The 187144-nt window shown below is 71.9% G+C and carries 152 protein-coding genes and 5 pseudogenes; 68 read left to right on the forward strand and 89 right to left on the reverse strand.

All coding sequences use genetic code 11. The features are described 5' to 3' along the window. Positions 1-90 precede the first annotated feature (90 nt). From ABZX40_RS20815 to ABZX40_RS20825, 3 genes are all read right to left on the reverse strand, one after another. Positions 91-1107, reverse strand: a complete 1017-nt coding sequence (locus ABZX40_RS20815) for a CU044_5270 family protein (protein WP_355740389.1) — start codon at positions 1105-1107, stop codon at positions 91-93. Continuing rightward, positions 1104-1745 (reverse strand): RNA polymerase sigma factor, encoded by a 642-nt coding sequence (locus ABZX40_RS20820; protein ID WP_355740387.1) that lies wholly within the window; start codon positions 1743-1745, stop codon positions 1104-1106. The genes ABZX40_RS20815 and ABZX40_RS20820 overlap by 4 nt, the downstream gene beginning before the upstream one ends. Before the next feature lie 217 nt (positions 1746-1962). Next, a complete protein-coding gene (locus tag ABZX40_RS20825) occupies positions 1963-3684 on the reverse strand; it encodes an MOSC domain-containing protein (protein ID WP_355740385.1) in 1722 nt (573 codons plus the stop codon). A gap of 144 nt (positions 3685-3828) precedes the next feature. On the opposite strand from ABZX40_RS20825, the gene ABZX40_RS20830 reads away from it, so the two are divergent. Then, the gene (locus ABZX40_RS20830) at positions 3829-4479 is read left to right on the forward strand and encodes a TetR/AcrR family transcriptional regulator C-terminal domain-containing protein (protein WP_355740383.1); all 651 of its coding nucleotides are present in this window, start codon (positions 3829-3831) and stop codon (positions 4477-4479) included. Between the two features lie 282 nt (positions 4480-4761). Here the strand turns inward: ABZX40_RS20830 and ABZX40_RS20835 are convergent, their stop codons facing one another. Then, on the reverse strand, positions 4762-6249 hold the full coding sequence (locus ABZX40_RS20835) for an FAD-dependent oxidoreductase (RefSeq protein ID WP_355740381.1): 1488 nt from the start codon (positions 6247-6249) through the stop codon (positions 4762-4764). A 624-nt stretch (positions 6250-6873) separates the two neighbouring features. Here ABZX40_RS20835 and ABZX40_RS20840 point away from each other — a divergent pair. The 4 genes from ABZX40_RS20840 (at position 6874) to ABZX40_RS20855 (ending at position 12104) form a co-directional block, all read left to right on the forward strand. Continuing rightward, a complete protein-coding gene (locus ABZX40_RS20840; RefSeq protein ID WP_355740379.1) occupies positions 6874-8298 on the forward strand; it encodes an APC family permease in 1425 nt (474 codons plus the stop codon). A 798-nt stretch (positions 8299-9096) separates the two neighbouring features. Further along, positions 9097-9813 (forward strand): GntR family transcriptional regulator, encoded by a 717-nt coding sequence (locus ABZX40_RS20845; RefSeq protein WP_355740377.1) that lies wholly within the window; start codon positions 9097-9099, stop codon positions 9811-9813. 46 nt (positions 9814-9859) lie between these two features. Continuing rightward, entirely contained in the window at positions 9860-11026 is a 1167-nt protein-coding gene (locus ABZX40_RS20850) for an FAD-binding oxidoreductase (protein ID WP_355740375.1), read from the forward strand. A gap of 226 nt (positions 11027-11252) precedes the next feature. Then, positions 11253-12104 carry a MerR family transcriptional regulator gene (locus tag ABZX40_RS20855; protein ID WP_355740373.1) on the forward strand — a complete coding sequence of 284 codons (852 nt, stop codon included), beginning with the start codon at positions 11253-11255 and terminating at the stop codon, positions 12102-12104. A gap of 106 nt (positions 12105-12210) precedes the next feature. Here ABZX40_RS20855 and ABZX40_RS20860 read toward each other — a convergent pair whose 3' ends face one another. After that, positions 12211-12711: a carboxymuconolactone decarboxylase family protein gene (locus ABZX40_RS20860; RefSeq protein WP_355740371.1), complete on the reverse strand. Its 501-nt coding sequence runs from the start codon at positions 12709-12711 to the stop codon at positions 12211-12213. Positions 12712-12934: 223 nt separating this feature from the next. On the opposite strand from ABZX40_RS20860, the gene ABZX40_RS20865 reads away from it, so the two are divergent. After that, on the forward strand, positions 12935-13858 hold the full coding sequence (locus ABZX40_RS20865; RefSeq protein WP_355740369.1) for an RNA polymerase sigma-70 factor: 924 nt from the start codon (positions 12935-12937) through the stop codon (positions 13856-13858). 373 nt (positions 13859-14231) lie between these two features. Here the strand turns inward: ABZX40_RS20865 and ABZX40_RS20870 are convergent, their stop codons facing one another. From ABZX40_RS20870 to ABZX40_RS20880, 3 genes are all read right to left on the reverse strand, one after another. Then, positions 14232-15473: an RICIN domain-containing protein gene (locus ABZX40_RS20870; RefSeq protein WP_355740367.1), complete on the reverse strand. Its 1242-nt coding sequence runs from the start codon at positions 15471-15473 to the stop codon at positions 14232-14234. Between the two features lie 211 nt (positions 15474-15684). Next, complete coding sequence (locus ABZX40_RS20875; RefSeq protein ID WP_355740365.1) at positions 15685-17328, reverse strand: pyruvate, phosphate dikinase; 1644 nt, start codon at positions 17326-17328, stop codon at positions 15685-15687. After that, entirely contained in the window at positions 17325-17951 is a 627-nt protein-coding gene (locus tag ABZX40_RS20880) for a transcriptional regulator (protein ID WP_355740363.1), read from the reverse strand. The genes ABZX40_RS20875 and ABZX40_RS20880 overlap by 4 nt, the downstream gene beginning before the upstream one ends. A gap of 412 nt (positions 17952-18363) precedes the next feature. On the opposite strand from ABZX40_RS20880, the gene ABZX40_RS20885 reads away from it, so the two are divergent. Beyond that, complete coding sequence (locus ABZX40_RS20885) at positions 18364-19476, forward strand: TetR/AcrR family transcriptional regulator (protein ID WP_355740361.1); 1113 nt, start codon at positions 18364-18366, stop codon at positions 19474-19476. 278 nt (positions 19477-19754) lie between these two features. On the opposite strand, the gene ABZX40_RS20890 is transcribed toward ABZX40_RS20885, so the two are convergent. Then, a complete protein-coding gene (locus ABZX40_RS20890; RefSeq protein WP_355740359.1) occupies positions 19755-19937 on the reverse strand; it encodes a hypothetical protein in 183 nt (60 codons plus the stop codon). Between the two features lie 502 nt (positions 19938-20439). Here ABZX40_RS20890 and ABZX40_RS20895 point away from each other — a divergent pair. The 5 genes and pseudogenes from ABZX40_RS20895 to ABZX40_RS20915 all read left to right on the forward strand — a co-directional run. Then, positions 20440-22404 (forward strand): hypothetical protein, encoded by a 1965-nt coding sequence (locus tag ABZX40_RS20895; RefSeq protein WP_355740357.1) that lies wholly within the window; start codon positions 20440-20442, stop codon positions 22402-22404. 375 nt (positions 22405-22779) lie between these two features. After that, positions 22780-23538 carry a hypothetical protein gene (locus ABZX40_RS20900; RefSeq protein ID WP_355740355.1) on the forward strand — a complete coding sequence of 253 codons (759 nt, stop codon included), beginning with the start codon at positions 22780-22782 and terminating at the stop codon, positions 23536-23538. Positions 23539-23589: 51 nt separating this feature from the next. Further along, a complete protein-coding gene (locus ABZX40_RS20905; RefSeq protein ID WP_355740353.1) occupies positions 23590-24045 on the forward strand; it encodes a hypothetical protein in 456 nt (151 codons plus the stop codon). 72 nt (positions 24046-24117) lie between these two features. Then, complete coding sequence (locus ABZX40_RS20910) at positions 24118-25026, forward strand: transposase family protein (protein WP_355740351.1); 909 nt, start codon at positions 24118-24120, stop codon at positions 25024-25026. Positions 25027-25266: 240 nt separating this feature from the next. Beyond that, a pseudogene (locus ABZX40_RS20915) lies at positions 25267-25311 on the forward strand (hypothetical protein); the annotation flags it as partial. A 438-nt stretch (positions 25312-25749) separates the two neighbouring features. On the opposite strand, the gene ABZX40_RS20920 reads toward ABZX40_RS20915, so the two are convergent. Next, a complete protein-coding gene (locus ABZX40_RS20920; RefSeq protein WP_355740349.1) occupies positions 25750-26442 on the reverse strand; it encodes a restriction endonuclease in 693 nt (230 codons plus the stop codon). Positions 26443-26747: 305 nt separating this feature from the next. Next, positions 26748-28334, reverse strand: a complete 1587-nt coding sequence (locus ABZX40_RS20925) for a glycosyltransferase family 39 protein (protein ID WP_355740347.1) — start codon at positions 28332-28334, stop codon at positions 26748-26750. Positions 28335-28462: 128 nt separating this feature from the next. Between ABZX40_RS20925 and ABZX40_RS20930 the strand changes: the two genes are divergently transcribed. Together ABZX40_RS20930 and ABZX40_RS20935 are read left to right on the forward strand one after the other, a co-directional pair. Further along, positions 28463-29143 (forward strand): response regulator transcription factor, encoded by a 681-nt coding sequence (locus tag ABZX40_RS20930; protein WP_355740345.1) that lies wholly within the window; start codon positions 28463-28465, stop codon positions 29141-29143. 105 nt (positions 29144-29248) lie between these two features. After that, positions 29249-30829, forward strand: coding sequence for a HAMP domain-containing sensor histidine kinase (locus tag ABZX40_RS20935; protein WP_355740343.1), 1581 nt, complete (start codon positions 29249-29251; stop codon positions 30827-30829). A 69-nt stretch (positions 30830-30898) separates the two neighbouring features. Here the strand turns inward: ABZX40_RS20935 and ABZX40_RS20940 are convergent, their stop codons facing one another. The 4 genes from ABZX40_RS20940 to ABZX40_RS20955 all read right to left on the reverse strand — a co-directional run bounded on the left by ABZX40_RS20940 (position 30899) and on the right by ABZX40_RS20955 (position 48217). Continuing rightward, positions 30899-31864: a 4-hydroxy-3-methylbut-2-enyl diphosphate reductase gene (locus ABZX40_RS20940; protein ID WP_355740396.1), complete on the reverse strand. Its 966-nt coding sequence runs from the start codon at positions 31862-31864 to the stop codon at positions 30899-30901. Positions 31865-32158: 294 nt separating this feature from the next. Further along, positions 32159-44704 (reverse strand): hypothetical protein, encoded by a 12546-nt coding sequence (locus ABZX40_RS20945; RefSeq protein WP_355740341.1) that lies wholly within the window; start codon positions 44702-44704, stop codon positions 32159-32161. Positions 44705-44810: 106 nt separating this feature from the next. Continuing rightward, positions 44811-47540, reverse strand: a complete 2730-nt coding sequence (locus ABZX40_RS20950) for a hypothetical protein (protein WP_355740339.1) — start codon at positions 47538-47540, stop codon at positions 44811-44813. Beyond that, the gene (locus tag ABZX40_RS20955) at positions 47537-48217 is read right to left on the reverse strand and encodes an ABC transporter ATP-binding protein (protein WP_355740337.1); all 681 of its coding nucleotides are present in this window, start codon (positions 48215-48217) and stop codon (positions 47537-47539) included. Before ABZX40_RS20955 ends, ABZX40_RS20950 begins: the two co-directional genes overlap by 4 nt. Positions 48218-48869: 652 nt before the next feature. Between ABZX40_RS20955 and ABZX40_RS20960 the strand changes: the two genes are divergently transcribed. After that, entirely contained in the window at positions 48870-49442 is a 573-nt protein-coding gene (locus ABZX40_RS20960) for an MFS transporter (protein WP_355740335.1), read from the forward strand. A 389-nt stretch (positions 49443-49831) separates the two neighbouring features. Here the strand turns inward: ABZX40_RS20960 and ABZX40_RS20965 are convergent, their stop codons facing one another. Continuing rightward, complete coding sequence (locus ABZX40_RS20965) at positions 49832-50416, reverse strand: helix-turn-helix domain-containing protein (RefSeq protein WP_355740333.1); 585 nt, start codon at positions 50414-50416, stop codon at positions 49832-49834. A 219-nt stretch (positions 50417-50635) separates the two neighbouring features. Between ABZX40_RS20965 and ABZX40_RS20970 the strand changes: the two genes are divergently transcribed. From ABZX40_RS20970 to thrS, 4 genes are all read left to right on the forward strand, one after another. Further along, positions 50636-52084, forward strand: a complete 1449-nt coding sequence (locus tag ABZX40_RS20970) for a cytosine permease (RefSeq protein WP_355740331.1) — start codon at positions 50636-50638, stop codon at positions 52082-52084. Then, a complete protein-coding gene (locus tag ABZX40_RS20975) occupies positions 52081-52953 on the forward strand; it encodes a nitrilase family protein (protein WP_355740329.1) in 873 nt (290 codons plus the stop codon). Before ABZX40_RS20970 ends, ABZX40_RS20975 begins: the two co-directional genes overlap by 4 nt. Then, entirely contained in the window at positions 52950-53909 is a 960-nt protein-coding gene (locus ABZX40_RS20980; protein WP_355740327.1) for a carbon-nitrogen hydrolase family protein, read from the forward strand. The genes ABZX40_RS20975 and ABZX40_RS20980 overlap by 4 nt, the downstream gene beginning before the upstream one ends. Positions 53910-54100: 191 nt before the next feature. After that, entirely contained in the window at positions 54101-55336 is a 1236-nt protein-coding gene (thrS, locus tag ABZX40_RS20985) for a threonine--tRNA ligase (protein WP_355740325.1), read from the forward strand. 194 nt (positions 55337-55530) lie between these two features. On the opposite strand, the gene ABZX40_RS20990 is transcribed toward thrS, so the two are convergent. From ABZX40_RS20990 to ABZX40_RS21005, 4 genes are all read right to left on the reverse strand, one after another. Further along, positions 55531-55767, reverse strand: coding sequence for a helix-turn-helix transcriptional regulator (locus ABZX40_RS20990; RefSeq protein ID WP_355740323.1), 237 nt, complete (start codon positions 55765-55767; stop codon positions 55531-55533). Further along, a complete protein-coding gene (locus ABZX40_RS20995; protein WP_355740321.1) occupies positions 55767-56351 on the reverse strand; it encodes a DUF2975 domain-containing protein in 585 nt (194 codons plus the stop codon). The genes ABZX40_RS20990 and ABZX40_RS20995 overlap by 1 nt, the downstream gene beginning before the upstream one ends. A 157-nt stretch (positions 56352-56508) precedes the next feature. Next, positions 56509-57225, reverse strand: a complete 717-nt coding sequence (locus ABZX40_RS21000; RefSeq protein ID WP_355740319.1) for a siderophore-interacting protein — start codon at positions 57223-57225, stop codon at positions 56509-56511. A 165-nt stretch (positions 57226-57390) separates the two neighbouring features. Further along, positions 57391-58392, reverse strand: a complete 1002-nt coding sequence (locus ABZX40_RS21005) for a recombinase family protein (protein WP_355740317.1) — start codon at positions 58390-58392, stop codon at positions 57391-57393. Between the two features lie 457 nt (positions 58393-58849). Between ABZX40_RS21005 and ABZX40_RS21010 the strand changes: the two genes are divergently transcribed. Continuing rightward, positions 58850-61099, forward strand: a complete 2250-nt coding sequence (locus tag ABZX40_RS21010; protein ID WP_355740315.1) for a hemopexin repeat-containing protein — start codon at positions 58850-58852, stop codon at positions 61097-61099. Between the two features lie 145 nt (positions 61100-61244). On the opposite strand, the gene ABZX40_RS21015 is transcribed toward ABZX40_RS21010, so the two are convergent. The 17 genes from ABZX40_RS21015 to ABZX40_RS21095 all read right to left on the reverse strand — a co-directional run bounded on the left by ABZX40_RS21015 (position 61245) and on the right by ABZX40_RS21095 (position 83475). Further along, on the reverse strand, positions 61245-64217 hold the full coding sequence (locus ABZX40_RS21015) for a Tn3 family transposase (RefSeq protein ID WP_355740313.1): 2973 nt from the start codon (positions 64215-64217) through the stop codon (positions 61245-61247). A 124-nt stretch (positions 64218-64341) separates the two neighbouring features. Beyond that, positions 64342-64488 carry a siderophore-interacting protein gene (locus ABZX40_RS21020; RefSeq protein ID WP_355740311.1) on the reverse strand — a complete coding sequence of 49 codons (147 nt, stop codon included), beginning with the start codon at positions 64486-64488 and terminating at the stop codon, positions 64342-64344. Between the two features lie 363 nt (positions 64489-64851). Next, positions 64852-65493 (reverse strand): Rid family hydrolase, encoded by a 642-nt coding sequence (locus ABZX40_RS21025; RefSeq protein WP_355740309.1) that lies wholly within the window; start codon positions 65491-65493, stop codon positions 64852-64854. Then, complete coding sequence (locus tag ABZX40_RS21030; protein WP_355740307.1) at positions 65490-67100, reverse strand: flavin monoamine oxidase family protein; 1611 nt, start codon at positions 67098-67100, stop codon at positions 65490-65492. Before ABZX40_RS21030 ends, ABZX40_RS21025 begins: the two co-directional genes overlap by 4 nt. A gap of 328 nt (positions 67101-67428) precedes the next feature. Then, complete coding sequence (locus ABZX40_RS21035) at positions 67429-69753, reverse strand: esterase-like activity of phytase family protein (RefSeq protein WP_355740305.1); 2325 nt, start codon at positions 69751-69753, stop codon at positions 67429-67431. A 292-nt stretch (positions 69754-70045) separates the two neighbouring features. Continuing rightward, positions 70046-70663: a hypothetical protein gene (locus ABZX40_RS21040; protein ID WP_355740303.1), complete on the reverse strand. Its 618-nt coding sequence runs from the start codon at positions 70661-70663 to the stop codon at positions 70046-70048. A gap of 139 nt (positions 70664-70802) precedes the next feature. Continuing rightward, positions 70803-72074 (reverse strand): hypothetical protein, encoded by a 1272-nt coding sequence (locus ABZX40_RS21045; protein ID WP_355740301.1) that lies wholly within the window; start codon positions 72072-72074, stop codon positions 70803-70805. Between the two features lie 158 nt (positions 72075-72232). Then, positions 72233-74122, reverse strand: a complete 1890-nt coding sequence (iolD, locus tag ABZX40_RS21050) for a 3D-(3,5/4)-trihydroxycyclohexane-1,2-dione acylhydrolase (decyclizing) (RefSeq protein ID WP_355740299.1) — start codon at positions 74120-74122, stop codon at positions 72233-72235. Then, on the reverse strand, positions 74119-75000 hold the full coding sequence (iolB, locus tag ABZX40_RS21055; protein ID WP_355740297.1) for a 5-deoxy-glucuronate isomerase: 882 nt from the start codon (positions 74998-75000) through the stop codon (positions 74119-74121). The genes iolD and iolB overlap by 4 nt, the downstream gene beginning before the upstream one ends. Then, the gene (locus ABZX40_RS21060; protein ID WP_355740295.1) at positions 74997-75908 is read right to left on the reverse strand and encodes a deoxyribose-phosphate aldolase; all 912 of its coding nucleotides are present in this window, start codon (positions 75906-75908) and stop codon (positions 74997-74999) included. The genes iolB and ABZX40_RS21060 overlap by 4 nt, the downstream gene beginning before the upstream one ends. Beyond that, a complete protein-coding gene (gene iolC, locus ABZX40_RS21065) occupies positions 75905-76864 on the reverse strand; it encodes a 5-dehydro-2-deoxygluconokinase (RefSeq protein ID WP_355740293.1) in 960 nt (319 codons plus the stop codon). The genes ABZX40_RS21060 and iolC overlap by 4 nt, the downstream gene beginning before the upstream one ends. Continuing rightward, positions 76861-77898: a 6-phosphogluconolactonase gene (locus tag ABZX40_RS21070; RefSeq protein WP_355740291.1), complete on the reverse strand. Its 1038-nt coding sequence runs from the start codon at positions 77896-77898 to the stop codon at positions 76861-76863. The genes iolC and ABZX40_RS21070 overlap by 4 nt, the downstream gene beginning before the upstream one ends. Positions 77899-77902: 4 nt before the next feature. Further along, entirely contained in the window at positions 77903-78739 is an 837-nt protein-coding gene (locus ABZX40_RS21075; protein ID WP_355740289.1) for a carbohydrate ABC transporter permease, read from the reverse strand. Between the two features lie 3 nt (positions 78740-78742). Further along, entirely contained in the window at positions 78743-79735 is a 993-nt protein-coding gene (locus tag ABZX40_RS21080) for a sugar ABC transporter permease (RefSeq protein ID WP_355740287.1), read from the reverse strand. Further along, complete coding sequence (locus tag ABZX40_RS21085; RefSeq protein WP_355740285.1) at positions 79732-81129, reverse strand: extracellular solute-binding protein; 1398 nt, start codon at positions 81127-81129, stop codon at positions 79732-79734. Before ABZX40_RS21085 ends, ABZX40_RS21080 begins: the two co-directional genes overlap by 4 nt. 130 nt (positions 81130-81259) lie before the next feature. Next, entirely contained in the window at positions 81260-82309 is a 1050-nt protein-coding gene (locus ABZX40_RS21090; RefSeq protein WP_355740283.1) for a sugar phosphate isomerase/epimerase, read from the reverse strand. After that, complete coding sequence (locus ABZX40_RS21095; protein ID WP_355740281.1) at positions 82306-83475, reverse strand: Gfo/Idh/MocA family oxidoreductase; 1170 nt, start codon at positions 83473-83475, stop codon at positions 82306-82308. Before ABZX40_RS21095 ends, ABZX40_RS21090 begins: the two co-directional genes overlap by 4 nt. A 385-nt stretch (positions 83476-83860) precedes the next feature. Here ABZX40_RS21095 and ABZX40_RS21100 point away from each other — a divergent pair, with 385 nt between their 5' ends. Next, on the forward strand, positions 83861-84604 hold the full coding sequence (locus ABZX40_RS21100; RefSeq protein ID WP_355740279.1) for a GntR family transcriptional regulator: 744 nt from the start codon (positions 83861-83863) through the stop codon (positions 84602-84604). A gap of 101 nt (positions 84605-84705) precedes the next feature. Next, positions 84706-85605, forward strand: a complete 900-nt coding sequence (locus ABZX40_RS21105) for an ROK family protein (RefSeq protein ID WP_355740277.1) — start codon at positions 84706-84708, stop codon at positions 85603-85605. 165 nt (positions 85606-85770) lie between these two features. On the opposite strand, the gene ABZX40_RS21110 is transcribed toward ABZX40_RS21105, so the two are convergent. Beyond that, on the reverse strand, positions 85771-86319 hold the full coding sequence (locus tag ABZX40_RS21110; RefSeq protein ID WP_355740275.1) for a GNAT family N-acetyltransferase: 549 nt from the start codon (positions 86317-86319) through the stop codon (positions 85771-85773). A 232-nt stretch (positions 86320-86551) separates the two neighbouring features. On the opposite strand from ABZX40_RS21110, the gene ABZX40_RS21115 reads away from it, so the two are divergent. Both ABZX40_RS21115 and ABZX40_RS21120 read left to right on the forward strand, forming a co-directional pair. After that, positions 86552-87403 (forward strand): NmrA/HSCARG family protein, encoded by an 852-nt coding sequence (locus tag ABZX40_RS21115; protein WP_355740273.1) that lies wholly within the window; start codon positions 86552-86554, stop codon positions 87401-87403. A gap of 142 nt (positions 87404-87545) precedes the next feature. Beyond that, a complete protein-coding gene (locus ABZX40_RS21120; RefSeq protein ID WP_355740271.1) occupies positions 87546-88046 on the forward strand; it encodes a DUF6086 family protein in 501 nt (166 codons plus the stop codon). 433 nt (positions 88047-88479) lie between these two features. Here ABZX40_RS21120 and ABZX40_RS21125 read toward each other — a convergent pair whose 3' ends face one another. After that, on the reverse strand, positions 88480-88953 hold the full coding sequence (locus tag ABZX40_RS21125; RefSeq protein ID WP_355740269.1) for an NUDIX domain-containing protein: 474 nt from the start codon (positions 88951-88953) through the stop codon (positions 88480-88482). Between the two features lie 127 nt (positions 88954-89080). Between ABZX40_RS21125 and ABZX40_RS21130 the strand changes: the two genes are divergently transcribed. Then, entirely contained in the window at positions 89081-90037 is a 957-nt protein-coding gene (locus ABZX40_RS21130) for a helix-turn-helix domain-containing protein (protein WP_355740267.1), read from the forward strand. 258 nt (positions 90038-90295) lie between these two features. Beyond that, positions 90296-91294 (forward strand): type I glyceraldehyde-3-phosphate dehydrogenase, encoded by a 999-nt coding sequence (gene gap, locus ABZX40_RS21135; protein WP_355740265.1) that lies wholly within the window; start codon positions 90296-90298, stop codon positions 91292-91294. Between the two features lie 134 nt (positions 91295-91428). On the opposite strand, the gene ABZX40_RS21140 is transcribed toward gap, so the two are convergent. Beyond that, positions 91429-92796 (reverse strand): MFS transporter, encoded by a 1368-nt coding sequence (locus tag ABZX40_RS21140; protein WP_355740263.1) that lies wholly within the window; start codon positions 92794-92796, stop codon positions 91429-91431. Between the two features lie 203 nt (positions 92797-92999). Here ABZX40_RS21140 and ABZX40_RS21145 point away from each other — a divergent pair, with 203 nt between their 5' ends. Next, positions 93000-93731: a TetR/AcrR family transcriptional regulator gene (locus ABZX40_RS21145; RefSeq protein ID WP_355740261.1), complete on the forward strand. Its 732-nt coding sequence runs from the start codon at positions 93000-93002 to the stop codon at positions 93729-93731. 32 nt (positions 93732-93763) lie between these two features. Here ABZX40_RS21145 and ABZX40_RS21150 read toward each other — a convergent pair whose 3' ends face one another. Together ABZX40_RS21150 and ABZX40_RS21155 are read right to left on the reverse strand one after the other, a co-directional pair. Beyond that, a complete protein-coding gene (locus tag ABZX40_RS21150) occupies positions 93764-94885 on the reverse strand; it encodes a DNA gyrase subunit B (RefSeq protein WP_355740259.1) in 1122 nt (373 codons plus the stop codon). Between the two features lie 442 nt (positions 94886-95327). Next, positions 95328-95570 carry a DUF6411 family protein gene (locus ABZX40_RS21155; RefSeq protein ID WP_355740257.1) on the reverse strand — a complete coding sequence of 81 codons (243 nt, stop codon included), beginning with the start codon at positions 95568-95570 and terminating at the stop codon, positions 95328-95330. A gap of 246 nt (positions 95571-95816) precedes the next feature. On the opposite strand from ABZX40_RS21155, the gene ABZX40_RS21160 reads away from it, so the two are divergent. After that, on the forward strand, positions 95817-96164 hold the full coding sequence (locus ABZX40_RS21160; protein ID WP_355740255.1) for a hypothetical protein: 348 nt from the start codon (positions 95817-95819) through the stop codon (positions 96162-96164). A 31-nt stretch (positions 96165-96195) separates the two neighbouring features. On the opposite strand, the gene ABZX40_RS21165 is transcribed toward ABZX40_RS21160, so the two are convergent. The 6 genes from ABZX40_RS21165 to ABZX40_RS21190 form a co-directional block, all read right to left on the reverse strand. Then, positions 96196-97566, reverse strand: a complete 1371-nt coding sequence (locus ABZX40_RS21165; protein ID WP_355740253.1) for a hypothetical protein — start codon at positions 97564-97566, stop codon at positions 96196-96198. After that, a complete protein-coding gene (locus tag ABZX40_RS21170) occupies positions 97566-98192 on the reverse strand; it encodes a hypothetical protein (protein ID WP_355740251.1) in 627 nt (208 codons plus the stop codon). The genes ABZX40_RS21165 and ABZX40_RS21170 overlap by 1 nt, the downstream gene beginning before the upstream one ends. Next, the gene (locus tag ABZX40_RS21175; protein ID WP_355740249.1) at positions 98180-100153 is read right to left on the reverse strand and encodes a dynamin family protein; all 1974 of its coding nucleotides are present in this window, start codon (positions 100151-100153) and stop codon (positions 98180-98182) included. The genes ABZX40_RS21170 and ABZX40_RS21175 overlap by 13 nt, the downstream gene beginning before the upstream one ends. Then, a complete protein-coding gene (locus ABZX40_RS21180; RefSeq protein ID WP_355740247.1) occupies positions 100146-100811 on the reverse strand; it encodes a hypothetical protein in 666 nt (221 codons plus the stop codon). The genes ABZX40_RS21175 and ABZX40_RS21180 overlap by 8 nt, the downstream gene beginning before the upstream one ends. Further along, entirely contained in the window at positions 100808-102178 is a 1371-nt protein-coding gene (locus tag ABZX40_RS21185; protein WP_355740245.1) for a GTPase, read from the reverse strand. Before ABZX40_RS21185 ends, ABZX40_RS21180 begins: the two co-directional genes overlap by 4 nt. A 176-nt stretch (positions 102179-102354) precedes the next feature. After that, on the reverse strand, positions 102355-104439 hold the full coding sequence (locus tag ABZX40_RS21190) for an Hsp70 family protein (protein WP_355740243.1): 2085 nt from the start codon (positions 104437-104439) through the stop codon (positions 102355-102357). 127 nt (positions 104440-104566) lie between these two features. Here ABZX40_RS21190 and ABZX40_RS21195 point away from each other — a divergent pair, with 127 nt between their 5' ends. Both ABZX40_RS21195 and ABZX40_RS21200 read left to right on the forward strand, forming a co-directional pair. Continuing rightward, entirely contained in the window at positions 104567-105268 is a 702-nt protein-coding gene (locus ABZX40_RS21195; RefSeq protein ID WP_355740241.1) for an NUDIX domain-containing protein, read from the forward strand. Between the two features lie 147 nt (positions 105269-105415). After that, a complete protein-coding gene (locus ABZX40_RS21200; protein WP_355740395.1) occupies positions 105416-107074 on the forward strand; it encodes a glycosyltransferase family A protein in 1659 nt (552 codons plus the stop codon). Positions 107075-107187: 113 nt separating this feature from the next. Here the strand turns inward: ABZX40_RS21200 and ABZX40_RS21205 are convergent, their stop codons facing one another. From ABZX40_RS21205 to ABZX40_RS21220, 4 genes are all read right to left on the reverse strand, one after another. After that, complete coding sequence (locus ABZX40_RS21205; RefSeq protein ID WP_355740239.1) at positions 107188-108057, reverse strand: alpha/beta hydrolase; 870 nt, start codon at positions 108055-108057, stop codon at positions 107188-107190. Positions 108058-108290: 233 nt separating this feature from the next. Next, a complete protein-coding gene (locus tag ABZX40_RS21210; protein ID WP_355740237.1) occupies positions 108291-108917 on the reverse strand; it encodes a TetR/AcrR family transcriptional regulator in 627 nt (208 codons plus the stop codon). Between the two features lie 207 nt (positions 108918-109124). Continuing rightward, positions 109125-110501 carry a HAMP domain-containing sensor histidine kinase gene (locus ABZX40_RS21215; RefSeq protein ID WP_355740235.1) on the reverse strand — a complete coding sequence of 459 codons (1377 nt, stop codon included), beginning with the start codon at positions 110499-110501 and terminating at the stop codon, positions 109125-109127. A 14-nt stretch (positions 110502-110515) separates the two neighbouring features. Next, entirely contained in the window at positions 110516-111172 is a 657-nt protein-coding gene (locus tag ABZX40_RS21220; protein ID WP_355740233.1) for a response regulator transcription factor, read from the reverse strand. Between the two features lie 186 nt (positions 111173-111358). Between ABZX40_RS21220 and ABZX40_RS21225 the strand changes: the two genes are divergently transcribed. The 4 genes and pseudogenes from ABZX40_RS21225 to ABZX40_RS21240 all read left to right on the forward strand — a co-directional run bounded on the left by ABZX40_RS21225 (position 111359) and on the right by ABZX40_RS21240 (position 115313). After that, a complete protein-coding gene (locus tag ABZX40_RS21225) occupies positions 111359-111934 on the forward strand; it encodes a hypothetical protein (protein WP_355740231.1) in 576 nt (191 codons plus the stop codon). 174 nt (positions 111935-112108) lie between these two features. Further along, positions 112109-113206 carry a peptidoglycan-binding protein gene (locus ABZX40_RS21230; RefSeq protein ID WP_355740229.1) on the forward strand — a complete coding sequence of 366 codons (1098 nt, stop codon included), beginning with the start codon at positions 112109-112111 and terminating at the stop codon, positions 113204-113206. Then, positions 113203-113853: pseudogene (locus tag ABZX40_RS21235) on the forward strand (ABC transporter ATP-binding protein); the annotation flags it as partial. The gene ABZX40_RS21230 and the pseudogene ABZX40_RS21235, both read left to right, overlap by 4 nt. A 251-nt stretch (positions 113854-114104) precedes the next feature. Further along, on the forward strand, positions 114105-115313 hold the full coding sequence (locus ABZX40_RS21240; RefSeq protein WP_355740227.1) for an ABC transporter permease: 1209 nt from the start codon (positions 114105-114107) through the stop codon (positions 115311-115313). A 137-nt stretch (positions 115314-115450) separates the two neighbouring features. On the opposite strand, the pseudogene ABZX40_RS21245 reads toward ABZX40_RS21240, so the two are convergent. Both ABZX40_RS21245 and ABZX40_RS21250 read right to left on the reverse strand, forming a co-directional pair. Continuing rightward, positions 115451-115966 (reverse strand): annotated as a pseudogene (locus ABZX40_RS21245) (AAC(3) family N-acetyltransferase); the annotation flags it as partial. Beyond that, positions 115956-116522: a TetR/AcrR family transcriptional regulator gene (locus ABZX40_RS21250; protein ID WP_355740225.1), complete on the reverse strand. Its 567-nt coding sequence runs from the start codon at positions 116520-116522 to the stop codon at positions 115956-115958. The pseudogene ABZX40_RS21245 and the gene ABZX40_RS21250, both read right to left, overlap by 11 nt. A 105-nt stretch (positions 116523-116627) precedes the next feature. Here ABZX40_RS21250 and ABZX40_RS21255 point away from each other — a divergent pair, with 105 nt between their 5' ends. After that, positions 116628-117578: an NmrA family NAD(P)-binding protein gene (locus ABZX40_RS21255; RefSeq protein ID WP_355740223.1), complete on the forward strand. Its 951-nt coding sequence runs from the start codon at positions 116628-116630 to the stop codon at positions 117576-117578. Positions 117579-118375: 797 nt separating this feature from the next. On the opposite strand, the gene ABZX40_RS21260 is transcribed toward ABZX40_RS21255, so the two are convergent. Further along, entirely contained in the window at positions 118376-119587 is a 1212-nt protein-coding gene (locus tag ABZX40_RS21260) for a cytochrome P450 (RefSeq protein WP_355740221.1), read from the reverse strand. A 688-nt stretch (positions 119588-120275) separates the two neighbouring features. After that, positions 120276-120761: a MarR family transcriptional regulator gene (locus ABZX40_RS21265; RefSeq protein WP_355740219.1), complete on the reverse strand. Its 486-nt coding sequence runs from the start codon at positions 120759-120761 to the stop codon at positions 120276-120278. Between the two features lie 173 nt (positions 120762-120934). On the opposite strand from ABZX40_RS21265, the gene ABZX40_RS21270 reads away from it, so the two are divergent. From ABZX40_RS21270 to ABZX40_RS21280, 3 genes are all read left to right on the forward strand, one after another. Further along, positions 120935-121588 carry a hydrolase gene (locus ABZX40_RS21270; RefSeq protein WP_355740217.1) on the forward strand — a complete coding sequence of 218 codons (654 nt, stop codon included), beginning with the start codon at positions 120935-120937 and terminating at the stop codon, positions 121586-121588. Between the two features lie 330 nt (positions 121589-121918). After that, the gene (locus ABZX40_RS21275) at positions 121919-122467 is read left to right on the forward strand and encodes a dinucleotide-binding protein (protein WP_355740215.1); all 549 of its coding nucleotides are present in this window, start codon (positions 121919-121921) and stop codon (positions 122465-122467) included. 114 nt (positions 122468-122581) lie between these two features. After that, complete coding sequence (locus tag ABZX40_RS21280) at positions 122582-122725, forward strand: hypothetical protein (protein ID WP_355740213.1); 144 nt, start codon at positions 122582-122584, stop codon at positions 122723-122725. On the opposite strand, the gene ABZX40_RS21285 is transcribed toward ABZX40_RS21280, so the two are convergent. Beyond that, complete coding sequence (locus tag ABZX40_RS21285; RefSeq protein ID WP_355740211.1) at positions 122695-123012, reverse strand: GNAT family N-acetyltransferase; 318 nt, start codon at positions 123010-123012, stop codon at positions 122695-122697. The genes ABZX40_RS21280 and ABZX40_RS21285 overlap by 31 nt on opposite strands. Before the next feature lie 362 nt (positions 123013-123374). On the opposite strand from ABZX40_RS21285, the gene ABZX40_RS21290 reads away from it, so the two are divergent. Beyond that, positions 123375-126374, forward strand: coding sequence for an AAA family ATPase (locus ABZX40_RS21290; protein ID WP_355740209.1), 3000 nt, complete (start codon positions 123375-123377; stop codon positions 126372-126374). A gap of 202 nt (positions 126375-126576) precedes the next feature. Here the strand turns inward: ABZX40_RS21290 and ABZX40_RS21295 are convergent, their stop codons facing one another. Next, on the reverse strand, positions 126577-126951 hold the full coding sequence (locus tag ABZX40_RS21295) for a MerR family transcriptional regulator (RefSeq protein WP_355740207.1): 375 nt from the start codon (positions 126949-126951) through the stop codon (positions 126577-126579). A 60-nt stretch (positions 126952-127011) separates the two neighbouring features. Between ABZX40_RS21295 and ABZX40_RS21300 the strand changes: the two genes are divergently transcribed. After that, positions 127012-127809, forward strand: a complete 798-nt coding sequence (locus tag ABZX40_RS21300) for an SDR family oxidoreductase (RefSeq protein WP_355740205.1) — start codon at positions 127012-127014, stop codon at positions 127807-127809. 238 nt (positions 127810-128047) lie between these two features. Then, positions 128048-131017 (forward strand): BTAD domain-containing putative transcriptional regulator, encoded by a 2970-nt coding sequence (locus ABZX40_RS21305; protein WP_355740203.1) that lies wholly within the window; start codon positions 128048-128050, stop codon positions 131015-131017. Positions 131018-131234: 217 nt separating this feature from the next. Here the strand turns inward: ABZX40_RS21305 and ABZX40_RS21310 are convergent, their stop codons facing one another. From ABZX40_RS21310 to ABZX40_RS21330, 5 genes are all read right to left on the reverse strand, one after another. After that, complete coding sequence (locus ABZX40_RS21310; RefSeq protein WP_355740202.1) at positions 131235-132845, reverse strand: Na+/H+ antiporter; 1611 nt, start codon at positions 132843-132845, stop codon at positions 131235-131237. Further along, complete coding sequence (locus ABZX40_RS21315; protein ID WP_355740201.1) at positions 132827-133393, reverse strand: flavin reductase family protein; 567 nt, start codon at positions 133391-133393, stop codon at positions 132827-132829. Before ABZX40_RS21315 ends, ABZX40_RS21310 begins: the two co-directional genes overlap by 19 nt. 180 nt (positions 133394-133573) lie before the next feature. Further along, positions 133574-134764, reverse strand: coding sequence for an alpha/beta hydrolase (locus ABZX40_RS21320; protein WP_355740200.1), 1191 nt, complete (start codon positions 134762-134764; stop codon positions 133574-133576). Between the two features lie 113 nt (positions 134765-134877). Next, complete coding sequence (locus ABZX40_RS21325) at positions 134878-135441, reverse strand: dihydrofolate reductase family protein (RefSeq protein ID WP_355740198.1); 564 nt, start codon at positions 135439-135441, stop codon at positions 134878-134880. A 163-nt stretch (positions 135442-135604) separates the two neighbouring features. Continuing rightward, positions 135605-136189 (reverse strand): TetR/AcrR family transcriptional regulator, encoded by a 585-nt coding sequence (locus ABZX40_RS21330; RefSeq protein ID WP_355740196.1) that lies wholly within the window; start codon positions 136187-136189, stop codon positions 135605-135607. Positions 136190-136290: 101 nt separating this feature from the next. On the opposite strand from ABZX40_RS21330, the gene ABZX40_RS21335 reads away from it, so the two are divergent. Next, the gene (locus ABZX40_RS21335; RefSeq protein ID WP_355740194.1) at positions 136291-137364 is read left to right on the forward strand and encodes an alpha/beta hydrolase; all 1074 of its coding nucleotides are present in this window, start codon (positions 136291-136293) and stop codon (positions 137362-137364) included. Then, entirely contained in the window at positions 137361-138314 is a 954-nt protein-coding gene (locus ABZX40_RS21340) for a cyclase family protein (protein ID WP_355740192.1), read from the forward strand. Before ABZX40_RS21335 ends, ABZX40_RS21340 begins: the two co-directional genes overlap by 4 nt. Before the next feature lie 40 nt (positions 138315-138354). Here ABZX40_RS21340 and ABZX40_RS21345 read toward each other — a convergent pair whose 3' ends face one another. Continuing rightward, positions 138355-139953 carry an aldehyde dehydrogenase family protein gene (locus ABZX40_RS21345; RefSeq protein WP_355740190.1) on the reverse strand — a complete coding sequence of 533 codons (1599 nt, stop codon included), beginning with the start codon at positions 139951-139953 and terminating at the stop codon, positions 138355-138357. A 240-nt stretch (positions 139954-140193) separates the two neighbouring features. On the opposite strand from ABZX40_RS21345, the gene ABZX40_RS21350 reads away from it, so the two are divergent. From ABZX40_RS21350 to ABZX40_RS21370, 5 genes are all read left to right on the forward strand, one after another. After that, entirely contained in the window at positions 140194-140814 is a 621-nt protein-coding gene (locus ABZX40_RS21350; protein WP_355740188.1) for a TetR family transcriptional regulator, read from the forward strand. A gap of 22 nt (positions 140815-140836) precedes the next feature. After that, positions 140837-142252, forward strand: a complete 1416-nt coding sequence (locus ABZX40_RS21355) for a LysR family transcriptional regulator (protein WP_355740186.1) — start codon at positions 140837-140839, stop codon at positions 142250-142252. Between the two features lie 229 nt (positions 142253-142481). Continuing rightward, entirely contained in the window at positions 142482-143495 is a 1014-nt protein-coding gene (locus ABZX40_RS21360; RefSeq protein WP_355740184.1) for an amidohydrolase family protein, read from the forward strand. Further along, positions 143492-144412: a fumarylacetoacetate hydrolase family protein gene (locus ABZX40_RS21365; RefSeq protein ID WP_355740182.1), complete on the forward strand. Its 921-nt coding sequence runs from the start codon at positions 143492-143494 to the stop codon at positions 144410-144412. Before ABZX40_RS21360 ends, ABZX40_RS21365 begins: the two co-directional genes overlap by 4 nt. A gap of 64 nt (positions 144413-144476) precedes the next feature. Then, complete coding sequence (locus tag ABZX40_RS21370) at positions 144477-145463, forward strand: MBL fold metallo-hydrolase (protein WP_355740180.1); 987 nt, start codon at positions 144477-144479, stop codon at positions 145461-145463. Here the strand turns inward: ABZX40_RS21370 and ABZX40_RS21375 are convergent. Both ABZX40_RS21375 and ABZX40_RS21380 read right to left on the reverse strand, forming a co-directional pair. Beyond that, entirely contained in the window at positions 145442-145621 is a 180-nt protein-coding gene (locus ABZX40_RS21375; protein WP_355740178.1) for a hypothetical protein, read from the reverse strand. The two genes, ABZX40_RS21370 and ABZX40_RS21375, sit on opposite strands and share 22 nt — an antisense overlap. A 5-nt stretch (positions 145622-145626) precedes the next feature. Beyond that, complete coding sequence (locus ABZX40_RS21380; RefSeq protein WP_355740176.1) at positions 145627-146247, reverse strand: TetR/AcrR family transcriptional regulator; 621 nt, start codon at positions 146245-146247, stop codon at positions 145627-145629. A 79-nt stretch (positions 146248-146326) separates the two neighbouring features. Between ABZX40_RS21380 and ABZX40_RS21385 the strand changes: the two genes are divergently transcribed. Next, complete coding sequence (locus ABZX40_RS21385; protein WP_355740174.1) at positions 146327-147256, forward strand: oxidoreductase; 930 nt, start codon at positions 146327-146329, stop codon at positions 147254-147256. A gap of 20 nt (positions 147257-147276) precedes the next feature. Here the strand turns inward: ABZX40_RS21385 and ABZX40_RS21390 are convergent, their stop codons facing one another. Together ABZX40_RS21390 and ABZX40_RS21395 are read right to left on the reverse strand one after the other, a co-directional pair. Further along, a complete protein-coding gene (locus tag ABZX40_RS21390) occupies positions 147277-148113 on the reverse strand; it encodes an arylamine N-acetyltransferase (RefSeq protein WP_355740172.1) in 837 nt (278 codons plus the stop codon). Between the two features lie 7 nt (positions 148114-148120). Continuing rightward, a complete protein-coding gene (locus tag ABZX40_RS21395) occupies positions 148121-148747 on the reverse strand; it encodes an isochorismatase family protein (RefSeq protein ID WP_355740170.1) in 627 nt (208 codons plus the stop codon). Between the two features lie 238 nt (positions 148748-148985). Here ABZX40_RS21395 and ABZX40_RS21400 point away from each other — a divergent pair, with 238 nt between their 5' ends. After that, complete coding sequence (locus tag ABZX40_RS21400) at positions 148986-149450, forward strand: MarR family transcriptional regulator (protein ID WP_355740393.1); 465 nt, start codon at positions 148986-148988, stop codon at positions 149448-149450. A 212-nt stretch (positions 149451-149662) separates the two neighbouring features. Here the strand turns inward: ABZX40_RS21400 and ABZX40_RS21405 are convergent, their stop codons facing one another. After that, positions 149663-150700, reverse strand: coding sequence for an Lrp/AsnC family transcriptional regulator (locus ABZX40_RS21405; protein ID WP_355740168.1), 1038 nt, complete (start codon positions 150698-150700; stop codon positions 149663-149665). Between the two features lie 202 nt (positions 150701-150902). On the opposite strand from ABZX40_RS21405, the gene ABZX40_RS21410 reads away from it, so the two are divergent. Then, positions 150903-151478 (forward strand): RidA family protein, encoded by a 576-nt coding sequence (locus ABZX40_RS21410; RefSeq protein ID WP_355740166.1) that lies wholly within the window; start codon positions 150903-150905, stop codon positions 151476-151478. A 117-nt stretch (positions 151479-151595) separates the two neighbouring features. Continuing rightward, entirely contained in the window at positions 151596-152327 is a 732-nt protein-coding gene (locus ABZX40_RS21415; RefSeq protein WP_355740164.1) for a hypothetical protein, read from the forward strand. A gap of 22 nt (positions 152328-152349) precedes the next feature. Here the strand turns inward: ABZX40_RS21415 and ABZX40_RS21420 are convergent, their stop codons facing one another. From ABZX40_RS21420 to ABZX40_RS21430, 3 genes are all read right to left on the reverse strand, one after another. Beyond that, positions 152350-153267 (reverse strand): hypothetical protein, encoded by a 918-nt coding sequence (locus ABZX40_RS21420; RefSeq protein WP_355740162.1) that lies wholly within the window; start codon positions 153265-153267, stop codon positions 152350-152352. A 297-nt stretch (positions 153268-153564) separates the two neighbouring features. Continuing rightward, positions 153565-155580, reverse strand: a complete 2016-nt coding sequence (locus ABZX40_RS21425) for a SpoIIE family protein phosphatase (RefSeq protein WP_355740160.1) — start codon at positions 155578-155580, stop codon at positions 153565-153567. 160 nt (positions 155581-155740) lie between these two features. Further along, complete coding sequence (locus ABZX40_RS21430) at positions 155741-157321, reverse strand: NAD(P)/FAD-dependent oxidoreductase (protein WP_355740158.1); 1581 nt, start codon at positions 157319-157321, stop codon at positions 155741-155743. Positions 157322-158422: 1101 nt separating this feature from the next. Between ABZX40_RS21430 and ABZX40_RS21435 the strand changes: the two genes are divergently transcribed. Both ABZX40_RS21435 and ABZX40_RS21440 read left to right on the forward strand, forming a co-directional pair. Beyond that, positions 158423-159232, forward strand: a complete 810-nt coding sequence (locus ABZX40_RS21435) for a universal stress protein (protein ID WP_355740156.1) — start codon at positions 158423-158425, stop codon at positions 159230-159232. Between the two features lie 125 nt (positions 159233-159357). Continuing rightward, positions 159358-160383, forward strand: a complete 1026-nt coding sequence (locus ABZX40_RS21440) for a 6-phosphofructokinase (protein WP_355740154.1) — start codon at positions 159358-159360, stop codon at positions 160381-160383. 213 nt (positions 160384-160596) lie between these two features. On the opposite strand, the gene ABZX40_RS21445 is transcribed toward ABZX40_RS21440, so the two are convergent. After that, positions 160597-161484 (reverse strand): universal stress protein, encoded by an 888-nt coding sequence (locus tag ABZX40_RS21445; protein ID WP_355740152.1) that lies wholly within the window; start codon positions 161482-161484, stop codon positions 160597-160599. Positions 161485-161809: 325 nt separating this feature from the next. Here ABZX40_RS21445 and ABZX40_RS21450 point away from each other — a divergent pair, with 325 nt between their 5' ends. The 4 genes and pseudogenes from ABZX40_RS21450 to ABZX40_RS21465 all read left to right on the forward strand — a co-directional run bounded on the left by ABZX40_RS21450 (position 161810) and on the right by ABZX40_RS21465 (position 163910). After that, entirely contained in the window at positions 161810-162484 is a 675-nt protein-coding gene (locus ABZX40_RS21450; RefSeq protein ID WP_355740150.1) for an HdeD family acid-resistance protein, read from the forward strand. 80 nt (positions 162485-162564) lie between these two features. Then, on the forward strand, positions 162565-162999 hold the full coding sequence (locus ABZX40_RS21455; RefSeq protein ID WP_355740148.1) for a hypothetical protein: 435 nt from the start codon (positions 162565-162567) through the stop codon (positions 162997-162999). A 14-nt stretch (positions 163000-163013) separates the two neighbouring features. Continuing rightward, a complete protein-coding gene (locus ABZX40_RS21460) occupies positions 163014-163367 on the forward strand; it encodes a hypothetical protein (RefSeq protein WP_355740146.1) in 354 nt (117 codons plus the stop codon). Between the two features lie 4 nt (positions 163368-163371). Then, a pseudogene (locus ABZX40_RS21465) lies at positions 163372-163910 on the forward strand (IS5 family transposase). A gap of 62 nt (positions 163911-163972) precedes the next feature. Here ABZX40_RS21465 and ABZX40_RS21470 read toward each other — a convergent pair. Next, a complete protein-coding gene (locus tag ABZX40_RS21470) occupies positions 163973-165058 on the reverse strand; it encodes an alcohol dehydrogenase catalytic domain-containing protein (RefSeq protein ID WP_355740144.1) in 1086 nt (361 codons plus the stop codon). 307 nt (positions 165059-165365) lie between these two features. Between ABZX40_RS21470 and ABZX40_RS21475 the strand changes: the two genes are divergently transcribed. The 5 genes from ABZX40_RS21475 to ABZX40_RS21495 all read left to right on the forward strand — a co-directional run bounded on the left by ABZX40_RS21475 (position 165366) and on the right by ABZX40_RS21495 (position 169081). Continuing rightward, a complete protein-coding gene (locus ABZX40_RS21475) occupies positions 165366-165647 on the forward strand; it encodes a DUF1876 domain-containing protein (RefSeq protein ID WP_355740142.1) in 282 nt (93 codons plus the stop codon). Between the two features lie 150 nt (positions 165648-165797). Continuing rightward, a complete protein-coding gene (locus ABZX40_RS21480; RefSeq protein WP_355740140.1) occupies positions 165798-166247 on the forward strand; it encodes a VOC family protein in 450 nt (149 codons plus the stop codon). A 169-nt stretch (positions 166248-166416) separates the two neighbouring features. Further along, positions 166417-167280, forward strand: a complete 864-nt coding sequence (locus tag ABZX40_RS21485; protein WP_355740138.1) for a hypothetical protein — start codon at positions 166417-166419, stop codon at positions 167278-167280. A gap of 110 nt (positions 167281-167390) precedes the next feature. Next, a complete protein-coding gene (locus ABZX40_RS21490; RefSeq protein ID WP_355740136.1) occupies positions 167391-168320 on the forward strand; it encodes an SDR family NAD(P)-dependent oxidoreductase in 930 nt (309 codons plus the stop codon). An 80-nt stretch (positions 168321-168400) separates the two neighbouring features. Further along, positions 168401-169081, forward strand: a complete 681-nt coding sequence (locus ABZX40_RS21495) for an epimerase (RefSeq protein WP_355740134.1) — start codon at positions 168401-168403, stop codon at positions 169079-169081. Positions 169082-169182: 101 nt separating this feature from the next. On the opposite strand, the gene ABZX40_RS21500 is transcribed toward ABZX40_RS21495, so the two are convergent. Beyond that, on the reverse strand, positions 169183-169755 hold the full coding sequence (locus ABZX40_RS21500) for a L,D-transpeptidase family protein (protein WP_355740132.1): 573 nt from the start codon (positions 169753-169755) through the stop codon (positions 169183-169185). A gap of 260 nt (positions 169756-170015) precedes the next feature. Here ABZX40_RS21500 and ABZX40_RS21505 point away from each other — a divergent pair, with 260 nt between their 5' ends. Continuing rightward, on the forward strand, positions 170016-170915 hold the full coding sequence (locus ABZX40_RS21505; RefSeq protein ID WP_355740130.1) for an XRE family transcriptional regulator: 900 nt from the start codon (positions 170016-170018) through the stop codon (positions 170913-170915). 10 nt (positions 170916-170925) lie between these two features. Here ABZX40_RS21505 and ABZX40_RS21510 read toward each other — a convergent pair whose 3' ends face one another. The 5 genes and pseudogenes from ABZX40_RS21510 to ABZX40_RS21530 form a co-directional block, all read right to left on the reverse strand. Then, the gene (locus tag ABZX40_RS21510) at positions 170926-171417 is read right to left on the reverse strand and encodes a hypothetical protein (RefSeq protein ID WP_355740128.1); all 492 of its coding nucleotides are present in this window, start codon (positions 171415-171417) and stop codon (positions 170926-170928) included. Between the two features lie 331 nt (positions 171418-171748). After that, positions 171749-173161: pseudogene (locus tag ABZX40_RS21515) on the reverse strand (RHS repeat-associated core domain-containing protein); the annotation flags it as partial. A 42-nt stretch (positions 173162-173203) separates the two neighbouring features. Then, positions 173204-173848 (reverse strand): hypothetical protein, encoded by a 645-nt coding sequence (locus tag ABZX40_RS21520; RefSeq protein ID WP_355740126.1) that lies wholly within the window; start codon positions 173846-173848, stop codon positions 173204-173206. Further along, complete coding sequence (locus ABZX40_RS21525) at positions 173838-174251, reverse strand: hypothetical protein (RefSeq protein WP_355740125.1); 414 nt, start codon at positions 174249-174251, stop codon at positions 173838-173840. Before ABZX40_RS21525 ends, ABZX40_RS21520 begins: the two co-directional genes overlap by 11 nt. A gap of 150 nt (positions 174252-174401) precedes the next feature. Beyond that, entirely contained in the window at positions 174402-175145 is a 744-nt protein-coding gene (locus ABZX40_RS21530; protein WP_355740123.1) for a trypsin-like serine protease, read from the reverse strand. A gap of 416 nt (positions 175146-175561) precedes the next feature. On the opposite strand from ABZX40_RS21530, the gene ABZX40_RS21535 reads away from it, so the two are divergent. Continuing rightward, positions 175562-176086 carry a hypothetical protein gene (locus tag ABZX40_RS21535; protein WP_355740391.1) on the forward strand — a complete coding sequence of 175 codons (525 nt, stop codon included), beginning with the start codon at positions 175562-175564 and terminating at the stop codon, positions 176084-176086. A 47-nt stretch (positions 176087-176133) separates the two neighbouring features. On the opposite strand, the gene ABZX40_RS21540 is transcribed toward ABZX40_RS21535, so the two are convergent. Continuing rightward, positions 176134-177072 (reverse strand): acetamidase/formamidase family protein, encoded by a 939-nt coding sequence (locus tag ABZX40_RS21540; protein ID WP_355740121.1) that lies wholly within the window; start codon positions 177070-177072, stop codon positions 176134-176136. A 236-nt stretch (positions 177073-177308) separates the two neighbouring features. Between ABZX40_RS21540 and ABZX40_RS21545 the strand changes: the two genes are divergently transcribed. After that, complete coding sequence (locus ABZX40_RS21545; RefSeq protein WP_355740119.1) at positions 177309-177743, forward strand: nuclear transport factor 2 family protein; 435 nt, start codon at positions 177309-177311, stop codon at positions 177741-177743. 101 nt (positions 177744-177844) lie between these two features. Continuing rightward, positions 177845-178819, forward strand: coding sequence for an alpha/beta hydrolase (locus ABZX40_RS21550; protein ID WP_355740117.1), 975 nt, complete (start codon positions 177845-177847; stop codon positions 178817-178819). A gap of 144 nt (positions 178820-178963) precedes the next feature. On the opposite strand, the gene ABZX40_RS21555 is transcribed toward ABZX40_RS21550, so the two are convergent. From ABZX40_RS21555 to ABZX40_RS21590, 8 genes are all read right to left on the reverse strand, one after another. Next, positions 178964-179743: a VOC family protein gene (locus ABZX40_RS21555; protein WP_355740115.1), complete on the reverse strand. Its 780-nt coding sequence runs from the start codon at positions 179741-179743 to the stop codon at positions 178964-178966. A gap of 189 nt (positions 179744-179932) precedes the next feature. Continuing rightward, on the reverse strand, positions 179933-181249 hold the full coding sequence (locus tag ABZX40_RS21560; protein ID WP_355740113.1) for an MFS transporter: 1317 nt from the start codon (positions 181247-181249) through the stop codon (positions 179933-179935). After that, on the reverse strand, positions 181246-182070 hold the full coding sequence (locus ABZX40_RS21565) for an ABC transporter ATP-binding protein (protein WP_355740111.1): 825 nt from the start codon (positions 182068-182070) through the stop codon (positions 181246-181248). The genes ABZX40_RS21560 and ABZX40_RS21565 overlap by 4 nt, the downstream gene beginning before the upstream one ends. Further along, on the reverse strand, positions 182067-183119 hold the full coding sequence (locus ABZX40_RS21570) for an iron chelate uptake ABC transporter family permease subunit (protein WP_355740109.1): 1053 nt from the start codon (positions 183117-183119) through the stop codon (positions 182067-182069). Before ABZX40_RS21570 ends, ABZX40_RS21565 begins: the two co-directional genes overlap by 4 nt. Next, positions 183116-184159 carry an iron ABC transporter permease gene (locus tag ABZX40_RS21575; RefSeq protein ID WP_355740107.1) on the reverse strand — a complete coding sequence of 348 codons (1044 nt, stop codon included), beginning with the start codon at positions 184157-184159 and terminating at the stop codon, positions 183116-183118. Before ABZX40_RS21575 ends, ABZX40_RS21570 begins: the two co-directional genes overlap by 4 nt. Further along, positions 184156-185202 carry an iron-siderophore ABC transporter substrate-binding protein gene (locus ABZX40_RS21580; protein ID WP_355740105.1) on the reverse strand — a complete coding sequence of 349 codons (1047 nt, stop codon included), beginning with the start codon at positions 185200-185202 and terminating at the stop codon, positions 184156-184158. Before ABZX40_RS21580 ends, ABZX40_RS21575 begins: the two co-directional genes overlap by 4 nt. Before the next feature lie 219 nt (positions 185203-185421). Continuing rightward, positions 185422-186192 carry an AraC family transcriptional regulator gene (locus tag ABZX40_RS21585; RefSeq protein ID WP_355740103.1) on the reverse strand — a complete coding sequence of 257 codons (771 nt, stop codon included), beginning with the start codon at positions 186190-186192 and terminating at the stop codon, positions 185422-185424. Positions 186193-186273: 81 nt separating this feature from the next. Continuing rightward, on the reverse strand, positions 186274-186894 hold the full coding sequence (locus ABZX40_RS21590; RefSeq protein ID WP_355740101.1) for a TetR/AcrR family transcriptional regulator C-terminal domain-containing protein: 621 nt from the start codon (positions 186892-186894) through the stop codon (positions 186274-186276). A 92-nt stretch (positions 186895-186986) separates the two neighbouring features. Between ABZX40_RS21590 and ABZX40_RS21595 the strand changes: the two genes are divergently transcribed. Beyond that, the coding region (locus ABZX40_RS21595; protein ID WP_356162622.1) for an FAD-dependent monooxygenase at positions 186987-187144 on the forward strand (158 nt) is incomplete at its 3' end.

Here is a 187144-nt window from a genome sequence, read left to right on the forward strand (position 1 = left end):
CGCTACGACAAACGAGCCCACCACTACCAAGCCCTGGTCACCCTCGCCTGCCTGCGACTATGGCTCCCCACCTGACATTGCGGACACGCCCTAGGGAATGTGTCCCGCTTCGTCGGCGATGCCGCTGTCGACGAGGGCGACGGAGCTGACGACCGTGCCGGTCCTCCCCCACGCGGTGTCCTTCACGAGGACCGTGCGCTCACCCAGCAGCCGGGCCGTGCTCTCGTCGAAGATCCACTCGGTGCGTTCGCCGTCATGTGTCCGGGCGACGGCGACTCCGTGCCGACCCGCCGCGTCCACGGCGTCGGGGACGACATCGACTCCGGGGATGAGGGCAGCAGCCCGGTAGAGAGCTGCCGTTGTTCCGGGGGGCGTCACGCCGTTGCGCAGGAGGTCGCCGATCGTGACGAAGGCTTCCTGGTCCGGTCCGGTCGTGGAGTCGGAGCCGGCTCCGTGGTTCTTCTCGGCATCGTCGCGGATCCGCCTCAGCAGGGCGTCGGGATCGGTCGGCAGAGCGGCCAGGAAGGAGTAGGTCGGTGAGTTCAGGTTGCCTCCGCCCGCCGTGCCCGGGATCAGGGAGTCGGTGCCGTCCTTGCGCTGGAGCGTGGGCTCGTTGCCGTCGACCGAGGTCCACTGTTCCATGCCCTCGTCCTGACGCGAGAGTCGCATCGTGCCGGACGCGGTCTCGGACAGCACCGAGGTGTGGCCGACCGTCCTGACGTAGGTGTACTGCCCGGCGCGCACCGTCGTCTGGGGCGTGGCTGCGGCGGCGAGGGCCGCCCTCTCCAGCAGTCGGACCGAGGCCGCCGAAGCCGGCGGCAGGTCGGACGGAGCGTCAGGGGATCCCAAGCCGGCACCGAGAACGACGACGGTCGCTCCGGCGGCCACCGCCGTTCCCAGCACCAGCCCCCAGCGCCTGCTCGGGCGCAGTGACACGAGGGACGATCCGGATCGCGCCTGCTGCCGGTCGACCTCGCTCAGGAAGTGCGCACGACGAGCTGCCATTCGTCCGGGGAGCGGCTCCGGGTAGGGAGCCGGAGGCAGTACCCGGCTCGCCCGCTCGCGCTCGGACTGTTCCCGCTGCTGCATGCTCTGCTCCGGGCTCATCGGGTGCTCCTCCTGTGGGACGTGCGGGCTGTGGCCGCCCCGCTCCGCGACGGGTGTCCGCTGCCGGTCCGCGGTTCCGCGCCACGCCCATCCGCTGTGAGTTCCTCCTCCACCAGCCTGCGCAGTTTCTCTCTCGCGCGTGAAAGCCGGGAGCGTACGGTGCCGACAGGAATCCCCAGCGCCTCGGCGGTCGCGGCGTACCCCAGATCGGACCAGACGACCAGGGTGAAGACCTCCCGCTCGGTCCGCTTCAGACGCTGCAACGCGCGGGCTGCGACAGCCAGCCGCTGGGCGTCGGCCATCTGCCCGACCACCTCGTCCGAAAAGTCGGGCAGCGCCTCCGGCAGCGGCAGACGGGACATCGCCTCCCGGTGCCGGCGGGCCGCCCGGCCGGTGTTGCGCATCACGTTCGTCGCGATCCCCAGCAGCCACGCCCGGACGCTTCTCACTTCCTCGCGCAGCTTGTCCCGCAGCCGCCACGCCTCCAGAAACGTCAGCGATGTGACGTCCTCGGCGAGAGACCAGTCGCCTGTCGTCCTGATCGCATGGGCATAGACGACACGCGCGTGCTCGTCGAAGATCTCGGCGAACGCCGCCCGATCACCGGACCGGGCCCGTTCACGCAGTATGAAGTCCACACCAACAAGTGTCCGCGCAGCTGCACCGGTTCCACTTCTTCGCCGTCGACATCTGAATCGTCGACGGCCAAGGCCACTATGGCCGCCCGCAGCGCGGCCGACGAAAGGCGAAACGGGGGCGAGCGGGCACTGCCGTGAGTCGAGAACGCGCGTCGGTCGGCTGACCGAGGGCAGCAGGAGACCACCGTGGTGCGGACGCGCCCCGGTGAGTGTTCGGTCAGGCGTCGATGGTCAGTTGTCGGGTGAGGGGTTTGCCGATGCAGAGGAGGGCGTCCCGGGAGCCGTTGGTGGTGGGTGTGGTGGCGGATGCGTCGCCGTCCAGGAGGGCGTGGCGGCAGGTGTGGCAGGCGCCTGCGCGGCAGTCGGAGGGGACGTCGACGCCTAGTTCCTCGGCCAGTTCCAGGAGGGTCAGATCGTCCTGGGCGTGCCAGTCGGTGGTGATGCCGGAGCGGGCGAAGGTGACGCGCGCGGTGTCGATCCCGGCCGTTCCGACCGTGACCGGGGTGAACACTTCGGTGAAGGTGCGGTCGGGGTTCGCGCCCTCCTCGATCAGTGCGTCACGGAGCCCGGTGCACATCTCGTCGGGTCCGCAGAGGTAGAAATCGGCCTCGTACCAGGGGATGCGCAGGGGTTGGGCGGGGTCGCCGAGGTAGTTGTCCTTGAGGATTTCCAGGACGAGCGGGAGAGTGATCCGGCCGCGGATCTGGAAGTCGGTGCCGGGCCGGTCGTATTCCTCGGGTGCGCTGAAGACATGGGTGGCGGTGGCATTGCCGAGTTCCGCGATCAGGCGGTCGATTTCGTCGCGAAAGGGCTGCCTGGAACGGTTCTTGGCGCCGTAGAGGAGATACAGCGGTGGGGCCTGCGTGCCGCGTCGGACATGGGCCTGGAGCATGGCGAGGATCGGGGTGATACCGATTCCGGCGGCGATCAGGACGACGGGGCGGAATCCGCCGGTGTCGAGGGTGAAGGAACCCGCGGGGGCTCGCAGCGCGAGAGAGGTCCCGGTGGTGGCCCGGGTGTGCATCAGGCCGGATGCCAGGCCGGAATCCTTGACGGTGACGCGGTAGGTGCCTGGTTTCTCGGTGTGTTCGGAAAGGCTCCACTGGCGGACGTGCGACGCGCCGGACTCGGACCATTGCGCCGGCAGGCGTACGGAGACGAATTGTCCGGGGCGGAATTCCGGCAGGGTTTCCTCGTCGTCGGGGCGCAGTGCGAACGAGCAGACCTCGGGGCTCTCCCGCACCACCTCGCTCACCGTGAACGGCCGCCAGCCCTGCCAGGCGCGAGGGCGGATCCGGCGGGCGGCGCCGGTCGCCTTCGCACCCAGGACCAGCCGGACGGTGCCGGACAGACAGGGCTGGTCGAGTGCGCGCCGCAGGGGTTCGAGGGGTGGTTCGACGCCGCCGGAGCAGTAGTGGGCGAGGTCGGCGACGGTGGGGTTGCGCTCGTCGCGGCGCAGCAGGCGCAGGGCGTCGCCGGGGCGGACCTCGCCCGGGTCGATCACGCCCAGGTACATTCCCGTATGCCCGGATACGGCGAACCGGGAGAGGAAGGTCTTGGGCAGGCCGAGTCGCCAGGCGAGTTTCCAGCACGGCACCCGGGGCCCCGCGACGACCAGCCGTACTTCGTCGCCCAGGGCGAATTCATCGCCGAGGCGGATTTCGGTCTCGTCGAAGTCGGTGAGGGTGAGGTTCTCGCCGAAGAATCCGTCCGGCCAGGAATCCGGGGCGGTGCCGAGTTCTTCACCCCAGTAGCGGTAGTGGTCGCGGGAGAAGGCGTAGACCGCGTCGACATGTACCGCTTTCTCGTTTCCGAGCGGCCCGTCCGGGGTGATCAGCCAGGGGCGGGGGGCCGGGGACTTGATGTGCGCGCTGGGCACGTCCTGTCCCCCCATGTCATGGACGGTCACCTTGCCGATGGAGAAGTTCAGAAGTTTCATGAGCGTTCCCGGCATTCCTGGAATTGATCACGGATCAAGGGGGATAGGTGCAGTAGAGTTGATCCCGGATCAATTCGTCAAGAGGGCGGTAGGGATTGCCCCCAGGGCAACGGAACCGACTTCTCCGGGAAACCAGGGGGACATGTGTCGCCACGCAGGGCCGGCACCGCGCTCAGCCGCGAGAAGGTCGTCATGGCCGCGATCGACGTACTCGACGAGACGGGTTACGACGGACTGACCATGCGACTGGTCGCCAAGCATCTCGGCGTTCAGCTCAACACGGTGTACTGGCACGCCTCCAGCAAGCCGGAGCTACTGGAGCTGATGGCGGACGAACTGCTCGCCCCGGCCGTCACCGGGCCGCTGCCGGAGCCGTGGGAGGAGCGGCTGCGCGTGCTGCTCGGGCGCTATCGGGACGCGCTGCTGGGCCACCGGGACGGGGCACGGGTCGTGGCCGGCACCTATCCGGTGCTGCCCAACACCCTGCGCCTCGCCGAGACCCTGCTCGCCACACTGATCGACGCGGGGCTCTCCGAGCGGACCGCGTCCTGGGCCACCTGGCACGCCTCCCACCTGGTGATCGGGTCCGCGCAGGAGGAACAGGCGGCCCCCGCGGCGATCGGCGACCGGCTGCGCCAAGGGGTGGACGCCGAGCGGTATCCCCTGCTGGACCGGATCGTGGGGGTCCACACCGACAGCGCCTACGGCGAGCGGTTCGCGTTCGACGTGGAGCTGTTCCTGACGGGGCTGCGGGGTATGAGGGAGCGGGATGGGAGGGAAGGGGAGGAGAGGTAAGGCGACGACAGGGAGGGGGAAGGGGAAGGGGAAGGGAGAGGGTGAGGCCCCGGGGGCAAGGCAGGTGGGGTAAGGCCCAGGAAGGTGGGGCCGGGCGGCGGGGCCGGGGTTGAGGCCCCTGGAGGTGACAGCGGGGGGGTGGGGCCGGAGTCGCGGCCAGGGAGAGGTGACGCCGGGAGGTAAGGCCCGGCGAGGCGAGGCCGGAGAGGTAGGGCCGGGCGGCCGGGCCGGGATGGGGGCCAGGGAGAGGCGATGCCAGGGGTGACGCGGCCCCACCCTGGATCATCCCCGGCCGGCCCACTCCCCCAGCGCGACCGGCAGGTCCTTCGCTATGTCGGTGTTCTCCCGCGCCACCCAGGCCACCCGGGCGTCCGGCCTGATCAGGGCCGCGCGGACGCCGTCCCACTGGGGGCCCGTGGCCGTGAGGCCGGACACGACCGAGGCCCGTCCGGACCAAGGCGCGGAGTGCGTCGCCAGCGCGCCGGTCACCGTCGGGTCCAGGGCGAGCAGCGCGAAGGTGTCGACGCCCGTGCCGGTGAGCGGGCCGCCGTCCGCGTTGCCGTCGTGCTCGATGTGGGTGACCCGGTCGAGCAGCAGGGGGTCGGCCATGTACCGGTCCTCGTCCGGCTTGGGGTCGGCGAAGCCGGTCACCCGGCGGGCCCAGAGGGTGTTCAGCTCGGGCAGGGCCAGCGCCTCCGACCACACCTGACGCAGGGCGAACTCCGACGGGGTGCGGGCCGCGAACAGGGCGAGCTGGGCGTTGGTGTTGTCGATGACGGCCTGTGCGGCGGGGCGGCGTTCGACGCCGTAGGTGTCGAGCAGCCCTTCGGGGGCCCAGCCCTTGATGGTGGCGGCGAGTTTCCAGGCGAGGTTGGTGGCGTCCTGGATACCGGTGTTCATGCCCTGGCCGCCGGCCGGGAAGAACTGGTGGGCCGCGTCCCCGGCGAGCAGGACGCGCTCCTTGCGGAAGTCGTCGGCGAGGCGGGTCGCGTCGCCGTAGCGGGAGATCCAGACCGGGGAGTGCATGCCGAAGTCGTCCCCCAGGAGGCCGATGGCCCACTGGCGGACCTGCTCGAACGACGGCGGCTCCTCGGGCGGGAGATGAATCGTCCCGGTGTCCACACCGGCGACCCGGTACAGTCCGTCGCCGATCGACTGGACCAGGATCGAACCGGACCTGCCGAGCCCGCCGCGCGGCCCGTCCGGCTCCCTGGTGAGCCGTACGTCGGCGAGCCAGCCGGTCTGGGTGCCGGGCAGCCCGGGGAACCCGATCCCGGCCTGCGCGCGGACCACGCTCCGGGTGCCATCGGCGCCGACCACCCAGGCCGCCCGGTACTCCTCACGATGGCCCTGCGGTGACTGGACCCGGACGGTCACTCCGTCCGCGTCCTGCGCCAGGCCGATCACCCTGCGGCCACGCTTGACCGACACACCGAGATCGAGGCAGTGCTTCTCCAGCAGGGTCTCCGTCGTGGACTGCGGGATGCAGAGCGAGAACGGGTGCCGGGTGCCGAGCACCGAGAGGTCGAGGCGGGTGGAGGACGCCCCGAAGTGCCCGGTGGGGATGACGCTGCCCGCGTCGATGAACGGCTGCGCGATGCCCCGGGTGGCGAAGGTTTCCAGCGTGCTGGCCGACATGCCCACGGCACGTGAGCGCGCGTCCCGGACCTCCGTCCCCTCCAGGACGAGCACCGCGACACCGGCTCGCCGCAGTTCGGCCGCGGTCCACAACCCGACCGGGCCCCCGCCGACCACGATGACATCTGCCATGACCTTCGCCTCACAACCTTGGGAGAACCATTTATTGATCCAGGATCAAGAGAATGTGACATGAAGGTACGGAGGCACGGGCGGACCCGTCAAGAGTGGTTCACGGCCACCCGGGAGAAGAGGGGTTCATGGCCACCCGGGAGAAGAGGGGTTCATGGCCACCCGGGAGCGGATCGCCGGCGTCGACGCCGGAGACGCCTCGACTTTTCATCGCGTACGCACTCTTGACGCATTGATCCTCGTTCAAGTGTACTGACGCCGAATCCAGCGTCTTGATCCAAGATCAAGGGATCTGTTGATCAAATTGATCAGAGAGTCAAGGGGCGGGCGGGTCATGGACCCCATGCCCCACTGGGTCAATGCGGTCAATGCCGTCAACGCCCTCACTGCGGTCAACGCGGCCAGGAGATTGCTTACGGCGATCCATGCGAGCAGCTCCGGCCCGACAAGCGCCCCCCGTTGCCCCGCGCCGGGGGCGTGAGGCCCCCGTTCCGCTCATTCCAATCCGCTTCATCCCGCTCCATCCAGTTCCACTCCATCCCGCTCCATCCCGCTCCATCGCGTTCCGCTTCATCCCGCCCCATCCCGTTCGTTCCGTTCACTGCATGTGCCGGAGGAGTCCCCATGGAAAACCAGCCCGCCGCCGGGAAGTCGCTCAGACGGGGCGCCATCGGCGTACCCGGAATGCTGTTCATGGTGATGGCGGCCACCGCGCCGCTCACCGCGCTGTCCTCGAACTTCACCCTCACCTTCGCGCTCGGCGCGGGGACCGGGACCGTGGGTGTGATCATCGTGGTCGCGGCGCTGCTCGCGGTGTACACGGCCGGGTATCTGGCGATGGCGCGGACCGTGGTCGACAGCGGCGCGTACTACGCGTACATCGGGTATGGGCTCGGCCGGGTGGTGGGCGCGGCCTCGGCGATGGTGGCGGCGGTGCTCTACAACGCGGGCACGGTGGGGATGGCCGCGCTCACGGGCTACTTCACCCAGGGGTTTCTGGCCTCGGCGTTCGGGGTGGATGTGGCCTGGTGGGTGTGTGCGGCCGTGGTCGTCGCGGCGACCGGGGTGCTCGGTCATCTCGGTATCTCGATCGCGTCGAAGGTCACGACCGTGGTGTGCCTCGTGCAGTTCGCGATCGTGCTGGCACTGATGGTGGCGGTGCTGGCCGATCCGGGGAGTTCGTATCGGGCCGATGTGCTGGCTCCGGAGGCGGTGTTCGGCAGTCAGTTCGGGCTGTCGATCGTGTTCGTGCTGCTGTCGTTCGCGGGCTACGAGGCCAGCGCGAGCTACTCCGAGGAGGCGGGGAACGCGCGCCGGCAGGTCGCCTGGGCCACGTATCTGGCGCTCGGGCTGCTGAGTCTGCTCTTTGTCGCGGCCTCCTGGACCGTGGTGGCGGCCGTCGGGGATGTCGCCGGTGCGGCGCAGGCCGATCCGGGCGGGCTGGTGACCGGGGTGGCCACGGCTCACCTGGGGGCGTGGCTGGAGCCGGTGCTCGGGGGGATCATCGCCGTCAGCTTCTTCGGCGCGACGGTCTCCTTCCATACGGTGGCCGCGCGGTATCTCTTCTCGGTGGGGCGGGCCGGGCTGCTGCCGCGGCGGCTGGCGGCGGTGCATCCGCGCCGGGGGACTCCGCACATCGCGCACACCGCGCAGGTGGTCGTGATGGTCGGACTTCTGGTGCCGTTCGCGGTGGGCGGGCTGGACCCGCTGCTCAGTCTCGTACCGGCAATCGCCGGGGTGACCTCGCTCGGGCTGCTCACCCTGATGGTGCTGTGCAGTGCGAGCGTCCTGGTGGCGGCGTTCAAGGGCACCCTGACCGGATCCGTCTGGGCCACGCGCATCGCTCCGGCGCTGTCCCTGCCCGCACTGTTGACCTGCGTGGTGCTGATCATCACGCACTATCCACAGGTGACGGGGAGTGAGTCAACGTTGATCAACTGTATGCCGGGGCTTCTGGTGCTGGGTGCGGTGGTCGGCGCGGTGAGGGAGTGGCGACGGGGGCGTCCGGGGGCGGTGCCGCTGGTGGTGCCGACGGCGGCGGAGGGGTGACAGGGGTCCGTACGGCGGGAGGGGTCGGGGACGGTTGTCTCGGGCCCTCCTGTTGTGGAAGGGGGATTGGTACGGGCGCTCTGCGGGTGGTGTGTTGCGGGTCGTCGGAGGGGGCGTGGCTGCTCGTGCCGGACCGGGCCGGGAAGACGCCCTCGCCCTGCTCGCCGGGACCTACCGCTCCCTATGGGGGTTGAGGTGCCGGATGCCGAGTGTGCGGAGTTCCAACCGCTGGATGGGGCCGGGCTGGCGGGCTGCACTCATGGCCCTCGACTGATGCCTGGACGCCGGTTGGGCCGTGACCACCCCCGCGCAGACCAGGGAGGCTGCCGCTCTTCGGTGCTGGTGGCCCCGGTACCGGCCCCATTACCTGGACTCTATGCGGTGGCTCTGACATCCGGGCCGGAGCTTGAAGAACAAGCTCAGTGGGTGGTCCTCGTCCTGGCGCGTCTCGGGCGATTCCCACGGCCAGCGGCATTCCGCCGTGCTGTTGCCCACGCTCGCCGAACCCGCCGAATTACCGCCGGCCAGAGCTGCCGGGCTGCTGGGCTGCTGGGCCGCACGACGGTGCGGCGCAAGTCCTGCGGCGCTGACCGGCTCGGCGATCGGGGGCGTGCTGATCGCCGTACTCGATGTCGAGATCGCGCCGTTGGCGGATGCGGCGACCTTCATGGGCCGCCAGCGCGGACCTCAGGGAGGCTGGTCTTGGGGCTGGCCTGCCTCTCGGCAAGGCAGTCGCTGAGTAGATATCCTCGGCGAATCAATATTGACCGGTCAATCCACCAATTGTACGGTCTCACCGTGACCGTGCCCCTCTACATACAGATCAGGCGCGAGATCGAAGCGAAGATCCGGACCGGGGAACTGCCCCCCGGCGCGCGATTGCCGAGCGAGATGGAGCTGCGTGCCGAGCACGGTGTCAGCCGTGCGACCGCTCAACGGGTCTTCAATGACCTGGCCGAAGCGGGACTGGCGATCCGCCGGAGGCGCCACGGATCGTTCGTCGCGGATGTGACGCGGCAGATCAATCTGCTCAACTTCGTCACCCCCGCAGCGGCTGCAAAGGGCACACCGGGCAGACACGAGGTCGTATCCGCACGGATCGTCCGGGCCGCCGACGCCGTCCTCGCCCTGCCCGGCGCCTCCGCCGACACGGCCGTGGTGGAACTGGTCCGCCGCAAGCTGAATGTGCGTGAGGAGCCTCAGTCGGTCGAGCGGCACGTTGTCCTGTTCGCCGCCGCCCCCGACCTGCTGAACGAGAATCTCGAAGACCTCGCCACCCTCCCCTATCTTCAGCGCAAGGCAGTGCCGGTCGACACGATCCGGCTCTACCTCGACCCGGTGGTCCTCGACGAACACGACGCCGCGCTGCTGGACAGCCGGGCCGGAACGCCCGCGCTGATGCGCCGCAGGGAGTTGCGTGCCGACGGCGACGGAGGCGCCGTCGAAGTGGTCACGACCCTCGTCCGGCCGGGAACCGCCGAGTTCTTCGTGGAACTGCCCGTGCCCGTCATGTGAGCGGCGGAGAGCCGCGTACCGCAGCCGGAAAGGAGATCCGCACACCATGAAGGTCGTCGTCGTCGGCGCCGGAGTGCTGGGCGTGAGTGTCGCGAGGCAGCTTGCCATCGCCGGGGAGGAGGTTCTCCTGCTCGACCAGCGGGGAGCGGGAACCGGGACCACCGCGACCACCTTCGCCTGGACCAACTCCAGTCGGAAGCCCGACCCGGACTACCACCGGCTCAACCTCGCGGGGATGGCGGAGCACAGCAGGCTCGCCGGGCAACTGCGCGGCCCACCGTCGTACTTCCCCAGCGGGGCGCTCCAGTGGGCGGACGCCGCGAACGAGCAGCGGCTCGCCGACAACGTGGAACGACTGCGGTCGCTCGGCTACCCGGCGCGCTGGGTCACCCCCGGCACCGCGGCTCGGATCGCGGGTGAGCTCCGGATCCCGGCGGCCATCACCTCCATCGCGCACTTCCCGAGCGAGGGATACGTTCTGCCGGACCTCCTGGTGAACAACCTGCTGGCCGATGCCGAGCGGCACGGTGCCAGGTGCCGGATCGGCGAGGTCGTGGCCATCGACGACAGAGCTGACGGAGTGTCCGTCACCCTGGCCGGGGGTGAGGTCCGCACCGGCGATCGAATCGTCCTCGCGGCAGGGCGCTGGACGGAACGGCTCGCCGCGACGGCCGGAATCGACGTTCCCATGGTGACCGACACCAGCCGCGGCGCGCAGACCGTCGGCCTGCTCGGGTACGCCCGGTCCCCGGCGCTCGACCTGCGCTGCGTGATCCACAGCCCCGGACTCAACCTCCGTCCCGAGTCCGGCGGGCGTACCGTCCTGCAAGCCCTCGATCTCCATGCGGACGTCGACCCAGCGGACCCTCCGTCCGTGGACGGGGACATCGCGCACGCCCTCGCCCGACGGTTCTCCGCCCTGCTGCCGCACCCCGGCCGGGCGCCGGAGATCGACCTGCGCGTCGGGTTCCGGTCCTTGCCGGTGGACGGCCACACCGTCGCCGGCTACGCCTGCGCTCAGTCCCGCGTCTACTGCCTCGTCTCGCACAGCGGGATCACCCTGGCGCCGATTCTGGGACGGCTGGTCGCGGCCGAGATCTCCACCGACCAGGAGCAGGATCTCCTGAGGGCCTTCCGGCCCGCACGATTCACCGGCGTACGACGCGCGGACATCGAGGTGGATCAGCGGGCCACCGGTCTGGGCGAGCAGTAGCCCGGTGCCCTCCGCCGTTCGCTCTGCAACGCTCGGCGGCTCACGGGTGAGGGGCAAGGGTGACTCCGGCATGCCCGGATCGGCGACGGCGGCGAGGGCCCGGTGCTGAGCGAGGGCCAAGGACCAAGGACCGGATTGCGGTGGTGGCGGGACGCGGGTGGGTTGCAGCTGCCGTAGCGGCATGTGATGTCGTCGGGGCACCACTGCGAGAAAGGCCCGCTTCGCGATGTACGCCTCTGTCATGCCTCCCCGCCAGGTCAAGATCGGTGATGCCGCCGCCTTCGCCGGTACCACCCCGCGCGCCATCCGCCACTACCACCAGATCGGGCTGCTGCCGGAGCCTGAGCGCGGCGCGGACGGCCGCCGCCGCTACGGCTACGACGACATGATCCGGCTGCTCTGGATCCGCAAGATGGCGAACGCCGGAATCAGCCTGCACGACATGCGGTCCGCCTTCGACGGAGCCCGGGACATCGAGGAGAGCCTGGGCCGGTTGGAGGACACCCTGGCCGCTCAGGAGGCCGACATCAGGCGTCAGCGCGCGGCAGTCCAGCGGCTGCGGGCCGTGGGCAGCCCCCTGGGGCTGCTCTCCTCCCTGGTGACGGACCGGCTCAGCCAGCTGCCCACGGGCGCCCTGCGCCCTTCCGACCTGGACGCCATGCTGATCACGGAACGGATCTTCGGACCGTTGGGAGCCGCCGTCCAGGCCAGCGTCTTCATCGCACTGGCCACCCACCCCGACCTGCGGGCCGAAGCGGATCGCCTCGACGCGGCCGACGCCGCCCTCGACGACAGCGTCGATCCCCATGACCCACGAGTCGAAGAACTCGCCGCGCGGCACTGCGCGCACCACAAGGCCCTGTTGCAAGCCACCGAGGCGGACGGGCTGGACGCGGCCGAGGAGAGGCTCTTCGAGATCTACGACGCCGACCTGACGGGCGATGAGGACGCCCGGCTGAGCGCCTTCGAAGCGAGCACGAAGATGCCCTACGACTTCTCCCCCGCCCGGCAGCGTTGCATGGAACTCACGGCGGAACTCATTGCCCTGGACGACCACGACACCCCGGACGACTGCTGATCGATGCCTGCCACAGGCAGAGCGGCGGGAGCGGGCGGCCGGTGCGTCCACCGAGCGGCCGAGACGGTTCCGCCGCTGCTGCCAGCCGGGTTCCGCGTCGTCCCGTTCATCGCTGAGGACCGACCCCTTCGCGGGTCTCTCGGGCGAACATGCCCGGCTCGTACGAACCCCCCGGGTTGTGCACGATCACGTTCATCCGGGTGGCCGCGTTGATCAGGGAGACCAGGCAGACCAGCGCACCGACCTGGTCGTCGTCGTAGTGCCTGCGCACCTCGGCCCAGGTCTCGTCGGACACGCCGTGGTCGCCGAGGCGGGTGCCTTCCTCGGCCAGGGCCAGCGCGGCCCGCTCGGCGGCGGTGAACACGGTGCTGTGCCGCCAGGCGGCGACCAGGTTGAGCCGGAGCGGGGTTTCACCGGCGGCTGCGGCCTCCTTGGTGTGGACGTCGACGCAGAAGCCGCAGCCGTTGAGCTGGCCGACCCGCAGCTCCACCAGTTCCCGCAGGGTCTTCGTGAGCGTCGATGCCTCCAGCGCCATCGAGGTGTTGTAGAACCGCCTGGCGACCTTCGCGGCGGTCGGGCTGTCGAACAGGTTGAAACGGGGTTCCATGATGGCGTCGTCCTCACTCGTGGTGTTGCCGGTTACTGACCTGGACGGACACAAGATGCCGGCGGCCCGGTCCCTGTGACGCCATGGCGATGTGGCACCCGTCACCCTCCGCGGGCGTCACAGAGTGGTGGGGGCCGGCGTCTGGTGTACGGCGCAGTCATGAGTGAACGAATCGATGGATGGACGGACGGACGGACGGGAGCCCGCGATGAACGACCCAATCATGAGTGACCGGGCAGAGGACGCGTCCGAGGGGCGCCGCGCCGCTCGTGGGGACCATCTGGACACCGTCACCCGGCCGTTCGTCACCCACCGCAATCTGCTGTTCACCGTCGCCTACGAGATGCTCGGCTCGGCCGCCGACGCCGAGGACGTGCTCCAGGAGACCTGGTTGCGATGGGCGGGCGTCGATCTGGACACCGTACGGGACCAGCGCGCCTACCTGGTCCGGATCACCACCCGGCAGGCACTGAGCCAGCTGCGCACGCTCGGGCGGCGCAAGGAGTCCTACGTCGGCCCCTGGCTGCCCGAGCCGCTGCTGACCACGCCCGATGTCGCCGAGGACGTCGAGCTGGCCGACAGCGTCTCCATGGCGATGCTGCTGGTGCTGGAGACACTCACCCCGACGGAACGGGCGGTGTTCGTGCTGCGCGAGGTGTTCGACCTCGGATACGACGAGATCGCCGAGGCCGTCGGCAAGAGTCAGGACGCGGTCCGTCAGATCGCCCACCGGGCACGGGGTCACGTCGCCGCGCGCCGGCCACGCGGGGCCGCGTCCGCCGCCGAGAACCGGCGCACCGTCGAGGCGTTCCGGCAGGCGGTCGAGACGGGCGACCTGCGACGCCTCCTGGACATCCTGGCCCCGGACGTCGTCCTGCTCACCGATGGGGGCGGAGTGGTGCGGGCCGCGCCGGTACCCGTCGTGGGAGCCGATCAGGTGGCCGGTGTGCTGGGCAGGATCGGCGCCGCGATGTCGTGGCGGTCCGCACGGGTCAACGGCGACCCGGCGCTGATCGTCCGGCTGGGCGGCGAGATCGACACCGTCCTGGCGATGCGCATCGACGACGGCCTCGTCACCGGGCTCTACGCCATGCGCAATCCTGAGAAGCTGTCGCGTCTGGAGCGGGAGACCACGCTGCGCCGCTGACGGCCGGAGGACGCCCGCCGCGCGACGCCGGGGGCCGCGGCCTCCGGGCCCCACCGCTGGTGGAGCCCTACCGCACGGACACCGTTCCTGGCTCGGGGAGGGAGCGCCGCCTGGCGGATGAGCGTCCGTCCGCGGTGCCCTCGTCCGTCCCTCCACGTTGGGGTCCCGGGGCTGGCGGGTGCCCGATGCCGGGGAGGGTTGCGGCGGACGGCGGACGGCGGGGATCCCGCGCTGCCGTCCGCCGCCCCGCCGGTCGGATGTCCCGCCGATCACAAGCCCCTCCGTCACGCGGACCCAAGGCCGACGGCCGCAGCCCCCGCCGACCGACGGGGACTGCGGCGCTGGCGCTCTGTCGCTCGCGGACGGGGCGGGCCTACACCGTGGGATGCAGGAAGAAGGTCTCGTTGGCCACCGGGTCGGGTCCGTTCGGGCCCTGCTCGTAGGGCCACTGGATGACCCAGGCGCCGTCCTGGGTCTCGTTGTTGTTGATGTTGGCGTACAGTCCGGTGGCCTCGTTGCGCAGGGCCGTCAGGTTCGGGAAGGTCGGGTTGGGCTCCTCCAGGGTGAAGTTCTGGGTGTCGTGGTGCGGGGCGCCCTGACCGGGGTCGCCCCCGTCCGGGTGGCAGTCCCAGATGTTGAGGTAGTCGCCCGCACCGGACCTCGGTCCCGAGTCGACGTCGAGGCACTTGCCGCTCGCCTTGCTCACGATCCGGTACATCGGCCTGCCGCTCTCGCCGGTGATGCCCAGCGGCCGGAGCTGCCACTGCTGGTTCACGGCAGCGGTGTTCTGGTACTGGATCACATGGGTGCCGTTGGCGCGCTCGTCCTGGTACACATCCAGGACCCGGTCACTGTTGTCCGCGTGGATCGTCAGGTCGACCGGTCCCGCCGCCGCCTGGAGCGAACCGAAGCGGATGGGCCAGTGGTCACTGCCGTGGTTGGGCAGCACCGTGGCCTGCCAGCGGTTGGTGTGGACATCGGAGACCATGTAGTCGAGTTCGTTGCCCGACAGCTGGGTCGCCTGGCCGCCGTGGTAGATCCGGGCGCCCGGGGGCACACCCATCATGGCCAGGTCCTGAGGGCTGCGGTTGAAGTCGCCCAGCGCGACCCAGTCCAGGAAGTTCCCGTACATGGCGGCTTGCTCGATGCGCCGCAGCAGCGAACCGGCGTCGTTGCCGCCACCGGATGCCGCGTGCACGGAGGCGAACATGACGTTGTCGGCCTCGTTGACCACCGCCAGCGCGGGACGGTAGACCCCCTGGATGACCTGGACGCTGTCCGGCTGATAGGTGGTGATCATGCCGAGGTGGCGGCTGGTCGTCCGCAGGATGAACAGATGCCGCAGCGGACCGTTGCCCTCCACCCACAGATAGTGCTCCACACCGTTGACCAGGCCCTGGAAGGTCGCCCCGGCGGGATGACCCTGCGGCACTTCCTGAAGAGCCACGGTGTCGTGGTCACGGGCGAGGGTGTACGCGCCGCCCCACTGGTTCGGACCGGCCTGCATGTTCCAGGTCGCCACGACATGGCTGTCCGCGTTCGCCGCCTGCGCCGCCGTGCCGCCGCCGAGCAGCGCCAGACAGGCGAGGAGCAGCGTGGCCAGTACGGCCGTCAAACGGCGCGGCCGAACCCGTTTGTCCCCCATGTTCATTCCCCCTGTTGCCTGTTGCGATCGTTCTGGATGGGATGTCGACCCGTACACGGCCGGGAGCGGAGGACGGTTCAGAAGGGTCGCCACGAAATGGGTGAGGGCTGTCGTCGGTCGGGGAACCGGACCTTGGCGTGGCTCGCCCGCCCCGGTCTCCGGCCCCTTCGGGGTCTTCGTGTCAGATGTCGCCGCCGGACGCCAGCGCCGCCTGGGCCGCCGCCAGGCGTTGGGCTTCGCTGCGTTGGACGCCCTCCGGCGAGCGGTCGCCCGCGATCTCGTCGGCCCAGGCGAGCAGTCGGCGGAGGTGGCCGCCGGCCGGGTCGGTGCTGATGCGGGGGCGGCCGAGGACGACTTCGCCGCTGGTCCCGTCGATGGTGACGAAGGTGCCCTCGTCGAGGCGGAGACCGCCGACTGTCACGGAGCCGCTGCCGCCCTCGCCCTCGCCGTGCCCGTCACCCTCGCTGTCGAAGGCGAGGCCGGGCGCGCCCACGACCGCGGGCTTGCCCAGCGCGCGGGCGACGACCGCGGCGTGGCTGGCCGGTCCGCCTCGCGCGGTGACGATTCCCGCGGCGGCGGCGAGGCCCCGCATGTCGTGCGGGGAGGTCTCCGGGCGTACCAGGATGACCGGGGCGTCCCTGGCCAGGCGTACGGCCTGCTCCGGGGTGGTCGCCACCCGGCCGGCCGCGACGCCTGGGCAGGCACCGATGCCCCGTGCCAGGAGGTGGGTGTCCTCGGACGACGCGATGCGTGGCGTACGGACGTGCCTGAGGTGTTCGGTCGAGATCCTGCGCAGCGCCTCATGGCGGCCGATGAGCCGTTCGTCGACGAGTTCAGTGGCGAGGCGGACCGCGGCGGCGCCGGTGAACCGGCCGGGTCTGACCTGGAGGAGCCACAGCGCGCCGGACTGGTAGGTGAACTCGGTGTAGCAGGCGTCCCGGTAGTGGGCCTCGATCCGGCCCAGGGCGTCGCGGAGTTCCGTCCACACCGCCGGTTCCCGCTCGGCGAGTGCGCGCAGGGGCCGGGTCGTCGTCCGGCCGGACACGACGTCCTCGCCCTGGTGCCCGAAGAGAACCTCGCCGTACGGGGTCTTCTCGCCGGTGGTGGGGTCGCGGCTGAACGCGACCCCGGTGCCGCTGCGGGCGTCGCGGTTTCCGAACACCATCGACTGCACGATCGCGGCCGTGCCGAGATCGTGGGGGATGTCGTGCAGGGCGCGGTAGGCGCGGGCGCGTGGCGCGTTCCAGGACGAGAACACGGCCTCGATGGCCCGTTCCAGCTGCTGGTGGGCGTCGTCCGGGACGGGTGTGTCGCCGGTGGTCGCGTCGGTGAGGCTCGACAGGAAGCGCTGTCGCGCGTTCTCGGCGAACGCCGGGTCGCCGGTTTCGGCGGCCAGGGCGGCGCGGGCCCGGGTGGTGAGGCCGAGGTTGAGGATCGTACTCATCATGCCGGGCATGGACACGCTGGCGCCGGAGCGGACGGACACCGCGAGTGGCCGGGGCGGTCCGCCGAAGGTGCGGCCGGTGGCGCGTTCGAGGTCGGTGACGGCGGTCGCCAGCTCGTCGTGGAGTCCGTCGGGCAGCCGACCGTCCCGCAGGAAGGCGCGGCAGGCGTCCGTGGTGACGACGAACCCGGGCGGGACCCGCAGTCCGAGGCGGTGCAGGAGGGCGAGGCCGAGTGCCTTGCTGCCGAGGGTTTCCGGTGCCGCGTCTGTCTTTTCCGGCCCCGCTCTCTGGTCCGTTTCCGGCCCCTCGCCCGGCTCCGGTCCCTCCCGCGGCTCCGCTCCCTCGCCCGGGTCGGTGAAGAGCGGGCGGATCCATCTCATCGCTGCCTTCCCAGGGTGGCGAGCAGGTCCTCGTGCAGTTCCGCCCACACGGTGTGGTACGAGGCCGTGCTGTCGGTGACGTACACCAGCTCGCCGGTGGCGGCGCGGGCGAGGGCGTCGGCAAGGCGGATCCGGTAGCGGCCGAAGCGGGGCAGCGCGGCGCGGAGTTCGGCGCAGACGGGGGCGACGCGCCGGTCGAGGTCGGTGAACCGGTCGAGGACGCGGGCGTCGTAGGCGGGGTCGAGGTGGTCGTTCGCGCTCATGACGCCGTCGACGGCTCGGAGTTGCCAGGCACTGCAGAGATCGAGCAGCTCCGGGTTGAGGATGAGGAAGCGATCGAACGCCGCTTCGACGGCGCCGCGTGTGCCGGCTGAGTCCAGCTCGTATGTGATCCGCTCGGCGTCCGCGGCGCGGCCGGTGTGGGTGAGCGCCCAGCAGGGCGTGTCGCCGGGGAACCGGGTGACGAGACCGGTGGCCCCCAGGTCGATGAGTTCGGACTCGACGTCGGGTTCGTCGAGGCCGGTGACGGCGGAGAGGCGGCCGAGGCTGGCCGCGCCGGCACAGCGCAGGGCGTGCAACACCCAGAGGCTGCTGTTGGTGGTGGGCGTTTCCGACCAGGTCATGTCGTGTCCCCCGGGTGTGCGGTTCGCTTGGTGGGAAGGCTGTCGGTGGTGCGGAGGCGTGTGGGCGGGCGTATGGGTATAGGCATACGCATGCGTATGTGCTGTGCGAGTCGTTCGTGTACGGGCGCTTCGGCGGCCCGAGTACCGCCGCGATGGCGGACCATGCCTGCCGTGGTGTGTTCCACGGGCATGACGAGATCGACCCGCCCGGTCAGTTCGTCGTCCACGCGGGCCGCGAGGCTCACCCCGTCGGCCGTCGTCGTCGGGCCGAATCTCCTGACCAGGCCGTCGGCCTCGAACCCCTTGTCACCCATGATCATCCACCCATCCCGTCTCCGATGTTCGATGCATTCAGATGATGCTGACATCTGGATGATGGTTGTATCATGCCATCGAGCGGAGAGGGGAAACGATGGCGCGGTTGACCCGGGCGCAGCAGCAGGAGCGGACGCGGGCCGCGGTGCTGGTCGCGGCCCGCGAGGAGTTCGCCGAGTACGGCTATGCGGAGGCCAAGGTCGACCGCATCGCCGAGCGGGCCGAACTGACCAGGGGCGCGGTCTACTCCAACTTCACCGGCAAGCGCGCGCTCTACCTCGCGGTGCTCGCCGAGGACGCCGAGCGGCGCGTGGCCGCCGCCGAAGCCCCGGTGGCCTCACCCGGCTCCGCAGGGCGTGCCCTGAGCGCGTTCGCCCGGGTCTGGCTCGAACGACTCCCCCTCGCCGGTGACACCCCCGGCAGCGGACAGTTGCAACTGCGCTCGCTGTCCGGCGTGCTCGACACCGCGCCGGGCAGGGCCGCGCTGGCCGGACTCGTACGGTTCGAGGCGCTGTTGCTCGCTCTGGCCCTGGAGTCGTGCCCCGGGTCCGGTGCCCGGATGGCGCGCCCTGCCTCGCTGGCCCTGACCCTGCTCCACGGTGCGGCCGGCCTCGCGGAGAACGCCCCCGGGATCGGCGACCCGTTCGACCTGGCCGACGCCGCCGAGCACCTGGCCGGCATCGCCCTCGCGGACGACACGGAGCCGCCTCACGCGCCCTTCGTCGCTCCGGCGCGGCCTGCGAAGGATCAGTGGGTGCCGCCAGGGGGCTTGGGTGACGAGATCACCGGCCGTCCGGTCGGCCTCGGCGGCGACGGCATCGTCGTCGCGCTGGGCGTGGCCCGGCTGTCCGCGGCCGAGGAGGCGGTCCGCGCGGCCCGGCCCGGCGACGAGGTGACGATCGCCGTCCTGACGGGCGACCCGGCCGAGACCGGCAGGCTGGCGCGACTCCGTCTCCTCGACCTCATCGGCTGTCTGCGCCGGGTCTTCCCGGTGGGGGAACTGCCTCGGCTGCGTGTTGTGTTCAGCGACGACGGTGCGGTCGCCGACGCTCTCGGCTGTGACTCGGTCGGCGACGATACCGAGTGCGGGGTTCGGGTGACGGACGGGGTGGTCGTGGCTCGCGCGTGGGGGCGGGGGGCCGGGTATGCGGTGGCCTGCCATGGCGTTGTGCACCGGCGGGATGGGCGGAAGCGGGCTGAGGGCATCTGAGGTGTTGTGGGTTGAGAGAGGCGCGAGGCCGCGGCCCCCTTCTGCCGCGGGACTTGAGCGGCGAGGGGCGGGACTTGAGGCGTCGAGGGTGGGCATGTCCTTGTCGGGCACCGTCCGGATGGGCGCCGTGATCAACTGCGGTGCGTGCGCGTCGGCACGGCTTCGTGTGGCTGGTGGCTGGTGGGGCGTCGGTGTGCCGCATCACCCCCTGCTGCTGGAGGTGTTGGTTACCCATCGGGGCGTGACTCGGCGGACGCCCCGGCACTGCGCACCTGCGGCTACTGGGCGCCCACACCGAGAATGACGCCGATCACGGCCACCAGGACTCCAAGGACACACGCCCCGGCCATCACCGAGGCGTTGAGCGCCGGGTGCCGGTGTACCGCGTAGCCGACGGCGACGACGAGCAGACCGGTGACAAGGACGAGGAGCAGACCGAGCATCAGGTGGAGCGAGGACATGGGCGTCCCTTTCGGATTCGCGTGCGCGGCGGCGCCGTACGCATGGGTGTCAGGAGAGGGGGAAGTGGCGAACGTGCGGAGGGAAAGCGGTCGGTTCCGGTGGGCGCGGACACCATGCCGTGGTCGGGGGCAAGGCCCGCAACCGCGTGCGAGGGAGTTGCGCTGATCCGAGTACAGCCCCCGGGGGTTGTCCGTGGGGGTTTCCCGGACGGCGGGCCCGGCTCCGGGACTCGTGGCGGGCTGGGCACCGGAATCCTGGATTGTCCTGGACACCCTCCGGAACGGCCGGACACCATGGACGCCAGTCTCAGATCGGCGTTGGGGAAAGGGCACCGTGGCAGCGACATGGCGGCGGTTTCGTGCGGACCTCGTCCAGCTCATGAGAAGCGGAGGCGTCACCCCCAGTCAGCTTCTCGGTGCAGCCCGGCAACCACCGCACCCCGCCGGTGGCCCAGGGGGGCCGAAGTTCGAATGGATCAGGAAGTCCACCCTCTACCTCTACGTGGCACAGAACGACGATCCGGTCGGCAACAACTGGGAGACCGTTGCGAACCTCCTTCTCTGCATCGGTCATCTGGCCCGCGACAACGCACGTCCCGTCGACATCGACTTCGGCGCCTGGGAGCAGTCCTGGGTCCGGCTCCGCGATGCGCGACCGCCCCGGACATGGGAGCAACCGCAGACGGCACGGATGACGCCGAGTCTGGCGGCGGACAGCTGGATCGGAGGATGGGACGGAGCCGGTGACACCGTGCTCATGCATGCGTCGGCGCGGGAGTTCTCCGTCTGGCCCTCGGGGCATGAATGGCTGGACTCGCTGGCGCAGTCCGTCGCCCAGCTCAGCGAGGCATCCCAGCACGCGGTTGCCAGGGAGGCCGCGGAGCGGCTTGTCGCCGGGGCGACCGAGAAGTTCGGCAGGACCGACCCCAAGTCGCTCGCGGCCCGGCACTCGCTCGCCTTCTGGACCGGCCAGAGCGGCCGGATCCGGCGCGCGCTTGAGCTGACCTCCCAGCTGCGGGTCGACTGCCGGGAACACCTGGGCGCCCACCACATCCTGACCCGGCTGGCCGTGCTGCGCGAGGCGTGGTGGACCGGCCACCTGGGGCAGTGGCGCCCGGCCAACCGGCTGTACGCCGAAGCGGTCCGTGCGGAGGCCGCCCGGCCGGACCGCGACCAGTCGGTCTGGCTGCTCGCGCGCTGGGGCATGGCACGCACCGGAGGCCGATCGGGCAACCTGACGCACGCGCACACCGAACTGGAGGAACTGCTCCCGAGCGTGATCGAAGCCTTCGGGCAGGACCACCCGATGACGCTCGACGCCAGTGCCGCCCACGCGCGGGCCGTCGGGCAGGCGGGGTATCCCGACACCGCACACGCTCTGCTCAAGGAACTTCTCGACCGGACCGACACCGCGCTGCGGCCCGATCACCCCACGGCCTTCCGGATCCGCATCGCCTTCGCCAGCTCGGCTCTCCATTGCGGCGCCGTCGACCAGGCCCTCTCCCTGGCCTCCACTGTTCGTACGCAGTGTGCGACGGTCCTCGGGCCGGACCACCGCATCAGTATCAACGCTGCCGAGACCGAGGCGCTCTGCCACTTCGAGAGAGCGGACAACGACGCGGCACTGGCATCCTTCCACGACACCCTGGAGCGCCGAGTGCGCTGCCTGGGGCCCCGGCATCCCCACACGTTGCAGACGGAGTCCAACTACCTGGTGGTCCAGAGCGCGGTTGAGGGGCCGACGGAATCCACCGTCGACCGCTTCTCCCACCTCTACGCAGAGTCGGCCGGCCTGCTGGGGTCGGGGCATCCGGACACTCTTCGGATCCGGGTGAATCTGATCATCGCTCTCCTGTCCGTTCGAGGCCCCGCCGAAGCACATGATCACTGCCTTGACACCGTGGACCTTCTCCACCAGGTGCTGGGGGCCGGGCACCCGGACTCAGCGGCTGCCGGGGCGCTCCTGGAGAGCATCGAGCTGAAACTCGAAGACACCCGTGAACTCCGCGAGCCTCCGCCCTACTACCGGTTCTCCGGCGGCGGCAACGATGAGGGCATGAGTGACCGCGACCTGAAGTGCAATGTCGTTCCGGTGAGTTGGCCTTCGGCGGCGCAGGCCGATGTCAGCGACCCGGCTGGGCGGGAGGGCAGGGACGACGGCCCCGCCAGTTCGGGCATGGACGGATTCGCGATCCTGCGAACGGTCGCCTCGATGCCGGTCAGCACGTGGAGTTACCGGGGCGAGGAACACGTCCGGCACCTCGGCCCGATGGCACAGGACTGGCACGCGGAACTCGGAATCGGCCCCGACGATCGGTCCATTCACCTGGTCGACGCCAACGGCGTCTCTCTCGTCGCCGTCCAGGCCCTCTTCCGCCTCGTGGAAGGCCTCACGGCCGAAGTACGGGAGTTGAGGGAACGCCTCGACAGCACCGGCTCCTCGAATCCCCCTCGTCCCATGCACTGATGGTGGCTGGCGGGGCCGCGGGGCGTGCCCATCCGCAGGGCCGCCCACGGACGTCTCCGCCGCCTCGAAGAGATGCCTGTGCGCCGTCACGGGGTGCGGGCCCGGGGTGAGGATACGGATGGCGGCCGGACACGCCCCGGTGCGGGCCCGATGCAGGGCGGGGATCAGCCCGGTGCGCACCAGTGAGCCTCCGCCAACTTGAAGTCGCCGGTCAATGGGCTGGTGTGACCGATGCCCGGGGTACTCGCCCTGGTCGTAGGCGGGAGTCTGTGGGGAAGATCGTCCGCCAAGGGGTGGTTCGCGGCTCCATGCCGGTTCCGTCGATGGCGCTCGGCTGTTTCATTCGGATCTTGCGAGGCTTGTCATACTGCCCGGATGGATACGCAAGGCGTGGAGGCGGCACGGCGTTGGCTGGCTGATCAGGGCATCTACCAGGTACGCGATGGGTGGGTGAGCGACGAAAAGCCGGACGTGCTGCTCACCGCCAACCAAGTGGCTCATTCTCGGGCCGGCGATGTGTTCGCCGAGGACCTGAATGCAGCCGACCAGGTGCGGTTGGCCTTCGGGCTGCTGGATCTCCTCGACGATTACTGGGTCACGTGCGAGATCCGGTTCGCGGACGAGAGCGCGGAGGGCCCCCTGCCGGCCGACGTGCTGTGGGACGGCTACCGCCAGCGGCTGGAGGCGGACCGGGACGTCGAGGCCGTTACCTACTCGCTGTGGGTGGACTGGTTCGAGGACCACACCACTTCCGCGAGAGCCTTCGCCGAGGTCCTCGGAAAGGACATCGACCGGGTAGTGGCCGAGCGATCGGAGGCCCTGCTCCGCCGGGCACATCGGGTTCTGGAGTGTTCGGGACCGGTGCGCTGGACGGTGAAGGAGCCGGCATACCGCACCGCCGCGCGGCTTCCCGCTCTGCACCCGGCCGTCTTCCGCAGCCTCCTGGCGAGCTTCCACGACGTCTACGGCGACCTGGAACCTGCCGCCGCACTGGCCCTCCTCGACCAGCTTAATCTTCCCACGGACACTCAGTACCTTGCCGCCCTGCGCCACGTACTTGCCGCAGGGCACAACAACCACTACCGCAGTCCCGGTGCCTGGGACGATGCGGTTCACTCCTGCTCAGGTAGCTGAACTATCCGATTCCTGCTCCCTACCGATCGGCTACCTTCTACGATCCGGTGCATGCTGGATCCCGAGCTGCTGGAACGGATCACCGCGCCGCGTGCGCAACTGGACGAACTCGAAAAGCAGCTGGTCAAACAGCTGGCGGAAGTGCGGGCCGAGCGGGACGAACTCGCCGTCGCCGAACGCGTCCTTGAACGGATGACCGGACAGCTCGCCGAGGAACGCGCCCAGGCTGCGCCGATGCCAGGGCAGGTGGGCGGCCGGGCGGTGATGCTGATCCCGCACCGCGAACCGGGCATGGAGGAGGACTCGCTTCCATGGGACTACCAGCGCATCATTGCCGCCGTGCGGCAGGCCGCCGGACCGGTCATGGCCCGCGAGGTCGGCGAGGTAGTGGGAGTGGATGTCAGCGTGAGGGCCAAGCTGGAACCGCTGCGCAGCAAGCTGGTCCGACTCGTCGATCGCGGCTGGCTGCGGAAACTGCCCGACGGCCGGTTCACCACCCGCCTGTGACTGCGGACGCCGACACCCGGAGCGGTGGGGCGCGGGCGTAACCGGGGTGTCCCCGGAGGCCGTTGGAAATGGGTGACGAAAACCAAAAAGCACGCCGAGGACACCTGCCCGCTTGTCTACCAGTGCCGCCTGCCGCTGTCCACGCGGACCGTCAACCACCTCGCCGATCTGCTGCGACGTCACCTGAAAGTGATCCGGTCCCGGTGGCGGATCCTGCCGCCCGGGAAGATCGCGGTGATCGTCCTGGCCGTGCTGCGTCATGACCAGCGCCTGGCCGACATGGCCGGCGGCAACGACGTGTCGGAGTCCACCGTCCGTCGCTGGCGCGACGAGCTGATCGGACTGCTCGCCGCCCAGGCCCCGCGCCTGGACCGCGCCCTGAAGAAGGTCGCCAAGAAGGGCGGGGAGGTGGTCCTGATCGACGGCACTCTCATCGCCACCCAGCGCCGCACCGGAAAAGCCGACCGGCGGAACTACTCCGGAAAACATCACCATCACGGCCTGCACTTCCTCGCCCTGACCGACGAGCGGGGCCGGCTGATCTGGATATCCGCCGCCAGGCCTGGCCGCACCCACGACAACACCGCCGCCCGCCAGGACCACGTCCTGGCCCACCTGCGCGCCGCCGGCCTCGGGGCCCTGGCGGACCTCGGCTTCCGCGGCCTGGACAACGACATCCACGACCCCGTGATCGTCACCGGCTTCCACGCCAGCCGCACCCACAAGCTCACCCCCGGCGAGAAGACCGCCAACCGCGTCCTCGCCGTCGGACGCGCCCCGGTCGAACACGGCTTCGCCCACCTCAAGAACTGGCGGATCCTCACCAAGCTCCGCACCGCCCCCACCCGCGCCACCCAACTCCTGCGCGCCCTGCTCGTTCTGACGAACCTCGAAGTCAACCGCTCACAGACGATCTACTCCGCAGACAGCCGCCCACGACCAGCACGAGTACCCCGAGAACCGGTCACACCAGCCCTTTGAACTGCGACTTCAAGTTGGAGGAAACTCACTCCCCGAACGGGATGCGCGCCACACCGGCCCGGTGCACATCCCGTTCGGGGAGTGGGGCGGGGACACCAGGTGTGCTACGCCGTCGTTATGCGTTGACCTTCGCGGAGCGGGCGGTGCGGCGACAATGCCGGGCTTTCACTGGATCAAAGCACGGGGTGCGAGATTACCGGCAGCGTTGCCGGGCGGGTCCTCTCGGTGCTGGACGCGTTCGTGGGCGCGCCGGGCACGCTGCGTCTGACGGAGATCGTCGGCCGGACCACCGGGCTGCCGGTGCCGACCGCGCCGCGGATGGTGCGGGAGCTGGTCGCGTGGGGCGGGGCTGGAGCGGGCGGCCGATGGCTCCTACCGTCTGGGCACCCGGCTCCGCGCCCTCGGCGCCGCGGCTCCCTGCCCGCGCGGTCTGCTCGGCCGCTCGCTCCCCGCCCTCCGCGTGCTCGGCCCCCGCATCGTCGGCCACGCGGACATTGCGGTTTCCTCGGACGGTGCGGCCCTGTGCCTGGTCAGCGGCGAACGTCTGCCCACGACCGCATCGACGCCCCCCCCTGCGCGACGCGGCCCGCGTCATCGGCCAGGGGCGCGCCGACCCACCGCGATAGGCGCCCTGGCCAGCGGCGACGAGTGGCCGCCCCGCTCCCCCGCCCCCAGGGGCCCACTCCCCGAACCCTCAGGAGGCATGGCCGACGACCCCCCTCCTCAACGCGGGCGCCCCCGACCCGTGCCGCCGCCGCTTCCGTTCAGCGGGATCAGGGTCTCCAGATGAGCGCCTCTGACCCAGGAGCCGAGCAGGTCGCGGTGCAGGGCCACGATGTCCTGGCGCAGCGCCAGACCCAGTGCGCCTCTGGTGAAGGTGCGGCTGGTGGTGACGAACAGCGCGACATCCGCGCCGTGCTCGGGGCGGGCGGTGCCGACGAACTTCTGCATGTCGTGGGAGGGCACGCTCCGGTGCGGCGCGTTCTTCTTGCACTGGACGACGAGCTTGCGGCCGTCGGCGAGATAGCCGACGACATCAGCGCCCAGGTCTCCGGCCTTGCCGGTGACGGCGACCTTGGTGCAGCCGTCCCGGCGGCACAGTTCGGCGACGTACATCTCGAACTCCTGCCACGACAGCGCGTCGACCTCGGCCATCGACAACTCCCGTGCCCTGGCCTCCTCCCGTGCCCGCCACACCCGGTCCTGGCCGACCGCGCGCCGGTGTGCCCGGAACAGTACCCACCCGGTCCCGCCCACCACCACCGTGGCGAGCACCGCCACCAGGACGGGCCACACCAGCGCCCAGTTCCCGGCCGTCCACACCACACCGGCCACCAGCGCCAGCGCGCCCCAGCCCTGCAACTGTCGGCGCGTCCGCTTGCTCAACCGCCGACGCCGTCGACGACGTGCCGCCATCACTCCCCCGCTCCCCGGACCGGCTTCCCGCTGGAGGCGTCGGCGCGCGCTGCCCGGATCCCGCGTGTGGAGGGGATCTCGGCCAGGGCATCACCACGCCGGGACGGCAACCCGCCACCCCGGTCTCTCTGTGTAGCCGGGCGTCGGCGATGGTGGAGGCCAGTTGCCGACAATTGACACAAAGTCATCGGGCCTGGCCGAAAAGCCCTGCGATCTGCTACCGGTCAGCGATACGTCGCCGACCGAGCGCCTACCCGGAGCGGCCACGGCAACGGCAACCGCTCTGGCTATGGCTATGGCTATGGCTATGGAATGGCTATGGCGAGGGGAGGACGATACGGCCCGTCACCCCACCCCCTCCCACCCCTCCCACCCCGAACCACCGCACCCCCACCGGCCGTCCGAGACGAGTCGCCGTCATCCCGGACATAGAGACTGACACGCCCCCCATTGACATGAGTTGTCCCGGACTCGCGAAAGTGCCGCCGCAGAACGTCCGCCTTCGCCTCCTCCCGCGGATCGGCCGGCACATGCACCCCCGCCGGATCACGGACCACGACGATGCGGTCGAACTCCAGCATCCGGGCCGCGATGTCCCCGGCGGGAACCTCCACACCTGCGAGCGTGTTCGACGAAGCGGGGTCCCGTGCCAGGGCCAGATCCGTGAGGCGGCGTGTGTCCTCGGGGTTGGCCGCGGTCCAGGCCCGGTGCTTGCCGGAGAGATAGAGGAGCCCATCACCAGGACGGCCCTCCTTCCGTATGGCGGCGCCGATCGCGGTGGCGTCGTTGCTCCGGCTCTCGGGCGTCCTCAGTGACAGGCTCGGCGGGACGAGCGCGGCCAGTGCGGCGACCGCCACGATCCACACGAGTGGGGACGACCGCCGCTGTCGCTCGAAGCGAGCCAGCCACGCGCCCACCTGCAGCGCGCATCCGACACTGCTGTAGAGCACGTACCGGTCGACGAACAGCGGCTTGACCGGCGAGGCGATCAGCAGCAGAAGTCCCGGAAGCACAAGGAGCGGGACAGCCAGCGCGGTGAGGCGTACGGGGCCCCTCGCCCCCAGGCGCGGTCGGGCGCACGCCACGCCCACGATCGTCATGGCGAGCACGCCGGGGAGCCGCACCGGGCCCCCGATCCAGGCCACCTGCTCCGACTGACCCGCACTGACGACCGCCAGCGGCAACAGCCCGGCCGCGACACCCCCTGCGGCCACACTCCACGCCCTCAGCACCGGCCGTGGAACACGGGAGACGACCAGGGTGACACCGTGGGCCACCAGGGCGAGGACCGCGAACTGGTGGAGCAGACAGGCCAGCAGCATCGTGGAGCCATAGACCGCCCACCGCCACCGGGCGCACCGCGGGATGCTGACGACGAGTGCGTAGGTGGCCCAGGTGACCAGGGCGCAGACCAGGGCGTAGGAGCGGCCCTCCTGCGCGTACTTCTGCACCTGGGGAAGGAGGGGAAACACCAGTCCGGCCAGCAGCCCGGCACGGGGCCCCGCCAGGCGCAGCCCCAGAAGCCCGACCCCGCTCGCCGCCATGGACATCGCCAGCACCGACGGCAGCCGCAAGGTCAGCAGTCCCGCGCCGAAGAGAGCGAAGATCTCGTGTGTCATGGCGTAGTGGAGGGCGTGGACCAGATCGACCGGCTGGGCGGTGAGCCATATCTGGGAGAGGTCGCGCCGGGCGAGTTGGTAGGTGACGGCCTCGTCGCCCCACAAGGTGTTCTTCCTGCGGATGCCCCAGAGTCCCAGGGCGATCGTGAGCGCCGGCGGGGCGATGACGACCACGGCTCGGGCCGTGATCGGGGAGGGTCGGCGGGCGGGATCGGGTGGGGAGGCGGCTGCCACCGCCACGGTGGCGGTGGGTACACGGGCATCGACGGACATCGGTGACAGGGCCTTTCAGCTGCGGCGACAACGCTCCGCCAGCGTGCCGGGACCTCGTTGACCGGACGCTGATCCAACCTGACCGGCCGATCAGGAAGGTGGGCCCGCGCTGTGCGAAGCTGCTCCGCATGCGCATCCTGGTGGTCGAAGACGAGGTGGATCTTGCCCATACCCTGCACACCGGCCTGACCGCCGAGGGCTACAGCGTCGACCTCGCCCATGACGGACGGCAGGGGCTGTGGATGGCCCGGACCGGCGAATACGCCCTGGTCGTACTGGACTTGATGCTGCCGGGACTCAATGGCTACAAGGTCTGCGCCCAGCTCCGCCGGGAGGGCAACGCGACCCCCATCCTGGTCCTCACCGCCAAGGACGGGGACTGGGATCAGGCGGAGGCCCTGGACACCGGGGCCGATGACTACCTCGCCAAGCCCTTCTCGTACATGGTGCTCGTCGCACGGCTGCGGGCGCTGGTCAGACGGGCCGCCACGGTCGCCCCGCCCGTCCTGGCCGTGGGTGACCTCTCGCTGGATGTCGCCGGGCGGGTCTGCCGCCGGGCGGGGACCCGGGTGGACCTCACCCCCAGGGAGTTCGCCGTCCTGGAACTGCTGGCCCGGCGTGCGGGTCAGGCGGTCTCGAAGTCGGATCTGCTCTATCACGCGTGGCCCGACGAAGCCTGCGATCCCCATCTGGTGGAGGCGCGGGTCAGCGCCCTCCGCAAGAAGGTGGACGGCGCGTTCCAGCGGCAGTCCCTACAGACCGTACGGGGTACCGGATACCGGCTGGTGGACGACCGTGAACGCGACTGAGCCGCGACGCCGTTGGTGGGCGTTCGTGATAACGCCCCTGAGCCGCGACGCCGCCGGTGGACGATCGTGAACGCCGCTGGGACACGACGCCGCTGGTGGCCGACCGTGAACGCCCCTGCGCCGCGGCGCCGCTGGTGGCCGCGTTCGGTGCGCGCCCGCGCGGCCCTGACCGCCGCCGCGACCGCAGCCGTCGTCCTGACCGGCATCGGCTGGTGGGTGCACCACCACATCTACCGGGAGGGCACGCGGATCACCGAGGGACAGGCCGAGCAGCAGCTCTGGTCCCTTGTGGATCAGCTGAACGAGGGTGTGATTCCCGAGCGCAGAAGCTCCGTGCTGCCGTACGAGGTCGTCGCGACCGGGCGGCAGACCGCGGTCGCCTTCGGCGGCGGCATGGACGACTTCGATCCCGGCACCCGCCATGTGCTGCCCGCGCCCACGGAGTCCAGGGAGACCGGCGAGACCACGGAGTCCGGGGAGTCCAGGGAGACCGGCGAGACCATGGAGTCCAGGGAGTCCAGGGAGTCCAGGGAGACCGGCGAGTCCATGGACTCCGGGGGCCTTGTGATTCGGCCCGTCCGTGTACCGGTGCGCCCGGACCAGCCCCGGGACCGGTTCGACATGGCGGGCGAGACCTTCATGGTGATGTCCTCCGACATCGGTGCCGGTGAGCTGAGCGGCGACGAGGCCGCGGCCCTGGGGGTCGCTCCCGATGCCACGCTGCGGGTCCATGTGGTGATGCTCCCGCACGCGGCCGAGGCCCTCACCAGCGCCACGGACCGGCTGCTGCTGAGGGCCGGGCTCGTCAGCCTGGTGCTGATCGCCGCCATCGCCTACTTCGCCGTCCGGATCGCGCTGCGGCCGGTCGAGGCCATCCGCGTGCTGACCGCCTCGGTCACCCCGAGCGACCCCCGCGAACGTGTCACCGTCCCCGCCACGGGACATGAGATCACCGCCCTGGCCACCACCCTCAACACCACCCTCCAGCGCCTCGACCACGCCGCCGCCCGGCAACGCCGCTTCGTCGCCGACGCCGCCCACGAACTCCGCAGCCCCCTCACCACACTCCTGGCCAGCCTGGAGGTCGCCCTCGCCTACCCGGAACGCACCGACTGGCCCGCCGCGGCCACCACCGCGGCCCGCCAGACCCGCCGCCTCCAGGCCCTCGCCGAGGATCTGCTGCTCCTCGCCCGCCTCGACACCCGCGCTCCCGCAACCGGCGCCGAGTCCGTCGACCTGACGGCTCTCGCGGTGCGGCGGGCCGAGCAACACCCCCTCGGCGAGCGACCGTTGACCCTCACCTGCGACAGCACCGGCCCGGCAGCACTCGTCCACGGCGACCCCGACGCGTACGAACGGCTGCTGCGCAATCTCATCGACAACGCCGTCCGCCACGCCGCGCATCGGGTCCAGATCACCATCCGGGACGAGGACGCCTGGGTCGTGCTCACCGTGCACGACGACGGACCGGGCGTGCCCGCCGAGGACGCCGAGCGGGTCTTCGAGCGCTTTGTGCGGCTGGACGACGCCCGCTCCCGCGACCGGGGCGGCACCGGCCTGGGCCTCGCCATCGCCCGCGACCTGGCCCACCGCCATGGAGGCACCCTCGCCCTCACCCCCCCCCGGACCCTCGGGGCATGCTTCCGGCTGCGCCTGCCCCGGGACCCCGCCCCGCCCGGCACCTGACCGAGCCCGGCTGCCGATCGCCGAGAAGGGGGGTGCCGTGGATGCAGCCCTGGTGTCGCCGTCGACCGGTCAGGCGCTCTCCGGGTCCAGCAGCTCACGGGGGAGGGTGAAGCGCTGGGTCTCCGTCCGTTCGGCGGGCTGGGTTTCGATCCGGTCGTAGCCGTGCCGGGCCAGGTGGGCGAGGAGATCCTGGACCAGGATCTCGGGGGCCGACGCGCCGCTGGTGACGCCGATGGTGTCGACGCCGGTCAGCCAGGTCTCGTCCAGGTCGTCGGCGCCGTCGATGAGATGGGCGCCCCTGGCGCCGTGGCGCAGTCCGACCGTGACCAGTTCCGAGGAGTTGTGGGAGGTGCGGGAGCCGACGACGAGCAGGAGATCGCAGTGCGGGGCCATGTTCCGAACGGCGGTCTGGCGGTTCTGGGCGGCGTAGCAGATGTCGTCGCTGGGCGGGCTGACCAGGTGGGGGAAGCGCTGTTCGAGCCGGGCCACGGTCGCGGCGGTCTCGTCCACCGACAGGGTCGTCTGGGACAGCCAGGCCACCTTGTGGGGGTCGCGGACGTCCAGCGCGGTGACGTCCTCGGTGCCGGTGACCAGATGGATGCGGTCGGGGGCCTCGCCGGTCGTGCCGACGATCTCGTCGTGGCCCTCCTGGCCGATGAGGAGGATGTCGTAGCCCTCGGCGGCGAAGCGGCGGGCCTCGTGGTGGACCTTGGTGACCAGGGGGCAGGTCGCGTCGATGGTGGCGAGCCCGTGGCGGGCCGCCTGTTCGTGGACGACCGGGGCGACACCGTGGGCGGACAGCACCAGGACCGAGCCGGGCGGGACGTCCGCGACCTCCTCCACGAAGACCGCGCCCCGCTCCTCCAGGGCCCGGACGACATGGTGGTTGTGGACGATGTGGCGGCGGACGTAGACCGGGGAGCCGTGGCGTTCCAGGGCCACCTCCACGGTGCGCACGGCACGGTCCACTCCGGCGCAGAAGCCTCGGGGGGAGGCCAGCAGGACACGGCGGACGCCGTCACGTCCGCGGTTCAGGAGTTCCGCCGCGGGCGGGGCGGGGAGTCCGCGCGGGGGTGTTTCTGAGGGAGTGCCATGGGGCGAGTCCGGGCATATGCCTTGGGGTGCTGCCATGGGGATGTTCACGTTCATGTCGCTTCGTGCCCGTCTGTCGTGCCGGTGGCGGCGCATCGGGGGGATCTCCGCACGGAAGCACGGGACTGGCCGGAAACGAACCCAGGCGAACGCGACCTCTGCCCGAGCGGGCAGGGAGAGTGCGCGTTCGGTCAGCCCGGCGCGCGCCGGGCGATCACCCCTCGGGCGGGCCCGCCCCTACCCCTCTCCGTCCTCCGGTGCCGGTTCCTCGATCAGCGGGGCGGTCTCCGCTCGGATGCGTTCGACGTACTCCACGCCGCGCCTCATGACCTCGACCGAGACCTCGTCGGGGATCCCCATGAGCTGCACCACCCGGAAGAACTCCGCCCCGGTGACATGCCCGGTGAGCAGGCCCGTGTTGAGGGCGCGGAGGAAACGGAGGGTCTGTTTCATCGCGTCCTTGGTCGACACATTGAGGATCACCGGGGCGTAGCGCTCGGAGTACTGGATCCGCTCGTCCAGGGACCCGCCGGGGGACAGCGCCTCGATGGCCAGGAACGCGGCGACCTGCTGTGGTGAGTCGGCCTCCGACAGGCGCTGCCACGCGGCGATGACCTCCTCGGCGGTGACCTGGATCCCCCGCTCCGACAGGATCCGCCCGGCCTGCGCCATGCCTGTCTGGCGGGCGGTGCGGTCGAACTCGGCACCGTCGGGCAGCGGCTGTCCGGGGAAGGCGTCCCTGTGCATCGTCTCCAGCCTGGTCCGGACGGTCCGGTAGATGACGTCGATCATCGGGAGGAACGCGCTCACCCCGTTGTCCATATGGGTGATGAACGGCTGGAGGGCCGATTCCCAGGCGAAGTCCGCGCCGGTCGCCCTGCTGATCGCGTCGGCGACCGAGGTGATGCCGTCGTTGCTGAGGAGGTCTTCGAGGTTCTCCCGGGCGACCAGTGTCCCGCCAGGTTTCCGCTTGTCGGGCCGGGCGTCGCTGTCGATGGCGCCGATACGGTTCCCGGCCCCCTCCGCCGGGTCGAAGAGGATGTTGGAGAGGCTGACCCCGGAGCGGCCCATGCGGTCGTCGTTGCCCAGCCAGGTGTCCAGCACCAGCAGCCGGCCGAGCTGCCGTACCGATAGCTCGTCCTCGACCAGGGACCGGAGGGTGTCATGGTCGAGATCCTCCAGGGGCACCCCGCTCAGCGGCTCCATCACCAGGTAGGTCTGGTGGAAGCCGCCGGTGATCTCGTCCTTGAGGTCGTCTCCGAGTCCCTCCATCGCGGTGATGCGGCGGCGCAGTTCGGCGCCCTCCGGGGTGCCGAAGGTGTGGACGCTGCTGCGCGGGGTGCGGATGTCACCGACCAGCCGGATGATGTTGTCCGCGTGGAGCGCGCGCTCGCCCTCCTCCTCGGGGAACACCTTCACGTACACCGCGCTGCCCGTGGCGTCGTCCGTCAGTCTGAAGGCGCGCTGCTGGTACTCGTTGGTGACCGTCATCGCGTCGGGCCAGCTCAGCGGTGAGGTCAGATACAGCGGAAGGTCGGCGGGGCCGGGGCCGTGGTCGGGTGAGAGCACCTGGAACACCTCTTCACCCCGGCTCGGACCGGGCGTGGGTGAGTGCTCGCTCTCCTCGCGGTCGCGGCGCCAGTCCACCCGCTCGGCCTCCGCGTTCCAGACACCGGTACGGTTCTCGACCCGGTCGTGGACCCTCATGACGGCCCCCTTGTCCACCTGGCCGACGAAGGCCACCCAGGGTTGCTTGGTGACGCTCAGTCCGAAGGGCAGCTCACCCCTGCGGTACAGCTCGTCCAGGGTCAGGTTGAGGTCGATGACCTCGGGGTCGGTGTTGCGGGACACGTCGATCTCGTAGCGGTAGCGGCTGATGTCGAGCAGCAGGTCCTCGTTGCTCGTGGCGATGAGGAACTGGGAGCTGCGGTGGGTCAGGGCGTGGTAGAGGAGCGGGACGGAGACACCCTCCTGGGTCCGCAGTCCGTCCGTGAACACGGTTTCGGGCCGGGCGTCCGAGTAGTGCCAGACGGGTTTGTCCGGCACGGTCACCGTGAACTCGGTCCTCTCGTCCGCCGGATGGAGCAGGGAGTAGTCCACCGCCGGGCGGTCCCCCTGGGGTGACCGCACCGGGTACTCGTCCCCGGTGGACGGGGCGCGGCGCGCGTCGCCGCCGCCGGGCGCGAGGTACGGCGAGAGGATGTCGGCCAGCTGCCGCAGATGGTCCGGGACCAGGACGAACGAGGGGTTCGCAGCGCCGAGGGGCGCGCGGCCCATCACACTTGGCTGGTCGCTCGGGATGCTGCCGCGCCCGCCGGGGGTCAGCAGGTAGCGCGGGGAGACCGTGTCGTCGCGGACGCCGAGGCCGTGGACGATCTCATGGACATGGGCGGCAGCGGCAACGTCCGTGTACCAGACGTCCTGGACCATGTCGGGGTGCTCCGGGTCCGGTTCGCCGTCGCGGACCTCGACCGTGGTGTGCGCCGACTGCGGGGTGGTGACGAAGTCGACCTCGACCCGCAGGACCGGGCCGCGCGGCGACCGCGTACCGTCGGCCGACGGGGCGCGGCGGACATCGCCCTGGAGCACCGGCAGCCGGTGCTCATGACGGTTGATCACCTCGTCCAGGGCATCGTGGACGGAGTCCCGGAGATGGTCGAGGGCCTGTTCCGGGACGCCGGGAGCGTGCAGGTAGACCCGCTGGACGAGGGTCAGCTCACCGTCCGGTAGGCCCTCGCGCTCGTGCCAGGTCCAGGTGTAGGCGACCTTCGTCAGCTCGCCGCGGCCCGCGGGGTCGGGCCAGCGCCCGTCCCTCGGGGACGGGACGCCGGTCCGGTCCTGCCGGTACGGAATCCAGCGGTCCGTGTCCACGTCACCGGCACCGCGCAGCACGCCCGGCCGTCCCGGACGCGGTGCGGGCCGCTCCGTGAGGGGGCGGTGGGCGTCCGGTCCCGGGGGGTTGTCGTCGTGGTCGCGGATCCGGGACGGCGTGCCCGGGTCGGCGACGACCGGTGTCGGCGTGCCGGGCAGCGTCGTCGTCCCGAGGTCCTCCCGCTCGGTCGGGCGGACGGCGCCGGGGGTGTTCTGAGAGGACGGTGTGTCATGCGGCGGCCGTGCGTACGGCGTCAGGACGTCGGCGATCTGCCGGAGGTGATCGGGAGTCAGGACCGGTCCGTCCGGGGGGACGTCCTCGGGGAGGGGACCCATCAGGCTGGGTTCGCCGTCGGTGACGGGTGCCGGATCGCTCCGGTCGTCGCGGACGCCGAGGCCGTGGACGATCTCATGGGCGTACGCGACCGGATGCACCGACGTGTGCCAGACGTTCTGCACCATGTGCCGCTCCCGCGCGGGTTTCCCGGGGCGCAGCACGACCTCGTCGTGCGCCGACTCGGTGCCGGTCACGAACTCGGCCCGGACCCGCAGTACGGGTCCCTCGGCGCGGCTTCCGGACGCCGTGTCCGGGTGGAACGCGGGGAGCCGGTACCGGCGGGCGTCGACCACCGTCTCCAGCGCCAGGCGCACCCCGTCGCGGACGCGTTCCGCTTCCTGGGGGGTGACTTCCGACTCGTCCAGGCGGATGCGCCGGGTCAGCACGAGGACACCGGGGTCGGCGGGGTCCGTGCGCTCCCACGACCACCGGTAGCCGACCTCGATCCGCTCGCCGGGTGCCAGGGCCCGGCGGGCGCCGGGTGTGCGGTCCGGGGCGCCGCGCCCTTCGGCGTCCGTGCCGCGCAGCGGCGACCACCGGTCGGTGCGGACCTCGCCCTCGGTGCGCAGGGGTGCGGGGCCGGACCTGCCCTGATCCCTCTCCGGCGTGCCGCGCACACCCAGTGCCTCGCGTACATGTGCGGCCCAGTCGTCCCCGTCGGCCCGGTCGGTTCCGCGCAGCGCCGCGCGGTAGTCGATCGACGGCCTGACCTCGAAGGCACGTTCGGTGGGCCGGGGGTGCCGCTCGGCGATCACCTGGGACATGGCTGTGCCCAGTCGGGGGCCGCCGTGGTGCAGGGCGAGGGCGGTGGCACCGAGCAGGTGGTCCGTCGCGGCCGTCCCGGCGTCGTCGTCCTGGGTGGCCGGGAGCTTCAGGAGCGGCCGGGCCCGGTCGACGATGTCGGCGGGGAGGAGTTCCACGGCGTGGGACAGGACGTCGGCGCCCTCCGCGCGCAGCCGGTTCCCGGCGTCGAGGAGAGCGGCGGCGAGGGTGCGGGCCCGGTCGTCCCCGGCGCCGGACCGCGCCGGAAGGGACTTCAGGTCCGCCAGCGCCGTCTCGTAGGCGCGGATGGTTCCGGCCAGGGAATGGGCCCGGTTCACGGCGTCCCGTTCGCCGGAGAGCGGAGCGGGCACGGGGGGACCGGCCTCGGTGGAGGGTCCCGGCATCTTGCCGCGGCCGAGGATGCCGACCAGGTCCTCGGAGCGGCGGAGTTCCGCGTTGGCCGCCACTGTTTTTTTCTCCGGCGGAGCGGCGTCGGTGTTGACGCCGCTCCAGACGTAGTCGTTCCCCACGCGGCGCGGGGCCTTGGCGTACACCAGGGTGTCGACTCTGCCGTCGGCGGCCAGGGTGTACATGACGGCGACGCCCTTGCGTCCTCCGTCGAGGTGGGCGTGGAGCTGGCTGTTGATCTTCCGGGCCGGGGTTTTCTCCCGGATGCCGTCGCCCGATTGCGCGAGCCGGTCGATGACCTCGCGCTGGGCGGCGGTGAACTGCTCCTCGGGTGTGCCCTGGGTGTAGACGATGCGGCCGGACAGTTCCCAGGTCGCCCACCGGTCGGCGCGGAAGCGCGTCAGCCGGTCCGTCCGGCGCTGCTCCTCCGCGGCGCGTTCATCGCTCAGGCGCTCGGCCCCGGTGCGCCAGGTGTGGTGCGCGGCGGTGCGCAGGGCGCCCCGCTGGGTGGGATGGCCGACGGAGAAGTCGATGCTTCCCAGATACTGCTCAAAGGCCCGTTCGAAGGAGGCGTCCCGTCCTCCCGGTGCCTCGGTGTCCGGCAGGGTGGCGAGGTGGCCGGCGAAGAGGTAGCGGTGCAGGCGTTCGGGGTGCCGGGCGAGTTCCTCCGCCACGGCCGGCATCGCGTGGAGCAGGGGCAGCAGTTCGGCGTGCCGGGTGAGGGCGTCGGCGAGGCGGGCTCGGTGCTCGCCCGCCAGCAGGTCCGTGATCTCCTCGGGCCACCGCTCGGCCGGGGCGGGCGCGGGGGCCGCCTGCTCGGTCCCGGCCGCCTGGGTGGCGTCGTCCGGCCCCTGCGCCGGTGCGGCGGCATCGAGGGCCGGGCCGGTCGTCCGCTGGGGCGCGGTGGGGCGGGAGGGACCGGCCGGGTACACCGCGTCCCGGGCGTCCAGTACGTCCAGCAGGGCGGACGGCGGAGCGGTGAGGAGGTCGCCGAGGCCGGAGGTCCTGATGACGCGGCGCACGCCCTTCCCGAACAAGGGGTCGGTGGCGGCCCTGGTCTGCCAGTCCGGGCGGCTCAGGAACGCCCGCGCGAACTCGCGGTCCCCCGCCAGCAGGGCGGCGACATCGCGCCTGGTCAGTGCCCGGCGCAGGGTCGCCATGCCGTCGGTGTCCAGGGGGAGGTCCGCTCGGACGAGGGTCTCGCCGAGTGCCTCGTGGCGGATCAGCGTCCGCCGCAGCGGGCCGGTCGGGTGGGTGCCCAGCGCGGGGTGCCGTTCGACGACCGGCCACAGGGCGGAGCGTTCGGACGCGTCGTCGATCAGGGTCCGGTTGTCCCGTACGGCCTCCAGCAGCGGTGGGGTGTCACGGAAGCGTGCGATCAGTTCGGGGCGGGCCAGCAGCAGCGGGGCGAAGCCGCGCAGCCCCGCCACCGCGTCACGCATCTCGGCGTTCTCGGCGAGGATGTCCACGGTCTCCGGCCGCTCCTCGACCAGCCGGAGCACATCCGGGGTCAGCAGACCGGCACGCCGGTGGTCGTCCGCCTCGGTCAGCGCGGTCACGAACCGGGGCAGGCTCAGCACGGTCGCCAGCACCTCGGGCCGCAGCAGCCGGCCGTGCAGTGCGGGGTCGCGTTCCAGGAGGTCCAGCAGCGGGCGCTGGTCCATCAGCTGCCCGAAGGTGTCCTGTGCCCCGGCGCTCTCGGGCCGTTCGGCGAGTGCCCTGGCCACGGTGGGCAGACCGTCCAGGGTCTCGGCGAGCTGGGGACGCAGGGCCACCGCCAGCAGCCGTCCGGGACTCGCGAGGACGGCGCGCACCACGGCCTCGGAGCGCAGCAGGTGGACACGGTCGTCACGGTCGCGGCGGACGAACAGGTCCGCCGTCTGGGGGGCGGCGACGAAGACGGCCATCAGTCCATCGACATCGGTCACCGCCCGCGCGGCCGGTTCGCTGTGCTGGAGCAGGGTCAGCACGGACCGGGTGGCCTGCCCGGGCGGCAACGTCATCAGCGCGCTGTTCTGACTGTGGTAGGCCGTCAGAAAGGCCGGGTTGTCCCGTACGGCCCGCACGAAGGTCTCGTCGTAGGCCCTCCGGTACGGCTCGTCGTGGTCCCGGAACGCCGAGAACGCCGCGTCGTTGACGGTGAGCAGCCGCGGCAGGCCCTCGGTCTCGGCCACCCGGCGCAGCAGTTGAGGGGTGCTCCGGAACGTGTCGAGCAGGGAGGGCCTGGTGCGCAGCAGGGTCAGCATGGCGGGCTGGGTGAGGACGGCCTGTGCCAGATAGGAGTGGCCCCGGACCGCCGCCGCCAGCGGTCCGCGTTCCTGGTCGAGGATCGCGGCGGTGCGGGTGATGGCGAGCCATTCGTCGAGTTCGCCGATGCCCTCGATGGCGAGGATGCGTCCCTGGAGGCCGAGTTCCTCGTTGTCACCGGTCCGCGCGCCGATCATGTCGTTCACCCGGGTGATGACCGGTGCCAGGTCCGGTCGCAGTTCCAGGCCGTCCTCGGTGATCGTCCGTCGGCCGCCCGCCGCCCTGACGGCCTGGAGCAGCCGGGCGGGCCGGGAGTCGCCGTCGTCGCCCGCCGCCGTCGGCCCGGCGAGCGTGTCGAACCGCTGGGGGTCCTTCTTCCACGCCGCGGTGAATCCGACGCGGGAGATGGCCTCGCGCAGGGTCTCGGGCCGGGCGAGCAGGGCCCGTGCGGCCGGGCTGTCGGCGCGCTCGACGAGGGTCCGCAGGAGTTCCCCGTCCTGGAGCAGCCTGATCCAGTGCGCCATCGGCAGGATGTCGACGTAGGGTTCCAGCCGGGTCAGTACCTGGCCCGCGCCGCGTACGTTCCGGCCGATGCGCGTCCACTCGCCCGGGGCGACGTCGTAGGTGAAGGGCAGGTGCCGGTAGACGATCCCCAGCAGTGTGGGGTGCTGGCGCAGCAGGTCCGTCGCATCGGGGCGGATGCGGTCGAGTTGCACCAGGGCCGGCTGCCGCAGCAGCGCCATCGGCAGCCAGGGGTCGCCGTACGGGTAGGTGAACCCCGGTGAGTCGAAGGGCCGCAGGTCGTTGAGGGCCACATTGGTCGCGACAGGGTCCTGGTACAGCGATTCGGCCAGGGCGGGGTCGCGCACCATCTGGAATCCCAGCAGGGGCCAGAAGTGCTGCTGCGCCATCCAGGAGGTGAACGGGTGCCGCGCGGCCAGGCGCCGGGAGGCCAGGATGACCCGGTCGTCGCCGTACACGGCCAGCCTGCGCGCCGGGGTGAGAGCGGCCCGCCGCAGTTCGTGGGGGAGGCGCACGGATTCCGGATGGCGAGCGAGGGCCCGCAGGTACAGGACGTCGTCGACGAGCGCCGTACGCACCGCCTGGTCGCGCAGGGCCACCGCGATGGCCGGATTCACCCCGTTCAGGAAGGTGAGCAGTTGCTGCGGGGACGCCTGCGCGGCCACGTCCTGCTGCATGGGCCGGCCGATGACGGCACCTCGGGACGGGTCGGTCGTGGCGGTGATCGCCGCCAGCAGCCGGTCGTCGTCGGTGATGCCGTCGTAGCGCCGCGGATCGTGGGAGAGCGCCGCCGCCACCGCGTTGTTGCGCACGGCGGCCATGATGAGGTCGTACCGCTGGAGCAGGCGCAGCGCGAAGCCGGGGACGGTCTCCAGCACATCCCTGAGTTCCGGGGTTCCGGCGACCTCCAGCAGTTCGAGGTTGCCCTCGTGGGTGAGGGCCAGCTCCATCAGTTCCGGCCGGTCCAGGAGCAGCCCCAGCTGGCCGGGGAAGCGGCGCAGGGCGTCCCTGAGGCCGGCGTCGCCCAGGATGCGGCCGTAGAACTCGCGGCTGTGCCGGCCGTCGCCGTTCAGCTGGGACTGGAGGGCGGTCCGGATCCTGCCGTCCCGGCCCAGCTCCCACAGGGTGGCGACGGGGTCGGGCTGGGCCAGCAGGGCCGCGGTCAGGTTCTCGTCGCGGGCGAGGACCGGGACAAGGCTGGCGCCGATCGTGGTGGCCTCACGGACGAGGTCCAGCCTGCCGTCCAGATACACGAGCAGATGGGAGTGGCCGAAGACAGCCGTCCGCACGCCCATGTCGTTCTCCAGTTCCACGGCCACGCCGGGACGGCCGAGGACCTCCGCGACCCTCCTGGTGTCCCCCGCTCCATGCCACTCCGGGGGCGCGGACACAAGGGCGTCCAGCACCGCGGGGACCCCGTCCAGCACCTCCACGAGGTGCGGCGCCGCGACGAGGTAGTCGCGCAGTACGTTGTGGGTGGCCAGGGTGTAGAAGACCTCGGGGTGCGCCAGCAGTTGCTCCCACACCTGGTCCTGGACCGGTTTGGCGAGGCCGCGTACCCAGGCGGCGGTCTCCACGACCGCTCCGGTGTTCACGCCGTCCGGCAGGGTGGCGCGCTCCAGCACGGCGGTGGCGGTCTCGGCGAGCCGGGTCGCGTCGGCCCGGCGGCCCCGCCCCGCCAACGTCTGGGCCTGCCTCTGCACCTCCTGCCGGGTCTGCTCGGAGACGGTGTGGACGGGTGGGCCGGACGCCGGTTCCGGCGCCGGGGAGGCCGCCGAGTCGTGGGATTCCTGCCGGGGGGCGGGGTTCTGGACGGCTCCCCGGTTCTTCGCTTTCCGGGCGCCGCCCTTCAGTCCGAGGCCGTCGGGGGCGGCGACCCGGGTGGCCATCCACCGGCCGACCTCGGTCAGGGTCCGGCCCGCGGCCGGGGTCCAGTTCTCCTCCAGATCCTTCAGACGACGGGCCACCGCCGCGTCGTTCAGGTCGCCGCCGGTCCACCGCAGGTCGTGCAGGCGCAGGTTGACCTCGGCGCGGAGCTCCGCGGGGGTGAAGGTCCAGGGGTGGTCGCGGCCGGGGGGTTGGGTGGGGGCCCCGGGGGCCTGGGCGGTGGCGGGGAGCGGGTGGGAGGAGGAAGGGGAGGGGGAGGGGGTGAGGGTGGGGTCGGTGATGGTGGCGGGGAGGGGTTGGGTGGCGACGGGGAGCGGTTCCGTGGCCGTGGCGAGGGGTTCGGTGGCGTCAGGGAGCGGTTCGGTGGCCGTGGCGAGAGGTTCGGTGGCCACGGGGATGCGGACGGGTCCCTTCTGCGTTCCGGGGCGGGGGGTGAAGTGGAGGCCGTCACGGTCGACGCGCAGGGCGTAGAGGGTGGCGTCCGGCCGCACCGCGCCGGTCGGGTCCGGCAGACGGCCGATCCAGCCGGTACGGCCGTGGATGACGGTCCCGGTGCCGGTGTGGACGAAGTGGCCGCCGACGGTGCTCCACTCCCCCGGCGGTACGCGCTCGCCGTCCGGCCGCAGGAGGGTGCCGTCCGGCGCCGCCTCGTAGCGGTGGGAGGCCGTCCCGTCGAGGGCGGTGAGCCGGTACGCGGGTGCCGGGCCGGAGGCGGTGGTGGGGGTGACGCGTTCCGGGGGGCGGGGCGGGGGGACGGCATCGGCCCCGGCCGTGTCCCGCGCCCCCGGGTCGGCGTCCTCGGTGACCGGGCGCGGGGTGGGCGGCGCCCAGGCGACTCCGCCGTCCCGGGGGTCCCGGGGGCCGGGCGCGTCGTTCCCGGGGGCCTCGGCCGGGTCATGGACCAGCGGATGCCGCATCGCCGTCCCCTCGGTGCCGACCAACGGCATCGTGGGGTCGGTGATCGCGCCGTCCGGGTCGATCAGCACGGCACGCGTCCCGAGGGGCTCGCCGAGCGGCAGCAGCGTGCGCACCCGCCCGTCGGACCGGTCGGACTGCATCTCCACCCAGCGCAGTCCCTCGTCCGCCCGGTGCAGCGCGTACGCGTGTTCCGTGCCGCTCGGACTCCGGGTGAGCACCAGCGCGGTGGACCCCGGGCCGAGGTGATCGAGGCCGTCCACCAGCGTGTCCCAGGAGGTGACCGTCCCCCAGCCGGGACCCGGCGCCGGTCGCGCGTTGGTGGGCCGGGTCCCGCTGACTGCGTCGTCGCCGGGCATGGGGGTGGGTGTGGCGCGGACGAAGGGGGTGCCCTCCGCGGCCGGGTACAGGCGCTGGTTCAGATGCGCCAGCAGCAGCGGGCCCTCGACCGGGCTCGACGGCGGCACCCTGCCGCTGTGGGGATCCCGGAGCGCGTCGGACGCGTCCCGGCGCGCGTCATCGACGGCCAGGTCCACGGCGCTCGACAGGCGCCGCTCGCCGAAGTCGGCGCCGGGTGAGGACGGGGCGGTGTCGAGGTCGGTGAGGAGCGTACTGGCGGTACTGGTGGTCGTCGTCGCCGAGTGGTCGGTGTCGGAGCTGGTGACGCTGGATGTCTCCAGGTCCGGAACGGGAGCCGGGGACACCGTCGCGGGGTCCGCGAAGGGGTCGCGCGCCCGGTCGGTGCTGTCGCCCAGCGGGTTGTCCGTGGACCGCGACCCACCGGCCCGGTCACCGGGGTCCTGCCTGGCCGCCGCGCCGGACTCCCCCGGGGCGGGGACCGTCGGATGCGGCGACGCCGACACCACAGGCGGCGCCGACACCACAGGCGGCGCTGGCACCACAGGCGGCGCCGACACCACGGGCAGCGCTGGCACCACAGGCGGCACCGGAACAACCACCGGCGGCACCGGTACGCCCGTCCGCTCCGGCCGGGTGGGCGCGTCCTGCCCCCTCTCCCCCACCGTCTCCACGGTCGCCACCGTCGGCGGCGGCACATCACCCACCCGCTCCCCCGGGGTGAGCGTCGGCATGGCGAACCGCGCGACCTCACTCGCGTCGTCGCCGGTCAGCCAGTCGTCGACCCGCCCACCGGTCCCACCGGTCCCCCCGATCCCACCGGGACTGCCGACCCCACCGACCCCGCCGGGAACGCCGCCACCCGTGACGAGCGTCCTCATGTCGATGTTCCCGGCGTTGCCCCCACCCGTGTTCACCGGGGCCGGACCCGGGGCGGGGGTGCCGGTGCGGTCCGGGGCGGCAACGGTCCCGTCGTCCGTGCTCATCATGGACAACAGGGGAGCCTTCTCAAGGGCCAGGTCGAGATCACCCACCTTGAACGTGCCCGCGAGCCGCTGCGCGACCATGTTGAACCCGTCCGCGGCCCGCTCACTCGTCATCGACGTGAAGAACCCGCCGCCGCTGACGCTGAACTGCTTGAACGCGATGGCGTTGTAGACCATCTCGGCGACAACGCCCAGAACGCCGTCCCCCACGCCCTCCACGACGAACGCGGTGAACTTGCTCCCGAACGTCCCCGGCCCGAACAGGTCCCGCACCGTCCCGGACATCGACCGCACCACATCGTCGCCGAGCAGCGACCCGAGTCCGCCCCGCTCCAGCACCGTCCGCAGGGAATCGCCGAGATCGTCGCGGAACATGCCGGTCAGAAACGTCCCCGCCCACTGCTGGCCGAGGTTGCGGGCCCGTTCCACGCCGCCGAGGTCGTCGGCGAAACGGCGGGCGAAGACATCGCCCATGCCGTCCAAGAACGCGGGACCGATCACGGTCGGGTCCTCGTTGCGCGCCACCCGGTTCGCCGTGTCGGACACCCGGTCGGCGAAGTCCCGCGCGAACACCCCGTCGGCGGACACCGTGCCACCGCGGCCACTGGCGGTGGTCGTCGGCAGACCGTCGCCGTCGAACGGACCGGCGTTCTGATCCGGGCGCGGGCGCGGCGCCGGTGTCGGAGTGGGTGTTCCGCCGTCTCCCGCGTCGTCCGCCGCGTCCTTGACCTCGTTCCGCCCCGGCCGCCCGGCCAGGGACCGGTTGAGGCCGTCGAAGAGTTTGTCGCCGGCTCCCCGGTTCAGCCGCTTCGTCAGGTTCTGCGCCAGCCACCCCGCCCCGAACTGGATGGGAACCGCCACGAACCCGGACACCACCCCGAAGCCGACCGCCTGCGTCAGATAGGTGTTCCCCTTGGTCGTGCGCAGCCCCTGCCGTGCCAGCATCCACTGGGTCAGCCGGTCCAGCGCCACCGCCAGGCCCACCTGGAGCACCTGCTGAGTCAGGATCGCCGCCACGACCTTGAACATCAGGCTGTTCAGGATGTTCCGGTAGAACGCCCGCAGATACGCCTGCCGGATCATCGCGCCGAACGGATTCCAGATCGCCATGACGAACGTGGCCGCGAACTCCACCAGGAACATGCCCAGTTGGAGCAGGATCATCAGGTTGGTGTACTCGACCTGGTAGGCGGACTCGTCCGCGAAGAGGGCCAGTTCCTTCGCGGCGTCCCGCAGTCCCTCAAGAGCGGCGTTGCCCTCCGGGGAGGCCAGCGTCATCATCGCCTCGTAGTACGCCTCGCTGAACGCCCCGTTCGACTCCCCCGCGACCGACTGGGAGACCTTCACCAGCAGCGCCTGCACCGCCGTGATCTGCTCCACCAGTTCCCGGTGGGGCTCCACCAGATGGGCACGCATCAGCGCCGGATCCGCATCCGGCATCTGCTGTCCTGTCAAGACCAGGAACAGACCATTGAGTTCGTCCGACGCCATGATGACAGGTTAGTTTCAGCAAGAAACAATCCCGTCCGATTCCCGCTCTCCCGACCCCAACAGCCATCAGTCCTACCCGATCAGGAAGCGGGGTCCCCGGCCCGCCTCACCACTCGTCCCTGGTGTGGAGCCGCAGGACCGAGCGGGTGCCCGCGAGGGCTGCGGCGAGATAGATCGCCGCGAGCAGCGTGGCGAGCTGCCCCCAGGGGACGCTCAGCACGAAGCCGGAGATCCGCGTGGCGATGACCAGGGTCGGTATCAGGGCGATGACCAGGCCGAGCAGCGTACCGGCGATGATGAGGACCCCGTGCTGGCAGAGCAGGATGTGCCGCGCCCACGCGGGGGGCAGACCGAGTGCCGTGAGGCCCGCCAGATAGCCGCGGAGAGCGCGGGTCTGCCCTCGGATCGCGGTCAGGACCGTGGCCAGGACCAGCAGGACCAGTGCGACGGCGGTGGCCAGAAGCGCGGCCGGGGGAATCTCGGGTGCGGGCGGTACATGGATTCTCGCCGCGCGGGCGTCGAGACCGGCGTCGATGAGCGCTTGCTGAACGGCTCTGGCCGCTGTGTCCGTGAGTCCGGTGATCATGACGGGGCCGTGTTCGGGGGCCGGAAGACGGTGCTCGCGGACGGTGGAGCGGAGCAGGAGGCCGTCGCTTCCGGCCCGCCAGCCGGTGAGTGCGGCGTCCACCGCCACGGCGGGCAGCTCCGCGGTCCGGCCGAGAACCTCGTCGTTCTCGCGCAGGAGCAGTTCGGTGCGGGCGTCGGTGCCGGTGGGTGCTCCGGGGGAGTCTGCCCAGACGAGGATGCCACCGTCGGTGAGGGTGGCGGTCTGGGTGCCGTCGAGGGGGTGTCCGAGCAGCCGCTCCGCATGTGCCGGGGAGTCCACGGCGAGGAGGACGCCGTGGCTGCCGGGGCGGGTGGCCGTGCGCGTGATCGTCTCGTCCTCGGACATGGTGAGGACGGAGACGACCTCGGTACGGGGGTGGCCGTCGAGGACGCCGGAGGTCTCGGCGGCCCGGAGTACGGCCGGGGAGGGCGCGAAGCGCTCGCTGCTGCTGTCCGCGAGCAGGACCTGGCCCGGGACGACATCGGGATGGTTCTGGGTGTTCGCGGTGCGCAGCAGCGTGTCCAGCAGGGCCAGGAACCCCATGGACGCGCCGAAGAGGACGGTGAGTACGGCGATCGCGGCGCAGGCTCGGCGCGCGTCGGCGGCCAGTTGCCGCCGGGCGAGGCGGAGTCGGGGTCCCCGTTCCGGGAGGAGCGCGAGCACCAGGGCGAACGCTTCGGGGATGACCAGCAGCACCGCCACCGTCACCACGCCCGCCAGCGTCATCGCCATGGCCGGGGAATCGACGCGGGCCGCGTAGAGGCCGGTGGCGCACCAGGCGGCGACGGCCAGGAGCCGTCTGCCGCTCCGAAGGCGGCGGGTCGCCGCCCTGGTGACCGGCACCGTATCGGCGTCGCGGTCGGTGAGGTGAGGGCGGCGGATGGTGCGCTGAGGGCGGCGGTCGGTGAGGTGAGGGCGGCGGATGGTGCGCTGGGGACGCCGGTCGGTGAGGTGAGGGCGCCGGAGGGCGCGGGGAGGACGGCGGATGGCGTGGGAAGGACGGCCGATGTCGCGGTGAGGACGGCGGATGGCGAAGGGACGGCGGGTGCGGGCCAGTGCGAGGCCCGCGCCGAGGGAGGTGAGGGCGATCAGGACGAACAGGCGCAGCACCGGGTCGCCGAGTCCTTCGACGGGGCCGGACGGGAGCTGTCGCAGGTGGGCGATGACGAGACGGGCGCCCACCCCCGTTCCCAGACCTGCGAGCGCGCCCGCCGTCGCCGCGACGAGCGACCACATCAGGGCGGCCAGGGTGAGCCCGGCGGCAGCCGTCCGGCGGGACAGGCCCAGGGAGGCCAGTGTGTCCACGGTGCGCCGGAAGTGCCGGTCGTTGAGTCCGAAGACCAGCAGCACGGCGCCCATCGGCACCAGTACCGCCGGAACGGTGTATCCGGCCGGGGTCTTCTCGATCCACAGCCCCTCGGCGCCGCGGTCCCCGCGCAGGGACAAGGTGTCGGCGACCGGTGAGGCGTCCTCCACCCTTGTGCCCTCCCCCCGTGTTCCCTCCTCCCGCTGCTCCCAGGTGCGAACGGCCGTGGTGAAGGCGTCGACGGCGTGTTCCGGCGGTGCGTGCGACCACAGGAGGAAGGGCTGGGCTCTGAGCACCGGATGGTCCTCGGCGAGGGTTTCGTCCAGCGTCGCCCAGGTGCCGGACGCGGCGAGCAGATTCGTGGTGTCGGCATGGCGGTCGTCGGCCGTTCCGACCACCGTGAGGCGCACATCCCCGAGCACGGTCAGTGCCTCGCCCGGCGAGGTGCGCACGTCGCCGGTCTCGGTGACGACCACTTCACCCGGCCGGTTCGGCCACCGCCCGGACTGCAACGCGTAGCGCTTCGGGTAGGGGCTGGAGGTCCAGTCGGCCTCCAGCATCGCCACCTCACGCTCGGGCGTGACGTCGAGTTGGACGTCGGAAACGACGAGCATGACCGTGGCGTCCGTGATACCGGCACCCCGCACCCGGCCGAGCAGTTCGTCCGCGAAGGTGTCGTCCCCGGGCGGGAGCACGATGCTGCCGTAGCCCACCGAGGCGTCGAAGCGGCCCATCTCCCGGTCGGCGACCTGCGCACCCGAGAGCGACAGCGTCTTGAGCACGACGAACATCGCCATGACGAAGAGCCCGGCGACGAACACCGTGGAGGTGGAACGGAGCAGCGCCCGCCCGCGTGCCAGCCGCCGGGCGAGGCGGAACACCAGGCGCACCTGCCCGAGTACGGACCCCGCCGCGGCTCTCACGACCGCCTCTCCAGCCGTCCGTCGATGACCTCGTAGACGGTGTCGGCGTACTCGCGGCATCGTGGATCGTGCGAGCAGATCACGCTGAGGACACCCTCGTCGCACAGCTCCCGGAACAGTGCGAACAGCTCCCGGGTGGCCTCCGAGTCCAGTGCCCCGGTCGGCTCGTCCGCCAGCAGCACCGTGCGTCGGCCGGTGAGTGCCCGCGCGACGCCCACCCGCTGCCGCTGCCCGCCGGACAACTGCCGGGGCAGTCGGTCCTCCAATCCGGCCAGCCCGACCCGCGCCAGTTGCTCCAGCGCCGCGGAACGGGCCTCGGCGGCGGACAGTCCGCATGCTTCCAGCGGCAGGGCGACGTTCTCCGCCGCGGTGAACTCCTGGATCAGGTTGTGATCCTGGAACACGACTCCCACCGTGCGCAGCCGTAGCTCCGCCCGGCGCTTCTCGTCCGCGGCCCCCACCTCGACACCGCCGACCCTGATCTCGCCGGAATCGGCGAGATCCAGGCCGGCCAGCAGATTCAGCAGGGTCGACTTGCCAGAACCGCTGGCGCCGTAGACACATACGAACTCACCGGACCGGGCCACGAAGTTCACGTCACGCGCCGCCCACACCGTCTCCACCTCGGAGCGGTATGCCTTGCAGACCCCTGTGGCCCGGATCAGTTCGACTTCCACGGCCTCACCCGTACCGACTCGTTGAACCCGGGGCACTCCGAGGGGATCCGCCCGGCGGTCGCCCATCATGTTCATAGCTGTGATCATGAGTCAACGAGTCCAGCGACGGAGCGTTTCGGACAACTGGGCTGATTGCAGAGCTCGGTGCCCGACGACCGGCCCAGGCATGTACGTCCGTGCAGAAGGGATCAGTACAAGAGGCAGACCACCGCCCGCCTCCTGTGCAGGGCCGTGTCCGGCGGGAGAGTGTGAAGCGCATCGGGAAGCGCTCATACTGAACTCCGGCTTCCCGGTGGACCGGCGCGCCTGTACTCCCCTACGGGATCGGATGGGGCGCCCGGCAACAGGGACTGCCTCGACAGGACCTCGGTGAGAGGTGCTGGACGGGGCACGGACGGCCGTCGCTTCGTGGGGGAGGCGGCGGTCTTCCTGTGTTCCCGCACGCCGATGTGCCTGCCTGGTGGGGTGCCTGCGTGCCGGCTGGCTGGTTGGCTGACGGGGGCGCGACCGGCGGGCCGCCGGACCACACCTCAGTGGGACGCTCTCGGCCGCCGTCGGTGTCGCGCTCTTCACCGGCTACGCCGTCCACGCCCTCAAGACCCGTCACGAGCCCCTGATCGACCTGCGGCTCTTCCGCAGCGGCGGATTCACCGTGAGCGTGTCCGTGCTGTTCTTCGTGGGCGTGATGATGGTGGGTCTGCTGCTCGCCCTGGTCGGGCAGCCGCTGACCGGACGGCTGTCCGACCGCACCGGTGCCCGGCCGCTCGCCACGGTCGGGGGGCTGCTGGTCATCCCCGGATTCCTGCCGTTCGCGCTCGGAGTCCAGGGCGTTCTCGCCGTGATCGGGCTGGTCGTGGTCGGGTTCGGGCTCGGTGCGGTCGCCTCGGCCACGATGGGCTCGGTCTTCCGGACCGTCTCCCGCGGCGCGACCTCGCGCGCGACCTCGGCGCTGTTCATCGTCCACCAGATCGGTGGCGCGCTGGGCATCGCGCTGCTCACGCTGGTCCTCCAGAGGGCCGAGGCGTCGGCGCCGCTGGAGTCCGCGTTCCGTACGACGTTCTGGTGGCTGGTGGCGGCGGGCGCGGTCATCGCCGTCGCCGCCAGGATCCTGCCGGTGGGGCCCGCGCAGCCCGTCCCGGACGACGACCAGGACCGACCGTCCGGGCCTGCCGCCCCGGCACCGGCGACGGCCGACGCCGCCGCGTCGGTCTCGAAACAGGCGTGACGACGGCGTGGGCCCCGCCCACGCCGCCCGGCCCGGCCTGCGCCCGGCACCATGGGATCGACGGCGCGCGCTTGGCGGCGCCGGCCCGAGGTGGCGTACGGCACCGCGGTGGACGCCTTGTCCTGCGCCCCCGCCGCAAGTGCCCGGCGAAGCAGCCGTACCGCCCCGCCGCCGACCCCTCCCAGGCATCGACAATCGACAAGCGTGGCGGTGACGGTGGCGGAGACAGACTCGTCGTCGGGCATTATGGCGAGCTGGGCGGAGTGGAGCGGCAAGGTCAGTGGGGCCGAACGCTCAGTGTCCGGCGCGAGGCGCATGGCCCGCCGGGCGGCCCCTCGCACCCCAGCACCCCCTCAGCCCGAGCCAGCTCCCTCAGCGCGAGCGCCCCCTCAGTGCGACCCACTCCACGGCGCCGGAACGAACGTCCAGGTGACCTCGGCCGAGCCGCTCCCCGTGTTGCTCCAGGTGTGCGGCTCCCGTCCGGAGAAGGTCAGGGTGTCACCGGCGGTGAGTGTCTCGTCGTGGTCGGTGAACCTGACCGTGACCTCGCCGCTGATCACATGGAGGACCTCCACATCACAGTTGATGGTGTAGAGGTCGGCGCCGCCGTGGGCGCCGGGGTCGAGCCGGGAGCGCAGGATCTGGATCTTCGACTGGGCGCGGGGGGTGACCATGAGGTCCTCCACTCCATGGCCGCCCATGTTGAGGCGGGGCGCCGCGGGGAGGCGGATCACCTCGGTGTCGGCGCCCTCGAAGAGGGAGCCCACCGGCAGGGAGAGCACCTGACACAGGGTGACCAGGGTGGTGACGCTCGGTGAGGTCTCGTCGCGTTCGACCCGGCTGAGGAATCCCCTGGTCAGACCCGTGGCCGCGGCGACCTGCTCGATGGTGAGCCCCTGGGCCTTGCGGCTGGCCCGCAGCCGGGCCCCGACGCGGACCGGGTCGGTGGACGGCGTCGGGTGCAGCGCTTTCATCGACTTCCTCGACTTCCTCGCGTCACTCGTTCGGCGTGCGGACAGCCCTTGACAGGGGGGTCACTCTGCGCAAACACTACCCGGAATGAAAGTTGTCTAATACGCATTCTTTGTTGTGTATAGGTAACTTCCCTTCTCATGGGAGCCCCTCTCGGCCATGAAGCACGACCGTCCGCCGGTGCCCGAGCCCCGGCCCCACGAACGACAAGGGGGAAGGCCATGACCTCCTCGGACATCGCGACCCAGCGTGACTCGGCGATCGAGCAGCACTCCATCGACTATGTGCCCGCCGCCGAGCGGCACGGCAAGGTCTGGCACCAGGGACCGTTCTGGTTCACCGGCAACTTCGTGCTGCCCACGATGGTCGCCGGATTCGTCGGCGCCTCCATGGGACTGAGTGTCTGGTACAGCGTGCTCGCCATCGTGCTGGGCGTCGCCGCCGGTACGTTCTTCATGGCCTTCCACGCCAACCAGGGCCCGCGCATGGGTCTGCCCCAGATGATCCAGTCCCGCGCCCAGTTCGGCAGCCGCGGCTCCACCGTGCCGTTCGCGGCCACCGTCTTCGTGTATGTGGGCTTCCTGGTCTTCGACACCGTGCTCGCCGAGCAGGGCCTCGGGCTGCTGCTGCCGGACGGCAAGCTGTTCTGGTACCCGGTGCTGATCGCGCTGTCCATCGTCATCGCGGTCGTCGGGCACGATCTGCTGCACTTCGTCCAGCGCTGGCTGACCTATCTGCTGGTCGTCGTCTTCGCCGTCCTCACGGTCGTCGCCATCGTCCACTTCGGGTCCAACCCGGTCCCCGCCGATGTGCCCGCCGCCTCCGCCGGGTGGGACACCACGGCCTTCCTGGTGCAGTTCTCGCTCGCCGCCGGTTACAACATCAGCTACGCGGTCTATGTCTCCGACTACACCCGCTACCTCCCGGCGAACGTCTCCGCCAAGGGCCTGATCGGCGCGGTCTACTCGGGTGCCGGGTTCTCCGCCGTCTGGCTGATGTCGCTGGGCGCGCTCCTGGCCAGCTATCTGCCCGACCCGGACCCCATCCTGGCCCTGCGCCACGTCGGTGACCTGCTGTTCCCCGGCTTCGGCCTGATCGTCGTGATGACCTCGGTGCTCGCCCTGATCTCCATCATGGGAGTCAATGCCTACGGCGCCATGCTCACCGGCGCCAGCGCCCTGGACGGCTTCCGCAAGGTGCGGCCCACCGTGCGGCTGCGTATCACCGGCCTCGTCGTGGTCGGCCTGGTGTCCCTGGTGGTCGCCCTGCTGATCCCGGACGACTACATCGGCAGCTTCAACAACTTCGTGCTGATGATGCTGTACTTCCTGGTGCCGTGGACGGCGGTCAACCTGGTCGACTTCTACTATGTGCGCCGCGGCAAGTACGCCATCGCCGAGATCCTCAAGCCGGACGGCATCTACGGACGCTGGGCCTGGCGCGGCATCACCGCCTATGTCGCCGGGTTCATCGCGATGATCCCGTTCTTCTCCACCAGCTTCTACACCGGCCCGGTGGCCGACGCCCTCGGCGGTGCCGACTTCTCCTTCGCCGTCGGTCTCATCGTCTCCGGCGTGCTGTACCTGGTGCTCTCCCGCAACCTGGACCATGCGGCCGAGGCCGCCGCCCGCGAGGCCAGCGAAGCCGAACTGGAGGGAGCCGGCCGATGAGCCAGCCATCCGCCCCGCCCGCACCCCGGGGCACCGAGGTCACCGTCGCGGTCTGCCAGCTCGCCCCCCGCGTCGGTGACCCCGACGGCAACCGGCGCCGTATCCGCGCCGCCGTCGAGACGGCCGCCGGCCGGGGCGCGAACATCGTGGTCCTGCCGGAGCTGGCCAACACCGGCTATGTCTTCACCGGACCCGACGAGCTGCGCGCCGCCGCCGAGCCGTCCGACGGCCCCACCCTCACCGAGTGGAAGGCGCTGGCCGCCCGCCACCACCTGGTCATCACCGGTGGCTTCGCCGAGCGCGGCGAGGACGGACGGGTCCACAACTCCGCCGCCCTCGTCGACCCCACCGGTCTGCGCGCCACGTACCGCAAGGCGCACCTGTGGAACCTGGAGAAGACCTACGGCTTCACCCCCGGCGAGGCCCGCCCCCCGGTCGTGGACACCACCTACGGCCGGATCGGGTTCATGGTCTGCTACGACCTCGAATTCCCCGAGTGGGTGCGCCTCGCCGCCCTCGACGGGGCGCAGCTGCTGTGCGGCCCCGTGAACTGGCCGCTCTACCCGCGCCCCGAGGGTGAGCGGCCCGGGGAGATCGTGCGCGTCCAGGCCGATGCCTCGGTCAACCGCATGTTCATCGCCGTCGCCGACCGCACCGGCACCGAGCGCGGCCAGGACTGGCTCGGCGGCAGTGTGATCCTCGACGCCGACGGCTATCCGGCGACCCCGCTCCACCTCGGCGAGGAGACCGTCCTGACGGCCACCGTCGACCTCGCCCAGGCCCGCGACAAGGCCATCAGCGAACGCAACGACGTCCACGCCGACCGCCGCCCCGCCCTCTACACGCGCTCCCCGGAGGAACGGCCATGACCACCACCACCGTCGCCATCGTCCAGCAGCCGCCCGCCCTGCTCGACCTGGACGAGTCCCTGCGCCGCGCCACCGCGCACATCACCGAGGCCGCCGAGGCGGGCGCCGGGCTGGTCGTCTTCCCCGAGACCTGGCTGACCTGCTATCCCGCCTGGGTGTTCGGCCTGGCCGGCTGGCGCGACCCGGCGGCACGGCACTGGCACGCCCGCCTCCTGGAGCAGAGCCCCGTCCTCGACCCCGGTGGTGACGACGCCCTGGCCCCCGTCCGGGCCGCCGCCCGCGAGCACGCGGTCACCGTCGTCCTGGGCCTCAACGAGCGCGCGGCGCCCACCTCCGGGACCCTCTACAACACGCTCCTCACCATCGGCCCGGACGGCTCCACCCTCAACACCCACCGCAAGCTCACTCCCACCCACACCGAGCGCATCGTCTGGGCGGCCGGGGACGGAGCGGGGCTGCGGGCCGTCGACACCCCCGCCGGGCGGATCGGCTCCCTCATCTGCTGGGAGCACTTCCACCCCCTGGCCCGCCACGCCCTCCACGCCCAGCACGAGGAGATCCATGTCGCCGCGTGGCCCGACATCCCCGAGTCCCATATGATCGCCGCCCGCTCCTACGCGCTGGAGGGCCGCTGTTTCGTGGTGTCGGCGGGCCTGATCCTGTCCACCGACGATGTCCCGGCCGACCTCCTGCCCGCCTACCGGACCGGCGTCGGCCCCGACGCGCCCGAACACGGCCTGCTCTTCAACGGCGGCTCCAGCATCGCGGCACCCGACGGCACCTGGACCGTGGAACCCGTCCTGGACGAGGCTCGCATCATCACCGCCACCCTCGACACGGCCCGCCGCTACGAGGAGACCCTCGACCTCGATGTCGCCGGTCACTACGGGCGCCCCGATGTCTTCACCCTCACCGTCGACCGCACCCGCCGCGACACCGGCGTCCACCTCACCTGACCCACCGGAAAATCACCCCGCGCCCACCGCCGCGCCCTGCTACGGTCTGCGGCATGAAGCGCGCCAGCATCACGACGACGCCGGAGAGTGTCCCGGCGCGCTGACAGACGATCTGGTCCGAAGCCCCGGGGCGAGTGCCCCGGGGCTTCGCCTTGCGGTCACCCGCCCCACATGACCGCGAGGAGACCCCGATGACCGCCGCGCACGACCACCGCAGGCTCGGCCGCGAGCTGGACCTGTTCGACACCGACCCCCTCATCGGCGCGGGCCTGCCGTACTGGCTGCCCGACGGCGCCACCCTCCGGCACACCCTGGAGGAGTACATCCGTACCGCCGAGCGGCACGCCGGGTACCGCCATGTGTACTCACCGGTCCTCGGCAAGCGGGAACTGTACGAGATCTCCGGGCACTGGGCGCACTACAGCGACGACATGTTCCCCCCGATGGACCTCGGCGGCGAGCAGGTCGTCCTGCGGCCCAGCCTGTGCCCGCACCACGCGGTGATCTACCGCTCCCGCCCCCACAGCTACCGTGAACTCCCCCTGCGGATGGCCGAGTTGGGCGGCATGTATCGCTCCGAGCTCTCCGGTGTGCTGGGCGGCCTGACCCGGGTGCGGGCGATCCATCTCAACGACGCGCACATCTTCTGCACCCTGGACCAGGTCGCCGAGGAGGCGCGGGCGGCCCTGGAGATGATCCGGCGGGCGTACGAGGCGCTCGGCATCACCCCGGCCCGCCACCGGCTGTCCCTCCCCGGCCCCGGCGGCAAGTACGTCGCCGCCCCCGAGAAGTGGCGGCGGTCCACCGCGCTGCTCACCGAGGTCCTCGACCGTTCGGGCCTGCCCTATGAGGCGGTCGAGGGGGAGGCGGCGTTCTACGGACCCAAGATCGATGTCCAGGTCACCGACAGCGCGGGCCGGGAGTCCACCCTGTCCACCGTCCAGGTCGACTTCCACCAGCCCGAGCGGTTCGGCCTCCACTACATCGGCGCCGACGGCGCCAAGCACCGCCCGGTCATGGTCCACCGCAGCATCATCGGCAGCGTGGAACGAGCCGTCGCCCATCTCGTCGAACAGCACGGCGGCGCCTTCCCCGCCTGGCTCGCCCCCACCCAACTGGTCGTTCTCCCGGTGTCGGAATCCGAACTGCCTGCCGCCGCGGCCCTCGCCCGCCGTTGCGCCGGACTCGGGTTGCGGGCCGAGATCGCGGGACCGGACCGCGGCAGCCTCGGCGCCCGGATCCGGGAGGCCCGACTGGTCCCCTACCAGGCCGTCATCGGCGCCCGCGAGGCCGCCGACGGCCTCGTCGCCCTGCGCCTGCGCGACGGACGCCGACTCGATCCGCGGCCGGCCGATGACGTGCTCACCCGCATCGGCGCGCTCATCGCCGCGCACAGCACCGATCTGTGGACCGGCACCACCCCCTGACAGCCCCCGGCCGCCGGGGTCACATCGGCCACCAGCGGCACCGCCCGCCGCCCGGTCCCCTCGGCGAGGGCGACGACCGTGCCGGGATCGGTCGGCGCGGACGAGGCGCAGGCCGCCCCGGGCAGCGTCCCGCACAGATCGACGGCGATGACATCGGCGCCGTCGCCCGGCCGCGGCCTCCCCTGCCGGAACACCTAGGACCCTGGCTCCCCGGGGTCAAAGGTGATCAGATCCCCGGGCTGGCACCGCAGGACCTCGCACAGCCTCGACAGGGTCGAGAAGCGGATCGCCTTGGCCCGCCCGTTCTTGAGCACGGACAGATTGACGACGGTGATACCCACCCGCGCGGAGAGTTCGGTGAGGGTCATACCGCGCTCGGCGAGGACATGGTCGAGGTGGATGCGGATCGCATGGGGTTCGTCTTCCGGCATCAGATGGTCCCTTCGAGGTCCTCTCGCATACGCACGCCCTCACCCATGATCCTCCCCATGATCACCGCGGTGAGGCCGGCGAGGACGAGTACCAGGGGTCCGGAGACCGCCGGGCCGGAGCCCACGATCGGCGCCATGCTCCCGACGAGCCAGGACTGCGACCAGCCGACGACGAGACCGGCGAGCGGGGTGCCCAGGGCGATGAACCAGCCCAGCACGGAGAGCCGTCGCGCCACCGCCTCGGTGAACGGCCCGCGCACCTGGACGGCCTTGAGCATCCGGGAGAAGAGCAGCAGCGCGACCGCGCCGAACAGCAGCCAGGGCAGTTGGCTTCCGAGATCGGCGGCGCGCTGCCCGGCGGAGGGCTGGTCCTGGCAGAGCCGGGCCGCGCTGCTGGACGCCTCCACGCCGTCGCCCAGCGGCAGCCGGTCCGCCAGCGTGGCGTTGTGCCAGAAGTCGGTCTGTACGCAGACCGCCCCGTCGTCCGTCATCCGCGTGACCCCCGTACCGAGGAAGGCGAGCCCGCAGAGCACCGCCAGCGCAAAGGTTACCGAGACCAGGGTCCTGGTGAGTCGCGTGTCCATCACTGCTCCGACCTATCGATTTTCGATATGACCAAGATAGCCGAGCATATCGATAATCGACAAGTCCCGGTGGGGTGCGGGGCTGCGGCCGACGGGTCCCGGTCCGGCGCCGGGAAGCGAACGGCAGGTCCCGGTCCGGTGCCGGACTGCCCTTGGTCTACAGCCCCAGCCCGCTCAGGCGGTTCTCGTACTCGATCGCCACGTCCTCCAGGTCGTCGGTCGGGGCCTCCCACAGGGCGGCGAGTTCCGACTTCACCCGTTCCGGGAGGGCCTCGTAGCGTTCGGTCCAGCTGTCGGCCCCGGGGACCCAGTAGCCGACGACCTTGAAGCGGTCCGAGGGCAGGGCGAGGGTCCGGCGCAGATGCTTGCGGACATTGCGCAGCGCGGTCGTCTCACCGGCCACCCATACATAGGTGCCGGTGAAGTCCGTCCCCGGCGGCACCGCCGCCGTGACCAGGTCGCCCAGCAGACAGGGGCCGTGGCCGTTGCCGCCGTAGGTCCAGGTGACCCTGGTGGCGGGGTGGGCGGGCAGCGGCTGGACGGCCCGCTCGTCGGGCACCTCGATGACGGCCCTGGTGGTGACGGAGGGCGGGGTGTTCTCCAGGATGCGGGCGAGGGCGGGCAGTCCGGTCTGGTCGCAGATCAGTATCTGCCGGGTGAGGTCCGCCGGGGGGCTGTACAGACCGGTCGGGGAGTTCAGGCCGAGGGGGTCGCCGGGGCGGGCCGACGCGGCCCAGGTGGCGGCGACTCCGCCCTCGTGGACGACGAAGTCGATGTCGATCTCGGCGGACCCGGGGCGGACCGCGCGCACGGTGTAGGTGCGCATCGGGGCGGCGGGCCGGCCCTCAGGGGTTTCCCAGCCGCTGCCGCTCACGACCGGCAGGGAGAGGTCATGACGGTCGGGGCCGTGCGGGAAGGCCCGCTGGTCCTAGCTCGTACACCAGGGAGCAGGTAACCCGCTGGTAGCTTCGCGGGGTCGTGTCCGGGGCGTCGCCGAGGCAAGTGCAGAAGGGCCCGGGATGATCTTGACGGTCTTTGGTCACCGCTCGGTCTGCGACTGTGGCCGGGGGCCGGGCAGTTCGCTGCTCTGGAGGTTGGTGAAGTCGGTGTGCGCGGCCTCGACGGCTTCGGGGTACGCCTCCCGTTTGCCGTACTCGGCGAGCGCCCGGTAGATGCTGGCCACCGACGGGTTCTTCCCAGCGCGCTTACCGGTGGCGATCCGGAGGTGGGGCTGGATCTGCTCAACGGACTCGCCGTTCGCGCGGCGCCGGAGGACGGTGTGGAGCATGTCGTCGGTGATGACCGGGGGCCGGCCGCCGTGCTTGCCCTTGCGGGCGGCGGTGTCGAGCCCTTCGATTGTGGACTCGCGGATGTTTTCCCGCTCGGTCTCCGCCATGGCGGCGAAGAACGCGAACAGCAGCTTCCCGGGGCCGGTGGGGTCGTAGATCCCGGGGAGCGGTCCGGCGAGCATTTCGAGGATGAGGCCGTGGGCGGTGAGGTGGTCCGCCAGGGCGGTGAGTTCGGCGGCGTCGCGGCCGAGTCTTTTCATCTCGTAGACGGTGAGGATGACCCGGCAGTGCGGGGCGTGGGCCTTGACCTCCCGGGCCGTGCGCAGGGCTTCCTCGAACCGGGGGCGGACGCGGATGCGGGTGCTGATCTTCTCGCTGAAGATCTTGCCCCTCGGGATGCCGTGCCTGGCGAGGGCGTCGAGCTGGGAGTCGAGTTCCTGGCCGAGGGTCGAGCAGCGGGCGTAGCCGATGCGGATGTCCGCGCCCGGGAGGTCCGGGTCGAGGGGTACCGGCGGCGGGGTGCCCGGCCGCCAGGGCCGTCCTGGTCCGCGGTCGGCGGGGGTGGGGACCCGCAGGGCCTTCTTCAGCCGGGGCACGAGGGTGAAGCGGCGGGTGTGGTAGGCGCAGGCGACCGCGCCGCCGCGCGAGCGGCAGGGGGAGCCGGGCTGGGCGTCGCACTTCGGGCAGGTGTGCCGTTCGACGTCGTCGGCGTCCGGCCGGTCGTCCGGGGTGGGCTGCTGAGGGTCCGTCATGGGCCCGGATTTTCGCACAATGCAAGTCTCAGAAGGGGGTCTGCCTCGCTTTTGAGTGAGAACGGGTTCTGAGAGTGAATCCGGGTCCGGCGGCGGTCCGGTGACCCGGTACCGATCTTGCTCGCGTAAAGGAACGTTTATGCGAGCTGTTCAGGTGCTCGCCCCGGTTCGGACTCCTGTGGTCCCGGCTGCGGCGGTCGTAGCCGCACGGACGGTTCGTGGCCGGAAAGCTGACCGGTTCTTCTCCTGGGTAAATGGGGGGTTCCGCCTCCTAATGGGGAGGTGTGCGCCGGGTGGCGGGAGATGCCATGGGGGGGATGGACCCGAAGCACCGCGCTGGTGTGGTGTGCCCTGGCCGCCGGGGCCCGGCGCGGTCCGGGGCCCGGCGAGGACTTCCGCCGCGGGTGCGCACTGGTCCGGCCCCGCTGTTCCCGCTTCTCCGAGACAGGAGTGCTGTATGCCCGTACCGCTCATTGCCACGCTGGACATCGACGAGAACACGCCCGCCAACACCTACAACCAGTTCATCGGACTCATCCTGCGGTATGTCGCCCAGCTGGACAGGACGATCGACACGTCCCGGACCCCCGGGCAGAGGACCCCGACCCAGTTGCTGCGGATGCGACACGCCCACCGGGAAGATGAGGCCGCCAGCGTCTTCCGCGTGCGGGTGAGCGTGAGGGGCGAGGCCATGGTCGACTTCTTCATCCAGGACACCAACCTGTACGGGTGGGGCTTCACCCTCCCCGACCAGATGACCCTGTACCACCTGGGGAGCCTGGACAGGCTCCCCGCCGGCGTCCGGGCACTGCGGCAGCAGAACTACACCCTCGAATCCATCGATATGGGGGTGAGCTACGAGGGCGACAACGGCATTCCGCGGGGCGATCTCGGCTGGGCGAACCTGGCCACTGCGGTCACCCAGCTCGCCGAACGGCCGGACGTCACAGATTTCCAGCGGCCCGCGATGGGCTTCCTGATCGAGATGATCTGCGAGGCGGCGAGATTCCGTCGCATCGCGGAGATCCTGCGCGGATTGTGGAATACGGGCACCGGCATCACCACCAAGGAACAGCGGCGTGAGATCAGCAACCTGGAGCCGGACTGGGACTCCATCAGCTCCCTGTTCATCCGGTACATCGAGACACCGGCGCAACCGCCTCCGACGACGACGCTCACCAGACGCTTCCCCGACTACATCACGATCGCGCTGGCGCTGACCATCCTGCACCTGCGCCCCGGCGGCGCGCCGGGACCCTCCCGCCAGGGATCCGGCGCGGTACGCCCCGCCCGCACGGCCGCGGACACCAGTCCGGTCCTGCCGTCGCGCTTCTACCCGGTGCTCGACGCGGCCGGGAACCAGCCGGGGAAGCCGGACAAGGCGTGGTTCTTCCGTCCGGGCACCTGCAACACCTACAACCTCAGCAACAACGCCGTCGACGATGGCGGGCACGCGCCCTTCGCCGACATCTGGCCCGGCCTGGAGAACACCGACTTCGGTCTGCGTGTGGACGCTGTCGTTCCCTGCCCCGGCACCTCCAGCACGGTGTGGCTGTTCAGCGGGCACCAGTACGCCACCTACGACACCAGCGGCCACAGTCACACGGTGGGGGAGATACGTGACGGATGGCCCGCCCTGGCCGGCACCGCGTTCGCCGATTCCATCGACGCCGCCGTCCGCGACCCCCGCAACGACCGCTATCTCCTCCTCTTCCGCGATTCCGAGGCCATCTCCTACGACCTGGACAGCAACACGGGCCTCTGGGGCCCCGGGCCCCTCACCGATCTGATGCCGGGCCTGGCGGGCACCTCCTTCGCCTACGGCGTCAGCGGCGCGGTGACCGCCCACGGCGGCACCGGGCGGCTCTGGCTCTTCAGGGGCGACGACTGCGTCCTCTACAACATGATGACCAACTCCGTCGAGAAGGGTCCCCAGCGCATCCACGAGGGCTTCACCAGGATGCGGGGCCAGGCATTCGTCGGCGGCGTCGCCGCCGTCATGCCCTGTGAGTACGGCAACGCCTCCCAGGACCTGTGGTTCTTCCACGACGACCTCTACCTCCGCTACAGCCTGAAAGCCTCCACCGGCCCTCGCGTCGCCGTGGGAGGGACCCCGATCGCCTCGGCATGGAAGGGCCTGGCCCGCTGGGGCTTTGCCGCCCGTATCGACGCCGCCCTCGTCGCCCCCTGGCAGTTCGGCGCACCTCTCATGGGGTGGTTCTTCCAGGACAACTGCTACGTCCTCTACAACATCGACAAGGACGAGGTCGCCATCGGCCCCCGCCTCATCGGGGACGGATGGACCGGGCTGGCGGGAACCGGCTTCGAGAACGGCATCGACGCCATCCTGCAACACCCCAACGACCACAACACCGTGTGGATCTTCGCGGGCGACCAGTACGTGAGATACCAGCTTGCCGAGGACAAACGCATCAGCGGGCCCAGGCCCATCTCCGGGAACTGGAACGGCCTGAACAACACCGTCTTCAGCCAGCGCATCGACGCCGCCTGCCTGGCCCCCGGCACCGACGACGAGGCATGGCTGTTCCACGGCGACAGCTACGTCCGCTACAGCATCCCACAGGACAGGATCGTCAGCGGACCCGCAAGCATCAACGACTACTGGCACCTCTCTGACCCGGGATACAACCCCTTCCCGGACGACACCGTCCACCCCCTGCCGAGCCCGCGCCCCCCGGGCATCTGAGCGCCCGGCACCTGCCCGGACAGCGGTCCCCGGCGGCGGCCGTCTTCAGGACGCCGGTCCAGCCGCCGCCGGACGGACAGAGCCCGCCCCGGGCCCGCCACGGGGGTGACGGCGCCCGCCCGGCTCGCCGCGTCCCGCGGCGGGATCAGAGGGGCCCCGCAGCAGACGCTGCTGCGGCGCCCGGCTGTCGCGGCACCCCCGCCGCGAGCAGGTCGAGCCGTTTGTCCATGTCAAGACGGAAAGTGCCGTACGGATTGACGTTCGACCAGAACAGTGCGGTCAGGCCGCGCCGGTCCTCGGCACTCAGTTTCCTCGCCCACACCGGTTCGGCCAGGACCTGCTGGAGCAGCAGGGTGTTGACGTGGACGAGCGCGGACTGGAGCAGGTGCAGCGCGAGCATGGAGGTCTCGGCGTGCTCGCGGTCCGGGCCGGTGAGGGCGCCGTCCTTGCCGTAGTGGAGGACGGTGTTCGCGCTGTTCCAGTTCTCCACGACCTGGAGGCCGCCGTGGATCTCCCGGCGCAGGCCGGGGACGGAGAGGTAGTCGCAGGCGAAGACGGTACGTACCGCGCGGCCGAGTTCTTCGAGGGCGGCGTACGTGGGGTGCTTGGGACCGCCGCGGGTGAAGCGCCGCAGGACCTGCTCGGCCTCCGCCGTGCCGAGGCGGAGGGCGGTGGCGTACTTGACCATCTGGTCGTACTGCTGGGCGATCAGGTCCCAGCGGATCGGGCGGGTCAGCGAGCCGCCGAGCGCGGGCCAGCCGGGCGGGGAGTCGTCGGGCCGGTACAGGCGGATGCTGCCGATGTTCTTCAGCCTCGGCAGCAGGCGGAAGCCGAGGAGTTCGGTGAACGCGAACCCGACGACGGACGCGCCGTGGGTGTCGACGTAGTTCGACTCGATCTCGGCGTCCGTGCAGTGCCGCAGGAGGCCCTCGATCATCGCCGCGACCTCGGACGAGGAACAGCTCTTGAGCTGGGAGTAGATGCATACGTTCTTCCGCTCGACGTGCCAGTACACCATCACACCGTTGCCGCCGTAGCGGGCGTGGTACTCGGTCATGAAATTCGAGGACCAGGACCCGAACTTCTTCGAGTCCGACGCGCACGCCGTCCCCTGGCCCCACCACGCCGTGTCGCGGGCGGCGAAGGTGGCGTTCACCAGCCTGGTGACGGCGGCGCGGAGGTTGTCGACGGTGATGAAGTGCCGGCGCACATGCCGCAGGGCGGCTTCACTCTCGCCGTGCTCGCCGGTCGCCACGATCGCGCGGATGCCCATGTTCGTGCCGAGCCCGAAGAGGGCGAGGAGAAGGCGGCGCTGGAGGACATCGCGGTCGATGCGCTCGTAGGCGGCGACCGAGGTGAACTCGTCGGTGAAACCGGTCAGGAAGTCGGCGTTCTTCAGCACGTCCAGGAGGTCGAGCACCCCCCACCGGTCCACCACCTCGTCCTTGAGAGCCGCCAGTCCGCTGGGCTCCGCCAGGGGCACCGGCTTCGGCACCGTGATCCACGGCTCCCCCTTGCGGGTGGTGACCTTCACCCCGCCCGCGCTGCCGTCCGCGAGCGCGGCCGACAGCCGCTCCAGCCCGTCGGTCATCCGCCGCTTCAGGCCCGCGACGAACTCCTTGGGGTCCATCGGCCGGCGGATCGCCGCATAGTGCACCGTGCGGGCGGCCTCGAAGTCGCCGGGCAGGTCGTCCTCCGGGTTGCGCCACCGCAGCGCGCCCTCGACATAGATCTCACGGCGCCGCACAGCATCCCGCAGTGCGACCAGGACGCACAGCTCGTACGGGATGCGCTCGACCCTGCCCTTGTCGTCCACGACCGCCTCGCGCCAGTCCTTGCGCACCACCCCGTCCATCGGCACCGCGTCGGACCCGTCGTAGAAGCGCGTCTTGCCGTCGACCCCGGCGTACTTCTCCAGCAGCGCGAGCGCGTCCATCACCGGCCGGTAGGCCGTGTTGTTGCACCGGAAGCCCAGCGTCTTCAGCAACGGCGGCAGCATCTGCCGGTAGTACGAGCTGTACGAGGAGCGCAGGGTGGTGCGGACCCTGGCCTTGAACACCTTCTCGTTCGCCTTGGCCTCCGCGACCAGGTCGCGCAGCGTCTTCTCCCCCACCACGGGGAACAGCACCGCGCGCACGGTCCCCTCCGGCCGGCCCACCGCCGCGTCGGCGAGACGGAAGAGAATGCCCTCCTTGCCCCGCACCCTCTTCAGCTCCGCCGTCAGCTCCCGTTCCACCCGCCGCTCGGCACGGGCATTGATCTTGTGGACCAAAGCGACCAGCAGCTCCACCAGGGCGTCGGTGATCTCCGCCTGGCGGGACGAACACAACGCCGCGAGCAGGGTGATCCGCACGCCCTCCGCCGTGTCCCGGAAGTCCGAGGGGTACATCTTGATCGCCCGCGCCCGCCACGCGGCCACCATCTTCTCCGAGCAGTCCGCGAACAGCCCTCCGGGCAGGCCGAGCCCGCAGACCTCGTTCAGCTTCGTGATCTCCGTCAGCAGCGAATCCAGCCCGACCGCGCCCGGGTCCCGCTTCAGCGCGGCCAGCAGCGCGGTACCGTCGTCACTGCCCTCCGCGACCAGAGCCAGCAGCCTGTCCACGCACACCTCACCCAGACGCTCGATGGTCCGGGCGCAGAACTCCCGCTCCCACCGGTTGCGCGCCGCCACCAGAGCCTTCCCGACACGCGTGCGGCCCGGCGGTTCGATCCGCTCGACACGGCACTGCACCAGCAGGGCCTCCCGCTGCCGGTCCTCGACCAGCTCGACCGGGCACACCTCCGCCGCCAGCCACTCCGTCAGCCGTTCCTCGTCCGCCACGGTCGACGGCCGGAACCCCAGCGCCTCACGGATCTGCTTCCGGTGCCGCTTCGCGCCCGCCAGGTCGTACTTCGCCAGGTCGACGGCGGGCACCCTGGCCAGCCCGGCGACGTAGTCGACAGCGGCCTGCGGGAACTCCTCAACGAACTCCGGAAACCGGCCCTCGATCTCGAAGAACTTGAGCATCAGGCAGAACCCCAGCCGGGTCGGGCCGGACTTGTTCGCCACCAAGTCCCAGTCGCCGTCCACCAGCGTCCAGCACGCCACCACGTCTTCCGGAGACCATTCCTGCCGCACACCCGCCCCTTGTCGTTGACCCCGCGGGCATTCACCCGATCAGCTCAACGAGACGCCCCGGCGCCAGGAAACGGCCCTCCGAAGCTACCAGCGGGTTACTTGCTCCCTGGTGTCCGAGCTAGGACTAGCGGGCCGGGAAGAACAGCCGGACGTACTCGTCCCCGACCCCCGTCGAGACGAATTCCGGCAGGTCGCCGCCGGTCAGGGTGACCCGGATCATGGTGTCGGTGAGTCGCTGCACTCGGGACACGGCGGCTCGGTAGATCTTCACGGTTCAGTGCTCCAGGGTGGCTTGTCGGTCGTTCGGGTGCGTGCCGGCACCGGGACGCGGTCCGCTCTCCGGGCGTCGATCAGGACGTGGGGGGTCGGGGTTTCGACGGATGCCGTGACGGGGGCCGCGAGGGCGAGCGGGGACAGGGACACAGACAGGGGCACGGACAGGGACAGCGGCACGGACCATGAAGTTAGGTTAGCCTAACCAACATCCACCACCCGGGTGAGCCCTTGCCGGACCCGGGCAGCACCACAGCAAGCTGCCGGGGGCGCCCTCGACGGTGATCGGGGGCACCCCCGGCAGGGGTGGGTCATCGCGGCGCGGAGGGTCGGGCTGCGGTCACCCGCTCACCCGTCACCGTCAGCGCTTCTTGTAGGTGGCGGTCACCTCGACCTCCACGATCCAGCCCTTCACGGCCAGGGACACGACCTCCATCGTGGCGCGTGCGGGACGGGCCTTGTTGGCGACCAGCGGTGCCTTGGGGGCCGAGGTGCCCATCGGGACGGGGACGACCTTGTGCGAGGTGAGGTCGATGTTGGCGAAGTACTGGCGGTAGGCGCGATTCCAGCCCGCGTAGTCGGCGCTCTCGGCGCCGGGCGGTTTCATCAGATAGCACTTCATGGTGATGACATCGGACAGGCTCAGGCCCGCCGCTTCGAGGTTGGTCTTGATGTTGCGCAGGACGACGAGGGACTGGGCCTCGGTGACCGAGACCCCTGTGGCTCCCTGGGTGAGGGCCGGGTCGGTGAACAGTTCGGGGGAACCGGCCGGGGCCGACGGGTTGAGGGCGGACGGGCCGAGGCCGCTGCTCGTGTAGACGGCCACCTCACTGCCGGTCGCCACACCGTTGGCGATGGCCGGGTTGGACTGGCCCTGGGGCAGCATGACCCGGACCTCCTTGCTGCCGGGCCACCAGCTCTTCCCCCCGGCGAGCGCGGTGCCGCCGGTGAGGAGCGAGGCGGTCAGGGTCGTACCGATCACCACCTGTGTACGACGCTTCATGCGGCCATCACCCTCTCGTGTATCTCGGTCACGACCTTGCGGGCCGAGGTGAACGCTCCGTGCTGCCAGGCGATGACATGGCTGAGCCAGTCCCCGGCGAAGTAGACATGACCGGCGGGCTGGTTGAGCAGCCGGTACTCGGCGCCGGTCTGCGAGGGCCAGCCCACCCAGCCCGCCTCGATGTCGGGTGTGCGGTGCCAGGCGATGCTGAAGGAGTGGTCGAGTTCGGTGCGGTACTTGCTGCCGTGGATCCGCACACCCCGGCTCACCGCCCGCGCCAGGCGCTCGGCGTGCGGCAGGTCGCTGTACGCGAGGGCGTTGGCGCCGAAGTTGTAGTAGCCGACGAGGGTGCCGCGGCGGCCCTGGTAGCCGTAGGAGGGGTACCAGATGGTGGAGAGGTCGGTGTCGGTCGGGGTGATGCCGCCGTAGATCTGCTGGTCCGTCTCCCACCATCGGCTGCGGTATTCGAGGCCGATCTTGCCGACGGGGGTGGGGGTGGCGTACTTCAGCGCGGCGGTGACGGCGGTGCCCAGGTTGTGCTTGAGGCGGGCCATGATCATCGGCGGTACGGCGGCGACGACGAAGTCGGCGCGCTCGGTGCGGGTCCGGCCGCCGGGCTCCTTGTAGGTGACCTCGGCGCCGTTCGGCAGGTCCTTGACCTCCAGCGCCTTGGCGCCGTAGGTGATGCGGTGCCGGCCGACCGCCTTGGCCAGGGCGTGGGGAATCGCGTCCATGCCGCCGACCGGCTGGAACATCTGCATGGCCTGGTCGTAGCCGAGTTCGAAGGAGAAGCGCTGGCCCACGCCGCTGGCGAGGACGTCGGACAGGGTGGGTACCGGGCCGAGGACCGTACCGGCCTCCATGGCCGCGCCCGGCTCGACGGAGTAGCCGCGCCGGCCGGTGCCGGTGTAGGCGTAGCCGTCGGCCTTGCCCTTGATGGCGCCGAAGCTCTGGAGGAAGGCGATCAGCCGTTCCTTGTCCTGGGCGGTGAGCCTGGCGTCCAGGGCGCCCTGGTCGGTGGCCTTGGCGAGCAGTTCGGAGACATAGCCGTAGACATCGGCCTTGGCCGTGCGCCAGCGGGTGGGTGTGCCCGCGAGGGCGGCGCTGTTCTCGTGGTAGATGTACGCGTTGGCGTTCTGGTTGGCGAAGACCTCCAGCTCGACGCCGAGTTCGCGGCAGTAGTCCAGGGTGACATGGGACTGCGGCAGCCGGGCCGGTCCCGCGTTGAGGTACTGGCCCTTGGTGAACGACGCCGTCTGGGTGCGTCCGTCGAGGTCGGTGAGTCTCGTACCGCCGCGGACCGTCCAGTTGCGGCCCCCGGGGCGGTCCTTCGCCTCCAGGATCCGGCAGTCGTACCCTGCCTTGCCCAGCTCGTACGCCGTCGCCAGGCCGGCTATACCGCCGCCCAGCACGATCACTTTCTTCCCGGCCCGCCCGGAGAGGGCGAAGTCGCCGGGCTGGGGCGCCCGGTAGGCGTCCGCCCGGACTTCGGGCACCGGGGCGAGCCCGAGGGCCCCCATCGCCGAGTACAGGACTCCGGCGCCGCCCGCGGCGCCCACGGATCTCAGGAAGGTGCGGCGGGATCCCGCGGATTGTTCTGCGACCATCAATTCCTCCTCATCCGCGCCCGGGGCGCAACCCGACCGGGCACGGTCGTTCAGTAAGCCCGGTCACGTGGGGGGTGAGAGCTTGAGGAGACCGGAGGTGCGCCATGAGTCTTCGTCAGGACTGTTACAACGCCATGCCACTGACGTAAGGGGACGTCGCACGGAGGGGCCGTTCGTCCCTGGGGCGGAGTGACTCGCGTGGGGCGGGTGAGGTGGCGGACCTGAGGGACCGGTCAGGTGGAGGAGGGGCCGTCGCCGTGCTCAGGACGGGGACGCGCGTGTGCCCCGGTCGGCGGGAGCGACCGGGGCACGCGGGCGGCGGTGGGCGTCAGCCGCGGTGGCCGAAGATCTTCTTGCTGGAGCCGAGATCGAGGAAGACGGTCTCGCCGGTGGCGTCGTCCAGGCCGTCGTTGTCGGTCACGGCGTACACCTCGCCGTTTCCGGCCACCGTCAGCCCTTCCAGCTTCTCCTGCGTCCAGCCGTTGGTCTCGCGCAGCTCGGGCAGGACGTCGTAGGCGAGCTTCTTGGGCAGTACCGGCAGGGAGCCGGGCTGTGCGGCCGACTTCGGCAGGTCGACCGTGTAGATCCGCTTGATCCTGGCGGCCGGGCCGCTCAGTTTGTCGCGCTCGATGACGGCGAGCTTGTCCCCGACGACGGTGATCTCGGAGAGGCCGATCCAGTCCCCCGGTGTGGTGGTGGAGCCGAGGCGGTAGCCGAAGAAGCTCCAGGTGCCGGCCTCGACGTCATAGCGGCCGAGGCGGACGGTGCCCGCCGGGTCGGTCTTCACCTCGCGCTGGAGGGCGACCCACAGGATCTCGCGGCCGTTGCGGTCGGTGGTGCCGGTGACACCCTCGACGCCCTGGCTGCCGAGGCCCGCCGCGACCTCGGCGGGCAGGGACACGGTCTGCCGGGTCACCCCGTCGCGGTCGAGTCGGACCAGTTGGTTGCCGGGCCCGGTCTTGCCCTCGACGGCGAGCCAGTAGCCGCCCTGCGGCCGGGCGAAGATGCCCTCCGCGTCATGGCCGACCGGCTTGCCCTGGGCGTCCTTCACGGTCAGCGCCCTGGTGATGAGCGCCGGCTCGCGGGCGGTGTCGACGGTGAGGATCCGGGTGGGTGTGTAGGCCGCGTCGGTGACGGAGTACAGCTGCTGCGACCGGCCCGGTACCGCCGACAGCGCGCCCAGCGCACCCCAGCCGATGGGTGTGCCGTCGGAGTCGTCGGCCGAGACGATGGCGGGGAAGTCGGGTGTGTCCTTGCCCAGCTCGAAGAGGCTGACGGAGGACCGGACGCCCGCCCCGGCGTCGTCCACCTCGCTGGAGACGGCGAGCAGGTCACGCGACGGGATCGGCAGCAGGCCCTCGGGGCCGTTGGTGGTGGGCAGGAGCTGGCGGAAGACCGGGCGGGTCGGGCGGCTGATGTCGTACACGGCAACGAAGTTGCTGCGCTCGGAGCCGACGAAGGCGTAGCGGACGCCGTCGTACTCGGCGATGGCGAGGCCCTCCGGCTCAGATCCCTTGTTCTCGGAGCGGTCCTCGTTGAACAGGCCATGCTCCACGGCCAGCCGCTCGAAGCTGTTGCCCGCGTCCCAGACGACGTCCCCGGTGCGGCTGTCGAAGACGGTCCAGCCCCGGGTGCCGCCCTTCCAGTCGCCCTCGTTGGCGGTGGCCAGATAGCGGTCGTCGATCCAGCCGACGGCGTCGGGCTCGCGCGGCACATCGGTGATCGAGCCGGTCAGGTCGATCGTGCCGTCCTCGACGGTGTCGATCCCGGCCACGGACGCCGTGCCCGCGCTGAACGCCTTGGTGACCCGGCCGGTCGGCAGGTCGATGAGGACGATGCCGTTGTTCTCCTGGAGCGTGACGACGAGCTGGTTGCGGCTGTTGACCGAGACGTACTCCGGCTCCGGGTCCGTCGGCGCGGCGATACCGGCGGCGGCGAGCGCGGGCAGCGCACTGCCGTCGCCCCGCGTCAGCGGCACCGGCCGCAGCCGCCAGCTCCCCGGCGACGAGGCCGACTTGAGGTCGATGATCTGGACGAATCCGCCGGGCGCCTGCGGCAGGTCGCCCTCCTCCGCGCCGGGCGGGGTGGCCTCCTCGTCGCGCTCGTTCTCCATCGCGATCGCGGCGTACCGCTTGTCCTTGCTGATCGTGATCGAGTCGGGCTGGCCACCGAGGTCGAAGGTGGCGACGCGCTTGCGGTCGCGCAGCGAGATCACGTCGAGCCGCCCGGAGGGGCTGGTGTAGCTCTCGCTGGTGTTCACCACGACCAGGACGTACTGGCCGACCACGGAGACGGACGTCGGCTCGTCCTCGGCGTTGCCCAGCTCGGCGAGCGAGAGGGTGCCCAGGCCGCGCGGGCGGTCGGGGTCGGCGATGTCGAGGAAGCCGATCCGCCGGGCCACGCCGTCGGTGTAGACGAGGGTGCGGCCGTCCTCACTGACCGTCGATATCTCCGCCACGGTCTCGGCGGCCGGGTCCTCGCCGGTGGGCCGGTTCTGGAAGACCGGGTAGGTCGCGGTGCGCTCGAACGCCGTCGGCTTCGCACCGTGGGCCGCCCCCGCGCGCTGCTCCGCGCTCGCCACGCCCCCTCCGGCCAGCGTCCCCGCTGCCAGGGACAGCACCGTGAGCGCGGCATACGTTCTCTTCTGGGACATCGTTCCCCTCCCATACAGTCATTACAGCGCCGGATCGTGCCACTTACGGACAAGTGCCGACGGAGTGGCCGGATGAACAACCGGCAAAGATCAGTTACGTCGGCCGTGTGGTGGCGGGCGCGCGGTGTGCCCGCCTGCCCGCCCGTCAGTCAGCAGAGTCAGGAAAGCAGGTCGGCCGAGGAGCGGTGCCTCGGGGGCGGGATCGGGGAGCGGGGGCAGGACCGGCCCTCGCTCGATCGCCCGGCCGAGTGGCCGACCGGGGCACCTCGGCGAGTGGGGCGCCCCGAGGGTGTCAGGCCTCGTCCGGCGCCGGGTCGTCCAGGACCGTCCCGGCGACACGGTCCGCCAGATCCTCCCAGGGGCGCGGCGCGATCACCGGAACTCCGGCCGCCCGTGCCCGCGCGGCGAGCGTGCGGCCGTAGAGCACGCTGACCCGTGCGCGGTGGCGCTGGGGTCCGGATTCGGGCTCTCGGCGCAGATAGTTGGCGGTGACCCGTGCCTCGTCGTCCTCGTGGAGCAAGACGGCACGGACCCGGCCGTCGGGCGTCACCGGCGACGGGAGGATGTAGTCGCCCTCCAGGATCACCGGGGTGTCGGTGCCGACATGGTTGGCCACCACCGCCTCCACCGCCGGTGCCAGCACTTCGGCGATCGCGAGCTGTCGCTCGGCCACCGACTCGGGCGCCTCATGGGCGGCCTCCGGCCGGGTGCGCCAGATGTGGACCTCGGGGAGGTGCTCGGGCCGGGTGACCGCGAGGAGCGCCTCCACGATGTCATCGACCTCCACCACGGGGACGTCGTAGCGCCGGGCCAGTGCCCGGCTGACACCGGTCTTCCCCATCCCCGAGGCGCCCCCGACGACGAGAACGCGCCAGTCGGCCGGGCGTTGGGCCTCATCCGTACCGTTCACGCGGTCAGGGTAGCGGGGCCCGATCATCGGCCGGGACGGCGGTGCGCGGCGTGCCCGCTCGCCCGGACCTCCTTGCCCGGAGGGGCAGATCGCGGCGGCGCGCAGGCCGGGTGAGCTGCGGAACCGGCGGACTGTTCGGTCAGGGCGTCGGCGGTTCCGGGTCCGGTGGGGCCGGGGTGAGGGCGGCGATGTCGTTGCCGAAGCCGGTGACGAGGGTGCCGTGCGGGGTGACGGTGAGGGTGTGGACGGGGGCGGGGAAGACCAGTTCCCGGCCGATCTGCCGTCCGGTGGCGGGGTCCCACAGGCACACCGTTCCATCGGAGCCGCCGGTGACGATCCGCACGTCGCCGCCGATGACCGTGGTCGCCACCGCGGACACGGTGCCTTCGTGACCGGCCAGCCTGCCGGTCTCCCGTCCCGTGGCCAGGTCCCAGACGCGCACGGTGGCGTCGTGGCCCGCCGTGATCGCGTGGGGCCGGCCGCCGACGACGGCTGTCGCGAGCGCCCACGCCTCGCCGTCGTGGCCCGCCAGTGGCTCTCCGACCGGTTGTCCGGTGGTCAGATCCCAGGTCCAGACCGCGCCGCCGCTCATACAGGCGACCGCGTGGGGCCTGCCCTCGACCACCCAGGTCTCGACGGCCATCAGGAAGTCGTCGTGCCCGGTCAGCTCGCCGATCTGTTCGCCACCGGCCAGATCCCAGATCCGCACGGCTGTGTCGTCGTCACTGGCCAGCGCACACGGACGGCCCCGGACGACGGCCGTGCCCACGCACCACACCTCACCGCTGATGCCGGGCAGTTCGGCGGTCCGCCGCCGGGTGGTCAGGTCCCACACCCGGACCGCCCAGTCACCGGCCGTGACGGCGTGCGGGCGGCCGTCCACCTCCTCCGTCGCCACCGCCCACACCCTGCCGTCGCTGCCGCTCATGGGTTCGCCGACGGGGCGGCCGGTGTCGAGGTCCCGCACCCGCACCGACTGGTCGTCGCTACCGGAGACCACGACTCGTCGGCCGTCCAGGAGGGCGGTCACCACCGCCTTCACCCCGCCGGTGTGACCTGACGGGTTGATCCGGGAGTACGGGTCTTCCCGCGTGCCGGTGGACCACCGCACCCGCCACGGCTCCGGGTCCGCGTCCGCCACGGGCACGGCGGCGAGCCGCTGCGACAACTCCCGGTCCCCGTACCGGGCCACGTCCAGGGCCAGCAACTGCCGCCGCACCCAGGGCGGCGCGTCCCGGTGGATGTCCAGCGACGCCCGGTAGACCGCCGCCACCAGCTCCGCACCGGGAACCGGCACCTCCAGAACCCGCTGTGGATCAGCGTTCACCAGCCATCGCAGATCCGTCCATGACCCTCCCGTCCCCGAGGGATCCGGCTCGGAGGGGGTCGTGGGAACGCCGTCTTCACTCATGGCCGAACTCTAGTGACGCGGGCGGACGGGTCGGCCGGGTCGGAGCATGTGCGGTCCGGTCCGTGCTACGGCGACGCCGGGCCACCCCGATGCCATGTCAGCTCCGCTGCTCCCATGGGGAGTGAGGGCCGCCTCATCGGCGGCGACGCCGGTCTGTCTCAGTCCACCGGGCGCAGCAGCGGCCTCTGGGCCTCCTTCTCCTGCTCGTAGCCGTCGCGCGCCGCCGTTGTCGAGGCAAGCGTCGACACCTCGGCCACCGGTACCTCCCACCATGCCTGCGAGGAGGGCGAGGCGGCCAGGGGGTCGGTCTCGATGTGGACGACCGTGGTGCGTTCGGCGGCGAGGGCCCGGGTGAAGGCCGCGCGGAAGGCGTCGATGCCCGTGGCGCGGAGGACGTCCGCGCCCAGGCTCGCCGCGTTCGCGGCCAGGTCGACCGGCAGGTCCCCGCCCTCGTGGCGGCCGGTGGCCTCGTCCCGGTAGCGGTAGCGGGTGCCGAAGCGCTCGGAGCCGAGGGACTCGGAGAGCGCGCCGATGGAGGCGTAGCCGCGGTTCTCCACCAGCACGATGACCAGTTTGAGGTTCTCGGCGACCGCCGTGGCGATCTCCTGGGCCATCATCAGATACGAGCCGTCGCCGACCAGGACGACCGCCTGGCGGTCCGGGGCGGCCATCTTCACACCGAGGCCGCCCGCGATCTCGTAGCCCATGCAGGAGTAGCCGTACTCGACGTGGTAGCCGAGCGGGTCCGTGGGGCGCCAGAGTTTGTGCAGGTCGCCGGGGAGGGAGCCGGCGGCGCTGATGACCACGTCATGGTCGGCCATGGCGTCGCGGATCGCACCGAGGATCTCGCTCTGGGCGGGCAGCGGGGTGTTGCGGCGGGTGAAGGCGGCGGTGGTCCGGTCGTTCCAGTCATGGATCAGCCGGCCGGCCCGTGCGCGGTGGGCGGCGGGGGTGGTGTGGCCGGTCAGGGCGCGGTGCAGGGACTCGATGCCGGTACGGGCGTCGGCCTGGAGCATCAGCGCGGACTGCTTGGCGGCGTCGAAGGAGGTGATGTTGAGGTTGATGAAGCGGACGTCCGGGTCGGTGAAGAGGGTCCGGGACGCGGTGGTGAAGTCCTGCCAGCGGGTGCCGATGCCGAGGACCACGTCCGCCTCGCGGGCCAGGGTGTTCGCGGACGGGCTGCCGGTGTGGCCGATGCCGCCCGCCGCGGCCGGGTGACCGTGGGGCAGGGCCGCCTTGCCCGCCTGGGTCACGGCGACCGGGATGCCGGTGACGGCGGCGAACCGGGCCAGGGCGTCGCTCGCGTCGGAGTGGATCACCCCTCCGCCCGCCACGATCAGGGGGCGCTCGGCGTCGCGGAGCAGTCGTACGGCCGCCGTCAGCGCGCGGTCCTCGGGGGCCGGGCGGCCCACGTGCCACACCCGCCGGGCGAAGAACTCCTCGGGGAAGTCCCATGCCTCGGCCTGGACGTCCTGCGGCAGGCAGAGGGTGACCGCGCCGGTCTCGGCCGGGTCGGTCAGGACGCGCATCGCCTGGGTCGCGGCGGAGAGCAGTTGCTCGGGGCGCCAGATCCGGTCGAAGAAGCGGGAGACGGGGCGGAAGACGTCGTTGACGGTGATGTCGGCGGCGTACGGCAGCTCCAGTTCCTGGAGGAGGGGGCTCGCGGACCGGGTGGCGAAGGTGTCGCCGGGGAGGAGCAGGACGGGCAGGCGGTTGATGGTGGCCAGGGCGGCGCCGGTGACCATGTTGGTGGCGCCGGGGCCGACCGAGGTGGTGCAGGCGAGGGTGGACAGACGGCGGCGGGTGCGGGCGAAGGCGACGGCGGCGTGCACCATGGCCTGCTCGTTGCGCGACTGGTAGTAGGTCAGGTCGTCGGGCTGCTGGAGCAGTGCCTGTCCGACGCCGGCGACATTGCCGTGGCCGAAGATGCCGAAGCAGCCCTCGATCAGGCGGTGTTCGACGCCGTCGCGCTCGGTGTACTGGCGGGACAGGAACGACACGAGGGCCTGGGCGGTGGTGAGGCGCCGGGTCGGGCGGGGGGTGGTCATCGGGGGCCCTCCGGGTCGCACAGGGGGACGCGCGGGTCGGTGGCCATGCCCTCCCAGGAGGCGCGTACCCAGTGGTGGGCGGGGTCGTCGCCGCAGGCCATGGTCCGCTCGGGGTGCGGGCCCGCGAGGACGTTGAGGTAGTACATCGGGTAGCCGGGGGCGGCCATCGAGGGGCCGTGGTAGCCGCGGGGCACCAGGACCGCGTCACCGTGGCGGACCTCCGCGAGGACGTCCACACCGTCCGCGTACACCCGCTGGTAGCCGAGGGGCGCGGCGCCGGGGCCACCGCCCGTCGAGCCGAGTTCGAAGTAGTAGATCTCTTCGAGCACGGCCTCACCCTCGCCCCGCTCGTCGTGCTTGTGCGGGGGGTACGAGGACCAGTTGCCGTCGGGGGTGAGGACCTCCACCGCGACCAGCCGGTCGCAGGGGAAGCCCTCGGGGGAGGCGAAGTTGTTGACCTGGCGGGTGGCGTTCCCGGCGCCCCGGGTCTCCACGGGGACGTTCCCGGCCGGTCCGTACGCCGGGTCCAGGCGTCGTGCGCAGCGGGCGGCGGGCAGGGCGAACCGGCCGCCGCCCGCCGAGTGGACGGTGACCTGGGCGTCGCGCGGGGCGTACGCGAAGTCGGTGACCCGGGTGAACACATCGGGGCGGCCGGTGAGTTCGACGGTGTGGCCGTCGGCGGTGACGCGGCAGGCGCCGGTCAGGGGCAGGACGACGCACTCGCTGTCGCCGGTGGTGAACCGTGCCGTCTCGCCGGGGGCGAGTTCCAGGACGCGGAGGGAGGCGTAGGTCCAGCCGGCGGTCTCGGGGGTGATGGTGAGGGCGAAGGCGTCGGTGGCCGTCGCTCCGGCGGGCAGGTGGAGGGGGCGGCGGGTCATCGGGGGGCCTCGTCCCGGCCGAGCAGGGCGACCGCCGTGTCGATGGCGCCGGACACATCGCCGTCCGGCGGGAAGAGCATGGTGCGGCCGATGATCAGACCGCGGACGTGCTCGATGCGCAGGGCGTCGCGCCAGGAGGCGTACATGGCGTCGGGGTCGCCGCCGCCCTCGCCGCCGAGGAGCAGGGTCGGCAGGGTGGTGGAGGCCATCATGCGCTCCATGTCGTCCACCACCGGCACCTTCAGCCAGGTGTGGGCGGAGGTGCGGCCCAGGCCCTGGGCGATGTTGTTGGCCCAGATCTGGGCGTCGGGCTCCAGGATGTTGCGGACCCGGCCGTCCTCGCGCACCGACCGGAACGGCTCGACCAGGGCCGTCAGCCGCCGTTCGGCGAGTTCGTTGACGGCCTGGGCGGTGCCGGTGAGGGTGCCCGCGGTGCCGGGGTCGGCGGGGTCGATGCGGAGCAGTATCTTGCCGCCGTCGAGGCCGCCTTCGGCGATGCCGCGGGCGTCGTAGCCGCCGAAGCGGTCGTCGAGTTCGAAGGAGGCGCCGGGCAGGCCGCCGCGGTTCATGGAGCCCAGCACCAGTTTCCCGTCGAGCGCGCCGAGCAGCATCAGGTCCTCGACCAGGTCGGCGGTGCCGAGGAAGCCGTCGACGCCGGGCCGGGAGAGGGCCTCCAGGCAGCGGGCCAGGAGTTCATGCCGGTCCCCCATGGCCGTGGGGTCGCCGCCGGCCGCGACCGCGCCGCGCGCCGGGTGGTCGGCGGCCAGGATGAACAGCGGCCGGGCGAGCCGCGCCGGGTCGAACCGGGGGCGGGCGGCGGCGGCCCGGCGGATGGCGTCCGGGTCGGTCAGCCGGATGCGCGCCACCGCGCCGGCATCGGCGGCGACGGGGCGGGGCGTGGTGCTCACTGCGGTGCTCCAGGGCTGGTACGGCGGCCGGCCAGCAGCCGGTCGATCTCCTCGGGGGTGGGCATGGCGTCCGCGCAGGAGTGGCGGGAGGCGACGATCGCGCCGGCGGCGTTGGCGTTCTCCAGCATCCGGGCCAGGGGCAGTCCGGCCACCAGCCCGGCCACCAGCGCCCCGCCGAAGGCGTCGCCCGCGCCGAGTCCGTTGACGACCTCGACCGGGACCGGCGGCAGGACCACGCTCTCGGTGGCGGTCCGCGCCAGGACCCCGGCGGGCCCCTGTTTGACGACGGCGAGACGCACCCCGCGTTCCAGCAGCAGATCGGCGGCCCGGTCGGGGTCGCGGGTGCCGACGGCCACCTCGACCTCGTCCCGGTTGCCGACCGCGACGGTGCAGTGCGCGAGGGCGCGGGCGTAGTGGGCCGGGGCGTCGGCCGGGTCGCTCCAGAACATGGGGCGCCAGTCCAGGTCGAAGACCGTGTCGGTGCCGGGTGCCCGGTCGGCGACGGCCCTCAGGGTGGTGTCGCGCGAGGGCTGCGCGGACAGGGCGCTGCCGGTGATCCAGACGACCCTGGCGCGGTGCAGGGCGGCGGTGTCCAGCTGACCGGGGGTGATCCGCAGATCGGGGGCGTCGGGCCGGTAGAAGTAGAGGGGGAAGGTGTCCGGCGGGAAGATCTCGCAGAGCACGACGGGGGTCTGCGCGCCGGGAACGGTGACCACATGCCGGTCGTCCACGCCGAAGCCGCGCAGCGCGGAGCGGACGAAGCCGCCGAGGGGGTCGTCGCCGACGCCGGTGGTGACCGAGGAGCGCAGTCCGTGCCGGGCGGCGGCGACCGCGACATTGGTGGCGCTGCCGCCCAGGTACTTGGCGAAGGTCCGCACCTCGGCGAGCCCGATGCCGGTCTGCTCGGGGTAGAGGTCCACACCGACCCGGCCGAGCGTCATCAGGTCGTAGGTCATGCCGGGTCCCGGGGGGCGCCGGGGGCCTCGCGGCCGACGGGCGGGGCGGGGGCCTGGTGGGAGGCGGCGGGGGTGCGGTCGACGGGCGGGGCGGGGGCCTGGCGGGATGGGGCGGCGGCATGGTCGGCCTGCGGGGCGGGGGCCTGGGGCGGGGCCGCGGCGGCACGGTCGGCCAGCGGGGCCGGGTCCCGCCGGGATCCGGCGGCGGCACCGTCACCCTGCGGGTCCGGGGCCTGGGGCGGGCCCGCGGCGGCACGGTCCACGTACAGGGCCGGGTCCTTGCACTGGGTGACGAGGGTGGCCGGCCAGGACGGGTCGTAGCCGGTGGCGTTGGTGAGGCGGCGGACGGCCTCGCGCTTGTGGTCGCCGTGCACCACCATGACGGCGCGGCGGGAGTGGGTGACGATGGTGCGGACGCCGACGGTGACCCCGTGGTGCGGGACCTCGTCGAGGGAGGCGAAGCCGGGGAAGGTGGCGAGGTTGTCCTCGCGGGTGGTGTCGGCGAGTTCGGTGACGCGGCTGCCGCTGTCCTCGGGGGAGCCGGGCGGGTTGAACGCGATGTGCCCGTCGGAGGCGCCGGAGGCGAGGATGAAGAGGTCCACGCCGCCCGCCCCGACCAGCTGCTCCTCGTAGGCGGCGGGGTCGGCCGGGTGCGGGAACCAGACGGCGTCCGCCGGGATGCCGCGGCCGGGTCCGGCGGCGGCGTTCAGCGGGGCGACGATCTCCTCGTCGGCGAAGCGGTGGCAGCTGTTGTGGGCGCGGTGGGGGACGTCCTGGTAGCCGCCGCCGGGGGCGGGGACGACGTACTCGTCCATCATGGCGATCACGACATGGCGCAGGTCGAGTCCGCGCTCGGCGGTGAGGACGGCGAGGGCGTCGTAGACCGGCTTGGGGCTGCGTCCGCCGGGGCAGCCCAGGACGTAGCGGTGTCCGGCGCGGCCAGCCTCGGCGATGCCGTCGGCGATCTCGTGGGCGAGGGTCTCGCCGAGGGCGTCGGGGCCCTCGAAGACGCGCGGGGACAGGGTGGCTGACACGGTGTTACTCCTTCACGGCCCCGGCGAGCATGCCGCTGATCATGCGGCGCTGGAGGGCGATGTAGCTGATGAGCACGGGAAGCGCGACCAGGACGGCCGCGGCGGCGGTGACGCCGGGGTCGCTGTTGCGGCGGTTGCCCGCGAAGAACGACAGGGCGAGCGGTGCGGTCTGCACGCTCTCGTTGTCCGGGACGAGGACGAGCGCCAGCAGGAACTCGTTCCAGGCGAAGAGGAAGAGCAGGGTGGCGAGGGTGCCGATGGCGGGGATCGACATCGGCAGCAGGATCGAGCGCAGGGTCCGGAATTTGGAGGCACCGTCGACGGAGGCGGCCTCGCGCAGGGCGGGCGGGGTGGAGTCGAAGAAGGTCCGCATCCAGAAGATCGCGAACGGCAGGGAGAGGCCGATCTGCGGGAGGATCAGCGCCCAGTAGGTGTTGATCAGGTCCCAGGACTTGAGCTGGTGGTAGAGCGGGATGACGGTCGCCTCGTAGGGCATGACCAGCCCGGCCAGGAGCAGGACCAGCAGCAGGCCCTTGAGGGGGAAGGGGAAGACCGCGAAGGCGTAGCCCGCGAGCACGGCCAGCAGGATCGTGACGACCACGACGACGGTGGCGACCAGCAGGCTGGAGATCAGCGGCTGGGCGGAGAGCCCCCGGTCCCAGGCCTCGGCGAAGTTGTCGAAGCTGATGGATGTGGGGAGGGAGAAGCCGCTGTGGCGGCTGCCCGGCTCGCTCAGGGCGAGCAGGACGACGGACAGGAACGGATAGAGCGCGAGGAGCGCGGCGACGCACAGGATGGCGTGGCCGATGACGCTCTGGCGGCGGCTGCTGGTGGTGATCATCCGTCAGCTCTCCTTCCCGCGCACCAGGCGCATGATGAGGGCGGTGACGACGAGGACGACCGCGGTCAGGCAGATGGAGATCGCGGAGGCGGCGCCGACCTCGCGGGTGAGGAACGCTCCCTGGTAAATGAAGACGCTGGGGACCGTGGTGGAGGAGCCGGGGCCACCGGCGGTGGTGTTCCACACCAGGTCGAAGTTGCGCAGGGCGTAGGTGACGGTGAGCACCAGGGCGACCGCGCACTCGCCGCGCAGGGCGGGCAGGGTGACGGTGAAGAACTCCCGGATGGGGCCGCAGCCGTCGAGGCGGGCCGACTCGTACAGTTCCACCGGGATCTTCTGCACCCCGGCCAGGAACAGCACCATGCACAGGCCGAACATCACCCAGGTGCCGATGAGTCCGACCGAAGGCAGGGCGGTGGAGTAGTCGCCGAGCCAGGCGCGGGCCAGGGAGTCGAGGCCGACGGCGCGCAGGATCGCGTTGAGCGGGCCGTCGATGTCGTACACCCAGCGCCAGGAGACCGCGACGACGACGGTGGCGAGGATCTGGGGGAGGAAGAGGACGGCGCGGAAGAAGGTGAGGCCGCGGACCTTGATCCGGGACATCAGTCCGGCCAGGGCCAGGCCGATGGCCACCGGGAAGAAGGAGTAGAAGACGACGAAGACCAGGGAGTGGGCCATCGCCGCGGGGATCCGGCCGTCGGTGAACAGGGCGGTGTAGTTGTCGAGTCCGGCCCAGCGGCCCAGGGTGATGCCGTCCCAGTGGAACAGCGAGACCCAGGCGGTCTGGCCGAGCGGGCGCAGCACGAAGAGGAAGTAGAAGAGGGCGGCGGGCGCCAGGTAGAGGAAGGCGGGCCAGTACTGGCGGGCGGCCCAGGCGCGCACGCCCTTTCCTCCGGTCGTGGGGCGCTCGGGCGTCTTCGCCGTCCCGGAGCCGGTGCCGGTCCCGGTGCCGGTGCCGGTGCCGGTCCGGGTGGCGGGTGCGGTGGGGCTGCTCACGAGTTGTCCTCGGCGTCGGCCTGGGCGGCGGCCCGCTGCTTGTCGGCGAACGCCTGCCAGTCCTTCTGGAGGCCCTGGGTGAAGCCGGCCGGGGTGATGCGTCCGGAGAGCAGGTCCTGGGTGGTGGCGCCGACGGTGTCGTACATGGTGGTGGAGGCCCAGTCCAGATAGAAGTTCTGGCCGTCGTCGGCGAGGAGCTTCAGCCCGATGTCGTTGACCTGCTCGACGACGGGGCTGGCGGCCTTGACGCCGGTGCCGCCGGTGACGGGGGTGCGGCCCACGTCGGCGATGGTCTGGGCGAACTCCTCGCTCATCAGCAGGTCGAGGAAGGCGACGGCGGCCTCGGTGTTCTTGGAGTTGGCCGAGATATGCCAGCCGAGGCCGAGGGAGCCGACCGAGGCGCGGGTGCCGTCGGCGCGGGCGGGGAGGGTGAAACCGACCTCGCCCTTCATGGACTCCTGGAGGGTGGGCGCGTTCCAGGAGCCGGCGACCAGGAAGGCGCCCTGGCCCTGGCTGAACTTGGCTACGGCGTCGTCGGAGCTGATGCCGTCGTAGCCCTTGCCGAAGTAGCCGTCCTTCGCCCAGTTCTGGACGGTCCTGGCGGCGTCCTCGGTGCCCTGGTCGGCGATGGTGGCGCCGGGCACGCCGCTGATCCAGGAGCGGACGTCGCGGCTGGGCACGTTCTGCGCCTGGACGAGGCCGATGACCTGGCTGGCCGGGTACTTCTCGGCGTTGCCCAGCATGAGGGGCTGGGTGCCGGCCTCCTTGGCCTTGTCCAGGGCCCGGGTGAACTCCTCGTAGGTCTCGGGGGGCTCGATGCCCAGCTCGTCGAGGATCTCGGTGTTGTAGAAGACGCCGACGTACTCGGTGGCCGGGCTGATGCCGTAGAGGCTGCCCGAGCCGAAGAGCGAGCCGTCCTGCGACCAGCGGTACTGCTTGAGGGCGCCGTCGGTGAAGGTGTTCTCCCAGCCGTAGGTGCGCATGACGTCGTCCAGCGGGCGCAGCAGTCCGGCCTCGACCAGGGGGCCGTCGGTGCCGTAGCCCTGGTTGCCCTGGGCGAGGTCGGGCGCGTCGGAGCCGGACATCGAGTTCACGACGGTCTTCATCAGATCGTCGAAGCCCTTGGTGGTGACGTCGACGGTGACGTTCGGGTACTTCTTCTCGTACAGCGGGACGAGCTTCTTGAGGGTGCCCTCCTCACCGGCGTCGGCGAGGACGCGCAGGGTGGTGTCACCCAGTGCCGCGACATCCTCGGGGGTGACGCGGTCGGTGATACGGGGGCCCTGGATCCCGGAGGAGGCGGCCGGGCCGCCCGCTCCGGGGACACTGCAGGCGCTTGCCAGCAGGGCCGTCAGGGCGACGCCCGCGGCCAGGCTCCAACGCGGCTTCTTCATGGGTGCTCCGACTTCCGGGGCCCGCACCGTTGCGGGCCGGGAGACAGGGGTGAAGTGCAGATGGGGGGGTCAGGGGGTGGGGGGCTGGCGTGGCGGGGCTCCGGCGGGGGGGGGCTCCGGCGCGTGCGGCTCAGGAGTGTGCGGCGACCTTGGCCGCGAGCCAGGCGCGGTTGGCGCTCTGTTCGGCGGCCACCCGGGGGTAGAGGTCGGCGGGCGTCGGGGCGCGGTCCTGCTCCACCAGCAGCCAGTCGCGGTAGCCACCGCGCAGCAGCTCGGCGAGGAAGGCGTCGATGTCCACATCGCCCTTGCCGAAGGGCACGCAGACATCCGCCCACCAGATGTCGAAGTCCTTGCGTCCCTCGGCCTTGGCCCGCCGCAGGACGTCCAGGTCGACATCCTTCACATGCACATGGTTGATGCGCTCGCGCCACCGCCGCAGACAGTCCACCGGGTCGCCCCCGGCGAGCTGGAGGTGCGCGATGTCCAGGGTCAGCCCGACCTCGGTCAGCTCCAGCAGCCGGTCGACCTCCCAGGGCGATTCGACATAGGTGGAGATGTGCGGGTGGAAGGAGGTCCGCAGCCCGTACGAGGCGGCCAGCTCGACCGCGCGGGCGGAGAGCCGGGCCAGCCGTTGCCAGCCGGACTCGTCCAGGGCGAGGGACCGGTCGTCCCAGGCGCGGGCCGGGTTCTCCAGCAGGGCCTGACTGCCCTCGTCGGCGAGGATCGCGAGGGGCTGCTCACCGGACCGCTCGGCACAGGCGGCCAGCTCGCGGCAGGTCTGCTCCATGCGCCGCATGTCGTACGCGACGATGTCGTCGCCGAGGGCGTAGTGGACGGGGATGTAGGCACCGACGGCGGCCAGGCCGTGCCGGTCGAAGAGGGCGGCGGTCTCCTCGGGGGTGCCGAAGAAGCCGGGCGGGCCGAGTTCGCTGCCCTCGTAGCCGGCCTCGGCCATCGACGCGAGCAGGGCGTCGCCGGAGGCGCCGGAGCCGCCCGCGCCTTCGCCGTAGACGCCGTAGCTGACGGGGGCGTTGCCGAGCCTCGGGCGGGTGGTGGGCTGGGGGGTCGTGGGCTGCGGGGTGGTGGGCCGGTTGACGGTGGTCCGGGGGGCTGCGGTCTGGGGGTCGACGGCCCGGGGGGCGGTGGTCCCGTTGGCGGTGGGCCGGGGGTCGGTGGTCACTTGCCGTTCTCCTCTCCGGCCGCCTCGCCGCCGACCTTCACGCCGTCGCGGGCCGCGAGCGCGGCGAGCAGGGCCTGGAGGCAGCGGATGTCCTCGGCGGCGCCGGCCGCGCCGGAGCGGACCGGGGCGCCGTCGCGCACGGAGGCGGCGAACTCTTCCAGCTGGCGGACGAATCCGGTGTCGTAACCGGAGGTCACGGTGGCATCGCGGCGGACGCCGTTCTCGGCCCGCTCCACCCGCAGTGAGCTGCGGACATCGACCAGGTAGGGGGCCGCCATGTCCAGGCGGAGGCGTCCGTCGCGGGCCAGTACCGCGATCTCCTCGCCGTACTCGGGGTGGTCGGGCAGCCAGTTCCAGTTGAGGACCAGCCGGGCGCCGCCGCCCAGGTCGCCGGTGGCCAGCAGGCACGGCGGTTCGCCCTCGACGGGCCAGGGCCACAGCTCGGCGGAGTCGAACGCGGTGGGCAGGGTGAAGCCGAGGGCGCGCAGCACGGACAGTTCGTGGATGACGGAGCCGTTGAGGACATCGCGGTAGTAGCCCGCCAGCGCGGCGGGGACCTCGCCGAGGGCCTCGACGGTGCGCTCCGCCTCGTAAGCCAGTGCCTCCTGGACCACGGTCGGGTCGGCGTCGTCGGCGGGCCGGGCCATGCGCAGATGGGCGACCTGGGGCTCGTCGGCCGGGTGGAGCACGGTGACGCGGACGGTGCGCGGGGTGTCGAGAGCGGCCAGCTCGGCGGCGGCGACCTCGGTCAGCGGGTCGTACATCTTCATGTAGCCGACCTGGAGGACGAGGCCCCTGGCCGCGGCGAGCGCGCCCAGTTCCTCGGCCTCGGCGACGGTGAGGGCGAGCGGCTTCTCGGCGAGTACGTGCTTGCCGGCCTCCAGGGCGGCGCGGGCGGCCTGGGCGTGGGTGCCGGGGGTGGCGAGGAGTACGGCGTCGATGCCGGGGTCGGCGAGGACCGTCCCGTAGTCATGGGTGGCGCGGACGCCCGCTCCGGCCCCGGCGGCGACCTGTGCGGCCCGGGAGGGCGAGAGGTCGCACACCGCGGCCAGCTCGAAGAGGGCGCCCAGGCGCCGGACGGCGGGCAGGTGCACCGACTGGGTGATGGTTCCCGCGCCGATCACGGCGAGGCGGACCGGCGAGCTGACGGGCGTCGGCATCGACATCGGGACTTCCTTGGCTCTGCGGATGGAGGCGGCGGCACGGAGGGCCGGAGGGCGGGAGCCCCCGGGGTGGCTGCGCGGATGCGACCCGACTCCGGGACGCACGCGACCCGACTCCGGGACGCACGCGACCCGACTCCGGGACGCACGCGGCCCCGGACGGATAGCGGTCCCCACGACGGATGGCGGCCCCCACGACGGGTGCGGCGCCCGGAAACGGGAGCGGCACCCCGCGAGGGGGACGGCAACCGAAAGGGAACGTGAGATTCCGGCCCCTCGGTGTTCCTCGGTGCTGCTCGGATCATGCAGCAGATCAGACCAGATAGTCCAGTGTTTGTACCAGATTGATATCTGGTCCAGCGACTGGTTGCTCTGGTACTTTCCTGTCGTGACCGAATACGACACCCCGTCGGCCGCGGGCCCTGCCGTTCAACTCGCCCACCACGAGCTGGTACAGCTCCTCGACCGCCGCGTCTGGGTACCCGGGAGCCGCCTGCCGGGCGAGCGCGCCCTGGCCGCCCGGGTCGGAGTGAGCCGCAACAGCCTGCGGCTGGCCCTGGCCACTCTCGAATCCGAGGGACGGATCCACGCCTCCGCCCAGCGCGGCTGGTTCGTCTCGACGGATGTGGTGAGCGAGCCCCCGAGCCTCCTTCGGAGCTTCACCGACATCGCACGCGAGCGCGGACTGCGCCCCACGGCCCAGTTGTTGCACCGCACGGTGCGCCCGGCGACCTACGACGAGTCCGCCCGCCTCAGGGTGGCCCCCGCCTCCGAGGTCCTGGAGATCTCCCGGGTCCGCGGGCTCGACGAGGTGCCCGTCTGTGTCGACACCACGGTCCTGATCCGGTCACGGGCCCCCGGCCTGGAGACCGCCGACCTCACCGACCGGTCGCTCTTCGCCGCGCTGGAGGAGGTCGCCGGGATCCGGGTGATGCGCAGCACCTACACGGCCCAGGCGATCGGCGCCGACCCCTCGGTCGCCGACCTGCTGCGGCTGCCCGTCGGCGCTCCGGTGCTGGTCGGCGAGGAGATCACCTGCGATCAGCAGGACGCCCCGGTACTGCTGGGCCGCGCGGTGTACCGGGGGGACGCCTACCGCTTCGAGGCGACGCTGCACCGGTCGGTGGACTGACGTCCGCGACCGGTCGGCGGGACCGGCGTCCCGTACCAGAGCCGCGTGGGAAGCGCGCGCATGAAGGATGAGGACCTGTGAGCACTACGACGAGGGTGAGCATGACCGAAGTCACCGCCGCCCTGGATGTCGGCGGAACCAAGATCGCCGCGGGTCTGGTGGCCCCCGACGGCACGGTCCTGCACCGCGAGGAGCGGCCGACGGCCGTCGAGGGCCGGTTGCGTGACCCCGGCCTGGCCGGCACCGTGGCCGCCGCGCGGGCCCTGCTGACGGAGGCCGGGCGGCACGGACTGACCGTCGTGGCGCTCGGCGCCGGTTTCCCCGAGTACGTCACCGAGGACGGCCGCCTGACCAGCCGTGAAGTACTCGCCTGGGACATCCAGCCCCGGAAGCTGCTGAGCCATGAACTGCCCGGAATCCCGGTCGCGGTGGGCTCCGACGTACGCTGCGGCGCGCTCGGCGAGGCCCGCCACGGCGCCGGGGCGGGCCTGACGGACTTCCTCTATGTCTCCCTCGGCACCGGGCTCTCCTCCACGCTCGTCGTCGGTGGAACCCCGGTGGCGGGGCGGCGCGGTGAGGCCATCGCGCTGGGCGAGTTCGAGGTCCCCTCGTCGGTCGACCCCGGCTGGCGGGGCACCCTGGAGCAGTACTGCTCGGGACGCGGCATCGGCGATCGGCGCACCGCGCTCGGCGGGGCCATCACCCCGGGCGCCCGCGAGGTGACCGCGCTGGCGGAACGCGGCGACCCGGTCTCGGCGCAGGTCCTGGCCAGTGCGGGGGCGGCCCTGGGCACCGTACTCGCCATGGTCGTACGGCTGCTGGACCCCGCCGCGATCGTTCTCGGCGGCGGCCTCGGGACGGCGCCGGGTCCGGTGCGGTCGGCCATGGAGTCGGCCTACGCCGAACGCGGGGCGGGCCGTCCCGACGCGCCGCCTCTGCTGACGGCGGCGCTCGGTCCGGAGTCGGGACTGATCGGCGCGGCGTGTTTGGGGACGGCCTGAGGGCTGGAGGGGGGTGGGGGCGGGTGGTTCAGGGGTGGGGCTTGGGGGCGGTGGGGAGCGCTGGGCAGGTTGGGGTGGTGCAGGCGTGGTTCAGGGGTGGTTCAGGAGTGGTTCAGGGGTGGGGCTTGAAGGCCGTGGGCAGCGCGCTGTGCAGGTTCGGTCGGCTCAGGGGTGCGGTGAGCGGGCCGTGAGGTCGCTCGCCCGGAGGCGGAAGACCTGGAGCCTCGTGCCGTAGTACTTGTCCGTCTCGCCGACCCACTCCATACCGATCCGGCGGATGGTGGCCTCGCCGCGTTTGTTGGCGGGCCGGACCACCGCGAGGATCTCGTCGAGCCCTTCCTCGACCGCCCACTTGGCGACGGCGAGGCCCGCCTCCGTGGCGTAGCCGTGCCCCCAGGCGCTGGGCAGCAACTGCCATCCCACCTCCATGTCATCGCCCCGGGGCGGCAGCGGCAGCAGCACGGCGCCGCCGATGAGACGGTGGTCGTCGCGCAGTTCGACGGCCCACCGCCCTGCGGGCCACACCAGCCGGTTGTCCTCCCCGATCCACTGCTGGAGCACCAGCCGCATGGCACCGACATCCGGCACGAGGTCCATCGCCGGACTCAGCCAGCGCGAGACCCCTGAATCCCCGTAGATGGCGAGCGCCTCTTCGGCATCCTCGATGCGCCACGGCCGGAGGATCAATCGCTCAGTCACCAATTCTGTGGACATATCCCCACTCTATCCACGCCACCCACGGCGGACACTCACCACACAGAAGTAGTGCGCTGCGGGGACAGGGCGGCGGCTCCCGCTCTGACACCGTGCGGACACGGGAGGGCGGCCTGTGCCGTCGGTCGCGCCGAGGTGTGGATCATGTCTGTACCCGGAGTCTTCGGTCCGGGCGGCCGACCGGGTCCGGACGTTGCCCGGAGGTCCGGGTCCTGTGGTGAGGAGCTTCTTGATGACTGATCAGCCGATCCTGGTGCTGGGTGCGACCGGCGGACAGGGCGGGGCCGTGACCGGCGCGCTGCTGGCGCGCGGGGCCCGAGTCAGGGGCATGGTTCGCGACCCGCGCAAGGGCTCCGCTCAGCGGCTGGCCGACCTGGGCGTGGACGTCGTCGCGGGTTCGCTCGATGATCGCGGGTCCCTGGCCGCGGCGATGGACGGGGTGGCGGCGGTGTTCGCCTTCACCACTCCCTTCGAGGCCGGGATGGAGGCGGAGGTGGCGCAGGGCCGGGCGATCCTGGGTGCCGCCGGAGCACGGCGCGTACCGCATCTGGTGTTCAGTTCGGTGGCCGGGGCCGACCAGGACAGCGGGGTGCCGCACTTCGACAGCAAGGCCCGTATCGAGGCCGAGCTGACGGCCGGTGAGGTGCAGTACACGATCCTGGGGCCCACCTACTTCTTCGACAACGCCCTCGGTGGAGCCCAGCGCATCGCCGACGGCGCACTCGATCTGCCGCTGCCGTCCGACAGGCCCTTGCAGCAGTTGCACCGCGCCGATCTGGGTGCTTTCGCGGCCGAGGTCCTGCTCGACCCGGCCCGCTACACCGGCCGCCGTATCGAGCTGGCCGGCGACGCGCCCACCCCCGCGCAGATGGCCGCCGCGCTGGGCACGGCACTGGCCCGACCGGTACGGCACGAGCGGTACCCGCTGGAGGCCATCGGCAACCCGGACATGCACGCCATGTGGACGTTCCTCAACGGGCCGGGCTACCGCGTCGACCTCCCCGCCCTGCACGCGGCGCATCCCCGGATCGCGTGGACCAGTTTCGCCGACTGGGCACGGGACACTTTCACCCCGGCCCGCTGAAGCCGACGGGGCGGGGGCGGAAGGCTCATGCCGGTGCCGGTGTGGGGGGGCTTCGGCCCTCCCAGGGGCGGATTTACTCGGGTGTCCTCCGCTCCCCCGTCTTCTACTCTCTGCCGGGGCGGCTGAGCAGGGGGGAACGGCGATGAGCATGTACTTCGACATGGGTGACGAGACGCTGTGGAATCCGTCGAACGGCGCCGGGCGCCTCTTCCTCCGGCAGATCGAGGTCTTCGAGGGCGAACTCAGGCTGCCCTCGGGCATCGGCCAGGGCAGGCACTGGGGCGATCCGGACACACTTGAGGTCGATCCGGCCGTGTACGGGGACTTCGTACGCGGCCTGGTCGCCCGGCACTGCCGGACGGAACACGCCGTGATCCTCGCACTCTCCGAAGGGTTCGTGGCGACGGCGGTGGCGCTCGCGCGGCGGGCGGGGATCGGAGTGGAGATGCCGGAGCCCGGGGCCGGTCAGGGTCAAGGGCAGGAGCAGGAGCAGGAGCAGCATCAGGGGCAGGGGCAGGGGCAGGCGGGTGGTGGTGCCCGGTGGGACGTGCAGGTTCCCGGCGGTCCCCGGGGCGGGCAGGCTGACGTCGTCGCCGCGTTGGAGGCCCGGGTGCGGGAGATGGACCGCTGGATGGCTCGCTGAGCGGGCCCGCCCGGAGCGCTGACCAGTGTCCGGTCTCCATGTCTTCTTACCCCTGCCGGTCGGCGACCTCGTGCGGGCCACTCCGCTCCCCCGCGCAAGACGATCACCGGCGCATACTTCGACACGTGTCGACATGGTGGTCTCCTCCGGCGCCCACCTGCGGGCCCCGGTCGACTTCGACGGCGTCGCCCCTACGCCGTCGATCCCGCGGACGCGGCCCGGCTGTGGGACCTGCCCTTGCGGCTGCTGGCCCGGCTCCGCTTCGGGCTCCCGCTCTGCCGGGACCACGACCTCATCAAGGACATCGGCGTCCACGACGGCCCAAGACACCGACACCTATGTACGGCAGGTTCGGGACCAGTTACCCCGCTGGTGGCGCCGCGCACCGGGACATCACTGAGTGCCGTGCGCTTACTGCGGACGACCGCTTCGCTCAGTGCTGGATCAGCCCGCCGACCGGGACGGGGGCGACATGCCCGGTCAAGGGAAGCGACCGGGCCATGGTGAGGCCGATGTCGACCAGCGACGACCGGCGCAGGCGGGCGACTTCGGACAGCGGGGTCCAGACCGACTCGGAGATCTCACCGTCCGGCTCCGGGCGCAACTGACCGCCGGTGATACGCACCTGGTAGAAGACACCCACGTTCTGATGCTCCGGTCCGCCGGGGACAGCGCGTTCGGCGGCCGGGATCACCCGGGAGTCCACTCCCAGCAGCCGCTCGACCACCGCGTCGCAGCCCGTCTCCTCGGCGACTTCGCGGATCACCGCGTCATAGGGGTCCTCCGCATGCTCCACCCTGCCACCCGGAAGGGTCCAGGTGCTCTCCCCCATCGGCGGCACATGACGGGCCAGCAGCACGCTGCCACCCTCGATACACACGGCGTAGGCCGCAAGCCGGAAACTCACTCCCCCGCACCTCCCATCGAACCCTATCCCCTGGCCCCTTATCCCCCTTTCCTCCTATCCCCCTGTCCCACCGAACCCACCGTGCCGTGGGCCTGCGTGCCTCCCCGCCCCACGTAACCTCTCACCTGTGTCAGCCTCCCGTCTGCATCGCGTCGCCGTCCTCGTGCTGGAGGGTGCGAAGCCGCTCGATGTCGGCATCCCCGCGCAGGTCTTCACGACCCGCGCGAGCATGCCGTACGAGGTGCGGGTGTGCGGGGCCGCGCCCGGTCTCGTCACCGGCGGCGACGGTCTGTCGTACGCCGTCGCCCACGGCCTCGACGCGCTCGCGTGGGCCGATATCGTCTTCGTGCCCGGTTACCGGTTCCCGGGCCGTGACGATCCGCCGCCGGCCGTGGTCGACGCGCTGATCGCCGCCCATGAGCGGGGTGCGCGGCTCGCCGCCATCTCCACGGGGGCCTTCGCGCTCGCCGCGACGGGCCTGCTCGACGGCCGACGTGCCACGACGCACTGGCACTACGCGCGGGCGCTCGCGGAGAAGCATCCGCTGGTCCGGGTCGACGAGAACGTGCTGTTCGTGGACGAGGGCAGCGTGCTGACCTCGGCCGGTGCGGCGTCGGGGATCGACCTGTGCCTGCACATCCTGCGCGGCGATCTCGGGGTGGCCGCGTCGAATCACGCGGCCCGGCGCCTGGTCGCGGCCCCCTACCGCAGCGGCGGGCAGGCGCAGTACGTGCCGCGCAGTGTGCCCGAGCCGCTGGGTGAGCGGTTCGCCGCCACCCGGGAGTGGGCGCTGCACCGGCTGGGCGAGCCCCTCACCCTGGAACACCTCGCCCGGCATGCCGCGGTGTCGCCGCGCACCTTCTCGCGGCGCTTTGTCGAGGACACCGGGTACACGCCGATGGAGTGGGTCATGCGCGCCCGTATCGATCTGGCCCGTGAGCTGCTGGAACGTTCACAGCGGAACGTCGAGCGGATCGCCGCCGATGTCGGCCTGGGTACCGGCGCCAATCTGCGGCTGCATTTCCATCGCATCCTGGGCACGACCCCGAGCGAGTACCGGCGCACGTTCACCCGGGGTGAGTGACCCACCGGGGGCCTTACCCCCGGGGAACCTGGGACGGGCCGCCAGTACTCGACCTGAGCCGATCCCTCCCTCTGAACCTGGCGCCCAGGCGCCCTGGCGCGATCCTTTTGAACCCTGGCGATCACGCCACTGTCGTCAGCGGACACCACACGCGAGATTGGCCGTGAGCCGTAAGTCGTAAGCCGTGAGCCGCGAACGGTCGAACCGTCGAACCGTCGAACCGTCGAACGGTCAACGAAAACCGAAGGGACATCACTCATGACGCGCATCGCCGTCAATGGATTCGGCCGCATCGGACGCAATGTGCTGCGTGCGCTGCTGGAACGTGACAGTGAGCTGGAGATCGTCGCGGTCAACGACCTCACCGAGCCCACCACCCTCGCGCGGCTGCTCGCCTATGACACGACGGCGGGCCGTCTCGGCCGCCCGGTGACCGCCGACGGGGACGCCCTGATCGTCGACGGCCGCCGCATCACGGTGCTCGCCGAGCGGGACCCGGCACAGCTGCCCTGGGCCGAACTCGGCGTGGACATCGTGCTGGAGGCGACGGGCCGCTTCACCTCGGCCGTGGCCGCCCGCGCCCATCTCACCGCAGGTGCGAAGAAGGTGCTGGTCAGCGCGCCGTCGGACGGTGCCGATGTCACGCTCGCGTTCGGTGTGAACACGGACGCCTACGACCCCGACGAGCACACCGTCATCTCGAACGCCTCCTGCACGACCAACGCCCTCGCGCCGCTGGCCGCGGTGCTTGACGATCTCGCCGGCATCGAGCACGGCTTCATGACGACGGTGCACGCCTACACCCAGGAGCAGAACCTCCAGGACGGCCCGCACCGCGATGCCCGCCGCGCCCGTGCCGCCGCCGTCAACATCGTCCCGACCACGACGGGCGCCGCCAAGGCGATCGGCCTCGTCCTGCCCAACCTCGACGGCAAGCTGTCGGGCGACTCGATCCGGGTACCGGTTCCGGTGGGCTCGATCGTCGAACTCAATACGACGGTCACCCGTGAGGTGACGCGCGACGAGGTGCTCGCGGCGTACCGCGCGGCGGCGGAGGGACCGCTCGCCGGTGTCCTCGAATACTCCGACGACCCGCTGGTGTCGTCCGACATCACGGGCAACCCGGCCTCGTCGATCTTCGACTCGGCTCTCACCCGTGTCGACGGCCGTCACATCAAGGTGGTCGCGTGGTACGATAACGAGTGGGGGTTCTCGAACCGGGTGATCGACACGCTCGAACTGCTCGCCGGTCACTGACCGGCGCCCGGAACCCGCCGCGCTCCGAGGCCGGGCACAGCAGCGGCAGTACGTCATCGGAGTCGGCCATCGTCGCCTCACCGGTCGTCGGCTCCTCGCTCAGGTGAAGGTGCTCGACTCCGCCCGGTCACCCGTCACTCAACGCCCTCCCGGCTCCGCTCCCGGCGGGGAACCCGGCGCGGGTGCAGGAGCGCGACCGTGGTCAGTACGGCGATGAACGCAAGCGTGGCGGAGACGGTGAGGACGGCCCGGGTGCCGTCGGTGACCGCCTGGCTGCCGGAACCGGTGCCGTCGTAGTGGGCGAAGACCACGCCCAGCGCCGCCGTGCCGACGCCCGCGCCGAGGGAGGCGAGGGTGGAGACGGTCCCGGCGACCATGCCGACCCGTTCGGGTTCGGTGACCTGGACCGCCACGGCCATCACCGGGGCACCGGCGATTCCGCCACCGGCGCCCCAGGCCAGCAGCGGTATGAGCAGCGCCCACCACGGTGTGCCGGGGGTGATCAGCAGCGCCAGGGCCAGAAATCCGGCGCCCTTGAGCAGATAGCCGGAACCGATCACCACCCCGGGGGCCCAGTGACTGAGCAACCGGGAGCCGACCATGCCCATGGCCATCTGCGCGACGAAGATCGGCGTCATCAGGAGCCCCGCCGAGGTCGGGGTCAGATCCAGACCGTCCGAGAGGTACAGGACCAGGTAGACCGAGCCGCCGATGGTCAGGACGCGGGAGAGGAGGACGGCGAGCATGGCGCCGCAGAACGCGGGCCGTTTGAAGAGTCGTAGCTCCAAGGTCGGTAGGGGCACGCGGAGTTGGAGGACCAGGAAAGCGGTGAGGGCCAGGCAGGAGGTGAGCAGGACGGCGGTGTCCTGGGCCGCCCATGGTGTGTCGCCGGGGCGGAGCATGAGCAGGGTCGCGGTTCCGATGCCGAGGATGAGCAGCAGGCTTCCGGCCCAGTCGGGCCGTCCGGCCGAGGAGTTCCGGGGCGCGTCGCGGGGCAGCACACGGGCGGCCAGTACCCAGGCCGCCACCCCGAGCGGAAGGTTGACCGCGAAGACCGACCGCCATCCGAAGGCGTCGACGAGCACTCCACCGACCGTAGGGGCGAGAAGCCCGGCCGCGGTCGCGCACGACCCCCAGGCGCCGATGGCGAGATTGCGTTCCTCGCCGGTGTAGCGGTCCGCGATCAGCGGGATGCCGTTCACCATGATCACCGCGGCTCCGCAGCCCTGGACCACCCGGGCGGCGTTCAGCCACCCCAGGTCGGGTGCGAGGGCGGCGGCCAGCGAGGCCAGGGTGAACACGGCGATCCCGGCCAGGAAGAGAGACCGCCGCCCCCAGCGGTCCGAGAGACTTCCGGCGACCTGGGTGAGTGCCCCCATCGCCACCATGTAGGTCACCACCACCGACTCCACGGACGCCCCGCCGCCGATGTCCTCGCCGATCAGCGGGAGTCCGATGGCGACGATGGTGAGGTCGACGACGACCAGTCCCGTGGAGGCCATCACCAGCACGAGGACCCCACTCGGCGGCGGGAAACGACGGGACCTGCGAGCTTTGAGAGGGGACTTCTGCTTTCCCGGACGGGACTTCGCGGCTTCCATACGGCAGGCGACCTCCGGGCGCGCAGGGCTGGTGGGGACAGCCTGCAGGCTCCCGGCGCTAAAAGTCAACGTGTGTGAAGTTCAAGCGGCCGTACGATGACGCCATGCCTGCCACCTCCCGCCGTCGCCCCACCACGCGCAAGGGCCGTCCCGTCCTCACCCGGGAGGCCATCGCCGCCAAGGCGCTGGAGATGGCCGGTACGCAAGGGTTCCGTTCCGTCACCATGCGCGCCCTGGCGGCCGAACTCGACGTCACCGTGCGGGCTCTCTACAACTACGTCGAGGACCGCCAGGAGGTCATCGACCTCGCCCTCGCCCTCATGCTCGACTCCTGGACCCTGCCGCCGCTGCGCCCCACGGCCTGGGAGGAGTCCGTCACCGGGTACGCGCGCTCACTGCGCGAGCTGTACGCGCGCTGGCCGCGAGCCCTCCTCGTCTCTCTCGACGAGGACGCGCCCCCCGCGTCCGTACACCCCAACCGCCTGCTGAACGTCGACCGCTTCCTCCAGCTCCTGCGCGACATCGGCCTCGGTCTTCCGGCCGCGCTGGAGGTGCACCGCCATCTGTCCCTTCTGATGCTCTCGTTCGCCCTCGTGGTCGACCGCCCTGCCGCTCCCTCCGCCGAGGACCGTGGAGCACCGGTCCCCGGCACCTGGCTGGCGGCCCACTCCGACCTCGACCTCCCCGCCCTGCGAGAGGCCGCCGAGTTGCCCGCCCCCAGCACGGACGCCCAGTTCGACCAACTCGTCTCCGTCGTCCTCGCACACATCCACAGCCACCTCGGCACTTCACCGAGCGATCCCGCCACCCCCGAGGCGGACGCACCCGGGGCTTAGGCAGACCCCGAGGCGGAGACACACACGGGGCCCTAGCGAGAACTCCCCGCCACTACTCCCCGCGCCCGCTCCGCATCACCGTCCAGCCACGCGCCCACCGCCTCCCGGACGCGTTCCCCCACCGCCTCGCGCACCCCGTCGCCGGCGAGCCTGCCGCGGATGGGACCTTCGTAGACGGGACTGTCGAGCTTGACGGACACGACCGCCATCAGCCCGAGGCCAAGCGGTTGCCGGCCGCCGCGCTCCCGCGCCCGCGCGTCCAACGCGGCCCTCACCCCGTCCCGCAGGCCCTCGATGGCCGTGCCGCCGTCCAGGGTGGAGCGGCCGTTGGCGAAGCCCAGGACGTGATCCGGGCCGGTGCCGCTCCAGCCCAGGATGACCTCCATGGTTCCCCCCATCCGCGCGTCCTCCGCCGCGAAGCGGACGGCGTCCGTGGGCACCGGAAGCTCCCTCTGCGCCACAGTGTGGGCGAACAGGTCCCCCAGGCCGTCCGGGTAGCGCAGCCGCACCGACCGTTCCGGCCCCGGAGGGCGGCGGTCGGTGAGGGTGATGTCCATGGCCGGGTAGAGAAAGGCCAGTTCGCGGAAGCGCTGTTCCAGGCCGGTGAAGGAGAAGTCCAGCGTCTCGAACAGACCGGGGTCGGGCCGGAAGGTGATGCGTGTCCCGGTGCCGTCCGCCGGGCCGACGGTAGCGGGCGGCGCTAGCGGCTCGCCGTACGCGTACTCCTGGACCCGGCGCACCCCGTCGCGCCGCACCTCGGCAGTCAGCCGGGCGGACAGCGCGTTGACGACACAGGGCCCGACCCCCCAGGTGCCGACGAGCACCCGCTCCCGGCCACAGGGCCCCGGCGGGAAGGGCGGCAGCCGGGTGAACAGGTCCTCCAACCCCGGCGTGTCCCCGTCCCCTTGAAGAGGGAACCCCGGGCCGTCATCGGTGACCCGCACCCAGCCGTCCGCCAGGAGCACGATCTCGACCCGGGTCGCCCGGCCCGCGGCGACCGCGTTCACCGCCTCGTCCGCGGCCCCGCACAGCAGATGGTGCAGCCCGCGCGGCCCGGCCGAGCCGACATACATCCCGGGCCGCTTCCTGATCATCTCCAGGACCTCGACCCGGGCAGCGCCATACTCGTCCGCGCCTTCACTCACGTCACTCACAGAGCCCCCTCCAACGGGTGTCCAACAACGCTTCCACCCTAGGGGAAATCCAGGAAAATGCCAGGTCAGAGCAAGTATGGGGAGGCTCTGAGCGGGATGCTGAGGGACCGTCACGGCATCGTCCGCCCCGACCGCCACGGCCTCGCCCACATTCACTCCCACCCACCCTCGGCGCCGCCCTCGCACCCTTCCTGACGCCGCGCCAGGGCACCGATTTCCCGAATTCCGAAGCTGTCGGAACCAGCGGTCAGGTCATGGGCGATGACATGGACAAAGGCGTAGGCGAAGAGATGGGGGAAGAGATGGGCAGGCGATGCCCGAGGGTGCTCGTGGCCCGGGATGCTGGTTACGTGCCGGGCCCGGCGGCCGGAACGCGATGGGGCCTGACTGCTCTCATCTCATCCCCTGAAGGACCACTCACATCGACCATCGCCACCTGCGCTCAGAACGGCATCCGCCGCCGCGCCCTGCGCCCGGCCGAGCCGGATCGCCCGACGGCCCGCGAACTGGAATGGAACGGCTTGCTGAAGACCCGCCCGAGAAGACCGGGCGCCTTCCCGCCCGTACGGGCACCCGTACCCAGCATGCGCTGCACGCGACTCTGCGGGTACCAGGACGATCGCGGCAGAACGAACCCGAGAATCAGCAGAACCACGCACACGGCGACGATCCCGACGACAATCACGATGCGCTCACCTCACTCTTCCCTCTCTTCGGATCCCTTTCTCCGGATCCCCGTCTTCGGATCCCTCTCGGCTTCCCCGGGCGAACCGGCGTATGCCCTGCCCGGCCCTGCCCGGCCCCGCCGACGCCGCCGCGCGCACGTTCCCGCCGCTGCCGCAAGTTGCGATCACCCGTCCGGGGAAACACGCTGGAAGCAAGACATGACAAGCGCCTTGCGCCTCCCCCACCCCGGATCCAAGAGGCGGCCATGCAAGAGACCACGGACGAGATCCAGACCCGCACACTGTCCCTGGCCGAGGCCGAGACCACGGCGATCGGCCCGGGTTCCTACGCCCTCCGCTTTGCCCTGGGGCCCCTCAAGGGCGTCGTCGACCTCGATCTGCTCGGGGGTGCGACGGCACCCATCGGCGCCGACTCACTGGTGTTCGCGTCCATCGCGGAGACGCCACCGGGCGGCGGCGCGAAGTTCCTCGGTGCGGCGAAGATCAGCATCCTGAATCTGGCGCCCCACCAGAACGGCGTCGGCACGCGCGTCTTCGTCGACTGGCCCAGCGAACTCCCCACGTCCATCGATTTCCTGGTGATCAACAACTGACCTCCAGCCCCGGACCGGACCCCGGCGGCGATCAGCCGAGGAAGGCGCCGAACTCCCCACCCATGTCGATATCGCTGGGGGGATCGACGGGGCCGGTGGTCGTCCGGTCCTGGGCCGCCTCCACCCCCGAACCGGACTCCGACGCCGACCCGACCTCCGACCCCGAGCCGGACTCCGACCTCGGCTCCGACCCCGACCTCGACTCCGACCTCGGCTCCGTTGGCTGGTCGGAGCCATGTCGTCTCCAGTCGATGCCCGGCGGCACATACAGCCCATCCGGCACATCCAGCACTTCCGGCATATCGCCCCCGCCCCCGGGCACGGATGCCTGCGGCTGCCGTTCGCCCTCCTTCGCGTTCGAGGGCTGATCGTGCATCAGATGCGCGGTGACCCGGTGTCCGAGTTCATAGCCGACGGGGAGCGCGACCGCGGCACCCAAGCCGTGTGAGGCGAGTCCGTTGAGTACGTGGCCCGTGGTGGCCGCGAAGAGGCCGGTGGTTCTCGGCGGAATCTCCGGGGGCTCCTCTCGGGGGGACCAGGGGAAGCCGGGGTCGGCCAGCATGATCGTCAGGAGTCGGGTGGCGTTCCCGACGGCGTAGTCGCGCAGGGCGTTGGGGCGGCCGTCGACGTCGACAATGGCGTCGGTGGCGGCCTTCGTCGCCTCGGCGCGGTCCGACAGGCCGCGCAGGACCAGCAGGTCGACATGGTCCTGGGGGTAGGCGGCCAGAGCGGCGCCACCCGCCTCCATCTCCACCGCCGCCAGTTTGCGATGGTGGGTCTTCAGCACCTCCTTGAACACCTCCGAGCCGACGACGTGTTCGCCGCTGGCGACGGGGGCGACGTGGTAGCGCGGGCCGGTGGCGGGGCGGTGGGACGGCTCGATGCGGCAGGCCGCGTGCGCCTCGTCGGACCAGTTCCGGGCGAGTTCGGCGGTGGCGGCGCGGCGGGGGAAGTTGTTGACGTAGCGCAGCAGGTCGGCGGACGGCTTCCAGTTGGTGGCCGCCAGGCGGTAGCGGGGGCGGGTCGGGTCCTCGGCGTCGTCCACGATCTTGCTCTGGTTGAGGTAGTCGACGATCTCCGAGGCGATGACGACATCACCGAGCGCGAGATCGTCGTCGAGCGCCGCCGCGGTGCCGACGAGGGCGACCAGGGAGACCTTGAAGGCGTGGACGAGGTCGTTGACGGCGACGGCGGCGTTCGGCAGCCCCATGGTGTCGAGGACGGTGAGGACTCCGGTGACATCGGAGCCGGGGACGCGGAAGCGGTAGTAGACGCGCTTCTCGTGCTCGACGTCGCCGAGCTTGTCGAGTCTGGACATCACGTACCAGAACTCTTCGTCCAGGGCGACCACCAGGCCCACTCTGGGGTTCAGAGCGTCGTGCGTGTCGGTCTTCGTGGCCATCACGGCTCACCTCCGTCGCGGGGATCCGCTGCGAGGACGATGCGGGTGGAGAGGACGGTGGCCGCCAGCAGTTCGGCGGTCGCCACCACGGTCAGGGCCGGTCGGCCGGTGCTGTCGGACCAGAGGTAGGAGAGGGGGGCCAGCATGGCCGGAACGGCGAACATGATCAGGTCCACGGCGAGCTGGAGGTATTTGCCGGACACCCGCAGCCGTCCGCCGCGGTGCGCGGTCTCCCAGGCGAGGACATCGGACGGTGCCGCGCCGATCGCTGCCGCCAAGCGTGGCCGCAGTGCCGTCCGGAAGTAGCGGCCGATGGCGGAGACCTTCTCGTCGTTGGCCAGATAGGTCCAGCCGAGCACGATGCACACCGGGGGCAGGAGCAGGACGAGTCCGGCGGCGTGGCCCGCCCCGACGACGCCCGCGGCGGTGGCGGCGAAGACCGCGAGGGTCGCGTACATGAGATGGTCGCGGGCGATGATCCGGGCGTTCTGCTCCGCCTTGAGTGCCTCGTACTCGCTGATGAGGACGTGCAGGAGCAGGTCCGGGGCCGACGGTCCCCCGGGTGCCGGCTCCGGTCCGGTGGGCCCCGGTGGCGCGGTGGCGCGGCCGGTGCTCAACTGGTCCATAGCAGCCGGGCCTCCTCGAACTGCGCCCGCAGCCGCTCCAGTTCCCGCTCCGCGAGGTCGATCTCGTTCAGGAGGCCCACCCGCTGGTCGAGGGTGAGGCCGGTGATCCGGACCAGGTCGGCGCGGTCGCGGTCGACCTGGGCCTGCTCCTGCTCCAGCCGGTTCTGGATCTCCACGGTGAGGGCGTCCCGCTGCTCGCACGCCTGGGCGCAGGCGTCGTTCGCCGCGGCGACGCGGATCGCCGACAGCACGTCCTCCAGCAGTTCGGCCGCGGCCTCCTGGGTGCGGGCCCGGCGTTTACGCCAGGCGGCTATCCCGCCGAAGAGCACCGCCGCCGCGCCCGCCATCAGGACCGCCGCGGGCAGCGCCGCGATCGCCGCGCCGGCGAGGGCGACGGTGGTGCCGTAGGGGTGGGGGGTGCCCTGCTTGCGCTGCTCGAAGACCACGCTGCGGGACATCACCCCGACGCCCACCATCGCGGCTGCCGACGCCGTGGTGTCGTCCAGTTCGTAGGCGCCCGCGGTGAGCGGGCCGGGCACCCGCACGGCGAGTTCCCCGGCCGACTGGAGCCGGCCCAGATGCGCGCCGACCGGCCCCTGCGGATCGTCGCGGGTGATCTCGTCGACCGCGGTGTCGAGCCGCCGTTTGACGAGGGCCTGCATCTCGGCCGAGGCGGCGGCCGGTTCCGTGACCAGTTGCAGACAGATCTCCTGGAGTGCCTTGGGGTTCTGGCCGGCGAACCGCTGCTCGTAGTCGGCGCGCAGCACCCGCACCCGCTCCTCCGCCAACTCCCGTACCTGCTTCTGGGCCTCGTCGGCGGCGGCGTCCAGATCGGGCTTCCAGACGTCGCCGTGCTTGGCGATCCACCGGTGGACGTTCCGCTGCCGCGCGCGGATGGCGCGCTCGCCCTCCTCGCCCGCCGCGAGCAGGGACCGGCGCCCGGTCAGCCGGTCGGCGACCGCGGCCATGGTGGAGTCGGCCAGGTGCAGCAGGGTGCGCCGGTGGATCAGCCCGATCTGGTCGATCACGTCGGTCCGCAGCCGGGTGCCGAGTTCGGTGAGACCGCTCAGCTCCAGTTCGCGGTCGCGGCCGGGTCCGGCGGGCTCCTGGTACGCGGCCAGCACCTGCTTGGCGGAGACACTGACCCCGGTGACCTCCTCGCGGAAGCGGTCGGCGAGTTCCCTGCCCCGTGCCTCGTCGCCCAGCAGCGCCGTCCAGGTCTGCGGGGAGCGCAGCGTGGCGAGGTTCTCGCGCAGCCGGGCGGCGGCGTCGCTGGTCTGGTCGGCGTGGGTCTGGACGATGACGTAGCTGCCGACGTGGCCCACGGACTCGGCGAGAAAGCGCAGTTCCGAGGCGCTGATCGGCCGGTCCGGGCGGATGGCGAACAGCACCGCGTCGGTGTCGGCCAGCGCCGCGACGGTGGCCCTGCGGTGGGCGGGGTTGAGCCCGCCTACGCCGGGGGTGTCGGTCAGCCGCAGACCGGCGGCGAGCAGTTCGGAGGGGAGGGCGATGACCGCGCCGAGCACTTCGGCGTCCCGGCCGTGACGCCGCGTCACCATTTTGGCGCCGCGGGCGGTCAGATAGTCCTCGGTCTCCTGCTCGTCCGCCACGTCCCGGACCGTCACGGTGGTGCCCCGGCGAAGGAAGACCGTCGCCAACCGGGCCGGGCCGTGCACCAGCTCGACCTGGACGGACGACAGCGCCTCGACGGCGGAGGGCAGGACGGGGGTGCGGACGAGTGCGTTGAGGAGGGTCGACTTGCCGACCGACACCTCACCGACGGCCGCCACCCGGGCGACGGGGCTGCGCCAGCGGTCGACCAGGTGCCTGAGCGGTTCGATGGCGGTCTCCAGCGCCTGTGCCTCGTGGGCGAGGGCGAGGAGTCCGCGCACGGCAGCCTCCGCCTGGTCGTCGATGGCGGTGGCGGTGGGAGGGGGAGTGGTGCCGGTCGTGTCACTCATGCGGGTCCTCCTCTATGTCGTACACGGCGACCCGCGCGGGTGCGAGGACCCGCCGGGAGGGGGTTTCCCGGAAGCCGGGTTCGAGTACGTCGGCTATCCGGTCGTACTGCTCCGGTCCGGCGGCCCTGCGGGTCTCGCTCCAGCGGTGGGCGGCCGGGTCGAAGGGCGTCCCGGGGTCGGGGCTGATCGTCGCGATCCCGGGCAGCCGGGCCACGACCGCGTGGATCCTGCGGGCCAGTTCCCGGTTGGCGAGCCGGTCGGCGACGGCCAGCAGATCGGAGGCGACGCCGGGGAGGGGCGGGGGGTGGTCGCTGTCCGCGGGTGGTGCCGGTGGGGGCTTGGGGTCGGGCTGGTGCTTGGGGTGGGGGGTGGGGGCGGGCTGGTCCTTGGGGCTGGGGGTGGGGGCGGGCTTGGGGTCCGGGCTGGGGATGGGGCCGGGCTGGGGCTCGGGCTTGAGGCCGGGGATGGGGCGAGGCCCGTCCTCAGGCGTGGCGTCGGGCTTGACGTCCCGTTCGGGTACGGAGACGGGGGTGGGTGCCGGGCGGCGGGGCGCGGGGCGCCGCGGTGTCCCGTTCGCCGTGGGCTCCAGGCGCGCGGCGAGCCGGTGGAGGGCTCGTGCGCCGACCACCCTGGCCCTGCGGGTGGGAAGGGGTTTCACAGCTTCTTCTCCTCCACGTCGGCCTCCAGCGCCCGCCGGGCGGTGTCGGCCATGAAGCCCGCGACCGTGCGGGAGCGGGAGTCGGTGAACGGATCGTCGGTCCGGGCGGTCCAGCGCGCGAGGGCCGCGAGGGTGTCGTGCCGTCCGCAGGGCTCGCCCCGCAGCAGCCGGAGGGCGGTGGTCAGGTCGCCGGACGACAGTCCGTGCCCGGCGGGGGTGTGGCGCAGCAGCCGGGCGGCGGCCCGGGGCCACAGCGCCTGGTACCGGGGGCTGCGCGTCACCTCGGCCAGGGTGGCGCGCACCCGCGCGGCGGGCTCGTCCCGGAGGCGGGCGGCCAGGCGGCGGAGTCGTACCAGGGCGGCGGTGGAGGTGAACAGATCGGCGTCGTCGGCCATGTCGGTCAGCACCGCTTCCAGCGAGCCGATGCGTGACATCCGCTCGAACACCGCGGCGACATCGGCGGGGTCGTGCATTCCGGTGGTGGCCCGGACGAGTTCGGGCAGCGGCTTCGGGCCGCCGACGGCCTCTTCGAAGGCTTCCCGGTCGGCGTCCGGGACCCGTCCGGAAAGTTCCGCCGCCACCCGGTCCCAGGACGGCACGGACCACCGCGCGGACGACGGCAGTGAGCGCAGGGCGTCGAGGACCGCGACCGTCCGCCGGTCGACCAGACCGGTCCTGGCGGCGACCGCCATCCGCTGGTTGACGCCCGCGAACCGGAAGGTGACCGGGGTGTCGCCGCGCACCCGGTGCTCGATGGTGTCGGCGTCCTCGTCCACCAGCTCGATCTTCGACATGACGGCGACCACGTTGCCGACCAGGTCGAAGGGGCCCGCGGAGAGGGCGGCGAGTTCCTCCAGCCGGTCGGCCCAGTGGTCGACCCGGCCGCCGTCGAGGATGCAGACGAAGGCCGCGGCGGCACCGGACAGATCGCCGCCGCCCATCATCCGCAGGGTCTCGCGCGGGTTGTCCGAGAGGGTGTTCAGCCCCGGGCTGTCGCCCAGCAGCAGTCGGTCCGCGAGGGGGAAACCGACGGCGACCGCCCGGTGCGACGGGTCCGGGAGCGCGGGCGCGGAGAGGTGGGGGCCGTGGTACCAGGTGACCGAGGACGTGGTCTCGGCGAACGCGGTCCGGGCCAGCGGACGGGCCACCAGCGCGTTCAGCAGGGTCGATTTGCCGGTCGAGACATCGCCCACGATCAGCACCCGCAACGGCTGTCCGCACTGGGCGACGATGTCGTTCAGCGTCGTGTCCCCGGCCAGCGCCGGGTGCTGGAGCAGGGCGTGGCAGTGGTCCGCGATGACGGCACAGGCGGGGCTGGGGGCCGGGGCAGGGACGGTCGCCGGTGGGGCGGGCTCGGAGGCGGTCATCGCTCGGGCGGGCTCGGGGGCGGTTTGCGGACGGGCGGGCTGAGGGGCGGTTTCCGGACGGGCGGATACCGGACGGACAGGCTCAGGGGCGGGCTCCGGACGGGCGGACACCCGACGGACAGGCTCAGAGGCGGGCTCCGAACGGCCGGACACCCGACGCGCGGGCTCAGAAGCGCTCATCGCACCGGCCGTTCGCGTCGTGGCGGGTCGCGTCGCAGTTGGTCGAGTGACAGTCGGTCAGGTGACCGTCGTCGGCCGAGTCGCAGTCGGTCGATCGACTGCGGCGTGCGGGCGTACACGACGCCGGGATCGGGGCTCGCGTACAGCTGGACCGGCGCCGGGCGCGCAGCCGCGTCCCGCAGGGCCACCTGACTCCCCGTGTCCCCGGTGAGCGCGCGATAGACCTGGTCATGGGCGTCGTACACCACCACGATCGTCGGCTCCCCGCCCGTGACCACGCAGGTGACGGGGCCCCCGGCCTTGAGTGCGCGCCGCCAGCGTGGCTCGAAGCGGTGCCGGGCATTCACCGTGTAGGTGCTCAGTGAGCGCGGGCCGCTCACCACCACGGTGCCCGAGGCGGGTTCCACCGCGAGGGCGACCGGCTCCGGGCCCGGCAGGGCCAGTGTCGCCAGCGTCTCCCGACCGGCCGCGTCCATCAGCTCCAGGCCCGTGGCGGTGCGAGCCAGCAGCAGGCCGGGGTCGAGGAAGAACAGCTCCGCGACCGGCTCGCCGAAGGTGAGGGGGCGCCAGCGGCCACGGGAGGTGTCGAGGAGGGTCCCGGTCGGGCCGCCGTCGACACACCAGGCGAGGAAGGGGCCTTGGTACGCCAGCGCCGTGACCCGTCCCTCGGGTCTGGACGGGGTGGCCGCCAGGTGGCCGTAGACCGAGCTGTGGCTGTCCTCGCCCCGCGCGTTCAGCCGTACCTCGGTGAAGGCCGGGGACTCGCTGGCCAGCAGCAGACGGTGACCGGCCGGGTCCGCCGTCATCGCCACCGTCTGCGGGTACGTCCAGCGCTGGGCGAGCGGGCTGAGCCGCCCCGCCCCGTCGTCCCGCCAGATCCGTAACCGCGCGTCGGTGCCGAGGGTGGCGAGACCGCCGGCCACGGCCACCAACGGTGTACGCGCGGACGGTGGTTGCAGCACGTCCGCTGTCAGGGTGAAGGGGCGGAGTGCGGAGGCGCGCGGTCGGCCGGTGCCGAGGGGGGCGCGGACCGCGCCGAGCGCCACCGGGCTGCCCTGGGCCTCTCGGGAGATGTCCACGATCTCCGCGCCCAGCTCGGTGGCCAGGCCCGCCATCTGTTCCCGTACGCAGGGGATGCGTGCCGCTCCGCCGCTGAGGACGAACGCGTCCGGCCGGTGTTCGCCCAGTGCGCGCAGCGCCTCGTGGACCAGCGCGCGGCACTCCAGGACCAGCGGCGCGATGGCCTCCTCGAAATCCTCGCGGTACACGGGAACTTCGACGGTACGGATCGCGAACACGGCTTCGTCGGCGTCGCTGAGCGCCTTCTTGACCTGCTCGGCCTCCGCCCGGAGCAGGGCGGGCTCGGTGGCGGCGAGGTCCGCGAGCACCCGGCGCTCGTCGTCGTCGGCCGCGTCCCGGACCAGGTGCAGGACCCGGGCGTCGAAGTCGTCGCCGCCGACCAGCCGCCCGCCCTCGTACCGCACCTGCGGCGAGGCGTCCGGCCGGGTGCGCAGTACGGCGAAGTCGAACGTCGAGGCGCCGAAGTCCAGGACGGCGCGGATGCCTTCGGCGGGCAGCCGGGACGCGGCGTGGAGGCCGACCGCCTCGGCCTCGCTGACCAGGGTGACCGGTACTCCCCCGGCGACGGAGGCCGCCGCCTCCACGAGGACCGCCTTCTCGATGCCGGTCCACACCACGGGGTGCGTGAGGACCAGGTGCTCGGGCGGGCCGGACCCGCCGGGCAGCGCGGTGAGCGCGTGCCGGAGGATCGCGCCGATGCCGCGTACCAGCGGCTGGGTGTCGCCGACCGGGAAGTGCAGCTCGCGGTGGAGCGGTTCGGTGGCCGGATCGGGCTTGTTGACCTGCTGCTTCACCCCGACGACATAGCGGCCCCGGTAGCGCGGGGCGCGGGAGAGGTTCTCCGGGGCCACCCCGGTGAGCAGGGTGCGGTCGCGGTCCAGGAACAGCGTGGTGGACCACTGGAACTCACCCTCGATGCCGATGGCCGCCGGGTCCCCGCGCCCGCTCCGCCAGATGCCGACCTTGGTGGCCGACGCGCCGATGTCCACAGCGACGATCAACAGTCCCCCCGACAGTACGTCGCACAGGAACCCGCCGAGCGGTCCCTGCCCCCGCTACTTCTTGTCAATTCAACCCTAAAGACCCCGCTCATTATTGTCAACTGAACAATTAGCTAATCTGTGCAGCATGCACACTCCTCGACCCCGCCTCCTGGTCCATCTGACGGCCGACATCGTGATCCTCACCATCCGCGCCGGGTCGCTCCAGGCGCTCCTGGTGGAGCGCGGCACCGAGCCGTTCCGGGGCAGGCTCGCCCTGCCCGGCGGGTTCCTGCGCGGGTCGGAGACCCTGGACCTCACGGCGATCCGCGAGTTGCGCGAGGAGACCGGGATGGACGCCGCCCGCTTCCATCTCGAACAGATCGGCATCTACTCCGACCCGCACCGCGATCCGCGCGATCCCCGGGTGATCTCCTGCTCCTATCTCGCGATCGTGCCGGACCCGCCGGTTCCGGCCGCCGGTTCGGACGCCGCCGCCGCGACCTGGGCACCGGTCGAATCGGTCCTCGCCACGGCGGACGCGCTCGCCTTCGACCACCACCGGATCCTTAGGGACGCCGTCGAGCACGCGCGCTTCGAACTCCAGTTCTCGGCCGTCGCCACCCAGTTCTGCCCGCCCGAGTTCACCATCGCCGAACTGCGCAAGGTCTACGAGACCGTGTGGGGCCACCCGCTGGACGGCCCGAACTTCCACCGCAAGGTCACGGAGGCCGCCGGGTTCCTCACCCCCGTCGGCCGCCGCCGCAAATCCACGGTCGGCCGCCCCGCCGCGCTCTACCGGGCGGGCGACGCGACGATGCTGACGCCCCCCATCATGCGCCCGCCATAAGGGGAGGTGAGGGTGGCACAGAGTCAGGGGTCCGGCGGACGAAAGGACGGACGAAAGGAACGAACCCCAACACTCATACAACGTTTCCCAAACACCGAGTGTCTGACGCGGCAACAACACTCACAACCGGGAGATGTTTTGATCAAGGTGAGCGTCGTCGTACCGATCTACAACGCCGGTTCCTATATCGAGCGTTGCGCACCCTCACTCGTCGAGCAGAGCCTCGGTGCCGACGCGTACGAGGTGGTGTACGTCGATGACGGTTCGACGGACGACTCGGCCGAGCGCCTCGGGCAGCTGGCCGAGGCCCACGCCCACGTCCGGGTCTTCCAGCAGGAGAACTCCGGCTGGCCCGGCAAGCCGCGGAATGTGGGTGTCGACCGGGCCAGGGGCGAGTACATCCAGTTCGTGGACCAGGACGACGAGTTGTCGTACGAGGCCCTGGAGCGGATGTACACACTGGGCCGACGCAACGGGGCGGACATCGTGCTGGGCAAGACCCACGGGACGATGCAGGGGCCCAGCAATGTGTTCAAACGGACGGTCGAGCGGTGCACCCCCGCGGACGCCCCGCTCTTCGAGAGCCTGACCCCGCACAAGATGTTCCGCCGGGACTTCTTACTCGCACACGGGATCCGCTTCCCGGAGGGCCGGGTCAGGCTGGAGGACCAGCTGTTCATGGCCCGCGCCTATGTACGGGCCCAGACGGTGTCGATCCTCGGCGACTACCCCTGCTACCGGTGGAACCGGCGTGAGGACGGCGGCAACAACAGCAGCCGCCGCGTCACCGCCGACGACTACTACGGGCATCTGGGCAAGGTCGTGGAGGCCATCAAGGAGGGTACGGAGCCGGGTGACCTCCAGGACCGGATGCTGCGCCGCTCGTTCCGGGTGGAGCTGCTGCGGCCGGTGAGCGAGCCCCGCGTCCTCCAGCGCACCGGGAAGGATCTGGACGAGTACTACACCACCGTCCGTCAGATGGCGATGACCAGCTATCCGCCGGGAGTGCGCGCCGGGCTTCCGGCGATCAGCGGGCTGAGGGCGGAACTGCTCGTGCAGGGGAAACTGGACTCCCTCATCGAACTCGCCCGCCGCACCAAGCAGATCAAGCCGCAGGTCGAGCTGGACGACATCCGCTGGCGGGACGGCAAACTGGTGATCCGGACCCGCATCGGCATGCTCCGGGCCGACGGCCACCCGCTGACCGTCGTCGAGCGCGACGGACGGATGCTCCTCGACCCCGAACTCCTCGACGGTATCCCGGGAGCGGAGGGCTGGGAGGTCACCGACCCCTTCTCCCACGCGTACGGCGAACTCATCGTGCACGACACCGGCGGCAACCAGTGGTGGTACCCGGACGGGGAGCTGGCGCCGGTCCTGGAACCGCTCGGCCAGGGCCGTCACCGGGTCGTCGTCGCCGGTGAGTCGGTTCTCGACCCGCTGGCACTCACCGGCGGCGAGCCGATGACCCCCGGCGTCCATCTGGTCTGGGCGGGCGGGCAGTTGCTGGGGGTCGGCCGCCGGCCCCGGCTGGACAAGGGCGGCGCCCGTGTCTCCGTCGGGACTGTCGCCGTCGGCACACCACCCCGCTTCATCTCCCCCACCTGGGGCGGTCCTGGCGGTCAGCTGCGGATCGCCGTGAGCGCCCCCGGCCGGATCAGCACCACCCGACGGCTGCTGCTGCGCACCGCCGCCGACCATCGCCTCCGCCATGGCGTCCGCGAGGTGCTGCAACGCCTGCCGCGCGGCACCAGCCGCACTCTCCGCGCCGCCGCACGCCGGGCCGACCGCTGGATGCTGCGGTAGGGCTGTAGCCGGCCGGAGGGTGGCGGATGCGGGACCCGGGGGGCCTGTCGGGCCGGTCAGGCCCCCCGGTGCCGACGCGCCGCCTGCGATCGATGGGCGCTTCGGAGTCGGGTTCAGATGCCGACGGTGGTGAAGGGGCGGCAACGGAACGGCTCCGAGTTCTCGGGGTCGAGCCGGTTCAGTACGAGGTGCGCCACGTTCGGGTCGATGGCCAGTCCCAGATGCCCGGCCGAGTCGTAGGCGCACACGTCCTGGAGCACGATGTTGGTGACATCGGCGTTGCCCCCCGTGAGCAGACCGCTCGTGTACGGCGTGACGACACGGTCGTAGCGGGTGACGATGCTGGTGTACGTCGGTCCCGGTACGGCTACGGGGCCGTCGTTGAGCTTGGCGAGGAACGCCGATCCGGGGAGATAGTCCGTACAGGCGCCGCAGCCGACACCAGTGAGCAGGCCCTGGAGTCCGAGAGCGGCGGCCAGACTCGCCAGCCCGTTCAGTGTGGTGCCGCGGAAGTTGGAGCCGAAGCCGATGAAGTCGTCCACCTCGGCGGCTCCACCCAGGTACTTGATGTAGTAGGCGGGGACGGTGCTCCCCTCGGAGTGGCCGACGATGTCCACCTTGGCCGCGCCTGTCCTCTCCCGTACGCGGTCCACGAACGCGCCCACCTCGGCGGCGCTCTGAGCCATCGGCGCGAGTCCGCCCGCCAGCCCGCCCAGAACCGTCCTGCCGTAGGTCTCGGAGAAGACGCAGTACCCGGCCGCGCGGAGCTTGGGGGCCAGTGTCAGGAAGTTGTCCCAACTGTTGGCGCCGAGCCCATGGACGAGAACCACCGGTTCGGGATGGACGGCGCTCGGGCGACAGGACCAGTCGTTCCACCCGGACCGCGGCGGCTCCGTCCCGGCCGCCGACGCGGTCGTGGTGAGGGTGGTCGAAACGAGTACGGACAGCATGAGCGCTGTCAGGAACGTGCGGAGCTTGGCCATGCGGCGACTCCTTGCCGAGGGGTAAGTTACCCGGAAGTAGAGCACGGACTCTTGTTAGGAACAAGGCATCGTTTCCATAAATGCGGAGCGATTCCATCGATGGGCCCGGACGCGGTCCGAGCCGCGCAGCGCGCCATGGTGATGGGGGGTCAGGAGGGTGGGGGGTCAGGAGGGTGGAGGGTCAGGAGGGTGGAGGGTGAGGGGGGACGGTGAGTGACGCGCTCGGGAAGCGGTCAGGGTGTGGTGAGCCCGGAACTGATCACCGAGTAGAAGCGGTCGAGCCGGTCCTGGAGCGACGCGCGATCCGTGGCCCGCTCGGTGCCCGCGTCCAGGAGCCAGTCGGCGATGATGTCGAAGAGACCGCCGATCAGGCCCATGGCCACCGCGCGTGAGTGCGCACCCGACTCAACGCCCAACCGCTCCCAGGCCGCCTCCACGAACGACGCGGCCCACCGCCTGTTCGCCCGCCGGTGCGCCTCCGCCAGCGGTGTCACCGCCCGCCCCTCACCGAACGTCACCCGCGCCACCCGGACATCGTCCACGAAGGCATCGGCGAAGTGCCGGATGAGAGCGTGCGCGGCGGCCTCACTCTCCGCCTCCGCCTGCTCGTCCCCCAGCGCCTCCAGCCCGTCCAGCACCGATGTGAGCCGTCCGGTCACGTTCTTGACGATGCCGTCGAGCAGCGCCAGGTACACAGCTTCCTTGCCGGTGAAGACCTCGTAGAAGCTCTTCGTCCCGACGTAGGCGTGCTTGCAGATCTGCTCTATCGAGGTGTCCTGGTAGCCCTGCGCGGAGAACAGCTCCAGCGCCGCGTCCAGTAGATCCGCCCGGCGCCTGGCCCGTCGCTCCGCGGCATCCAAGCCCCGGATCCGTCGGCCCCGCGCACCCCCGTCGTCCGCCACCGCACCCTCCACGGGCCCAAGATATCCTGCCCCGGCTCAGCGGTTCGTACGGGGCGGTAGCTTGCGCGGGGGCGGCGGTGCATTGCGCTGAGGGGAGGGGGAGAGGAAGGCGGCGTGGAGGCGTGTGGGCGTGGGGGCGTGGAGGGCTTGGTGTCGTTGATGGGGTCACGGTGACGGCAGGGTCACCGTGACCGTGAGACCCCCGTTCTGGTTCGGAACGGCGGTCACCGTGCCCTCGTGTGCGTCTACGATCGCCCGCACTATGGACAGGCCCAGGCCCGCGCCCTTCGCCGTGACCAGCCGCTCGGTGCCTATCCGGCGGAACGGTTCGAACAGCGTGGGTATCTCGTAGGGGGCCAGGTCGGGGCCGGAGTTGGCGACCACGACCGCAGCGGTGCCGTCGCCCTGTCTCGTGCGGGTGGTGACACGGACCCATCCGTCGGGGTCGTCGTTGTGGCGGATGCCGTTCTCGACCAGATTCTGGATGACGCGCTCAAGGAGCAGGACACCACCGCGGGTCGGAGCGGGGGCGAAGTCATGGGTGACGGTGATGCCCGCCCGGTCCGCCTCCGGTCCGCTCTGGTGGATCACATGCGCGGCGATGTCGGCGAGGTCCGTCGGATGGCGCTCGGGGAGATGGTTTTCCGCCCCGGCCAGCAGCAGTAGCCCGGCGATGAGCCGTTCCTGCCGGGTGCTGATCTCCAGCAGACTGCCGCCGAGTTCCTTGACGTCCGAGGACGCGGTCCTCCGGTGCATGGCCATCTCCACCAGGGCGCGGTGCAACGCCAGGGGGGTACGCAGCTCATGACTGGCGTTGGCGACGAAGCGGCGCTGCCCGTCGAAGGACCGGTCGAGGCGCTCGACCATGGCGTTGAAGGTGCGGGCGAGATCTTTCACCTCGTCGTCCGGGCCGTCCAGTCCGATGCGCTCGTGCAGACCCCGGTCGGCGGCAGGGGCTGCCGCTATCCGCCGGGCGGTATGCGTGACTTGCTGGAGGGGGTCCAGCACCCGGCCGGCGATCAGCCAGCCGAGCCCCGCCGCCGCGCCGCCCACGATGAGCAGCGCGATACCCCCCTGGGTGATCAGCGAGGCAGTGGCGGCGTCCCGGATCTCCTCCTGGGCGTTTCTGAGCAGGTCCTCGGCGCCGTCGCCGGTGTAGGTGCGTCCGTCCGGGCCGGTGAGCGAGGGCTCCCCCGGTCCGGTGGCCCGCCCCGCGTCGGGCGGGGGTGTCTGGGAGGGCGTGCTGATCTCGGTCCTGCTGGTGTCCGCCTGGAGCCGCTGGTTGAAGAGGGCGTATGTGGTGCCCAGCAGCACCACACCGGCGGCCAGGAACAGCAGCCCGTAGACCAGGGTGAGCCGGGCCCGCAGGGTGATACGGCGGGGGCTCAGGGAGATGCGGCGGGGGCTCAGGGTGATACGGCGGGAGCGCCGCCGGTTGGGGCGGTCGACCCGGGCGGGTGGGTGCGGGGTGTTGGGTGCGGGGGGCGTGGGAAACGGCTCGCGTGACGGAGTGTCGCCCGGGGCGCCAGGTGTGGTGCGCATGGGATCCGGTGTGCTCATGAGATGCGGTACCCCACTCCCGTGACGGTTTCGATGACCGGTGGGTCACCCAGCTTGCGGCGGAGCTTGAGCACCGTGACCCGAACCACCCCGGTGAAGGGGTCGATGTGTGCGTCCCACGCCTTCTCCAGCAGCTGTTCGGCGGAGACAACCGCCCCGTCGGCGCGCAGCAGCTCCGCGAGCACGGCGAACTCCTTCTTCGCCAGCGCCACCTTGCGCCCGTCGCGGAAGACCTCGCGCCGGGCCGGATCGAGTGTGATTCCGACCCTGTTCAGTACGGGCACGGTGGCGGGCCGGGAGCGGCGGCCGAGGGCGAGGACCCGGGCTGCGAGTTCCCGCAGCGCGAACGGTTTGGTGAGATAGTCGTCGGCGCCGATGGACAGGCCCTCCACCCGGTCGGTGACCTCGGCGGACGCGGTGAGCATCAGGACGCGGGCGTCGGAGCCGGAGTCCACCACATGACGACACACGTCGTCGCCGTGCAGTCTCGGCAGATCCCGGTCCAGTACCACCAGGTCGTAATCGTTCACGTCGAGCCGCTCCAGCGCCGCGACGCCGTCATGGACGACATCGACGGCATGCGCCTCCCCGCGCAGCCACTCCGCGATCACATCAGCGAGGATCGTCTCGTCCTCCACCACCAGTACCCGCATCAGCGGACTCCCCCTCCTGTCCACGGGCCCGTTCCCCTGCGCCACGAGCGTGCCCCGCGACCATGCTGCCGCAGCGAGATGTTCCTTTCCGTAAAGAATCGAAGTAACGGAGAGTTAACACCGCTGGCTGTTGCATCGACTCTCAGAAGCCGGCGGCGGGCCGGCCCGTGAGAAGGGGATCACCCGATGCGTATCCATGGCCGAACACGCGCCGCGCTGGCGGCACTGCCGATGGCGGCCGTTCTGGTCCTCGCCGGTTGCGGAGGTAGCGACGGCGCGGAGGACGGAGTCGCCTCCGCGAACGACAGCGGAAGCGGTAGCAGCAGCGGTAGCGGCAGCGGTGGCTCCGGTGGGGGCACCGACCTCGGCCCGGACGAGATGGCGCAGAAGTTCGCCGAGTGCATGCGCGAGAACGGCGTCGACATGGCCGACCCCAAGCCCGGAGAGGGCCTGGACCTCGACCTCGGGGCTGTCGACCGGGCGACGGCGGACAAGGCCCTCAAGGCATGCCGTCAGTACGACCCCATGGAGAACGGCGGAACCGCCGAAGTCAGCAAGGAGACGGAGGAGAAGCTGCGCGCCTACTCCCAGTGCATGCGCGAGAACGGCGTGGACGACTTTCCCGACCCGGTCCCGGGCGGCGGGCTGGAGATGGACGGTTCCCTCCAGGACGACCCGGACTTCCAGCGGGCCGACGAGACCTGCAGGGGTCTGCTGCCCGGTGGCGGCAAGGCCGAACTCACCCCGAAGGACACCCCGTGAGCGAGCCGCCTCTCGACCAGGCACCGGACCAGGGTCCAGGCGCTGCCGCCTCGGACCCGGCCACGTCCGATGACCGTGCCATATCTGATGACCGTCCCACGTCCGATGACCCTGCCGTTCGTCCGACGCCCACTCTGGATGTCGCCGCCCGGGACTCGGACTCTGTCGCACCCGATGCGACCGGATCCGCCCACCGCCGTCGCACCCGGCGGACCCACCGCGCGGAACACGGCCATCGCGCTCACCGTCCTGCTGGCCGCCGGTGCCGCCGTGGCACTCACCGTACTGCGCACTACCGGGGACGACGAGGGCGGCGGCGAGGCCGGCGAACTGCCGCCGAGGACCGCCGCGGTGACCAGGCAGACTCTCACCGACTCCCGCAGCGAGGACGGCGAACTCGGTTACGGCACCACCGCGGCGGCCGTCAGCCGCATCCCCGGCACACTCACCGCCGTCCCGCCGACCGGCGCCGAGATCACCTGGGGGAAGCCACTGTTCAAGGTGGACGACGAGCCGGTGACCCTGCTGTACGGCTCGATGCCCGCCTACCGGGCCCTGAAGCCGGGCGTGGAGGGCAAGGATGTGCAGCAGTTGGAGAAGAACCTCGCCGCTCTCGGCTACGACGGTTTCACGACCGACCGCGCGTTCACCGCCGCCACCGCCGTCGCCGTCGAGCGGTGGCAGGAGGACCTGGGCCTTCCCACGACCGGTGTGGTGGAGCTGGGGAGGGTCGTTTTCGCGGACGCGGCGGTGCGGGTCGACGCGGCCTCGGCCACCGAGGGCGAGCAGACCGGCCCTGACCAGCAGGTGTTCACCTACACCGGCACCGAGAAGGTCGTATCGGTCGACCTCGACCCCGCCGATCAGCGGCTCGCGAAGCAGGGCGGCGCGGTCGAGGTCCGTCTCCCGGACGGCAGCCCGGTCGCCGGGGTGATCGACAAGGTCTCCACGGTGATCGAGGAGGGCGACGGCCCCGACCAGCAGGCGCAGACGAGGATCCGCCTGGTCATCACGCTGGGGGACGAGAAGGCCGCGGCCTCCTTCGAACTGGGCGCGGTCGGTGTGGACTTCACGGCCGGACAGCGGGAGAACGTCCTCACCGTGCCGGTCGCCGCCCTGCTCACGCTCGCCGAGGGCGGCTTCGGCGTGGAGGTGGTCCAGGGGTCGACATCGACGTATGTGCCCGTGCGGACCGGTCTCTTCGCCGACGGCCGGGTGGAGATCTCCGGGGACGGGATCGCCGAGGGCGTGAAGGTCGGGATGCCGAAGTGATCTCCCTGACCGGTGTGACCAAGTCCTACCCCGGCGGTGTCACCGCGCTGCACGATGTCACCCTGCACATCGCGCGCGGGGAACTGGTCGGAATCGTCGGCCCGTCCGGCTCCGGCAAGTCGACCATGCTCCATATCCTCGGCACCCTCGACCGCCCCAGCTCCGGCCGGGTACGCATCGACGGCCACGACACCGGCGCACTCTCGGACGCGGGGCTGTCCGCGCTCAGGGCGTCCCGGATCGGTTTCGTGTTCCAGCAGTTCCATCTCGCCGCCGGTACCCCGGCGATCGACAATGTGGCCGACGGCCTGGTGTACTCCGGGCTGCGGGCCCGGGAGCGACGGCGGCGGGCCGAGGCGGTACTGCGCCGGGTGGGCCTGGGCCACCGACTCGACCACGAGCCGCACGAACTGTCCGGCGGTGAGCGTCAGCGCGTGGCCATCGCCCGCGCGGTGGCCGGTGAACCCGCGCTGCTGCTCGCCGACGAGCCGACCGGCGCGCTCGACTCCGTCTCCGGGGCCGGGGTGATGCGGCTGCTGCGCGAGCTGAACGCGGCGGGCACCACCGTCGTCGTCATCACCCACGAACGGGCCCTCGCCGACGCACTGCCCCGCCGGATCCGGATGCTCGACGGCCGACTGGTCGCCGACATCGGCATCGGCATCGGCATAGACATAGAAATCGGCATCGGTACCTCTGCCGGTGCGGACGCCTCCGTCGGCGCCGCTGCCCGCAGTGATACCTCCGCAGGCGCCGAGACGCCTGCCCCTACGGACACCTCCGCCAGCACCGACACCCCTGCCTGTACCAGTACCTCCGCCAGCGCTGACCGCCCGGCCGACACCGACACCCGACCCGACGCCGCGCCGTTCGGCATGCCCACCCCGGAGGCGAGCCGATGACCGGCAGCAGCCCGCTCGAACCGGCCCGGATGTGGCCCGGCGATGTACTCAAGGTCGGCGCGGTGGGCCTGCGTACCCGTCCGCTGCGGGCGTTTCTCTCCGCCCTCGGTATCGCGATCGGTATCGCGGCGATGGTGGCGGTGATCGGCATCTCGTCCTCCTCCCGCGCCGAACTCGACCGCACCCTCAACGCCCTGGGCACCAATCTGCTCACCGTCACCCCCGGCGAGACTCTGGCCGGGGGAACGGCCACACTCCCCAGGACCGCGGAGGCGATGATCGGCAGGATCCGCCCGGTCGACGCGGTCTCGGCCATCGGCAAGGTCCCGGAGACGAACATCTACCGCAACAGCGAGATCCCCGAGGCGGAGAACAACGGCCTCGCCGCCTACGCCGTACGTACCGATCTGCTGTCCACGGTCCGCGCGCACCTGCGCAGCGGCACCTGGCTCAACGCGGCGACCGGCAGCTACCCGGCCACCGTGCTCGGCGCGACCGCGGCCGAACGCCTCGGCATCGGTCACGCCACCCCTGAGACGCGGATCCTGATCGGCGGACGCCCGTTCACCGTCATCGGCGTCCTCGCCCCCGCCCCGCTGGCGCCGGAACTGGACACGGCGGCTCTCCTGGGCTGGAGAGCGGCCGAGTCGGAGCTGGACTTCGGCGGACACGCCACCACCATCTACACCCGCTCCGCGGACGCCGATGTCGAACAGGTCGCCAGAGTGCTGTCCGGCACCGCCAACCCCGAGGCGCCGGGCGAGGTCAGTGTCTCGCGCCCCTCGGACGCCTTGGCCGCCAAGCAGGCAGCCGGACGCGCGTTCACCGGGCTGCTGCTCGGACTGGGCGCGGTGGCCTTGCTGGTCGGCGGCGTGGGAGTCGCCAACACCATGGTCATCTCCGTACTGGAGCGCCGTCCCGAGATCGGTCTGCGCCGTTCCCTGGGCGCCACCCGTCCGCAGATCCGCACGCAGTTCCTGACCGAGTCCCTCCTCCTGTCCACCCTCGGCGGCCTGGCAGGCGCCGTCCTGGGCTCCGCCGCCACCACCGCCTACGCCCTCCACCAGCACTGGCCGACCGTCATTCCCGTTCCTGCCCTCCTGCTGGGCATCGCGGCCACGCTGGTGACCGGGGCGCTGGCGGGTCTCTACCCGGCGATCCACGCGTCCCGCCTGTCCCCCACCCAGGCCCTCGCCGGCCCTTGACCGGTGAGCGCTATGCAACCCCGGTTCCGCAAGGCGCGGGGAGGGAGCCGGTGGCGCACTGGAGGGCGGGCGCCACCGGCTCCCTCCCCGGGCGCCGCCTCGGGTCACCGGGCTCCACAGCCCCGTTTCTCCTCCATTCAGGCCGTGCCGTAGTCCACCACCTGGCGGGCCTCGAACAGATGGCTCTCGGCGGCGCCGTCCGTGCCTGTGCCGCCGATCCCGGCCGCGAGCATGTCCCGATCGATGACCTCGAACGGACATGTGCCCTCGGGGACCACGGAGGAGTAGTCGAACGCCCCGTCCGACGAGTCGATGTCGTGGAAGTGCCGCCAGACCCGTCAGCCGTCTACGAGTATCGGCTGCTCGTAGTCGACGTATCGCTTGTCGGGGGCTTCGGAGAGGGCCTCGGCGTGGTGCAGGAGGGGGAGGGAGTAGGGAGTCCAGTGGGGCGCCCAGCAGGAGCACCTGGCCGCCCTCGGCCACCAGTTGGGCCAGTGGGCTGCCGGGGCCGTGTGGGTCGTCCCAGGGGTGGTCGGCCATCAGCGCGTGCGCTGCGGCGCCGAGGGCGGCGAAGCCGGGGGTGGGGGGCGGCTGCGTACGGCGCCCGGCGTGCGGCGCAGTGCTTCGGGCGGGCGGCCGGAATCAGTCGTGCGGGCTCAGCCCCGTCACGGTCAGCTGGAACATTCGGTCCGCCCGCGCGGCCGGGTCGGCATGGTGTTCCGTGGCCAGGGCGATACCGACGGCCAGGGTGATCAGGTCGGTGACGGTGATGTCCCCGGAGATCGCCCCGTCCCGCCCGGCGCGGCTCACCAGCGGGAGCGCCGCGTCCTCCAGCTTCGCCGCGCAGGCGTTCCCGTGCACCGGATCGGCGCCGGTGTCGTCGTAGGACAGCGCGGCGGCGAGACCTCTGGCGCGCACACAGTAGGCGACGACCTCGCGCAACCACTGGAGCAGGGCGTCCCGGCTGTCGGGCCCCGTGGACAGGTCGCGGGCGCGGGCGCACAGCGCCTCGACGCGTTCCTGGGAGACCGCTTCGAGGAGGGCCCGGCGGGTCGGGAAGTGTCGGCGCACGGTCGCCGAGCCGACCCCCGCGGTGCGGGCGATCCGCTCCAGGGAAGCGCCGGGTCCCTGGGCGGCGACCTCCTCCGCGGCCACGGCGAGGATCCGGGCGTAGTTGCGGCGGGCGTCGGCGCGTCGGCGGTCCGGCATGGCGTCGGTTCTCCTCCGGGTTTACTAAACGGCGGGGCCCGCCATATCGTAGCCGAAGCTAAACGGCGGACCCCGCCGTTTCATACCTCGTGCTTGAGGAGTGTCATGTCCGCACATCCCGCCCCTGTCCTCGTCACGGGCGCCACCGGCAGACAGGGCGGTGCTGCCGCCCGCGCTCTGCTCGCGGCCGGGCTGCCTGTCCGCGCCCTGGTGCGCGATACGGGCGCCGACCGGGCCAGAGCGGTCGAGGCACTCGGTGCCGAGCTGTTCGCCGGAGACCTCGATGACCGGGACTCCCTGCTCGGGGCCGCCGAGGGAGCGCGTGCTGTCTTCTCCGTGCAGATGCCCGCGCCCACGCCCGACGGCTTCGACTTCGAGGGTGAGATACGCCAGGCGACCCATCTGATCGACGCCGCGCGGGCGGTGGGCGTGCCGCAGTTCGTGCACACCTCCGTCACCGGTGCCGGTCAGCACACCGAGGCTCCCGGCTGGGCCGAGGGGCGCTGGGCGGTCATGGAACCGGTGATGGGCGCCAAGAGCGCGATCCAGGACCGGGTGCGCGCGGCCGGGTTCCCCCACTGGACCCTGCTGAAGCCGGGCTTCTTCATGGAGAACTTCCTCCCGTCCTCGGCGTTCCTGTTCCCGCGCGGTCTCGACGGCGGCCTGGTGAGCGTCCTCAAGCCAGGCACGCGGCTGTCCCTGATCGCGGTCGCCGACATCGGGACGGCGGTCGCCGCGGCCGTCGGCGCACCGGAGCGGTTCCACCGGGTCGAACTGGAGCTGGCCGGAGCCCATCTGTCGATGATGGAGATCGCCGCGGTCCTCTCCCGCGTTCTGGGCAGGCGGTTGTCGGCGCCGGACATGACCGAGCAGGAGGCGCTCGCTGCCGGGATGCCGGTGATGGGGGCGAGCCATGAGTTCCTGAACGTGGCGGAACAGCCCGGCCGTCCCCGCTATGCGAGGGACCTCGGCATTCCGGTCACCGGCTTCGAGGAATGGGCTCGGGAACATATGCGGCGGCCTCAAGGAGAGGCGTCTGCGCTGGCCGGAGGATGAGTTGAGCCGGTGCGGCTGTGTCCGTGAGTGCGGCTCCTGCGTGGGTGACGGCGTAGGGGAGCGCTTGGGGTCGTCCGCATGCGGCCTGGTCACGCTGGGGGGGCGAGGTAGGTCGAAGCAAGGCCACGGTCTCGATGATGCGCGCGAACGCCAGACCGTAGACGATGGCTGACTGGTCGATTGGTCGACTGGTCGCGGGTGTGGGGGAAGACCGTGTCGGCGCCATGGACGCCATGGCTGCGGCGGGCGGCCCAGCGGAGCAGGCTCGCCGTGATCCGCAACTCGTGGGCGACGAAACGCAGTACGGGAGTGGGTATGAGCCGCGCGAACGCCTCCCGCCCCGGACAGGTCCTGCCGGGGCAGACGCACGACCGCGCCCGACGGCACGCAGCTCCAGGGTCGGTGTCGACGGCTCGGTCGGTGGCACCTGGACCGCCACCGCCATCGGGGGCGGTGGCGGAGGCGGAGGCGGAGGCGGTCCAGGTGGACGGACCGCTACCGCCGCCGGGCAGTCGACCCTGGCCGAACCGAGTGCCGGACGGCCCCACCGCGCGCGACCAGCGCGACACGGCATCGGCGTGGCGGCGCACGGAATCTGCGTGGCGGCTCCGTGCACGCCGGATCGCACCGGCCGACGCGGTGGTGGTACGGGCTCGTGTCGAGGGTGATCGGAGACTGGCGGAGGCCGCCAGCGAGACCGTGTCCGTCATTGACTGAGCGCAGCCGGGTGGTCAGCCGGGGGCAAGCAGCAGCGTCGCAGGCGGGGGGCGTGTTTGCCGTGCGCGGTGACGGAGTCGTCAGCCCCGCAGGCGCACCGGTATCTCCTGCCAGCCGACCGCTATGAAGGACGCTATCTGGCGCAACTCCTCCGGTTCGACGGCCAGGGTCATGTCCGGGAAGCGGTCGAAGAGGGCGGGCAGGACCGTGCGGGCCTCCATCCGGGCCAGCGGAGCGCCGATGCAGCGGTGGACGCCGACGCCGAACGCCAAGTGGTCGTCCACGCCGCGCGTGGCGTCGAACACCTCCGCGTCGGGACCGTACTTGTCCGGGTCCCAACCGGCCGCGCCGAACGTCGTGATGATGGCGTCCCCGGCCGGGATCGTCACGTCCGCCACGGTCACGTCCTCCACCGCGAACCGCAGGGGCAGCGCCGCCAGGGGCGGATGCGCGCGCAGGGTCTCCTCGATCACCGCGTCCCACTCGACCTTGCCCTCCCGGACCAACGCGAGCTGGGCCGGGTCACGCAGCAGCGCCACGGTCGCGTTGCCGATGAGATTCACCGTCGTCTCGAATCCCGCGCCGATGACCAGCGTCAGCGTGTTCATCAGTTCCTCGTTGGTGAGCGGCGCGCCCTCGGAGTCCCGGGCCCTGATCAGCTCGGTGGTCATGTCGTCGCCGGGGTTCTCGGTCCGGTAGGCGACCAGGGCGTTCGACACGAAGACCCGCTGTTCCTGGATGAACGCCGGGTCGGAGGCGCGGATGATGGCGCTCATGAGCTTGCGTATCGGGTCCAGCAAGTGGTCGGGGACGCCGAAGAGTTCGAAGATGACCCGCATCGGCAGCGGGTAGGCGAGGCCCTCAATGAGGTCGGCGACCTCGTCGTCGCGGGACTCCAGACCGGCCAGGAGTTCGGTGGAGATCGCCTCGACGCGGGGGCGCAGCGTCTCGGTGCGGCGCTTGGTGAAGCTGGGGGCGACCAGGGCACGCAGCCGGGCGCGGTAGTCGCCGTAGGTGGCGAGCATGGTGTCGACGGCGGACCAGGACCGTATCCAGCCCCAGGCGGGGTGTTCGGCGAACTGCGGCCACAGGTTCCAGTGCTGGCGGGCGTCCCGGCTGATGTTGGGATCGAGGATGAGCCCTTTCAGGGTGTCGTAGCCGGTGGGCGCCCAGGCGGGGACGCCGCCGGGCAGTTCCACGGGGACGACGGGGCCCAGGGCACGTAACCGGGCCGCCTCGGCCTGGATATCGGCGCCGAAGGGGTCGATGGCGATGCGGTTGATCGTGGCCATGGGGGTCTCCAGGCGGCTTGTCTGTGCTGATTGGGGGGCGGGACCGGTTGGGGTGGCGGTGAGGGTGGGGGTGAGGGTGGGGGTGGGAGCTGGTTCGGGCTGGGGGGTGCTCCCGGTGGGGGGGCCGGTCCGGGGGGGTCAGTACACAGTGCAAGCACAGGTTGTCCCAGGGTGAGCACCGAACCTCTGCACTAATCGCCCTGCCGATTGCCCGGTGGGGCGAGGGCGGGCCGGATTTCGCGTACTCCTGGCGCGGGAGCCGGAGCCGTGCCTCCTGCGGTTCCGCGAGCCGTCCGGCGCGTTGGACGGCTGGCCGGAGTTCGTACGCGAGGCGGTCCGGACGGGGGGGGCGCCCTGGCCGACGCGACTTTCCGGCAGAGCCTGGACTTTGTCGGCCTGGACTTCTTCCCGGACGGGTTCCGGCCCGTCGCCGCCGATCAGTTGGCGCCCACGGACGCCGCGGTCGCCGCGGTCGCCGCGACCCTCACCAGACTCGTCGGATTCGTCGGATTCTTGGGATTCGTCGGAGCAGCCTGCCGCAGGCCGATATCCCGGACGCCGTCCCGACCCACGCCTGCGAGAACGGCCGACCCACCGGCCCGGCCGCTGCGAGCAGCGACAGACCGTCGCCCACGCCACCGCCGTCCGGACCGTCTGCGACCTCGCCGCCAAGCCTCAACACCGGCGGCTACTCGCGGAGTTGCCCCGACGACTCCTGGTCAGCCGCGACAGCCTTCAGGATCTTTGCGAGCATCACGCCCAAGTCATGCGTCTCGGCGGGCGTGAACGGATCGAAGAACAGCCGCCTCACCGTGTCGGCGTGCCCCGGCGCCGCCGCTTCGATGACCGATCGGCCGTGGACGGTCAGGCACACCATCATGCCGCGGGCGTCGTCCGCACATGGCTCGCGGGTCACCAGGCCGCGCTTCTCCATACGGCTGATCTGATGAGAGAGCCGACTGCGCTCCCATCCGACCTCGGCACCGAGGTCCCGGGCCCGCAGTGCTCCGTTCTCCGATTCGGAGAGCGGGGCGAGCAGTGCGTAATCGGCGGCGGAGATGCCCGAGTCCTGCTGGAGTTGCTGGTCCTGAGCCCGCTGGAGCTCGCGGAGCACCTCGCGGTATCTCGCCCAGACTTCGGCCTCATCGGGCGTGAGCCATCGCGGTTCAGGCATACCCTCAGCCTACCGGATGGTTGACACGTCACCAACCGACCGAACCAATCCACTCCCTGCCCTTCCCCTCCCTACGTAACTGTCGCCGATGCGCGCCGCCACGGCTCCTGACACCGTCGAGCCGGCGGTTGCAGTCCAGCCCGCCGAACCACGACGACCATGGAGACGACGACATGGCAGCCAAGGGCATCACCTACACCGGCCTCGACGCACTTCTGACCCCCGAGAAGTCGGTGCTGCTCCTGATCGACCATCAGGGTGCCCAGTTCGCCGGGATGCGCAGCATGGACGCCAACCTGGTGGTCAACAATGTGACGGCCCTGGCCAAGGGCGCCAAGCTGTTCGGCGTACCGACCATCCTGACCACGGTGGTGGAGGACCGAGGCGGCCACATCATCCGCCAGCTCCAGGACGTCTTCCCCGAGCAGACGCCGATCGACCGCACGGCGATCAACAGCTGGGAGGACCAGCGTGTGGTGGACGCGGTCGCCGCCACCGGCCGCAAGGACCTCATCGTCGCCGGATTGTGGACGGACATCTGTGTGGCCTGGCCCGCCATCCACGCCATCGCCGACGGCTATCGCGTCTTCGCCGTGACCGACGCCTCGGGCGCCACCTCCAACGAGGCCCATGAACGCGGCATCGAGCGCATGATCCAGGCCGGTGTCATACCGACCTGCTCCGGCACGGTCGTCGGCGAGTGGCAGCGGGACTGGGCCCGCGAGGAGACCGTGCCCGGCGTGACGGAGATCTTCCTCGAGCACGGCGGCAGCTTCGGCACCAGCCTCGCCTGGGAGTTCCAGCTGCTGGGGCAGAGCAAGGACTGACCGGTCAGAGCAAGGACTGACCGAGCAGAGCAAGGACTGACCGAGCAGAGCAGGGAACGACCGAGCAGAGCGAGGAACGACCCGGCTTACCCGCCGCACGGCCCGCGCGCAGACCGGCGCGAACCGCCGGTCAGGCCGCGCGGGCCGCTCCTCGTCCGTATCCGTCGCGCGAGGCGGGCCGCGGCGAGCGCCGCACCGCGCCCGATCGTTGACACGACAACATCAAGCCCCTACATTTTGATGACACATCAACAATCACGGAGGGGTGGTGGGTTGTGGTTCCGCCTCTCCGGCCCCGCGGCGGCGCGGGCAGGCATCGAGGAGATCCTCTTGAACATCACGGTGATCGGACGCGGACGGGTCGGCGGAGGGCTGGCACAGCTGTGGGAGGCGGCCGGTCACCACGTCAGCCGCCTGGGCCGCGACGGCGGTGACGCCTCCGACGCCGAGGTCATCGTGGTGGCCGTCCCCGGGAACGCGATCGCCGACGCGTTGCGCAAGGTCACCGGGCTCAGCGGACAGGTGACCATCGACGCCACCAACCTCTACACCGCACGCGACGAGAGCTTCCCCTCCCTCGCCCACCAGGTGAAGTCCATCATCGGCGGCCCCACCGCGAAGTCCTTCTCCACGGTCTTCGCCTCCGCCTACGAGCAGATCCCCGCCCAGCGCGTGACACCGAGCAATTTCTACGCCGCGGAGCCGACGGCGAAGGACGCCACCGAACGGCTCATCCGCGACGCCGGCTTCGACCCGGTGTACGTCGGCGATCTCGACCCCGGCGCCCGGCTGCTGGAGGACAGCTCCGGCCTCACCCGCGCGCTGGCCGGACAGATCGGCCCCTTCTTCTACCGCTACGCGGTTCCGGGCGAGTTGTAGGACTGGTCGTACGGCTGGCTGTAGGGCTGGTCGTACGGCTCGTTGTTGTGGGGCGGGTGGGTTCGGCGAGCCGGGCGGGATGCCGGTGCCGTGCCGAACCCAACCCACACCTCGTTGACGCATCACACTGGCCGTGCCGCTGTACAGCCGTCCGGCCAGATCCGTCGGATCGTCCAGTTCAGCCAGATCGTCCAGTGCGGCCAGATCGGCCAGATCGGGCAGCCCGGTCAGTCGGTGACGCTGCTGGTCGCCCGGTAGCGCCAGGGCTCGTACTCCGGGTGTCGACTGCTCCACGCTGTGACGAAGGGGCATACCGCGAGGAACCTCGCGTCCGCCTCCTTGACCATCTCCAGCCCGGCACGGGCGAGCGCCGACCCGACGCCGCGGCCTTCGAACTCGGGGTCGACCTCGGTGTGGACGAAGGCGATCAGCCGCTTGGCGGGCAGGTACTCGATGAATCCCGCGCGCCGCCCGTCCACATACGCCTCAAGGCGCTGCTGGTCCTTGACCTCGCGCACGGTGATCTCGGACTTCTCCTGCACCATCAGTCAGTTCTCCGTTCCTGGCGGGCCCCTCCACCGTTTCGGCGGCACGGCACCCGGTTGTCGCCTGCCCGGCAAGGATCGCCCAGGTCACCCGCGATTTCCACTCGCATTGATCACTCCCGTGGAAGACCTCGGCGCAGCCCCGTCCGACAACACCTCCGCCGCGCCGCACATCCCGCCCGGTGACGGCATCGACGCAGGCCAGAGGCAGGCCATGGGTGTGCATCGACGGCCCGTGGACGCCGAGTCGACCAGCCGTAGGCGCACGCGCGCCATGATCGCTCACGGGCCGGGCGACGGCCCTGGGCGCCGATGCCCCGTACGACACCCACCCCAACGTCGCGCACCACCTGGAGGGACATATGCGCATCGCCGGTCCGGACGCACGGCCACGGGAAGGTGCCGGTGCCGGCGCCGCCGACGGATCGCACGGCCGGTTACCCGGCCACCTGCACGGCCGGGGCCGGGAGATCGCCGCCCTGGAGCACCTCGTCCAGGACGCACGGACCGGCCGGTCCCGGACGCTGGTGCTGCACGGCGAAGCGGGCATCGGCAAGAGCGCGCTGCTCGACCGGTTACAGACGGCGTCACCGGGCGTCCGGGTGGTACGAGTGGACGGAGTGGCATGCGAGCGGACGCTGCCCTTCGCCGCCGTACAGCGGCTGTGTGCCTCGCTTCGCGCGGATCTCCCGGCGCTGGCCGCACCGCAGCGTCACCTTCTGGAGCGCGTGGCGGGTCTGCACTCCTCCCCCGCGCCCTCCTCCATGAAGGTCGGCCTCGCCCTGCACGGCCTGCTGTCCGCGGCGGCGCGGCGGCAGGCGTTGGTGGGTCTCTTCGACGACGCGCATCAGCTGGACGAGGCGTCGCGGGTGAGTGTGGCCGTCGCCGTTCGCCGCTGTACGCAGGAGCGGGTGGCGGTCGTGTTCGCGCTGCCCACGGCGGAACGCCGCGACGAACTGGCCTCGTTCGACCCGTTGTCCATCGGCGGGCTGCCGGAGCAGGCCGCGCACGCGCTGCTCGCGGACCGGCTGCGCATCCCGCTCGACGCGCGGATCCGTGAGCGTCTCGTGGCCGATGCGCGGGGCAACCCGCGGGCGCTGCTGGCGGTAGGGGCCGCGCTGTCCCCTACGGAGATGGTGTGCGTCCGGCCGCGAGCGTCCGTCGCGTCTGTGCCGGTGCCGGTGCCGCCGGAGCGCGTCCGGCAGCTGAGCGAGCTGACCGCGTCGGCGCGACTGACGCTGCTGGTGGCCGCGGCGGAGCCGTTGGGCGATGTGGTGACGGTCCTGAAGGCGGTGCGGTATCTGGGGGTCGGACAGCGTGCCGTGGCCGAGGTGCAGTCGTGCGGGCTGGTGGAGTTCGGAACCCGCGTACGGTTCGCGCATCCCCTGGTCCGTACGTCCGCCTATGCGGCGGCCGGGATCGAGGAGCGGCGGGCGGCCCACCGCGCGTTGGCGCAGGCGTGCGACCCGCTCCGCGTCGAACAGCGTGCCTGGCACTGCGGGCAGGCGGCTTCGTCCTTGGACGACGCGGTGGCGACCCGGATCGAGGCGGCGGCGGAGTTGGTCGCCGTCGAGCGGGACCCGGTGACGGCCGCCGCGCTGTGGGAGCTGTCGGCCGGGCTGACCGGCGACCGCGGGCAGCGGGCCGCGCGGCTCCTCGCCGGTGCGCGGGCCCGGCACCGGACGGGAGGGCTGGAGCAGACGCTGGAGCTACTGGACCGAGTGCACACCTCCGCCCTGCCGGACGAGGAGCGTACCGAGGCGGAGGCGCTGCGGGCGCAGACCCGGTACAGCCTCCACCGCGATGCCGACGCGGCGCAGGCGCTGCACGAGGTCGCGCTCCGGGCACGCTCGCTCGGGCCCGAGGTGGCACGCGGACCGCTGCTGGAGGTACTGGCCGCGGCGATCGACGCCGGTCGCTTCTGCCCGACGGAGGACCTCGCCGTGGCGGCACGTGCGGCCCATGACCGGCCGGGGTCCGTGAGCCGCCCGCACGACCGACCCGGATCCGTGAACCGCCCGCACGACCGACCCGGATCCGTGAACCGCCCCTGGGACCGGCCGGGGTCTGCGAGCTGTCCCGCCGAGCAGCCCAGGTCCGTAAAGAGTCCTCACGACCAGCCCAGGTCCGCGAACCATCCCCACGAACAGCCAGGATCCACAAGCCGCCCCCACGAACTGCTGCTGGAAGCCATGGCCGTCCGGACGCTGAAGGGATATCCCGCGGCGGTGACGCCCATGCGGCACGCCGTCGACGCCTATCTGACGGCCCCCGCGGCGACCGACCTCGACGCCCACGGAAGCTGGCTGGTCTGCCTGGCCGCCGTCGATCTATGGGACGGCGAGGCATGGCAGCGGCTCGCCGACCGGCGGACGGGAGCGGCCCGGGAGGATCATGTCCTGCCCGCGCTCCCGCCGGGGCTGGCGCAGCAGGCGCTGGTGCGCGTTCATCAGGGGCGGCTGACGGAGGCCGCGGCGCTGGTCGCCGAGGCCGACGGGATCAGCGGAGCCATCGGTGCGACGCCGATCCGTCATGCCGCCCTGGCGGTGGCGGCCTGGAGCGGCGACGAGGCGCGGTTGCGGGCGCTGGTGGCCGACGTCAGCGGGGACGCGGGCAGACGGGCCGAGGGGCGGCTGCTGAGCACCGCCGAGTGGGCGCGGGCGGTGCACCTCAACTCCGTGGGTCGCTACGCCGCTGCCCTGGACGCCTGCGCCGACGCGACCGCGCGCGATGAACCGGCGCTCCGCGCCTGGCTGCTGCCGGAGTTACTGGAGGCCGGGGTGCGCGGTGGGCGCCCGGAGGAGGCGGCCACGGCCGCCGCGCGGTTGGAGGAGTGCGCGCGGCTGACGGGGACGGGCTGGGCGGTGGGCCTGCATCTGCGGGCTCGGGCCCTGCTGGCGGAGGGTTCCGAGGCTGATGAGTTCTACCGGGGGTCCGCGCGGCAGCTGACGGCGGCGGGAGCGGTGCTTGAGGCGGGGCGAACCCATCTCCTGTGGGGCGAGTGGCTGCGGCGGACCGGTCGGCCGGGACGGGCGCGCGTGCCGTTGCAGGCCGCGTACGAGATCTTCGGGCGGGCCGGTGCCCGTTCGTTCGCCGCGCGATGTGCCGGGGAGCTGGCCGCCGCCGGAGCCCGGCCCGCTCGCGGCACCCGTGGTGCGCCGACGGCCCTCACCGCTCAGGAGCAGCGCGTCGCGGACCGGGTCGCGCGGGGCGAGACGTCCAAGGAGGTCGCCGCGGCGCTGCTCCTGTCCCCGCGGACGGTGGACGCGCATCTGCGCGGCGTCTTCCTCAAGCTGGGCATCTCCTCCCGGCGCGAGCTGCGCGATCGGTCCGGGGCCGGTGGGTGGGGACAGTGCGACTGAGTGACTCGGTCCGGCGAGTGGAGCGGGCCACATCGGCGATGCTGCGTGTGCGCCGGGTGTCGCACGGCGGCTTCGTCTGCCGGTGGAAGGGGCGGCTCTGTCTGCTGCCACTGGAGGGGGCGGCTTCGTCTACCGCTGGAGGGGGCGGCTCTGTCTGCAGCCACTGGAGGGGGCGGCGTCGTCTGCCGCTGGAAGGGCGCCCTTACCGGCCCGACCCGGCCGTGATCGCCTCGCCCGCGCGGATGATCGAGCTGAGCATGGTGTGAGCGCCCTGGAGCTGTGCGATGGAGCGGCTCAGGCGCTCGGCCTCCTGCCTGAGGTCCTGGGCCATCTCCTCGCAGGTGGGCGCCAGAATGGCTCCCTCTTCCGCCATACAGGGCAGCACCTCCCGGATCAGGTCGGTGTTCAGCCCGGCCGCGAGCAGGATGCGGACCCGGCGCACGGCGGCCACATCGGACTCGTCGAACTCGCGGTAGCCGCTGGCCCGCCGCTCCGGCCGCAGCAGCCCTTGCTGCTCGTAGTACCGCAGGCTTCTGGCGCTGACACCGGTGCGCCTCGACAGCTCGCCGATAAACATATGGCCCCCAGCACACAGGTGTTGACTCTGACATCCACGTCAAGGTTTAGCTTAACCGCCATGGCAACGAGTCACAGCACCCAGCAACGTTCGACCATTGACCCGAAGACCCTGGCAGGCAGGAAGGCCGTCGTCTCCGGCGGCACCGTCGGCATCGGCCGGGCCATCGTCCAGGCCCTCACCGACCGCGGCGCCGAAGTGATGTACACCGGGCGCAGCGACCAGCGACTCGCCGAGGCCCAGGCGGCACTCGACACCCCGTTGGCCCATCCGGTGCGCTCGGACGTCACCGACGCGCGCGCTCTCGCGGCCCTGCACGATCAAGTCGCCGACCGCCTCGGCGGCATCGACCATCTGTTCATCAACCAGGGCATCGCCGAGTTCCAGACGCTCGAAGAGGTCACCGAGGAGTCGTGGGACCGCATCTTCGACGTCAACGCCAAGGGCGCCTTCTTCACGGTCCAGCGACTGGCGCCGCTGCTGTCCGAGGGCGGTTCCATCGTGTTCACCACCGTCTCCAACGACCAGATCTTCCCCGGCCTCAGCGCCTACTCGGGGGCGAAGGAGGCCGTGGCCGCCTTCGCGAAGGTGCTCGCCGCCGAACTGCTCCCCCGTGGGATCCGTGTGAACGCGGTCGCCCCGGGCTTCATCCTCACCCCCACCATGGGCGTCGCCGAACTGACCGCCGAGCAGCGGGCCGAGTTCATCGAACAGGGCAACGCCTCCACTCCGATGGGCCGGGGAGGCACCGTGGAAGAGGTCGCCGCCGCCGCGCTGTACCTGGCCACCGAGGCCACGTTCACCACCGGACTGGAACTGCCCGTGGACGGGGGGTTCGGCCAGGGCCTCGGCACGTGACAGCCTCCGCCGGATAACAGCACGCTCCTGCGGCCGGCTGGCCCGACCCCGGCCGACCCGGCTGTCCCGACCCGGCCGACCCGACTGGCCCGGCAGGCCCGACTGGCCGCAGGAGCGCCTCCACCGCGCTCGCCGATCCCCCTCCCCTCTCCTCCCCACCCCCAACTCCCCTACCATCCCCACCCCTTATCGTTGACGTGACAACATTCAAGGGTCGGCGAGCGCGGCGAGGCTCAACATGGTGGACGCGGGGGAACCGAGGGAAGCGGACGAAGCGGGAGCCCCGGGTATCCGGTTCTCGCTGCTCGGGCGGCTCCGAGCGCACCGGGGAGCCGAGGAGATCGAACTCGGGGCCCCGCAACAGCAATCCGTGGCGGCGTCCCTGCTGCTCGCCGACGGCCGGTCGCTGAGCATGAGCGACCTCGTCGACGCGGTCTGGGAACGCCCCCCGAACGCACCGGCCTCGGTGATCCGCACCTACGTCTGGCGGCTGCGCCGCGCGCTGGAGCCCGAGCACCCCCGGTCCCGGCCGTGGCAGGTGCTGCGCTCGGTCGCGGGCGGCGGCTATCAGCTGCACCTCGACGACGACAGCGTGGACTGGCGGGTCTTCCGGCACCGGCTCGGTCGGGCCCGCGCCGCGCACACCGGTGGCGATCCGGTGGCGGCACGGCGGCTGTACGACGCCTGCCTCGCCCTGTGGCGGGACGAGCCGCTGGACGGCGTGCCCGGCCCTCTGGCGGACAGGGAACGCCCCGTCATGCGGAGCCGGCACCTCGACGCCCTCGAAGCGCGCCTGGAACTCCTGGTCGCCGAAGGGCACTTCGCCGAGGCAGCCGCCGACGCCACCACCCTGGTGGAGCGGCACCCGCTGCGTGAGGGACTGCGTCAGCTGCTGATGCGGGCCCTGTACGGGGCCGGGCGGCAGGCGGAGGCGCTGGCCGTCTACCGCGACGCGCACCGCCTGCTGGACACGGAGCTGGGTGTCGTCCCCGGTCCCGGGCTCCAGTCCCTGCACGCGGAGATCCTCCGAGCCGGCCGGCCGGCGTCGAACGAGGTCGGTGGCCCGCATCGCAGGACGCCGGTGCCGCGTCAGATCCCGCACGCCATCGCCGACTTCACCGGCCGCGACCACGAGGTCCGGCGCATCCGGGACGCGCTGCCGGGGCGCCCGTCGGAGGCCAGGGAGGCCATGCCGGTCGTCCTCATCACCGGCATGGGCGGCATCGGCAAGACGTCCCTGGTCATGCACAGCGTGCAGCCGGTGCTGTCCGCCTACCCGGACGGCCAGTTGTACGCGGATCTGCGCGGCGCCGACGGCAGCCCGGCCGAGCCCGGCGCCGTGCTCGCCTCGTTCCTGCGGGCCCTCGGCGAGGCCGACGCGTTCCTCCCACAGGATCTCGGCGAGCGCGCGGCCCTGCTGCGCAGTCTGCTGGCCCAGCGGCGCACGCTGGTCGTTCTGGACAACGCCGCCGACATGGGCCAGGTGCTGCCGCTGCTGCCGGGCTCGCCGTCGTGCGGGGTCGTCATCACCAGCCGCGACGGTCTGGCGCCGCTGCCGGTCAGTCTGCGGCTGAGCCTGGGCGCGCTGTCCTCGGAGGAGGCGCTGCGGCTCTTCACCAGGCTGGTGGGCGGCGGGCGGCTCGCCGCCGAAGCCGGTGTCGCCCGGCGGATCCTGGCCGCCTGCGGGGGGTTGCCCCTGGCCGTGCGCATCATCGGCTCCCGGCTGGCGGCGCGTCCCGACTGGAGCCTGGCGCAGCTCGCCGAGCGGCTCTCCGACGCACAGCACCGGCTGTCCGAACTGAGTGTGGACGCCGTCGCGGTGGAGTCGAGTTTCGCCCTGGGCTACACCCAGCTCGACGCGTTGGGGCGTCGCGCGTTCCGGTTGCTCGCCGTGCCCGCGCAGAGCGGTTTCGCCACCGCCATGGCGGCGTCCGCGCTGGACGCGCCGGAGGAGGAGGTGCGCGGCACGCTGGAACGGCTGGTGAACGCGGGTCTGCTGGAGTCCCCGGCCTGGGACCGCTACCGCTACCACGATCTGGTGCTGCTGTTCGCGCAGCGGCTGGCCGCCGACACCGACGCACCGGCGGACCGGCATGCCGTTCTGGGCCGGCTGCTGGAACTGCATCTGCGCACCGCCGCCGATGCCTACCGTGTCCTGCGCCCCGGGCACACCCTGCCCGCGACGGTGGCGCCGCCCGTGCCCCGGGCCGGTTCTCGCCGTACGGACGAGAGTGCCGTACTGGCCTGGGCGTCCTCGACGCTGGGCGACATCCTGCGGCTGGTGACCCAGACCGCGCGGACGCACACCGACCGGGCGGCCACCCTGCTGCTCATGCTCGACGCCGTTCTGATGAACGCGCACCGCTGGCACGAAGTGGTGCCCGTGGCCACGGCGGTCACCGAGGCCGCCGCGGCCACGGGCCATGCGGGGGCCGAGGCCAGGGCCCGCTACATGCTCGCCGGGGCGCTCACCCAGGTCGGCCGCCCGGACGAGGCGGGCGAGCACATCGAACGGGCCCTGGAACTGGCCGAGCGGGTGGGCGACGACGATGTCCACGCCCTGGCGCTCAACGTCCTCGGGGTGATCGCCGGCTGGTCGGATCCCGCCGCCGCGGTCGGCCATCTGCGCCGGGCCGCCGATCTGGCGCACCGGCGCGGCAACTCCTCGCTGGAGGCCCTCGCCCTGAGCAATCTCGTCCAGACGAGACTCCGCATGGGGGTCGTCGACGCACAGACGGTCACCGCGTCCCGGCGGCAGCTGGAGCTGCATCACGCGAACGGCGACCGCTACGGCGAGGCGTACGGCCTGTACCGCCATGGCCAGGTCCTGCTGGCCCAGGACAGACCGTACGAGGCGATCGACGCGCATCTGCGCACGCTGGCGCTGCTGGACGACGGCGAGCAGGACTTCGTCCGGGCGGGCGCCCATATCCGTCTGTCCGAGACCTATCTGCACCTCGGCGAGACCGAACGCGCCCTCGACCACGCCGAGCGGGGCCTCGCCCTCAGCCTCCAGGTCCGCCACGGGCAACTCGCGGGCCTCGCCCGCTGCGCGCTGGGTGACGTCCTGTCCGCCATGGACCGCGAGGAGCAGGCGCGACTCCACTGGCAGCGGGCCGAAACCGATCTGCGGGACCTGGGCTACGCCACCGAGGCCGCACGGGTCACCACCCGACTCACGGACAGCGGCGCCCCGCCACGACCCTGACCCGACCTCAGCCACGCCACCAAAGCCACACGCGTCGCCACCCGACTCACGGACAGCGACGCCCCGCCACAACTCTGACCCGACCTGGCCCACGCCACCGAACCCACACGCATCACCACCCGACTCACGGACACCGCGGCCCCGCCACACCCCCGACCCGACCTCAGCCACGCCACCAAACCCACGGACACCGCAGCCCCGGCCCACCCCCGACCGGTCAGCCGGACGGCGGGCGCCCGGACACCCTGACGTCGAGCCGTTGCTCCTCGGTGTCCAGGTGCCGCTGCACCCGGCGCAGCACGGTGTCGTCGATGTGCGCCCGGTTGCGCAGATCGTAGAGCGCGGCCCGTTTGACCTCCAGGAGTTCGGATTCGAGCGCGAGGGCGGCGCTGATCCGCTGCTCCCGGCGTGCCGCCTCCTCAGGGTTCTCCTCGCCCGCCGGAGTGGCCTGTCCGGTCAGGTCCTTGGTGAGGCGGGCGGTGATCGCGTCGGGGGTGCGAAGCCGCTCGGCCAGGGCCGGAAGCTCGGCGAGCGCGGCGTCGGCCAGGTGCCGCACGGCGAGTTCCTCCTCCGCCGCCTCGTCGGCGTCGTCCGTGAAGCGCGCGCGGCGCACGACCGCCGGGAGGGCCGGGCCGAGGACGGCGAGGGTGACGGTGATGACGACCACGGTGATGAAGACGACCGCGTCGCGCTGTGCGAGGGGCTGTCCGTCGGCCGTCGTCGCGGGGATGGTGAGCGCGGCGGCCAGGGAGATCGCCCCGCGCATCCCGGCCCATGCCAGGGGCAGCCGCTGGCGGGCTCCGATGCGCCGCCCGCGTTGCCGGGGACGGCGGTCCACGAGGCGGATCAGATAGGGGATGGTGTAGAACCAGGCGGCACGGACGCCGATGACCGTCGCGCTGACCGCGGCGGCGATCAGGACCGCCTGGAGCGGGGAGACGGAGACCAGCGCGCGAACGGCGGCGGGGGTCTGCATACCGACCAGCACGAACAGGGCCCCGTTGAGCAGGAACGCGGTGACCTCCCAGAAGGCGGTGGCCTCCAGACGGGCGTCGGAGCGGATGATCCTCGGGCCCGCGCGGCCGGTGACCAGCGCGCAGGTGACCACGGCCAGGACGCCCGAGACGTGCAGGGCCTCGGCGGGCAGGAAGGCGATGAACGGGGTGGCGACGCTCAGCCCGCTGTGCAGGATGCGGTCCTTCAGATGCCGCCGCACCAGGATCAGCACCATGGCGGTCGCCGCGCCGATGAGCGCGCCGCCCGCGTAGGACTCCACGAAGCGCAGTGCGGTGCCGGACCAGGAGAACGGCTCGCCGGTGGTCAGGAACTCCAGGCTGACGGCGAGCAGGACCAGCGCCGTGCCGTCGTTGAGGAGGCTCTCGGTGCGCAGCAGGGTCACGATGCGGCGTGGCATGGCTCTGGCCACCGCGGCGACGGCCGCCACGTCGGTGGGCGCGAGGACCGCACCGAGCACGAAGGCGATGGGCCACGCGTAGCCGAGGGCGTGCGCGACGGCGGCCACGGCGAGCGCGGTCACCAGGACGAGGCCGGTGGACTGGAGGGCGATCGAGCGGAAGTTCGTTCTGATCTCGCGCAGTGATGTGGTCAGGGTCTCCCAGTACAGGAGGGCCGGGAGGAAGAGCAGAAGCACCACGTCGGGGGGCAGTTCGACCTGGTCGAAGCGGGGGGTGAGGCCGATGAGGACTCCTCCGCCCAGCAGCATCAGCGGCTCGCTCCAGTGCAGGCGGCGGGCCAGCCAGGTCATCAGCAGGACGGCCGCGAGGACCACGGTGATGAGGGCGAGGGCGGTCACAGCAGGTACTGCCACTTCGTCATGCGGTCCTTGAGGTCGACGGTCTCGCCGTCCAGCGTGAAGGTGCCGTCGCCCTGGTGGTGCATCATGCGGGGGCGCGGCCGGGACGGGTCGACCCAGGCCCGTACCGGTTCGAGGACGAAGAGGTGGTAGGCGTCCACCAGGGTGGTGTCGGCGACCCGGCACTCGATGTTCGCGAAGCACTCCGCGATCAGCGGCGCCCGGACCTGCCGGGCGGCCATGGCGGTCAGTCCGAACTCCTCGAACTTGTCCACGTCCGCGCCCGAGCGGTTCCCGATGTCGACGGTGGTGGCGGCGAGTTCACTGCCCGGGAGGGAGATGACGCACTCCCCCGTGTCGCGCAGCGCGGTGTAGCTGTGGTCCCAGGGGCCGATGGTGCAGCCGATGAGGGGCGGGGCATGACGGATCATCATGTTGAACCCGTTGGTCATCACATTCGGGACACCGTGGTGTCGCGTGGTCACCAGGATCACCGGGCCGGGCTCGATCAGCCGGTGGACCTGGTCCAGGGGGTGTTCTCGCAGATCGTTGACGGTGGGCATCGTCGGCCTCCTGAGCGCATGGGTCCGCCGAGGAGGAGTGGCGGTTCCCGTATGTTTCCGGGAACCGCCCTCGGCGTTTCTGTGCCTTCAGTCTGGCCAGGGGCCCGGGGGCCTACCAGGCAGGGTTTTTCCTGGGTGTGCGACGGCCAGGATGTCTGCTCGGGGCCTCGCCCGCGCGCCTCACGGGTTGTGGAACTTCGCCTCGGGGTGGGCGGCGGTCGGTCCCGACAGCACGGGCTGCGGGGTGCCCCGCAGATGCTGGTCGAAGAACGCGGCGACATAGGTGCGGGTGACGACGACCGCCCGGTCGGCGGGGAGCGGGGGCTGCGGCAGCCCGAAGTGCCGGGCGATCACGGGCCAGTCGGAGAAGGTGAAGTGCTCCGCGCCGGCGACGGTGATCCAGCGCTTCCAGCCGTCCAGGGTGGGCCACATCCGGTCCCAGGTGGTGTCGATGCCTCCCGGGCGGTGGACGTCGTCGTCGGTGCCGAGCATCATGAACGGCCGTCCGCGAAGTCCCTCGGCGGGCAGGTCCTCCCAGAAGGCGCCGTCCATGTTGATGCCCGCGTCCACCCGGCGGTCGCCCGCCATCGTCGTGGCTGCGCTCGCCCCGCCGATGGAGTGGCCCGCCATGCCGACCCGCCGGCGGTCGATGATGCCCGCGTGCCGCCAGACCGGGCGGTCACCGGTCAGCCGGTCCAGGACGTACGAGACGTCCTCGGCGCGGGTCGCGGTCACCACGGCGGCCTTCGTCACGTCCGTCTCCAGCGCCTCGCAGGCGACACAGGTCAGTGTCCGGCCGCCGGGGACGGAGATGCCGAAGGACTCGTAGGCGTGGTCGAGGGAGGCGACGACATAGCCCCGGCTCGCGAGGTCTTCGGCGAGGCTGGTCAGGGTGAAGCGGGAGGCGCTGAAGCCCGGGGAGAGGACGACGAGGGGGAACTTCCCCTTCGCAGGCCGGGCACCCACCCGGCCATGGGTCCGCGTGGCGCTCAGCCGGTCGCCGGGCACCAGCGCGTCGATGCCCTGGCCCTTCGCCAGCAGTTCGGCCTCCTCGACCGTGGAGTAGCGCGCGGTGGGGCCGTCGCCCGGCCGGGCCGCCGGGTAGTGCAGGGTGAGCATCAACTCCCGGCCGTCGGCGGTCGGCACCCAGGGGTCGGTGCGGGACCGGTCGGTGAGATGCGTCGTCGTCCGGCCGACCGGGTGCGGGCCCGTGGGGCGCGGCAGGTGCAGGGTCTCGGCGGGCACGGTCGCGGCCACCGGGGACGCGGCGGCCGGTCCGGGCGCGGTGGTGGCCGTGGCCACTCCGGCGAACGGCAGGGCGAGGGCGACACTGAGTGCGGCGGCGGTGACCGTCCGGGTGATTTCTGGCATGGGGGAACGCTAGGGGAGCCGCTGCGCGAGTGCGTCAGACCTCAGCGGTATGTCCGGTACGACTGTGGGTGGGCCGGGGTCCGGCCCACCGCCGCACCGATCGGCCGCCGGCCCTAACTCCGCACCCGGTAGCGGAGATAGACCACTCTGGAGCTGATGGTGCGGGTCTCGACGAGTTCGAGATCCACCCGGCGTTCCTGCCGCGGCAGGAGCGGAATGCCGCCGCCCACCATCACCGGGTAGATCCTGACCCGGTACTCGTCGATCAGGCCCAGCTCGGACGCCTCGGCGGCGAGTGCCGCGCCGCCGATCGCGATGGTGCCCTCCCCCGGCTCGGCCTTCAACCGCGCGATCTCCTCGGCCAGTCCGCCGGAGGCCAGCCGGGCCCTGCCCTGCACCTCCGTCAGCGTGGTGGAGAACACCACCTTCGGGAGCCCGGTCCAGAGCGCGGTCCACTCACGCTGCGCCTCGTCGAGCGACGGATCCTGGTCGGCGGTCTCCCAGTACAGCATCGCCTCGTACAGGCGTCGCCCCAGCAGGTGGACGCCGACTCCGCGGGTCTCCTCGATCCAGGTGCGGAAGACCTCGTCGCCGGGCTCGGACCAGTCGAAGCCGCCGTCCGGCCCGACGATGTAGCCGTCCAGTGAGGCACTCATCGAGTAGGTCACCTTGCGCATCACAGGCCCTCCTGCCTAGGTAGCGGGTCCGACCCTAAGGCCACCGGCCCCCGTAGTCACCGGGTGCCACGCCCGCCCGCCGGTAGCGGCTGCCCCGGGTCAAGGCCGGGCCGGGGCCCTGCGGGTGGAGAGCGGCACCGGCTCCCGCACCGGGGCCCTCGGGTCAGCGGGTGAGGCCGTCCAGGAGGAGGTCCACGAGCGTGCTGCTGAGGTCGGTGTCGAGGGGGCGGCGGGTGAGCAGGACCCGGAAGTGCAGGGGTGCGATCAGGGTTTCGAGGACGAGGGCGGGGTCCGTGCCGTGGGGGAGCTCGCCGCGGGTGACGGCCCGGTCGATCATGACGCGGGCCAGTTCGAACCGTGAGGTCCAGAACTCCTCGCGGCTCTCGACCAGGTCCGGTGCGTCGGCGGCGGCGGCCATGGCGCGGACGAGGGCCTTGCCGAACGGGCTGTCCAGATAGGCGGCCAGCGAGTCGGCGAAGGCGATGAGGTCCTCGCGCAGGGTGCCGGTGTCCGGGATGTGGAGCTGTTCCTCGCTGTAGGCCAGGAGCGCGTCGACGACGAGGTGCTCGCGGGTGCCCCAGCGCCGGTAGACCGACGTTTCATGGACGCCCGCCCGGCGGGCGATCTCGGGGATGCCGACGGCGTCGGGACCGTGCTCGGCCACGGCCTCCAGGGTCGCGTCCAGGACGGCCCGGCGGACCCGCGCCGACCGGCCGCCGGTCCTGCGGCGGACTTGCTCTTCGCTCACCCCCGCATGCTATCGCAGGATACTTGCGTTACCGGACGCCACGGCGCTACCTTCAGCTTTAACGCAGCATCCCTGCGTTAACACTCTGCGGAGGAGGCGTCATGTCGTACCAGTGGCCGCTCGCGGCCAAGGATCTGTTCGGGGAGCGGTACGCGCAGATGGTCGGCGCCGGACTCCCGGTCCCGGACGTGGACGCGGTGCGCGCCGCGGTCACCGACATGTGGGCGGACGCGCCCGGCGGGTGGGTGCACGAGTGGTCGGCGCTCGCGGCACGCTACGCCGGGGCCGGATCACATGGACTCGCGGCGCTCGCCTACGGCTGGGCCCGGTTCCCCACCCTGGCCGACGGGGCCAAGCGGACCGCGCTGGCCCACCAGACCGAGCAGTACCTCCTCGCGGCGCCCGGATTCGAGGTGGCGTTCCGCAGGGATGTCCTGGACCTGCCCTACCGGGGCGGGGTCACCCGGGTGCCGGTGCATGTCCTCACCCCGCCCGGCGCCACGGAGAACGGCCCGGTGCTGCTGGTCAGCGGCGGGGTCGACAGCTGGAAGATGGATCTGCACGGCCTCCTGGTGACGCTCTGCTCGCACACCGGCCTGCCCGCCGTCGCCTTCGACATCCCCGGCACCGGCGACTCCGAGGTCCCGATGAGCCCGGACGGCGCGGAGATCGTCCGCGGCCTGATCGGTCACGCCCGGACCCTGGGCAACGGCGTCGTCGTGCAAGTGGGCATCTCCATGGGCGGCCACTACTCCGCCCGCTCCGGTCTCGCCGGTGAGGCCGACGCGGCGGTGGTGCTGGGCGGCCCCGTCGAGGGCGCGTTCGCCCAGGGCCGTCTCGCCCGGTTCGGGATGGACGGCATCGTCGGCAACGCCCTGGGCTTCGACCGGCGGCCCGGCAACGAGGACCTGTTCGCGGCGCTGGCGGCGTTCTCCCTGAGGCCCCTGCTGGACCAGGACCGCCAGGCACCGATGCTCGTCGTCAACGGCGCCGACGACGTCCATGTCCCGCAGGACGACACCCTGGTGTTCGAGGGCCGCCGCGCCACCGAGGTCCATCTGCTGCCCGGCACCGGGCACTGCGCCGTCACCAAGCTCCCCGAAGTCCTCGGCATCATCGCCGAGTGGCTCCCCCGCACCCTGACAGCCCTCCCCCTCGCGGCGGCACCGAAGTGAGCGGCATACAGATCCTCGACGACTACATAGCCGCGTACAGCCGGTGGGGACGGTGGGGGCCCGACGACCAGTTGGGGGCCATGAACCTGGTCGGGCCCGACGAGGTCCGCGCCGCCGCCGCGCTGGTCCGCGACGGCACCGTCATCTCCCTGACCCTGCCCTACGACCAGGCGGGACCGCAGCCGGGCGGGATGCGGTCCAACCCGCACCTGGTGACCACCGCGACCGGCACCGACCATCTGTCCGGGGCCCAGGAAGCGTTCCTGAGCGCGTTCGGCCCGGCGGGCGGGTTCGGATACTCCGACGACATGGTCGTCATGGGCACCCAGTGCGGCACCCAGTGGGACGCGCTGAGCCATATCTTCCACCGGGGCAGGATGTGGAACGGCTACAGCGCCGCCGAGCACTCCTCGTACGGCGCCGCCCGCAACGGCATCCAGCACTGGGCCGACCGGCTGGTGATGCGGGCCGTGCTGGTCGATCTGCCCGCCCACCACGGCGTGCGGAGCCTGGAGCCGGGCCATGCGATCACCACCGGCGAGCTGGAGGACGCCCTCGCCCGGCAGGGCAGCACCGTGGGCCGCGGCGACGCCCTCCTGATACGGACCGGGCAGCTGACCGTACGGCGCGGCCGGTGGGGCGACTACGCCGGCGGCCCCGCTCCCGGCCTGTCCCTGCACACCGTGCCCTGGCTGTACGAACGGGAGATCGCCGCCCTCGCCAGCGACACCTGGGGCGTGGAGGTCCGGCCCAACGAGATCGAGGCGTTCCAGCCGCTGCACCTGGTCGCCCTCGTCCATATGGGCCTGGCCTTCGGCGAGATGTTCGACCTCGACGCCCTCGCCGCCGCCTGCGCGCGGGACGGCCGGTACGCGTTCATGCTCGCCGCCCCGCCCCTGCCCCTCACGGGAGCGGTCGGCTCGCCGGTCGGGGCGGTGGCGATCAGATGACGGCCGAGGACCAGGGGGAGTTCGTCAGGTCCCTCCCGCCTCACCCCAGCACATCGGCCACGGCGCTCCACCGGGGGATCGGCCTCGTCCCGGACGGCAGCCGGACCGTCTTGCTGTAGCTGAACTCCCGCAGTGTCTCGGCGGCGTGCTCCCGCCCGTAGCCGCTGTGCTTCGTGCCGCCGAACGGGGTGCCCATCATGGCGCGGTTGTAGTTGTTGACGAACACGACACCGGCCTCGATCGCCCGGCCGACGCGCAGCGCCCGGCCGCTGTCGGCGGTGTAGACGCTCGCGACGAGTCCGAAGTCGGTGCCGTTGGCGATCTCGACCGCCTCGGCCTCGTCGTCGAAGGGGATCACACAGACCACCGGTCCGAAGATCTCCTCCTTCGCGACCCTCATGTCCGGCCGCACGCCGGTGAGGAGGGTCGGCGGCACATAGAACCCGCCCTTCAGATCGGGGTCCGTGGGCAGCGGGGCCTGCGCGGCGATCTCGGCGCCTTCCTCGACACCGATACGGAGGTACTCCAGGACGCGCTGCTGCTGGGCCCGGGTGACCAGGGGCCCCACATGCGTGGCCTCGTCCAGACCCCGGCCGACCCGGAGCCCGGCGACGGCCCGGCCGAGGCGGTGGACGACCTCGTCATGGACGGAGCGGTGCACCAGCAGCCGGGAGGCGGCCGTGCAGGCTTCCCCCTGATTGAAGTAACCGCCTTCGACGGCCCCGGCGACGGCCGCGTCGAGGTCGGCGTCCTCGAAGATCACCAGGGGGTTCTTGCCGCCCAGTTCCATCAGGGTGGGGGTGAGATGGGTGGCGGCGGTCCTGAGGACGGCGGAGCCGGTGGTGGGGGCGCCGGTGAAGGACAGCTTGCGCACCAGGGGGTGGCCCGCGAGCGCCGCCCCCACCGACCCCTTGCCGGGGACGACATGGACGACATCGTCGGGCAGGACGGACTGGATGATCCCGGCCAGCCGCATCACGGTCAGCGGGGCCTGCTCCGGCGGCTTCAGCACGACGGCGTTCCCGGCGGCGAGGGCCGGAGCGGTCTTGCCCGCGGTGTGGATCGGCGGCCAGTTGAAGGGGATGATCCCGCCGATCACACCGAAGGGCTGGAGCGAGGTGACATCCAGGGCGTAGCCGGAGTCCCGTACGGAACCGGGCAGATCATGGGTGAGCCCGGCGAAGAGTTCGAAGCACGCGACACAGGCCTCCAGGTCGAAGAGGGCCTGACTGTAGGGCTTGCCGTTCTCCCGGGACTCCAGCTCCGCGAGTTCCCCGGCCCGGGAACGGATCTTTCCGGCGACCTCCAGGAGCAGTCGGCCGCGCTCGACAGGGGTGCGGCGGCTCCAGGAGAGAAAGCCCTGGTGGGCAGCGCGTACGGCCCCGTCGACCTCGGCGTCACCGGCGCCCTGCACCACGGCGAGCCTGCGGCCGGTGGCCGGGTCGTCGACGGTGAACCGGTCCTCCGCGCGGTCGGATGACCAGCGGGTGGTACGCACTTCGTCGTGGTCCGGATGCCGGTCGGGACGCTGGTCCGGATGCTGATCCGGTCGCTGATCAGGTCGCTGGTCCGGATTGCGGCTCGGATTGCGGCTCGGATCCCGGTCGGCTTCTTCTCGGTGCCCGTTCTTGTCGTTCATGGTCTCTCCTGGTCGTCGGCTGAGCTGTGGCCGGTCGTCGGCTGGTCTTCAGATGGAGGGGAGGGCAGAGGGCAGAGGGCGGAGATGAGAAGGGGAGGGGGAGGGCGTGGGAGCTGAAGCGGAGGGGGCGGATCGCTCGCCACTCCGAAAATCCAACACTCATGTTGGCTTTGCTCCGGGACCGACTGTACGCCTCCGCATCTCCAACTGCAACGCTGGTGTTGGAGTAGGCTGTGGGGCATGGCTTGGGATGTCGAAGGAACGAAGCGCCGTATCCATGAGGCGGCCGTGACCGAGTTCGCGCGGTCCGGGCCCTCCGGCACGACCATCGACCGGATCGCCAAGCGCGCGGGCGTCAACCGCGAGCGCGTCTACAACTACTTCGGCGACAAGGAGGCGCTCTTCACGACGGTCATCCGCAGTGAGCTGGACCGCCTCGCCGCCGATGTGCCGCTCCAGCGGGTGACCGGCCCGGAGGACCTCGCGCGGTTCGCCGGCCAGGCCTTCGACTACCAGCAGGACCATCCGGACGTCGCCCGTCTGGTGCTGTGGGAAGGGCTCGCCGACACCGGCAGTGTGCCGGAGGAGACGGACCGCACCGCGCTCTACACGGGGAAGACCCGGGCGGTCGGGGCGGCGCAGCAGGCCGGTCTGATCGACGACTCCCTCGCACCGGCCCATCTGGTCTTCCTGCTCATCGCCCTGACCGGTCACTGGTCCGCCGTTCCGCAGATCGCGCGCATGCTGTCCGCCGAGGAGTCGGGCGGGCTCGACGGGCGTGACCGCCGTCGCGAGGCGGTGGTCGGGGCCGCACGGCAGCTCGCCGCGCCGCGCGCTCCGGGCCCGGCCGCGCGGGAGTGAGCGGGGAGAGGAGGACGGGGCGGTGGAACTGCGCAGCCTCAATCTCAATCTGCTGATCCATCTGGACGCCCTGCTGTCGCACCGCAGTGTCTCCGGGGCGGCCGGGGAACTGGCGGTGAGCCAGCCCTCCATGTCCGCGGCGCTGGCCCGGCTGCGCCGGCACTTCGGCGACGAACTGCTCTCCCGCCGGGGCAGCCGCTACGAACTGACCGCGCTGGCCGAGGATCTACGGCCCGCGGTGGCCGCCGCCATCGCCGGTCTCGAAGGGGTCTTCGTACCGCGCCGCGGCTTCGCGCCCGGCGCCTCCCGGCGGGAGTTCCGGCTGCTGGCCAGCGACTTCTGGCTGGAGGTCATGGGCCCGGCGCTCAGTAGGCTGGTGAGCGAGGCGGCGCCGCTCGCCTCCGTGCGGTTCGAACTGCCCCGCCGCTGGGAACCGGACGACCCGCTGGAGTGCCTGCGGAACGTGGACGGGATGCTGGCCCCCCACGGAGTGCTGGACGGGCCCCCGCACCTCGATCTGCTGCGCACCGAGTGGCGTTGCATCGCCGACCGGGACAACCCGGTGATCGGTGACGACCCCGATCCGGGGGTGCTGGCGGCCCTGCCCTGGGTGGTGTACGCCGACCGGTCCTGCGCGGCGGCGGACCTCGGCATGTCGATCGTGATGCGGCAGCTGCGGTTCGCCGGGATCACCCCACGCGTCGCGGCGACGGTCGCGACCTTCTCGGCGGTACCGGCCTTCGTCGCGGGCACGGACCGGGTCGCCCTCGTCCACCGCTCCCTCGCCGAACACGCCCGGCGACGCCACGGCCTGCGCGTCTTCGCGCCCCCGTTCCCGGTCGGCGAGGTCGTCCAGGCCTTCTGGTGGCATCCCCACCTCGCCCATGACCGGGCGCACCGGTGGCTGCGGGATCTGCTGCGCCGGGCTGCCGCCCAGGTCGCGGCCGAGGTCCCCGGTTTCGATGTCGCCGAGCCCGGCCGGGCCGACGGGTCGGCGGGGCGGACGCCGGGCCCGGCCGAGCCGACGGGTCGGCGGGTCGGCGGGTCGGCGGCGCCGCTGAGCGGCCGTCGTCCCTCCGGGCACCACGGGGGCGGTAGCCGAGCCGGGACGCCGACGGCGGGGGCGCCTGGGGCGGACGCTGGTCGGCCGGGGTCTGCGTCCGCGTTATGTCCCTGGCCCTGGCACCGGGGCGCGACAGACGAGCCAGGACGCCATCGACCCCGCGCAGCACGCACCGGGCACCGGTCATGCCGGGGCCTCCGTCCGCGATGCCCCCACCCTCGTCACACCGGGGCACTTGCGCCAGGCACCGGCTGTGACGGGGCGTCAGCCCTTCACCTCCGCCCTGTCTCCGAGGCATACGTCTCCGTACCTGGGCCTCAACCCCTCATCTCCGCCCCCGCCTCCGAAACGAACGCCTCCGTACCTGGGCCTTAACCCCTCATCTCCGCCCCGTCTCCGAAGCAAAACGCCTCCGTACCGAGGCCACACCCCCTCATCTCCACCCCGCCTCCGAAAGAAACGCCCGGCCACCCACCCTCCCCCTCCCATACCCCCTCCCATAGCCCCGCCCTATACCCCCCATCGGCAGATTCGTCTTCCGTCGTCCTCCTCCCGTGATCGACGGTGGTGAGGCGACAGGACAGCGACGGAAGGAGGCCACGTCATGACATCCCTCACCGTGACGGACGTACACGCGCACGCCCTGGTGCCGAGCGTGGAGGACCTGGTGGACGGCAATCCCCTCAAGCAGCGGGAACAGGAGGAGCAGGCCCGGCTGATGGGCGCGGACTCGCTCCGGGTCACCCTCCACATGGCCCAGGACGCGCACCGGGCCCTGACAGACCTCGACACCAGGCTCAAGGCCATGGACGCGGCGTCGGTCGACGCACAGCTCGTCTCCCCCAGCCCCTCCCAGTACTACTACTGGGCCGGGCCCGCGCTCGCCCGGGAGATCTTCACGGCCACCCATGAGGGCGTCGCGGCGCTGTGCGCGCGGGCGGGCGACCGGCTGACCGGGCTCGGTGTCGTCCCCCTGCAACACCCCGCGCTCGCCGTCGAGGCGCTGGAGCACGCGGTCCTCACCTGTGGACTCAAGGGCATCGAGATCTCCTCCTTCGCATCGCTCGGCGAGGGACACGTCGACCTGTCCCACCCCGCGCTCGAACCGCTGTGGGCCCGTGCCGAGGAACTCGGCGCGCTGGTGTTCCTGCACCCGCTGGGCTGCACGGTCGAGGACCGGCTCGACAACTGGTACCTCTACAACGTGATCGGCCAGCCGCTGGAGCACGCCATCGCCCTCAGCCATCTGATCTTCTCCGGGGTCCTCGACCGCCATCCCCGGCTGAGGATCCTGGCCGCCCACGGCGGTGGCTATCTGCCGGTCTACCTGGGCCGCACGGAGCACGCCTGGCGGGCCCGGCCCGAGGCCCGGACCTGCGAACGCCCGCCGGGCGAGTACCTCAGGGAGATCTACTTCGACTCGCTCGTCTACACCCCGTACGCGCTGCGGCACCTGGTGGCCACCGTCGGGGCCGGTCAGATCCTGCTCGGCTCCGACTACCCCTTCGACATGGGTGTCACCGATCCGCGGGCCCGGCTGACCGCCGCCGGGCTCTCCCCGCACGAGCGGGACAGCGTGGCCGGGGGCAACGCCGCACGGCTGGGGCTGATCCCGTGAAGTGGGCGACGTACCGGTGGAACGGCGGCACGCGGACCGGTGTGCTGAGGGGCCGTGAGCTGTACGCCCTGGACACCGCCCTCGGCATCCAGGAGCTGATCGGTCTGGGCCCGGAGGTGCTCGCCGAGGCGGCCCGCGAGGCCCACCGCAGGGGACGGGCCACCGGCCTCGACGAGGTCACCCTGCTCCCTGCCGTACCCCGTCCAGGATCGGTCCGCGACGGCGCCTGCTTCCTGGACCATGTACGGGGCTGTCTGCGCGCCATCGGCAACCCGGGCGAACTGCCCGAGGTGTGGCGGCAGGTCCCGGCGTTCTACTTCGCCAACCCCGCCACCCTCTTCGGCGGACACGACGACGTACCGGTGTCGCCCGGCGCGCGATGGTTCGACTTCGAGGCGGAGATCGGGGTCGTCATCGGCCGCCCCGGCCGCGATCTGTCCCCCGAGCGGGCCATGGACCATGTCGCCGGTTACACCCTCTTCTGCGACTGGACCGCGCGTGATCTGCAACTCCGGGACATCGCCCAGGGCATCGGGCAGGCCAAGGGCAAGGACGGTGCCCTCACCCTCGGCCCCCACCTGGTCACCCCCGACGAAGTCGACCCGGCCGCCCTCGGACTGACCGCCCTCGTCAACGGCACCCAGATCGCCCATGGCTCCACCGCCGCCATGGACTGGTCCTTCGCCGAACTCATTTCCTACATCTCACGCGGCACCCCGCTGCGCCCCGGCGATGTCATCGGCTCGGGCACCATCCCCGGCGGCTGTCTGCTCGAACACATCGACACCACGCCCGCCGCGTACGAGGGCTGGCTGACTCCGGGCGACACCGTGACCCTGCGCAGTGAGCAACTGGGCACCGTCGAGAACCGTGTCGTCGCGGGCCCGCCCCTCCATCCTCTGCGGTCCGGCCACTGACACCCCCTCCCCCCTCCCCCCAGTCGACTCACCGACTCGTCGCACCCTCACGGAAGGCTCCCCGATGCCCGCCTACACCAAGGGCCTGCACACCCTGGCCGACGGAGTGTCCGCCTGGCTCCTCCCCGACGGCTCCTGGGGGTGGAGCAACGCCGGTTTCATCGCCGGGGACGGCGAGGGAATGCTCGTCGACACCCTCTTCGATCTCGCCCTCACCCGCGAGCTGCTCGACGGCCTGGAGCCGCTGACCGGCTCGGCGCCGATCAGGCATCTGGTCAACACCCATGCCAACGGCGACCACTGCTTCGGCAACCAACTGGTCCCGCCGGACGCGCACATCTACGCGGGCCCCCACTTCAACGAGGAACTCCACGAGTTCGAGCCGACCGTCTACGGCGAACTGGCTGCGGCGCAGACCGACCCCACGGTCGCCGCCTATCTCCACGAGGCGTTCGGGCCGTTCGACCACTCCGGTATCCGGTTCCGGGACGCGACGGTCACCGTCACGGACCGGCTCACCGTGGATGTCGCCGGGCGCGGCGTCGAACTCCACCATCTCGGCCCGGCGCACACCCGCGGCGATGTGATCGCCTGGGTGCCGGACAGCCAGGTGCTCTTCGCGGGGGACCTGCTGTTCATCGGGGGAGCGCCCGTCATGTGGGCGGGTCCGGCCCGGTCGTGGAGCGCCGCCTGCGACCGGATGATCGCCCTGGAGCCGGAGACCGTCGTCCCCGGGCACGGCCCGGTGACCGATGTCTCCGGCATCCGGGAGGTGCGTGACTACCTGGACTTCATCGGCCGGTACGCGGCCGAGAGCCACGCCGCCGGGCTGCCCTGGCCGGAGGCCGCCCGCCGTATCGACCTGGGCCCGTTCGCCTCCCTCGGCGACAGCGAGCGCGTCGTCGCCAACCTGTACTGCGAGTACCGCCATCTGGACCCGGCCACGCCCGCGCTACCGCTCGGCGAGCTGATCGCCGAGATGGCGAGGTGGCGCACGCGGGGCCGGGCGGCGGCGACGCACGGTGGCGGTCAGGGTCGTCGGGGGCGCTGACCGGTTCGGGCCGCGGTCAGCGCCGTCAGCGCCGTCAGCGCCGTCAGCGCCGTCAGCGCCGTCAGCGCCGTCAGCGCGGCGAACGCCGGGACGGGGCCCACGACCGGGGCCGATCCGGCGAGGCGGGGCACGGCGCGGCGGGGCGCGGCGAACGACAACGGCGTCAGTCCGGCGCCGAGCCCCGCAGGATGAACGCGATGGCCTCCTCCAGCCCCCGTTCCGCCGCCTCCGGGGGGATCATGCCGGTCGCGGCCAGGTCGGCGAAGCCGTGCAGGGTCGCGAAGACCGGGACGCCGATCCACTCCAAGGGCCCCTCGCGCACCTCGCCCTGGCGCTGCCCCTCCCGCATCAGGGCCTCGATCAGTTCGGACCAGCGTCGGCCGGCCTCCAGCAGGGCCGCCGACGCCTGGGCGTCCTTCTTGACCGAGCACATCAGGTCGAGCAGCGCCGCGTTGTCCAGGCTGAATCCGACATAGGCGCGGACCATCGCCTCCAGCTTCTCGCGGCACGACTCCCCCGCGCTTCTCTGCGACGCCAGCATGGTCGCGGTCATCCGCTCGTAGCCGCCGAGTGCGAGGGCGTCGAGCAGCGCCTCCTTGTCCTTGAAGTGGCGGCTGGGCGCGTTGTGGCTGACGCCGAGGTCGCGGGCGAGTTCGCGCAGCGACAGGGCGGCGGATCCCTTGTCCCTCAGGGTCTCCTCGGCGCGGGCCAGCAGGGCGGCGCGCAGGTCGCCGTGGTGGTAGGGGCGGGAGCGGGTCTGCATGGCGGTCAGTGTATCGGCCATGTGCACAACGTCCACATTGTTGATCACGTCCACATTGTTGCCATTGACAACAATGTAGGCATCGCCCACACTCGGAGGTATGACTTCTGCACCCCACGCCACTCCCGGCCCGTGGAACACCACCGACATCCCCGACCAGAGCGGTCGCACCGCCGTCGTCACCGGCGGCAACAGCGGTATCGGCCTCGCCACCGCCCGCGCGCTCGCCGCCGCGGGCGCCCATGTGGTGCTCGCGGTACGGGATCCCGACCGCGGCGAGGCCGCCGCCCTGGGCGTCGACGGCAGTGTGGAAGTGCGCCGCCTCGATCTGGCCGACCTCGCCTCCGTGCGTGAGTTCGCCGCCGGCTGGCGGGGCACCCTCGACCTGCTCATCAACAACGCCGGGGTGATGAACACCCCGGAGTCCCGGACCAAGGACGGCTTCGAGACCCAGCTCGGCACCAATCACCTGGGCCACTTCGCCCTGACCAATCTGCTGCTGCCGTATCTCACCGACCGGGTGGTGACGGTGTCCTCCGAGGCGCACAAGAAGCCGGGTGCTCCGCGGATCCGCTTCGACAATCTGGGCCTCGCCGGGGAGTACCGGCCGCGGACGGCGTACAGCCAGTCCAAGCTGGCCAATCTGCTGTTCACCCTGGAACTCCAGCGCCGCCTCGCCGCCGCCCACTCACCCGTGCGGGCCCTGGCCGCGCACCCCGGCTGGGCCGCCACGAACATCCAGCGCCACGACGGCGGCGCGCTGAGCCGTGCCGTCCTGCGGATCGTCGCCCAGGACAGCGCGGCCGGTGCCCTGCCGACCCTGTACGCCGCTGTCCAGGACCTCCCCGGCGCCAGCTATGTCGGCCCGGACGGCCGCGGCGAGGTACGCGGCCATCCGACCCTCGTCGGCCGTTCCGCCGCGGCCAGCGACCCGGTGGTGGCCCGGCGCCTGTGGGCGGTCTCGGAGGAGCTGACCGGCGTCACCTTCCCGCAGCCGCAGCCGCAGCCCGCCCCGCTCGCCGGAGCCTGACACCGCCCCGCGAGCGGGACCTACCGCCACCGCCGCGGAACGTCGATCCCCATCTCCTCCACCAGCACCTTCGCGATGTCCTCCTCCCCCACCTCCCGGGTCCACGCGGTCCCGTCCGCGTCGGTCACGGTCAACTCCGTGCCCATCAGCGACCGGTGCACCCCGGGGCCGGTCCGGGTGACATGCAGCCGCTTGCGGAACGGCGAGCGGGGATAGGTGGCGACGAACCAGTTGGCGACACCGCAGTCCGGCCGTTCCACGGGCTCCGTGGTCAGTACGTACTGGGATGTCCAGCCGTCGGACCCCCACGCCTGGAGCGTCCAGGTGTCCGGCCCGTCCACGCCCGGGTCGCGCAGCAGCCGGTGACGGCGGCCGTCGGTGAGCTGCTCGGCGTCCGGGGTGAACGGCACGGGCTCGATGAGCGCGCCCGCGCTGCCGAAGCCGCAGTCCGCGAGATACGGCACCGGCAGACCGGGCACCTCGACGCGCAGGGCGAGATGGGTGCGGGGCCGGGTGGCGGGATCACCGGTACCGATCGCCACCCGGCCCATGATCAGGCGCACGGTGAGACCGATGGCCCGCAGGGCGGCGGTGAGCAGCAGGTTCTGTTCGTAGCAGTAGCCGCCGCGGCCACCCGCCACGATCTTCTCGTGCAGATCGGCCAGATCGAGGGAGGGCACGATCCCGTGCACGGGATCGAGGTTCTCGAAGGGGATGGACATCACCTGGGCCCGGTGCACCGCCCGCAGGGTGGGGAGGTCGGCGGCCACCGGGCCGGTGTGTCCGATGCGGTCGAGGTAAGCGCCGAGGTGGAAACCCTCGGCGTCACCCCCGACCGCCGGACGGGGGTCGCTCATCGCCGGGTCACGACCGGTGCGCGGCGGAGATCTGGCCGACCAGCACGGCGAACGGCATGTCGAGCGCGGCGTACACCGCGCCCGACTCGGGGGCGGCATTGTCCCCGAGCGCCTCGACGATGAGGGTGGCGTAGTCGCTGAGGATGACGCCCGCCTGCTGCATCCGCGCCAGCCCGGCCTCCCGCTTGGTCGCGCTGAAGGTGCCGGAGGCGTCCACGGCCACATAGGCGTCATAGCCCGCGGCGGTCGCGGCGTACGCGGGCAGCGCCGCGCAGACCTCCAGGGACACCCCGGCGAAGATCAGCTTCTGGCGGCCGGTGGCCTCGATGGCCTCGCGGACCCGGTCGTCGTGCCAGGCGTTGACCGAGCTGCGGTCGATGATCTTCTGCCCGGCGGGGAGCGCCTCGACCAGTTCGGGGGCGGTGGGTCCCCACATGCTGTCGGCGGCGGTGGTGGTCACCACCAGCGGGATGTCCAGCGCGGTCGCGGCCCGCGCCAGCGCCGCCACATTGTGCTTCAGCTCGCCCACCGGGATGTCCCGGACGCCCGAGAGCAGGCCGACCTGGTGGTCGACCAGGACCACGGCCGCGTTCTCGCGGGTGACCGGCTCCAGGTACTTGCTGCGCTCGCTCATGTTCTTCTCCTCGGATGCTCAAAACAGGGTGCGGTCATGCGGTCATTCAGGCTTAGTCACCAATCTTGATAGTCAGTTTTGGTGACGACTTCGAACTTAGGTGACCATCGAACGGAATGCAAGCCGGAGTTGTAGCGGTGCGGGCCAGGGACCGTCCGGACGGCTAAACTCGCCGGTCGGACCGCCTTGGACACACCGGCGGGAGGCAGGACGGAAGCGGGAAGGAAGGCGTGTGCGCATGACCGGGGACCGGCAGACCGAACCGGGACCGGATCTGGGCGTGCTCGCCGCCCGGGTCCTGTTCTCCGTCCAGCGCGAACTGTTCGCCACCCTCGCCGAGCGCGGTTTCGACGACATCCTGCCGCGCTCCGGGGTCGTCCTGGCGTATCTGCGGCCCGAGGGCATCCGGGCCAGCGAACTGGCCCGGCTCTCCGGCCAGCACAAGCAGGTCGTCGGCACCCTCGTCGACGACCTGGAACGCCTCGGCTATGTCGAACGCGCCCCCGACCCCGCCGACCGCCGCGCCAAGCTGGTCCGCCCCACCGAACGCGGTCTGCTCCAGATGGAGACGGCCACGGCCATCATGCGCGCGATCGAGGAACGGCACGCGAAGGCCCTGGGCGAGGAGGCGTACGCCGCCTTCAAGCAGACGCTCGGGCAGGTGGCGAAGGCCCAGAGCGCGGCGGCGAAACGGCCGGTGTGAACGGCCGATCCGGAGAGCGGGTCCGGAGAACGGGTTCGAGTGGCCGGTCCGGAGAACGGGTCGGAACGGCCGGTCCGGAGAGCGGGTCGGAATGGCCGGTCCGAGGGGACCGGTCCGCGCGGCCGGTCCGAGGAACTCGTCCGCGTGGCCGATCCGCGTGGTCGGTCTGCGTGGCCGGTCCGAAGAGTCGCCCGTGAGGGCTCGATCGGCCGTCAGGGCTCGATCGGCTGCCAGCGGCCGTCGCGGTAGAGCATGCCGCTGTCCTTGATGAACGTGGTGACCAGCTGCACCCTGGAATGGCGGTACCCGGGCAGACCGGGCAGCACCTCGGCCTGGAGGCGGTACACGTCGTCGGTGTGGGGCACGGCCACCGCGGCGATCAGATTGTCGGGGCCGGTCACCGCGGCGGCCAGATGCACCGCCGTGCACGCGGTGAACTGCTTGACGGTGTCGGGCAGCGTCGCCGGGTCGCACTGGATGAAGAACACCGCCTGGACGTCCAGGCCCACCTGGCAGCGGTCCACGACGGTGGCGATCTCGGCGCCCCCGCCGCGTCTGAGGCGGTCGAGGCGGCGCTGCGCGGTCGCGGCGGAGGTGTGCGTCGCCGCCGCGAGCCGGGCGAGGCTCATCCGGCCGTCCACGGCGAGCGCTTCCACCAGCTGCTGTTCGTCGGTGTCGAGCCGAGGGCCGGGAGCGAGGCCGGGAGCACCGTACGGGTGCCGGATGAGATCCGTCTGGGCGACGGTCAGCAGGGGCGGATGCGGCGGACCGGCCAGGGTGTGGGCGCGCAGCACGGGCAGCGTCCGCAGGTCGACGAGATCGCCGATCAGCGCGTGGTGACGTAGCGTCAGATCGTTGCGTTCGTCGCGGTGGCGGGGGTGGACCAGGGCGAAGATCTCGCCGTTGTCGAGCACCCAGACCGTCTTCACCGGGTACATCCGGGCGAGTTGGTGCGCCAGCCGCAGGGTCCGGTCGGGACGGGCGCGCGGTATGAGCAGCAGGGGCCAGCCGCCCCAGGCGCGGTAGGGGTTCTCCAGGACGGTGACCGCGAGCAGCCCGGACTCGATCAGCCGGGTGCCCCGTCTGCGGACCGTGCTCTCGGTGAGGTCCAGGGCCTCGGCGATCACCGCCCACGAGGCCCTCCCGTTGGCCAGCAGCGCCGAGACCACCAGCTTGTCCGTGTCGTCCATGGTGGCCCCTTCGAGGTCGATCGGGCCGCCGCTCCGGCCCTGTCCGTGATCAAGGTCCATGGTGACGGAAATCTTCCGCCGGGAGGGAGGCGGGTGACGGAATCCCGCACATAGGGGCACGTGGGCCCCGGGGTGAGGGTGGGTGAGCGGACGCCGGTATTCACTGTCTTCGTCACGACGGCTCGCCACAGCGGCTCGGCACAGCGGCTCGTCGCGACGGATCTCCCGCGAACGTCATCACTCACCGAGAAGAGGCACGACCATGACCCCGCGCCTGACCCGCCGTTCGAACCTCGCCACCGCCCTCGTCAGCGGCCTGGCGTCCGCCGCTCTGGTCCTCGGTGTCCAGTCCGGCACCGGCGACGAACCACGACTGACCGCCACCGCCGCGTCCGAAGCCGCCCCCGCCGCCGCGCCCGACACCGCACCGCAGAAGACGGACAGCCGCAGAAAGCTGGGCGAGCCCTGGAAGTACGACGGCAGGACCGCCCTGTACCAGACCCACGAGGTGAAGGACCCGCGCGGCATCCTGTTCGTGGCCGGGCAGACGGCGAAGGACGAGAACAACACCTATCTGCATCTGTGGGACATGGAGCGGCAGATCGACCGGGTCTTCGACCAGGTGGAGAAGTACGTCAAGGACGCCGGCTACAAGCCCTCCGACATCACCAACCTGCGCTACTCGGTGACCGACGAGGACCTGTTCTTCCAGCACTTCGACCAGGTCATCGACCGGCTCGACAAGGCCGGTATCAAGCCCACCAGCGCGGCCATCGGCGTCGAACGGCTCGCCCGCCCCGGCGTGCTCCTCGAGATCGAGGCGACGGCGGTCCGCTGACCCGGCGCACCGCACCGGGCAGGCCGACAACTCGCTACGCCCCAACGGTCTGTCCCCCGCCCCTTCCTCACCGGTACCGATGGCCACGCACCGCCCCGCACGCATAGGCTCGCCCCCATGGCACACGCGTTTGACGGGATCCGGCTGCTCGGCCCGCCGGTGACCGATGGTGAGTACATCGCCCTCAACGACCAGGAGATCGTGCACCTGCACGAGTACCCGCGCATCTACGCGGTACCCGGTCTCTACGAGTACGTGGTCCAGGAGCGGTTGCGGTGCACCTCGCCGCAGATCGCGGCGGAGGGCTTCCTCCGCGCCCTCGACCGGCTCGGGCCCGCGCCGGGCTCGATGACGGTCCTGGACATCGGCGCCGGAACGGGGCTGGTCGGGGAGTTGCTGCGGGGCGGTGGCGCGGGACGGGTCGTCGGCGTCGACGCGCTGCCTGCGGCACGCGAGGCATGTCTGCGCGACCGGCCCGGTGTCTACGCCGGTTACCTGGTCGGCGACTTCGAGCACGACGGCACCCTCCAGGAAGAGCTGCGTCCCTTCGCGCCCGGAGGGTTGGTGGCGGCCGGGGCCTTCGGGGGCACGCACGCCACACCGCGCGCGCTCGGCAACGCGCTCGCCGTCCTGCCGCCCGGCGCTCCCGTGGCCTTCACGATCGACGAGCGGTGGCTGGATCCGGCGGACGCGGACGGATTCGGCGCGGCGATCGAGCGGATGACGGACGACGGGACTTTGGTGGTGCTGGAACGCACGCGTTTCCAGCACCGGGTCACGACGACCGGTGAGCCGATCCACTACCAGCTCGTCGTGGGCCGCACCGGGCCGGAAGACGGGGCCTGCTGAGAGCCCGGCCGCCGCGCCGCCGTCAGCCGGTGGTGTCCTCGTCACCGCTCTCGGGCGGCGGCCAGTTCCGCAACAGCGACTTGACGACCTCCGCACTGCCCGCGACCCGCATTCCCCTGTCCACACTGTCGTTGCGCTGCCGGAACGCCACATCGAGCGCCAGGACGGGGGCGGCCAGCACCTCCAGTTGCCGCAGCAGCTCCAGGATCCGGGCCTGGGCATGCTCACCCCGCTCGGCGGCGGTCACCACGGCGCGCCACTCCAGCTCCGTCAGCTTCCGGTTCAGATGCCCCCTGCCGACGAATCCGCCCTCGGTGATCCCCCGGGAGTACTGGATCCCGTGGCTTCCTCTCAGAAACCGGAGCGCCAGCTCGCCCTCCGGGGTCTCCAGATCCCGCAGGGTCACATAGGTGCGGTGCAACCGGCGCAGCACCGCCGGTCCGGTGGTCAGACGCCGCGCCTTCCGGCCCCGGTCGGGAACGGTGTCGTTCCACAGCGGCGCGCCCGCGAAATGCTCGCCTTTGCCGAACCGCACCCGGTGGAGACGTGCCCACTGGTCGGAGCGCAGCTCGGGATCGATCATGACCGGGTTGTCCTCCCCGATCCCGTTGAAGTCGCTTGCGTACCGCTCCACCAGCTCACCGAGCGCGGGGCGGGAGTCCGGGGCACCGGCCCTCACCGGCGGCACGGTGTCCTGCACGTCCGGCACGTCCTGCACCTCGGGTGCTTCGGCGTTCGTCTCCGGCCTCGCCGAGTCCTCGACCGGCTGACCGTCCAGGCGGGCCAGCACCGTGCCGGTCAGCTCGCGCGCGGCGGCGGACAAGGTGCGGGCGCGTCCGGGATCCGGATGGTCCGCCGCCGCGAGCAGCAGTTCCCCCGCCAACCGTCGCAACTCCCGGTTCAGTTCTTCCACTCGGGCGTCGACATCCTGCTCACTCATGTGCCCCCCTGGCTACGGTTGTGGGCAGTGTGGCAGGCGAGGGGGCGGTGTTCGGCATCCGGAGCGGGGGTGGCGGCCGTACGGCCCTTCCGGCGGCCGTGGTCGCGGGGATCGAGGAGCCTGGGCCCGGGACCGGCCGATGAGTTCTCGTGGGTCCGCCCGCCGATACGGTCGCCCTCCGATACCGGCCGTCGGCCGATGTCGCTCCTCCGCCGATACCAGCCACCGGCCGATGCCGCTCCCCCGCCGCTACCGCCCGCCCGCCGATGCCGCTCCCCCGCCATTGCCGTCCGTCCGCTACGGCACCGGCGCCGCCGGCAAACGCTGTTCGGTCCAGATGATCTTGCCGTTGGGTGTGTACCGGGTGCCCCAGCGCTGGGAGAGCTGGGCGACCAGGAACAGGCCCCGGCCCCCTTCGTCGGCCGCGCCCGCCCGGCGCAGGCGGGGCGAGGTGCTGCTGCCGTCCCGTACCTCGCAGATCAGGGCCCTGTCGTCCCGCAGCAGGCGCAGGGAGATGGGCGTACCGCCGTAGCGGATGGCGTTGGTGACGAGTTCGCTGATGATCAGCTCGGTGCTGAAGCCGTACTCGTCCAGCTCCCATTCCTCCAGTTGGGCGAGGACCCGCTCCCGTACGGCGGAGACGGCCGCCGGGTCGCCGGGGATGTCCCAGCCCGCGCGGCGGTCGGCGGCGAGGCCCAGGGTGCGGACGACGAGCAGGGCCACGTCGTCCCGGGAGCGGCTGCCGCCCGGCATGGTCGCCATGAGCGCCTGGCAGGTGTCCTCCGGGGAGCGGTCCGGAGCGTTCTCCAGCGCGCGGCGCAGCGCGTCCATCCCTGTGTCGAGGTCGCGGTCGCGTCCTTCGATGAGGCCGTCGGTGTAGAGGACGAGCCGGCTCGTGTCGGGGACGGAGATCTCCACCGACTCGAAGGGCGAGCCGCCGACGCCGAGGGGCGGTCCGGCGGGGACGTCGGGGAAGAGCACCGTGCCGTCGGGGAGGGCGAGGGCGGGCGGCGGATGACCGGCGCGGGCGAGGGTCCAGCGGCGGGTGACGGGGTCGTACACCGTGTAGAGGCAGGTGGCGATGTATCCGGTGAGGTCCAGGCGGCTCACCAGGTCGTCGAGGTTGGTGAGCAGGTCCTCGGGCGGGAGGTCGAGCGCCGCGTAGTTGTGCACGGCGGTGCGCAGCCGTCCCATGGTGGCGGCGGCGTGCACCCCGTGCCCCATGACATCGCCGACGACGAGCGCCACCCGGGCGCCGGAGAGGGGGATGACGTCGTACCAGTCGCCGCCGACGCCCGCCTGGGCGGGCAGATAGCGGTGGGCGGCGGTGACCGCGCTCTGCTCGGGTACGCCGGACGGCAGCAGACTGTGCTGGAGGGCGAGGGCGGTCAGGTGTTCCCGGGCGTAGCGGCGGGCGTTGTCCACGCACACCGCGGAGCGGGTTCCGATCTCCTCGGCCAGCAACAGGTCGTCGGCGTCGAACGGGGCGTGGCCCGCCGTCCGGACGAAGGTCGCGACACCGAGGGTGATGCCCCGGGCCCGCAGGGGGACGACGAGTGCCGAACCGCCGTCCAGGCCCGGGACGGGCGGGCCGGTTCCGGCGAACCGCGGGCCGATGGCGTCGGAGTCGGTGACCGTGCCGCGGGCCGGGCGGCCGGACAGCAGGGCGGCGCCGGGGAGGGAGGCGGGCGGGTAGGTGTGGGGTCCGCCGGGGTCGGGCCCGGGGTCGGGGGAGGGGGTGGCCCCGGCGCGGGCGACGCGCTGGACGGTGACCGGTTGGGCGGGCGGTGGTGCGGGGGGTTCGTCGCCGGAGAGGATGCTGCCGAAGAGGTCGACGGCGGCGGCGTCCGCGAAGCGGGGCACGGCAACGTCCGCCAGTTCCTGGGCGGTGCGGGTGACGTCGAGTGTCGAGCCGACCTGCTCGCCCGCCGCGGTGAGCAGGCTCAGCCGGTCGCGGGCGATCATCAGCCGCTGGATGCGCTCCTCGTGCGCGAGACGGATCCGCAGGACCAGGATGCTCGCGGCGGTGCCGAACACGACGAGGGCGATGGTGACGGTGCGCTGGACCATCGGGAGCCCGGGGATGACCCCGCCGTAGAGGATCACCAGGGCCACCAGGGTGACCCCGCAGATGATCAGTGCCCGCCGGTACGGCAGCAGCGCGCCCGCCACCAGGGGGGCCAGCAGGGAGAGCCCGCCGAGCCGGATCACACCGCCCTGCGAGGTCGGGTACTGGGCCGCCGAGACGACGACGATATAGACGAGGAGGACGATGAAGACGCCGGTCCTGCCACCGGGCTGCGACCGCGCCATCCCCGCTCACCTCCCTGGACCCGGGCCCACACCCGCGCCCCGACCCGCACAGGAGGCCGGGGCCTCGTGGAGTTCACCGTGGTTCAACCGTAACGCGGGGATTGCCGGGAATGATCGCATTGAGGCGGATCGACACGCGGACCTGCGACGGGCCCCGCCGTCACCCCTCCAGCACCGCCATCGCCGCGTTGTGTCCCGGGATCCCGCTCACCCCTCCCCCGCGGACCGCGCCCGCGCCGCACAGCAGGACGTTGGGGTGGGCCGTGCCGACGCCCCAGGGGCCGGTGTCGTGGGTGGGGTCGAGGAACGGGAAGGCGAGCGGGCGGTGGAAGATGTTGCCGCGGGGCAGCCGCAGTTCCCGCTCCAGGTCGAGCGGGGACTTGGCCTCGACACACGGCCGTCCGTCCGCGTCCAACGCCAGACACTCCTCGATCGGCTCGTCCAGTACGGCGTTCAACTCGGCCAGCGCGGCGGTCACCAGGGCGTCGCGGCGGGCGTCGTGGTGGGCGTCGAAGAGACGGGCGGGGGTGTGCAGACCGAAGAGGGTGAGGGTCTGGTACCCGGCGGCGACGAGGTCGGGGGCGAGGATCGTCGGGTCGGTCAGGGAGTGGCAGTAGATCTCCGACGGCGGCGCCGACGGCAGCGCGCCCGAGGCGGCCTCGCGGTAGGCGGTGTCGAGTTGGGAGTACCCCTCCGAGACATGGAAGGTGCCGGAGAACGCCTCGCGGGGGTCCACGGAGGTGTCGCGCAGTCGGGGCAGCCGGCGCAGCAGCATGTTCACCTTGAGCTGGGCGCCCTCGGCGGGCGGGGTGGGCGGCTCGTCGCCGACCAGATGGGCGAGGGTCTCGGGGGACGCGTTCACCAGCACCTTGCGGGCGGTGACACCGCCCTCCCCCGTCGCCGTGCGGTAGGTGACCTCGCTGTGCGGGTCGCCGGGTTCGAGGCGCAGGATCTCGTGCCCGGTGACGATCTCGGCGCCGGCCGCGCGGGCGGCCCCGGCCAGCGCGTCGGTGAACGCGCCCATGCCGCCGACGGGGACGTCCCAGTCGCCGGTGCCGCCGCCGATGACGTGGTAGAGGAAGCAGGCGTTCTGGGCGAGCGAGGGGTCGTGGGCGCCGCTGAACGTGCCGATCAGGGCGTCCGTGAGGACGACCCCGCGGACCAGGTCGTCGTGGAAGCGCTCCTCCAGGGTGACGCCGAGGGGCTGCTCGAAGAGCATCCGCCAGGCGCTGTCGTCACCGACGCGGGCGCGCAACGCCTCGCGGGTGGGCAGCGGTTCGGTCAGGGTGGGGAAGATCCTGCGGGCCGCCTCGCCGGTCGTGGCGTAGAACCGCCGCCAGGCGTCGTACTCGGCGTCGGAGCCGGTCAGTGCCCGGAAGGAGGCACGGGTGCGCTCCTCACCGCCGCCGACGAGAAGCCCGGTGGCCCGGCCGTCGCGGACCGTGGGGGTGTAGGAGGACACCGACCGCTTGCGTACGGCGAACTCCAGCCCGAGATCGTCGACGATCTTCGACGGCAGCAGGGAGACCAGATAGGAGTAGCGCGACAGCCGGGCGTCCACGCCCGCGAACGCCCGGGTGGAGACGGCGGCGCCGCCGGTCACGTCCAGCCGTTCGAGGACCAGGACGGAGCGTCCGGCGCGGGCCAGGTACGCGGCGGCGACCAGGCCGTTGTGTCCGCCGCCGACGATGACGACGTCGTAGACGGGCTGGGAGGGGGCGGTTCCGGCGGGTGCGGGCATGCGCCCTTGGTAACACCCTCCTCCCGGGCGTCGCAAGGGATCGATCATGGCGGCGGACGGCGGACGCGTACTGACCGGTGAATCAGTTCGTGGGGTTCGTGCAGGGCGCCTGTTCTCCTCCCCCCTCCCCCCGGGCCGTCCTCCAGCGGCTGCATGGTGAGGGTGATCCAGCCCGGCCAGGGGCGCGCGGGGTCGCGGATCTCCCCGGTCGTCGCTTCCTCGTCCCGCCGCGGCATCGCTGGGGGCTCGGCGATCCGCTCGGGGGCGGCCGGGGTCGGCGGGGAGGTGAGTTCGGCGGCCTCCGGGCTGGGCGCGGTCCCGGTGACGGTCCGGATCGCGGCGCGGAAGCCGTTGCCGTCCAGCAGGTGGGCGGCGCGGGTGGCGGTGAGCCGGGTGCCTCCGCCGGGGCGGGCGGTCCGTGCGGACCACGTCCAGCAGGACGTCGCTGTGCTCGTCCCCGTGGAACACGGCGGTCCCCGACATGCCCGACCTGGGGGGTGGCACCGGGCCCCTTCGCGGAGGCGGCGGGCGAGTCGGTGGTGAGCGTCTCGACGACCGGGTGACGCCGGGCCCCTCAGCGGAGGCGGCGGGCGAGTCGGTGGTGAGGACCTCGACGACATACGCCCGTCAGTACCAGTCCCGGGGCGACCAGATAGCCGGTGCCGTGTCCGGTCCGGCCGTTCGGGCGCGTCACCCGGATCCGCGCCACACACTCGAAGTCCACGTCACCACACCCCCGTCGTGACGCTCACGCCTCGTCGTCGAAGTCCTGGGTCTCCACCGGGCCGCCGTGCGCCGAGCGCGGCAGCAGATGCGGTGACGCCCGGTGGGTCCGGCGGGAAGACGTCTCCCCCCCTCCCGTCGACCCCGGCCACACCGAAGCGCAGTTCACCGCCCGCGCCCTTGGTGCGGGCCAGTTCCAGCACTGGTTGTACCCGCCCCACCGGAATCGGTCACGGGTTCGGCGGCACATCTTCGGCCGACCTCGTGACCGGGGCCCGGCCGCGGCAGGCGCGGTGGCGTTCCCTGGCCGGTTCCGGCCGCCGGAGGGATGATGGAGACGCGGAGGGTGATCCCCAGGGCGGAGGGCGGTGACCGACCGTGAACGACGTGCCGACGGGACGGATCGTCGTCGGAGTGGACGACTCCGAGGCCGGCCGGGGTGCCCTGAGCGTGGCCGTGGACCAGGCCCGGAGCACCGGCCGGGATCTGCTGGCCGTCCGCGCCTACCGGCTGCCGGTGGACCCCGTACCGGCCGGGCCGGGGGAGGTGGGGATGCCTGCCTGGTCGAGCTGGTTCGCGGACCCCGCGACGGTCCGGGCCCGGCGGGAGGCGGAACAGGCGCGCGGGGAGAACACCCGGGAGGAGATCCGGGACGTGTTCGGCCACGCGCTGGGCGGGATGCCCACGGATCTGCACATCTGCCTGGTCGCCTCGGTGGGGTCGCCCGTCGAGGTCCTGGTGGCCACGGCCTACCACGACGACGATCTGCTGGTGGTGGGCAGGCCGACCACCAGCAGGCTGCGGCGGCTGTGGCCCTGGCGCTGGTTCCGGCGACCGGTCTGGCGCCGCTGCGCCACGGGCGCCGTCTGCCCCGTGCTGGCCGTACCACCACCACCGCCGGGCAACGCGCCCCACCCCGCCCCGAACGCCCCTCCGGAGGCCCTCGGCGCCGGAGGCGCGACGCCGCTGACGGACTCCGCGCCGCCCCCCGTCTGGCCGGAGCGGTCCTGCTGCTGCTCGGCGCCGCCCGTGGCCAGGGCGGTACTGACCCTGGACGGGCACCACGACGTCGATCTGTTCCTGTGCGGGCACCACTTCCGCTCCTCGCTCGGCCCGCTGGCACTGGCCGACGCCGACCTCACCTTCCGCGACGACCGGACCGCCCGCCGCCCCGCCGACCGCCGCTGAGGGACCGCCGGACCCGGCGGTGCGGTGGTCGGTCCCGGCCACCGGGGGCACGCTGGAGACCAGACCCCGGCCCGGGGCGTCGAACGGGTGCGCGCCGGGGGCCGACCGGCGGAAGGCGGTAAGCCATGAAGGTGGGAGTACTGACCGGCGGCGGCGACTGCCCCGGCCTCAACGCGGTGATCCGCGCCGTGGTCCGCAAGGGCGTGCAGGAGTACGGGTTCGAGTTCGCCGGAGTGCGGGACGGCTGGCGCGGCGCCCTGGAGGACGACATCGTCCCCCTCGACATCCCCGACGTCCGGGGCATCCTTCCGCGCGGCGGCACCATCCTCGGCTCGTCGCGCACCAACCCGTTCAAGCACGAGGACGGTCCCCGGCGGGTCCGGGACACCCTCGCCGCGCACGGGATCGACGCGCTGGTGGTGATCGGCGGCGAGGACACCCTCCAGGTGGCCGAGGAGCTGAGCCGGCAGGGCGTCGCGCTGGTCGGCGTACCGAAGACGATCGACAACGATGTGTGCGGCACCGACTGGACGTTCGGTTTCGACACCGCCGTGGGTATCGCGACCGAGGCCATCGACCGGCTCCACACCACCGCCGAGTCGCATATGCGGACCCTGGTGGTGGAGGTGATGGGACGCCATTCCGGGTGGATCGCCCTGCACGCGGGGGTGGCCGGGGGCGCCAATGTGATCCTCGTGCCCGAGCATCCGTTCGATGTCGAGCAGGTCTGCGGGTGGGTGCAGAGCCGCTTCAAGATCAAATACGCTCCGGTCGTGGTGGTCGCGGAGGGGGCGGTCCCGCTCGACGGGCAGATGATCGTCAAGGACGAGGCCGTGGACGAGTTCGGGCATGTGCGGCTCTCGGGGGTCGGTGAGTGGCTGGCGCGGGAGATCGCGCGGCGCACGGGCACCGACGCCCGCACCACGGTGCTCGGGCACATCCAGCGCGGCGGCACCCCGAGCGCGTTCGACCGCTGGCTCGCCACCCGGTTCGGGCTGCACGCCGTGGACGCGGTCAAGGACGGCGACTTCGGTGTGATGACGGCCCTGCGGGGCACGAGGATCGTCCGCGTGCCGCTCGCCGAGGCCACGACCGGCACGAAGAAGGTCGACCGGTCGCTCTACGACGAGTTCGCGGTGTTCTTCGGCTGAGGGGCGGGGGGCGTGTGTGGGGGGTGTGTGTGGCTGGGGGTGGGGGGTCGCTTCGGTTGTTGGGTGGGGTGGGGCGGGGTGGGGCCGGGTGTCGCTTCGGTTGCTGGGCGGGGTGGGTCTCTGTGGTCGTCGCTCCGGTCCTGGCCGGGGCCCGGGTGGGGTCACTCCGCCGGGTTTCGGTGGCCGGTCCAGTTCTCGCCGGGGCCCCGGTGGTCAGTCCGCCCGGGGTACGACCGCCACTGGGCGGCGGCTGTGCTGGAGCACGGCGTGGGTGACCGGCCCGAGGCCCGCCACGCCCGCGCCGGGCCCGTTCCCGGCGCCCATGACGAGCAGGGTGCCGTGCCGGGAGGCGTTCAGGAGCGCCTGCGCGGGGTGCAACAGCACCACATCGGTGTGGACGGGCACGGTCGGGTACCCGGCCCGCCAGGGCCGCAGGGCGTCGCTGAGGTCCGTGTTCTCCTGGTCCTCCCAGGTGGCCCGGTCCGCCTCCGTCACGAACAGGGTGCGGCCCGACACCGACTCCGGGGGCAGCGCCCACGCCCCGACGACCCACAGGCCGACACCCCGCGCCTGGGCGGCGGCGAACGCGAAACCGGCCGCGTCGGGGGCCGGGGCGTGCGCGTCGAACCCCAGGACCACCCGGTCGGCACCGCGGGCCGCGGCCGAACGTTCCTCGTAGCCGTCCGCCCAGCGCGCGGGCACCAGCACCACGGGGCAGGGGGCGGCGGCTGCGGACGCCAGCGCGACCGAACCGACGGCCAGACCGTCGAAACCGCCGACGCCCCGCGTCCCCACGACCAGGAGCCCGGCGTCCCGCGCGGCCACCGGGAGCATGTCCACGGCCGGACCGTCGATCTGCCCGGACTCCACTTCGGCGTCCGGGTGGCGCTCGGCCAGTTCCCCGGCGACCCGGTGGAGCAGGCGCTCCCCGACACCGTGCAGGAAGTCCGCCGCGTCGGGGGCCGCGCCGGGCCCGAGCACGGGCCCGGCATGCAGCAGCCGCAGCGGCACACCACGCCGTACGGCCTCCCGGGCGGCCCAGTCCGCCGCCGCGATGCTCGCCAGGGATCCGTCGACCCCGGCCACTACCAGGTGCCCCATCGAGCCCTCCTCCGCCTCCGTGCCGCGTCTCCCCCACTCTGGCACCGGCGGTGCGGTACGGCGCCTTCGGCGGGCGGTTGGTCTTCGGGGTGACGTCTGTAAGGGGGGTGGGGCAGCCGGGCGCGTTGCCGGGTCTCGGCGGGTGGGGCTGTGGCTGGGTTGTTTGCCTGGGCCCGGAGGGAGACACCCCACCCGGATCACCCGTCATGGGTGACCCGGTGGACCCCCCGCGTGCCGGACCCTGAGCCCGTCGGCCCCCTGACGGCGGCCCGATCCTCGGTCCGGACCGACCGGGGTGACCGCCTCGATCGCGCGAGGAGGAGCCATGACCGAGTCACCTGGTCCGGAACCGTCGACGGGACCGGATCCCCGGGCCGCCGCCCGGACGGCCACCCCGCGTCCGCAGACGCCCGGCGACGGGACGGAGCTGCTGGGGCGTCTCGGCCGGTCCTGGACCTGGATGCTGGGCTCGGCGGTGGTGACCCTGGTGCCCGGCATCCTGATGCTGTGCTGGCCCGACGCGACCCTGCGGGTGCTCGGCATCCTCGTGGGGCTCTATCTGCTGGCGATCGGCGTGTTCCGGTTCGTCGCCGTGTTCGGCCGCGAGGAGCACGGCGAGCGCCTGCCGGGGCTGCTGGTCGCCGTGCTGTTCCTGCTGGCCGGGGTGCTGTGCCTGCGGCACCCGCTCCAGACCGTCGCCGCGCTGTCACTGATCGTCGGCATCGTCTGGCTGGTCTCCGGCGTCCTCACCCTCTACACGGCCGCCACCACCAAGGATCTGCCGCACCGGGGTGTCGTCCTGGGCATCGCGGTCCTCGCGATCGTCGCCGGGATCGTGGTGCTGGCCCTGCCCACCGAGTCGGCGCGAGCGCTGACCCGGCTGCTCGGTCTGTGGCTCGTCCTGCTCGGTCTGGCGGAGGTGGGGCTCGCCCTCGCCTGGCGGACGGCGCTGCGCAGAGCGGGCGTCACCGGCCGGAACAACGCCGACGGGGTGACCTGATCCAGGCCGACCCCCGACCCCCGGCCCCTGTCCCTCATCCCCCGACCCCCGACCCCCGACCCCATGGAATGAGGTCCGGCATGACCACCACACCCACCCGTCCGGCTCACCAGGCCCCCTCGGCGGGGCAGGGGTGGGCCACCGGCCTGACCGCCTTCGCCGCCGTGATGCTCTTCCTCGTCGGTGTCCTCGACATCTTCCGGGGCATCATGGGCATCGCCGAGGACGATGTCTTCGTCACCACCCCGTCCTATGTGTTCCGGTTCGACCTGACCGGCTGGGGCTGGCTCCATCTCGCGCTGGGTATCGTCGCCGTGATCGTCAGCATCGGACTGCTGAGGACCTCGCTGTGGGCGCGGGTCGCCGGGGTGGCCATCGCCGTGTTCGTGATCATCGCCAACTTCCTCTCCCTGCCGTACTACCCGGTGTGGTCGGTCGTGGTGATCGCGCTGTCTGCGTTCGTGATCTGGGCCCTGTGCGTGGTCCGCCGGGACGACCACTCCGGTCTCGCCTAGAGCCTGTCTGGCAAATGATCACCGAGCGTGTGCGTGCTCAGTTCAAGTGCCTTGCCGTCCTGACGTCGGCCGGTGATTCTGGGCAGGTGCCAGGGCAGGGGAAAAGAAGGCGGCGGCAGGAGGACGCGCGGCAGCGGATTGCTGCTCGCACCGCGCCGGACGCGGGGCAGTGGGAAGTGGTTGTTGAGACACGGGACCAGGCGGAGATGCGTACGCGGTTGCGTCGTCTTCGGGAGGCAGGAGTCGACGGGTCGATGATCCGGATCGACACGCTGTGCGGGCGCCTGGGGCTGCCGACCACCTACCGGCTGAGTCGTTTCGTGACGGACCCCGCACGAGAGTCCGAGCACGACCACTCTGATCATTGATCTTGTGGCAGGTCGAGGTGAGTTGACGGATGCGGCGTGGGAGCGAATGGAGCCCCTGTTGCCGCGGGTGGATGGGCGTGGTCGTCCGTGACGTGATCACCGCCAGGTGGTCAACGGGGTGCTCTGGCGGCTGCGGACCGGGGCTCCGTGGCGCGACCTGCCCGAGCAGTACGGACCCTGGCAGACCGTCTACGAGCGGTTCGCTCGCTGGGAAGCGGACGGGACCTGGGCGAAGCTGCTGGAACACGTCCAGGTCCGCGACGACGCGGTTGGTCGGGTGGAATGGACCGTCGCCGTCGATTCCACGGTCAACCGTGCCCATCAGCACGCCGCCGGCGCCCGCAAAAAGGGGCCGCAGGCGTCGTGATCAAGCGCCCAACCGCCGGCGCCAAGGGCGCCTCGGCGGCCGGCCCCCCGCCTTCGACGAGGAGGTCCACCGCGAGCGCAAGCTCGCCGACCGCTACCGGGCTGGAATCGTCCTGGCAGCTCTGGTCCTGTGGCTCCGCGAACCCGCCGGATGATCATTTGTCAGACAGGCCCTAGCCCACTCCGCCGCCAAGGCGCGACCCCCTCCCGCCCCGTCCGACCGCCCCCTCCCGCCCCGTCTAACCGCCCCCCTGGCCAGCCGCCGGCACCGCCAGTTCCGCGTGCTGTTCGGTGCCCAGGACGACCTTCAGCGCGCCGGTGTCCACGGCTCCGGCGAAGACGTCGTACGCCTCCGTCATGGCGTCGAGGGGGAAGGTGTGGGTGATGAGTTCGGCGGTGGGCAGGCGGCCTGCCGTGGCCATGCGCAGCAGGGTGGGGGTGGAGTGGGTGTCGACCAGTCCCGTGGTGAGGGTGACGTTCCTGATCCACAGGGTCTCCAGGTGGAGGGTGGCGGGCGTGCCGTGGACGCCGACGTTGGCGACCCGGCCGCCGGGGCGGATCACGCGGGTGCACAGTTCGAAGGTCTCCGGCCTGCCCACCGCCTCGACGGCGACATCCGCGCCGAGCCCGTCGGTGAGGTCGGAGACCAGTTGCTCCGGGTGTTCGCGGGCGTCGGCGACCGCGTCCGCCCCGAGGTGCCGGGCCGCTTCCAGGCGGGCCGGTGCCAGATCCACGGCGATGATCCGCTCGGGGGAGAACAGCCGGGCGGTGGCGACGGCCGCGAGCCCGACCGGGCCCGCCCCGACCACCACGACGGTGTCTCCCGGGGCGACCCGCCCGTTGAGGACACCCACCTCGTAGGCGGTCGGGAAGATGTCCGCCAGCAGCACGGCCGCGGCGCTGTCCAGGGAACCCGGCAGCGGGTGCACGGACAGATCCGCGTAGGGCACCCGGACGTACTCGGCCTGGGTGCCGTCGATCAGATGGCCGCGGATCCAGCCTCCGCCGCCGAGGCACTGCCCATAGGCGCCCTGGCGGCAGAAGACGCAGCGCCCGCACGCGCTGATGCAGGACACCAGCACCCGGTCCCCGGGGCGCACGGTCCGCACATCGCCGCCGGTCTCGACGATCTCGCCGACCGCCTCGTGGCCCAGCACGGTGCCGGGCCGCACCTCGGGGACATCGCCCTTGAGAATGTGCAGATCGGTACCGCAGATGGTGACGGCGTCGACCCGCACGATCACGTCCGTGGGCTCCTTGACGGCCGGGTCCGGAACGTCCTCCCAGGCCGCCTCGCCCACCGCGTGGAACACATATCCCTTCATGGCGCTCCTCGCCCTCCGCTGTCCGCCGCGGAGCCCGGTTCCGGCGCGCACGGCGAGGGCCGCGGGCCGGGTTCCGGCCTGCCGCCGGACATGGCCCCGCCTCTCCAGCGTGCGCGCCGGGCGCGGCTCGCGCACGGGGCGGTCGGGTGTCCCCCAGTGTGTTTCCCCGGTGTGTTTCCCCGGAATCGGTGGCGCCGGGGGCGTTCGGCATCGTGCGCATCGGCCGCGGGGGTCCGATCGTGGAAGGGAGGGCGATCGCCGCCGGAGGCGGCGGTCCCACGGCACGGCAGGGAAGCGAGGGCGAGCGATGCCTCACAGCGGAGAGTGGAAGGTGCGGCTGCACCTCTTCGAGGACGAGGACGGGGTGACCAAGGCGCACGCGGTGCTGGACACCGGCGTCGGCGCGCTCACGGCGCACGGAACCGCGCGCTGCCGCCCGTCGGACGAGGACGTCCCGCGGATCGGCGACGAACTGGCGGCGGGCCGGGCGATGCACGACCTGGCCCATCAGCTCCTCAAGGCGGCCGAGCACGACATCCGGGACGAGGAGGCGACGGCCCCCCGCCCCGGGGGCGTACGGCCGCTCTGACGCCCGCCCTGACCGCCGTCTCCAGGCCGCCCTGGCCGCCGCTCCCATGGCCGGGCCCGGCCGAGCCGAGGCAGCCGCGCTGACAGCACCTCCCCAGGCCGACCGGACCGCCGCTGCGACGGTCGCCGCCGCCGCCGCTATGGTGGCCCGATGGCTCCGATCAACCGGTCTTCGATCAAGCAGTTCCAAGTCACCTTCGACTGTGCCGACCCGCGGCGCGTCGCCGAGTTCTGGTGCGAGGTGCTGGGGTACGTCGCTCCGCCGCCGCCGGAGGGATTCGGCACCTGGGACGACGCCGAGCGCTCGCTGCCGCCCGAGAAGCGGGGTGCCTGGGGTGCCTGTGCCGATCCCACCGGGGTGGGCCCGCGGCTGTACTTCCAGCGCGTCCCCGAGGGCAAGGTGGTCAAGAACCGGGTGCACCTCGACATACGCGTCGGCACCGGTCTCGTGGGGGATGAGCGCCTGGCCGTGCTGCAAGCGGAATCGACGCGGCTGGTCGCGCTCGGCGCGGTGCAGGTGCAGGTGCTGTACGCCGATGAAGAGAACGAGTCGTGCATCGTGATGCAGGACGTCGAGGGCAACGAGTTCTGTCTCGACTGAGTAGGTCTTCTCGTTTCGAACTCAGGATCCACGTCACGTGGTTTCACCGATGCCCGTGGGCAACGGATCTGGGAGGATCGCGTCCGCCGGTGTGGCGGACTGCGACGGGGGCGCCGGGGGGTGCCTCTCGTCAGCCCACGCGGCACGACCTCAAGGAGCGCTCATCGTGATGCCCGAGACGGCCCCGGCGACTGATCCCAGCGGGTGGGATACCGCGCTGGCCGGTGCTTTCGAGATACTGCTCGGCGGACGGTCGGCCGTCGACCCCGCCGCCCGCTACGGGGTGTACTACGCACCCTTCGACGAGTACCTGTTCCCCAACCCCTGGTCCACCCCTGACGCACTGACGTCTCGGGAGCCGAGACTACTGCCGGATCCGGGCGACGGTGAGTACCCCTTCTTCCCCTGGACGTGGCGGTTCGACCTGAGCGAGTCGCTGTTCTGCTTCGACGCCGAACTCGTGGCGGGGACGGGGCCGTGGGGTGAGGGCGGGCACAAGGGCCCCCGGCCGTTCGACGACGCCTTCGTCGCCGATCTGCGGACCGTCGCCTCGGTCGACGAAGACGGTCAAGTGCTGGTGCACGGTGCGGAGCTGGGACCGCTCCTGAGCCGCCATGGGGTCGACCTGACCGACGAGAGGTCGGAGAAGCTGAACTGCTGGCTGGGTGTGCTGCTGCGCGTCGCCACCGACGGCACTCTCACCGATGCGATGCGGGCCGCCACGTTCACCGAGCGCGGCCCCGAACAGCTGGTGTCGGTCGCCGACATGAGGCACTCCGTCTCCGTCGCGGAGCCCTGGGAGGAGCGGCTCGGGGCGGTCACTCATCCGGCGCTCCGGGACCATCTCCGCATGCTCTGCGTCACCGCGAACGACGCGCGTTCGGAGGGTGGTCACTACGTCGGCACCGACTACTGGCCGGGCCCCGATGCCCTGGAAGCGGTCGGCTGCTCACTCGTCGCGGGCTGGGTGTTCGGCGAGTCCGAGACCAGTACCGCCGTCGTGCGGTTGCCGGACAAGCCGGGAACGCGCTGAGCACACCATGTCGTGGCTCCCGTCGAGAACGGCTCGGCAGGGAGCCGACGTCCTTCCCTTGGGCGGGGCACCGCCTCACTCCTTTGCGGTCGCCGCCTACATTGGAGGTCATGAGCACCAAGAACACCCCCCACTGGACCGCCGACGACATCCCCGACCAGACCGGCCGTACCGCCGTCGTCACCGGCGCCAACACCGGCCTCGGCTTCGAGACCGCGGCCGGGCTGGCCGCGCACGGCGCCCAGGTGGTGCTCGCCGTGCGCAGTCCGGACAAGGGTGAGGAGGCCGCCGCCCGGATCACCGCCCGCACCCCGGGCGCCTCCGTCACGGTCCAGCGGCTGGACCTCGGCTCGCTCGACTCGATCCGTGCCGCCGCCCGCGCCCTGCGCTCCGCCCATGACCGCATCGATCTGCTGATCAACAACGCGGGGGTGATGTGGACCCCGAGGGCGACCACCGCGGACGGCTTCGAGTTGCAGTTCGGCACCAACCATCTCGGCCACTTCGCCCTCACCGGCCTCCTGCTCGACCGTCTCCTGCCGGTCCCGGGCTCCCGGGTCGTCACCGTCACCAGCCAGGCCCACCGCTGGGGCGCCGCCCTCGACTTCGACGACCTCCAGGCCGAGCGCCGCTACCGCCGGACCGCCGCCTACAGCCGCTCCAAGCTGGCCAATCTGCTGTTCACCTACGAACTCCAGCGCCGCCTCGCCGACCGGCACACGACCGTCGCCCTGGCCGCCCACCCCGGTGGCGCCGCCACCGAACTGACCCGGGACTTCGCCCCACCGGTGCGGCTGCTGGCCGGAAAGCTGATCGTCCCGCTCGCCGCCCAGAGCCCCGGCATGGGCGCCCTGCCGACCCTGCGCGCCGCGACGGACCCCCGGGCGACCGGCGGCCAGTTCTACGGCCCCGACCGCGCCTTCGGGATGCGCGGCCACCCTGAGGCGACCCGCTCCAGCAGGCAGTCCCACGACACGGCGGCACAACGGCGCCTCTGGACCGTCTCCGAGCAACTCACCGGCGTCCCCTACCCCCTCTGACCGTCCCCGGCGACGCCCCCATGCGAGTCCCCCGCACCCGCCCCTCCCCCGCCCCCTCCCACCACGACAGGAACACATCGATGAAGGTGATCGTCTTCGGGGCCACCGGCATGGTCGGCCAAGGAGTGCTCCGTGAGAGTCTGCGCGACGACTCGGTGACCGAGGTCCTGGTGATCGGGCGCCGACCGACCGGCATCACCCACCCCAAGCTCCGCGAACTCGTCCACCCGGACCTGCGCGAGCTGCTCGCCCGGCCCGGCGTCGACGCCGAACTGGCCGGGTACGACGCCTGCTTCTTCTGCCTCGGGGTCTCCGCGGTGGGCATGACGGAGGAGGCGTACCGGCGTGTCACCTACGATCTGACCCTCGCCGCGGCCCGCGCGCTGTCCGCGGTCAACCCGGACCTCACCTTCCTCTATGTCTCCGGTCAGGGCACGGACAGCACCGAGCGGGGCCGGTCCATGTGGGCGCGCGTCAAGGGCGAGACCGAGAACGCGCTGCTGGCCCTGCCCCTGCGCACATATCTGCTGCGCCCCGGGTACATCCAGCCGCTGCACGGCATCACCTCCCGGACCCGGCTCTACCGCGTCCTGTACCGGGTGACCTCGCCCCTCTACCCCCTGCTGAGGCGGCTCGCGCCCGGCCATGTCACCACCACCGAGCAGCTCGGCCGCGCGATGCTGTCCATCGCCGGTGGCGGCGCGCCCCGGCCCGTCCTGCACAACGGGGACATCAACCGGGTGGCCCTCGGCGCCGGATAGTTCCGCGGCGGCCCCGGCCCCACACCCGTGCCGCGGGCCCCGCCGACTGCTGTCGGCGGGGCCTGCTCCCCCGGCTCGGTGCGGCCGTCAGCTCACCGTGGTCAGCTCACGACCGTCAGCTTGGTCAGCTTCTGCCAGCCCAGGCTGTCCAGGCGGCTGAAGAGGTTCTTGATGTGGGACGGGTTGAGCTTGATGCAGCCGTTGGAGTAGTAGTCGTTGGGGTTGCTGTTGGTCCACTTCTCGGACTCGATGGTGCCCTGCTTGCCGTTGGGCTTCATCTCGCTGTGGATGAAGAGTTCGGTGCGCTGGGTGCCGCCGCTGCACCGCTTGTCGGAGACCTTGATGACATAGCCGTTGATGATGCCGTCGAAGTTCTTCCGGTGGAACTCGATCTTGTAGCTGCCGTTGGGCAGCCAGCCGCGGCCGACGGAGCAGGCGTTGGTGGTGGTTCCCGACCCGGCCTTGTAGCTCGCGACCACCTTGTCCGGGCCCGCGACGCTCTTCATCAGGTACAGCCGGGAGTTGGTCACGGTCTTCTTGTCGAACTTCAGGTAGTACGTCGTGGCGGCAGCCGCGTCCGCCTCGGGCCCCGCGGTGGCCTGCGTGGCTCCGCCGACGAGAAGGCCGGCCGTCAGCGTCGTCGCGGTGACGGCCGTGGTGACGAACTTTCGCATGCTTTGTCCCTCGGATGAAGGCGCCGGCCCTTACCGGTCGGCGCGGATGTCGGGTCTGCGCCGACCGTGGCGAGGTGCGCCCGGTCGGCTCCCTCACAGGTTCCTGAGCCGCCGCCCGGCCCCGCAACAGCCTTGGCCGTCCCGGACAGTCCGTGGCTGTCCGGGCTGGTCAGCGCGTTGTCCGGACACGGGTTCGGACAGCCGAGCATGGCGGAATCCCGCATTGCCGCCGCTGCCGCCACCGCAAGACACTGACGGTCATGGTGAACCTGGGCCAGCTGTCGCCGGACGACGCCCGCGACGCTGCCGAATTTCTGCGGCTGATGCGTCAGTTGAAGAGCCGAACGGGACTGACCTATCGCGAACTGGAGGAGAAGGCGGCCCGCAACGGCGATGTGCTGGCGCGCAGCACACTGGCCGATGTGCTGGGCCGGACGAGTCTGCCCCGGCCCGATCTGCTGGCGGCGTTCGTCCGCGCCTGCGGGGAGGAACAGCGCGTCGGCGTCTGGCTGGAGGCCCGGGACCGGCTCGCGGCGCTCCCCGCGCACCCCTCGGCACCGCACCCCGCGCCCGGCCCTCGGACTCCGCGCTTGCGCTGGTCCAGGAGACATTCACTCGTGGCGGCCCTCGCCGTTCCCACGACCGCCGTCGCGGTCTGGGCGCTCACCCTCATCGGCGACGGCCGGGACGGGCACGCCACCTCGTCCACCCCGCCCGACGGCTGGGTCACGATCCACCCCAGCCGCACCCCCGACCTCTGCCTCACCGACGGCCGCGACCGGCGGGGCGCGTACGGCAGCGCCGTGACGGTCCAGCTCCCGTGCGCCCACGCCACCGTTCCGCGCACCTATCTGGAGCCGCTGGGCGAGGGCCTCTACCGCATCCAGTGGCACCATCCCCAGGAGGGCAGGGGCTGTCTGGCGGTCATGGGCGCCGATCAGCTCAAGGGTCTGCTGGAGCCCCGTACCGACTGCGCCCAGGGCACGCTGTTCCGCTTCGAGACCGGCGGCCCGTCCGGCGCCGGGGGGTTCCGGCTCCGCCCGGCCACCAGCAGTCTGTGCATCGGCCTCGTCCAGGACGACACGGCGGAGGGCGCCGAGGCGATCGAGGAACGCTGTACGGGCGGCGCCGACCAGGTGTTCCTCGTCCGCGCGGGCTGACCCGCCCGCCTCAGGGCCCGGCGGCGGGGGCGGGCTGCTCCAGGGCGATCACGACCATCACCGGCAGGTCGGTGTCCTGCTGGACGACCCCGGCGGTCAGCACCCGGCCGTCCAGGGTCCACTTGCGTACGGTGATGAACTCGTCCTTGTCCTCGGAGGTCTGCTCGGCCTCGGTGAGGTGGGCGGCGAGGGGGGAGCCCTCGATCTCGGGGAGGAACGCGGCGAGGGCCTGTCCGCCCTCGTCGTAGACGGCGTCCAGGTCGTCGAAGTAGCCGGAGTCGTCGACATCACGGATCCAGACGGCGAACGAGACGCGGACCGCCCCGTCGCGGAAGGTCTGGATCCAGCCCCGGACGCCGTCCTTGCGCCAGGACGTCTCCACTCCGTCACGGGGTTTGCCGCCCGGCGTCCAGCCCTGGGCCGCGAATCGGTCCGCGCCGCCCGCGGCGGTCAGCGGGACGACGCCCCGCAGCTCTTCCAGCATCGCGTTCACTGCAGCCATGAACTCATTCCACTCATACCGTTGCCGGGCACGTGACAGGCCCTGAGCTGTCCGCTGGCGTACGCCTCCGAGAAGGCTCGGGACAGCACGTCGTTGACATGGCGGCGCCCCATTCGTTGGACACCGTATAGCGGACCCCGTGGCCGCCGAGATCCTCGTTGAGGGCGAGCAGTCTGTCGGCCTGGGCGGTGATCCGGCTCTCGTCGTAGAACTCCAAGTCGGGGAGGATCCACTGCTGTTCGTAGCTCTGGTCGGTGACGAGGCGCTGGTAGCGGAACGACGGGCGCTCCAACTGCCGGTCGGTGAGCCAGCCCAGGCCCTTGAACCGGGAGTAGGGGGAGAGTCCTAGGGGGTCGCAGACGGTGAAGGGGTTGTGGACGTAGGCGACCGGGTTGGGGGCGGGGCCGAGGCCCAGAGGGTCGGGTGAGGTGTAGCGGCCGGTGAGGGGGTCGTAGTGGCGGAAGAGGTTGCAGTGGAGGCCGGTCTCGGGGTCGTGGTACTGGCCGGGGAAGCGGAGCGGGGTGTAGGTGGTGCTGGTGCGGGTCCAGGCGGTGGTGCCCCACAGGGTGCTGCGGGCCCGCCAGGCGAGGGTGCCGGACTCGTCGATCAGTTCGGTGGGGGTGCCGATCAGGTCGGTGACGATGGCGTAGAACCGCCGGTCGATCTCCTCCTGGCGGGTGTCCGCGGTGAGCAGGCGTTCGGTCTGGGACAGCGGGACCACTCCGCGGTGGTCCCAGGTCAGGGCGACGACATGCGGGGCGTCGGGGGTGTGGACGGTCTGTTCGCACAGGGTCTGGCCGTCCCAGGTGAAGCGGATCTCCTCTGAAGCGGATCTCCTCGGCCACGGTTTCGCCGTCGGCGGCGAGGCGTTGTTTGGCGGTGCGGCGGCCGAGGGGGTCGTAGCGGTAGCGCCAGCGGGTGCCGTCGGGGGTGATGACGGAGGTGAGGCGGTTCTCGGCGTCCCAGGTGTAGCGCCAGGTGTCCGGCTTGCGGGACAGGCGGGTCTTCTGACGGAGGGTGACCCGGCCGAGGGCGTCGTGTTCGAAGCGGAGGGCGCCCGCGCGGGTGAGCGAGGTGCCGGTGTAGGCGCGGGGGCCGGTGGCCTCGTGGCCGGGGTGGGTGTCGGGCCAGGCGGCGGCGGTCTGGTCGCCGGTGGCGTCGTAGGCGTAGTGCTCGCTCCAGTTCCGGGCGTGGACGGCGGTGACCCGGCCGGACGGGTCCAGGTCGAAGGTGCGGGACCCGGAGAGTTCGTCGGTGACGGAGGTGAGGTGGCCGTCGGCGCGGTAGGTGTACCGGCGCTGGCGGAGGGGGCGGTGAGGTGCTGGGCGGCGAGGCGGCCGGCCTCGTCCCAGGCGGAGGTGACGGTGAGGGCGCCGCCGAAGACGCGTTCCAGTTCCCGGCCCGCGGCGTCATGGGCGAAGGCGATCTCATGGTTCCCGGCGGTCAGCCGGGCGGGGCGGCCCGCGGCGTCGTAGCCGTAGGTGGTGACCCGGCCCGCGGCGTCCTTGCGGACCGATCGGCCGAGTGCGTCGTAGGTGTGGGTGGTGGTGTGGCCGAGGGCGTCGGTGCGGGAGGTGAGCCGGCCGGTGGCGTCATGGCGGTAGGTGAGGGTACGGCCGTCGAAGTCGGTCTCGGAGGCGAGGCGGCCCGCGGCGTCGTAGGTGTAGGTCCAGCTCAGGTCGTTCGGGCCGGTGACCTTGGTGAGCCTGAGGGCCGCGTCGTGCGCGAAGGTGTGGCGGGTGCCCATGTCCGGCCGGGCCGCCGTCCGTCGATCGCCGTTCGTGCGCTACTCGCCCTGCTGCTGCTCCTGCCGGGCGCGTTCCTCGGGTGAGGGGCCGAAGGTCTCGTCCAGGGCCTGGTTCCACTGCTGGTCGTCGATGCCGAGGGCGTCGTTGAGCATCTCCGACTGACGGCCGCCCTGCCCTTCGGTGAGGACCGTGCGGCCGGTGTCCTTCCAGGTCTGCTCGATGTCCTGACCGGCCTGCTCGAACGACTCGGGGCTCCAGTTGGGGTCGAGGTAGTCGGGGGTGACGATGTCTCCCCAGCCCTGCTGGGTGATCTCCTCCTCGGTGGCGTGCGGGCTGCCGCCCATCACGGAGTTCACGCCCACCTTCAGCGCGCCCTGGACGTACTGGTCGTGCTCCCACTGGGTGCCCGCCGCCAGACCGAGCCGGTTGGCTATGGCGCTGGCGTCGCTCACCAGGGCCCGCACACCCCACTCCCAGCGTTCGCAGAAGTCCTCGAAGTCCACGGAGAGTCCATGGTGCCCGGCCTCCATGCCGGTCATCGCCAGCGCGGAGAAACCCTTGCCCATCTTCGAGCCGGTGGCCCCGCCGAGGTCCCCGAGCTGGTCGATGGTGGCGCCCACGCCCTGGGTGAACTTGGCGACCGACGCCGGGTCGAAGTTCAGATCCGTACCGTCACCGCCCATGGCCCGCTCCCTCCCCGGTGTCCACGGCGGCCGACTCGGGCACGATGCCCGTCACCGGCGGGAAGAACATGGAGCCGTCCTCGGTCGCGATGTCCACGGCGAGCCCGGCCGGTTCGCCCAGCCCCGGCACGATCTCGTCGACGATCCGCGCCCCGAGCAGCGCCGCGTAGTCCATCGGCCGGTCCCCCGGCCCCTGGCTCAGCGCGAACCGCGCCAGCGCCGTCTCGTCGGTGAACCCGCACACCCATCGCACCCCGCCCGAATGAGCGCTCCACAGACCGCCGTTCGCCAGCGGCACCAGCAGCACCGCGCGCCGCATCTCGCCGACCAGCGCCCGGGGGTCGCCGACTCCCGCGCGCTGCTCGGCGATCCGTTCCGCGAGCACTGTCCTCGCCTCTTCCACGGGCCCTCCCACCTCATGAGCGACTGATGGCACCGTAGAACAAGATGCGTGCCATGGGGCAATTGGTTTCGCGAAGGCGCAAACGGGTGGGGCCGCCCCCGGTGTTCGCCGTGGGCGGCCCTGTGCTCTCTCCCCTGGTGGCGTCGGGGATCAGACCCCGGCGACGGACTGGACCCAGGACCGGTACGCCGTCACATTGGTGTAGGCGGTGGTGGTCTGACGGTCGCTGGTGGAGGCGACGCCGACCTGGATGCCGTTCGCCATCATGGGGCCGCCGGAGTCGCCGCCCGCGGTGATGCCGTCGCCGCGGCGGGCGCAGATCGCGGTGCCGTTGTAGGCGTCGCGGCAGCCGCCGGTCACGATGACATTGGCGACCTTGAGGTACTGCGACTGGCAGTTGATCTCGGAGCCGCACTGGGAGGTGGCGCCCCAGCCGTAGACCTGGACGGTCTGGTTCACCGAGACCGAGCCGGGCTGGCCGAGCCGGGCGTAGGTCGCGGTGACCGAGCGGTCGAGCTTGACCAGGGAGAGGTCCGAGGAGGCGTGGTTGTAGACGGCGGACGCGTTGGCGAGGGTGCCGCCGCTGGTCTGGTCGAGGCTGCCGATACGGAACGAGAGGCCGCCGCCGCTGACGCAGTGCTTCGCGGTGAGGATCCAGGTCGGCGCGATGATCGAGGCACTGCATGTCTGGCGGCCGTTGGAGAACAGCCGGGCCGCCCAAGGGGCGTTGCCGGCCTGGCCGCCGCCGATGATCGGCAGGGCCTCGGTGCCCATCTCGGCCTGGGGCGCGCTCGGCGCGGGCGGCGCCGGGGGCTGCGCGGAGGCGACGGGGGCGAGGGCGACCACGGAGAGCGCGGCGGTCGCGAGGGCGGGGACGAGTCTGCTGATACGCACGGGTCTTCTCCATCGTGTGGGGGGTGGAGCCCTGCGGGGATACGCAGGTACGGCATGAACGGACAGGGGTGCCTGTAGCGTCCATGACAAATGTGAGCGCGGTGAGAATCTGACAGACGCGGTGCCGCCCGCACAAGGGGTCGTCAGAAGTGACTTGGGTGACGGGGTGGGCGGGTGCGTCCGCAACACCCGCCGCCGGTCAGGGGGTTGAAGGGGCGGTGTCGCCGGTAGGGCGGGAGACCCGTTTCCCGCTCCCCCTCTGGCGGACACGCGTAGACCTCGGGCACCATCTCCCCGCGCACCTGCACAGCCGCCCCCCACGGCCCGGTACGGCCCGACCGCAGGAAGGTCCCCCCATGAAGACCGGCACGCAGACCGGCACACAGACCCCCATGAAGCCCTCGGCGCAGACCTCCATGAAGCTGCGCTCCGCCCTCACGGCCCTGGCGCTCGCCCTCGTCCCCGGACTCACCGTCCTCGCCGGAGCCGGCGACGCCCTCGCCGCGCAGAGCGGCTCCCAGGCCGTCGCCGTCACCAAGATCTCGCACGCGACCGCCACCTCGATGTTCGGCTCGTCCGGCATCACCTGGTCGTCGTCCGGCAACTGCTCCGACCGCAACGTTCCGACCTGTACATCCTTCGACCAGCTGAACCTGGCCAGCGCGCAGGGCGCCCAGACGCTCAAGTCGTCCTCCGGCTGCGGGCTCAACATCACCGGCGGCACCGAGACGGGCCACGCCAGCGGCACCTACTCGCACTGGAACGGCTACAAGCTCGACTACGGCAAGAACACCTGCGTCACCAACTACATCAAGAACACCTTCACCTATATCGGCCTGCGCGGCGACGGCGCCCCGCAGTACCGCTCGGGCGCCGGGAACGTCTACGCCGACGAGGGCAACCACTGGGACGTTCTCTACTACAACTGCGGCGGCTGCTAGACCGGTCCCGCGGCGGCGCCGCCGGGCAGCACCGCCGGGCGGCGCCGCTAGCCGCCGTTCGCCGGGAAGAACGCCTTCGGCAGATACGCGGAGACGACCCAGTTGGGCGCGTCGACCACCTCGGTGATCCGCAGATCGACGGCTACGCTGCACAGCACGTAGGCGTCGACCGGGGCCAGTCCGTAGGTGTGGCCGAGGTGGTCGATCATCGCGCGGGTGGCGTCCCGGGCGGCGGTCATCAGGTCGGGCGCGACGCCCATCGTGGCGTAGTGCCCGGCCCGGTCGTCCCCGGCCCGCACCGGCCCCGCCGTCTCGAACTGCGGCCCGGCGATCCGGCGGCCCTTGTGCAGCCGGACCCGGGCCGCCCCGCTCATCGACGCCTCGATGGCGCTCACGCACAGCTCGCCGTCGCCCTGGGCGGCGTGCGGATCGCCGAACGCCAGCCGCGCGCCGGGCACCTGCACCGGCAGATACAGCTTGGTGCCGGTCACCAGGTCCCGGCAGTCGACATTGCCGCCGAAGTGGCCCGGCGGCAGCACGTTCTGCGGTGCGCTCACATCCGGACAGACCCCGACGACCCCGCAGAACGGCCGCATCGGCACCGAGGCGACCCCGAGGAAGTCGGCGTTCTTCCCGTCGGCGAGGTCCCAGAGGTGCAGATGCGCGTCGGGGAAGTCGTCCGCGAGCAGCCCGAGCCCCGGCAGTACCGCCGTCCACCCCCAGTCCACGGACCGCATCTCCAGGAACTCGACCTCCAGTACGTCCCCCGGCTCGGCCCCCTTCACCATGATCGGCCCGGCCAGCGGATACACCCGGTCCCAGTCGAACCCGGCGACCACATCGGCCGTCGACTCCGGGGTGAACTGCCCGCCGGTCGCCTCGGTCAGCTCGAACTCCACCGTGTCGCCGTCGGCCACCTCCAGCGCCGGTTCATGCTCCAGCGACCAGAGCCGGTGGGGTTCCTTCGGTACGCGATGGTGACTCATGGGACCGTCCTCGCCTGGTCGCAAAGGGGCCGGGCCTGCTCGGCACCGGCTCCGGGGCCTGTCGTCGGGTGTCCTGGACTCTGCCGCCAGGATGGCCGAAAATCAAGCCTGGGGGGCAAAATCTTGTGACTTGGAGGCAGTGTGGGTGACAGTGGGGGAAGGGGGGAGGGCGCAGGAGGGGCAGAAGCGGCTGCGGGCTCGGGAACAGCCGGACCGGTCACCGGCTTCTATCCAACATGACGAACTCAACCGCCCGAACCGTGGCCACCACCCTCTTCGACCGGCTCCGCTCCGGAGCCACGCCCGCCGAGCTGGCGGAGCACTACGACGAGGACGTGGACTGGTTCATCCCCGGCGACACCTCCCTCGTCCCATGGATCGGCCGCAAGACCGGCCGGGCCGGTGTCGCCGAGTTCTACACCCAGCTCGGGCAGGGGACCGCGGTCCGCCGCTTCGAGATCGACGCGATCGTCGGCGACGGCGACCGGTGTGTCGTGCTCGGCAGTCTGCGCACCGAGGTGCTCGCGACCGGCCGGGACATCGAGACCGACTTCGCCTTCGACATCACCGTCCGCGACGGACTCATCGTCCGCTACCACATGTTCGAGGACACCTGGGCGGTCGCCGAGGCGCTCCGGGCGGCCGACGGCGACCGGGACGTCACCCGTTAGCCCCGAGGGTTCACCCGTTCACCCCGTGTGGCGCGCCGGGGGGTTCCGGGGCCGGAGACGCTGACCTCGAAGTCGTCCCCCGTACGGAAGAGGAACCCCTCATGGGTCAGCTGTCCCCGCGCCGCCGAATATCCGCCGCCGCGCTCACCCTCGCCACCACCGCGCTCACCGTCGGCGCCGCCCCCACCGCCCTGGCCGCCCCCTCCGGCGGGGAGGGGCAGGCGCAGCCGAAGCCGACCGTCGTGCTGGTGCACGGCGCCTTCGCCGACGCCTCCGGCTGGAACGCCGTCGTCGAACGGCTCATGGACGCCGGGTATCCGGTCGTCGCCCCGCCCAACCCGCTGCGCGGAGTGCTCAACGACGCCGCCCAGGTCGCCTCCGTCCTCAAGTCGATCAAGGGCCCGATCGTGCTCGCGGGCCACTCCTACGGCGGTGCGGTGATCAGTCAGGCGGCGGCCGGGAACAGCAATGTGAAGGCGCTGGTGTTCGTGTCCGCCTTCATGCCGGACGTCGGGGAGAGTCCGGGCGGGCTGTCCACCAAGTTCACCGGCAGCGACCTGGGGACGGCCCTGCGCCCCGTCCCGTACAGCGACGCCACCAGCAGCGGGGTCGACCTCTACATCCAGAACGAGAAGTTCCACGAGGTGTTCGCGGCCGATCTGCCCGCCGCGGAGGCGCGGGTGATGGCCACCGAGCAGCGGCCCGTCGCCGAGGCCGGGTTCGGGCAGAAGGCCACGGCCGCCGCCTGGAAGACCATCCCGTCCTGGTTCGTCGTCGCCAAGAACGACAAGGCCATCGCCCCCGACCTGGAGCGCTTCGAGGCGAAGCGGGCCAAGGCGCACACCGTCGAGATCGACTCCTCGCACGTGGCGATGATGTCCCACCCCGATGTCGTCACCCGGCAGATCACCGACGCCGCGCGCAGCACGATCGGGACGCGGACGGAGCCCGCGGCCCTCGCCAGCACCGGGACACGTGACCGGCAACTGGCGCTCGCAGCGGGGGCCGCCGGGGCCCTCGTGGTCACCGGTGGGGTCCTCACCGTCCTCGCCCGTCGCCGCGCCACCCGGGACTGACGGCCCTTCGGGGCAGGGAGCGGGCCGCTGCCGGTCCGGGTCGGTGACGATCCGGGCCGGCAGCGTTCGTGGGCCGGTTGGGGCGGGGGCCCTACAGCGAGGCGGGCCTTACAGCGCGGGGTGGGTTCAATAGCGATGCGGGTTCTACAGCGGCGTGGGCTTGATCATCGCGAAGGGGGCGCCCTGCGGGTCGGCGACCACTGTCATCCGGCCGGCCATCATGTCGAAGGGCGGGGCGAGGACCGTACCGCCGCTGCGGACCAGGGCGTCGACGGTGGAGTCCACGTCGTCGACCGCGAAGTAGGTCAGCCAGTGGGCGGGGGTGCCGGGCGGGTCGTTGGCGAGCAGGGTGACACCGCCGACCGCGCGTCCGCCGACCCGCAGTTCCCAGTAGGAGTCCGCGCCGTCCAGCGGCTCGATCTCGATGCCGAACGCCTCGCCGTAGAAGGCGGTGGCGCCGAGTACGTCGGTGGTGTGGAGTTCGTTCCAGGTCAGGGCGCCGGGCTCGTTGACGATCTGGGCGCCGGAGAACTCGCCGGGCTGCCAGACGCCGAACACCGCGCCCTGCGGGTCGGCGGCGACCAGCATGCGGCCGAGGCCGCCGACATCCATCACCGGGGCGAGCAGGGTGCCGCCGGCGGAGACGATCTGTTCCTGGGTGGCCTGCGCGTCGGTGGTGGCCAGATAGCTGGTCCAGACGGTCGGGGGTTCCGGCTGCCCCTCGGCGGCCATGGCCGGTCCGATGCCGGCCACGGCCTTCCCGCGCAGTTCGCAGACCGCGTACCCGCCGAACTCGGCCGGGCCCGGCCTGCCCTGCCAGCCGAGCAGATCCCGGTAGAAGTCGAGCGCCGTCTGCTGGTCCCTCGCCATCAGATCGACCCAGCACGGGGTTCCCGTCGCGTACGGGGTGGTGACCTCGGACATCTCATGCCCCTTTCTCGTGGAGACCTCCCGGTCACCCTGGGGCGCGGGCGGCGGCGCCGGGCCGTCCGACACGCCCTCGCCCTTCGTATGGGCGGACAAGTGGTCGCGGCGACTACGCCGTTCCGCCGACCGCAGGCGTCATCCGGTCGCGGGCGTCACCCGACCGCAGGACTCACCCGGCCACGCGCCTCACCCCGCCGCCGTCGCCCCGTCGGGCTCGGCCGCCCCGCCCTCGCGGTCCCGCGCGTCCTGGCTCGCGCGGCGCAGCGCGTCCTCGTCGGTGCGGGCGTCGTAGCTGACCAGCTTGGGCAGGGCCAGGGTGAGCAGGCCCACCGAGGCGACACAGGCGAGACCGCCGGTCCAGAACGCCGGGCGGGCGCCGGTCCAGCCCGCCGTCGCCCCCGCCCGGACCTGACCGAGCTGGGGGCCGATGCTGTAGGAGAGGACCTCGATCCCGGCGAGCCGACCGCGCAGCCGGTCGGGGATGGTCTGGTTCCAGATGGTGGAGCGGCCCAGCCCGCTCAGCATGTCGCCCGCCCCGGCAAGGGCGAGGCACAGCAGCACCAGCCAGATGTGGGAGGTCCAGCCCGCCGCCGCGATGGCCAGGCCCCAGGCCGCCGCGCCGAACACCACCAGCAGTCCGTGCCGCCGGGTCCGCGACACCCAGCCGCTGGTGAGGCTGACCAGCAGCGAGCCGACCGCCCCGGCCGCGTACATCAGCCCGAGCGACCAGTCGGCGTCCAGTTCGTCGGCGAGGAAGGGGAAGATGGTGTTGGGGAAGGCGAAGAACATCGCCGCGAGGTCGACCGCGTAGGTGCCCAGCAGCACCGGCTTGGACCAGGCGTACCGGGCGCCTTCGGCGATGCCCCGCAGGGAGGGCTTCTCGGCGTGCTCGGCGGGCGGCACCGGGGTCAGCCGGCGGCACAGCAGCACCGACACGGCGAACCCGGCGACCGTCGCGGCATACGCGGGGACATTGCCGGCGTAGGCCACGACCAGGCCCGCGAGGGCGGGTCCGGCGATCGCCCCGGCCTGCCAGCGCAGGGCGTTGAGGGCCGCAGCGGCGGGCAGCTGGTCGTGCGGGACGATCCGGGCCAGCAGGGAGTCCAGGGCGGGGCGCTGGAGTCCGGCGAGGGCCGCGACCCCGGCCGCGACCAGGTACAGCGGCCACAGCTGGGGGCGCGGCAGCAGCGCGTTGACGAGCAGGACGGCGGCGAGGATCCCGAGTCCCGCCTCGGTCAGCACGATGACCTTGCGCCGGTCCACCGCGTCGGCGAGGGCCCCGCCGTACAGGCCGAAGACGACCAGGGGGACGAGTTCGACGGCGCCCATCACGCCCACCGCGAGCGGGGAGCCGGTGAGGTCCTTGATCTGGAGGGGCAGGGCGATCAGCGCCATCACACTGCCGAGGTAGGTGATCAGGCCCTGCACCCACAGCAGACGGAAGTCCCGCGAGGTACGCCAGGGGGTGAGGTCGGGCAGGACGGCGGCGAGCCTGCGTCTCATGAGGCCGCCTCGCGGGCCGTCGGCGTCGAGTGGTGGCGGCCGACGGGCAGCACGAGGGGCTTGCCGGAGAGCGGGTCCTCGATGACCCGGCTGTCCATGCCGTACAGGGCGCGCACGGTCCGTTCGGTCATCACCTCCTCCGGCGTTCCGGTGGCGTGCAGGCGTCCGGAGGCGAGGGCGATGAGGCGGTCCGCGTAGCGGGCGGCGAGATTGAGGTCGTGCAGGACCATGACGATGGTGGTGCCCCGGGTGCGGTTGAGGTCGGTCAGCAGATCGAGGACCTCGATCTGGTGGCTGATGTCGAGGAACGTGGTGGGTTCGTCCAGCAGCAGCAGATCGGTCTGCTGGGCGAGGGCCATGGCGATCCAGACGCGCTGGCGCTGGCCGCCGGAGAGTTCGTCGACCGCCCGGTCGATCAGCTCGGCGGTGCGGGTGGCGTCGAGGGCGCCGGCGACCGCGGCGTCGTCCTCGGCCGTCCAGCGGGCGAAGGCGCGCTGGTGGGGGTGGCGGCCCCGGCCTACCAGGTCCAGGACGGTGATGCCCTCGGGGGTGACGGGTGACTGCGGGAGCAGGCCCAGGGTGCGGGCGAGTTCGCGGGCCGGGGTGCGGTGGACCTCGCGGCCGTCGAGGACGACCCGTCCGGCGCGCGGGGCGAGCAGCCGGGACATGGAGCGCAGCAGAGTGGACTTGCCGCAGGCGTTGGCGCCGACGATGACGGTGACCTTCCCGGCCGCGAGGGTCAGGTCCAGGCCCTCGATGACGGCCCGGTCGCCGTAGCCGAGGGTGAGGTTCTCGGTGGACAGGGAGTGGGACGCGGTCACAGCGAGCCTCCGGCCCGGTTGGTGCGGACGATCAGATAGACGAGGTAGGGGGCGCCGAGGACGCCGGTGACGACCCCCACGGGGTAGCGGACACCGAAGGCGTACTGGCCGGTGAAGTCGGCGACCAGGACGAGCAGGGCGCCGACCAGGCCCGCCGGGACCAGGAGGGATCCGCCCGCGCCCACCAGCCGGGCGGCGATCGGCCCGGACAGGAAGGCGACGAAGGCGATGGGCCCGGCGGCGGCGGTCGCGAAGGCGATCAGACCGACGGCGGCGACGATCACGGTGATCCGGGTGCGTTCGACGCGGACGCCGAGCGCGGACGCGGTGTCGTCGCCGAGGCTCAGCGCGCTCAGATTGCGGGCCTGGGACAGCAGTACGGGGCTGAGGACGAGCAGGGCGAGGACGGCGGGGACGGTCTCTTCCCAGGTGGTGCCGTTGAGGCTGCCGGTGAGCCAGCGCATCGCCTCCTGGAGGTCCCATTCACCCGCCTGCGACAGAACGTAGGAGGTGACGCTGTCGAGGAGGGCGGAGACGCCGATGCCGATCAGGATGAGCCGGGTGCCGGCCACCCCGTCGCGGAAGGCGAGGGTGTAGACGAGCAGGGCGACACCGAGCGCGGCGGCGATGGCCAGCGCCGACACGGCGGTACCGCCGAGCGAGAGACTGACGATGGCGATGGCCGCCGCCGCGCTCGCACCGGCGCTGATGCCGATGACATCGGGGCTGGCGAGCGGGTTGCGGAGCATGGTCTGGAAGGTGACACCGGCGATGCCGAAGCAGAATCCGGCGGTCGCGGCGAGCACCGCGCGCGGCAGCCGCAGGGTGCCGACCGTGAAGGACGCGCCGGGCACCTGCTCCCCCATGACGACCCGGAGGACGTCCCGGGCGGGATAGAAGGTGTGCCCGGCCATGAGCGTGACCGCGAACCCGGTGACGACCAGCAGCGCGAGGGTCAGCACGATCGCCCGCCTGCGGTACGCGCCCCGCACCCGGGCCCGGGTGACGGTCCGCCGGGTGGACGGGCCGGTGACGGCGGGGGCGCTCACAGGGACCTGACTTTCTGCCGGCGGACGATATGGATGAAGAAGGGGGCGCCGACCAGCGCGGTGACGATCCCGACATCGATCTCCGACGGCCGGGCCACGATACGTCCCACCACATCGGCGACGGTCAGCAGGATCGCCCCGCTCAGCGCGGAGAACGGCAGCAGCCAGCGGTGGTCGACGCCCACCAGCAGCCGGCAGGTGTGCGGGACGACCAGTCCGACGAAGACGATCGGCCCGGCGATGGCCGTGGCGGCGCCGCACAGGACGACCGCGCCGAGCGCCGCGCCCGCCCGGACGAGCCGGACGCGTTCCCCGAGCCCGGCGGCCAGGTCGTCGCCGAGCGCGAGGGAGTTGAGGGCGCGTCCGGCGGCCAGGCAGATCACGAACCCGGCGGCGAGGAACGGGACGACGGTGCCGAGCTGGGCGTAGGTGGCTCCGCCGACGCCGCCGATCTGCCAGAGGCGGAAGGTGTCGGAGATGTCGTTGCGCGGCAGCACCACGGCGCTGACCAGGGAGGCGAGGTCGGCCGAGATGGCGGCCCCGCCGAGGGCCAGCTTGAGCGGGGTGGCGCCGCCGCGGCCGAGCGAGCCGACGGCGTAGACGAAGGCTGCGGTCAGGGCCGCGCCGAGCATGGCCACCCAGATGTAACCGGACACCGAGGCCAGTCCGAAGTAGGCGATGGCGGTGACCACGGCCAGTGAGGCGCCCATGTTGACGCCGAGGATGCCTGGGTCGGCCAGCGGATTGCGGGTCACGCCCTGCATGACCGCGCCGGACAGTCCGAGGGCGGCGCCCACGACGACGGCGAGCAGGGTGCGCGGTACGCGCCGGGTGACCGCGGCCTCCTCCAGGGTGGCCTCCGCCCCGCCCAGCGCCGACCACACATCGGCCCAGGCCACGTCCCGGGAGCCGAGGGCGAGGGAGGCGGTCATGGCGGCGAGCAGGAGCGCGGTGAGGGCGAGCAGCCAGAGCACACGGACGCGCGCCGGACGCCGTACGGGGGCGGTGTCCGGCGCGCGCTCCAGGTCGGTGACGGTCACGCGGCCTTGTCCGCGGCCTCGGCCAGTGCCTTGACGTAGTCCTCCAGGACGTACGGGATGGCCAGCGGGGTCGGGTTGGCGGCGGTGGCCAGGGGGGTGCTGCCGGGCAGCAGATAGATCGAGTCGCGCTCGACGGCGGGCAGCTTGGAGGTGAGCGGGTCGTCCTTGAGCGCAGTGAGCAGTTCGCCCTTCTCGTCGCCGTAGCCGGTGATGAGGTCGACGTCGTTGAAGTCGTCGATGCGTTCGGCGCTCTTGGTGAGGACGAACTTGTCGGTGGACTCGGAGGGCCCGGAGACGCTGGCCGGGATCTGCATCCCGAGGTCGGTGAAGAACTGGGTGCGGGTGTCATGGGTGGTGTAGAAGCCGACCTGGCTGACGTCCTTGGACGACACATGCGTCATGAACATCGCCGTCTTGCCCTTGAGCTGGGGGTACTTGGCGGCGGTGGCGGTGATCCGCTCCTCCAGGTCGCCGATGAGCCGGTCGCCCTCGTCGGCCCGTCCGATGGCCTGGCTGTTGAGGCGGATGATGTCGCGCCACGGGGTCGCCCAGGCCGCGTCGGGGTAGGCGACCACGGGGTCGATCTCGCTGAGGGTCTCGTAGTCCTGCTCGGTGAGGCCGGAGTAGGCGGCGAGGATGACATCGGGGCGGGTGTCGGCGACGGCCTCGAAGTCGATGCCGTCGGTCTCGTCGAACAGGACCGGGGTCTCGGCGCCGAGTTCCTCCAGCCGCTTCTCGGTCCAGGGGAGGACCCCGTCGCCGTCGTCGTCGCCGAAGGTGGCCTTCGCCATGCCGACGGGTACGACGCCGAGGGCCAGCGGCACTTCGTCGTTGGCCCAGTTCACGGTGGCCACGCGCTGGGGCTCGGCGGGGATCTCGATGGTCCCCAGGGCGTGCTCGATGGTCAGGGGGAACTGGCCGGAGCGGGCGGCGGGGGTGCCGGTGTCGTTCTTGGCGTCGGCGGTGTCGGTCTGGCCGCCGCCGCAGGCGGTGAGGCCGGTCAGCAGGGCCGCCGCGAGGACGAGCGCGCGCGGGGTTCTCATGGACGCGGGTCACTTTCGGTTCGGGGTGTGCCGGACCGCTCCACGGGGTGGGCGGGGCAGAGGCTTCGAAGAAGTTAGGTAAGGCTTGCCTGCACAGATTAGGGAGCGGGGGTGGGGTGGAGCAATCAAGCCTTTTCGACAGCCCTTGTAGCGATCGGGACATCGGGGGGCGGTCCTCCGGTCGCGGCCGGAGAACAGTGGGGGTCGCCGGGGTCCCGGTCAGTACGCGCGGAATCTGCCCGGGGTCGTACCCGTCGTCCGCCGGAACGCGGCACCGAAGGCGCTCGCCGAGCGGTAGCCGACCGCCTCGGCCACCTCCTCCACCTCGACGCCCCGGGACAGCAGCTGCACGGCGTGCTGGGCGCGCACCGACGCCACCCAGCGGGCGAACGTCGTTCCCGTCTCGACCCGGAACGCCCTGGTCAGGGTGCGGGCGCTGCATCCGAGGGCGGTGGCCCAGCCGGTCAGGGTCCGCTGGTGGGCGGGGTCGGCGCGGACGGCGTCCACGATCGGCCGCAGCAGCGCGGAGGTGGGCAGCAGCACCAGGAGCGCCCGGGGTGACGGCCGCAGCACGTCCAGGACCATGGCCTCGGTCACCGACCGCGAGGGCGCGGGCAGGTCCGGTTCCCCCAGCCGCTCCAGGAGCAGCCGCAGCAAGGGGGTGATCTCCACCGCCACCGGCTCGTCGGGCAGCGCCGAGGTGGTGCCGTGCCGGAAGAAGTGGGCCCGGTAGACGGTGCCCGCGACGGCGGACGCCGAGTGGAGCTGCCCCGCTGGCATCCACAGGCCCAGCGTCGGGGTGACGCACCAGACCTGGGATCCCACGACGGCCGTGGAGGCACCGCGTTCGTTCCACAGGAGTTCGTGCCAGGGGTGGGCGTGCTCGTTCCATGCCGTGTCGTCGGCGATGGTCTCCTCGTACCCCTTGATCACGAAGGGCACGTCCACCTCACCCGCGGCGAGCGTCGGCAACTCCCTGAGGACACCCATCGGGCCAGGCTATCGACCGGCGGGAACGGGGTGCCCCGGCGGGCATGATCGGCCCGGGTCCGCCGTCGGCGCGACCGGCCCTCACCCGACCCCCACCCCGGCGAGAATCGCGTCCACCCCGTAGGCGAAGCGTTCGGCGAACGCGACCGGCGCCAGCCGGCCGGCCACGCGGTGCAGGGCGGGGTGCCCCTGCGGGGAGATCGCACCGGCGAGCAGCTCACCCAGGGCGCGCTGGCCCACAGCCTGCTCCTCCTGGACCAGGCCGAGGGTGAAGTAGATGAGGGTCCAGGAGGCCCAGGCCGCTTCCCGGTCCCCGAGCCCGCAGTCCAGCAGCGCCCCCGAGAGCCCGTCGGCGAAGCCGAGCGTGCCGGGTTCGATCGGGTTGGTGCCCACGACGAGGGCCGCGCCGTCCCGGTGGGAGAGCAGGACACGGCGGCAGCGGACGGCGATCTCCCGCACCCGTGGACCGGGGTCCGGCGGCAGATCGAGGAGCGGGATCTCGCCAAGTACGGCGTCGGCCATCAGCTCCAGCATCCGGGCCTTGCTCTTCACATGCCATTGGACCGTGCTGACCCGTACGCCCAGCCGATGGGCGACGGCCCGGGTGGAGACAGCGTCCAGCCCCCGTTCGTCCAGGATCGCGAGGCCCGCGCGGATCACCGTGGCCGGATCGAGCCGGTCGCCGTATTGCCTATTGGTCACTGACCTAGTTTACTGCGCAGAGGCTCTCGGTCGGTGACCTAGAGCCGCTGTACCGATGTGATCTGGTCGTTGACCAACTGGAGGGCAACCGTATGGACACTCAGCAGGTCGTCATCTCGGGAGGCGGACCCGCCGGCCTCTGGCTCGCCGCCGAACTACGGCTGAACGGCATCACCGTGACCGTCATCGAGGAACGCACCGAGGTCGACCAGCGCTCCAAAGCGCTCACCGTGCACCCCCGCGGCGTCGA

It is taken from the genome of Streptomyces sp. NPDC004610, from assembly GCF_040609715.1.
GTDB lineage: Bacteria > Actinomycetota > Actinomycetes > Streptomycetales > Streptomycetaceae > Streptomyces.

Bases quoted from the DNA above. Each gene is read 5' to 3' on its own strand.
- ABZX40_RS20815 (WP_355740389.1), bottom strand. From the start codon at position 1,107: ATGAGCCCGGAGCAGAGCATGCAGCAGCGGGAACAGTCCGAGCGCGAG.
- ABZX40_RS20825 (WP_355740385.1), bottom strand. From the start codon at position 3,684: ATGAAACTTCTGAACTTCTCCATCGGCAAGGTGACCGTCCATGACATG.
- ABZX40_RS20835 (WP_355740381.1), bottom strand. From the start codon at position 6,249: ATGGCAGATGTCATCGTGGTCGGCGGGGGCCCGGTCGGGTTGTGGACC.
- ABZX40_RS20840 (WP_355740379.1), top strand. From the start codon at position 6,874: ATGGAAAACCAGCCCGCCGCCGGGAAGTCGCTCAGACGGGGCGCCATC.
- ABZX40_RS20850 (WP_355740375.1), top strand. From the start codon at position 9,860: ATGAAGGTCGTCGTCGTCGGCGCCGGAGTGCTGGGCGTGAGTGTCGCG.
- ABZX40_RS20855 (WP_355740373.1), top strand. From the start codon at position 11,253: ATGTACGCCTCTGTCATGCCTCCCCGCCAGGTCAAGATCGGTGATGCC.
- ABZX40_RS20860 (WP_355740371.1), bottom strand. From the start codon at position 12,711: ATGGAACCCCGTTTCAACCTGTTCGACAGCCCGACCGCCGCGAAGGTC.
- ABZX40_RS20865 (WP_355740369.1), top strand. From the start codon at position 12,935: ATGAGTGACCGGGCAGAGGACGCGTCCGAGGGGCGCCGCGCCGCTCGT.
- ABZX40_RS20875 (WP_355740365.1), bottom strand. From the start codon at position 17,328: ATGAGATGGATCCGCCCGCTCTTCACCGACCCGGGCGAGGGAGCGGAG.
- ABZX40_RS20880 (WP_355740363.1), bottom strand. From the start codon at position 17,951: ATGACCTGGTCGGAAACGCCCACCACCAACAGCAGCCTCTGGGTGTTG.
- ABZX40_RS20885 (WP_355740361.1), top strand. From the start codon at position 18,364: ATGGCGCGGTTGACCCGGGCGCAGCAGCAGGAGCGGACGCGGGCCGCG.
- ABZX40_RS20890 (WP_355740359.1), bottom strand. From the start codon at position 19,937: ATGTCCTCGCTCCACCTGATGCTCGGTCTGCTCCTCGTCCTTGTCACC.
- ABZX40_RS20900 (WP_355740355.1), top strand. From the start codon at position 22,780: ATGGATACGCAAGGCGTGGAGGCGGCACGGCGTTGGCTGGCTGATCAG.
- ABZX40_RS20905 (WP_355740353.1), top strand. From the start codon at position 23,590: ATGCTGGATCCCGAGCTGCTGGAACGGATCACCGCGCCGCGTGCGCAA.
- ABZX40_RS20920 (WP_355740349.1), bottom strand. From the start codon at position 26,442: ATGGCGGCACGTCGTCGACGGCGTCGGCGGTTGAGCAAGCGGACGCGC.
- ABZX40_RS20925 (WP_355740347.1), bottom strand. From the start codon at position 28,334: ATGTCCGTCGATGCCCGTGTACCCACCGCCACCGTGGCGGTGGCAGCC.
- ABZX40_RS20930 (WP_355740345.1), top strand. From the start codon at position 28,463: ATGCGCATCCTGGTGGTCGAAGACGAGGTGGATCTTGCCCATACCCTG.
- ABZX40_RS20945 (WP_355740341.1), bottom strand. From the start codon at position 44,704: ATGGCGTCGGACGAACTCAATGGTCTGTTCCTGGTCTTGACAGGACAG.
- ABZX40_RS20965 (WP_355740333.1), bottom strand. From the start codon at position 50,416: ATGAAAGCGCTGCACCCGACGCCGTCCACCGACCCGGTCCGCGTCGGG.
- ABZX40_RS20970 (WP_355740331.1), top strand. From the start codon at position 50,636: ATGACCTCCTCGGACATCGCGACCCAGCGTGACTCGGCGATCGAGCAG.
- ABZX40_RS20975 (WP_355740329.1), top strand. From the start codon at position 52,081: ATGAGCCAGCCATCCGCCCCGCCCGCACCCCGGGGCACCGAGGTCACC.
- ABZX40_RS20980 (WP_355740327.1), top strand. From the start codon at position 52,950: ATGACCACCACCACCGTCGCCATCGTCCAGCAGCCGCCCGCCCTGCTC.
- thrS (WP_355740325.1), top strand. From the start codon at position 54,101: ATGACCGCCGCGCACGACCACCGCAGGCTCGGCCGCGAGCTGGACCTG.
- ABZX40_RS20990 (WP_355740323.1), bottom strand. From the start codon at position 55,767: ATGCCGGAAGACGAACCCCATGCGATCCGCATCCACCTCGACCATGTC.
- ABZX40_RS20995 (WP_355740321.1), bottom strand. From the start codon at position 56,351: ATGGACACGCGACTCACCAGGACCCTGGTCTCGGTAACCTTTGCGCTG.
- ABZX40_RS21005 (WP_355740317.1), bottom strand. From the start codon at position 58,392: ATGACGGACCCTCAGCAGCCCACCCCGGACGACCGGCCGGACGCCGAC.
- ABZX40_RS21010 (WP_355740315.1), top strand. From the start codon at position 58,850: ATGCCCGTACCGCTCATTGCCACGCTGGACATCGACGAGAACACGCCC.
- ABZX40_RS21025 (WP_355740309.1), bottom strand. From the start codon at position 65,493: ATGAAGCGTCGTACACAGGTGGTGATCGGTACGACCCTGACCGCCTCG.
- ABZX40_RS21030 (WP_355740307.1), bottom strand. From the start codon at position 67,100: ATGGTCGCAGAACAATCCGCGGGATCCCGCCGCACCTTCCTGAGATCC.
- ABZX40_RS21035 (WP_355740305.1), bottom strand. From the start codon at position 69,753: ATGTCCCAGAAGAGAACGTATGCCGCGCTCACGGTGCTGTCCCTGGCA.
- ABZX40_RS21045 (WP_355740301.1), bottom strand. From the start codon at position 72,074: ATGAGTGAAGACGGCGTTCCCACGACCCCCTCCGAGCCGGATCCCTCG.
- iolD (WP_355740299.1), bottom strand. From the start codon at position 74,122: ATGACCACCCCCCGCCCGACCCGGCGCCTCACCACCGCCCAGGCCCTC.
- iolB (WP_355740297.1), bottom strand. From the start codon at position 75,000: ATGACCCGCCGCCCCCTCCACCTGCCCGCCGGAGCGACGGCCACCGAC.
- iolC (WP_355740293.1), bottom strand. From the start codon at position 76,864: ATGACCTACGACCTGATGACGCTCGGCCGGGTCGGTGTGGACCTCTAC.
- ABZX40_RS21075 (WP_355740289.1), bottom strand. From the start codon at position 78,739: ATGATCACCACCAGCAGCCGCCGCCAGAGCGTCATCGGCCACGCCATC.
- ABZX40_RS21085 (WP_355740285.1), bottom strand. From the start codon at position 81,129: ATGAAGAAGCCGCGTTGGAGCCTGGCCGCGGGCGTCGCCCTGACGGCC.
- ABZX40_RS21095 (WP_355740281.1), bottom strand. From the start codon at position 83,475: ATGTCGATGCCGACGCCCGTCAGCTCGCCGGTCCGCCTCGCCGTGATC.
- ABZX40_RS21105 (WP_355740277.1), top strand. From the start codon at position 84,706: ATGACCGAAGTCACCGCCGCCCTGGATGTCGGCGGAACCAAGATCGCC.
- ABZX40_RS21110 (WP_355740275.1), bottom strand. From the start codon at position 86,319: ATGTCCACAGAATTGGTGACTGAGCGATTGATCCTCCGGCCGTGGCGC.
- ABZX40_RS21115 (WP_355740273.1), top strand. From the start codon at position 86,552: ATGACTGATCAGCCGATCCTGGTGCTGGGTGCGACCGGCGGACAGGGC.
- ABZX40_RS21120 (WP_355740271.1), top strand. From the start codon at position 87,546: ATGAGCATGTACTTCGACATGGGTGACGAGACGCTGTGGAATCCGTCG.
- gap (WP_355740265.1), top strand. From the start codon at position 90,296: ATGACGCGCATCGCCGTCAATGGATTCGGCCGCATCGGACGCAATGTG.
- ABZX40_RS21140 (WP_355740263.1), bottom strand. From the start codon at position 92,796: ATGGCCTCCACGGGACTGGTCGTCGTCGACCTCACCATCGTCGCCATC.
- ABZX40_RS21145 (WP_355740261.1), top strand. From the start codon at position 93,000: ATGCCTGCCACCTCCCGCCGTCGCCCCACCACGCGCAAGGGCCGTCCC.
- ABZX40_RS21160 (WP_355740255.1), top strand. From the start codon at position 95,817: ATGCAAGAGACCACGGACGAGATCCAGACCCGCACACTGTCCCTGGCC.
- ABZX40_RS21165 (WP_355740253.1), bottom strand. From the start codon at position 97,566: ATGGCCACGAAGACCGACACGCACGACGCTCTGAACCCCAGAGTGGGC.
- ABZX40_RS21170 (WP_355740251.1), bottom strand. From the start codon at position 98,192: ATGGACCAGTTGAGCACCGGCCGCGCCACCGCGCCACCGGGGCCCACC.
- ABZX40_RS21175 (WP_355740249.1), bottom strand. From the start codon at position 100,153: ATGAGTGACACGACCGGCACCACTCCCCCTCCCACCGCCACCGCCATC.
- ABZX40_RS21185 (WP_355740245.1), bottom strand. From the start codon at position 102,178: ATGACCGCCTCCGAGCCCGCCCCACCGGCGACCGTCCCTGCCCCGGCC.
- ABZX40_RS21195 (WP_355740241.1), top strand. From the start codon at position 104,567: ATGCACACTCCTCGACCCCGCCTCCTGGTCCATCTGACGGCCGACATC.
- ABZX40_RS21205 (WP_355740239.1), bottom strand. From the start codon at position 108,057: ATGGCCAAGCTCCGCACGTTCCTGACAGCGCTCATGCTGTCCGTACTC.
- ABZX40_RS21215 (WP_355740235.1), bottom strand. From the start codon at position 110,501: ATGCGCACCACACCTGGCGCCCCGGGCGACACTCCGTCACGCGAGCCG.
- ABZX40_RS21220 (WP_355740233.1), bottom strand. From the start codon at position 111,172: ATGCGGGTACTGGTGGTGGAGGACGAGACGATCCTCGCTGATGTGATC.
- ABZX40_RS21225 (WP_355740231.1), top strand. From the start codon at position 111,359: ATGCGTATCCATGGCCGAACACGCGCCGCGCTGGCGGCACTGCCGATG.
- ABZX40_RS21230 (WP_355740229.1), top strand. From the start codon at position 112,109: ATGCGACCGGATCCGCCCACCGCCGTCGCACCCGGCGGACCCACCGCG.
- ABZX40_RS21240 (WP_355740227.1), top strand. From the start codon at position 114,105: ATGACCGGCAGCAGCCCGCTCGAACCGGCCCGGATGTGGCCCGGCGAT.
- ABZX40_RS21250 (WP_355740225.1), bottom strand. From the start codon at position 116,522: ATGCCGGACCGCCGACGCGCCGACGCCCGCCGCAACTACGCCCGGATC.
- ABZX40_RS21255 (WP_355740223.1), top strand. From the start codon at position 116,628: ATGTCCGCACATCCCGCCCCTGTCCTCGTCACGGGCGCCACCGGCAGA.
- ABZX40_RS21260 (WP_355740221.1), bottom strand. From the start codon at position 119,587: ATGGCCACGATCAACCGCATCGCCATCGACCCCTTCGGCGCCGATATC.
- ABZX40_RS21265 (WP_355740219.1), bottom strand. From the start codon at position 120,761: ATGCCTGAACCGCGATGGCTCACGCCCGATGAGGCCGAAGTCTGGGCG.
- ABZX40_RS21270 (WP_355740217.1), top strand. From the start codon at position 120,935: ATGGCAGCCAAGGGCATCACCTACACCGGCCTCGACGCACTTCTGACC.
- ABZX40_RS21285 (WP_355740211.1), bottom strand. From the start codon at position 123,012: ATGGTGCAGGAGAAGTCCGAGATCACCGTGCGCGAGGTCAAGGACCAG.
- ABZX40_RS21290 (WP_355740209.1), top strand. From the start codon at position 123,375: ATGCGCATCGCCGGTCCGGACGCACGGCCACGGGAAGGTGCCGGTGCC.
- ABZX40_RS21295 (WP_355740207.1), bottom strand. From the start codon at position 126,951: ATGTTTATCGGCGAGCTGTCGAGGCGCACCGGTGTCAGCGCCAGAAGC.
- ABZX40_RS21300 (WP_355740205.1), top strand. From the start codon at position 127,012: ATGGCAACGAGTCACAGCACCCAGCAACGTTCGACCATTGACCCGAAG.
- ABZX40_RS21305 (WP_355740203.1), top strand. From the start codon at position 128,048: ATGGTGGACGCGGGGGAACCGAGGGAAGCGGACGAAGCGGGAGCCCCG.
- ABZX40_RS21315 (WP_355740201.1), bottom strand. From the start codon at position 133,393: ATGCCCACCGTCAACGATCTGCGAGAACACCCCCTGGACCAGGTCCAC.
- ABZX40_RS21320 (WP_355740200.1), bottom strand. From the start codon at position 134,764: ATGCCAGAAATCACCCGGACGGTCACCGCCGCCGCACTCAGTGTCGCC.
- ABZX40_RS21325 (WP_355740198.1), bottom strand. From the start codon at position 135,441: ATGCGCAAGGTGACCTACTCGATGAGTGCCTCACTGGACGGCTACATC.
- ABZX40_RS21335 (WP_355740194.1), top strand. From the start codon at position 136,291: ATGTCGTACCAGTGGCCGCTCGCGGCCAAGGATCTGTTCGGGGAGCGG.
- ABZX40_RS21345 (WP_355740190.1), bottom strand. From the start codon at position 139,953: ATGAACGACAAGAACGGGCACCGAGAAGAAGCCGACCGGGATCCGAGC.
- ABZX40_RS21350 (WP_355740188.1), top strand. From the start codon at position 140,194: ATGGCTTGGGATGTCGAAGGAACGAAGCGCCGTATCCATGAGGCGGCC.
- ABZX40_RS21360 (WP_355740184.1), top strand. From the start codon at position 142,482: ATGACATCCCTCACCGTGACGGACGTACACGCGCACGCCCTGGTGCCG.
- ABZX40_RS21370 (WP_355740180.1), top strand. From the start codon at position 144,477: ATGCCCGCCTACACCAAGGGCCTGCACACCCTGGCCGACGGAGTGTCC.
- ABZX40_RS21380 (WP_355740176.1), bottom strand. From the start codon at position 146,247: ATGGCCGATACACTGACCGCCATGCAGACCCGCTCCCGCCCCTACCAC.
- ABZX40_RS21385 (WP_355740174.1), top strand. From the start codon at position 146,327: ATGACTTCTGCACCCCACGCCACTCCCGGCCCGTGGAACACCACCGAC.
- ABZX40_RS21390 (WP_355740172.1), bottom strand. From the start codon at position 148,113: ATGAGCGACCCCCGTCCGGCGGTCGGGGGTGACGCCGAGGGTTTCCAC.
- ABZX40_RS21395 (WP_355740170.1), bottom strand. From the start codon at position 148,747: ATGAGCGAGCGCAGCAAGTACCTGGAGCCGGTCACCCGCGAGAACGCG.
- ABZX40_RS21400 (WP_355740393.1), top strand. From the start codon at position 148,986: ATGACCGGGGACCGGCAGACCGAACCGGGACCGGATCTGGGCGTGCTC.
- ABZX40_RS21405 (WP_355740168.1), bottom strand. From the start codon at position 150,700: ATGGACCTTGATCACGGACAGGGCCGGAGCGGCGGCCCGATCGACCTC.
- ABZX40_RS21410 (WP_355740166.1), top strand. From the start codon at position 150,903: ATGACCCCGCGCCTGACCCGCCGTTCGAACCTCGCCACCGCCCTCGTC.
- ABZX40_RS21415 (WP_355740164.1), top strand. From the start codon at position 151,596: ATGGCACACGCGTTTGACGGGATCCGGCTGCTCGGCCCGCCGGTGACC.
- ABZX40_RS21420 (WP_355740162.1), bottom strand. From the start codon at position 153,267: ATGAGTGAGCAGGATGTCGACGCCCGAGTGGAAGAACTGAACCGGGAG.
- ABZX40_RS21425 (WP_355740160.1), bottom strand. From the start codon at position 155,580: ATGGCGCGGTCGCAGCCCGGTGGCAGGACCGGCGTCTTCATCGTCCTC.
- ABZX40_RS21430 (WP_355740158.1), bottom strand. From the start codon at position 157,321: ATGCCCGCACCCGCCGGAACCGCCCCCTCCCAGCCCGTCTACGACGTC.
- ABZX40_RS21440 (WP_355740154.1), top strand. From the start codon at position 159,358: ATGAAGGTGGGAGTACTGACCGGCGGCGGCGACTGCCCCGGCCTCAAC.
- ABZX40_RS21445 (WP_355740152.1), bottom strand. From the start codon at position 161,484: ATGGGGCACCTGGTAGTGGCCGGGGTCGACGGATCCCTGGCGAGCATC.
- ABZX40_RS21450 (WP_355740150.1), top strand. From the start codon at position 161,810: ATGACCGAGTCACCTGGTCCGGAACCGTCGACGGGACCGGATCCCCGG.
- ABZX40_RS21455 (WP_355740148.1), top strand. From the start codon at position 162,565: ATGACCACCACACCCACCCGTCCGGCTCACCAGGCCCCCTCGGCGGGG.
- ABZX40_RS21460 (WP_355740146.1), top strand. From the start codon at position 163,014: ATGATCACCGAGCGTGTGCGTGCTCAGTTCAAGTGCCTTGCCGTCCTG.
- ABZX40_RS21470 (WP_355740144.1), bottom strand. From the start codon at position 165,058: ATGAAGGGATATGTGTTCCACGCGGTGGGCGAGGCGGCCTGGGAGGAC.
- ABZX40_RS21475 (WP_355740142.1), top strand. From the start codon at position 165,366: ATGCCTCACAGCGGAGAGTGGAAGGTGCGGCTGCACCTCTTCGAGGAC.
- ABZX40_RS21480 (WP_355740140.1), top strand. From the start codon at position 165,798: ATGGCTCCGATCAACCGGTCTTCGATCAAGCAGTTCCAAGTCACCTTC.
- ABZX40_RS21485 (WP_355740138.1), top strand. From the start codon at position 166,417: ATGCCCGAGACGGCCCCGGCGACTGATCCCAGCGGGTGGGATACCGCG.
- ABZX40_RS21490 (WP_355740136.1), top strand. From the start codon at position 167,391: ATGAGCACCAAGAACACCCCCCACTGGACCGCCGACGACATCCCCGAC.
- ABZX40_RS21495 (WP_355740134.1), top strand. From the start codon at position 168,401: ATGAAGGTGATCGTCTTCGGGGCCACCGGCATGGTCGGCCAAGGAGTG.
- ABZX40_RS21500 (WP_355740132.1), bottom strand. From the start codon at position 169,755: ATGCGAAAGTTCGTCACCACGGCCGTCACCGCGACGACGCTGACGGCC.
- ABZX40_RS21505 (WP_355740130.1), top strand. From the start codon at position 170,016: ATGGTGAACCTGGGCCAGCTGTCGCCGGACGACGCCCGCGACGCTGCC.
- ABZX40_RS21510 (WP_355740128.1), bottom strand. From the start codon at position 171,417: ATGGCTGCAGTGAACGCGATGCTGGAAGAGCTGCGGGGCGTCGTCCCG.
- ABZX40_RS21520 (WP_355740126.1), bottom strand. From the start codon at position 173,848: ATGGGCGGTGACGGTACGGATCTGAACTTCGACCCGGCGTCGGTCGCC.
- ABZX40_RS21535 (WP_355740391.1), top strand. From the start codon at position 175,562: ATGAAGCTGCGCTCCGCCCTCACGGCCCTGGCGCTCGCCCTCGTCCCC.
- ABZX40_RS21540 (WP_355740121.1), bottom strand. From the start codon at position 177,072: ATGAGTCACCATCGCGTACCGAAGGAACCCCACCGGCTCTGGTCGCTG.
- ABZX40_RS21545 (WP_355740119.1), top strand. From the start codon at position 177,309: ATGACGAACTCAACCGCCCGAACCGTGGCCACCACCCTCTTCGACCGG.
- ABZX40_RS21550 (WP_355740117.1), top strand. From the start codon at position 177,845: ATGGGTCAGCTGTCCCCGCGCCGCCGAATATCCGCCGCCGCGCTCACC.
- ABZX40_RS21555 (WP_355740115.1), bottom strand. From the start codon at position 179,743: ATGTCCGAGGTCACCACCCCGTACGCGACGGGAACCCCGTGCTGGGTC.
- ABZX40_RS21560 (WP_355740113.1), bottom strand. From the start codon at position 181,249: ATGAGACGCAGGCTCGCCGCCGTCCTGCCCGACCTCACCCCCTGGCGT.
- ABZX40_RS21580 (WP_355740105.1), bottom strand. From the start codon at position 185,202: ATGAGAACCCCGCGCGCGCTCGTCCTCGCGGCGGCCCTGCTGACCGGC.
- ABZX40_RS21585 (WP_355740103.1), bottom strand. From the start codon at position 186,192: ATGGGTGTCCTCAGGGAGTTGCCGACGCTCGCCGCGGGTGAGGTGGAC.